Raw genomic sequence first — 224,938 nt, 5'->3', positions numbered from 1 at the left:
CTTCCCGACCCTGGACATCACCGAGGTCGCGGACCGCTCCGGCAAGGACGTCGCCGAGGTCGCCGAGCTGTACTACGACCTGGGCGACCGCCTGCAGATCTCGCACCTGCTCGACCGCATCATCGACCTGCCCCGCACCGACCGCTGGTCGTCGATGGCCCGGGCCGCGATCCGCGAGGACCTCTTCGCGGCGCACGCGGCGCTGACCGCCGACATCCTGGCCTGCGGCCCCGAGGGCGCCACCCCCGAGGAGCGCTACACCGCCTGGGCGGACCTCAACTCCACCCTGCTGAACCGCGCCAAGGCCACCCTCGACGACATAAGGGGTTCGGACAACTACGAGCTGTCCAGCCTCTCGGTCGCGATGCGCGTCATCCGCACCCTGCTGCGCACCGGTTCGATGCGCTGACGGACGGCTGTTCCGGAAGGGCCCGCGTCCTCGGACGCGGGCCCTTCCGCATGCCCCGGAAACCGATTGCGGGTCGTGGGGCGCACCTTCGGTACGGTGATCCACGAACGACTCAGGGGGGAACGACATGGGGAAGAACCGGGGGCGGATCCGCGCAGTGGGCGCGGCCGTCTCGGTGGTGCTGCTGGTCGCTGGAGCGGCGGCCTGCGGCAGCGACGACAAGAAGGACGCGGCGAAGGCCGACTCCACTGCTGTGGCCTCGGCGGCTCCGACGTCCAAGGGGCCGGAGGCCTTCTCGGCGGCCGGCTACCGCGGCCTCAAGCCGGGGATGGCGAAGGACGCCGGACTGGCCACCGGCGCGCTGGAGACGGCGCCCGTCTCGCTGCTCGACGGCTGCACGGACTTCGTCTACCGGGGCGGCCCGGCACCGGACAAGACCCGGATGGACGCCGAGGCGGCCACCGAGGCCCGCTACCAGGACCTCAACGCCAAGGCGGACGCGGCCCAGGGCAAGGCCCCCGCCCCGGCGGGCACGCTGCCGCCCGGGGCCTCCGCGAAGGACGCCGCCGCGGCGGCCGCCGGTTCGGCCGCCGCCGCCAAGGACTCGGCGGCCACCGCCAAGCTGATGGCCGACGCGACTCAGTCCATCGCGGACATGTGGGTGGCCCGCGAGGCCAGGGACAAGGCCTTCCTGGCCACCGGCCGGGCCTCCTTCGCCGCCACCGGCCTGCGCGAACTGGTCGCCCCGGCCGACGCGAAGACCGCCGAGGGCATCGGCGCCGGCTCCACCGTCGACGACCTGCAGCGGGTGTACGGCGCCAAGGGCCTCCAGCTCGCCAAGAGCGGCAAGTACGAGCTGCCGGTCGAGGGGCAGCAGGGCTGGAAGTACGAGTTCACCGTGGACGGCGGCAAGGTCGCCGGGATGGCCGTGGCCAACCGCGACATCAAGTGCACCTGACCGCCTGACCGCCCACTGCGGCGGCGACCCCGTGCCCGCGCAACGCCGCGCGGGCACGGGCGACGCCGCTGGGTGTGGTGGCGGCGCTGGTGCCGATCTCGGGGTTCTGGTGCCGAGGCCCGCGCACGGGCGGCAGATGCCGGGGCGGGGCACCGGATCGTGGCACTTGGCGCACTCGGCGGGTGCGGCCTGAGGTGCTCGGACGGGTGGCAGCTTGCGTTGGAGGCGGTCGCGCAGGATCGCCACCGGGGAGTGCAGCGGCGAGGGCAGGCCGGGGAGCAGGGCGTGGGCCAACTCGGCTGCCGTACTGCCGCGTTCCAGCCACTGGACGACGAGGGGTGCCAGCTGCTGCGCCTCGGCCTCGCCGAGGCGCAGGCGGGGTTCGGGGCGGATGGCGCGGAAGAGTGCGGCTACCGCCCTGCGGGTCTGCTCGTCCGTGCGTGTCAACTGGGCGGGGAGGGTGGGTACTTCTCCCGGGTTCTTTACTACAGGGCTGTCAGGCGGACCGGTCTCGGGCTCACCGGGGTCCGAGAAGCGGTTACTCGGTGACGCCGGTTGCTGCGGGGTGTCGTACACGTGCACGTCGGTGCGGAGGGTGCCGTCGGGCATCCGGACGGTCTCGGCCCGGTAGTACCCGGCTTCCTTGAGCTCGTTGAGCGCCCGGCGGACGGCGCCGCGCCCCTGCGGGCTGCTGTCGGCCATGTGCCGCCCGTCCTCGCGCCAGCCGTCGGGGCGGGAGAGCAGGTCGGAGAGGAGGCCTCGGGCGGTGTAGCTGAGGCGACGGTCCTGGAGGAGGCCGTTCGGAAGTACGGTGAAACAGCGCGCATGGGCGCTACGATGAATCTGCATTGGGAGTTGCTGCTCCTGTGCCAGACCCCGGGGTGTTCCACCACCGCCGGGGTCTTCTATGTTCTGTTGATGATGCGGAAAGTAGCACATCAACTACGCGGAGTGCCAAGCGTTGGGGAAATCCGCCTCAGGGGCCCGCGTTGTGGTGCGCGCCGTCGATCAGGCGGCGGCGCCGTACTGGCTGGTCAGCCGCCGGACCTCGGCGTCCTTGAAAGCCTGCACCTCTTCCACGATCCCGCTCTTCGGCAACTCGGCCACGGGCACGCAGAGGTCCATGCGCTGGATGCAGATGCCGACCATGTACTCGCCCTGGTCGGTGAGGTAGAGGCGGACGCCGTAGTAGCCCTCCTCGCAGTCCTTGTCGTTGTTGAAGCGGCACGACGCACAAGTGTCCGGAAGCCGCACCGGAAGCAGCCGCTTGACGTAGACCGCTCTGCTGCCGAGTGCCCGATAGAGGGTGCGTTCGTCGGAGGTGCCGGCGGTGAACGTCCGAAGCACTGGTTCCGCACCGACCCGGTCCAGCACTTCGGAGATCGCCTCGATCGACTCCGCTCCGTCCTGGATGCTGGTGAGCATCCGCACGTCTGCGAACTGGCCGTACGACTCGACCAGGTTGACGACCCGGTCCACATGGGCCATGCCGGGAACGACGATGTTCACGGAGGCCTTCACTCCGTTGGAGACGGCGGCCCGGATGGTCTGCTCGGCAGCACGGATTTTCGTTTCGGCCAGACCCGCCGACGTGAAGCGCTCGGACTGAACGGTCTGGAGTTCTTCGGCGGTGGTGCCGAAGACGGAGACGTTGACCCGATGGAGTCCGGCCGCCGAGCAGTCCGGCATCACCTGTCGGCCCCGCTCGCCGTTGCTCGTCATTCCGACGCTGAGGCCCATTCCAGTGAGCGCTGAAACCAGCGCAGGGACCTCCTTGTGGAGGGTGGGCTCCCCTCCCGTGAGGTGGACCTCGTCGGCGCCGAACGCCTTCGTCACGGCCCGCACCGCACGCCGGAAGGACATGTCCGGGGCCATCTTCGCGGCGAGGAAACCGACCCCGTTCGTCTCGCTGTAGATCGACACGCGCCCGGTCCTGCCGGGCCCCGCGATGAAGGGTACTGCCGTACGGCCTCGGTTGTCGGCGGTGACCGGCGTTCCCTCGTTGTGGCAGAACGTGCAGGCCAACCCGCAGTCGTCGATCACCTTGATGCGGATGGTCCTGTCCCGGACGACCCTGACCGCCGGGTGTTGGGTCACTGACAAGGCTCGTCTCCTGTCGCTCGAAAGGTGAGTCGGGGGATCGTCTCGATGTCGATCCCGTACCGGCGGTAGACCTTGGTCGTGTTCTCGCTCGTCAGCTCGGCCAGGGGAAGGCCGAGCGAGAGCGCCGTCGCGTGGACGTGATCGGCGCTGTCCCCCTCGATCTCCAGGTACGGGGGGATCAGCGGCCACTCGTCGATCTCGATGGCCGCACCGCCCAGAGCCCAGGAGGAGCGGCGGTTCTCCTGATACGCCTTCGGCTGGTATCCGAGCTTGCCGAGAAGCGTGTTCATGGCGTCGAAGCCGCCGACGGTCGTCTCCGTCTCGGTCACGCCGTCGATCGCGTCGGAGTGGATCTCCTTTACGCACAGCGTGATGTCGCTGCCGGTGTCGCGAAGTCGGGCCCACGAGCCGGGTCGACCGGGGATGTCGTAGACGTAGCGGCGCTGGAAGCGGTCGGCCACGTGCTCGGCCCCCGCCTCGGCCAGCAACGCGCGGATCTTCTCCGGCTCGATGTTGAGGATCTTTGCTTCGAACTCAGTTGCGGTCATTGGGTGTTGCCTTCCTCGATGCCGTACGGGACATGCGAGCGAACGATATCGGCGATCGCGCGGGCCACCTCCTCCGGCGTGCGGTCAGTGCCGTCCACGCGAAGAAGGCCGAAGGCCCGGTACACGCGCGAGCTCTCGGCCACATTGGGCTCCTCACGCTGGTGCCAGTAGCCCAGCGCCCCGCGCTCGGCCCGCCGACGGAGTCGCTCCTGGCGAATGTGCTCGTCCACCTCCAGCAGGATCGGCACATTCGGGATGAGGGCCCCGTTCGGGTACTCCGGGGCCCAGTCATGCCCCATGGCCCTGTGCGTGGCGATGGTGCGCGGGAAGTAGGACTCGACCACCACAGTCCTCCCGCTTTCCGTGAGAGTTCGGGCCGTCTCCGACGTGATGTGGTTTGCCATCAGCCACCAGTGGAACCGCGCCGGCAGGATGCCGGTGGCGTCCACCTCCGCTCGCATGCGGGGGAACGTCGGCAAGGCATCGTGTGTGAGGTGAATGCCGTTGACGAAGGCGGCGACCAGCGGGGCGACGGTGGTCTTCCCGCTCGCGCTGAGACCGTCGAGGGTGACGAAGGGCCCTCGGGGCGCATCCATATGAACTCCGTTCCTCGGTCGATTTCCGGTTCGTGCGTGTTGCGGCACCCGCCCTGGCCACCCCCTGGTGGTCAGGGCGGGACTCCCAGGGTCACGCCGACCGCGTCGGGTGACCCGTGGCCTGTTCGTTGGCGGCGCGTAGGAGGACGGCCAGGCGCCGGCCGCCCGTGATCAACTGGTCGGCCGCGCACTCGAACCACACGGTCTTCCCCTGCCTGGTCGGGTGCCAGCCCCAGGAGTGCGCGATCCCCTCGACCAGGAGCAGCCCACGGCCACCTGTGATGGTGTCCTCCGCAGCCTCCCGATCCGGAAGGGCCAGGCTCGAATCGGTGACCTCCACCCGAAGCCGTTCGCCGGTCCACCGCACCGTGACCCGGCACCGTGCGTGGGTGTGCTCGATGGCGTTGGCCAACAACTCGCCAGCGCACAGCTCCACGTCCCGCAGAGCGGCGTCCGACATGGGCACCCGCCACGCTTCGGCGATCCTCCGGATCAGACGACGGGCGGGCGGCACGGCCGCCGGCTCCGGTTCGACGTCCCACTCCTGTGGCACCGGGAACGACGCGGGGTTGGCCGGGCTTATCAACGTGGCCGAGTGGTCGTCGACGGACATACGGCCTCCAGCCGTTGGGAGTTGCGAGGGTGGTGCCCGGTCTGACCAAGGCACGGGATCGACGCTGCACTGACGCCGCCCGGGGCCTTCCCAATAGCACCGGCGTAACCGGCCCATCACCCCGGGCGACTGAGAACCATCAAACGCCTGCGGCGCGGGTAGGGGCAGGGCGATCCTGTAGGCAGAAGCTAGGCAGTTCACTAGGCTGTCTGGCCCTCACCAACGGCACCGCAGAGAGACGGGCCTCGGATGACCAACGACGCTCTACGAAGGCTTCGTCTCGGGCGAGAGTGGACCCAGGGTGAGGTCGCTAGCCGGGCGAACGCCCGGATCAAGGCCGCGACCGGACGTGAGTCGGCGATTGACGCCAATGTGATCAGCCGATTAGAACGTGGCGTGATCCGCTGGCCCGACGCGGATGTCCGTGATGCCTTGCGTGGCGTCTTCGGCGTGGCCACGAACGCAGAGCTGGGACTGTTCCCGAAGCGGACCCGGCGGGACCGTGAGGAGGTGAGTGAGTCGAAGCGCCGTGACTTCCTGGCCGTCTCCCTGGCCTCGATTCTGCCCGACGTGATTCCGTCCCCATCTTCCCTGGGGATGAAGGACGTTGACGATATCGCGGAGCGGACCTTCGCTCTGGAGGAGTGGGACCGGCGAAGCGGAGGCCTCGCCACCCGCCATCTGGCCTTCGGTGAACTGCGAAGCGCAGTCGACCTCACCAAATCATCTATGGGACCGCGTGTCCGGGACCGGCTGTGCGGCCAGATCGCCAATCTCGCTGACCTGGCGGCGTGGTCGGCGTTCGACGCCGGCCAGAGCGCGCCCGCGCGAAGTACGTTCGGGCTTGGCATCAAGGCGGCCCGGGAGGCCGGTGACGACGGACTGCTGTGCCACGTCGCAACCGGCCTTGCCCGCCAGGAGATCGCCGAGCGCAAGCCGAGGGACGCCGTTGCCCTCGCCGACATGGGGATGGGTAACGTGCCCCTTTCGGCACTGGCGATGATCGCAGCGGTGAAGGCCCAGGCGTACGCCATCCAGGGCGACGAACCTGAGGTGATGCGGCAGATCGCCCTCGCGGAGTCGATCTACAGCCGCGTTACCGACCTGCACAGCGAACCACGCTGGATGTGGTACTTCACCGAGCACAAGCTGCACGGCGAGACCGGCCACGCCCTCTACCTGCTCGCGACGGTCAAGGGGAAACCCGTCTCCGACCTGGTGTCCCGACTTCGCCGCGCCGTGGACTCCCAGACCTCCAACCGGGCCCGCTCGAAGGCGATTGATACCGCCCAACTGGCAACGGTGCTCTACCGTCAGGGCGCCCGTGAAGAAGCCGAGCACTACGCCCACACAGCCACCGACCTTTCCACCGTGGTCCGCTCCGCACGACTGGATGCCGCACTGGCCGAGATGAGGAGAGCCCAAGCATGACCATCGAAGATGTGATCAAGGAAGCCGCAGCTCGGGGTATTGCGGGGCTCCCGGAGCCGTCCCGGCTCACCCACGTACGGGTGTGGCCGGGCGCGTCGCAGTGGGTCGGCGAGGTCGGCGAGCCGCCCCACAACGAAACGGTGGGGGATGGCATGTTCGACACCAAGGACGAAGCCCAGGAAGCCGCGTTGAAGGCCGTTGCTGCCGGTCGGGCCTTGCTGGTTGCCCTGCTTCCGGCGGACCTTGCCGCTACGGCTGCAGAGTGGCCGGAGCCGACCGTGGCCTCCTGGGACGTCTGACGGCTGTAGAGCGACCGGTCCGGGAAGCACTCAGGCCGGTCGCCCACGGTCAGCGCACAGGATCCCGCTTCTCCGCTCCGCCGGGCACGCTCGGCGGAGCGGAGGGTGGGTGGGGTACCCACTGTTTGGGCGGGCCCGCCTGCTCTCGACCCGCACTCACGAGCGCTCCGGAGCTGCCCCAGTGACGAGCAACACCGCGCAGCAGGACGCCGCAGTCGCCGACAAGTCAGTCCTCGCGAACAGTGCCTACGCCGACGGGCGCCATCTGGCCGCCCGCCAGTCGATCTACCGGTGGCAGCAGCCACGGTACGACCTGCCCGGGCTCGTGGTCGAAGAGCTGGCCGGCACGAGTGGAGCCGTCCTGGACATCGGCTGCGGCAACGGCAGGTTCGTCAGCCGCCTGCACAAGGACCGCCCTGACCTCAAGGTCGTCGGGATGGACATCTCGGCGGGCATCCTCTCCGGCGTCCCGAAGCCGGTGCTGGTGGCCGATGCCCAGTCCTTGCCCTTCGCTAACCGCAGCGTCGACGCCGTGCTGGCCCTGCACATGCTGTACCACGTCGGCGACATAGAGGCCACGATCAAGGAACTGGCCCGCGTCCTCCGGCCCGGCGGCGTGCTCATCGCCTCCACCAACAGCGAAACCGACAAGCAGGAGCTGGACCAGCTCTGGGCCAAGGCCGCGGGAGACGTCCTCGGGATTCCCGAGGGACCGGCGCGGGTCTCCCTCAGCTCTCGCTTCTCCCTGGAGAAGGCCCGCGGCTACCTGCGGACGGCGTTCAAGGACATCCAGATCCGGGAACTGCCCGGCACCATCGAGGTCACCAGTCCTGAGCCGATCGTCTCGCACCTGGCCTCCTACGAGGCGTGGGCGGATCAGTGCGGTGTCCCGTTCCTGGAGACCATCGGCAGGGCGGCCGAGATCGCTGCCGCAAGGATCGAGGCCGAGGGTTCATTCAAGATCACATGCCTTGGCGGCATCCTGATCTGCCGCCCCTGACATCTGGTTCGGGGTACTCGTCCTCGCTGATCGAGTCGTTCCGCAGTAGGTCGGCCTTCGAGATCATCTCGAAGGCCGGCCCCATGTTTCCGTGCTCGCATTCCCTGCAGCGAAAAGAGGATTGATCAATCCTGGCGGCGCCTGCTACCACTCCACTCATGGCAAGGCGGTGGATATCGCTTTCTGGTTCCGGCGGCCCCGGCCAATTTTGGCGGGGATGACTATGCGATCCCGCTACGGATGACCCTGGCCCGTCTGGGGTCTGCGCAGGAAGTCGGTTCGGCCGACTTCCTGCGCAGGAGGCGTCGCTGCTTCGGCGGTGCCGAAGCGCGACGGGGCGATCAAGGGGACGGGGCGGCGGGCCCGTGTCGTCGGACACGGGCCCGCCCCGAAGAGGTTTCATCCACCGGGGCGGTTGCCGAGTACCCCGCAGAGCGCTCCGCGCGGGTTCAGCGGGAGGCGGCGCGTTGGAGGGCGCTGGCGAGGAGGGCGAGGTCGGTGGGGCCGTTGCCGAGTTCGCGGACCGGGCGGCGGGCGGGTGGGGCGCCGAGTTGGAGGGGGTCTATCGCGACCACGGTGGGGCGCAGGGTGGCGGTGCGCGGGATGCGGCCGCTGATCCGGGCGGTCTGGAAGGCGGTGACGCCGCCGTCCGGGCGGCGCAGGTAGCCGCGGCCGGGGGTGTCCTCGGGGAGGGCGGCCGCGTCGCCGAGGTGGATCAGCAGGTCGGAGTCGGCCGGGTCCTCGGTGCGCAGCGCGATCCGCAGCAGGGCGGCCTCGTCCACCTCGGTGCCGGCGCTCTCCTCCGGACGGCCGGTGGCGACCGCCAGGTGGATGCCGAGCGGGCCGCCGCGCCGGGCGACGGCGGCGAGCGCGCGGGCCAGCGGGCGGCCGACCGGGGAGGTGGGGGAGAGCAGGGCGTCGTAGTCGTCGACGACGACGACCAGCCGGGCCGGGACGGGGGAGGCGGGGGAGCCGGTCGGGCGGGGGTCGGAGGCGCTGCGCGCGGACGGGATGGTCCGGGGGGCCGGAGCCGGGCCGGCGGCGCCGACGGTGGCGGGGACCGGTACGGAGTTCGCGGTGTGCCCGTCCAGGTTGTGTCCGTCCAGGCTGTGCCCGTCCAAGCTGTGCCCGTCCAAGATCCGGGTGGCGTGCCAGGAGGCGAAGTCCAGTCCGTCGAACAGCCGCTCCCGCAGGGCGAGTTCGTCCTCCAGCGCCTCGGCGGCGAGGAGCGCGGCGCGCGGGTCGGCGACGGCGTTCACCCGGCCGGTGACGTGCGGCAGTTCGGTGCAGCCGTCCAGTCCGTCCTGGCCGTCGCCGGTGGCCCGGCCCTCGATGATGGTGACGGCGAGGCGCTCGGGCCGTTCGGAGACGGCGAGCGAGGCGACCAGGGTGCGCAGCAGCTCGGTCTTGCCGGAGCCGCGGGCGCCGCCGATCAGCAGGTGCGGGCCGCCGGGGTCGGGGGAGGGCAGGGTGAGTTCGGGGTCGGCGAGGTCGAGGGTGCACAGCTCGTCCCGGGTGGTGCCGAGCAGTGCGGTGGCGGCGCCGATGCCGCCGGCGTGGGCGGCCCAGCGGGCGGACAGCTTGGCCGGGGTGACGGTGTCGAGCTGGAGCAGGTCGAGCAGCCGCAGCGCGTCGGGCAGCGGGCCGCGGGAGACCGGGGCGGCCTCGCGCAGCGGGGCGAGGACGCGGGCCAGCCGTTCGGCCCAGGCGTCGGAGACGGCGTCCAGCGAGACCTCGTGCAGGGTTTCCCGGCCGCGGGCGACGGGGCGGTCCAGGGAGAGCTGGGTGCCGACCTCGCCGGTGATCAGGGCGGTGGCGCCGAGGCCGCGGGGGAGCAGCTCGGGCTGTTCGGCGAGGCAGACCGGGAAGATGCCGACCGCCGGGCCCTGGCGCAGCAGCAGGTCGAGCGCGTGCCGGGCGGCCTCGGTGGCGGGGCGGCCGTCCACCACGACGACGGTGGCGGGGTGGCCGCCGGGGCCGGCCGGGCCGCTGAGCCGGGCGGTGAGTTCGGTGAGCCGGGCGGTGGCCTGGTCGTCGTCGAAGCCGATCAGCAGTCGGCAGTCCTGGCCGTCGACGGGGCGCAGGTGGGGCAGCCACAGGGCCCAGGCCCAGGTGTCGACGCGGTCCTCGGGGCTGCGGGCCGGGTCGGCGTCGACCACGACGAGGCTGAGCCCGGTCGGCGGGTGCAGCGCGGCGAGCTGGGCGACGACGGCGCGGGTGAGCGCGTCGAGGCGTTCGCGCGGGCCGCTGAGGCCGAGGCTGCCGGCGGTCTGGAGGTCGAGGGTGACGGGGACGGCGGGCAGCATGGTGCCGGGGGTGGTGCCGGCGCCGCCGGGGCGGTCGGCGGTGCCCAGCCGCAGGGTGAGCGCGTCGGGGTGGCCGGGGCCGCGCTCCCAGAGCCGGGGGCCGGGGCCGACGGCGTTGAGCAGCACGGTGGCGAGGTCGGGCCAGCGCTCCCGCTGGGCGGCGGCCTGGCGCAGCCGTACGGCGGTGTGGTGGCGTTCGGCGCTCTCCTGGCCGGGCGGCTCGGCGGCGCGGCCGGGCAGCAGGGAGAAGAGGCCGCGGCCGCGGCCCGGGGCGGGTTCCGGGGCGGTGGGCGGTTCGAGTGCGGGCGGCGCGGGCCGGGCCGGGCCGGGGGCGGCGAGCTGGAGGTGGCCGTTGCCGTCGGGCAGGGCGGCGCGGGCCGGCTCGCCGAGCGGTTCGAGGACCTGGAGGGTGGACTCGCCGATGCGCAGCAGCGCGCCGTGTTCCAGCGGAACGGCGGCCTCGGGCGGCAGCGGCGGGACGATCCGGCCGTCCAGGGTGGTGCCGTTGGTGGAGCCGAGGTCGCGGACGGTGGTCCGGCCGTCGTCGCCGAGGTGCAGGGCGAGGTGCAGCCGGGAGACGTCCGGGTCGTCGAGCGGGACGTCGGCTTCGCCGGAGCGGCCGATCCGGATCTCCCGGCCGTGCAGCCGGTGCACGCCGCCGGCGTCCGGGCCGCCGACCACGCGCAGTTCGGCCGCGGCGCGGGTGTCGTCGGCGTCGTCGGCGGTGGGGTCGGGCTCGTTGAGGCTGAGGACGGCGCCGTCGAGCAGCGGGGGGTGGCCGAGGAGGGTGTGCTCGTCCACCCGGTGCGCCCCGGCGTACAGGTGCACATGGGTGGCGGCCCGTGGTCCGCGCACGCCGACGGCGCCCGCGAGTGCGCCCGCGATGGCGCCGAGCGCGGTGCCGACGGGCGCGGTGACCAGCACGTCCACGTAGGGGATGGCGGAGCCGGCGGCGGCCGGGCCGCTGCGCGGTCGGAGGACGGTCAGCCGGATCTGCATCTCGCCCGCGGGTCCCTTCTGCTGGTGTGATGCCTGGTACCGCTGCCCGGTGTCGTCGCGCACGCGCGGGGCGGTCGCGGCGACCCTTGGGCCACACGAGTGGCGAGTGTCCATCCTGCCATCCGGTGCGGATGGTCCGCGCACCGTACCGGATTTGACGATCTTGCGATCATCGCCATGGTGGAGGCGACGGAGGGTCAGGTCAACCGTCGCCCCGGCCGCCCGGCCGAGGGGCCCGGCGGCCGCCTCCGGGTGGTTCCCTAGGGGATGTCCCCCAACCCTGCTCCGACCGCCAGCCGGGCACCTCTGAAACCCGTACGGACACCGTTAGAGTGGCCGCAAACACGGGCCCGGCAGGCTCACCGCACACCGGCGGGGGAGCGCCCCGCGGGCGGCACGGCGAGGAGTGCGACAGGTGCGGCCAGTCGGCAGCAAGTATCTGCTTGAGGAGACCCTGGGGCGGGGCGCCACCGGGACGGTCTGGCGCGGTCTGGTGCGCCAGGACGTCCAGGTGCCGGGCAGCGAGCCCGGGCAGCAGGTGGCCATCAAGGTGCTGCGCGAGGAACTGGCGGCCGACCCGGACGTGGTGATGCGCTTCCTGCGCGAGCGTTCGCTGCTGCTGCGGCTGAGCCACCCGAACATCGTCCGGGTCCGCGACCTGGTCGTCGAGGGCGAGCTGCTGGCGCTGGTGATGGACCTGGTGGAGGGCCCCGACCTGGCCCGCTACCTGCGCGCCAACGGCCCGTTCAGCCCGATCGCCGGCTCCCTGCTGATGGCCCAGGTCGCGGACGCGCTGGCGGCCAGCCACGCCGACGGCATCGTCCACCGCGACCTCAAGCCGGCCAACGTGCTGCTCGCCTCCACCGGGGTGCAGGGCGCCGAGCAGATGCACCCGCTGCTCACCGACTTCGGCATCGCCCGGCTGGCCGACTCCCCGGGCGTCACCCGTACCCACGAGTTCGTCGGCACCCCCGCGTATGTCGCGCCGGAGTCCGCCGAGGGCCGCCCGCAGACCTCCGCGGTGGACGTCTACGGCGCCGGGATCATGCTGTACGAGCTGGTCACCGGCCGCCAGCCGTTCCAGGGCGACAGCGCCCTGGCGGTGCTCCAGGCCCACCTGGCGCAGGAGCCGCAGCGGCCCAGCACCATGCCCGAGCCGCTCTGGACGGTGATCGAGCGCTGCCTGCGCAAGGACCCGGCGCAGCGGCCGAGCGCCACCGCGCTGGCCCGCGCCCTGCGGGTGGTCGCGGCCGGGGTCGGCGTGCACGCCTCGCCGGCGGCGGTGGACGAGGCGTTGGCGGTCGGCGCCCTGCTGCTGCCGGACCCGCGGCCGACCGCCGTGCCCGGCAGCGTGCCGGTGGTCCCCGGTGGGCCCGGCCCGTTCGGGGCCGACGACCGCACCCAGGTGCTGCCCCCGCCCCCGGGCGCCCCGCAGTACGACCCGGCCGCGGCGACCCGGGTGATGGGCACCCAGCCGCCGCCCGCGCCCCCGTACGGCGCTCAGGACCGCACCCAGGTGATGCCGCCCACCGCCGTGCCGCCGCCCCCGCCGGTCGCGCCGGCCGGGCCGCCGGAGGAGGCGCCGCACCCCTGGCAGACCCAGCTGCGGGCGGCGCGCGACCGCAACCAGCAGACCCAGGTCGGCTACTTCGGGCCGGAGGACTTCGAGGACCCGCAGGTCGCCCCGCCGCCCTACCAAGCCCAGCAGGGCGGCCAGGGCGCCCCCGGCCACCAGCCGCAGCCCCCGGCGGGCCACCGCCCGGACCAGCGCCGCCAGGCGCCGCCGCCCGGCTACGCGCAGCGCCCGCCGGTCGCCCCGCCGCCCTACCAGGTCAACCAGGGGCCCCAGGGTGGCCAGGGCGGCCAGGGCAGTGGCCGTCCGCAGCCGCCCGGCGGCTACCGGCCGGCCCCGTCCGGCCAGGGCCGGACGCAGGGCGGCTACCCGCCGCCGCCCGCGCCCACCCCGGTGCCGCGCCGGGCCGAGCCGCCCGCGCCGCAGCACCGGGAGCCCCGGCCGCCGCGGGAGGAGCCGCGCGAGCCGTCCCGCCGGGAGAGCGCCCCGCCGCGCGAGCGGCGCCCGCGCAGCCGCAACCGGATGTACATCCCGGGGCTGGGCTGCCTCAAGGGCTGCCTGATGGTGCTGCTGGTGCTGGCGGTGGCCGCGCTGGCGCTGTGGAACTTCACGCCGCTGCCGCACTACTGGGACAACGTCGTGGGCTGGTTCGACACCGCCCGGGACTGGGTGAACAATGTCATCGGCAGCTCCGGCAACTGACGCGGGCCCGGGCGGCCGGCGGGGGTGGGGGCCGGGGCGGCCGGGCGCCCCGGCGGCTGACCGGGCGTCCGGACCCGGCCCGGAAGCCAGGATTGACGCTTTGTCGACAATTCCCGAGATTTCTCGCCCCCGAGTGCCGATCCACGGCCCCCAGGCGGCCCGCACGGGGGGTCCGGGCGCGTAGGTTGGTCGCTGTTGTCCCGCCCCACCGAGCGCGCCCGGACCCCCGGAGCGCTCCCGCGCCGCCCACGGAGCAGCATTGGCACGCAAGATCGGCAGCCGGTACACCGTCCACCAGGTGATCGGCCGGGGTTCGGCCGGGACGGTCTGGCTCGGTGAGGGGCCCGACGGCCCGGTGGCGGTCAAGCTGCTGCGCGAGGACCTCGCCGCCGACCAGGTGCTGGTCGGCCGCTTCGTCCAGGAGCGCACCGCGCTGACCAGCCTCGACCACCCCCGGGTGGTCGGCGTGCGCGACATGGTCGTGGACGGCAGCGACCTCGCCCTGGTGATGGAACTCGTCCAGGGCACCGACCTGCGTTCCCGGCTGGAGCGGGACGGCGCCCTCCCGCCGCAGGCCGCCGCCTCGATCATCGCCGACGTCGCGGACGGCCTGGCGGCCGCGCACGCGGCCGGGATCGTCCACCGCGACGTCAAGCCGGAGAACGTCCTGCTCGACCTCGCCGCCGCCCCCGGCCCCGGCGGCGCCCCGCGCGCCAAGCTCACCGACTTCGGCGTGGCCCGCCTGGTCGACGCCCCGCGCCGGACCAGGGCCACCCGGATCATCGGCACCCCCGACTACCTCGCCCCCGAGATCATCGAGGGCCTGGAGCCGCGCGCCGCCGTCGACATCTACGCCCTCGCCACCGTGCTGTACGAGCTGCTGGCCGGCTTCACCCCGTTCGGCGGCGGCCACACCGGCGCGGTGCTGCGCCGGCACGTCACCGAGCAGGTGCCGCCGATCCCCGGCCTGCCGGACGGGCTGTGGCGGATCATCTCCGAGTGCCTGGCCAAGGCCCCGGCCTCCCGGCTGCGCGCCGCCGAGCTGGCCGCCCGGCTGCGCGAGCAGCTGCCCTCGCTGGCCGGTCTGCCGGTGCTGGTCGTGCCCTCCCAGGGCCGCGCCCCGGCCGAGGAGCAGCTGACCCCGGGCGAGGCGGTCTACGCCGAGGTGGACGCCGGCCCGGGCACCCACAAGCGCCGCCGCGGCCCGGCCGTCCCGCTGGTGCCGGGCGTCGCCCCGGACTCCACCCGGGACACCCACACCAGCCTGCGCCGCCCCTCGGCCGACGAGCTGGCCGCGTACGCCGCCGAGTCCCGTGCCCAGCGCACCGCGCCGGGCCACCGCCGGGACCGCGCGGCCCTGCTGCGCCGGCGCCGGATGCTGGCCGTCCTGCTGGCCACCGTGCTGCTGCTGGCGGGCGCCGCCGCGGCCTGGACGGCCTTCGCGGCCACCGAACCGGGCGGCGGCCACCCGGCCCGCCCGGCCGTGCACGGCACCGCCCCGCGGGCTCCGTAGCCCGGAGGGAACGGCAGTGGAACCGGGGGTGTCGTCATGACCACCCCCGGAACCATTACGCTGGGGGCGTGGCAGCCGTCGATCCTTCCGAAGAGCTCAAGAACCTCGATACGACCATGGGGTCGATCGAGGCCGTCCTCGACCTGGACAAGATCCGGGCCGACATCGCGGTCCTGGAGGAGGAGGCAGCCGCCCCCACCCTGTGGGACGACGTCGCGAACGCGCAGAAGGTGACCAGCCGGCTCTCCTTCCTCCAGGGCGAACTGCGCCGCGTCGAGGGGCTCCGCAGCCGCATCGACGACCTGGGCGTGCTGTTCGAACTCGCCGAGGCCGAGGACGACGCGGACACCCGCACCGAGGCCGAGGCCGAGCTGGTCTCGCTCCAGAAGGCCGTCGAGGAGCTGGAGGTCCGCACCCTCCTCTCCGGCGAGTACGACTCCCGCGAGGCGCTGATCAACATCCGCGCCGAGGCCGGTGGCGTGGACGCCGCCGACTTCGCCGAGCAGCTGATGCGCATGTACCTGCGCTGGGCCGAGCGGCACGGGTACCCGACCGAGGTGTACGACACCTCGTACGCCGAAGAGGCCGGCATCAAGTCCGCGACCTTCACCGTGAAGGCGCCCTACGCCTACGGCACCCTCTCGGTCGAGCAGGGCACCCACCGCCTGGTCCGCATCTCGCCCTTCGACAACCAGGGCCGCCGGCAGACCTCCTTCGCCGGCGTCGAGGTGCTCCCGGTCGTCGAGCAGTCCGACCACGTCGAGATCGACGAGGGCGAGCTGCGGGTGGACGTCTACCGCGCCTCCGGCCCCGGCGGCCAGGGCGTCAACACCACCGACTCGGCGGTGCGCATCACCCACCTCCCGACCGGCATCGTGGTCTCCTGCCAGAACGAGCGTTCGCAGATCCAGAACAAGGCCTCCGCGATGAACGTCCTCCAGGCCAAGCTGCTGGAGCGGCGCCGCCAGGAGGAGAAGGCCGCGATGGACGCGCTCAAGGACAGCGGCAGCTCCTGGGGCAACCAGATGCGCTCCTACGTGCTGCACCCGTACCAGATGGTCAAGGACGTCCGCACCGCGTACGAGGCGGGCAACCCGCAGGCCGTCCTGGACGGCGACATCGACGGCTTCATCGAGGCCGGCATCCGCTGGCGCAAGCAGCGCGAGACCTCGAACGAGGCGTGAGGATTCCGGCCTCGATGAACATCCAGCACGGCATCGAGGCCGGCATCCGCCGGCGCGAGCAGCGTGAGACCGGCGCCGAGTAACCGTCGGCACACGCGAAGGGCCCCGACCGCTGCGGTCGGGGCCCTTCGTCGTACCGCAAGATTGTCAGGCCAGCGCCTGCCGCGCGATCAGCGCCACCGCGAGCAGTCCGGCCAGCAGGGCCAGCAGCATCGCGGGGGAGAGCGCGGCGAACGGCCCCTGCTGCTCCTGCAGCCGGGCCCGGTTGGCGCGGCACACCGGGCAACGCCCGTCGCTGACGCGGCCGTTGCAGTTGGCGCACACCAGATGGTCGCAGGTCATGCGATCTCCTCCTCGCTGCTACAGCCAACGCACCGGACGGGGCTTTGGTTCCCTGTTCCTACCTGTACGGGGGAGTCTGCCCCGTACGGGGGAGCGACCGGACACGGTCGCCACCTCCACTCTGCCAGGTTCTGGCCGTTCCGGCTCCCGGGCTGTGAGATGGCTCGCAATTATCGGGGCACAACCGGACATTCTCCCCCAGATTCCGGAGTCCGTCCTGGGCTGTCCCTGCGGGCGCACCGCAGGTTCGCGTATGGTCCCAGACCGGGAGCGGCCGTCCGCGCTCCCATCGCCCGCCCCCGGACCGGGCCTCCGGGGCGGATCGACCGAGGACTGGCGCCGCCTAGGATGGCCTCCGTGATGCAGCCGTGATCAGATTCGACAACGTCTCCAAGACCTATCCCAAGCAGAACCGTCCCGCCCTGGACAACGTCTCGCTGGAGATCGAGAAGGGTGAGTTCGTCTTCCTGGTCGGCTCGTCCGGCTCGGGCAAGTCCACCTTCCTGCGGCTCTGCCTGCGGGAGGAGCGTCCCTCCACGGGCTCGGTGCACGTGCTGGGCAAGGACCTCGGCAAGCTGTCCAACTGGAAGGTGCCGCACATGCGCCGCCAGCTGGGCACCGTCTTCCAGGACTTCCGCCTGCTGCCGAACAAGACGGTCGCGCAGAACGTCGCCTTCGCGCTGGAGGTGATCGGCAAGCCCAAGAGCGCCATCAACAAGGTGGTGCCCGAGGTGCTGGAGCTGGTCGGCCTCGGCGGCAAGGAGGACCGGATGCCCGGCGAGCTGTCCGGTGGTGAGCAGCAGCGCGTCGCGATCGCCCGCGCCTTCGTGAACCGCCCGATGCTGCTCATCGCGGACGAGCCCACCGGCAACCTGGACCCGCAGAACTCGGTCGGCATCATGAAGCTGCTCGACCGGATCAACCGCACCGGCACCACGGTGCTGATGGCCACCCACGACCAGGCCATCGTCGACCAGATGCGCAAGCGCGTCATCGAGCTCGACAAGGGGCTGCTCGTCCGCGACCAGGCCCGCGGCGTCTACGGATACCAGCACTGACCGACCAGCGCTGACCCGTGGGGCCCGCCGGCCCGGCCCGCCAGACCGCGCAGTACCGACCCTGGAGTTGTTTCCCGCATGCGTGCCCAGTTCGTCCTGTCGGAGATCGGTGTGGGTCTCCGACGCAATCTGACCATGACCATCGCGGTCGTGGTCAGCGTCGCGCTCTCCCTCGCCCTCGCCGGTTCCTCGCTCCTGGTCCGCGACCAGGTGAACTCCATGAAGGGGTACTGGTACGACAAGGTCGAGGTGAGCATCTACTTCTGTACCAAGGCGGATGCCCGCAACTCGCCCCAGTGCGACAAGGGCGCGGCCACCGACCAGCAGGTCCAGGACATCAAGGACCAGCTGGACAAGATGAGTTCGGTCGTCCAGTCGTCCACGTACGAGAGCTCCGCGGAGGCGTACAAGCACTGGAAGGACATGAACCCGGACAACCCGCTCATCTCCGTCCTGGGCCCGGACGCCATGCCGCAGTCCTGGCGGGTCAAGCTCAACGACCCGACCAAGTACGACGTCATCCAGAGCGCCTTCGCGGGCAAGCCCGGCGTCAAGTCGGTCGAGGACCAGCGGAAGATCCTGGAGAACCTGTTCGGCCTGCTCAACGGCCTGCAGACGGCGGCGTTCGTGATCATGGTGTTGATGCTGTTCGTCGCCTTGCTGCTGATCGTCAACACCGTCCGGGTGTCGGCGTACAGCAGGCGGCGCGAGACCGGCATCATGCGCCTGGTCGGTGCCTCGAACTTCTACGTCCAGATGCCGTTCATCGCCGAGGCCGCGTTCTCCGCGCTGCTCGGCGCGGCGCTGGCCTCCGGCCTGCTGGTCGGCGGGCACTTCTTCGTCCAGGGCTGGCTGGCGGACCGGGTGCAGTTCATCCACTTCATCGGCCTCGGCTCGGTGCTGGCGGTGATCCCGCTGCTGGTCGTGGTCGGCATGGGCATGGCCGGCATCGCGGCGTTCTTCACCCTGCGCAAGTACCTCAAGGTCTGACCCCCGGAGGTTGCTTCGGCCCCGTACGGCACTGCGCCGTACGGGGCCGTCGCCGTTCCGCGCTCCGTCGTTCCGGCCCGCCGCGCGGGGTGCGGTGTCTACACTCCGTTGCCATGCTGCAAACTCCGCGCAGGGCACGTCAGGTGGCCGCCCTCAGCCTGGTGTTCGGTGCCGTGCTGCTGGGCGGCGCCGCCACCGGTGCCTGGGGCGGCCCGGGCGACCCGCCGCGCCGGGCCTCCGCGGACCTGGCCCCGGCCGCCGCCGGGCTCCCGGCGGACCCGGCGGGCGCCGCGCTGTCCGAGCAGCAGGCCGAGCACCTGCTGGCGGCCGGCGGCGACCGCTGGGGCGCGTACTACAGCGCCCAGGAGTACGCGGAGTTCAGCCAGGGCCTGGACGGCCGCTATCCCGGGGTCGGGCTGTCGGTCGGTCGCGGCGAGGACGGCGTCACCGAGGTCTCCCAGGTCACCCCGGCCGGACCGGCCGCCGAGGCCGGGATCGCCCCCGGCGACCGGCTGCTGCGGATCGACCGGGACCAGGCCGACCGGCTGCCGGTCACCGAGGTGGTCGCCCGGCTGCGCGGGCAGGGCGACGAGCGGCGGGCCGGCTCCGAGGTCACCCTGGCCGTCCAGCGCGACGGCGGCGAGGTGCGCGAACTGCGGCTGCGGCGGGTGCTGCTGGACAGCCGGCAGGTCACCGCGGAGCACCTGGACAAGGGCGTGCTGCGGATCACCGTCCGGGCCTTCACCAGCGGCGTGGCCGACCAGGTGCGCGCCGCGCTGCGCGCCCCGCACGCCGGTGTGGTGCTCGACCTGCGCGGCAACTCCGGCGGGCTGCTGGACGAGGCGGTCGGCACCGCCGGGAGCTTCCTGGACGGCGGCGCCGTCGGCTCCTACCAGGAGCGCGGCGAGAAGCGGGAGTTGACCGCCCCGCCCGGCGGCGACCGGCGCAGTCCGCTGGTGGTGCTGGTGGACGGCGGCACGATGAGCGCCGCCGAACTGCTCGCCGGGGCGCTCCAGGACCGCAGCCGTGCCGTGGTGGTGGGCTCCCGGACCTTCGGCAAGGGCACCGTCCAGCAGCCCAGCCGGCTCGCCGACGGCGCGGTGCTGGAGCTGACCGTGGGCCGCTACTACACCCCGGCCGGACGCTCCCCGGACGGCACCGGCCTGGCCCCGGACGTCCCGGCCGCCGCCGGCGAGGACGCCGACGCGCTCGCCCTGCGGGTCCTGGCCGGCCTCGGCACCCAGTCCTGACCCGGTCGCCCGGCGGTAAAGCGGCTGCCCGAACCGGCGTCGAAGTGCGAGAATGGCCGCGCTATGGCAAAGGAAACCGGACACAAGCTGATCGCGCAGAACAAGAAGGCGCGACACGAGTACACGATCCTCGACACCTACGAGTGCGGCCTCGTGCTCACCGGCACCGAGGTCAAGTCGCTGCGTGAGGGGCGGGCCAACCTGGTCGACGGCTACGCCTACATCCAGAACCGCGAGGCCTGGATCGACAACGTCTTCATCCCCGAGTACACCCAGGGGACGTGGACCAACCACGCGGCCCGGCGCAAGCGCAAGCTGCTGCTGCACAGGATGGAGATCCAGAAGATCGAGACCAAGGTCCGCGACGCGGGCCACACCCTGGTCCCGCTGTCCCTGTACTTCAAGGACGGCCGGGTCAAGCTCGAACTCGCGCTGGCGGTCGGCAAGAAGCTGTACGACAAGCGCCAGACGCTGCGGGAGAAGCAGGACACCCGCGAGACGGCCCGCGCGGTGGCGGCGGCCCGGCGACGCCAGGGTTAATCCGCTGGACCCTCGCCCGTCGCCTCGCGTACTATGGCGGCAGCAACACGGACGGTCATCGTCCGAGCTGTTTCTCAAAAAAACATGGGGATGATCGGTTTCGACAGGGGATGTTGAAACAGGGGAAGCGAGCCGAGGAACGCGGCAATGATCTCGTTAACCACGTGTCGCAAAAAAATAATCGCCAACTCTAAGCGCGATTCCCAGCAGTTCGCTCTCGCTGCCTAATAAGCACCGATAGCGCTTGGGTGTCAGACCGGGGAGTTCCCGACCCGGACCCTGGCATAATCTAGGGAACTCAACCGTCCGCCCGGGCTGCGAGGGTGGATGGGAAATCAAACAGCAGCTGGGCCTGTTGGCGGCTTGTCCGTGTGACCGCCAGGGCCGAGAAAATCACAGCGGACTGCGCTCGGAGAAGCCCTGAATTAACTCCACTGGACCCGGGTTCGATTCCCGGCATCTCCACCACCCCATGTTCACACCGAAGGCCGTCCACCGCTGATGCGGAGGGCGGCCTTCGGATTTTGTACGTTCCGGAGCAGCGCGTGCGGGGGGTCGCGGCGTAGGATCATCCGTCCGCTCGTTTTCCGGAGCCGGATTCCGTCGCAACCACCGAGGCCATGCAGAGCAACACGGACACCACCCCCACCGCCGATCACGAGACCGTCCGCGCACGTGAGATCGCCGGTGAGCAGCAGCACCTCGACACCGTCTACCACCGGTTGGAGGAGAAGCTCGCCGAGGCGGAGTACATCCTGGAGGACGCCGCCAAGCGGGTCCAGGTCGGCACTCCCGGCGCCCTCGCCGAGCGCGACGCCCAGGTCTACCGGGCCGGCGCGCACCTCCAGCGGCTCAACAACGAGTTCGAGGACTTCCTCTTCGGCCGGATCGACCTCCAGCGGGCGGACGCCCCGGAGGAACACGGCATCCCCTCCGACACCCCGCTCGACCCGGCCGACCCGGCCGTCGCCGAGACCCTGCACATCGGCCGCCTCGGCGTGCTGGACGCCGAGTACGGCCCGCTGGTGATCGACTGGCGGGCCCCGGCCGCCGCGCCGTTCTACCGCGCCACCCCGGTGGAGCCCGGCCGGGTGATCCGCCGCCGGGTGATCCGCTCCAAGGGCCGCAAGGTGATCGGCGTCGAGGACGACCTGCTGCGCCCCGACCTCACCCCGACCCTGGGCGGCCGGGAACTGGCCGTGGTCGGCGACGGCGCGCTGATGGCCTCGCTGGGCCGCGCCCGCAGCCACTCCATGCGCGACATCGTCTCCTCGATCCAGAAGGAGCAGGACGAGGTGATCCGGGCCGCCGCGGCCGGGGCCACCCTCGTCACCGGCGGCCCCGGCACCGGCAAGACCGCCGTCGCCCTGCACCGCGCCGCCTACCTGCTCTACCAGGACCGCCGCCGCTACGCCGGGGGCATCCTGGTGGTCTCGCCCACCGCGCTGCTGGTCTCCTACACCGAGGGCGTGCTGCCCTCGCTCGGCGAGGAGGGCCAGGTCGCGATCCGCGCGGTCGGCTCGCTGGTGGACGGCATCGAGGCCGGCACCTACGACGCCCCGGAGGCGGCCCGGGTCAAGGGCTCGGCCCGGATGGTCCACCTGCTGCGCCGGGCCGCCCGGGCGGCGCTGGAGCTGGGCGCCCCGCAGGAGCTCAAGGTGGTCGCCCGCGGCGAGGTGCTGAAACTGGACGCGGGCCGGCTCAAGGCCGTCCGCGGCAACGTGGTGGGCTCCGGCGGCACCCCGCTGAACCTGCTGCGCCCGCGCGCCCGCCGGCTGCTGCTGGACGCCCTGTGGCAGGAGGCCACCAGGCACCTGCCCAGGCCGACCGACCACTACGCCCGGGAGCAGCGGCAGGAGGAGAAGGAGTCCTTCGACGACTACGTCTCGGACGAGTCGTCCTTCCTGGCCTTCCTGGACGCCTGGTGGCCCGCGCTGACCCCGCGCCGGGTGCTCGGCACGCTCAAGCAGGCCCGGCACACCAACCGGATCGCCCGCCGTGCCGTCACCCCGGACGAGGCCAGGCTGCTGGCCGCCTCCTGGCGCCACCTGTCGCCGCAGGGCGAGGGTGAGCTGTCCGCGCACGACGTGGCGCTGGTGGACGAGCTCCAGGTGCTGCTCGGCGAGCCGGCCCGCCCGAAGGTCCGCGAGGTGGACGCGGTGGACCTGCTGAGCGGCCTGGAGGAGGTCACCACCTTCGCCGACCGCAACTCCCGTCAGCGCGAGCGCCAGCCGGTGGAGCGCAAGGAGTACGCGCACGTGATCGTGGACGAGGCCCAGGACCTCACCCCGATGCAGTGGCGGATGATCGGCCGGCGCTCCCGGATGGCCACCTGGACGATCGTCGGCGACCCGGCGCAGTCCTCCTGGCCGTTCCCGCAGGAGGCCCAGGCCGCGCTGGACGAGGTGCTGGCGGGCAAGCCGCGCCGCCGCTTCACGCTGACCGTCAACTACCGCAACCCGGCCGAGATCGCCGAGGTCGCGGCCAGGGTGCTGGCGCTGGCCGCGCCGGGCACGCCCTCGCCGAGCGCGGTGCGCCACGTGGGCGTGGAGCCGCGTTTCGCGGCCGTCACCGACCCCGCGCCGGAGGCCTTCGGCAAGGCGGCCCGGGGCGAGCTGGAGCGGCTGCTGGGCGAGGTGGACGGCACCGTGGCGATCGTGGTGCCGATGGACCGCCGGGCCGAGGCGGCCGGCTGGGCCGAGGGCCTGGGCGAGCGCGCGGTGGTGCTGGGCAGCCTGGAGGCCAAGGGCCTGGAGTACGACGCGACGGTGGTCGCCGACCCGACCGGCATCGCCGGCGAGTCGGAGGCGGGCCTGCGGGTGCTCTACGTGGCGCTCACCCGGGCGACCCAGCGGCTGACGGTGCTGTCCGGACCTGACGACCTGCCGGACGCGGCCGGCGTGCCCGCGCTGCTGCACGGCTGACGCCCCCACGACGAAGGCCCCTCACCACTGGTGAGGGGCCTTCGGACGTTGACGACACCGACCCGCCATGCTCGCCTCGCGGCAAGTGGTCCCTCTGAGGGACGAAGGTTGGGCCCGGGGGCTTGGATCGAGCCGGTGTCCCGTCCAATGTAACGCATCGGCCGGGAGAGGCAAGGAGTGTGCGCCCGGAGACTGTGGGCGACGTGGTCGGCTTGTCGGATCCGCACACTCAATGAACGTTATTTCTGGCAACCCCTTGGAAGGTGCGACGATCGAGGTCTAGCATGCGCAGGCGATGCCTTCAACAAAATGTTGAGCCTGCGGGACAGACGGAAGAAGGAAGCGTCGATGGCGACGGTGCCCAGTGTCTCCAACTCGATCACGGTGCGACTGGAGGTCCCGGCCCGCGGCAACGCGGTCAGTGCGATCACCACGGCAGTGGAGTCCTCCGGCGGATCGGTGACCGGTCTCGACGTCACCGCCTCCGGTCTGGAGGCGCTGCGCATCGACGTGACGGTCGCGGCCTCCTCGGTGGCGCACGGCGAGGAGATCGTCGAGAAGCTCCGGGCGATCGACGGCGTGTCGATCGGCAAGGTCTCGGACCGCACCTTCCTGATGCACCTCGGCGGCAAGATCGAGATGTCCTCGAAGCTGCCGATCCGCAACCGCGACGACCTGAGCATGATCTACACCCCGGGCGTGGCCCGGGTCTGCATGGCGATCGCCGAGAACCCCGAGGACGCCCGCCGCCTGACCATCAAGCGCAACAGCGTCGCCGTGGTCACCGACGGCTCGGCGGTGCTGGGCCTGGGCAATATCGGTCCGGCGGCCGCGCTGCCCGTCATGGAGGGCAAGGCGGCCCTGTTCAAGCGCTTCGCCGGGATCGACGCCTGGCCGATCTGCCTGGACACCCAGGACACCGACGAGATCGTCGCCATCGTCAAGGCGATCGCCCCGGGCTTCGCCGGGATCAACCTGGAGGACATCTCCGCGCCGCGCTGCTTCGAGATCGAGGCCCGGCTGCGCGAGGCCCTGGACATCCCGGTCTTCCACGACGACCAGCACGGCACCGCGATCGTGGTGCTGGCCGCCCTCACCAACGCGCTGAAGGTGGTCGGCAAGGAGATCGGCGACATCCGCGTGGTGATGTCGGGCGCCGGCGCGGCCGGCACCGCCATCCTCAAGCTGCTGCTGGCCGCCGGTGTCGAGCACGCCACCGTCGCCGACGTGCACGGTGTGGTCCACCTGGGCCGTGAGGACCTCAACGACAGCCTGCGCTGGATCGCCGAGCACACCAACCGCTCGGGCCGCACCGGCAGCCTCAAGGAGGCCGTGGCGGGCGCCGACGTCTTCATCGGCGTCTCGGCCCCGAACGTGCTGGACGGCGACGACCTGGCCACCATGGCGGAGCGGTCGGTCGTCTTCGCGCTGGCCAACCCGGACCCGGAGGTCGACCCGGCGGTGGCCCGGCAGACCGCCGCCGTGGTGGCCACCGGTCGCAGCGACTTCCCGAACCAGATCAACAACGTGCTGGTCTTCCCGGGTGTCTTCCGCGGCCTGCTGGACGCCCAGAGCCGCACGGTCAACACCGAGATGATGATCGCCGCGGCCCGCGCGCTGGCCACCACCGTCGCCGACGACGAGCTGAACGCCAACTACATCATCCCGAGCGTCTTCCACAAGGACGTCGCCAAGACCGTCGCCGCGGCGGTGCGCGAGGCGGCCCTGGCGGACGCCCAGGAGGCCGCGCCGGCCCGTCCGACCCCCGGCATCGTCGGCACCCTGGACACCTCGGCCTTCCCCACCGTCAAGCTCTGACGGCCCCGGCCGGGCGCCGGACGGCCCGACTCGCGGGCCGGTCGCCGGTCGGTCAAATGTCCGATTAGCGGCCATACCCGCCCAAGCGCGCCCCGAACCCTTGCGACACAAGGGCGAGGGGCGTGTTTGGGCTTGTCGTGCCTAGGGCGTACGGTAGCCCTGCACGGGGCAGGCGTGTCCGACAAGTACGGAACGTCCCCCTGGTCTTCCGGCGTGTCGTCCCGACCGCCGTCCGCGCCCGGTCCGCCGGAGCCGACGGAGCGTCACACCTCCAACGGGCGGGCGATGTTCGGGTGGCTCGGCCGGGGCCCGATTGGCTTTCTCGGGGCCGGTCGGGGCAGGATTCGTTCCCAGGCAGGCGGCGGGCCTCTTCCACGGCTCCGGCGCGCGGCATACGGGTACGGACCCGGCCTGCGACCACGCATTGCCTGCATGAGCACAGTGTGCGGACCTGCGGCCTATCCGGGTGCCCCCCGGTGGGAGCACCGATGGGCCCCCGTACACCGCAAGCGAACAGACCACAGGAGTACACATGAACCGCAGTGAGCTGGTGGCCGCGCTGTCCGAGCGCGCCGAGGTGACCCGCAAGGACGCCGACGCCGTTCTGGCCGCCTTCGCCGAGATCGTCGGCGAGGTCGTCGCCAAGGGCGACGAGAAGGTCACCATCCCCGGTTTCCTGACCTTCGAGCGCACCCACCGCGCTGCCCGCACCGCCCGCAACCCGCAGACCGGCGAGCCGATCCAGATCGCGGCCGGCTACAGCGCCAAGGTGAGCGCCGGCTCCAAGCTGAAGGAAGCCGCCAAGGGCGCCTGAACCACCCCTTGAACGCCCGAGAGGCCGGGCTCCCCGCGGGGAGCCCGGCCTCTCGTCGTGTGCGCGGCCACTCGGTGAATGTCCCTACGCGTCGACCAGCTGCTCGCTGGGCAGCTCGACGTGGGCGCCGAGGTCCCGCAGCTTCTCCATGAAGTTCTCGTAGCCGCGGTTGATCAGGTCGATGCCGTGCACGGTCGAGGTGCCCTCGGCCGCCAGCGCCGCGATCAGGTACGAGAAGCCGCCGCGCAGGTCCGGGATGACCAGCTCGGCGCCCATCAGCTTGGACGGGCCGGACACCACCGCGGAGTGCAGGAAGTTGCGCGCGCCGAAGCGGCACGGGGTGCCGCCCAGGCACTCGCGGTAGAGCTGGATGTGCGCGCCCATCTGGTTGAGCGCGCCGGTGAAGCCCAGCCGCGACTCGTACACCGTCTCGTGGACGATGGACAGGCCGGTGGCCTGGGTGAGCGCGACCACCAGCGGCTGCTGCCAGTCGGTCTGGAAGCCCGGGTGCACGTCGGTCTCCAGGGCGATCGCCTTGAGCTCGCCGCCCGGGTGCCAGAAGCGGATGCCCTCGTCGTCCACCTCGAAGGCGCCGCCGACCTTCCGGAAGGTGTTGAGGAAGGTCATCATCTCCAGCTGGCGGGCGCCGCGGACGTAGATGTCGCCCTTGGTCGCCAGCGCCGCGCAGGCCCAGGAGGCGGCCTCCAGCCGGTCCGGCAGGGCCCGGTGGTTGTAGCCGTTCAGCTCGTCCACACCGGTGATCAGGATGGTGCGGTCGGTGCCCAGGGTGATGATCGCGCCCATCTTCTGCAGCACGCAGATCAGGTCGACGATCTCCGGCTCGATGGCCGCGTTGCGCAGCTCGGTGACGCCCTCGGCGAGGACGGCGGTGAGCAGCACCTGCTCGGTCGCGCCGACCGAGGGGTAGGGCAGCTCGATCTTGGTGCCGCGCAGCCGCTGCGCGGCGACCAGGTAGGTGCCCTGCGGGTGCTTCTCGATGGTGGCGCCGAACTGGCGCAGCACCTCGAAGTGGAAGTCGACCGGGCGGCCGCCGATGTCGCAGCCGCCCAGGCCCGGGATGAAGGCGTGGCCGAGGCGGTGCAGCAGCGGGCCGCAGAACAGGATCGGGATCCGCGAGGAGCCCGCGTGGGCGTCGATGTCGGCGACGTTGGCGCTCTCGACGTGCGAGGGGTCGAGGATCAGCTCGCCGTCCTCGTCGCCGGTGCGCACGGTCACGCCGTGCAGCTGCAACAGGCCGCGGACCACCTTGACGTCGCGGATGTCCGGGACGTTGCGCAGTCTGCTGGGGCCCTGGCCGAGGAGGGCGGCGACCATGGCCTTGGGGACCAGGTTCTTCGCACCGCGGACGCGGATCTCGCCTTCGAGCGGGTTTCCGCCGTGGACCAGCAGGACGTCGTCGGTCATCGTTCTCGCAATCCGGGGTGCCAGAGGAGTGGGAACGGCTCCGTTACGGAACCGCTGGTGGACCGGTGGTACGGGCGTACGGGCGCGTTCGGGCCCCCGGAGAATCCGAGTCGGCACCGTAGAGGGGCGTCCACCATCCGTAGATGGTAGTGGGCGTCCCGGTGGTTCCCGTTTACCTCTCCCGTGATGGTGCTCTCTTCGGCCCCGCGCCCGCCCGCCGGTACGGCCGTACGGGTGCTCGTCCGGCGTGGCGGGGTTTCGGGTGTTGCGGTGTCCGACCGGTGCCGTTCTGCGGGATCATGTGTGGCATGACGGCGGCCCATTCGCACGGAGGCCGGTCACACACCGGCCGTCTGCTCGTCGCGACGCCCATGCTCACCGACCCGAACTTCGCCCGGGCGGTGGTGCTGCTCCTCGACCACGACGCCGAGGGGGCGCTCGGCGTGGTGCTCAACCGGCCGACGCCGGTCGAGGTGGGCAGTGTGCTGGACGGCTGGGGCAGACTCGTCGGGCAGCCCGCGGTGGTGTTCCAGGGCGGGCCGGTGGCGCTGGACTCGGCGCTCGGCCTGGCCGTCGCGCCGGGGGAGCCGGGCACCGGGGAGCCGCTCGGCTGGCGCCGGGTGCACGGCGCGATCGGCCTGGTCGACCTGGAGGCGCCGCCCGAGGTGCTGGCCGGGGAGCTGGGCAGCCTGCGGATCTTCGCCGGGTATGCGGGCTGGTCGCCGGGCCAGCTGGAGTCGGAGCTGGGCAGCGGTGCCTGGTACCTGGTGGACTGCGAGCCCGGGGACGTCTCCAGCCCGGAGCCGGAACGGCTGTGGCGCTCGGTGCTGCGCCGCCAGCGCAGCCCGCTGGCCCTGCTGGCGACCTACCCGGACGACCCGACGATGAACTGAACGGGAGGCCGAGGAACCCGGGCCGCCGCGTGACACTGGCCCGGTTTCCGGAGGCGCCCATAGACTTGGCACCCATGAGCACTCTTGAGCCCGAGCGCGGCCTCGGCACCGGCACCCTGGTCGAGCCCGTCCCGCAGGTGTCCCACGGGGACGGCGACCACGAGCGCTTCGCGCACTACGTCCAGAAGGACAAGATCATGGAGAGCGCGCTCTCCGGATCACCGGTGGTGGCGCTGTGCGGCAAGGTGTGGGTGCCCGGGCGCGACCCGAAGAAGTACCCGGTCTGCCCGATGTGCAAGGAGATCTACGACGGCATCGGCAAGCCGCAGGGCGGCGACGGGGACAACGGCGGCAAGTAGTCCGCCGCCGTCTGCAGGGCGCCGTTTTGCATAGCACCGCGTTTCCGAGGTGGTCTATGCCAATCGTTCCGGGCCTGGGCAGGATGTCGGAATGGACCTCATTCCCGCACCTACGAGTGCCGTCCGGCGCCCGGACGGGGACTTCCCGCTCGACGCCGCCACCACGCTGACCGCACCGCCCGCACTGGCCGACGCCGAGCGCTGGCTGCGCGGCACGCTGTCCGCCGCCACCGGGCTGCCGCTCGGTCCGGGCCGGCCGGGCACGGGCATCGAGCTGGTCCTGGACGACACCCTGGCCGCCGAGGCGTACCGGATCGCGGTGCGCCCCGGCCACGCCCTGCTCACCGCCGGCGGACCGGCCGGCGCCCTGTGGGCGGCCCAGACCCTGCGGCAGCTGCTCGGGCCGGACGCCTACCGCCGCTCCCCGCTGCGCGCCGACGGCTGGGTGCTGCCCGGCGCGGACATCGCGGACGAGCCCCGGTTCGGCTGGCGCGGCGCGCTGCTGGACGTCGCCCGGCACTTCCTGCCCAAGTCCGACCTGCTGCGCTTCGTCGACCTGCTGGCCGCGCACAAGCTCAACGTGCTGCACCTGCACCTGACCGACGACCAGGGCTGGCGGGTGGAGATCAAGCGCTACCCGCGGCTGACGGAGCGCGGCGCCTGGCGGGAGCGCTCGATGGTCGGCTACCGGGCCGGGCAGCGCCGGGACGACCGCCCGCACGGCGGCTACTACACCCAGGACGACCTGCGCGAGATCGTCGCCTACGCGGCCGCGCGCGGGGTCACCGTCGTCCCGGAGATCGACCTGCCCGGCCACACCCAGGCCGCCGTCGCCGCCTACCCCGAGCTGGGCAACACCGACGTGGTGGACACCGCCGCGCTCGGCGTCTGGACCGACTGGGGGGTGAGCCACCACGTGCTCAACGCCTCCGAGGAGACCCTGCGCTTCTTCGAGGGCGTGCTGGAGGAGGTCCTGGAGCTGTTCCCGTCCGAGTTCGTCCACCTCGGCGGCGACGAGTGCCCCAAGGAGCAGTGGAAGGAGAGCCCCGCCGCCCAGGCCCGGATCCGCGAGCTGGGCCTGGCCAACGAGGACGAGCTGCAGAGCCACCTCATCCGGCACTTCGACCGCTGGCTGGCCGAGCGCGGCCGCCGGCTGATCGGCTGGGACGAGATCCTGGAGGGCGGGCTGGCCCCCGGTGCCGCGGTCTCCTCGTGGCGCGGCTTCGGCGGCGGGATCGCGGCCGCGAAGGCCGGGCACGACGTGGTGATGTGCCCCGAGCAGCACGTCTACTTCGACCACCGGCAGGCGGACGGGCCGGACGAGCCGATCCCGGTCGGCTTCGTCCGCACGCTGGAGGACGTCTACCGCTTCGAGCCCGTCCCCGAGCAGCTGGACGGGGAGGCCGCCCGGCGCGTCATCGGCACCCAGGCCAACCTGTGGAGCGAGTTCACGGACAACGCCCGGGACATCGACTACCGGGCCTTTCCCCGGCTGGTCGCCTTCGCCGAGGTCGCCTGGTCCGCACTGCCCGCCGTACCCGCCGAGCGCGACTACGCCGGCTTCGAGCGGCGGCTGGCGGGCCACCTGGCGGTGCTGGACGCGCTGGGCGTCGAGTACCGGCCGGCCGACGGGCCGCACCCCTGGCAGCGCCGGCCGGGGGTGGCGGGGCGGCCGATCGAGGGGCCGCCGCCGGTGCGCTGAGGTGGTGCGCGCGGTGCGCTGATGTGTCCCTCGGGAACTTATGGGCGGTCATCTGACGTCAAGAAGAGATGAACATCTGCCCCGGTCCCGTTCGGGTCGGGGCAGATACCGCCCGGTATCCGTCCCAAACGGGCAGTCCCGTTCACCGGTCCCGAAATGATCATCGAGCATTGTGTGCCAGAGTTGCCCAACCCGGCCCGATCGCCCGTACCCTACGGCCAGGCCGGGCTGCTGACGCGGACAGTGCAGAGCGGCCACGGCCGCGGGCGGCAGACGATCGATGAGCAAGTGGAGCACGGTGGGACCCAGGTGAACCGGACGATCATGCTGCCGGCCTCGCTCGACGAGGCCGTCGACGCGTTGGCCGCCGCCCCGGCCGCGGTACCGGTGGCCGGAGCCACCGACCTCATGGAAGCCGTCAACGCCGGACGGCTGCGCCCCGCCGCCCTGGTCGGCCTCGGCCGGATCACCGAACTGCGCGGCTGGCGCTACGAGGACGGCGGCACCGCGGTGCTCGGCGCCGGACTCACTCACGCCCGGATGGACCGCCCCGACTTCGCCGCCCTCATCCCCGCCCTCGCCGACGCCGCCCGCACCGCCGGCCCGCCGCAGGTCCGCAACGTCGGTACCCTCGGCGGCAACATCGTCACCGCCGCCCCGGCCGGCGACACCCTCCCGGTGCTCGCCGCCCTGGAGGCCACCGTCACCCTCGCCCGGGCCGGCGGCAGCCGCGAGGTGCCGGTCAGTCACCTGCTCACCGGACTCGACCCGGTGCGCCCCGGCGAACTGCTCACCTGGGTGCGGGTCCCGCTGCTGCACGCGCCGCAGGTCTTCCTCAAGGCCACCGGCCGCAGCGGCCCGGCCCGCGCCACCGCCTCCGTCGCACTCGTCCTCGACCCGGCCCGGCGCGCCGTGCGCTGCGCCGTCGGGGCCGTCGCCCCGGTGCCGCTGCGCCCGCTGGAGGCCGAGGCCTGGGTGGCCGGCTGCATCGACTGGGACGGCAGCCGGGAGATCGACCCGGCCGCGGGCGCCGCCTTCGGCGAGTACGTGGCCGCCGCCTGCGTCCCCGACAACTACGGTGCCGAGGGGGCCTGGGAGGCCGTGACCGAGGGGCCGACCGCGGCCGCCGTCCGGCTGCGGCGTACCGTATCGGTGCTGGCCCGACGGGCACTGGGAAGGGCGCTGAAGTGACCACAGACCCCATCGAGACCCTCGACGCCGACCCGCTCGGCCTCACTCCGCAGGTCAGCCGGGAGCTGCGCCCGTGCGCCTCCTACACGCTGCGGGTCAACGGTTTCGAACGGCCCGTCACCGACGCCTGGATCGGCGAGAGCCTGCTCTACGTGCTGCGCGAGCGGCTCGGCCTGGCCGGCGCCAAGGACGGCTGCGAGCAGGGCGAGTGCGGGGCCTGCTCGGTGCAGGTGGACGGCCAGCTGGTGGCCGGCTGCCTGGTGCCCGCCGCGCTGGCCGCCGACAGCGAGATCAACACCGTCGAGGGCCTCTCGGCCGGCGGCGGCGCGAGCGACGTCCAGCAGGCGCTGGCCGCCTCCGGCGCCGTGCAGTGCGGCTACTGCACCCCCGGCATGGCGATGGCCGTGCACGACCTGCTCCAGCGCAACCACCGGCCCACCGAGGTCGAGGCCCGGCAGGCGCTGTGCGGCAACCTGTGCCGCTGCACCGGCTACCGCGGGGTGCTGGCCGCCGTCCAGACCGTCGCGGACGCCCGCGCCCTGGAGGTCGAGGAGGCCGAGGAAGCCGCCGCCGCGGCCGCCGAGGGGAACACCGCCGCCCCGGCCGCGGAGACCGGCACCCGGGCCGCCGCCGTCGAGCCGGAGCCGGTCGTCGAACCGCCGGTCTACGCCGACTCCGAGGCCTGGATCGAGCACGTCCCGCAGCCGCCCGTCGAACCGGCCCCCGCCCCGGTGCCCGCCGAGGCCCAGGCCCCGCTGCCGGCCCAGGCCCCCGCCGAGCAGCCGTACGGCGACGGCGGCTACGACACCGGCGTGTACGACACCTCCGCGCTGACCGGGATGCAGCCCGGCATCCCCGCCCAGGCCGTCGGCGACCAGGTGTACTACCCGCAGGGCTACCCCGAGCAGCCCTACCAGGCCACCCCCGCGCACGGCACCTACGTGCCGGCCGGCTACCCGGACGGCCACCAGCAGCACACCGGCTACGACACCGGCTACGACGCCCCGGTCTACGAGCCCACCCCCGCGCACGGCACCCCGCTGCCCGACGCCCTCCACGACGGCACGCCCCCGCACGGCACCCCGTACGCGGACCCGCACGGCAGCCCGGCCGAGGCCGGCGTCCCGACCACCGGCGTCCCCTACGGCGCCACCCCCGCCCACGGCATCCGGCTCCCCGAGGACGACCACGCATCATGACGTCGCCTACCGACATCGGCGCAGCACTCCAGCAGGACGGCGGCGAGGGCGGCGCCGCACCGGAGCCCTTCGGCCTGGGCAGCTCCCCGCTGCGCAGCGACGCGCTGCCCAAGGCGCTCGGCATCTACCCGTACGCGGCCGACCTCTGGGCCGAGGGGCTGCTGTGGGGCGCGGTGCTGCGCTCGCCGCACCCGCACGCCCGGATCCGCGGCATCGACACCTCGGCCGCGCTCGCCCTGCCCGGGGTGCACGCCGTGGTCACCGCCGCCGACCTGCCGGCCGGCCCGGACGGCCTGCCGGACGGCGCCCCGGCCGGCCCGATCGTCTCCGACCGCCCGGTGCTGGCCGCCGGTGTGGTGCGCCACCACGGCGAGCCGATCGCCGCGGTCGCCGCCGACCACCCCGACACCGCCCGGCTGGCCGTCGGCCTGATCGCGGTCGACTACGAGCCGCTGGAAGCGGTCACCGACCCCGAGCAGGCCTTCACCGCGCCGGCGCTGCACCCGGACGGCAACCTGTTCCGTCACCTGCCGCTGCGCACCGGGGACCCGGACGCGGCCGGCGAGATCATCGTCGAGGGGCTCTACCAGGTCGGCCGGCAGGACCCGGCCCCGCTCGGCGCCGAGGCCGGGCTGGCCGTGCCGCGCCCGGACGGCGGCGTCGAGCTGCACCTGTCCTCCACCGACCCGCACGGCGACCGCGACCGCACCGCCGCCTGCCTGGGCCTGGAGCCGGACCGGGTCCGCCTGGTGGTCACCGGCGTGCCCGGCGCCACCACCGACCGCGAGGACCTCTCCTTCCAGGTCACCCTGGCGCTGCTGGCCCTGCGCACCGGCCGCCCGGTGAAGATGACCCTCACCCGCGAGGAGTCCTTCCACACCCACACCTCGCGCCACCCCGCGCTGCTGCGCTACCGCCACCACGCCGACGCCGACGGCACCCTGGTGAAGGTGGAGGCGCAGATCCTGCTGGACGGCGGCGCCTACGCCGACGTCTCCGCCGAGGCGCTGGCCGCCGCGACGGCCTTCTCGGTCGGCCCGTACGTCTGCCCGAACGTGTTCGTGGACGCCTGGGCGGTGCGCACCAACAACCCGCCGGCCGGGCGGATGCGCGGCGAGGGCGCGCTCCAGGCCTGCTTCGCGTACGAGTCCCAGCTGGACCAGCTGGCCGCCCGGGTGGGCGTGGACCCGGTGGAGATCCGCCGCCGCAACGCGATGTCCACCGGCGACCCGCTGCCCACCGGACAGGCCGTCACCTGCCCGGCCCCGGTGAAGGCGCTGCTGGACGCGGTGGCCGCCGAGCCGCTGCCGGCCCTGCCGGTGGACGACCCGGACGCCGAGTGGCTGCTGCCGGGCGGTCCCGGCGGGGCCGGGGACCCGGCCGCGGTGCGGCGCGGGATCGGCTACGCCGTCGGCATGGTGCACATGCTGGGCGCCGAGGGCGAGGACGAGGTCTCCACCGCCACCGTGCGGGTCAGCGGCGACCACGCCACGGTGATTTGCGCGGCCGTCGACGCCGGGCAGGGCTTCGCCACGCTGGCCCGGCAGATCGTGCAGACCGTGCTGGGCGTCAGCGAGGTCTACATCGCGCCGGCCGACAGCGACCAGTCGATCGCCGGGCCCTCCGCCCGGGGCCGGCACACCTGGGTCTCCGGCGGGGCGGTCGAGCGGGCCGCGCTGATGGTCCGCCACCAGCTGCTGCAGCCGATCGCGGCCGACTTCGGGATGTCGGTGGAGCTGCTGCAGATCGCCGACGGCAAGATCACCTCCTACGACGGGGTGCTGGGCATGCCGGTCGCGGAGGCGCTGGAGGGCAAGGAGCTCTGGGCCACCGCGCAGTGCCGCCCGCACCCGACCGAGCCGCTGGACGAGTCCGGGCACGGCGACGCCTTCGTCTCCATCTCCTTCTGCGCGATGCGCGCGGTGGTGGACGTGGACATCGAGCTGGGGGCCGTCCGGGTGGTCGAGATGACCGTCGCCCAGGACGTCGGCCGGGCGCTGAACCCGCGCCAGATCGAGGACCGGATCGAGGCGGGCGTGGCCCAGGGCGTGGGACTGGCGCTGATGGAGGACCTGCAGACCACGGGCGGGGTGATGACCAACCCCTCGCTCACCGGCTACCGGCTGCCGACCTCGCTGGACACCCCAGAGGTGCGGATCGCCGCACTGCTGGAGGAGCGGGACGTGGTCGCCACCTTCGGGGCCAAGGCGGTCAGCGCCGTGCCCGCGGTGGTCGCCCCCTCGGCGGTCGCCGCCGCCGTCCGGGCCGCCACCGGGCTGCCGGTGGGCCGGCTGCCGATCCGCCCGGAGGACGCCGTCACGGCCTGAGCCGGCGCCCTCGGCCGCCGCGCCCGGCGCGGCGGCCGTCGCACCCGCCGTCGCGGTGGCCGTCGGGCCGGGCCGATGCTTCGGGCCGGAAACGAAAACGGGAAATGCCGAATTGCCGGTCGACTTCCGGTCGACCGGCAATTCCGCTTTCGAGGCCGTGGCGGGAATTGAACCCGCGTACATCGCTTTGCAGACGATTCCCTGAGCCACTCGGGCACACGGCCAGTGAATTCAGGATGGCTCACCGGCCGAATGGGGTCAATGACGTTGTGTAAATTCTGTGTGGCAATGTGTGCTACGGTCGGAGCAGGTGGTTGATCACCCCGCCACCCCGGACGAGCGCGTCGTACCCGGTGACGACAAGACGGCGCAGTTCAGCGGCAATCCGGCCGCTGTGGACTGCGGAGGTACGGCCGTCATGGCTTGGCTCGTTCTGATCGTCTCGGGTCTCCTGGAGACCGTCTGGGCGGTGGCCCTGGAATCGTCCAAGGGCTTCTCCCGCCTCGTTCCCAGCCTCGTCTTCGGCGTCGCGCTGCTGTTCAGCATGGGCGGGCTGGCGTACGCGATGCGCACCATCCCGATCGGCACCGGCTACGCGGTCTGGGTCGGCATCGGCGCGGTCGGCACCGCGCTCTACGGCATGGCCGTCCTCGGCGACGCGGTGACCATGGCCCGGATCGGCTGCCTGCTGCTGATCGTCTGCGGCGTGGTGGGGCTCAAGGTGCTGCACTGACGCCCGCCCCCGGGGCCGGTCCTAAGCCCTGCGACGGATCCGACCAGGGACTCCGGTCAGGAGTCAAGGACGCGGACGGCTCTTACGATGTTACGTATGACCACTGCCTCCCCCACCTCGGTCGACTCCCCCTCGATACCCTCCGGAGCTGACCCCGGGGGCGGGGTGATGAGCGGACGCTTCCGGGCCCTGACGCTCGGGATCGTGTCGGTGGTGCTGGTGATCGCCTTCGAGGCGACCGCCGTCAACACCGCGATGCCGACCGCGGCCCGGCAGCTGGACGGCCTGGGGCTGTACGCCTTCGCCTTCTCCGGCTACTTCACCACCACGCTGTTCGCCCTGGTCGTCTCCGGCCAGTGGTGCGACCGGCGCGGCCCGCTCCAGCCGCTGTTCACCGGCATCGCGGTGTTCGGCGCGGGCCTGGTGGTGGCCGGGACGGCGCCGGGCATGTGGGTGTTCGTGGCCGGGCGGGCGATCCAGGGGCTGGGCGGCGGGCTGGTGATCGTCGCGCTGTACGTGGTGGTCGGCCGGGCCTATCCGGAGCGGCTGCGGCCGGCCGTGTTCGCCGCCTTCTCCTCGGCCTGGGTGCTGCCCTCGATCGTCGGGCCGCTGGTCTCCGGGGCCGTCACCCAGCACCTCGGCTGGCGCTGGGTGTTCCTGGCCGTGCCGGTGCTGATCCTGCTGCCGCTGGCCGTCATGGGCCCGGCGCTGCGCCGCTCCGAGCGCGAGCACCCGGTGCCCAAGGGCGCCGACTTCGACCGCCGCCGCACCCTGCTGGCCGCGATGGCGGCGGTCGGCGCCGGCCTGCTGCAGTACGCCGGCCAGCGCCGGGACCTGGTCGGGCTGCTCCCCGGCGTCGCCGGAGCGGCGCTGCTGGCCCCGGCCGTGCTGGGGCTGCTGCCGAAGCGGACCGTGCGGGCCGGGCGCGGGCTGCCGACGGTGATCCTGCTGCGCGGGCTGGCGGCGGGGGCGTTCCTCGGGGCCGAGGCCTTCGTCCCGCTGATGATGACCACCCAGCGCGACCTCTCGCCGACCCTGTCCGGGCTCACCCTGACCAGCGGCGGGCTGACCTGGGCGCTGGGCTCCTGGCTGCAGGGCCGCCCGGGGGCCGAGCGGTACCGCGAGGCGATGATCCGGGGCGGCTTCGTGCTGACGGCGGTGGCGATCGCGGCCGCCGCGCTGGTGCTGGTCCCGGCGGTGCCGGCCTGGGTGGCCTCGGTGGCCTGGGGCGTCGGCGGCATCGGGATGGGGCTGACGGTCGCGAGCGTCAGCGTGCTGATGATGAAGCTCTCCGCGCCCGAGGACGCCGGGGCCAACTCGGCCGCGCTCCAGATGAGCGACGCGCTGGGCAACGTGCTGCTGACCGGTCTGGCCGGGGTGCTGTTCGCGGCGCTGGGCGGCGGGTCGCCGGCCGCGGCGCACGAAGGCGCCGGGGCCGACGGCTCGCCCGGCGCCTTCGCGGTGATCCTGCTGGTGATGGCCGCGGTGGCGGCGCTGGGGGCGCTGCTCGCCGGGCGGGTGCGGGTCCGGGCCTGACCGGCGGTCAGGACGCGGTGGCGGTGGCGGTGGGGGAGGCGGGCGGCGGCGCGGCCGGGGTGCCGAGGAAGGCCTCCCAGCCGCCGGCCGGGGACTGGCCCGGGCCGAGGCCCTGGAGCTTGCGCAGCACCGCCGGGTCCTGGGCGTCCAGCCAGTCCACCAGCTGGCGGAAGGAGACCAGCCGGACCTCGGGCTTGCCCGCGATCGACTTGAGCACGTCCTCGACGGCGTTCATGTAGATGCCGCCGTTCCACTCCTCGAAGTGGTTGCCGATGATGTACGGCGCCCGGTTGCTGTTGTAGGTGCGGTCGAAGCCCATCAGGTAGGAGTCCCGGGCCTGGGCCTGGAAGCCCGGGTAGAGCGCCGGGTCGGCCTTGGTGTTGGGGCCGCACTGGTTGAACATGATGTTGTAGTCCATCGACAGCACCTGGAAGGTGTGCCCGGGGAAGGGGATGGCCTGCAGCGGGAGGTCCCACAGCGCGCCGCCCTGGATCTTCTGCGGCCAGACCTGGGTGCCGTTGCCGCTGCTGTCGTAGCGCCAGCCGCGCTTGACGGCGGTGGGCAGCAGGTTGCGCTGGCCCTCCAGGCAGGGGGTGCGGCTGCCGATCAGCTCCTTGCGGTAGTCGAAGGGCAGGGCCGGCAGGTCGGTGAAGCCGGTGTTGGTGCGCCAGCTCGTCACGAACTCCATCGCCTGCTGGATCTCGCTCTCCCACTCCTCCGGGGACCACGCGCCGACGCCGGTGGGGCCGCAGAAGTGCCCGTTGAAGTGGGTGCCGATCTCGTGGCCCTCCAGCCAGGCGGCGTGCACGTTCTCCAGGGTGTCGTGGATGTGCTGGTCGCTCAGGTAGCCGATCTCGGAGGCGCCGACCTTGTGCTGCGGCGGGCGGTACAGGTCCTTCTTGGACTCCGGCAGGAGGTAGAGCCCGCTGAGGAAGAAGGTCATCGACGCGTTGTGCTCCTGGGCCAGCCGGCGGAAGCGCGCGAACAGCCCGTTGTCGAGCTCGCCGGCGCCGTCCCAGGAGAAGACCACGAACTGCGGGGGCCGCTGGCCGGGCTGGAGTCGGTCCGGGACGGGCTGGTGCGGCTGGGGGCCGGTGTCCGAGGTGGAACCGTCGCCGAGCAGGACGGCCTGCGGCTTCTGCGGGACCGCGGCCGGGGTGGCGCTCTGCCCCTCGGACGCCGGGGTGGCCGGGGCCGCGCCGCCGGCCGCGTGCTCCCCGCCCCCGCCGGCCCGGTCGCTGCCGCAGCCCGCCGCCAGGGTGGCGGCGGTGGCCGCTCCGGCGGCCAGCAGGGTTCGGCGGGAGAGCGCGTCCATGGTCACTCCGTTCGTGAGGTGTTCGACGGGCGGGCGGAGTCCGGCAGGCGTGCGGGGTGGGTGCGGCGCGTGGAGGTCCGGTCGGCCCGGAGGGGGGTGGAGCCCGTGACCGGGTCAGGATGGCATGTGGGCCAGAACGGTCGTAGAGGCGCAGCGAACGGTCGCGATCGATCGCCCGATTGACGCAACCGAAACGGCGGGCCGAAACGTCGAAGGTGTTCGTACGGGTGGGGGTGCCACCCCCGGACGCGGGAGCGGAATGTCACGTTCCGTGGCCGCTCACCCACTCCGTGCAGGTCCGGAGCCGCCATCCCTGCCGATCGGCGGGTGCGGATAGGGCCGTCGTGGGGACGTGCCTCAGGGTCCGATCCGATTGAATGAGTTCCCAGCAAACTCTCAGGAATGGGATCCGGGCCGGCAGAAGGGAGCACCCGTGGGCGTCCAGCAGAGCAGGAGCCCCTGGCCGGGCACCCTGGCGGCCGGCGCCGCCCTGGTGCTCGGGGCCTGGCTGCTGCACGACGGCGGCTCGCCCGTGCTGCCGCCCGCGCCGAGCGGACAGACGCTGTCGGGCTTCGCCCCGGTCTCCGTCGTCCCCCCGCTCGGCCCGTCCGCCCCGACCCGGATCCGCATCCCGGCGGTCCGCCTGGACGCCCCCGTCACCGAGCTGGGACTGGACCCCGACGGGCACCTCCAGGCCCCGCCCGCGGCCGACCGCAACCTCGCGGGCTGGTACCGCGGCGGCGCGAGCCCCGGCCAGCGCGGCACCGCCATCCTGGCGGGCCACGTCGACAACAAGGCCGGACCGGCCGTCTTCTACCACCTGGGAGCACTCCACCGGGGCGACCGGATCGAGATCGCCCGCGCCGACGGCGCCACCGCCGTCTACCAGCTGTACGCCATCGAAGTGCACGACCGAAAGGACTTCCCGGACGACCGGGTGTACCGCCAGGCCGCCGACGCTCAGCTGCGGGTGATCACCTGCGGCGGCGCGTACAGCGAGGAACACGGCTACGAGGGAAACGTCGTCGCCTACGGATTCCTGGCCGACACCACACCGCCGGGCAAAGCCGCATGACCACGCTCACCCTCGCCAGCCGCTGGAACCCGATCGACTGGCCGCTCACCCACGGCCCCATCCCGCACGCCGTCCTGCTGGCCGGCTGGGCCGCGCTGGCCCTGCTGGCGCTCTCCCGGCACCCGCGGTGGCGCGCCCCGCGCATGCTCGGCGCCCTGGCGCTCGGCGCCGTGCTGACCGTCCTGGTGAAGATCGTCGTCGACGACTGGTGGCACCCGTTCCCCGAGGGCACCCCGGACTTCGTGCTGCGCTGGACAGCCGTCGCCCTGTTCGGCACAGCCCTGCTCTGCTTCCGCGCGTCGCTGTTGACCGTGCGCCGCCGATGCTTCGCGGTCGGCCTCGTGGTCCTGGTGGTGCTGATGGCCGCCTCGCAGATCAACCGGGGCTTCGACCAGTACCCGACCGCCCGGGCCATGCTGGCCCCGCACACCGACGAACTGGCCGCCGGAAAGGTGGCCGCCACCGTGCAGGGCGTGTCCGACCGCCCGCTCGCCGAGGTCTGGCACGCGCCGCCCGGCCTGCCGGCCAAGGGCACCCTCTCCACCGTGACCGTCCCCGGTACCGCGTCGGGCTTCTCCGCGCGCCCCGGGTACGTCTACCTGCCGCCCGCCTACCGGGCCACCCCCCGGCCGCTGCTGCCCGTGGTCGTCCTGCTGGCCGGCCAGCCCGGCGGGCCCGAGGACTGGGTGAACTCCGGTGCCGTCCGGCAGACCCTGGACGCCTTCGCCGGCCAGCACCAGGGCCTCGCGCCGATCGTGCTGGTCGTCGACCAGACCGGCGGCAACTTCGCCAATCCGCTCTGCATGGACTCCCGGATCGCCAAGTCGCAGACCTACCTGGCGGTCGACGTCCCGAACTGGATCCACCACAACCTGCAGACCGCCACCGGCCGCAGCGCCCTCGCCATCGGCGGGCTCTCGCTGGGCGGGACCTGCGCGCTGCAACTGGCCGTCAACGCGCCCGAGGTATACGGGACCTTCCTGGACATCTCCGGACAGGAGGAGCCGACCTTGGGGAGCCACCAGGAGACCGTGGACAAGGCCTTCGACGGCGACGAGGCGGCCTTCGCCGCCGTCGACCCGGTGCACGTGATGGCCCGCAAGAAGTTTCCCGACACCGCCGCCATGATCGTGGTCGGCGCCGACGACCCGTGGTTCCGGCCGGGCCAGGAGAAGATCCACGTGGCCGCGCAGGAGGCCGGGATGAAGGTCGGCTACCAGACCATCCCCGGCGGGCACAGCTGGGTGGTGTTCCGAAAGGCCCTGGAGCAGAACCTGCCCTGGCTCGCCCAACAGACGGGACTGGTCCGGTGACCCGACTGCTCGCGGCGCCGACCGCACCGCCGTCGGCCGCATCGGACGCCCACCTTGCCCCGGTCACCCCGACGCCGGAGGTCGGGCCGCAGCGGATCCGCCGGGCCGTCCGGGTGCTCGGCGACCGGCTGCGCTCGGCGCCGCTGACCCTGGCGCTGCTGGCCGGGTTCTGGGCCCTCGGCGCGGCGACCGGCAGCCTGTCCGGCGGGCCGTCCGGGCGGCTGCTCGCCCGGGTCGGCGTCGGCCTGCCCACCCTCGGCGAGGGCCGCTGGTGGACGCCGGTCAGCTCGCTCCTCTTCTCCACGGGCATCGGCTCGTACGTCTTCACCAGCCTGCTGCTGCTCCTGGTCGGCCCGGCCGCCGAGCGCCGGTTCGGCCGGCCGCGCACCCTCGCGCTGCTGGTCGGCGGGCAGGTGGCCGGCACCCTGCTGGGCACCGGGCTGGTCGCGTTCGGCTCCTCGGCGGGGGAGCAGTGGACCGCCTCGGTGGCCGACCAGACCTCGGTCGGGCCCGCCGTCGGCCTGTTCGCCGTGGCCGGGGTGCTCGGCTACCGGCTCACCGTGCTCTGGCGCCGCCGGCTGCACCTGCTGGTGCTGCTCGTCCCGCTGGTCATGACCCTGTACGTGGGGCACCTGCAGAGCGTCCAGCGGTGCGCCGGCGCGCTGTTCGGCCTCGGCCTGGGCGCCCTGCTCAGCCGCGGCCGGCCGTACCTGCGCACCCACCGCTCCTCGCACGGCGAGACCCGGGTGCTGGTCGCGCTCTGCCTGGTCGCCGCCGCGTGCGGGCCGCTGATCGCCTCGCTGTACGACAACGCCAGCGGGCCGTTCAACACCTTCTCCGAGCTGTACCTCTCGCACCGGCTCGGCCCCGAGGAGGTGGCCGACTTCTGCGCCGCCTCGGCGCACGACTGCGCCCGGGCGCACGCCGTCGAGCGGATCTTCGACACCCCCGCCCGGCTGATGGCCGCGCTCTTCCCGGCTCTGCTGCTGGTGCTCGCCGAGGGGCTGCGCCGGGGGCTGCGGTTCGCCTGGCGGATCAGCGTCGTCACCGAGGTGCTCTGGGCCGCGCTGCTGGCCTGGCTGTACTTCGAGGCCGGGCCGGTGAGCGGGGACGCGGTGCAGTACTTCGTCGAGGCGATGCTGCTGCCGCTGCTGACCACCGTCCTGCTGCTGGCCACCCGGCAGCGGTTCCGGCTGCGGCTGGCCGGCCGGGCGGTGCGCCGCCTGGCCGCCGTGGTCGGCGGGGCCGCGCTGGTGGCGGCCGCCGCGTACGTGGGCCTCGGCCGGCTGGTGGCCGGGCAGTTCGAGCCGGGTGCGGGCGTGCGCGGGCTGGTGAACGGGCTGCCCGCCCAGTTCCTGCCGCCCGCGTACAACGACCTGCTGCCGGACTACCCGATAGCGGTCGGCCCGATGGCGCTGTTCCTGGAGACGTACTGCGGGCCGGCGTTCTGGGTGGTCGCGCTGCTCGCGCTGCTGTCGGCGTTCCGCCGTCCGGTGCTGCGCACCGACACGGCGGCGGCCGCCAGGGCCCGGGCGCTGCTCGCCGAGCACGGCGGCGGGACGCTCTCCTTCATCACCACCTGGGAGGGCAACCACTACTGGTTCGACGAGCGGGGCCGCGCGGCCGTCGCCTACCGGGTGGTCGGCACCGTGGCGCTGACCACCGGCGACCCGTTCGGCGCCCCGGAGGAGCGGGCCCGGGCGGTGGCCGGATTCGCCCGCTACTGCGACGCCCGCGGCTGGACGCCGTGCTTCTACAGCGTCTGCGCCGAGACCAGGGCGGCGGCCGCGCAGCTGGGCTGGCGCTCGGTGCAGGTCGCCGAGGACACCGTGGTGCCGCTGCCCGAGCTGGCCTTCACCGGCCGCAAGTGGCAGGACATCCGCACCGCCCTGAACAAGGCCGGCAAGCAGGGCATCACCGCGGAGTGGTGGACCTACCAGGACGCGCCGCTCGCGCTGCGCGACCAGATCCGGGCCATCTCCGAGGAGTGGGTCTCCGAGAAGGGCCTGCCCGAGATGGGCTTCACGCTCGGCGGCCTGGAGGAACTGGACGACCCGGACGTGCGGGTGCTGATCGCGGTGGACCAGGACCGGGTGGTGCACGGGCTCACCAGCTGGATGCCGGTGTACGAGGACGGCGTGCCGGTCGGCTGGACGCTCGACTTCATGCGGCGGCGCTCGGACGGCTTCCGCGGCGTGAACGAGTTCCTGATCGCCTCGGCCGCGCTCGGCTTCAAGGGCGAGGGCGCCCGCTTCCTCTCGCTGTCGGGGGCACCGCTGGCCCGCGCCCGGCAGGACGAGGAGCCCGCCGGCCTGCAGCGGATGCTGGACTGGATGGGCCGGGTGCTGGAGCCGGTGTACGGCTTCCGCTCGCTGCTGGCGTTCAAGGCGAAGTTCCAGCCGGAGTACCGGCCGATGTACATGGCGTACCCCGACCCGGCCGCGCTGCCCGGCATCACCAGGGCGATCGGCAAGGCCTACCTGCCGCACCTCACGGCGGCGCAGGGGGTCCGGCTGATGCGCAAGCTGTCCGGCTGAACCGTCCGCCCCCGAAGGCGGGCGGGCGAGCAGCAGTCAGCCGAGCAGCTGGGCGAGGGCGCGGTCGGCGTCCAGGTGCAGGTGCTCCTCGCCCTCGGGGACGAGCAGGCGGCTGCGCCACAGGAACCGGCGCAGGTCCCCGGTGTCGAACCGGAGCAGTGCGGTGCCCTCCGGGGCCCGCAGCTCGACCATGGTGCGCCGGCCGAGGGTGGGGCGGACGTGCACGTCGCCGACGCCGGCCGGCAGCTCCAGGCCGGCCGAGAGCAGCTGGCGGGCGAACACCCAGACGATGTCCTCGCCGGCCGGCTCGTCCGCGGGCCCGTCCAGCGAGAACTCGGCCGGGAAGGCCATCCGGACCGCGTACGGGTCCTCCGGCAGGTACGACAGGACCACGCGCAGCCGGGCGGAACGCTGCGGGGAGAGGATCAGACGGGCCTGGACGGTCTCTTCGACGGCGGAGTACAAGGGGTGGGTCCCTTCGTTCGGTGCGGGCCGCCCGACGGCAGGTGGGGTTGGGGCGGCCTCACCCTGGTGAGAGTGCCGGGGACGGTGGGGATTACCCGGTTCCACGGGTGAATCGACGTGACCTGTGTCACATCGATTTCCGGCCGCCCGGGCCCGGCGCGGAGCCCGGGCTGGAGGCCCGAACGGCGCCGGGCCGGTACGCTGGGCGGGTTGTCCGATCGCCGCCCGACCGCGGGCCGAGGCCGCAAAACCGCCTCTGACCTGCGATGATCCCCCCTCGGAGACCGTGAGTACTGCCGCCGCCTCCTCGATGCCGCTGTTCTCCGACGCACCGGAGCAGCAGGAGCCCGCCCGGGCCGCCGGCCACGCCGCGCCCGCCGCCTCGCACCACCTCTCCCCGGCCTTCCCCGGTCGCGCCCCCTGGGGCACCGCGGGCAAGCTGCGGGCCTGGCAGCAGGGTGCGCTGGACAAGTACATCGAGACCCAGCCGCGGGACTTCCTCGCGGTCGCCACCCCGGGCGCCGGCAAGACGACCTTCGCCCTCACTCTGGCCTCGTACCTGCTGCACAACCACCTGGTGCAGCAGGTGACCGTCGTCGCCCCGACCGAGCACCTGAAGAAGCAGTGGGCCGAGGCCGCCGCGCGGATAGGCATCCGGCTGGACCCGGCGTACTCCTCCGGCCCGCTCTCCCGGGACTACCACGGCATCGTGGTCACCTACGCGGGCGTCGGGGTCAACCCGATGCTGCACCGGAACCGGACCGAGGCCCGCAAGACCCTCGTGATCATGGACGAGATCCACCACGCCGGTGACTCCAAGTCCTGGGGCGAGGCCTGCTTCGAGGCCTTCGAGCCGGCCACCCGCCGACTGGCGCTGACCGGGACGCCGTTCCGCTCGGACACCAACCCGATCCCCTTCGTGGCCTACGACGCGGGCAGCGACGGCATCCGCAAGTCCATCGCCGACTACACCTACGGCTACGGGCACGCGCTCGCCGACCACGTCGTCCGCCCGGTGATCTTCCTCAGCTACAGCGGCAACATGCGCTGGCGCACCAAGTCCGGCGACGAGCTGGAGGCCCGGCTCGGCGAACCGATGACCAAGGACCTGATCGCCCAGGCCTGGCGCACCGCGCTGTCCCCGCAGGGCGAGTGGATCCCCTCCGTCCTCCAGGCCGCCGACCGCCGGCTCACCGAGGTCCGCAAGGCGATCCCGGACGCCGGCGGACTGGTGATCGCCACCGACCAGAACGTGGCCCGCGCCTACGCCAAGATGCTGCGCGAGATCAGCGGCGAGAAGGTCACCCTGGTCCTCTCCGACGAGGCCGAGGCCTCCAAGCGGATCTCCGACTACGCGGAGGGGACCTCGCGCTGGATGGTCGCGGTCCGCATGGTGTCCGAGGGCGTCGACGTGCCCCGGCTGTGCGTCGGGGTCTACGCCACCTCGATCTCCACCCCGCTGTTCTTCGCCCAGGCCGTCGGCCGCTTCGTGCGCGCCCGCAAGCGCGGCGAGACCGCTTCGGTGTTCCTGCCGACCATCCCGATGCTGCTGGGCTTCGCCAACGAGATGGAGCTCCAGCGCGACCACGTGCTGGACCGGCCGAAGAAGGAGGGCGACGGCCTCTTCGACGAGGAGGACCGGCTGCTCGCCGAGGCCGAGCGCGCCAACGACGGGCCTGACGGCGCGGGCGGCGAGGAGTTCTCCTACGAGGCGCTGGGCTCCGAGGCGGTTTTCGACCGGGTGCTCTACAACGCCATGGAGTTCGGCATGCAGGCCCACCCGGGGAGCGAGGAGGAGGAGGACTACCTCGGCATCCCGGGCCTGCTGGAGCCGGACCAGGTGCAGATGCTGCTCCAGAAGCGCCAGCACCGGCAGATCCAGCGCAGCAAGACCAAGCCCGCCGAGGAGGCCGACCTGCTGGAGCTCCCGGCCGAGCAGCGGCCGGTGGTCACCCACCAGGAGCTGCGCGAGCTGCGCAAGGAGCTGAACGCGCTGGTCGCCGCCTGGCACCACCGCACCAACCAGCCGCACGGCACTGTCCACAACGAGCTGCGCCGCCAGTGCGGTGGGCCGCTGACCGCGCAGGCCACCGCCAACCAGTTGAAGGCGCGGATCGCCAAGATCCGGGAGTGGGCGAAGTAACGGTCCGGCAGGCGGATCCGGGCCGCCAGGGCAGTTCCAGGGCCCGGACCGCCGCGCCCCGGGGTGTCCGGACATCGGACCGGGGTCGAACTGACGCCCTGGTCGGGCCGGTGGATCGGCAGGTTTTGTCCCGATTCCCCGGTGGTGGCGATGCCGATCACGACCGAATTTTGGACAACCACTTCCGCCGCGGGAATTCCTTCACTACCTTTCCCCCACGCTCTTCCACCGGGCAACCCCCGCGGGACGGGCTCCGCAGGACCGTGCGGTCGTCAAGGACGACGCCGCACGGCCCGAGCGCGGCCACCCCCACCTGCGTGCGACACCGACCTTCTGGCCCGGCGCCGCACGCCCCGCGAGCGCCGCGGAAAGGACTGCCCGTCGTGACAGCAGAGACCTCCCAGACGTTGGACCGCGGCGTCCGCGTCCTCAAGCTCCTCGCCGACTCCGAGCGCGGGCTCACCGTCACCGAGCTGGCCGCCCGGCTCGCCGTCAACCGCACCGTGGTCTACCGGCTCCTCGCCACCCTGGAGCAGCACGGCCTGGTCCGCCGCGACATCGGCGGCCGCGCCCGGGTCGGCCTCGGCGTGCTGCGGCTGGCCCACCGGGTGCACCCGCTGCTGCGCGAGGCCGCGCTGCCCGCCCTGCGCAGCCTCGCCGAGGACCTCGGCGCCACCGCCCACCTGACCCTGGTGGACGGCAACGAGGCCCTGGCCGTCGCCGTCGTCGAGCCCAGCTGGACCGACTTCCACGTCGCCTACCGCACCGGCCTGCGCCACCCGCTCGGCGAGAGCGCGGCCGGCCGGGCGATCCTGGAGGCCCGCACCTTCCCCAGCCAGCGCCGGCCCGAACAGGGTTTCGTCATCACCCGTGCGGAGGAGCAGTCCGGGGCCAGCGGGGCCGCCGCCGCGCTGCTCGGGCTGAGCGGCATCGAGGGCAGCGTCGGCGTGGTGATGCTCAACGGGCTGGTGCCCGAGCGGGTCGGCCCCCGGGTGGTGGAGGCGGCCACCGAGGTGGCCGACGCCCTGAGGTAGCGCTCGCGGGGGGTGTCCGGTGTGTTTGGATTCCCCTTGTGTCCGACACCAAGCTGCCCAAGGCCCTTCCGTCCCCGCGGACCCGCTCGCTCGCGCTCTGCGGGGTCCTGGTCGCCGCGCTGTTCGGCGTGGCGGCGTTCGTCCCGCTGCCGTACACGATCACCTGGCCGGGCCTGACCGCGGACACCCTCGGCAGCTACCAGGACCGGCCGGTGCTCACCATCACCGGGGCGCCGCTGCGCAGCACCGAGGGCGAGCTGCGGATGGTCACCATCTCGGCCACCAACCCGGGGCAGAAGACCACGTTCTGGCGGGGGCTGCGCGCCTGGTTCGACCCGAAGGAGGCCGTCCGGCCGACCGAGACGGTGTACCCGCAGAGCAACCCGGCCAAGGCGGAGCAGGTGACGGCCCAGCAGATGGCCGAGTCCCAGGACAGCGCCACCGCGGCCGCGCTCGGCTACCTCCACCTCTCGCCGGCCCAGGTGAAGGTCAAGGTCGACCTGGGCGACGTGGGCGGCCCCAGCGCCGGACAGATGCTGGCGCTGGGCATCGTCGACAAGCTCGCCGGCGACGGCAAGGGCGGCGACCTCACCGGCGGGCTCAGGATCGCGGGCACCGGCACCATCGCGGACGACGGCACCGTCGGCCCGGTCGGCGGCGTCCCGTTGAAGACCCAGGCGGCGGCCCGGGACGGCGCCACGGTGTTCCTGCTGCCCAAGGAGGAGTGCACGGACGCCAAGGTGAACACCCCCACGACGCTGCGGCTGGTGCCGGTGGGCACGCTCGCCGAGTCGGTGCAGGCGCTGGAGGCGTTGAAGAGCGGCGGCAGCGTTCCCAGCTGCTGAGCGGGCCCCGGACTACTCGGCGGCCGCCTGGTCCACCAGCGGCAGGATCCGGTAGGGCACCGGGTTCTCCAGCACGATCGCGGTGGAGGAGCGGACGATCCCGTCGAAGCCCACCACCCGGTCGATCACCCGCTGGAGGTCCGCGTTGGAGCGGGCCACGATCCGCACCAGCATGTCCCCGATCCCGGTGATCGTGTGCAGCTCCAGCACCTCCGGCACCCGCGCCAGGTGCGCCCGCACGTCCGCGCCCTGGCCCTGGGAGATCTCCAGGGTGGCGAAGGCCGTCACCGGGTAGCCGATCGCGGCCGGGTCCACCTCCGGGCCGAACCCGCTGATCACCCCCTTGGCCTGCAAGCGGTCCAGCCGGGCCTGCACGGTGCCCCGGGCGACCTGGAGCCGGCGCGAGCACTCCAGTACGCCGATCCGGGGCTCCTCGGCGAGCAGCCGGATCAGCCGGCCGTCCAGGGCGTCGATGGTGTCGTTGCCGCCGCCGGCGGCCGGGGCCGCGGGGGCGCCCTGGGGGGCGGCCGGGTCGGGGGAGCCCGGAGCGCTCGGGGAGTGGGCGGGGGGCATCGCGGCTCGGTCCTCCGGTGGGCATTCTGTACAGCGGTGCCGCCGATTCTCCCGCTCCGGGGCGCAGCTTGACCAGGAGGAAACGGAACAGTTGCGCGCCGGTCGGCCCGGCGCCACCCTCCAGCCACGATCCCGTGCTCCGGGCCCCACCCCGGGCGCCGGGTGGTCCGTACGCCTACCGGGAGGGCCGTCATGACCGACACCGCCGCCGAATCCGTCCTGCTCGCCGCGGGCCCGGCCGGGGGACCGGAGGACCTCGGGCCGCTGCCGCCCGGCCGCGCCGACGCGGTGGTGTTCGTGGTCGGCGACGCCGAGCGGGCGGCCCGCCGCTACCTGGCGGCGCTCGGGCTGCGCTGTACCGCGTACGCCGGGCCGGGGACCGGCGACCCGGAGGCGGTCTCCTACGTGCTGGCCGGGCCCGGGACGCGGATCGTGCTCACCTCGCCGGTGCAGGTGATCGGCCCGCGCGGCCGGGAGCTGGCGGCGCACCTGGAGCGCTACGGGGACGGGGTGCTGGACCTCGCGGTCGGCGTGCCGGACGTCCCCTACGCGTACGACTACGCCGTGGACCGGGGCGCGCTGTCGCTGGCCGAACCGTACGAGGTGCGGGACCGGTACGGCTCGGTGGTGCTGGCCACCATCGCGGTGCCGGGCGGCTCCCGGCACACCCTGGTCGACCGGTCGGGGTACGCGGGGCCGTACCTGCCGGGGTACGAGGTCTTCGCGGGGTGGTGACGGGGGCGGTCGCGGGGCGGTGTCCGGGCCGGCGGGTGCGGGGACCTGTGCCGCGGCGGGTCAGCGGACCGCCGTCTCCACGACCGGCGGGTGGCCGTTCCAGTAGACGAAGACCGAATTGGCCTGGTTGTCCTTGGTGAAGTCCACCCGCATCCACTGGTCGCCGTTCCAGACCTGCATCTGCCAGCCCGGGTCCGGGGTGGCAGAGACCAGTGAGGCCCGGTCGGCGCGGATGTCCAGGGCGACCCGGCCGCCGGGGACCGGGTAGCTCTTCACCGCCGACGTCGGGGTGGTGGCGGTGGGCACGGGCTTCCTGGCCGGCGGGGCGGCCGCGGTGGTGACCGGGGAGTGCGCGGTGGTGGCGGCCGCGCTCGCGGTCGGGGAGGCCGTCGGGGACGGTGTGTCGCCGGTCGGCGTCCGGCCGGGGTCGGCGCTCGCTCCGTACGGCGTGCTCCCGGCCTTCGGGGAGGGCAGCGGCAGTGCGGTGGGCCGTTCGAACGCGGCTCCGCTGAGCACGGCGTGCACGCCGAGCCAGGACAGCGCCACCGCCGCCCCGGTGGCCGCCGCCCAGGCGCAGAGCTGTACCAGTCCGTTCCGCATCGTCCGCACATCCTGCCGTATTTCCGCGCAGGTGGTGATGGGTACCCCCGGTGTTCGGCAGGGGAGTTGCACAAGCTCCGGAGGCCGTGCCGAGCCACCCCCGAGGTACAGACCACTGCCCGCCGATGGCGTACCGTGCAGGGCCATGGCAACAGTGCTCGTGGTCGAGGACGACCCCTTCGTACGTTCCGCGCTCATCCGCCACCTGACCGACACCGGTCACGCGGTCCGCAGTGTGGGCACGGCCCTGGAGGCGCTGCGGGAGGTCGCCCAGGTCGGCTGCGACCTGGTGATCCTGGACCTGGGCCTGCCCGACCTGGACGGCAGCGAGGCGCTCAAGATGATCCGGGGACTGACCAACGTCCCGGTGATCATCTCGACCGCGCGGGACGACGAGGCCGAGATCGTCCGACTGCTCAACGACGGCGCCGACGACTACCTGGTGAAACCTTTCTCCGGGGAACACCTGAGCGCCCGGATGGCCGCCGTGCTGCGCCGACTCGGCGGCGGCGCCGCCCCCGTCGCCCAGGTGCTGCGGGTCGGCGGACTGGCCATCGACCTCCAGCGGCGCGAGGCCGTCCTGGACGGGCGGCTGCTCGACCTGACCCGGCGAGAGTTCGACCTGCTGGCCTTCCTGGCCGCCCGGCCCGGGGTGGTCGTGCCGCGCAAGGAGATCCTCGCCGAGGTCTGGCAGCAGACCTACGGCGGCGACCAGACCATCGACGTCCACCTCTCCTGGCTGCGCCGCAAGCTCGGCGAGACCGCCTCCAACCCCCGCTACCTGCACACCGTCCGGGGCGTCGGGGTCCGGCTGGAGGCCGCCACCGCGGGCACTGCGGACCCCGCGGGCCCCGCGGAGCACCGGACATGAAGCGGTTCACCCACTCGCTGCGCTGGGCCCTGATCAAGGCCGCCGTGGCCGGGACCACCATGGTCGCGCTGGCCTTCCTCATCCCGCTCGGCCTGATGGTCCAACAGACCGCCCGGGACCGGGCGTTCACCGCCGCCGAGCGGCAGGCCGCGGCGCTCGGGCCGGCCCTGGCGATCACCACCGACCAGGACGCCATCAACCGCGCGCTGGCCAGTACCGACGCCGGGGGCCAAGGCCGGATGGCGGTGCACCTGCCGGTGCCCGCCGGGGTGCCGGCCGTCGGGGACTCCGCGGCGCCGGGCGGCCCGACCATCGGGGAGGGGCGCGCCGCCGCGCCGGACGTGGCCACGGCCGGCAGCCAGGGCCGGGCCTTCACCGTCGCGGTGCCCGGCGGCTACGCGCTGCTCCAGCCGGTCGCGGTGGACACCGGGCGGACCGCCGTGGTCGAGGTGTTCGTCGCCGAGAGCGACCTCACCCGGGGCGTCTCCACCGCCTGGCTGGTGCTCTCCGCCGTCGCGCTCGGCCTGGTCGCCCTCTCGGTGCTGGTCGCCGACCGGATGGGCGGCCGGATCGTGGCCTCCGCCCGCCGACTCGCCGCCGCCGCCCGCTCGTTGGGCGCCGGGGACCTCGCGGTGCGCGTCCCGGTGACGGGCAAGCAGGTCGACGGCAGCCCCGAGGAACTCCGCGAGGCCGCCCACGCGTTCAACGCCATGGCCGACCGGGTGGTCCAACTCCTGGCCGCCGAGCGCGAGTTGGCCGCCGACCTGTCGCACCGGCTGCGCACCCCGCTGACCGTGCTGCGGCTCAACGCCGCCTCCCTCGGCGACGGCGACGCGGCCGACGCCACCCGGCACGCGGTGGCCCAACTGGAGCGCGAGGTCGACCAGATCATCCGCTCCGCCCGCCGCGCCCCCGAGGACGCGCCCGCTGTCGCGGTCGGCTGCGACGCCGCCGAGGTGATCCGCGAACGGGTCGGCTTCTGGTCCGCGCTGGCCGAGGACGAGGGCCGCCGCTGGCAACTGGCCGGCGCCGAACGCGCCGCACCCGTCCCCGTCCAGCGCGGCGACCTGGCCGCCGCCGTCGACGCCCTGCTCGGCAACGTCTTCCGGCACACCGCCGTCGGCACCGCCTTCTCGGTGGACGTCCTGGCCACCGACTCCTCGGTGATCGTGCTGGTCGGCGACGCCGGCCCCGGCTACAGCGACCCGGCCGCCGCCCTCAAGCGCGGCGAGGGCCACGGCGGCGAGGGCTCCACCGGCCTCGGGCTGGACATCGTCCGCAAGCTCGCCGAATCCACCGGCGGGGACCTGGCACTCGGCCGCTCCGCCGTGCTCGGCGGCGCGGAGACCAGGCTGCGGCTGCGCACCCGCCCGACGGAGGCCCCGACCACCCGGGCCGGCCGGCGGCGGACCAGGGGTGCGCTGTTCCCGAAGTGACGGCGGGTGGGGCGGGAGGGTCGTACGGGCCGCGCCCCGTGGTCGTGGTCTGCCGCTCGGCGGGCCTCTTCCTTAACTGCGGCCTAAGGGAGCTTCACCCCTCGCTCAGCCCACGGCTTCCGGCCCCCGGGCACGGCTAGCGTCGGTCGCGCCGGTCACCCGACCGAGCCGGGCCGGCCGCCCGGGACGTCCCCGCGCACCCCGTGCACCCCGCGCGGGCCGTCCGGACGGCGGCCGACCGCAGGCACCCGCGAACGGTGCCGACCGCAGGCACCCGCGGAGGTAACGCGCATGACCACCCGACCCACCCGCCGTTCCGGCCACCGCAGGCGCAGCCGCAAGGGGACGATCATCGGGGCCTCGGCGGTCGCCGCCGCCCTGGTCGCGGGCGGGACCGTGCTGCTCGCCTCCTCGGCCAGCGCCGCCCCGCTCGGCGCCGTGTACAGCCGGACCAGCAGCTGGGACGCCGGCTACACCGGCCAGTACCTGGTCACCAACCCGGCCGCCGACCCGATCGAGGACTGGACGCTCAGCTTCGACCTGCCGGCCGGCGCGAAGATCGACTCGCTCTGGAACGCCACCTTCACCGCCGCCGGGCAGCACGTCACCGTCAGGCCGGAGGCCTGGAGCAAGCGGCTGGACCCGGGGAAGAGCGTGGTGGTCGGCTTCGTCGTCCAGGGCGCCGGAGCGGCGCAGGCCGAGCCCGGGAACTGCCTGATCGACAACGCCTCCTGCACGGCCGGCGAGGGCCCCGCGCCCACCCCCTCCGGGCGTCCGACCGCCACCCCCACGGCCTCGCCCACCCCCACAGCCTCGCCCACCGCGACCGCCTCGGCCACGGCCACCGGGAAGCCGACCCCGACTCCGACCGCCACCGCGAAGCCGACTCCCACCGCCACCCCGACCGCCACCCCCACGGCGACCGGTGTGCCCGTACCCCCGGCCGGCGCCGGGGGCGGCTTCGCCCCGTACGTCGACACCTCGCTCTACCCGCCCTACGACCTGGTCGCCACCGCCAAGGCCGCCGGGGTGAAGCAGTTCACCCTCGCCTTCGTGGTCTCCGGTGGCGGCTGCGTACCCAAGTGGGGCGGGGTCAGCGACCTGTCCGCCGACGCGGTGGCCGCCCAGATCGGGGCCCTGCGCGCGATCGGCGGCGACGTCCGGGTCTCCTTCGGCGGCGCCAACGGCAGCGAGCTGGCCCTCGCCTGCGGCTCCACCGCCGACCTGGCCGCCGCGTACCGCACGGTGATCGACGCGTACGGCGTGACCCGGCTCGACTTCGACGTCGAGGGCGGCGCGATCGCCGACACCGCCGCCAACACCCGGCGGGCCCAGGCCGTCGCCCAGCTCCAGCGCGAGGCCGCCGCGAAGGGCAGGCCGCTCGACGTCTCCTTCACCCTGCCCGCGCTGCCCTCGGGCCTGACCCAGGACGGCGTCGACCTGGTCGCCGGTGCCAAGGCCGGCGGCGTCTCGATCGGTGCCGTCAACATCATGGCCATGGACTTCGGCGACGGCGTCGCCCCCAACCCGCAGGGGCGGATGGGCACGTACGCGATCGCCGCGGCCACCGCCACCCAGGCCCAGGTCAAGAGCGTGCTCGGGCTGGACGACGCGGCCGCCTGGCGGAAGGTCGCGGTCACCCCGATGATCGGCGTCAACGACGTCGCCAGCGAGGTCTTCACGGTGGCCGACGCCGAGCAGCTGGCCGAGTTCGCGGCCGGCAAGCACCTCGCCTGGCTGGCCATGTGGTCCGGCACCCGGGACAAGGCCTGCGCCGGCGGCGCCAAGGCCGCCGCGGACGCCAGTTGCAGCAGCATCGTCCAGCAGCCGCTGGACTTCACCCGGGCCCTCGGCCGCTACACCGGCTGAGGCCCCGGCCGGGGCCCGCCCCCTGGACGGCCCTGGACGGACCCGGCCCCCTGGACCGCCCCGGTCGCCCGTGCTCAGCCCGCAGCCGAGCACGGTCGGCCGGGGCGCTTTCGTCACCGTGAGTAGCCGATCGCGCCCAGGACGGGAAGGGTCGCATCCGGTATCGTCGCTGGTTGGCCGAGCGGTGGACGGAGTGGACAGTGACAGCGGTGCAAGACGAGCGCAGCCCGGTGCGGACGGTACCCGCCCCGCCGCCCGCTCCCCTGTCCGACCGGCTGCGCGTCGCGCTCGGTGCCCCCGTGCGCGCACTGCGTGAGGCCCCCCGCCGCCCGATGCTGATCGCCTCGTCCGTGGCGCTGCTGTCGCTGCTCGTGTACGCAGTGGTCCGCCACTTCGTCCACACCTCGATGGTCGACATGATCGTCTACCGGGCCGAGGGCGCCGCTGTCGCCAACGGCACCGACCTCTACGCGCTGCGCGTCACCGAGTGGAACCTCCCCGCCACCTACCCCCCGTTCGCGGCCATGCTCTTCGTCCCGACCACCTGGCTGCCGATCCCCGTCCTCCGCGTGGTGATCACTCTCGGCAACCTCGGGCTGCTCGCGCTGATGGCCCACCTGTCCTTCAAGCTGGTCGGCTGGCCGCGCCGCGAACTCCGGCCGATCGGCGTGGTGCTGATCACCGGCCTCGGCGTCTGGCTCGAACCCGTCTTCACCACGCTCCGGTACGGCCAGATCAACCTCGCGCTCGGCTGCCTGATCCTCTGGGACCTCACCCGGTCCGACGCCCACCGCAGCAAGGGCATCGCGATCGGCATCGCCGCCGGCATCAAGCTCACCCCCGGCCTGTTCGCCGTCTACCTGCTGGTCACCGGCCGGGTCCGGGCCGCCTTCACCGCCGGCCTCACCTTCCTCGGCACCTTCCTGATCGGCGCGCTCTTCCTCCCCGACGCCACCTGGGGCTTCTGGACCAAGTACCTCTACGACTCCTCCCGGGTCGGCAAGACCGAGATCGTCGACAACCAGTCGCTGCGCGGCGCCTTCGCCCGCCTGCTGCACAGCGCCGACCCCGGCTTCCTCGCCACCCTCGGGGCGGGCCTGATCGCGGTGGCCGGCCTCGCCGTCGCCGCCTGGGCCGTCCGCAGCGGCCGCTGGCTGCCCCGGGCCGAGGCCTGGGGCTTCTGCGTCACCGCCGTCACGGCCGTGCTGATCTCGCCGATCAGCTGGACCCACCACTGGGTCTGGTGCGTGCCCGTCCTCGTGCTGCTCGCCGCCGAGGCCTCCGTCGAGCGCGCCCGCCCGGCCGGCGTCCGCCGACTGCGCTGGCGGGCCGCGTTCTGGGCCACCCTGCTGGCCTTCCTGTCCTTCGCGATGTGGGCCGCCAAGCCGGTCGGCGCGGCCGTGCTCCACATGTCGCCGCTGAGCCAGCTGCCGACCTCGATCTATCCGTGGGTCGGCCTCTGCTTCCTGCTCGCCGCCGCCATCCGGATAAGGGCGCGTCGGCGCTCCGCCGGTGCCCCGCTGGTCCGGCTGCCCGGACAGCGCGACGGCGACGGCGGCCCGGACGCCGCCCGCGGTCGTCAGCAGGCCCCCGCGGCCCGCTGAGCCGGCGGGGGCTCCGTCGCTGCTGTGCCGGTGCTGCTGGACGGTCCAGTGCACGCTGCGGCGCACGACCCGCACGCCCCGCCCGTCCCGTACCTCCCGCACGCCTACGCGAGCAGCTCGGCGAGCGAGCCGTCCAGGTCGAGGGCGGCCAGCTCACTGCCCGGCGGCACCAGCCGGTGCGCCCGCTCCAGCCAGGCCGCGACGACCGGCAGCGGCGCCTCCAGCAGCGCGTCCCCGGCCGGGGAGCTCAGCGCCATGCACAGCACGCTGCGCCGGCCCGAACGGGTCGGCCAGATCCGCACGTCGCCCTGGCCGCACGGGCGGAAGGTGCCCTCGACCAGCAGCTCGCGGGCGAACACCCAGGTCACCGGGGAGCCGGTGTCCAGGTGGAAGGTGATGTACACGGCGTACGGGTCGTGGCTGCCGTAGGTCAGCCGGGCCGGGACGGGGACGCTGTGCTCCGGGGAGAGCACCAGGTTCAGCTCCAGCTCGTGCTCCACGACGCTGACGGGGCGGTCCATGGTCGTCTTCCTCTCTGCCTTCGGTTCGTGCCCGGTTCCGGGCCCTGTGACCGTTGAGAGGGCGGTTCGCGCCGGGTCTTACACACGTTTCCGGGATTTCTCCGGGAAGTTTCGGGCGGTGGGGGAGCGGCGGGGGAGCGGCGGGAGAGCGGCGGGGTGGGCTTCTGCCGTGCGTGGGCCCTTACCCCGCGCGTGCCTTCGCTGTCCGGGGAATCGTCAACTTTCCTTCGGGGCCCCGGCGAGGTACTACCCTTTGTGACTGTCCGGCGACTGTCCGCCTTCGGTGGTGCCCCCACACGCCCCGAGCGCCCCGTACGCCCCGGGGTGTGCGCGGGCGCGGCGTGGCCCTGTGCTCGGACCGACCCGGCTCCGAGCACGTTTCGATCTTTGGATCTGCCGAGGCCCGCCCCTCAACGGCCCTCGTCAAGGCCCGACAGGAGAGAAGACCCCCATGGCGGACCGCCCCTTCGCCGCCGACGGCGACCCGGCCGTCGCACCCGAGCCCGGCTACTACCCCGACCCGTCCATTCCCGGATACGTCCGCTACTGGGGCGGTGCGGCCTGGGTGCCGGGCACCAGCCGGCCCGCCCCCGTCGAGGGCGAGGTGCTGCAGCCGCCCCGGTACGCCACCCGGCGGGCCGCCCCCGACGTCGCGGCGGCGCGGGTGGTGCCGCCGCCGGTGGCGCCGGTGCCGCAGGCGCGGTCGGAGTCGCCGGTGCTGCCGCTGGTCGTGCCGGTGTCGGCGTCTGTGCCCGTGCCTGTGCCTGTGCCCGTTCCTCTGCCGGTGTCTGCGCCCGTGCCCGTGCCGGTGGTGCCCGCGCTGGACGGGCGGGAGGCTCCGGGGGCGGGGGACACCGGGCCGGTGTACCTGGACCAGACCACGGGCGGGGCGTCCTTCGTGGTCGGGCCGCGGGTCGCCGAGGTGATCGGCGGGCCGGTGTTCCGGACCGTCGAGCCCGCGCTGGAGGAGGGCCCCGGGGCGGGCGGGGGCGGCGAGGCCGGTGCCGGTGCCGGCGACCTCGGGGTCGACCTCGGAGTCGACCTCGGGGCCTCGGGGTGGCAGGCCGATCCGCGGGCGCAGCGGGGTCTGATGGAGACCGGTGGGGCGCCGCGCTGGGTGTCCTGGGGGGTGCTTCCGGGGGCGCTCGAGGAGGAAGAGGGGCGCGCGGAGGGGGAGCGCGCTGCGGTTGCCGTGGAGGTGGCGGCGGCCGTCGCGCCCGCCATGACGGGCGCGGTCCGCGAGGTGGCGGCGCCGACTGCCGAGGCAGCGGTCGAAGAGGTGCCCCGTACGGCGGTGCCTGCGGTGGCGGCGGTGCCCGCGGTGCCTGCGGTGGCGGCGTCGGCTCCGGTGTCGGTTTCGGGCGCTGCCCCGGCGCCGGGCCCGGCCGTCGTCGCCGCGTTGCCCGTGGCGCGGCCGGCTCGGGAGTCCGCCGTCCGCCGTCGGTCGGCACGCCCGGCACCCCCGGTGCCCGCCGGACTGGGGCGGCGGCTGGCGGCCCGGGCGGTGGACACCGCGGTGCTGCTGGTGGTCGCCGTCGCGGCCGGGATCCCGCTCGGCAGCTCGGTCTCCGACCACCTCCAGCAGAAGGTCGACCAGGCCAGGATGGCCAGCTCCCTCGCCCGCCGCCACGTACAGGTCTGGCTGGTCGACGACGTGGTGCTGGGCAAGCTCGCCGCCCTGCTCGGAATCCTGGTGTTCGCCAGCCTCGTCTACGAGGTGCTGCCGACCGCCCGGACCGGCCAGACCTTCGGCAAGCGGCTGGCCCGGATCCGGGTCGTGGACGCCGGTGCCCCCGGCGGGCGGACCGGACTGAGCCTCGGCCGCTCGCTGCTGCGGTGGGTCGTCCGGCAGCTCGGCACGGTGCTGCTGCTCGGCCTGGTCTGGCCGGTGTTCGACCGCCCGGCCCGGCGCGGCTGGCAGGACCGGGCGGCCCGGACCCGGGTGGTCCGCAGCTGAGCCGGCCGTTGCGGTCCCGGGTCCACGCACTGGGCCACTCACGGGTGCGCGACAGCAAAACGAACAAAATGTCCCAAAAGCTGAGAATCTACGATGTTCTACTCGGGGGATGAGCACCCACGACCCCTCAGGCCCCCAGCCGGAGGGGGGCGGTCAGCCCTCCTTCGACAAGCAGCCCCCCACCCCGGGCGGCGGCACGCCGGACGGCGAACCGCCACGCCCCGCCCCGTCCGGCGCCCCCGCCGAGGGCCCCGGCGCCTACCAGGGCAGCTACGGCGGACCGACCCCCGGTCAGAACCCCTACGGCCAAGCCCCCCACGGCGGGCAGCCCTACGACCAGTCCCCGTCCGGCCACGGCCCCGACTCCGCCCCGTACGGCACCCCCAGCGGCGGACCCGTCCCCGGTATGCCACCGATCGGCACCTGGCCCAAGCGGATCATCGCCCGCCTCATCGACTACGTCCTGATGCAGGCCATCGGCGTCATCGTCATCGGCCCCTTCGTCGACCTCAGCACCCGCGAGGGCACCACCGAGGCCTTCTGGCTCGGCTGCGCCGTCTACCTCGTCTACGAGGCGCTGATGCTCAGCCGGGACGGCCAGACCCTCGGCAAGAAGGCCATGAAGATCCGCGTCGCCATGCTGATCGACGGCAACTCGCCCACCCAGTCCGCCGCGTGGACCCGGGCCGCCGTCTACATTCTCCCGGCCGTGCTCTGCTGCGCCGCCCTGTGGTGGGTCATCGACGGCCTGTTCGGCGTCTTCGACAAGCCCTACCGGCAGTGCCTCCACGACAAGGCCGCGAAGACCGTCGTGGTCACCACCGAGATCTGACCGCGACCGCGGGAGGACGGCGCCCGGCGGCGGACCGGCGGATCAGCGCTGCCGGGCGTACTCGCGCCCGGCAGCGGCCGTGGAGGCCCCGGACCGCTCGCCGGCCGCGGACGAGCGGGCGGACACCGACACCGAGAGCACCGTCACCACGGTGCCGAGCGCCAGCGCGAACCCCACCAGCACCGCGACCTCCAGGACGCCCGCGGCGCCCGAAACGGCCAGCAGTGCCACTGTGGTGGCGACGACGGTGAACGAGCCGAGGCAGAACTGGGCAGCGGACGGACGTGGCATGGCGGGGGTCCTTCGCACGTCGGGGGAAACGGGCGGGAATGATGCCGGTGCCAGAAGTCCTACCCGGCAAGGGAGTTCGGCACGACCAGGCTAGCCCGCGAGGTCGGGGGCACAGGGGGCGCACGGGCTCACCCCGGGGTCGTCCGCACCCCTCGGTACGGTGGAGCCCGTCCGACACCACGCAGACCCGGGGGAACCGACCGTGCCCATCCCCACCGACTGGCCCACCACCGAAGCCCAGGCGCTCGCCGAACAGGAACGACTGCGCCCGCTCGTCCGGGCCCAGGACGACGGCACCCCCGGCCCGCTCATCGCCGGAGTCGACGTCGCCTACGACGACGGCCACGACCTCGTCGCCGCCGCAGCCGTCCTCCTCGACCGGGACACCCTGGACATCGTCGAGGAGGCCACCGCCGTCGGCCGGATCGCCTTCCCCTACGTCCCCGGACTGCTCGCCTTCCGCGAACTCCCCGCCGTCCTCGACGCGCTGGCCGCCCTCACCCGCACCCCCGACACCGTCGTCTGCGACGGCTACGGCCTCGCCCACCCCCGCCGCCTCGGCCTCGCCAGCCACCTCGGCGTCCTCACCGGACTGCGCACCCTCGGCGTCGCCAAGACCCCCTTCACCTTCGACCACCACGACCCCGAGGCGGCACGCGGCTCCTGCACCCCGCTCACCGACCCCACCACCGGCGAAGAGGTCGGCCGCGCGCTGCGCACCCAGCCCGGCGTCAAACCCGTCTACGTCTCCGTCGGCCACCGCATCGGCCTCGACACCGCCGTCCGCACCACCCTCGACCTCGCCCGCCGCTACCGGCAACCCGAGACCACCCGGCACGCCGACTCCCTCTGCCGCCGCGCCCTCGCCGAAGCCCTGCACAGCAGGACGCCCTCGAACTGACCGTGCACCGGGCGGGGTTCCGACCCGGTGTGTTAGACATGAGACACCGGGGCCCGGGCCCCGAAGGCCAGGAACGGACGCACGGGGGGCGCCGCAATGGGAACAGGGACCGGCTCGACCGGCGGAGCCAACCAGGGCTACCGGGTCGAGGTCGAACAACTGCGCACGTTCGCCGGGCAGGTACGGCTGCTGCTCAAGGAATTCGAGAAGGACGCCAACGGCAGCACCACCCACGGGCGCAGCGGCATCGGCAAGACCGCCTTCGGCACCTTCGCCGAGGCGACGGAGATCCACGGCCGCTACAGCAGCATGCGGGACGCACTGCGGGACGTGCTGAACCAGCTCCAGCAGGCGATCGATCAGGCCCAGAAGAAGGCAGAACTCACCGCGACCAACTACGAGGAGCAGGACCAGCACGTGAGCACGAAGCTCAAGCTGTCCGGCGACGGTTGGTCCGTGGCCGCTCCCTCGGCCACCAGCGAGGTCGCCTACCAGGCCAACCAGGTCCCGTCCCAGCGCGGCAACGCCACCATCTGACCGACCGCCCGACCGGAGGTGAACCAGCCGTGACCTACACCGATTTCACCAAGTACAGCCATGCCGATCTCCGCAAGATGGCACAGGCCCTCGACCCCGGCGCGGTGATGGCCGCCGGCGACCCCTGGCGCAAGGCGGCGACCACGCTCAAGGAGATCCGCAAGACCCTCACCAACGTGAGCACCGAGGCGGCCACCACCTGGGAGGGCACCACCAGCGACTCCTTCCACACCTCGATGCTGACCCTCGCCGCCAGCATCAACGAGGCCGCCGCGTACGCCAACGACGCGGCCAACACGCTGCACAACATGTCCGAGGCGATGGCGACGGCCAAGCGCACCATGCCCGAGGAACCGGGCACCTGGGACCAGTTCAAGGACAAGGTCGGGGACTTCTTCAGCAGCGAGGACGACCACATCCAGCTCACGGACCAGAAGAAGGCCGAAGCGGCGGCCGTCATGCAGACCCTCGCGATGCACTACCGCATCGCGACGCCGGCCTTGAAGGCTCCGCCGATGCCAGGCTCCAAGCCGCCGGCGAAGCCCGGGTTCTACGGCGAAGACACCCGTGACGTCGGATCGCAGAACGATCCGGGCGGGGCAGCTGCCATGGCAGCCGCAGTGATGTCGGGGACGTCGATCGGAGTCGGGGGGACGTCGGCGAGGTCGGCGTCCGGTGCCGCGCCGCAGCGATCGAGGTCGTCCATGCCGTCGGTGGCCTCCGGCGCGTCGTCGAGGAACGCGGCAGTTCCGACGGATTCTGGAATCAAGGGTGGGACGGCACAGGCTCCGCCGAAGTCGGCGACGATGACGAGCAGCACCCCCGAGGCGGGCATCTCGGGCACTCCGGCGCCGCGTCCCGGTGGAAATGCGTCCGGTCCTGTTACCTCCGGTACCCAGACGTCCGCCCTGGGCACCACCACGTCCGCAGGTCCTTCGAACGGACCGGTGGCCGGTGGAGGGGGACAACCTGTCGTCACGCCCACGGGGCCGGGCGTTCAGAGCACCCCGATCGGGCCTGACTTCGGCCAGGGCAAGACCGGTTTTGGCGGAAAGGAGGTTCCCGGCGGCGAGTACCCGGGCAGCGGTACCGGGGGCCGAGGAACGTCCGGAGCTCAGCAGGTGGGCGGCTCCTTGGCCCGGCCCGGTGGCGCTGTGCGGGGGGTATCGCCGGGCGCTGGAGCAGGCAGCCAGGCCTTCACAGAAGGCGGATCCGGGCTGGGGGCTCGTAATCGGGTCGGTACCGAATCCGGGCCCCGCGGGACTGGCGTCATGTCTCCCGGCATACCGATGAGTGAAGCGCAGCGCCGTAAGAAGGAACGGGGGAATGGCGGCAGGCGCCCGGACTACCTCGTCGAAGACGAGGAGACCTGGGCGTCGGACAAGCCGGCCAACCCGAACGTGGTGGAATGAGGCCGGTCCGTGGACGGACGGGTGAGCTGATCTCTGAGTTGGGGTGACCGGGTTTGACAAGCCACCTGTTGGCGCGCGGTACGGCGATTCTCGCCGCTGGGGCATTGGTTTGGGCCGCTGCTGCGCCTGGGGCGTGGGCTGACCAGATCAGGGACCATCAGTGGGCGCTGAAGACCTTCGACGCCGAGACGAAGATCTGGTCGGTCAGCGAGGGCGACAGGGTCGTAGTCGGCGTGGTCGACTCCGGAGTGAATCAGGATCACCAGGATCTGACTGGACAAGTCCTCCCCGGAGCCGACTACTCGGGTGGAAATTCCGATGGCCGTGTGGACAGCAAGGGCCACGGAACCGGAATCGCGAGCCTGATTGCGGGGCACGGGCACGGGACGCAGGAAGGAGTCATGGGGTTGGCTCCCAAGGCCAAGATCCTGCCCGTGAAGGTGGGGGCGGAAGGTGATGGCTCCGATCCCCAGCCGACGGGGTTCGCGGACGCGATCCGCTTCGCGATCGACCATGGTGCGACCGTCGTCAACTTGTCCCTCGGAGGAGGGTTTCGCCTTGATGCGGAGTTGCGGAAGGCCGTCAACTACGCAATCTCGAAGGATGTCGTGCTGGTCGCGGCGGTCGGAAACTTCGGCGAGGACGCGGAAGGTGTTCGATACCCGGCGGCCTTCCCCGGGGTCGTGGCTGTAGGAGCCGTGGACTCGAAGGGGGGCGTATGGGACCGTTCCACACCAGGTCCCGAGACCACAATCGTCGCGCCTGGTGTGGACATTTACCTCGCCACGGCCAAATCCTCTACGAGTTATGGAGCTGGAGACGGTACGTCCGAAGCCACTGCGTACGTTTCCGCCACTGCCGCGCTCATCCGCTCCAAGTACCCGAACCTGTCCGCCGGGCAGGTGATCAATCGGATGATCAAGACAGCCACCCCGCCCGCCGATGGGACGGTGGTGCCCAACAACCACTACGGCTATGGGATCGTCTCGCCCGCGAAGGCGCTGGAGGCGAACCCGGCAGTGGACAATGGCCCCCGGGAGAATCCGCTGGTGAAGCGGGCGGAATCGCACGGCACGCCACCGAGTGACGATGAGACCGATCCGGCGGAACAGCCCACCGTGGCCCCCGAAGCCAACGCCGGCGGTGGTGGCAGCGACGTCACCGGCCCGGTGGTCGTGGCCGGTGTCGTGGTGGTGGGGGCGGTGGTGGCCGGGGTGGTGGTGCGTCGGCGGAGGCGGCGGGGCGGTCAGTGAGTGCTGAGCCAGTCGTCGCGTAGGGCGGCCATGTGGAGGACGTCCCAGTAGCGGTCGTCCCAGTGGTGGGCTTGGCGGGCGCGGCCTTCGAGGACGAAGCCGGCTTTGGTGTAGGCGCGGGCGGCGCGTTCGTTGTACTCGAAGACGTCGAGGTGGACGCGGTGGAGGCCGATGGTGGCGAAGGCGTGGCGGAGGACGAGGACGGTGGTCTCGGTGCCGATGCCGCGGCCGACGCTGTCGGGGGTGAGGGCGATCCGGTAGTCGGCGGAGTTGTTGTCCGGGTCGACGTTGGTGAGGGCGGTGTCGCCGAGGAAGCGGCCGGTGGCGGGGTCCTCGACGGCGAGGTCGAGGCGGTCGGGCCGGTCGGCGCGGGTGGCGCACCACTGGGCGATCTGGTCGCGGGTGAAGGCGGTGCGGGTGCCGGTGAGGCGGTTGGTCTCCTGGTCGGTGCAGTGTGCCCACATTGGGTCGGTGTGCCGGGCCGCCAGGGGGACGAGGCGGATGGTGGGGCCGTGCAGGGTGGGTGTCACCGCGAGGGCTGAGAGGTCCGTGGCCATGGTGCCCAGGATGCCCGGTGGGGCCGGTTCGTGCCGGGATTTTCGGTGCGGGGCCTATTCGGCGACGGCGATCTGCTGCCGGTGGTGGGTGGGGGTGGTGAGTTCGTCGACGAGGGCGAGGGCGAGGTCGGCCTGGGCGATCCGGGGGCCGAGGACGTGGGGGCCGCCGACCCGGTAGTGGCCGGTGCCGGGGGCGGTGCGGTCGAGGTCCATGGGCGGGGTGACGACGACCCAGTCGAGGGTGACGGGGGAGTCGTGGAGCAGGTCGAGGGCGGCGGAGTGGCCGAGGGAGAAGGTGCGGTAGGCGTCGGGGAACGCGGGGTCGTCGTGGACGGCGACGCCGGGGGCGGTCTGCAGGGTGGTGGCGACGCCGACGCTGAGCAGCCGCGGGACGCCGGCGCGGCCGAGGCCGTCGACGAGGGCGCTGGTGGCGGCCCGGTAGAACTCGGTGGACGGGGTGTCGGGGGTATGGACGGAGCTGACGGCGGCGGGGTGTCCGGGGGCGGTGGCGGCGACGGCGGCCGGGTCGGTGACGTCGCAGCGCACCAGGGTGACGCCTTCCCCGGCGAGGTCGGCGTGCCGCTCGGGGTGGCGGACGGCGGCGGTGACGGTGAGGCCGCGGCGGCGGGCCTCGGTGATCACGGCGCGGCCGACCTGCCCGCCGGCGCCGTAGACGATGACGTCCGCGCGGTGCTGCTGCCGGGGCGTGGTGGTGGTCATGGGGGCCTCCGTGGTCGGGTCGGTGGCGGGCGTTGGGGCCCGCCGGTGCCGTGACGGTAGACCGGGGGGTGCCGGTTACTTCAACGGAACCGGCGCCGACGGTCGGCGACGGTCTGCCGCGGGGCCGGCCCGGCGGGTACGGTCGGGGCATGACGCAGACCGGGCCGGCGCCGTTGCCGGCGGACTTCTTCCCGGCCGACTGCCCGGTGCAGTCGGTGCCGGTGCTGGGCAGCCGCAAGTGGGCCTGGCGGATCATCCGTTGTCTGGAGGACGGGCCGCGCCGGTTCTCGGAGCTGCGGGTGCCGTTGGCGGGCATCACGGCGAAGGTGCTGACGGAGTCGCTGCGTTCGATGGAGCAGGACGGCGCGGTGGTCCGGACCGAGTACGCGGAGAATCCGCCGCGGGTCGAGTACGCGCTGACGCCGTTGGGGCGGACGCTGCTGGGGCCGATGGACGCGGTGTGCGAGTGGAGCCGGGAGAACCTGGGCAGCCTGCTGGCGGCCCGACTGGAGTACGAGCGGTCCGGGGGCTGACCGGGCGCTGACCGGGGCGGGCCGAGGCTGGCAGCATTTCGGCGGTCGCTGGCGGCCTTGCCGCTGGTGGGGCGGGGTGCGGGGCGGCCATGCTGGGCCCATGAGCACTCCTGACCAGCACCTCGCGAACCCCGCCGACGCCCTCGTCCCCGACACCAAGGACTGGACCTGGGTGCTCGAACGCGCCTGCCCCGACTGCGGGTTGGACACTCCGGCGGTGGTCCCGACGGACGTCGCCGCGATGGTCCGGGCGAACGCCGCGGCCTGGCTGGCGGTGCTGGCGGGGGACGAGGAGGGGCTGCGCCGCCGGCCGGCGCCGGGGGTGTGGTCGGACCTGGAGTACGCCTGTCACGTCCGGGACGTCTTCCGGCTGTTCCTGGTCCGGCTGGACCTGATGCTCGACCAGGACGGCCCGCTCTTCGCGAACTGGGACCAGGACGGGACGGCGGTCGCCGAGCGCTACCGGGAGCAGCGGCCGCAGGTGGTGTCCGGGGAGCTGGCGGAGGCCGCGGAGGCGTTGGCGGCGGCGTTCGGGGCGGTGTCGGGGGAGCAGTGGGGGCGGACCGGGAGCCGCAGCGACGGGGCGCGCTTCACTGTCGAGTCCTTCGCCCGCTACCTGATCCACGACCCGGTGCACCACCTGTTCGACGTGACGGGCGAGCGGGTCTGACCCGGTCGCCGCGGTTCACCAGCCGGAGGCCTCGCGGAGCATGGTGCGCCGGAGCCGGCCGGCGACGCTGGCGGTGTCGGTGCCGATGACGTCGGCGATCTCGGGGGCGGCGAGGCCGACGACGTAGTGCAGGATCGCCAGGTCGTCGTCGGCGGGGTGGCGGTCGGGGACGGGGGTCTCCTGCGGGGTGTGTTCGGCGACGGTGCCGCGCAGGATCTGCCAGGCGAGCGCGGTCGGGTTGGGGCTGGTGAGCAATTCCCGCCACTGGACGGCGATCTCGGCGAACGCCTGCTGGACGGCGGTGGCCGCGGCGGCGTGCTCGGTCAGCCACACCCGGGCGTAGCTGAGGTACCGGGGGCGGTGGAGTTCGCAGAAGGCCGCGAACTCCAGCGGTACGTCCTCCGGTTCGCCGGGCCCCGGGGGTGGCTCGGCGGCGCTTGTGTGACGGTTGGTCATCTCGTCTTCTCGGAAGGGGAGATGGGTTTCTGACGGTCGATCATCTGTGCTCACTCTACGGTAGGCCCTCGGTGCGCTGGGTGACCAATCCGATGGAATGCCTGGAACCCGCTGTGGCGCGTCCGGTTCCGGTGACGGGCGGTGCGGCGCGGCGGCGGTACTGCCGGTGGAGGCCGGTGAAGGGCCGGTCGAGGGCCGGTGGTGGGTCGGCCGGGGCCGCCGGGGCCCGGTCGGGGGAGTGCTGCACAGTGCTGCGGGGGACGTGGGTGCGAGCGTGTCGTAGCTGGTCAGGGTGTGGGACGGCAGGGGTCGCACGGCAGTTGAGGTGCCACCGTAGGGCCTGCCGGGTCCGGCGTCCACGCCCAGGGCGCGAAGCCGGTACCGCACAACCGTCTGCGCAACCGCACTCACGACGGGGGTTGCGCCGGGGCGGGTGGCGGTGGGTGCTTCGAAAGCGCCCCGGCGGCCTGCGGCGACCGGGGCGCGGATCGGGGCGGGAGGTGCCGCCCGGTCAGGGGTTCGGCCGGGCCTCCGTGGGGGCGATCAGGTCGTCGGCGGTGTTGCCGCGCTCGACCTGGGCGGGGAAGGACTCGGCGGCCCGGCGCCGGGCCAGCTGGGCGGCCGTCGCGGCCGCTGCCGCAGCAGCCGCAGCGGCTCCGGCGGCGGCCTCCTCGCGCTCGCACCGGTGGGTGCCGGGCGCGGCGGTGGCGTGTCCGGCCGAGGGGTGACCGGCGGTGGCGTGTGCGCCCGCCGGGTGCCCGCCGGCCTGATGCCCGCTGACCTGATGTCCATTGGCCTGATGCCCGTTGGCCGGGTGGCCGTTGGTCAGGTGGCCGTTCGTCTGATGTCCGTTCGTCTGATGTCCGTTCGCCGGGTGTCCGCCCGCCGGATGCCCGTTCGCTGCGTGGCCGACGGCGTGCTGCCCGGCGGCGTGCGTCGCGCCAGTGCGCGCCCCCGCCGCCCGTCGTCGGCGCCCGAGCTCGGCCCGCTCGGCGTGTTCCTCGGCCGCCTGTCTAGCGGCCAGGTAGGCCTGGACGGCGGCCATGCCGTAGACCGGCTGGATGAGCTGGTGGCCCTTGAAGAAGGGTCTGGCCGGGGCGAACCCGGCGGCGACCACGAGGTCGCGGATCTCTGCTATCTCGGCCTCGCTCCGGGCGGTGAAGCGGACCTCCCAGCCCTTCTTGTACGTATGGCCCTTCTCGCCGCTGCGGCGGGCCGGATCCGGGCGGCGGACGTACCCGGGCAGACGGCCGAGGCGGAGCTGGGCCGCGCGGAGGCCGGCGGTCTCGTCACGTGACATGACGTAAGCCTAGGCAATCCCGGAAGCGCGTTTGACGCCCCGGGGGTCCCTCGCCGTATGCCCTTGATCACTCTGGGTCAGACGGCCAGGTCGGCGATCGTTTTCAATCAAACCCGATAGCCATATGAACGTCATTTACTCCAAATGAGTGAGGGTATGAGGACTTTAGTGCAGGCTGGTCCCGGTTTCGCGACGGTTGAGTAACAGTGCGTCAGGCAGTGGCACGGGGGGCGTGGCGGTTGGGGATGGTGGGCGCATGAGCGAACGTAGTGAGCGATTCGTCGAGGGGCGCGCATGAACTACCGGATCCCCTCGCCGCCCCCGTCCCTGGAGGAGCTGGCAAAGCGTCAGCAGAACGTCGTCACCGCGAGCCAGCTGCGCGCCCGGGGCGTGCCGGCCCGGGTCATCACCGAGCACTGTCGCCACGGCGGTCCCTGGCAGCGACTGCTGCCCAGGGTCTACCTGCTCCAGTCCGGCGAGCCCACCCCGGAGCAGCGGATGTGGGCCGCGCTGCTGTACGCGGCGCAGAACGGCCGGGAGGAGGGCCGCCGGGAGGGTGCGGTGATCACCGGGGCGGCGGCGCTGGCGCTGTACGGCTTCGCCGCCGTGCCCCGGCTGCCCGCCGTGACCGGGGTGGACGTCCTGGTGCCCCGCCAGCGCCGGCTCAAGGACGCCGGCGAGGTGCGGATCCGGCGCACCGAACGGGAGTTGGTGGCCCGATCGGTGCACGGCCTGGCCTGTGCGCCGGTGGCCCGGGCGGTCGCCGACGCGCTGGTCGAGTGGACGGCGGACGGGCTCCCGGTGGACGCCCCGGTGCCGGTGCGCGAGGTGCTCCGGGAGGCCGTCGCCCGCCCGGAGAACCGGTGCACGGTCCGGGAGTTGGCCGCCGAGCTGGTCGAGTCCGGGCTGACCGGGGAGCCCCGGGTGCGCGCTGCCCTGGACGAACTCCTCGCTGCCGAGCGGGAGTTCGTGTTGGAGCGGGTCGACCGGCTGGTGGACGAGTGGCTGCTGCCCGCCCCGCTGGTCGCCCCGGAGCTGCGGATGCGCGGCGGCACCTACATCGGTGTCCCGGACCTCTACTGGCCGGAGCAGGGCGTCGCGGTGGAGGTGGACTCGGACCTGCGCTGCGTCAGCGAGGGCGAGGCCGCCTGGGTGCGCGGCGGCCAGCACCGGATGGAGTACCTGGGGATCCGGGTGGTGTACGTCTCCGGTGCCCGGCTGGCCGCGGACCCGGAGGCGGTCGGCGGCGAGTTGCGCGAGGCCTACCGGGCGGGCGGGACGGACGTGGTGGAGCTGATGGTGGTCTGAGCACCGGCCGCGCGCCCCGGCCCCCGGCCCCCGGGCCCCGGTCGGGCCCGGGCCGGGCTCAGCACGACGGGCTCACCACGGCGGGCTCACCACGGCGGGCTCAGCGCGGCGGGTTCAGCGGGCCGGTCTCAGTACAACGGCTCACGCCCGGCTCGCGTCCGGCTCACGCCGGCCGGACCACCGGCGCGCCGACCAGCTCGACCCCGGCCGCCCGCAGCTCCGCCAGTGCCGCGGCGGTGGTCTCCGGCGCCACCCCGGCGGTGAGGTCGAGCAGCACCCGGGTGGTGAAGCCGGCCCGGGCGGCGTCCAGGGCGGTGGCCCGGACGCAGTGGTCGGTGGCGATGCCGACCACGTCGATCTCGTCGACCTGCCGTTCGCGCAGCCACTCCACCGGGCCGCGGTTGTTCTCGTCCAGCCCCTCGAAGCCGCTGTAGGCCGCCGAGTAGGCGCCCTTGTCGAAGACCGCCTCGACCGCGCCGGAGATCACCGCGGGGGCGAAGTTGGGGTGGAAGCCCACGCCTTCGGTCCCGGCCACGCAGTGCACCGGCCAGCTGGAGACGTAGTCCGGCTCGGCGGAGAAGTGCCCGCCCGGGTCGATGTGGTGGTCCCGGGTGGCGATGATGTGCTGGTAGCCGGCGGAGGACTCGGCGATCAGGTCGGTGATGGCGGCGGCCACCTCGGCGCCGCCCGCGACGGCCAGGCTGCCGCCCTCGCAGAAGTCGTTCTGCACGTCGACGACGATCAGTGCCCGGTGCATGGCTCGCATCCTCGGATGTGGGGGCGGGTGCGCCCCGGTGGCGGGTTCCTCGCGAACGCCGGACGGCCGGGGAGGAACTCCAGGGGAACTCTACGGCTGACTCTAGGGAGTGGCGCGCGGCGGCGGAAGGCTTGGGGCCCGTCTTCGGGCTCCGGCCCGCGGGCCGGAGCCGGGCCGGTGGCCCGCCGCCGGTCCGCGCGGCCGTCCGGGGCGCCCCCGGGAGTCGGTCAGTCGATCAGGCCGGTCGGTCGATCAGGTCGGTCGAGTCGGTCGGGCGGGTCAGTCGATCAGCTCGGTCGGGATGACCGGGTCGCCCTTGGACAGTTGGGTGGCCGACAGCGGCAGCGCGGCCCGGGCCCGGACGTGCCGGTCGCGGGCGGCGGTCAGCGGCTCGCGGCCGACGGTCTCGCCGGCCAGCACCAGCGGCACCTGGACGAGGTGGGGCCGCAGTTCCTCGGGGATCGGCCCGGTGCCGACCACCTCGGCCTCGGCGACGCCCTCGTCGTCGGGCCGGCGGGCGGCCCACTTGCGGCCGCCGACGCTGGTCTTGCCGCCGGCCGCGCGCTTGGCGACCGGGACGAGCGGGCCGTCCGGGGTCTCGGCGCGGGCGACCAGCTTGTAGACCATGGCGCAGGTCGGGTGGCCGCTGCCGGTGACCAGGCTGGTGCCGACCCCGTAGCCGTCCACCGGGGCGGCGGCGAGGGCGGCGATGGCGTACTCGTCGAGGTCCGAGGTGACGATGATCCGGGTCTTCTCGGCGCCGAGCTCGTCGAGCTGACGGCGGACCCGGTGGGCGGCCAGGATGAGGTCGCCGGAGTCGATCCGGACCGCGCCGAGTTCGGGCCCGGCCACCTCGACGGCGGTACGGACGGCCTCGTGCAGGTCGAAGGTGTCGATCAGCAGGGTGGTGCCCCGGCCCATCGACTCGATCTGGGCCCGGAAGGCGTCCCGTTCGCTGTCGTGCACCAGGGTGAAGGCGTGCGCGGAGGTGCCGGTGGTGGGGATGCCGTGCAGGTAGCCGGCCTCCAGGTCGGAGGTGGCGGCGAAGCCGGCCACGTAGGCGGCCCGGGCGGCGGCGACGGCGGCCTGCTCGTGGGCCCGGCGGGCGCCCAGTTCGATCACCGGCCGGCCGCCGGCCGCGGCGGTCATCCGGGAGGCGGCGGCCGCGACGGCGGAGTCGAAGTTGAGGATCGAGAGGATCACCGTCTCCAGGATCACCGTCTCGGCGAAGCTGCCCTCGACGGTGAGCACCGGCGAGCCGGGGAAGTAGACCTCGCCCTCGGGGTAGCCGTGGATGTCGCCGCGGAAGCGGTAGTCGGCCAGGAACCGCAGGGTGTCCTCGTCCACCACGCCCTGCTCGGACAGCCAGTCCAGCTGGGCGGTGTCGAAGCGGAAGTTCTCGACGGCGTCCAGCACCCGGCCGGTGCCGGCCATCACGCCGTAGCGGCGGCCGCTGGGGAGGCGTCGGGTGAACACCTCGAAGACGGAGCGGCGGTGCGCGGCCCCGCTGCGCAGGGCGGCCTGCAGCATGGTGAGCTCGTAGCGGTCGGTGAGCAGCGCGGTCGAGCCGGCCGCGCGCACTGATGTGGCGTCCATGAGGATGATGCTACTACCACTTAGCGTCAGAGTGACGATTTCTCTCGACGCGACCCGGGGCGGAATCGCCCGGCTGTCCCCCGGATGGCAGCATGGGGGCGTGAGGAGTCACGGACGAGTGTGCAACGAGGAGGCCTGCCGGTGAGTGTCGCGCCCGTGGAGATCGAGCGCCCGGAGGTCGAAGGACTGCCGGTGACGGAGCCGGACACGCCCTGGGTGACCATCGTGCACAACGACCCGGTCAACCTCATGAGCTACGTCCAGTACGTCTTCCAGGCCTACTTCGGCTACCCGAAGGACAAGGCCCGCAAGCTGATGATGGACGTGCACAGCAAGGGTCGGGCGGTGGTCTCCAGCGGCTCCCGCGAGGAGATGGAGCGGGACGTCCAGGCGATGCACGGCTACGGCCTGTGGGCGACGCTGCAGCACGACTGACCTCCCCTCCGGCGCACGACCGACCGGGCGACCGACTGACCGCCCGCCTCCCCGGCGGTGCGGCCGAAGACGACGAAGACGGGCTGACCGATACAGATGGCTGGGTTGTTCGAGAGCACCGGCGATGGTGGCGCGGCGATCGCGCTGGACGAGGTGGAGGCCTCCATCCTGCGCTCGCTGGAAGTGCAGATGCTGGAGCTGATCGGCCCCGGCCCGGGTGGGGAGAGCGACGATCCGCTGGCGGCGCTGTTCGCCGAGGGGCCGAGCGAGGCGCCGGCCGACCCGGCGCTGGCCCGGCTGTTCCCGGATGCCTACGGCGACCCGGCCGCACCGGCCGACACCGAGGCGCAGGCCGCCTCCGCCGAGTTCCGCCGCTACACCGAGCTCGACCTGCGGGCCCGCAAGCGGGACGACGCGCTGCAGGTGGTCCGGTCGCTGGACGGCCTCGGCGGTGGCGGGGTGCTCAAGCTGCCGGCCCCCGACTGCCTGCGCTGGCTGGGTGCGCTCAACGATCTGCGGCTCACCCTCGGGGCGCGGCTGGAGATCACCGAGGAGGACGAACAGGGCCTCTACGGGCTGCCGGAGGGCGACGAGCGCAAGCCGCTGGTGATGGCCTACCTGTGGCTCGGGGCGCTCCAGGAGTCGCTGCTGGAGGCGATCACCGACTGACTGTGGAGCGGTTTCCTCCGCTTCGCCCGGCGATCCTGCCCGCTTTCGGGCAAGCCCCGGCCGTTCCGTCCAGCATGTGGACGATGGGCCGGGGCATTTTCGCATAAATCGGGCAAAACCTAGCAGGACATGCTCAAATATCGCTCAGATGAACACCGGTATCCGGATCGGGCGTGGTACGACTTCTCCCCACAAACGAGACCCACCAGGACGGGTGACCATGGCCGAGCAGATCTACGACCAGGTGGTCGACGGGAAACCGGACGAAGAGGGCTACGAGCGGGGGCTCGGCAGCCGCCAGATCCAGATGATCGCGATCGGCGGCGCGATCGGCACCGGCCTCTTCCTCGGCGCCGGCACCGCGATCTCCAAGTCCGGGCCGAGCCTGATCCTCTCCTACGCGGTGGCCGGCCTGGTGATCTTCGCGATCATGCGCGCCCTCGGCGAACTCCTCACCTACCGACCGGTCTCCGGCAGCTTCGCCGAGTACGCCCGGGAGTTCCTCGGCCCCTTCGCCGGCTACGTCACCGGCTGGACGTACTGGCTGTTCTGGGTCGTCACCGGCATGGCCGAGACCACCGCCGCCGCCGTGTACGTGAAGTTCTGGGCGCCCGACATCCCGCAGTGGGCCAGCGCGTTGACCTTCCTGGTCATCCTCTACGCGGCCAACCTGATCTCGGTGAAGCTGTTCGGCGAGATCGAGTTCTGGTTCTCCATGGTCAAGGTCACCGCCATCATCGGCATGATCCTGATCGGCATCGGCGTGCTCACCCTCGGGTTCAGCAAGGCCGGTGACACCGCGTCGATCACCCACCTGTGGCAGGACGGCGGCTTCTTCCCCAAGGGCATCGGCGCCACCGTGATGACCCTGCAGATCGTCATGTTCGCCTACCTGGGCGTCGAACTCGTCGGCGTCACCGCGGGCGAGAGCGAGAACCCCGAGAAGACCCTGCCGCGCGCCATCAACACCCTGCCCTGGCGCATCGCGCTGTTCTACATCGGCGCCCTGGTGGTCATCCTCTCGCTGGTGCCGTGGCGGGAGTTCCAGCCCGGCGTCAGCCCGTTCGTCGCCGCCTTCGGCAAGATCGGCATCCCGGCCGCGGCCGGCATCATCAACTTCGTGGTGCTCACCGCGGCGCTCTCCTCCTGCAACTCCGGGATGTACTCCACCGGCCGGATGCTGCGCGACCTCGCCCTGCGCGGCCAGGCCCCCGGGCAGCTCACCAAGCTCAACAGCCGCCGCACCCCGGCCTTCGCGATCACCCTCTCCTGCCTGCTGATGGGCGCCGGCGTGGTGCTCAACTACCTCGTCCCGGCACGGGCGTTCGAGTACATCACCTCGGTCGCCACGGTCTGCGGGCTGTGGACCTGGGCGATGATCCTGATCTCCCAGATCCGCTACCGCAAGGCCTGGCAGGCCGGCCACCTGCCGCCGCCCACCTTCAAGGCCCCCGGCGGCGCCTGGGTCAGCTGGGCCGCCCTCGCCTTCCTGGCCATGGTCGTGGTGCTGATCGCCCTGGACGCCGACAACCGGATCTCGCTGTACGTCTTCCCCGGCTGGGCGCTGGTGCTGGTGATCGGCTACCAGGTGCTCAAGCGCCGCAACCCGGCGTCCGTCCACGGCACCGCCCACGACCACCTGCACGCCCGCAACGGCGGCTGACACCCCCGGCCCGGCCGGGCGTCCGCGGGCCCGCGCCCGGGTGGCGGACACCCGGCGACCGGGCCTCGGACGCCCCGGCGGACAGCGGGCGGGGCGTGGCATCCTGACCGGCATGCTGACCATCACCCGAGAAATCCGCGACCGGATCGTGGCCCACGCCCGCGCCGACCACCCGGACGAGGCCTGCGGCGTGGTCGCCGGACCGGCCGGCAGCGGCCGGCCCGAGCGGTTCATCCCGATGCTCAACGCGGCCCGCTCGCCCACCTTCTACGAGTTCGACTCGGGCGACCTGCTCAAGCTCTACCGCGAGATGGACGACCTGGACGAGGAGCCGGTGATCGTCTACCACTCGCACACCGCCACCGAGGCCTACCCCTCCCGCACCGACGTGAGCTACGCCTCCGAGCCGTTCGCCCACTACGTCCTCGTCTCCACCGCCGAGGGAACCGCCGAGGACGACCCCTACCAGTTCCGCTCGTTCCGCATCGTGGACGGCGAGATCACAGAGGAAGACGTCCAGGTCGTCGAGGCCTACCCGGCCTGACCGGCACCCAGCCGGACCCGGCCCGCCGACCCGCCCCGAGCGGTCGGCGGGCCCCTGTCGTCCCCGAGGAATCTCAGCATCGGAAACGAAAGCATCCGGATCGCGGGACGGGCATGTCGGAGCGGGCCCGGGAATCTATACGATGAGCCCATGCGTTCCGTCGATGTGAGCAACCAGGCCCCGGGCACCCGCCTCGTGGCGCGCCTGCACATCGACCTGTGCCGGCACGCCGGCGCGATCTGTCCCGGCACGCCCGCGCGCTCGCGCTGAGAGCCGCCCCGCCCCACCCGGGCCCCGCCGCCTCCCGGCGGCGCCGAGCCCCGGGCACCCTCCGCCCCGCCGCGCCCGCTGCGGCCCACCCACCTCACACGACTCGCACAGGAGCGCACCCATGGCCATCGAGGTCCGCATCCCGACCATCCTCCGCACCTACACCGACGGCGCCAAGGCCGTCGAGGGCAACGGCAGCAACCTCGCGGAACTCTTCACCGACCTCGACGCCCGCCACCCGGGCATCGCCGCCCGCCTGGTCGACGGCGGCGAGCTGCGCCGCTTCGTCAACGTCTACCTGAACGACGAGGACGTCCGCTTCCTGGAGGGCATCTCCACCGCCCTCGCCGACGGCGACAGCGTCACCATCCTGCCCGCCGTGGCCGGAGGCCTCCCTTGCGATACGACAGTCCGCTCGAAGCCGTCGGCAACACCCCGCTGGTCCGCCTGCCCAGGCTGTCCGCCGCCGTCCCGGGCAACGACGGCGGCCTGGTGACCCTCTGGGCCAAGCTGGAGGACCGCAACCCCACCGGCTCCATCAAGGACCGCCCGGCGCTGCACATGATCGAGCGGGCCGAGGCCGACGGCCGGCTCACCCCCGGCTGCACGATCCTGGAGCCCACCAGCGGCAACACCGGCATCTCGCTCGCCATGGCCGCCAAGCTCAAGGGCTACCGGATGGTCTGCGTGATGCCCGAGAACACCAGCGAGGAACGGCGCGAACTGCTCCGGATGTGGGGCGCCGAGATCATCCCCTCCCCGGCCGCCGGCGGCTCCAACACCGCCGTGCGGATCGCCAAGGAGATCGCCGCCGAGCACCCCGACTGGGTGATGCTCTACCAGTACGGCAACCCCGACAACGCGGGCGCCCACTACGCCACCACCGGCCCCGAGATCCTCGCCGACCTCCCCACCGTCACCCACTTCGTGGCCGGCCTCGGCACCACCGGCACCCTGATGGGCGTCGGCCGCTACCTGCGCGAGAAGGTCCCCGGCGTACGGATCGTCGCCGCCGAACCGCGCTACGACGACCTGGTGTACGGGCTGCGCAACCTCGACGAGGGCTTCGTCCCCGAGCTGTACGACGCCGAGGTGCTCACCACCCGCTTCTCGGTCGGCTCCGCCGACGCCGTCCGCCGCACCCGCGAACTCCTCCAGCAGGAGGGCATCTTCGCGGGCGTGTCCACCGGCGCCATCCTGCACGCCGCGATCGGCGTCGGCCGCAAGGCGGCGGCCGCCGGGGAGCGCGCGGACATCGTGTTCGTGGTCGCGGACGGCGGCTGGAAGTACCTCTCCACCGGCATCTACACCGCCGAGTCCACCGAGGCGGCGGTCCAGGCGCTGCAGGGCCAGCTCTGGGCCTAGCGCCTCAGTGGCCTGAAAGCGCCCGCTGGGCCCGGGACCAGACCTGGCGGTCCACGGTGCCGGCCCGGCGGCGGAAGGCCGACAGCGGCACCTCGCGCAGCTCGTCCGTCTCCAGCCAGCTGGCCCGGCCCTGCCGGTCGCCCACCGAACCGGGCGGCAGCGGCAGCACGCCGGGGCGCTCGGCGTGGTGCTTGCTGGTGATCTTCGCGACGGTGGCGGTCCGGCCGTGCACCCGCAGCACCAGGCAGGGGCGGTCCTTGGCGCCCGGGCCGTCCTCGAACGGCACCTCGGCCCACCAGATCTCCTGCGGCTCCGGCCCGGCCCCGGTGCGCGGGCGCGGCCGCGGGCGGGTCGGGGCGGCCGGGCGGGACGCCGGGCGGGTGCGCCTGACCAGCGCCGCCGCGACGGCGGCCAGCACGGCGACGCCCGCCAGCAGGAGAACGATCCAGATGCCAGTCATGCCGCGAACCGTACCGGGCCACCGGTGAACGCCACCACCGTGGCGGCCGTGACAGTTGAGCATTTGTCCGTACGTTGCTCCCGGTTCGTCACGGATCCGCCACGACGCCCGTTCTGCGGCCTGCGTCCCGGTGCCGTCCGGAAAGGCTGCCCCACGAACGTCCGCCCCCGTCCCCCCGGAGGTGCCTTCGTGAACAGCGACGCACTGTGGTCGTACGCCGAGATCGCCCGGCACATCAACGTCCAGCCCGAGACCGTCCGCAACTACCGGCGGCACGGCCTGCTGCCCGAGCCGGACGTGATCGACGCCAGCGGACACCCCCGCTGGTACCCCGGGACCATCCGCACCTGGGCCCGCAACCGCCCCCGGCACCGCTGATCCGGCGCCGCGGCCCCCGCCCCGGCGGTCTGGGTGATTCCAGCCACAGCCCGGCACGGGGACGGGGGCAAAGTGCTGCTCCGCCCTTACCCTCGACACACCAACGCAGTGCTACCGGCCGGTCCACCGGCCCGGCCTGCCGTTTTCCATGCTGTTTTCCATGCTGTTTCCATGTCGTACGCCAACAGCAGCCAGGACGTGTCGGGGCGGAGGGGCTCGGATGAAACTGACCGTGGTGGGGTGCTCGGGGAGCTTCCCGTCCGCCGACTCGCCGTGCTCCAGCTACCTGGTCGAGGCCGACGGCTACCGCGTGGTGTTGGACCTCGGCAACGGCGCGCTCGGCGCGCTGCAGAAGTACACCGGCCTCTACGAGGTCGACGCCGTCCTGCTCAGCCACCTGCACGCGGACCACTGCGTGGACCTGTGCGCCTACTGGGTCGCCCGCAACTACCGCGCCGAGGGCTGCCCCGACCTGCTCCCGGTGTACGGCCCGGCCGGCACCGCCGAGCGGCTCGCCCGGGCGTACGACATGCCGGAGAACCCCGGAATGAAGGAGGTGTTCGAGTTCCGCACGCTCACTCCGGGCAGCTTCGAGCTCGGCCCGTTCCGGGTCTCCGTCGCGCAGGTCAACCACCCGGTGGACGCCTTCGCCTTCCGGCTGGAGCACGGCGGCCGCTCGCTGGTCTACTCCGGTGACACCGGTGAGAGCTCCGAGCTGGTCGAACTCGCCCGGGACGCCGACCTGTTCCTCTGCGAGGCCGCCTACCTGGACGGCCGCGACACCTACCGGGCCGTCCACCTCAACGGCCGGGAGGCCGGTGAGCACGCGGCCGCCGCCGGGGCGCACCGGCTCGTGCTCACCCACATCCCGCCGTGGACCGACGCCGAGCACAACCGCCGCGACGCCGCCGCCGCGTACCCCGGCCCGGTGGAGCTGGCCCGGGCCGGCGCGGTGTACGAGATCTGACCCGTCCGGGGCTGCCCGGGCCGCGCCTCAGCGCCGGCCGGGCACCGGCAGGCCGAGGTGGTCGCGCAGGGTCGGGCCGGTGTACTCGGTGCGGAACACCCCGCGTTCCTGGAGCAGCGGGACGACCCGGTCGACGAACTCGTCCAGGCCGCCCGGGGTGAGGTGGGGGACGAGGATGTAGCCGTCGGCCGCGTCGTTCTGCACGAAGTGGTCGATCTGCCCGGCGACGGTGGCGGGGGAGCCGATGAAGGACTGCCGGCCGGTCACCTCGATGACCAGTTCACGGCTGGTCAGGTTCTTCTCCGCGGCCAGCGCCCGCCAGCGTGCGGCGGTGCCGACCGGGTCCGGGATCCGGACCCGGCCCTGGACCAGCGCGCTGTCCGGGTCGGGGTCGACACTCGGCAGCGGCCCGTCCGGGTCGTGGCCGGACAGGTCGACGCCCCAGACCTGCTCCAGGTGGTTGATCGTGGTCTGCGGCCCGACCTGGGCCCGGCGGACCTCGGCGGCGCGCTCGGCCGCGTCGGCGTCGGTGTCGCCGAGCACGAAGGTGGCCGCGGGCAGGATCTTCAACTCGTCCGGCTTGCGGCCGTAGGCGGCCAGTCGCCGCTTGACGTCGTGGTGGAAGGCCTGGCCGTCGGCGAGGGTGGAGTGGCGGCTGAAAATGACGTCGGCGGCGGACGCGGCGAACTCGCGGCCCTCGTCGGAGTCCCCGGCCTGGATGACCACCGGGTGGCCCTGCGGCGGGCGGGGCAGGGAGAGCCGGCCCTCGACCTCGAACTGCGGCCCGGAGTGCCGCACCCCCTCCGCCCCGGCGTCCCAGAACTCCCGCGCCAGTTCAGCGAATTCGGCGGCCCGGGTGTAGCGGTCGGCGCGGTCCAGGTAGCCGCCGCGGCGGAAGTTCTCCCCGGTGAAGGCGTCCGAGGAGGTGACCACGTTCCAGGCCGCCCGGCCGCCGGAGAGGTGGTCCAGGGAGGCGAAGCGGCGGGCGAGTTCGTACGGCTCGTTGAAGGTGGCGTTCACCGTGGCCGCCAGGCCGATCCGTTCGGTGACGGCGGCCAGGGCGTTCAGCACGGTGATCGACTCGGGGCGGCCGACCACGTCCAGGTCGTGGATGCGGCCGTTGGTCTCGCGCAGCCGCAGGCCCTCGGCGAGGAAGAAGAAGTCGAACTTCCCGCGTTCGGCGGTCTGCGCGAGGTGGCGGAAGGAGTCGAACTCGATGTGGCTGCCGGAGGCCGGGTCGCTCCACACCGTGGTGTTGTTGACGCCGGGGAAGTGGGCGGCGAGGTGGATCTGCTTGAGCGGACGGTCCGTCATCGGGTCACCTCGGCGAGGGCGGGGGAGTCGGTGGTGGGGGAGTCGGTGGTGGGGGAGCCGGTGGTGGGGGCGCTCAGCGCGGGGGCGGCGTAGCGGCTGGCCGGGCGGGGCAGGCCGAGGTGGTCGCGCAGGGTGCGGCCGGAGTGGCCGGCGCGCAGCAGCCCGGTGGCGCGCAGCGCCGGGGCGGTCCGTTCGGCCAGGGCGGCCAGGTCGCGGGCGGGCTCGGCGGGGACGAGGTGGAAGCCGTCCACGCCGGTGCCGGTGGCGCTGAGTTCGGCGAGCAGCCGCTGCTCGGCGGCCCGGTCGGGCAGGGCGGCGTCGAGCCGGGCGAGGATGCGCAGCTGTTCGCCGGAGCGCAGCCGCAGTTCGGTGGCGGCGGTCAGCCGGGCGGCCCGGTCGGGGGCGTCCAGGACGACGACGTCGGCGTACCGGATCGCGGTGGCGACCCGGGCCCGCCCGCCGGGGGAGGAGTCCGGGGCGAGGTCGGCGGCGGCCACCGGCACCACGACCACCGGGCGGCCCTGCGGCGGGCGCGGGGTGATGGAGGGGCCGCGGACCGAGAAGTGCCGGCCCTCGAAGTCGATGTAGTGCAGCTTGTCGCGGTCGACGAACCGGCCGGTGGCGGTGTCGCGGATCTCCGCGTCGTCCTCCCAGCTGTCCCAGAGCCGGGCGGCGACCTCGGCGGCGTCGGCCGCCTCGGCCCACAGCTCGTCCTCGGGGGCGACCGGGCGGCGGCCGAAGGCCCTGGTCTCGGCCTCGGTGCCGGAGACGCCGACCAGCCAGCCGGCCCGGCCCGCGCTCACCCAGTCCAGGGTGTTGAGCGAGATGGAGGTGTGGAAGGGCTCGGTGTGGGTGGTGGTGACGGTGGGGACCAGGCCGATCCGCGAGGTCAGCGGGGCGATCCGGGCGAGGGTGGCGAGCGCGTCGGGGCGGCGCGGCTCGGGGGCGAAGGAGTCGTCGAGGGTGACGAAGTCCAGGCCGGCGCGCTCGGCGAGCAGGGCGAGGCCGGCGTAGTGGGCGGCGTCGAGGCGATCGGGACTGTCGATGGCGGCGGAGAGGTGCAACGGGCGGGGCATGGCGAGCCTGGCTTTCCTCGTACGGAGGTGCGCGGCGTGCGCGGACGGCGGCCCCGTACGGGTACGGGGGTGCGGTCGCGCGCGGCGCGGGTGCGCGGTGGCGGCCCGTGGGCAGGCGGGAGGCCCGCGACGGGCGGGGGAGGAGGACGGCCGGCGCCGGGCGGGGACTCAGCCGGGCGGCGGCGGGGCGAAGGGTCGGCTCAGCCGCGACACGCCGCCGACCACACGCGACCGAAGTCGATGTGGCTGCGGGTCACCAGCGGGCACGAGGCGTTCACCGGTTCAGTTGACCAGGGCTTCCGGCGGTTCGTCAACCGCCGTTTCCGCGCGGTGGAACCTCCGCCGCGGACATCCGGACACGCCGAAGGCCCCGCCCGGCCGCCGGGGGGAGCGGCGGTGGGCGGGGCCTTCGGAGCGGGCGGGACCGGCGTCAGGCCTTGGTCACGTCCTCGATCTCGCTGTCGTCCTCGCGACCGGGGGTCTTGAGGTTGAACTTGGTGATCGCGAAGCGGAAGGTGAAGTAGTAGATCACCGCGAAGACCAGGCCGATCGGGATGATCAGCAGCGGGTTCTTGGCCAGGCTGAAGTTGATCGTGTAGTCGATCAGACCGGCCGAGAAGCTGAATCCGTGGTGGACGCCGAGGCCCCAGGTGACGGCCATCGAGACGGCGGTCAGCACCGCGTGGATCGCGTACAGGACCGGGGCGATGAAGAGGAAGGTGAACTCGATCGGCTCGGTCACACCGGTGACGAAGCTGGTCAGCGCGATCGAGATCATCATGCCCATGACGGCCTTGCGGCGCTCGGGGCGGGCGCAGTGGGCGATCGCGAGGGCGGCGGCCGGCAGCGCGAACATCATGATCGGGAAGAAGCCCGCCTGGAACTGGCCGGCCGTCGGGTCGCCCGCCAGGAAGCGGTTGATGTCGCCGTGCACGATGGTGCCGTCCGGCTTGGTGAAGTCACCGGTCTGGAACCAGGCGTAGGTGTTGACGAACTGGTGCATGCCGATCGGGATCAGCGCGCGGTTGACCAGGCCGAAGATGCCGGCGCCGACCGCGCCCGCGCCCACCAGGCTGTTGTTGACGTGCGAGATCGCGTCGCCGACGGGCTGCCAGCCGAGGCCGAACAGGACGCCCAGGCCGGTGCCGACGAAGGCCATGATGATCGGGACGAGGCGGCGGCCGTTGAAGAAGCCCAGCCAGTCGACCAGCTTGGTGCGGTGGAACCGCTGCCACAGGATGGCCGCGAGCAGACCGACCACGATGCCGCCGAGGACGCCCGGGTCCTGCGGCTTGCCCGCGGGGAGGGCGGCGGTGACGGTGCCGTCCGTGGGGAAGGCGGTCAGCACGTTCTTGAACACGAGGTAACCGACCAGCGCCGCCAGCGCCGTGGAACCGTCCGCCTTCTTGGCGTAGCCGATCGCGATGCCGACGCAGAACAGCAGCGGCAGCGCGCCGGTGATGGCGGTACCCGCGGCGCCGAAGACCTCGACGAGCTTCGCGGGGAAGTGCCACTTCTCATGGACGTCGGGCTGGCCCAGACGCGCCAGCAGACCGGCCGCCGGCAGCACGGCGATCGGCAGCTGGAGGCTGCGACCGACCTTCTGGAGACCGGGGAGGACGGCATTGCCGAACTTCTTGATCGGCGCCGGAGCCTTGGCGGGCGCCGGTGCCTGCGCAGACTGACTCATGGGGGTGGGTTCCTAACGGCATGGCGGTCGGTCGGGGGGAAGGCACGGGGGCCGAACCGCGAACTGGTCTACACCACACGTGGTGTAGACCAGTTTTGTAGCACGGGTGGAGAAGTCGGGGAAGCCCGGATAGCGGGGTTGTCGAGAAGCGCTATGAAATCGAAACCTGGATCCGGAGCGTTGATCATGATTTCAGTCGCGATTGTGATTTTGGCTATTTGCGCAACAAAAAGCGCCGAGCCCGTGCGGCGCCCGGGTCGCGGCGGGTCCGGCGGCCGCCGGCGGGGTCGGGTCCGGACGATCCGGCCGCTCCCGGGCGTGCGCGACGGCTGCTGAGAGTGACCGGAGGGTCGCGGACGTGCCCGGCGGGGCGCCCCCCGCCTGTGGTCGGCACCCGTTCCGACCGCCGTCCGGTCGGCCGGATCGCGACCGAATTACCATTTCGGTGACCGCCGGGTAGGGAATTCCGTCCTTCGGTGAAATGCCGAAGGCCCTCGGACCGGTGGGTCCGAGGGCCTTTGGCGGCGGTGTTCCGGGATGTTTTCCGTGCGGTCGGGAAATCAGGCCTTGGTGACGTCGTCGACCTCGGTCTCGTCCTCTCGCCCCGGTGTTTTCAGATCGAATTTGACGATGATGAACCGGAACAGCGCGTAGTACACCGCGGCGAAGCAGAGCCCGATGACGATGATCAGCCACGGTTTGGTGGCGAGCCCCCAGTTGATCACGTAGTCGATCAGGCCGGCCGAGAAGCTGAACCCGTCGTGCACCCCGAGTCCCCAGGTGATCGCCATCGAGGCGCCGGTCAGCAGCGCGTGCACGCCGTACAGGGCCGGGGCGATGTAGGCGAAGGAGTACTCGATCGGCTCGGTGACGCCGGTGACGAAGGAGGTCAGGCCGACCGAGAGCATCAGGCCGTAGATCTCCTTGCGGCGGTGCGGCTTGGCCGAGTGCGCGATCGCGAGTGCCGCGGCGGGCAGCGCGAACATCATGATCGGGAAGAATCCGGACTGGAACTGCCCCGCCGTCGGGTCCCCCGCGAGGAAACGCGGGATGTCGCCGTGCACGATGCTGCCGTCGGCCTTCGTGAACTCGCCGAACTGGAACCAGACGAAGGTGTTCAGCAGCTGGTGCATACCGATCAGCAGCAGTGCGCGGTTGAACAGGCCGAAGATGCCCGCGCCGCCCGCGCCGAGATCGGCGAGGTTCTGCGAGAAGTCGTTCAGGCCGCGGCCGATCGGCGGCCAGACCCACAGCGCGATGCAGGCGGTGGCCAGGCCCACCACGGCGGTGATCATCGGAACGAGGCGGCGGCCGTTGAAGAAGCCCAGCCAGTCGACCAGTCTGACGCGGTGGAACCGGACCCACAGCCAGGCCGACATCAGGCCGATCAGGATGCCGCCCAGCACCCCCGGGTTCTGGTACGTCGCGGCCGCGACCTTGGCCGAGCTGTAGTCCACGCACTGGGCGGTCCACGCGTCGGGGATCTGGACCGTCCCGGCCTTGCAGTGCTCCGGGAACGCGTGCAGCACCTTGTAGTAGACGAGGAAGCCGACCACGGCCGCCAGCGCCGTCGAACCGTCCGCCTTCTTCGCCATGCCGATCGCCACGCCGATGCAGAACAGCAGCGGCAGGCCGAGCGAGGAGTCGAGCAGTGCGCCGCCGGCCGCCGCGAAGACCTTGGCGACGTTGTTCCAGCCCAGGCCGTCCTTGCCGAACACGTCCGGCTGGCCGAGCCGGTTGAGGATGCCCGCCGCGGGGAGCACCGCGACCGGGAGCTGGAGGGAGCGGCCCATCTTCTGGAGGCCGCCGTAGAAGGTGTGCCACCACAGGTTCTGCGGGGCCGTGGCGCCTGCCGAACTCATCCTTCGCCCTCCGAGCGCGGTTGCCGACCGGTGGGCCCCTGCGGGACCCTCGGGCGGGGGTCAGGAACACCCGGGGTCCTTCCTGCGTTCATCGGAGTACACATATATTGGTGTAGACCACTTTGGGACGCAGGCCGGACGCCGGGACGCGAGCCCCGCTGATCGTCATCCTCGGGTGGCGGCCCGGAGCCTGCGCGCCGGAGTGGGCCAAAAGTGGACTAACGTGGCAGACCGGACCTGCTCGGGTCATGCTGGTCGCGCTGCCCGGCAGCGCGACCCCAGCTGAACCCGCGTCAGCCACCGGCACGGACCTCACCACCCGACGGTCGAGGACCGAACCCCAGCACCGCGCAGGACGGCACCCGGCAGAGCCGCCGAAGGGCCGAGACAGAGGGAGAAACCACATGGCCAGCAAGGCTGAGAAGATCGTCGCCGGTCTGGGCGGCATCGACAACATCGAAGAGGTCGAAGGCTGCATCACCCGCCTGCGCACCGAGGTCAAGGACGCCTCCCTCGTCGACGAGGCCGCCCTCAAGGCCGCCGGCGCCCACGGCGTCGTCAAGATGGGCACCGCGATCCAGGTCGTCATCGGCACCGACGCCGACCCGATCGCCGCCGACATCGAGGACATGATGTGAGCTGAGCCACCGGGCTCGACCACCCAGGCTCCACCACCCACGGCCCGCCGACCCGCCCAGGGGGACGGCGGGCCGAGGCGCATCCGGAACCCGAGTTCGGAACGGCTACGCTCAGTGGCTATGTCACGTATCGACGGCCGCACCCCCGACCAGCTCCGCCCCATCACCATCGAACGGGGCTGGAGCAAGCACGCCGAAGGCTCCGTCCTCGTCTCCTACGGCGACACCAAGGTGCTGTGCACCGCCAGCGTCACCGAAGGCGTCCCGCGCTGGCGCAAGGGCAGCGGCGAAGGCTGGGTCACCGCCGAGTACTCCATGCTCCCGCGCGCCACCAACACCCGCGGCGACCGCGAATCCGTCAAGGGCCGCATCGGCGGCCGCACCCACGAGATCAGCCGGCTCATCGGCCGCTCGCTGCGCGCCGTCATCGACCACCGCGCCCTCGCCGAGAACACCATCGTCCTCGACTGCGACGTCCTCCAGGCCGACGGCGGCACCCGCACCGCCGCCATCACCGGCGCCTACGTCGCCCTCGTCGACGCCGTCTCCTGGGCCCGCGACCGCAAGCTCCTGCGCGCCAAGGGACAGCCCATCACCGGCGGCGTCAGCGCCGTCAGCGTCGGCATCATCGACGGCGTCCCCATGCTCGACCTCCAGTACGAGGAGGACGTCCGCGCCGAGACCGACATGAACATCGTCTGCACCTCCGACGGCCGCTTCGTCGAGGTCCAGGGCACCGCCGAAGGCGCCCCCTTCGACCGCGCGCTGCTCGACCGGCTGCTCGACCTCGGCACCCTCGGCTGCGCCGAACTCGACCAGATCCAGCGCAAGGCGCTCGAAGGCTGAACCGCCCCCCGGGGTGAACCGGGCCCGGCCCGCTGTACACGCGCGGCCCGCAGCCCGTACGGTTCCCGCAGCACCCCGCTGCGGGAACCGCGCCCCGTCCGCGCGCGTCCTCCCCCACGGAACCCGCGCCCCAGGAGGACCGGATGGCCTCGTCGAGCATCGCCCGCCCCGCCGCCCTCGCCGTGGCCGCACTGATCGCGATCCTCCCGCTCAGCATGGTGAGTTGCTCAGCCGCCCAGAAGGCCATCGACTGCGGCAACACCGCCGTCAAGGTCACCGGCGACCTCGCCGACCTCACCAAGGCCTACGACAACTCCAGCAACGACTCGGCCGCCGCCGGCAAGGCGCTCCAGAAGCTCAAGGGCGACCTCGACCAGATCGGCAAGAACTCCAAGAACACCGACGTCGCCAAGGCCGTCACCGACCTCCAGAAGCAGGCCGACAAGGTCCAGCAGGCCGTCGACAAGAAGCAGGCCCCCGACCTCAAGCCGCTCGGCGACGCGGCCGGCAACCTCACCTCGGTCTGCACCGGCTGACCGTTCGCCGGATCTCGATAGGGTGGGCGATATGTCCACCCGCCTGATCCTCGCCACCCGCAACCAGCACAAGGTCGCCGAGCTGCGCGCCATCCTCGCCGACGCCGGCCTGGACGTCGAACTCGTCGGCGCCGACGCCTACCCCGAGATCCCGGACGTCCCCGAGACCGGCGTCACCTTCGCCGAGAACGCCCTCCTCAAGGCCCACGCCCTCGCCCGCGCCACCGGACTGCCCGCCGTCGCCGACGACTCCGGCCTCTGCGTGGACGTCCTCAACGGCGCCCCCGGCATCTTCTCCGCCCGCTGGGCCGGCAAGCACGGCGACGACCTCGCCAACCTCAACCTGCTGCTCGCCCAGCTGTCCGACATCGCCGAACCCCACCGCGGCGCCCACTTCTTCTGCGCCGCCGCCCTCGCCCTGCCCGACGGCACCGAACGCGTCGTCGAGGGCCGCCTCCTCGGCACCCTGCGCACCACCCCGGCGGGCGACGGCGGCTTCGGCTACGACCCGATCCTCCAGCCCCTCGGCGAGACCCGCACGTGCGCGGAGCTCACGGCGGACGAGAAGAACGCCATCAGCCACCGCGGCAAGGCCTTCCGCGGTCTCGCCCCGGTGGTCAAGGACCTCCTCGGCTGACGCGCCGTCCGCTGAACACCGAAGGCCCGCCCCGGGTGATCCCGGGGCGGGCCTTCGATTCTTAGGCTAGTGCGGCCTGAGGGACTCGAACCCTCACGGGATTTCTCCCACGGGCACCTAAAACCCGCGCGACTGCCTATTTCGCCAAGGCCGCAAGGCTCTCAGTCTAGAGCTTCGGATCCGGTGGCAACACCGCGATTCGCGGTGGCGCTGCCTGCCCGCACCGGCGCTGCTGACGATCGCCCCCGCCGACGGGCGGCGGTTCGGGCGGAGCAGTGGGCGGGTGGTGGGTCGGACTCCCGGCCAGACGGGTTTCGGCCAGGGGTGACTGGTTGTCGGGGGGTTTCTACCTGTGATGTTTGGTTGTTGATTACCAATTGGTACAGACCTATTGACCTATGTGGTTCAGACCACATAGCTTCGGCGCCAATTGAATCCCCCACGTGCGTGCTCCCCCACAGGTACGCGCCGACACTCTCTCCTGGAGGACCGAGTGTTGATCCGTAGTACGGCGGAGCGGCGTCCCACCGCTGTGATCCGCCGCAAGAGTGCCCGGGCGGGCGTGGCGTCGTTGGCGGCGGTGTCGCTGGCGGGGCTGTTGATGGCGACGCTGGGTGCGGCGCCCTCGCAGGCGTCGGCGGCCGTCGACAACGCCGCCTGTCGCCCGGACGGGCTGTACCAGACGCCCGGGGTGGACGTCCCGTACTGCTCGGTCTACGACACCAGCGGGCGCGAGAAGATGGGCGCGGACCACCAGCGCCGCATCATCGGGTACTTCACCGGCTGGCGCACCGGCAAGAACGGCGACCAGCCCTACCTGGTGAGCGACATCCCCTGGGACAAGGTCACCCACCTCAACTACGCCTTCGGGCACGTCGGCGGCGACAACAAGCTGTCGGTCGGCACGGACGGCCCGACCAACGAGGCCACCGGGATCGACTTCCCGGGCGTGCCCGCCGCGCAGCTGGACCCGACGCTGCCGTACAAGGGCCACTTCAACCTGCTGACGAAGTTCAAGAAGCAGTACCCGAACGTCAAGACCCTGATATCGGTGGGCGGTTGGACCGAGACCGGCGGCTACTTCGGGGACGACGGCAAGCGGGTCGGCTCCGGCGGCTTCTACTCGATGACGGTCAACCCCGACGGCAGCGTCAACCAGGCCGGCATCGACACCTTCGCCGCCTCCTCCGTCGACTTCATCCGCAAGTACGGCTTCAACGGCGTCGACATCGACTACGAGTACCCGACCTCGATGAAGGACGCCGGCAACCCGCTGGACTGGCAGCTCGCCAACGCCAAGCGCGGTTCGCTGGCCAAGGGCTACGCGGCGCTGATGAAGACCCTGCGGGAGAACCTGGACCGGGCGGGCGCCGCCGACGGCAGGCACTACCTGCTGTCGGTCGCGGCGCCGTCCTCCGGGTACCTGCTGCGCGGCATGGAGACCTTCCAGGTCGCCCAGTACCTGGACTACGTCAACATCATGTCGTACGACCTGCACGGTGCCTGGAACAAGTACGTCGGCCCGAACGCCTCGCTCTACGACGACGGCAAGGACGGCGAGTTGGCCGCCGCTAACGTGTACGGCACCGGCCAGTACGGCGGCATCGGCTACCTGAACGCCGACTGGTCGTACCACTACTTCCGCGGCGCGCTGCCGGCCGGCCGGATCAACGTCGGCCTGCCGTACTACACCCGCGGCTTCAAGAACGTCCAGGGCGGCACCAATGGCCTCTGGGGCACCGCCTCCGCGACCAGCTGCCCGGCCGGGTCCGGGCTGACCTCCTGCGGTGACGGCGCGGTCGGCATCGACAACATCTGGAACGACAAGGACGACGCGGGCAAGGAGTCCCCGGCCGGGTCGAACCCGATGTGGCACGCGAAGAACCTGGAGAAGGGCGTCCTGCCCGACTACCTGGCCAAGTACGGCGTGACCGACACCGCCCTCCAGGGCAGCTACACCCGCAACTACAGCTCCTCGCTGGTGGCGCCGTGGCTGTGGAACGACACCAAGAAGGTGTTCCTGTCCACCGAGGACGAGCAGTCGGTGGGCGCCAAGGCGGACTACATCGTCAACCAGGGCGCTGGCGGCGCGATGATCTGGGAGCTCGCGGGCGACTACCGCTGGGACGCCACCGCCAACGGCGGCAAGGGCGAGTACGTGCCCGGTTCGACGCTGACCTCGCTGATGTACGACAAGTTCAAGGCGGCCGGCCCGTACGGTGCGATCCGCTCGACGGTGGCGCTGCCGCAGCAGACCCTGCCGGTCGACGTGTCGTTCACCAACTTCGCGCTGGGCGACTCCAACTACCCGATCAACCCGAAGCTGCACATCGTCAACAACTCGACGCTGACCCTGCCGGGCGGCACCGAGTTCCAGTTCGACTACAGCAACTCGGCGCCGGGCAACGCCAAGGACCAGTCCGGCTTCGGGCTCCAGGTGATCCGGCAGGACACCCCGGGCCCGGGCAACGTCGGCGGGTTGAAGGGCACCTACAACCGGGTGTCGGTCAAGCTGCCGGGCTGGCAGTCGCTGGCGCCGGGCGCCTCGGTCGACATCGACTTCGTCTACTACCTGCCGGTGTCCACGCCGTCGAACTGGACGGTCAACGTGGGCGGCACGCTGTACGGGCTCAAGGGCGACCTGACCCGGGGCGCGGTGGACGGCGGCACGCCGACTCCGACCCCGACTCCGACGCCGACGCCGACCGGGACTCCGACGGGCACACCCACCGCGACCCCGACCGGCACGCCGACCGCGACCCCGACCGGCACCCCGACGGCCACGCCCACCGGTACGCCGACCCCGACCGCGACCCCGACCTCCGGAGCCTGCACGGCCGCCCCGGGCTGGGACGCGGGCACCACCTACGCGACGCCGACCAAGGTGTCCTGGAAGGGGCACTACTACCAGAACAAGTGGTGGACCAAGGGCGACGACCCCTCCGCCAGTGGCGCCTGGGGCGTCTGGAACGACCTCGGGGCCTGCTGAGCCCGACGGCCGACGGCTGATGGCTGAGGGCTGAGGGCTGACGGCAGTCACCCGAGGTGAGGAACGGCGGTGGCGGCACACCCGGTCGGGGGGTGGGCCGCCACCGCTTCGTTCAGTTCGGTCGGTTCGTCCGGGTGGCTCAGGCCTCGACCTTGAGGTCCCGCAGCAGCTTGGCGACGTGCCCGGTGGCCTTGACGTTGTAGAGGGCGCGCTCGACCTTGCCCTGCTCGTCCACGACGATCGTGGAGCGGATCACGCCCTGGTAGGTGCGGCCGTAGTTCTGCTTCTCGCCGTAGGCGGCGTAGGCCTCCAGCACCTGGTGGTCCGGGTCGGAGAGCAGGGTGACCTTGAGGTCCTCCTTCTCGCGGAACGTGCCGAGCTTCTCCGGCAGGTCCGGGGAGATGCCGATGACGTCGTAGCCGGCGCCCGCGAAGACCGCGAGGTTGTCGGTGAAGTCGCAGGCCTGCTTGGTGCAGCCGGGGGTGAGGGCGGCCGGGTAGAAGTAGACGATGACCTTGCGGCCCAGGTGGTCGGCGAGCGAGACCTGGTTGCCGTCGGCGTCGGACAGGCTGAATGCGGGCGCGGTGTCGCCGGGCTGGAGACGCTCAGTCACGGTCGTACTCTCCTGGAGGCTGGGACGGACGGTCGTACCACGGCAAACTTACCTCCGTTGGTGGGTGGGGCCGCGCGCCCGTGCGTGGCAGCTGACAAACTGGGTTGGTCGCAGAGGACGACAGGACTACATCGGCAAGTGAATGGGGTGGCCCGAGTGGGCGACGCGAGCACGCAGGACAAGCCGGCGCGGACGGCTGCGCAGATCGAGGCGGACATCGAGCGCACCCGTGACCGGCTGGCGTCGAACCTGGACGAGCTGGCCGTGCGGATCCACCCGAGCACCATCTCCGCGCAGGTCAAGGCGAAGGCGATGGCCACCGTCGAGGAGAAGACGGCGCGGGCGTACGTGGCCGCGAACGGCCTGGTGGAGAAGGTCAAGGCGCAGTTCGTGGACGAGAAGGGGCAGCCGCGCAAGGAGCGGATCGTCCCGGTCGCGCTGGTCGGCCTCGGCCTGGTGGTGCTGCTGTCCTCCTCGCGCAAGCGCCGCGAGGACTGAGCGGCGGATCGAGCGGGACCACCGGAGGGCCGGGCCGCCGCGGGCGGGCCGGCCCTTCCGCATGCCGGGCCAGCGTCACGCGCCGCGCCCGGGGGCGGTACCTTCGGGACCGTGAGTACGAACGACGAACCGACCCCTTCCGACCACGGGCACGACGCGGTGCGGCACGACCGGCTGGGCGAGAAGCTGCCGATCCGGATGCTGCACGACCGCGTGCTGGTGCGCATCGAGGGCAGCGAGGGCGAGCGCCGCTCGACCGGCGGCATCCTGATCCCGGCGACCGCGGAGCTCTCGAAGCGCTGCACCTGGGCGGAGGCCGTGGCGGTGGGTCAGAGCGTGCGCTCCGTGGAGCCCGGCGACCGGGTGCTGTACGACCCGGAGGACAAGCTGGAGGTGGAGGTCCGCGGCGCCACCTACGTGCTGCTGCGCGAGCGGGACCTGCACGCGGTGGCGGCGAGCCGCTTCGGTGACACGGAGGGTTCGACGGGCCTCTACCTCTGACCGCCTCTACCTCTGACCGTCCGTACCTCTGACCGTCCGTACCTCTGACCGGGTGTCCTACGCGAGCAGCCCGCCGCCGTCGACGGTGAGGACGGTGCCGGTGGCGAAGCGCTGTTCCATCAGGTACGCGTAGGCCCCGGCGGTGTCCTCGGGGTCGCCGATCCGGCCGAGGGGGAGGGCGGCGGCGGTCTGCGCGTACAGCTGCTCGCGGTCGGCCTCGGGCAGGCCGGACCAGAGCGGGGTGCGGATCATCCCGGCCCGGACGGCGTTGACCCGGATCGGGGCGAGTTCCACGGCCAGCGCCCGGACGAGGGCTTCGACCGCGCCGCAGACGCTCGCGGCGACGCTCCAGCCCGGTACCGGGCGCATGCCGGCGGTGCCGGAGGTGAGGGTGATCGAGCCGCCGGGGCGCAGCTGCGGGGTGGCGGCGCGGACGGCGTCGAGGGCGCCGAAGTAGCGCAGGGTGAAGAGGGCGCGGGCGGCGTCGAGGTCCATGGCGTCGACGGTCATCAGGGCGAGCGGGTCGCCGGCGGTGTAGACCAGGTGGTCGAGCGGGCCGAGGCGGTCGAAGAGGGCGCTGACCTGGTGGTGGTCGGTGAGGTCGGCGGTCTCGGCGGTGGTGCCGGTGGGCAGGGTGGCGAGGGCGTTCCGGGCGCTGTCCGGTCGGCTGGAGACGACGGTGACGCGGGCGCCGCGTTCGGCGGCGAGGGCGGCGGTGGCGTGGCCGATGCCGGAGGTGCCGCCGAGGACGACGACGTGCTGTTCGGTGAGGGGCATGGTGGCGCCTTTCGTGGTGTGGCCGGGGGCTTGTGTCGATCGTGCGCCGGGTGGGGTGGTGTCGTCCAAGACCTGTTCGGTCGGCTGTCATACCCTCGGGGTATCAGCGGGGAGCGGGGGTGGCGGTGCCGGTGGACGTCGATCTTCGGAAGCTGCGGTATTTCGTGGCGGTGGCGCGGGAGTTGCACTTCGGCCGGGCGGCGGTGGAGCTGCACATCGCGCAGCCCGTGCTGTCGCGGCAGATCCGGGCGCTGGAGGCGGAGTTCGGTGCGCAGTTGTTCCGGCGTGACCGGCGGTCGACCGAACTGACGGATGCGGGGCGGCAGTTGTTGGAGGATGCGCCGCCGTTGCTGGCGGCGGCGGAGGCCCTGCGTCGTCGGGTGGGGCGGTCGGGGGAGGGGCCGGCGCGGTTCGTGGTGGGGTTCATGCCGGGGGTGGCGGTGACGGCGGCGGTGCGGGGGCTGCGCGGGCGGCATCCGGGGCTGGCGGTGGAGGTGGTGCGGACCTCCTGGGCCGATCAGGCGCGGATGGTGTTGGACGGCCGGGTGGACGTCTCCTGTGTCCGCCTGCCGGTGGACCGGCAGGGTCTGGTGCTGCGTCCGCTGTTCGCCGAGCCGCGGGTGGCGGTGTTGCCGGCCGGGCACCGGCTGGCGGGTGAAGTGTCGGTCGTGATGGCCGAGTTGGGTGGTGAGCTGCTGTTGCAGGATCCGGACTTCGTGCCGGAGTGGCGGGATCTGCCGGGGGTGTCCGGGCGGCGGCCGGAGCGGTCGCGGCCGCGGGTGGACACGGTGGAGGAGAAGCTGGAGTACGTGGCGGCGGGGGAGGGGATGGTGGTGCTGCCGTTGTCGATGGCGGCCTTCTACACCCGCGCGGACGTCGTGCACGTGCCGGTGTCGGACCTCGCGCCCCACCGGGTGTGCCTGGCCTGGGCGGCGGGGCGGACGTCGCCGTTGCTGGCGGAGTTCGCGGAGTTGGCCGGGTCCGCGGCGGAGCGCATCGGTTCTGTCGGTGGTGGCCGCTAGGGTCCGGGCATGAGCGTCCCGGTGATCGGTGAGGTGGAGCGGCGGGCCCGGTTGGGCCGGCGGCAGTTGTTGGCGCCCTCGGTGCGGGTGGCGCGGGTGGAGGACGTGGCGGACGCGGTGGTCGGGCTGCACGCCACGGACGCGGCGACGGTGTACCTGTCCGCGTGCGCGCGGCTGGCGGAGCCCTCGGCGGCGGAGGTGGACCGGGCGCTGTACGAGGACGTCTCGCTGGTGAAGCTGCTGTCGATGCGGCGGACGATCTTCGCGGTGACGGAGGGCCTGGCCCCGTACGTGAGTTCGGTGGCGGCACGGGCGATCGCGGCGAAGGAGCGGGCGACGCTGCTCAAGCACCTGCGCGCCCACGCCGAGGGCTGGGACGAGGCCCGGCTGGCGGAGGCGGAGCGTGCGGTGCTGGCCGCGCTGGCCGTGCGCGGCGAGGCGACGACCAAGGAACTCGGCGACGACGTACCGCAGTTGCGGGAGACGATGCTGATGTCGGCGGGCAAGGCGTACGAGGCGAAGCAGAGCGTGGGCAGTCGGCTGCTGCGGCTGCTGGCCTCGGACGGGCACGTGCGCCGGTGCCGTCCGCGCGGGTCCTGGCTGAGCAGCAGCTATCCGTGGGCGCTGGTGCCGCAGTGGCCGGACGTGCCGGTGCGGGAGGCGAAGGCGGAGGTGGTGCGGCGCTGGCTCGCGGCGTACGGGCCGGCCACGGTCGAGGACGTGAAGTGGTGGACGGGCTGGACGCTGGGGGACGTCCGGCGGGCGCTGGCGGACGTGGACGCGCGGGCGGTGGCGCTGGCGGACGGCGCCGCGGCCGTGGTGCTGCCGGGGGACGAGGGGCCGGTGGCGGCCCCGGAGCCGTGGGCGGCGCTGTTGCCGGCGCTGGATCCGGCGGTGATGGGGTGGCGCGGGCGGGACTGGTACCTGCGGCCGGAGGACGTGCCGGCGCTGTTCGACCGGGCGGGGAACGCGGGGCCGACGGTGTGGTGGTGCGGCGAGGTGGTCGGCGGCTGGGCGCAGCGGGCGGACGGTGAGGTGGTGTGGCGGCTGTTCCGCGCTGTGGGGGCGGAGGCGGAGCGGGCGGTCGCGGCGGAGGCCGGGCGGTTGGCGGGGTGGCTGGGGGAGGTGCGGGTGACGCCGCGCTTCCGTACGCCGCTGGAGCGGGAGTTGGTGGCGTAGCGGGAGCGGGGCCCGGCCTCCCCTGATCGGTCACCGGGCCGGGGCTGGGCTCACCGGGCCTCGGCTCACTGGGCCTCGGCTCACCGGGTCCCGGCTCATTGGGCCGGGGCGGTGGCCGTTGCGGTGGGCCCGGTGGTGGCGGTGGGCGGGTTGCTGGGGCGGGCGGGCCGGGTCGGGGTGGGCCGGGTGCTGGGGGTGGGCTGTTCCTGGCTGGGGGTGGGCTGGGGGTTCTGCGGGCTGGGGGCGTCGGGGCCGGGCTGTTCGGTGGCGGCGGGGGCGCTGGGGGCGTGGCTGGGGGTGGTGGGTGCGGGGGCGCCGGTGGTGGGGGTGCTGGGGGTGCCGGTGGGGGAGGTGCTGGTGCTGGGGGTGCCGGTGGGGGTCCAGGTGTCGGGGCCCTGGTCGCCGCGGCCGGTCTGCAGGTCGAACTGCTGGGTGGGGGTGCCGTTCAGGGCGGCGGTCATGTAGTCGGTCCAGATCCGGGTGGGGAAGGCGCCGCCGTTGACCCGGGTGAGGCCTGCGGTGCCGGCCAGCGGCTCCTTGGCGTGGGTCTTCGGGTTCTCGCGGAACAGGCCGACGGTGGTGGTGAGTTCGGGGGTGTAGCCGGCGAACCAGGCGGAGAGGTTGGCGTCGGTGGTGCCGGTCTTGCCGGCGGCGGGGCGGCCCAGGTCGAGGGCGGCGGCGCCGGTGCCGCGGGGGCTGACGACGTCGCGCAGGACGTCGGTGACGGAGTCGGCGACGGTGCGGCCGATGGCGTCGGTGGCCTTGTGGTCGGGCATCTTGGGGACGTCGATCGCGCCGCCGGGGTTGACCCGTTCGAGTTTCTGGACGGACCAGGGGGTGTGTGCCTGGCCGTGGTTGGCGAGGGTGGCGTAGGTGCCGGCCAGGTCGAGGGCGCTGGGGGTGGCGGTGCCGAGGGTCATCGAGGTGTTGGCCGGGTCCATGCCGCGGACGCTGTCGGGGATGCCGAGTTTGACGGCGGTGTCCCGGACGCGGCCGAGTCCGGCGTCGACGCCTTCCTGGGCGTAGACGGAGTTGACGGACTTGACCATGGCGTAGCGCAGGGTGATGTTGCCGTAGTCGACGTCGTCCTCGTTGGGCGGGGCGTACGGGGTGGGGCCGCCGGTGACGGGGCGTTCGCTGGTGCCGTCGTAGCGGGTCTCGGTGGTGATCGGGCGGCCGTCGACGCTGTGCTGGGCGATCAGGCCGGCGGCGAGGTCGACCGGTTTGAAGGTGGAGCCGATCTGGTTGTCCTGGCGCAGGGCGTCGTTGAAGGGCTGCTTGGCGTAGTCGGGACCGCCGTAGACGGCGACGACCCGGCCGGTGGCGGGTTCGACGGAGGCGCCGGCGACCCGGACGTCGGTGTCGGTGGTGGGGCGGGCCTTGGGGTCGAGCTCGCTGGTGAGTTCGGACTGGACGGCCTTGACGAAGGCGTCCTGCCGGGGCTTGTCGAAGGTGGTGGTGATCCGCCAGCCGCCGGCCTTGAGGGTGGCGGCGTCGATGGTGCCGGAGGAGATGAGGTAGTCGTCGGCGACGCCGACCAGGTAGCCGGCCTGGCCGGCGAGGCCGGTGGCGGGCTGGGGGTCGATGGGTTCGGGGAAGGTGGTGGCGGTGCGGTCGGCGCTGGTGAGGAAGCCGAGTTGGACCATGCCGTCGAGGGCGTAGTTCCAGCGGGCGAGGGCCTTCTCGCGGTTGGCGGGGGTGGCGGTCCTGACGTCGTAGAGGCTGGGGGCCTGGAGCAGGGAGGCGAGGTAGGCGCCCTGGCCGAGGGTGAGTTGGGAGACGTCGACGCCGTAGTAGGCGTGGGCGGCGCTCTGGATGCCGTAGGCGCCGCGGCCGAAGTAGCTGCTGTTGAGGTAGCCGGCGAGGATCTCGTTCTTGCTGCGCTGCTGGTCGACCTTGAGGGCGATGAAGAGTTCGCGGCCCTTGCGTTCGAAGGTCTGGTCCTGGGTCAGGTAGTAGTTCTTGACGTACTGCTGGGTGATGGTGGAGCCGCCCTGCATGCCCTTGCCGAGCAGGGTGTTCCAGCCGGCCCGGGCCATGCCTTTCAGGTCGATGCCCCGGTTCTGGTAGAAGGTGCGGTCCTCGGCGGAGACGACGGCCTGCTGGGTCGGCAGGGGGATCTGCTCGATGGTGACGTCGGTGCGGTTGACGGCTCCGGTGCGGGCGATCTCGGTGGTGCCGTCGGCGTAGAGGTAGATGTTGTTCTGGGCGGTGGCGTGGGCGTTGGGGTCGGGCACCGGGACGATGACGTAGAGCACGGCGAAGGCGCCGACGGCGATCAGCAGCAGTGCGCTGAGGGTGCCGAGGGTGATCCGCCAGGTGGGCAGGAGCCGGCGCCAGAGGGGGAGGGCGCGGCGGGCTTCGCGGCGGGCGGCCCGTTTGGCCTGGCGGCGGGTGCTCAACGTCATGGCGGGATTATCTGCTATTTGACGTGGGTTCAGCGGCGGCGGGGGTCTGAGCTGCGTGGTTGCGCGTCGCGGTCCGTGCGCCCCGGGGTGCGTCGGAAATCCGGGTGCGGGCCGTGGGGGCCGGCGGTACGGTGAAAGGTGCAAATCGCATAGCGCGTCCACTTCGTCAGCTCCGCACGTCCGGCCCGGTACCCCCGGGGGTGGTCGGTCGGGGCCGCTGGGGTGTGCGCCGACGTCGCGCGGCGCCCGTCTGCGCCCACAAATGTCGATAAGGAGACAATATGCACGGAGCTTCCACCGTGGAGGCGAGGCCTCCCGATACCGGCACCACCCTCGGGCTGTACGCCGCAGTCGCCCGCGGCGCCTTCCGCCGCTACTCCACCTACCGGGCCGCCACCCTGGCCGGGACCTTCACCAACACCGTCTTCGGGGTCATCCTGGCCTCCTCCTTCCTCGCCCTCTGGCAGGCCCGCCCCAACCTCGGCGGCTACGACCAGGGCCAGGCCGTCACCTACATCTGGGTCAGCCAGGGCCTGCTGGTCACCGTCGCGGTCTGGGGCGGGGGCTTCCAGGACGAGGTCCAGGACCGCTTCCGCAGCGGGGACATCGCCGTCGACCTCTACCGTCCGGTCGACTTCCAGGGCTGGTGGCTGGCCACCGACCTCGGCCGGGCCGGCTTCCAGGCACTGGTCCGCGGCACCGTACCGATGCTGTTCGGCGCCCTGGTGTTCCGCACCCGGATGCCCGAGCGGCCGCTGACCTGGGTGTTCTTCCTGCTCTCGGTGCTGCTCGCGCTGCTGGTCAGCTTCGGCGTGCGGTTCCTGGTCTCGATCACCGGCTTCTGGCTGCACGACTCGGAGGGGGTGCGCGCGGTGACCCTGGTGGTCTCGATGTTCTTCTCCGGGATGCTGCTGCCGATCGCGCTCTTCCCCGGCTGGCTCGGCGACCTCGCCCGGGTGCTGCCCTGGGCGGCCCTGGTCAAGGTGCCGACCGACGTCTTCCTGGAGCGGGCGGGCGGCACCGGACTGCTCCGGGCGCTCGGCTTCCAGCTCGGCTGGGCGACCGCGCTGCTGGCCGCGGGCCGGGGCGCGCAGTGGCTGGCGACCCGCCGGGTGGTGGTGCAGGGTGGCTGAGCCGTTCCTCGCCCGGACCTCCTGGGCGGTCCGCTCCTGGTGGCTCTGCGCCCGGATGTGGATGCGCTCGATGATGGCCTACCGGGCCTCCTTCCTGCTCAACCTGCTGGCCAGCCTGGTCACCCACTCGCTCGACTTCGTCGTGCTGGTGATCATGTTCCGGCACACCGACCAGCTCGGCGGCTGGCACCTGCCCGAGATCGCCTTCCTCTACGCCACCGCGACCTTCTCGCTCGGCATCGCCAACCTGCTGGTCGGCTCGGCCGACGGCCTCGGCGTACGGATCATGAACGGTTCGCTGGACACCATGCTGGTCCGCCCCGCGCCCGCACTCTCCCAGCTGTGCGCCGAGCGGTTCAGCCTGCGCCGGCTCGGCCGCCCGCTCCAGGCCGTGCTCGTGCTCGCCTGGTCGCTGGCCGCCCTGGACGTGCACTGGACCTGGGACCGGGTGCTGCTGGTGCCCGTCCTGCTGGTGTGCGGCAGCGTCATCTTCGGCGCGATCTACGTCGGCGGCGCCACCGTCCAGTTCTGGTGGGGCGAGTCCAAGGAGATCCAGAACTCCTTCACCTACGGCGGCGCGACCCTGCTGCACTACCCGCCGACGGTCTTCGCCAAGGAACTGGTCGCCGGGGTGGTCTTCGGGGTCCCGCTGGCCTTCGTCAACTGGCTGCCCACCCTGCGCATCCTCGACCGGCCCGACCCGCTCGGGCTGCCCACCGCGTTCCAGTACGCCTCCCCGGTCGCCGCCGCGCTCTGCGTCGCCGCCGCCGGGCTGGCCTGGCGGGCCGGACTGCGCGCCTACCGCGGCACCGGCAGTTGACCCTCCCCGCAACGCAAGGAGCACCCATGGCACTGATCGAACTCCAGGACGTCCACCGCACCTTCACCGTGCGGGCCCGCACCGGCCGGTTCAGCCGGGTCAAGCGCGAGGTGCGCGCGGTGGACGGCCTCAGCTTCACCGTCGAGGCCGGCGAGTGCGTCGGCTACATCGGGCCCAACGGGGCCGGGAAGTCGACCACCATCAAGATGCTCACCGGCATCCTCGTCCCCAGCTCCGGCCGGCTGCGCGTCGCCGGGGTCGACCCGGCCCGCGAACGGGTCGCGCTGGCCCGCCGGATCGGCGTCGTCTTCGGGCAGCGCACCACCCTGTGGTGGGACCTCCCGCTGCGCGACTCCTTCGAACTCGCCCGCCGGATCTACCGGATCCCCGACCGGCGGTACCGCGAGAACCTCGGCCGCTGCGTCGAACTGCTCGACCTGGGAGGCCTGTTGGACACCCCCGTACGGCAGCTCTCGCTCGGCCAGCGGATGCGCGGCGACCTCGCCGCGGCCCTGCTGCACGACCCCCAGGTGCTCTACCTGGACGAGCCGACCATCGGCCTGGACGTGGTCAGCAAGGGCCGGGTGCGCGAGTTCCTCCGCGAGGTCAACCGGGACCACGGCACCACGGTGCTGCTCACCACCCACGACCTCACCGACATCGAGCAGCTCTGCGGCCGGGTGATGGTGATCGACCACGGCCGGGTCGTCCACGACGGCGGGCTGGACGGGCTGCACGCCGCCGGGCGCAGCGAGCGGACGCTGGTGGTCGACCTGGCCGAGGCCCGGCCGGCGATCGAGGTGGCCGGGGCGCGGGTGGTGAAGGTCGACGGGCCGCGCCAGTGGCTGGCCTTCCCGGCGCAGGAGAGTGCGGCGCCGATCGTGGCGGCGGTCGCGGCGCGGTACCCGCTGGTGGACCTCTCGGTGCGCGAGCCGGCCATCGAGGACGTGATCGCGCGGATGTACGCGGAGGTGGCGATCGGCTGAGGCGGGGGCGCCGGTCGCGGGGCGGCGGGGCCTGGGTCGCGCGGGGGCTCGGCGCGCGCGGGGCTCGGCGCGCGCGGGGCTCGGGGCCGGTGGCCGGTTGACGGCCGCCGGTTGGCGGTTCGGGCGGGCGTTCGGTTCCGGTCACCCGTCCGGGGAGGGCACGTGACTCCCCGGCCGGTGGCCGAGTTGGACGGTGCGTCGCCGCCGGCCAGCGCACCGGCGAACCACCACTGCCCCGGAGGCCCGCCGCCCGATGACCGTACCCGACGTGACCGTGGTGGTCGCGGTCTACAACACCATGCCGTACCTCACCGCCTGCCTGGACTCGCTGGTCGGGCAGTCCCTGGCGCCGGGGCGACTGGAGGTGGTGGTCGTGGACGACGGCTCCACGGACGGCGGCGAGGTGCTGCTGGACGAGTACGCGGCCCGGCACCCCGGGCTGTTCCGGGTGGTCCACCAGCCCAACTCGGGCGGCCCGGCGGCCCCCACCAACCGCGGCGCGGACCTGGCCCGGGGGCGGTACGTGCTGTTCCTCGGCGCCGACGACTGGCTCGGCGAGGAGGCGCTGGAGCGGCTGGTCGCGGCCGCCGACGCGTGGGGCTCGGACGTGGTGGTGCCCAAGCAGGTCGGGGTGAACGGGCGGCTGGTGCCGCAGGGCATCTTCCACGCCGACGCCGAGTCGGTCGGCTTCGCCGACTCGGCGCTGGCCTGGGCGCTGTCCGACACCAAGCTGTTCCGGACGGACCTCGTCCGGCGCCACGGGCTGCGCCGCAACGAGGAGTTGAAGGTCTTCTCGGACCAGCCGTTCACCCTGGAGGCCTGCCTGCGGGCCGCCCGGGTGTCCGTCCTGGCCGACTACGACTGCTACTTCCTGGTGCTGCGCGAGGACCGGGGCAACGTCACCGAGCGGGCCTCGGTGCTCGACCGGCTGCGCGGGATCGCCGCGCTCCAGCAGGTGGCCGCCGAACTGGCCGATCCCGGCGAGGAGTTGGACGCCATCCGGGTGCGCAGCTTCGTCTGGGACGTGCCCCGGCTGCTCCAGGACGGCTTCCTGCTGCTGGACGACGGGCTGCAGCGGCGGGTGTGCGCCGAGGTCGGCCGGATGATCGAGCGCTTCGGCGCCCGCGCGGTGTACGACCGGCTCCCGGTCACCGCCCGGCTGCGGCTCGAACTCGCCGCCGCCGTAAGGCCGGAGGCGCTGCGCGACCAGATCCGCTACGAGGCCGCGCACGGCGACCCGCCGGTGGTGGTGGTCGGCCGACGGCGCTACGCGGGCTACCCGGCGTTCCGGGACGCCCGGCTCGGCCTGCCCGACGGGCTGTTCCTGCTGGGCGAGGAGCCGCTGCCGGTCGCCGCGCCGCCGCTCAACCTCGCCCAGCAGCTGTGGCGCGGCGTCGTACCGGAGCAGGTGCGGCGCGGGCTGCGGCGCCATCCGGTGTGGCGCAGGCTCGCCAACTCGGTGAACGGAGGCCGGGGATGAGCCCCGACGTCGGCCCGGGTACGGGCCCGGACGAGCGTGGTCAGGACGTCTGCGTGGTCGGCCTCGGCAAGCTGGGCCTGCCGCTGGCCGTGCAGTTCGCGTCGAAGGGGCACCGGGTCCTCGGCGCGGACATCGCGCCCCGGGTGGTGGAGAGCGTCAACCTGGGCGTGCCGCCGTTCCCCCGGGAGGAGGGGTTGGACGAGGCGCTCAAGCGGGTGGTCGCCGAGGGCCGGCTGCGCGCCACCACCGACACCACGGCCGCGGTGGCCGCCTCGCAGGCCGTCGTCCTGGTCGTCCCGCTGGTCACCGCCGCCGACGGCACCCCGGACTTCGCCCTGCTCGACGCGGCCACCGACGCCGTCGCGGCCGGGCTGCGCCGCGGCGCGCTGGTCAGCTACGAGACCACGCTGCCGGTCGGCACCACCCGGGAGCGCTGGGCGCCCCGGCTGGCGGCCGGCTCCGGGCTGGCGCCCGGGGCGGACTTCGCGCTGGTGTTCAGCCCGGAGCGGGTGCGCACCGGCCGGGTCTTCGCCGATCTGCGGCGCTACCCCAAGCTGGTCGGCGGGCTGGACGCCGCCTCGCTGCGGCGCGGTGCCGACTTCTACCGGGCGGTGCTGGACTTCGACCCGCGCCCGGACCTGCCCCGGCCCAACGGGGTGTGGGAGCTGGCCTCGGTGGAGGCGGCCGAGTTCGCCAAGCTCGCCGAGACCACGTACCGGGACGTCAACATCGCGCTGGCGAACCAGTTCGCCCGGTACGCGGACCGGGTCGGGGTGGACTTCGCCGAGGTCGCCGACGCCTGCAACTCCCAGCCGTACAGCCACCTGCACCGGCCGGGCATCGCCGTCGGCGGGCACTGCATCCCGGTGTACCCGCGGCTGTACCTGTGGAACGACCCGGCGGCGACGGTGGTCCGGGCGGCCCGGGAGGCCAACCTGGAGGTGCCCGGGTACGCGGTCGGGGTGCTGGCGGGTGCGGTACCGGGGGGCATCGCCGGGCAGGGGGTGCTGGTGCTGGGGGCCTCGTACCGGGGCGGGGTCAAGGAGACGGCGTACTCGGGGGTGTTCCCGCTGGTGGCGGCGCTGGTGGCGGCCGGGGCCCGGCCGTACGTCGCCGATCCGCTGTACCGGGCGGAGGAGCTGGCGGCGCTCGGGCTGCCCCCGTACGGCGGGGAGCCGGTGGAGGCGGCGGTGTTGCAGGCGGACCACCCGGAGTACCGGGAGCTGGGGCCGGCGGAGCTGCCGGGGGTGCGGGTGCTGCTGGACGGGCGGCGGTGCACGGATCCGGCGCGCTGGGCGGGGGCGGGGGTGCGGCGGATCGTGCTGGGCGGGGCGTGAGGCGGGCGGGGCGTGAGGCGGGCGGGGCGTGAGGAGGGCGGGGCGTGAGGGGGTCCGAGGCGGGCCGGCCCGGGCGCGCATCGGCTCCGGGGGCGTGTGATCGCGGGGCACGCCCCCGTCCGCGCCGGTCAGCGGGCAGACTGGCGGGGTGAGTGACGAAGCCTTCAGCGGGACCGGCCCCGGGGTCCGGTTCACCGCGGCCGACGAGCAGAAGAGACACGGCGTCCGCCGGATGAAGACCATCGCGACCGGCCTGCTGGCCTTCGCGACCCTGGTCTTCGCCCTCGCGACCTGGGCCAAGGCGGCCGGCGCCGGCCCCTGGGCCGGGTACGTGGCGGCCGCCGCCGAGGCGGGCATGGTCGGCGCGCTGGCCGACTGGTTCGCCGTGACGGCGCTGTTCCGCCGCCCCTTCGGCCTGCCGATCCCGCACACCGCGATCATCCCGACCAAGAAGGACGCCTTCGGGCGCTCGCTCGGCGACTTCGTCGGCGACAACTTCCTGGCCGCCCACGTGGTGCGCGGCCGGCTGGCGGCGCTCGGCGTCGGCCGCCGGCTGGGGGAGTGGCTGGCCGCACCGGGGAGCGCCGAGCGGGTCACCAAGGAGGCCTCGGCGGCGCTGCGCGGGCTCCTCGCGGTGCTGCGCGACGACGACGTGCGGGCGGTGGTCGCCGAGGCGGTGACCAGGCGGGCCGCCGCGACCTCGGTGGCCGAGCCGATGGGCCGGATGCTGGGCAAGGTGGTCGCGGACGGCGGGCACCACGGCGTGGTGGACCTGGTCGCGGTCCGGGCGCACGGCTGGCTGACCGACAACCACGAGGACGTGGTCCGCAAGGTCACCCAGAAGACCCCGGGCTGGACCCCGAAGTTCCTCGACCACCAGGTCGGCGAGCGGGTCTACAAGGAGCTGCTGCGCTTCGTCACCGACATCCGGGACGACCCCGACCACCCGGCCCGCGGCGCGATCGACAACTTCCTCGCCGACTTCGCCACCGAGCTGCAGAACGACCCCGAGACCATCGCCCGGGTCGAGCGCGCCAAGGGCGAGCTGCTGGCCCGCCCCGAGGTGCAGGACCTGATCAACTCCACCTGGGCGGCCGTGCGCACCCTGGTGATGGGCGCGGCCGAGGACGAGGACAGCGAACTGCGCCGGCGCATCCGCGACGGCGTGCGCCGCTTCGGCGAGCGCCTGGCCACCGACCCCAAGCTCCAGGCCAAGGTCGACGGCTGGCTGCAGGACGCCGCCCAGTACCTGGTCGACACCTACCGGACCGAGATCACCTCGCTGATCTCCGAGACGGTGGCGGGCTGGGACGCCGACGAGGCCTCGCGCAAGATCGAGGCCAACGTCGGGCGGGACCTCCAGTTCATCCGGATCAACGGCACCGTGGTCGGCGCCCTGGCCGGGCTGCTGATCCACACCGTGGCGGTGGCCCTCGGCGGGTGATCCGGGCCCGGGCCTATCCTTGCCAGCACCAATCGGTACGCGGAGAAGTAGAGAAGAGGGAACCACCGTGGTCCAGCCGGACGGAAGTCGGATCGGAAACCCGGGTGACCGGAGCATCGAGGCGTTCATCGCCGGGATGCCCAAGGCGGAACTGCACGTCCACCACGTCGGCTCCGCCTCGCCGCGGATCGTCGCCGACCTGGCCTCCCGGTACGCCGGGCAGTCCAAGGTGCCGACGGACCCGGCGGCGCTCGCCGAGTACTTCACCTTCACCGACTTCGCGCACTTCATCGACGTCTACCTGAGCGTGGTGGACCTCGTCCGCGACGCCGAGGACGTCCGGGCGCTCACCTACGGCGTGGCCGAGGACATGGCCCGGCAGAACATCCGCTACGCCGAGCTGACCCTCACGCCGTACTCCTCGGTCAAGCGCGGCATCCCCGACGTGGCCTTCATGGAGGCGATCGAGGACGCCCGGCTGCGCGCCGAGAAGGACCTCGGCGTGGTGCTGCGCTGGTGCTTCGACATCCCGGGCGAGGCCGGCCTGGAGGCCGCCGAGATCACCGCCCGGCTGGCCACCGACCTGGCCCCCGAGGGCCTGGTCAGCTTCGGCCTGGGCGGCCCGGAGATCGGCGTGCCGCGGCCCCAGTTCAAGCCGTACTTCGACCGGGCCCGGGCGACCGGCCTGCGCTCCGTCCCGCACGCCGGTGAGACCACCGGGCCGGAGACGGTCTGGGACGCCATCCGCGAGCTCGGCGCCGAGCGCATCGGGCACGGCACCCAGGCGGTGCAGGACCCGGCACTGGTCGACCACCTGGGCGAGCACCGCATCCCGCTGGAGGTCTGCCCGACCTCCAACATCGCCACCCGGGCGGTCGAGCGGATCGAGGACCACCCGATCAAGCGGATGGTGGACGCCGGACTGCTGGTCACCGTCAACAGCGACGACCCGCCGATGTTCGGCACCGACCTCAACACCGAGTACGCGGTGGCGGCGCGGCTGCTGGAGCTGGACGAGACCGGGGTGGCGGCGCTGGCCCGCAACGCGGTCGAGGCCTCGTTCCTGGAGCAGGCGGGCAAGGCGCGGCTGGTCGGCGAGATCGACTCCTACCTGGCGGGCTGGCAGCAGCAGCGCTGACGTTCCCGCAGGTCAACCGCCCCGTCGACGTCGGTCGGCGGGGCGGTTCGCGTGCTGCCGCAGGTGCGGCGCCAGGGGCGGCGCAGGGCGGCGCAGGGTGGTGCCCGGGCCGGCGCCCGGGGTGGTGCCAGGGCTGGTGCCAAAGTGGTGCCGCAAATGGCTCGACATGGCACCACTGCTGTGCCATGCTCTAGCCATGGACCTCACGCCGTACGTCGAAAACCTCCGGAACGAGCTCGCGGTGGCCGCCGCCACCGGTGGGGACGAAGCGCGGGCGCTGGCCGACCGGCTGACGCTCCCGCTGGAGTCGGCCGTGCGGCTCACCCTGCTCAACGCCCTCTCCGCCGCCATGGGCGAGGTCACCCGTGACCTCGCCCCGGGCTCGGTGGACGTGCGGCTGCGCGGCCTCGATCCCGAGTTCGTGGTGACGGCTCCGCCCGGTTCGGCCGGCTTCCACGGCGACGCGTCGCCCGCGATGCCGAGCGTGCTGTCGCCCGCGGTGTCGGGCGCGCTGCCGCCCGTGGTGCCACCGGTGGTGCCGCCCGTGGTGCCACCGACAACGCCGTCGGCGCCCCCGTCCGCAACGCCGGAGTCGGACGAGAGCGGTACCGCCCGGATCAACCTGCGCCTGCCCGCGCACCTCAAGGCCAGGGCGGAGGAGGCCGCCGGGCAGGAGGGCCTCTCGCTCAACGCCTGGCTGGTCCGGGCCGTCGCCGGCGCGGTCGACGGCGGCCGCCCGGCCGGCCGCCCGGCCGTCGAGCTCGGGTCCCGCACCGTCCGCGGCGTCGGCGGCCAGGGCTTCACCGGCTGGGTCCACTAGCGCCCCACAGCACCGCCAGATCCACCGCCCCTGCAACGTCACCCCCCCGCTCCGACCAGCGGGAACACTCACACGAGTCAAGAGGACGGCACAGCCATGCCCACGTACGAGACCGACGGACAGATCTCCGTCTCCCTCGAGTTCGAGATCGGCTCGGTGTGGATCCGGGCGAGCAAGCGCACCGACACCGTCGTCGAGGTCCGGCCCACCAGCGCCGCCAGGGACGCGGACGTCAAGGCCGCCGAGCTGACCCAGGTCGACTTCTCCGGCGGCCGGCTCACCGTCAAGGGCCCCAAGCAGCGCACCGTGTTCTCCAGCAAGAAGGGCTCGATCGACCTCACCGTCGAGCTGCCCGCCGGCTCCGAGGTGCACGCCGACTCCCCGATGGCGGACTTCGTCACCGAGGGCCCGCTCGGTGACTGCCGGATCAAGACCTCCATGGGCCGGATCCAGCTCGACCGGGCCGTCGGCGCGCGGCTCAAGACCGACATCGGCGACATCCGGGTCGGCACCGTCACCGGGGACGCCGAGGTGACGGGCTCGGGCCGGATCGAGGTCGGCTCCGTCGGGGGCCGGCTGACGGTCAAGAACAGCCACGGCGACACCGAGATCGACGAGGTCCGCGGCGAGCTGGCGGCGAACGCCTCCAACGGCCGGATCCACATCGGCCTCGCCGAGGGGGACGTCGAGGCCAAGACCGCGAACGGCCACATCCGGGTCGGCCAGGTCGTCCGGGGCAAGGTCGGCCTCCAGGTCGGCGTCGGGGACATCGAGGTCGGCATCGCGGAGGGCACGGCGGCCTGGCTCGACGTGCACAGCAAGTTCGGCGCCGTCCGCAACGCCCTCGACCCGGCCGGCGGTCCGGGCGAGGCCCGGGAGAGGGTCGAGGTCCGCGGCACCACCCAGCTCGGCAGCATCCTCATCCGGAGGGCCTGATGGCGACGACCACGACGCACCCGGCAACGGCCCCGGTCGCGAGCACCGCGGCGATCTCGGTGACCGGGCTGACCAAGAACTACGGGGACAAGGCGGTGCTCAGGGGCGTCGACCTGTCCATCCCGGCGGGCAGCGTGTTCGCCCTGCTCGGGCCGAACGGCGCCGGCAAGACCACCACCGTGGAGATCCTCTCCACCCTGATCCCCGCCGACGGCGGCACGGCCCGGGTGGCCGGGCACGACGTGGTCGGCCAGGCCGACGGGGTGCGGAAGGCGATCGGGGTCACCGGCCAGTTCTCGGCGGTGGACAACCTCCTCACCGCCGAGGAGAACCTGATGCTGATGGCCGACCTCAACCACCTCCGCCGTCGGGAGGGGCGGAGGCGGACCGAGGAACTGCTGCGGCGCTTCGAGCTCGACGAAGCCGCGCGCAAGCCGGTCGCCACCTTCTCCGGCGGCATGCGGCGCAAGCTCGACCTGGCGATGACCCTGGTCGGCGACCCCGAGGTGATCTTCCTGGACGAGCCCACCACCGGGCTGGACCCGCGCAGCCGGCGCACCATGTGGGAGACCATCCGGGGCCTGGTCGCCGATCACGGGGTGACGATCTTCCTCACCACCCAGTACCTGGACGAGGCCGACCAACTCGCCGACCGCATCGCCGTCCTGGACGGCGGCCGGATCGTCGCCGAGGGCACGGCCGAGGAGTTGAAGCGGATCGTCCCCGGCGGGCGGATCCGGCTCCAGTTCTCGGACGGCGACAGACTCGCCGCCGCCGCAGCGCTGTTCGACTACGCCACCGCCGACACGGAGGCCCTGCGGCTGGACATCCCGGGGGACAACTCCGTGCTCACCGTGCGGGCGGTGCTGGACGCGCTCGACAACGCCGCGGTGCCGGCCGAGTCACTGGTCGTGGAGACGGCCGACCTGGACGACGTCTTCCTGCAACTCACCGGCGAGGGGGCACGATGAGCACGGCGACGGCGACGTACGTGGTCAGCGACTCGCTGACCATGCTGCGGCGGAACCTCAAGCGCGCGCGGCGGTACCCGGCGATGACCTTCTCGGTCGTGCTGATGCCGGTGATGATGCTGCTGCTCTTCAACTACGCCTTCGGGGGCGCGTTGGGAGCCGGCATCGGCGGCGGGAGCTACATCGACTACGTGACGCCGGGGATCGTCCTGATGACGGCGACGTCGGGGGCCGTCGCCACGGCGGTCGGCGTCTGCGTCGACATGACGGAGGGGATCGTCAACCGCTTCCGCACGATGGCGATCTCGCGCTCGGCCTTCCTGACCGGGCACGTGGTCGGGAGCGTGATCCAGACGGTGGTCGCCCTCGTGCTGGTGACCGGCGCGGCCTTCGCCATGGGGTTCCGGGCCAGCGCCGGACCGCTGCAATGGCTGGCGGCAGCGGGCCTGCTGCTGTTCGTGACCCTCACGCTGACCTGGATATCGGCGGGGATCGGCCTGGTCTCCAAGACGCCGGAGAGCGCGAGCAACACGCCGCTCCCGCTGACCTTCCTGCCCTTCATCGGCAGCGCGATCGTGCCGCCGGACTCGATGCCGACCGTGCTGCGGTGGTTCGCCGAGTACCAGCCCTTCACACCGATCATCGAGACCCTGCGCGGCCTGCTGATGGGCACCGGCATCGGCAACAGCGGCTGGATCGCCCTCGCCTGGTGCACCGGGCTGACGCTGCTCGGCTACTTCTGGTCGCGGAGCGTCTTCTACCGGCGGTGACGGGGGTACGGCCGGTAGCCGTCGGACGGCCCGGGCAGCGGGGACACCCGCCGCCCGGGCCGCCGTGGCACTCCCGGCCCCGCTCCGCCGCCGGGCCCCTGTAGTAAAGTCCGCGCAAAGCTCGGCAAAAGACCGCGCGGGGGGACGGATGACGGCGAGGCGCCGCAAGCAGATCGCGTGGGTGCTCAGAGGTCTGGCACTCGCGGCGTTGCTGGTGTACCTGCCTGGCCGGCACGCCTCCCGTTCGGGCGGGCTGGTGGTGGTCGAGCACTGGCTCAACCGGCCGGTCCTGCTGATCGGGTCGGCGGTGGTGCTGATCGTGGTCTCGCTGGTGATCGAGCTGGAGTTCCGCACCTGGTTCTCGCAGATCGGCTGCGCGGCCCTGCTGGCCCCGCTCGTCGTCGCCGGGGTGCCGGTGCTGTTCCTGTCCTTCGTGTTCAGTGGTGACGGAGGCCGGGAGGACCGTTTCGTCAGCCCGAGCCGCCCGGACCGGATCCTGAGCGTCACCAACGTCTCCGGCTTCGCCATCGACCCGGTCTACCAGGTGGAGTTGGAGGCCGGCACCGGCTGGTCCACCCGCCACTGGAGCATGGGCACTTGGGACACCCGGGGCGGCGACTTCGTCCGCGTCGACTGGACCGGGCCGGACCAGATCACCGTCACCGGCCGCACCTCCCTCACCGTCTTCGACGTCCTCCCCGACGGCAGCTTGGGCGAGCCCCGGGTGCTTCCCCAGCCGAAGCCCGCCGGAGCCGGGTCCTGAGACGCGCCCTGCGGCTCGGCCCTGCCCCGAAGGCGGTCCGCCGTCCGCCTAGGCTGGTGCGGTGACGCAGGGGATCCGTGGGGGACGGGGAGTGCGGCCGCGCCGGGTGTGGTGGTTGGCGGCGGTGTGGGTGGTGGGGTTCGCCGAGGGGGCGGTGGTGCACGCGTACGACGTCTGGAGCGGGGGCCTGCACGCGTACGCGTGGTGGCCGGTGCCGAGTCAGGTGCTGTTCCACGCGCTGCTGGTGCTCGACCCCTTGGCCGCCGTGCTGGTGGCCCGGGCGCGGCCGGCGGGGGTGTGGCTCGGGGCGGGGGTCATGGTCGCCGATCTGACCGCCAACTGGTGGGGGAACTGGGACGACTTTCTGCGCCGTCCGCTCGACTACCTCCAGGGCGTGGTCGGGCTGCCGGCGATGACGCTGTTCGGGCTGTTCGTGTTCGCCACCGCGGCCCCGCTGCGCCGGGCGTTCCTCCGTACGGACCGGTACCGGTGCGCCGACGGGGTTCCGCGCGCTCAGGGGGCCTGAGCGCGCGGACCGGCCGTCAGCCCGGCCGTCAGCCCGGTCGGCCGGGGCGTCGGCGGGGTGCCGCCGGGGCGTCCCGGGGTGCCGCCGGGGCGGTGTCACCAGACGGTGATGCCCATGGTGCTGGCCGCGCTGTGGATGGCGTTGTAGTGCGGGATCGATATGTCGGACTTCTTCTGGCCGGCCGGAAGGTTCTTGTCGGCGGCGCGGAACTCGTCGCGGGCGGCGGCGAGCAGGCTGGTGCCGTAGGAGACCGGGACGTCCTTGGTGCCGTGGGCCGGGTGGGACTTGGCGGCCGTCTGGCTGCCCGCCTGGGCGAGGGTGCTGCGGGCCTGGTTGTAGGCGGCGGCCTTGACCGTCTTCGGGTTGGCGAGCCGGGCCTGGGCGACGGTGGTGGTCCGAGCCTGGTCGGCGGCCATGGCGACGGGGCCGACGGCGGCGGTGAGAGCGCCGGCGGCGACGACGGTGACGAGGGCGTTGCGGACGAGCCTGTTCATGTGAATTCCTTCCGGGAGAATTCCGAGGATGCGCCTCCGTTTCGGTCCCGGGGGATCGTCGGAGTGCGAACGTCTCCGCACTACCCCGGCCGTCGAGAGTGGAAAACCCGATTCCGTACGGTTCGTTCGGAAGTGATCGGATCAGGACGTTTTCTGGATTTGGGGAATTCGTATCGTCAGACTGTGAGGGTGAATCCTGATCTCTACCCTGACGTGGCCGCCGCCGGGAGCCTCGCCGCCGCACTGGAGTCGGCCGCCACCGAACTGGCCGCGGACATCACCCTGGTGCCGGGAAAGTGGGGCGCCGCGGCCTCGGCGGGCATCGCGACCCCGGCGGGCACGGTGCCCTCGGGGCCCGTGCGCCGGCCGCTGCAAGTCCACCTCTCCACCGGGAAGCGTTGCTTCGGCGTCTCCGGCTGGAGCCTGGGCACCGAGATGATCACGGGTTGGACGGCCGACCTCCGGGACGTCGTCCGGGCCGCCGTGGCCTGGGGGAGCGGCCGGAGCCTCGCCGAACTGCGCGAGCGGTTCCCGTTCCTCTCCTCCTCGGAGCTCGCCGAGGCCCATGAGCACGGGGTCGCCGCCGTGGTCGGGCTGCAATGGCTCTGGATCCGGGAACGGGCCCTGCGGGAACCGGAGTTCACCGGCTTCGGCCTGCTGGTCGCGGCGGCCGAAGCGGAGCTGCGGCTCCGGCAGCTGTCCCCGGCCGTCAGCCACCAGAGGCTCGTCCTCCGGGACCGGACCGGGTTCCCGTCCGATCCGGTGATCGCGATCGCTCCCGCCCAGGACGGCGGCTCGTACCGGGTGCAGCGGTTCCGGCACGACGGCGTGATCGCCGAGGTCGGGACGGCGGCGGAGGCCGTCGCACTGGCCGTCGCCCACCTGCCCGCCGGCCTCGGTCCGGCGGTGCTCGGCAGCGACGAGGACGTCTGACGGCCGGTGCTCGTCAGGCGTCAGATGTCAGGCATCAGGCATCAGGCATCAGATGTCAGGCGTCGGGCGTCAGGCATGAGGCGTCAGGCGTCCTCGTCCGCTTCCTCGTAGGGCGGGATGGTCCAGCGCAGCACCGTGCCGCCGGTCGGGCCGGCTTCGAGGGTGACCGGGTAGACCTGGCCCCAGCCGCGTTCGCCGTGGTGCCGGACGGCGTGGTCGCCCTGCTCCCAGCCGATGCCGAGTACGGCGCAGCCGCCGACCTCGACCGCGCCGACGCGCAGCGGGTGGTCCCAGCCGGCCCGCTCGGCGAGGTAGTGGTCGGTGTGCTGGTCGAGGGAGACGGCGACGCCGGTGCCCTGGAGCCCGCCGCGCCAGGTGGTGAGTTCGGTGGTGCGGGCGGCGGCCTCGCTGAGCGGGAGGTCGAGCCAGCCGTGCGGACCCTCGACGCCGTGCCAGAAGATCCGTTTGCCGCCGAAGTGGGTGTGGGCGTCGTCCGCGTGGCGGCCCCAGTAGGTGACGTCGGCGAGGCCGTCGACGGATTCGCCGTGCAGTCCGGTCCACGTCTCCAGGGCGGTGGCGTCGCCGAGCACCATGCCGCAGCGGTCGACGGGCAGGTCGCCGAGCGGGATCGGGACGGCCGGGTCGGCGTCGACGGGCCAGGGGAGGCCGAGCTCGATCTCCAGGGTGGCGATGCTCGGCTCCTCGTCGAACGGCGACGGCGAGGTGGTGGCCCGGACCCGCAGCGGCCGGTCGGCGGCGGCTAGGACGGCGACGGCCTCGCACTCCTCGTCCCGGAGGTGGCCACCGATCCCGCCGCCGGCCTCCTCCCCGAGGCCGACACGGATCGCGGGATCGATCTCGGACTCGAGCACTTCGGCGTCCTGGACGACGGCCGGAAGATCGACCACCCGAATGATCGGCGAGAACCAAGCCGTGTACGTCGAAACGCTCGGCATCCACGCCATGGCCCCGGACCCGAGGGACTGCCCGGTCTCAGGATCCGCGAAGGGACCTGCGCCAACTGCCAGGTCCACCACGACCGCCTGCGGAGCGTGGCAGGTAATCCCCGGCATTCATGCCGGGGAGATCGGGAGTCAAGCGTTGGACCAGGAGCGGGTGGAGAGCACCAGGAGATAGCCGTCCGGGTCCTGGACGGTGACGCCCCAGGCGTCCCAGTACGGGTTGTGCGCGGGGACGCGCTTGCCGCCGTGCTGTTCGAGCCGCTCGATCAGTTCCTCGTCGACCGGTCGGCCGAGGTAGACGACCAGCAGGTCGTCGGCGGTCGGCCGGGGTTCGACGGGGGCGGCGGGGTCGTGGACGAGTTCCAGGTGCCAGGCGGCGTCGGGCCAGCCGACCATGAGGAGCGAGTGCTCGCCGGGGGTGCCGTCGGTGGTGTGCCGGTACAGGACGTCCAGGCCGAGGCCGGCGGCCCAGAAGTGCTCGGCGGCGGCGAGGTCGCGGGAGGGGCGGGCGATGCGGATGTGCGCGGTGGCGTCGGCGGGCATGGTTCTGGCTCCTGGGCGGGCGGGGGAGGAGGCGGGGACAGCAGTGAGCCTAGGGATCACGGTGGCGGGTGCCATCGGGCGCCGGTCCTGGTCCGGCGGGCCCGGGTCCGGTTGGTCCTCAGTCCGAGTTGGGCCAGACCAGGATGCCGGGGCCGTCCGGGGTGAGCACGGGCACCCAGGCTTCGTCGGTCTCGGGCAACCGGCTCTCGTCGAGCCGCAGTTCGTGCGGTTCCTCGGTGTGCCCGGCGCAGGCCCAGTAGGTGATGCCGCGCAGGGCGTCCCGGAGTCGGTCGAGTTCGGCGACGGACCAGGTGTGGTCCCGCGTTCCGGCGCCGCGGAGGTCCTGCTCGAACAGCGTTCGGAGTGCGGTGAGGCCGTCGGGGCCGGTCACCGGGACCAGGAAGCCCTGTAGTTCGCCGTGGTGGCAGGAGGTGCCGCCGTACTGCTGCTGGTAGTGGACGCCGGTCGGGGCGGCGACGACCACGTACAGCCAGCTGTCCGCGGTGCCGTCCGGGTCGAGGAAGACGAATCGTCGTACGGCCATGGTGGGCAGTCTGCTGGACGGGTCGGCGGGTGGTCCAGGGCAGGCGGCGGATCTTTCCGGAACGCGAACGGCCCGGCACCTGTGAGAGGTGCCGGGCCGTTCGACTGTGGAGCGCCAGGCCCGGGTTGCACGGACTCTTCCTACTGAAAGTAGGACGTACTCTGGTAGTACCGCTGACGCCTGACGAGGATTCATGCCCCTCGCGACGAGAAGAACATTAGCAGCTCAGCGCCCATGATCCGAATCGGGGAGCGGGCGGCGGTTGTTGTCGGGGAATGCGAACGGCCCGGCACCTGTGAGAGGTGCCGGGCCGTCCGACTGTGGAGCGCCAGGCCCGGGTTGCACGGACTCTTCCTACTGAAAGTAGGACGTACTCTGGTAGTACCGCTGACGCCTGACGAGGAACTGTGTTCCTTGCGACGAGAAGAACGTTAGCAGCTCAGAGTGCATGATCCAAAACCGGTCCGGCCGGGCGGTGCGGTCGGAGGTCAGGCGTCGAACTCCCCGTTGCGGATGGCGGCGACGAGGTCGCGCCACTCGGTGGGGGTGAGTTGGGCGACAGCCTCGGGCAGGAGGCTGCTGCGGACGTAGACGGCGTCGGGGGTGACGGCTACCTCGGGGCAGTTGCCCGCATTGGCGCATGCGTTGGGACGGATCCAGGAGCGGTTCTCCATCGGTTATATCTCCTTCTTGATCTTCGCGATCAGATCGCGAGAGCCCTCGACCGAAAGTGACCTGTCAGCCATCTGCTCAACCATCGCGCGGTATTCCTCCAGATGGTCGGGCAGGTGGAGGAAGATCGGACCCTCCATCGAGTCGTAGCTGACGGTGTCGAGTCGGGGGACGGCCCCGTTCGCGTAGTAGATGGCCTGACCGGGTCCCTTGAAGCCTCCAGCGGCAAAGCTGACCACTCGCAGCGTGACGTGCGGTAGCTGGGACAACTCCAACATCCAGTCCAACTGTTCCCGCGCCACATCGCGGCCGCCGAACTGCATGCGCAGCGCGGCCTCATGGACGATCGCCGTGTAGGGATGGGTGCCCTTCGCCATCAACATCTCGGATCGCAGCATTCGTTGCTCGACGCGCGTCTCGATGATGCGTGGAGTCAGGTGGACCTGCGCGTCCTGGAAGATCGCACGGCTGTATCGCTCCGTTTGCATCGGACCTGGCGGGTGGCAGATTTGGTACGAGTACATGCCCCTCGCGTAGTACTCGAATTCGCAGATGTCGAGAAAGCCTTGCGGAACGGATCCGCGATACTCCTCCCACCATCCCTTGCCCTTGTCGCCGGCCATGGCTGCGAGGGCCTCGATGTACTCGGTGTCGAGCTCTCCGTACTTGTGTGCAAGAGCGACCACTCGTTCGGGAGTGATCGAGTAGGTCCCTTGCTCGATGAGCGTGATCTTCGTGCGGTCCACGCCGAAGACTTTGGCCGCCTCTGTGGTGGTCGTACCGGCGGCATCGCGCATCTTCCTCAGCTCGATGCCAACCCGCTGTCTGCGTGCACTGGGGATAGGTGGCATGTGCTCAAGCATCTACCGGGCCGCTATAGCGAGTCCAGCCGCATTTAGGGGTACATGTGAAGAAGGAGGTCGCACATGTACCGCCAGATGCCCTACAGTCTGTGATGCACCGATCACCGAACGGATCGTCAGTAACGCCGCTCGGGCTCCGAAGAACACCCATGTCCAGTGGGCTCGTTCACGGCGACGCATCCTCCGATCTCACCCATTCCCCTCTGGGAGATCCCTGTGCGCAACCTCCTCAACTCCCCCTTCCCCTCCCTCGCGGTCTCCCGCGATGCCCTCCACGAGGCCCTGACCAGCCTCGACTGGCCCCCGTCGCTCATCGCCGACGCCCAGCTCGCCCTGGTCGAGCTCATCGTCAACTCCTGGCGCCACGCCGACACCCCCGCCCCGGTCGTCGTCATCCTCTTCCGTGGCAACACCCTCCGGGTCGGGGTCTCCGACCGCTCCTCCGCCCTCCCCGAGCAGCGTCCCTTCGACCCCTGCTCCGAGTCCGGCCGGGGCCTCCGGCTGGTTGAAGGCCTCACCCACCGTTGGGGTTTCGAGCCCCGGAAGCTCGGCAAGACGACCTGGTTCGAGCTGGACGGTGCCGCGTGAGCGCCGCCCACCACCCGATCCACCCCGCCGACCCGGCCCTGCTCCACCTCACCGGCCGCCAGCTCGCCGGACTGATCGTCGAACTCCGCACCGAAGGACGCGAGTTCGGCCTCCTCTGGCCCTCCGTCCAGCCGGGTGAGACGAACCTGGCCGGTCGCCGGCTGGTCGACTTCGGCAACGTCCCGGCGAGCACCCTGATCAACCTCCTCGCGCTCCTCCGCGAGTACAGGCGCGGCCGCGACGGCGGTCACCACCGATGCTCGGACTCCTGATCATCAACCTCCTCGCGGCCTTCGTCGGCGCGCTCTGCGAAACCCGCTCCATCCGCTTTTGGCGCAAACCGGCCGACGGTCCGACCCTCGTCCGGTGGCGCCCGCCCCGAGTAGCCGATTCCGGCCCGTACGGAGGAAGTCGGCCCGGTCGACTTCCTCCGCACACCCCCACCCGTGTCGCCTCCGCACGCAAGATCCGTAAACACTCCTGCGGCCAAAGTGGCGCAACGACATCCTTGCTGCACAAGGGACTTGACGTCCCATCACGTCGTTGAGAGAGTCTGCGACCGCGCGAACTCCAGTGCGAACAGTGTGAGTTCGTAAGCATCTTCATCGACACGGGGAGACTTCTCATGTTCACCAAGAAGATTGCCGTCGCGGCCGTGGCCGTGGCCGCCGTGGGTGTCCTCGGCGCCGCAACCACCGCTTCCGCGACCGGCGCCACGCTGTACGACACGAAGACCGTGGTCATCAACAGCAGTGGCAACCTGGGTTCGGTCTGTACGTCCCGGACCCTCAACCTGGCGGCCGGCTCCTACGGTTGGGGCTTCGTCGACATGGCCCCGATGGTGAGCAGCACCGTCAAGCTCGCCGCCGGCACCTACGTCTGGACCGACTGCCTGACCCAGGGCATGGACTACTACTTCCTGGACTCGAAGATCCAGCTCAAGAACAGCACGGCGGCCCCCGCCGTGCTGGACGCGACGCGCTGGCTGAACGTCGGCTCCTACACCTTCGGCAGCTTCCTCAAGCCGAACTTCTAGGCCTGTAGGGGCACCCGGCCGCCCCCGCGCGACTGACACAACGAGGCTCCGACCAACGGCGGTTGGTCGGAGCCTCGTTGCGCGTGCCGCCGTCTCTCTCCCCGGGGGATCAGCGGTAGGCGGCGAGGAAGGCCCGTACGCCGGCTTCGGCGTACCGCTCCAGTTCGGCGTCCGTGTGCTGCGGGCTCCCGTGGAACATCGCCTTGTTCACCGGGATCCGGAGCAGCAGTCCCGAGAAGTGGTTGGGGGATTTCCATGGCGCAGCAGGCGATCGACACCGCTTCCACCTCTGCCACCGCTTCCGTCTCTGCCGTCACGTTCACCGGCCGGCGCGCCCTGCTGGTCGGCGGCGCCCTGGCCGGCCCGCTGTTCCTCGGCCTCGGAGTGGCCCAGGGCCTCACCCGTCAGGGCTTCGACTTCTCCCGCAACGCCATCAGTCAGCTCGGTCTCGGCGACCTCGGTTGGATCCAGGTCGCGAGCTTCCTGCTCACCGGTCTGCTGCTGGCCGCCGGCGCGGTCGGCCTCCGCCGCACCATCGGCGGCACCCCCGGCGGCACCTGGGCCCCGAGGCTGGTCGCCGCCTTCGGCGCCTCCTTCCTCCTCGCCGGCGTCTTCAAGGCCGACCCCGGCGCGGGCTTCCCGGCCGGAACGCCGGACGGTCCCGGTGAACTGAGCGGCCACGGCACCGTCCACCTGCTCAGCGGCACCCTCGGATACCTGGCGCTCTGCCTCGCCCTCCTCGCCCTGGCCCGGCACTTCGCCGCGCGCGGGGAGCGCGGCTGGGCCCTCGCCCACCGCATCGTCCCGGTCGGCGTCCTGGCCGGCTTCGCGGGCTCCGGCGCCACCGTCCTCGCCTTCACCCTCGGCGCCGGCCTCGGCCTCCTCGCCCTCACCGCGGCGATCCTGCGGGCCGGCTCCCTTGTCAGTGCCGACCGCTAACGTCGGCTCCGTAACGTCGAGCTCGTAACGTCGAGTTCGTAACGTCGTCCCAGAACAGCCGCACGCCGGCCGAGTAGAGAACAGGAAGCCCGCGCAATGACCACCCCCGTCAAAGGCCCCGCCAGCTACTTCCCGGCGATCGAGAAGAAGTACGGCCACCCGGTCGAGGAGTGGCAGGGCCTGATCCGCAGCTCGCCGCTGACCAAGCACATGGAGCTCGTCGCCTGGCTCAAGAGTGAGCACGGCCTCGGCCACGGCCACGCCAACGCGCTCGTCGCCCACGCCCTCGCCGAGCACAAGGCCGGCTGACCGGCCGCCACCCACCACCACCCGGGGGAAGCATCGTGATCCTCGAAATCCGCACCTACCGCCTGCTGCCCGGCACCGGTGCCGAGTTCGTCCGCGTGATGGCCGAGGAGTCCGTCCCGCTCCTGGCGGCCGCCGGCATCCGGGTCGTCGACCACGGCGCCTCCCTCGTCGCCGAGGACGGCCACGAAGAGGCCTACCTGATCCGCGCGTTCGACTCCGTCGAGCAGCACCGCGCACAGGAGGACGCCTTCTACGGCAGCGAGGTCTGGCGCCGGGGTCCGCGCGAGGCGATCGTCTCCCGGATCGACAGCATGCACTCCATCGTGATCGAGGTCCCCGACCACGCCGTGGATGCCTTCAAGCGCCGCTCCTGAACCGCGCGTGCCCGTCGCTGTCGCCGCCAGGGTGCCGGGCGCGACGGGGTGAGCCGACTCCTCCCACCCCGTCGATTCCCACCCCGTCGATGGACCTGTGGTCGGTGTCAGAAGCAGCTCAGGGCGCTGCCGCCGCAGGCGTCCGGCGTCGCTCCGCCCGTCGCGGCCATCGGGGCGGGCGGGGCGGGCGGTGCGGCGGCCGTGGCCGTCAGGGCGGTCGTGCCCGTGGCGCCGAGCAACAGGGCCACTGCAAGGCCGATCACTGCGTGAACTGCGTGCTTGAGCATGTTGGTCCTCCCGGGTTCGTCTGCGGATCCGTGCCTCCAGTAGGCCACCCGCCGGTAGACGGCCGGTCAACGGGCGGGGTGCCGTCCCCAGGAAGGGGGTTGCGCGGAGACCCCGAACCGCTGACGATCATGCGATGAGCACTGTGATCAGACGGGTACGGGTCGAGGAGTGGGAGCGGGTCAAGGAGATCCGCCTCGCCGCGCTGCAGGACCCGGCCGCGGGCATCGCCTTCCTGGACACCTACGAGAACGCCGCCGCCAAGCCGGACGAGTTCTGGCAGGAGCGCACCGCCGGCGCCGCCGAGGGCGACGCGGTGCACCAACTCGTCGCGGAGGCCGCGGACGGCCGCTGGCTCGGCACCATGACCGTGCTGGTCGAGCTGCCCGGCGGGGACGGCGCCCTCGGCGGCGACGTCGTCACCGTCCCGCAGACCCACGTCGTCGGGGTCTACGTCCGCCCCGAGGCACGCGGCACCGGCCTGGCGCACGAGCTGATCCGGGCCGCCCAGGAGTGCTCCTGGGCGCTCACCGAGCCCCGGGTCCAGCGGGTCCGGCTGTTCGTCCACGAGGACAACGCCCGCGCCGAGGCGATGTACCTGCGGGCCGGCTTCCGGCACTCCGGCGTCTCCGTGCCGGTGCCGGGCGACGAGACGCACCGGGAGATCGAGCTCGCGGTCGAGCGGGGCTGAGCCCCGCTCGTCAGCTGGCCGCCGCCCGCCGCCCGCCGCCCGCAACCCGCAGCCTGCTGCCCGCAGCCCGCTGCTCGGCGCCCGCCGTCAGCGGAAGTCCTCCGCGTGGTCCCGGACCCAGGAGCGGAAGCTGCGGGCCGGGCGGCCGAGCACCCGCTCGACCGTGTCCGTCACCCGTTCCGGCTCGCGGGTGAACGACTCCCAGGCCCGCAGCCGGGACGCCACGAAGGCCGCGTCGCCCCAGGCCGCCGTCAGCTGCTCGCGGGCCGTCTCCGGCGCCAGCTCCTCCCAGCGGACCTCGGTGCCGAGCTCCTCGCCGATGATCCGCACCAGCTCGGCCTGGGCGAGCGACTCGGGCCCGGTGACCACGTACTTGCCGCCGTCGTGCCCGTCCTCGGTGAGCGCCCGGACGGCCACGTCCGCGATGTCGCGCTCGTGGACCAGCGAGCGGCGCGCCCGCCCGTACGGCCAGCGGACCACGCCCGTGCGGACCTGGTCGGCCCAGCCGAGTGCGTTGCCCGCGAAGTCGATCGCCCGGACGAAGGTCCAGGCCGTGCCGGAGCGGCGGATCAGCCGCTCGATCTCCTGGTGGAAGATCACCGCCGGTTCGTCGTCCGCGAGGTCGGGCACGTCCGCCGAGAGGTAGACGACGCGCTCGGCGTGCTCGGCGATCAGCTCGACCACCCGTGGCTGCTCCGGGATCCCGGGCCACATCAGGTAGACGCCGTCCACCCCGCCGTCCAGCGCGGCCGTCAGGCTCTCCGGCGCCGCAAGATCCCCCTCGAAGGCCGCCACCCCGGCGGGCAGCGAGGACGCGGCCGCGTCCCGCACCAACGCCCGTACCTCATGCCCGCCTTCGACCAGCGAGGCCACCACGTGCCTGCCCACACTGCCGTTCGCGCCGATCACCAGAACCTTGGTCATGCCGGGCCCAACTGCGCGAGCGGACCGGCTTATTCCCCTCGCGCGGCCCGGGCGGGGCACTGCCAGTCGGCCGCGTCGAGCTCCTGGCCCGCCGTGTCGCTGAGGTGGAAGCAGTGGCCGAAGGCCCACAGCGTGACCGAATCCCGGCGGTGGTCGACCTGGAAGGGCTGATCGCTGTGCACGGTCCCGGGCCACGAACCGTCCGCTGCGGGCGAGTGGGTGACGACGACCCGGGTCTGCCCCGGCCCGAGCTGGTAGGCGTCGGCCCACGGCTCCACGGTCAGCTCCAGCGGCGTATCGCCGTCGTTCCTGACCAGCAGCCGCGCGGTTCCCCCGGCGAACATCTCCAACACCGCTCCTCTACCTGGACGCACATGCGGCCCGATCATCGCACCGTCGGACCGGCCGACTTTCCCTGCAGGGCTAGGCTCGGTAGATGCTCGAATCCTCGTCAGCCCCCGGCCCCGACGGCGCCCTGCGACTCACCGTCCTGGGGAGCGCCACCCCCTACCCGAGCGCGGACAACCCGTGTTCCGGCTACCTGGTGACCGCCGGGGGAGCCCGGGTGTGGGTGGACGCGGGCACCGGGACCCTCGGGCCGTTGCAGCGGTACGTCCGGCTGGACGGGCTGGACGCGATCTGGATCTCGCACCTGCACGCCGACCACTGCGCCGACCTGCTCACCGCCTACTACGGCGCGCTGTACGCGGACGTGCGGCTCGCCGCGCCGATCCCGCTCTACGGCCCGCCCGGCATCGCCGACCGGCTGGCGGACTTCCTGACCAACTCGGCGCGCCGCAGCCCGGTCGAATCCGCCTTCGCCGTCACCGAGTTGTCCGACGGGCACCGGGTCGCGGTGGGCTCCGGCGCGCTGCCACTGACGCTGACCAGCCGGGCGGTGGAACACGGCATGCCGGCCTTCGCGCTCCGGGTGGAGGCCGGCGGCCGCTCGCTGGTCTACTCCGGCGACACCGCGCCCTGCGCCGCGCTCACCGAACTGGCCGCCGACTGCGACCTGTTGCTGTGCGAGGCGGAGGGCGGCGACCCCGCGCACCACACCGCCGAGCAGGCCGGCGCCACCGCTGCGGCGGCCCGGGCCGGTCGGCTGGTGGTCACCCACGTCGGCCGGACGCTGACCCCGGCGGAGGCGGTGGCCCGCGCCGCGTCCCGGTTCGCCGGCCCGGTCGGGCACGCCGATCCGGGAGCGGTCCTCACGGCCTGACGGGCCGGCCGGATCGACCTGCCCGGCCCGCCCGGCCGATCAACCGCCCACCCGCACCACGTACTTGCCGGTGGCCCGCCCCTCCTGCATCGCGTCGTGGGCGGCCGGTACGGCCTCCAGGCCCGGGAGCTCGGTGAGCGGCACGGTGAGTCCGCGGTGCGCCTGGAGGTCGAGGGTGGTGCGGATGGCCCGGGCGAGGCGTTCGGGCGCGGTGGCGGCGTAACTGCGGTGGCTGTACCCGGTGACGGAGAGGTTGCCGCCCATCAGCCGGCCGAGCGGGGGCAGTGCGTCGAGCTCGCCGCCGCCCGCGTTGCCGAACAGGACGATCCGGCCGCCGGGAGCCGTGACGGCGAGGTCGAGGTCCAGGGCGGCGGTGCCGAGCGGGTCGAGCACGAGGTCGACGCCCCGGCCGTCGGTGGCGGCGCGGACGGCGTCGGCGAGCTTCTCGTCGCGGGCGAAGGCGTGGTGGTAGCCGAGGTCGACGGCGGCGGCGGCCTTCTCCGGGCGGCCGACGGTGCCGATCAGGACGCCCCCGCCGCCGAGCAGCGGGACGAGCTGGGCGACGGCGCTGCCGATGCCGCCGCCGGCCGAGTGCACCAGGACGTTGTCCCCGGCGGTGAGCCGGCCCGCGTCGGTGAGCAGCAGGACGGCGGTGGCGAGGCCGAGCGGCGCGGCGGCGGCCGCGCTGAGCGCCAGCCCGTCCGGGACGGGGACGGTCAGGACGGCGTCGGCGAGCACGACCTCGGCGAGCCCGCCGCCGACGGGTGCGGCCGCGACCCGGTCGCCGACGGTGAGTCCGGTGACGCCTTCGCCGAGCGCGCGGACCGTACCGGCGACCTCCTTGCCCGGCAGGTACGGCCACTCGGCGGTGTAGCCGCCGTCACCGCGACGGGTCATCACGTCCACGAAGTTCAGTCCGGCCCAGGCGACGTCGATCGCGACCTGGCCGGGGCCGGGTCGCGGTGCCTCGATCTGCTGGATCTCGGAGTTCTCGGCTCCACCGGGTGCGGTCATCACCAGTGCGCGCATGTCGGTCCCCCTCGACTACGATGTTCGACGAACGACGAAATTGCCGTGGCACAGTGGTACCACCCCGTTTCGGCGGTTGTCGAACATCGCAGCTCAGAGGAGGTAGGAAGATGCCCCGCAGCACCCGCCGCCGGCCGGCCCTCGCCCACCCCGCGGTCGAGGAGATCGACCTGTACGACGTCCTGCACGCGCTCTCCGACCCCACCCGGATGACCATCGTCCGGGTTCTGCGCGCCGAACCCGAACGGGCCTGCGGCACCTTCCCGGTGGACGTCGCGCCCTCCACGCTCAGCCACCACTTCAAGGTGCTGCGTGAATCCGGTGTGATCAACCAGCGCGAGGAGGCCAACCGCCGGTTCTCCGCGCTGCGGACGGTCGATCTGGAACGGCGCTTCCCCGGCCTGCTCGACACCGTCCTGGCCGCGCTCGCGCGCAACGAGCGCGGAGAGGAGCCCGCCGCCGAGGCGACGTGGCACGGGTGACGGCCGGGGTCAGGCGGCGGCCGCGCGGTGCCGGCGGTGGTACGAGACGGTACGGCCGGACCAGGCCCAGGGTGAGCAGCGCCAGCGCCTCGGTGAGCACGCTCAGGGTGACCGGCCGGACCGCGTCCCAGCCGGTGAAGCCCACCGCGTGGTAGCTCGCGCCGGACTCCTCCCGCGGCCGGGGGAGGGTGTCTCGGCCTTGCCGCAGCCCCGCCGCGGCCGCCGGGAAGGCGGCCTCAGCGCAGCCGCGACGACGACAGGATCGACGCCAGGTGCGCCACCACCATCCCCCAGGTGATCACCGTGATCCCGGCGAGCGTCCACCGGGTGGCGTCCAGATTGTGCAGTCCGGCGTCCACGGCGGCGGCCGCCAGCAGCACCAGCGAGGCCTCGATGCCGTTCGTCACCCGGTGGATCTTGAAGATCGAGGCGAGTCGGCGGGCCGTCGCGATGCCCTGGGAACGCGGCTGGGTGGACTCCTCGTCCGCCGGCGCCTGCCCGCTGCGCGCCCGGGCCACGTCCACCAGGTCCGTCGACGCCTTGAGCAGGACCACGCCCAGCGCGGCCGCCAGACCCGCCGACACCCACAGCTCCGAGCCGCCGCGCGCCGCCCGTACGCCCGCGCCGATCATCAGCGCGGCGTCGGCCAGGTACGCGCCCAGCCGGTCCACGTACACCCCGGCCATGCTGAACTGGCGCTTCCAGCGCGCCACTTCGCCGTCCACGCAGTCGAACAGCAGGAACAACTGGAACAGCACCGCCGCGAGCACCGCGCCGGTCAGACCCGGGATCAGCAGGGCCGCGCCGCCGCCGACCCCGCACACCACCATCACCCAGGTCAGGGTGTTCGGCGAGACCGAGGTGCGCACCAGCTGACGGGTGGTCCGCAGCGAGACCGCCCGCATGTAGAGCCGGCCCGCCCAGTGCTCACCGTTGCGGCTCTGCAGCTTGGCCTGCGGCTGGCACACCTCGCGCAGCTCGGCGAGCGCCGGAGCAGCCACCATGACGTCATCCCTCCACCTGTCCCGAAACGATCACCACAGGCTACGGCCTCCGGAGGGGGCGCCTGACCAGCCGGTACGGCCCCCGGCGACCGGGAAAACCGGTGGGCCGCCCGAATACCCCCGGGCTAGGCTTCCCGGGTTCACCGGAACCGGAGCCCCCGGGCCCGATCGCCCACCCCCGCAAGCCCGTTGACGCCGTTCCGCGCGACGCCGCCCGGCGTGCCGCGGTCCGGTGCGCGACGCTCCGGCGCGGGGTGGAGCGGAGGCGCCCCGGAGGCGGAACGAGGAGAGTCCAGCACCATGGTGACCACGGACACCGCCCCGCAGAGTCCCGAGCCGCAGAGCCCCGCCCTGGCCCGGCTCCTGGCCGGCCACCGGCCGCAGGGCCCGGTCGAGACCGCCGACCACGCCAGGGCGACCGCCCTGGTCGACGCCGCAGCCGCCGCAGACGTCGCCGACGCCTGGGACCGCGGCACCCCGCTGCACTTCACCGCCTCCGCGCTGATCGTCCACCCGCCCACCCGCCGGGTGCTGCTGCGCTGGCACGTCCGCCAGCAGGCCTGGCTGCAGGTCGGCGGCCACGGCGACCCGGGGGAGACCCTCCCGCTGGACATCGCCCTGCGCGAGGGCCTGGAGGAGACCGGCCTGACCGACCTCACCCCCTGGCCCGACGCCACCCTCGTCCACCTCGCCGTGGTGCCCGTCCCGGCCTCGCCCGTCGAACCCGCCCACGAGCACGCCGACCTGCGCTTCCTGCTCGCCACCGACAGCCCGGACGACGCCCGCCCGGAGAACCCGGCCTCCCCGCTGGAGTGGCTGAGCATCGAGGAGGCCCGGCAGCGCACCACCGAGGAGAACTTCCGCGAGACCCTCGACCGCGCCGCCCGCCTGCTCGGCTGAACCACGCCGCCCGGCTGACCACGCCGCCCGCCTGCTCGGCTGAACCACGCCGCCCGGCTGACCACGCCGCCCGCCTGCCCGGCGAGCATGCCGTCCGCCTGCCCGGCCGAACCGGACCACCCTCACCCAAGGACCCCTCATGCACACCGACCAGATCCTCATCTTCGACGCCGACGACACCCTCTGGGAGAACAACGTCCTCTTCGAGCGGGTCATCGACGGCTTCCTGGACTGGGCCGCCGCCCCGGAAGGCCGCGACGGCGCCCGCGCCCTGCTCGACCGGATCGAGGCCGCCAACGCGGCTGCCCTCGGCTACGGCGCCACCGTCTTCCGGCAGAGCCTCGCCGACTGCCTGCGGCAGTTGAACGACGACCGCACCCCCACCGCGGCCGAGCTCGCCCGGATCGACGAGCTGCTCGCCCCGCTCACCCGGCGCGGCGAGATCGAACTGATCGCCGGCGTTGCCGACACCCTCGCCGACCTGGCCGGCCGCCACCGGCTGCTGCTGCTCACCAAGGGCGACCAGGACGAGCAGCAGGCCAAGGTGACGGCTTCCACGATCGACCACCACTTCGGCGGGATCCACATCGTGGCCGAGAAGTCCGTCGACACCTACCGGCAGCTCACCGCCGAACTCGGCCTCGACCCGGACCGCACCTGGATGATCGGCAACTCGCCCAAGTCCGACATCGCCCCCGCCCGCCGGGCCGGCCTGCGCACCGTCTTCATCCCGCACGAGCACACCTGGGTGCTGGAGCACGAGGACCTCGGCCCGGACGGGGCGACGCTGCAGCTCGCGGCCTTCCCGGAGCTGCTGCGCCACTTCTGAGCCGCGGGCGTCCTTCCGAGCCGCCGGGCCGCCCTCGGACGTCCTGCGGGTCAGACCGCGAGTGCCGTCGCCGGGACCTGGCCGGTGCCCCGGTACAGCCAGCCCCGCTCGGAGGCCGACCACACGCTGGTGGTGAGCAGGTAGAGCGCGGCGGCCACCGGCACCAGCATCGCGAACACCACCGACACGAAGGACAGGTACGGCAGCAGCCCCGCCCCCGGCTGCGGGGTGGTCTGCGCGGCCGCCGCGCGCCGGGCCCGGCGGTAGTTGACGTACCCGACCGCCGCCAGCCCGGCGTACAGCAGGCCGAACACCGCGAACTGCCCGGCGCCCTGCGCGTTCCCGACGTGCAGGCCCAGCGGCACCCCGAACAGGGTGTGGTCCAGCAGGTCGTTCGGGGTGGTGAAGAGCCGGTACATGACCGAGAAGAACGGGATCTGCACCAGCATCGGCAGGCAGCCCGCGAACGGCGAGACCTGCTCCTTCCGGTACAGCTCCGCGAGCGCCTCGCGCGCCTTCTCCGGGTTGTTCTTGTGCTTCGCGTTCAGCGCGGCGACCTTCGGCGCCAGCTTCGAGCGGGCCTTCTCCCCGCGCGCCGCCGCCCGCGCCAGCGGGTGCAGGCAGAGCCGTACGGCGAGCACGAACAGGACGATCGCCAGCGCGGTCGGCACGGTGTGGGCGAGCGTGGCGACCACGGCGTGGGCGACGGTGACGGCCGGGTCGAGAACAGACAGAACGGACATGGTGAAGCGAGCCCTCCGGGGTCTCAGGACATGAGTGATCGGCGGAGGACGGCCGCGAAGGAGGTACGGGCAGCCGCGGAAGCGCGGGCACCGTACGGGAGAACTGCGGGACTACGCGGCCGCCGGGGCCGCTCCCGGCGCCCGGGGGCGTCGCCTGCCCCGGGCGTCCGGATCACGCTGCGGAAGGAACGCCGTACGGAACGCCCGGCGCCGCAGCACCCCGCTGCGCACCGCGGCCGGGGCCCGTGCCCCCAGCAACCGCGCCCCGGCGAGGGCCCCCGCGACCGCGCCGGCCACCAGGACCATCGCCGCCACGGCGGCGACGGACGCGAGCCCGCCGCCCTCGGTCACCAACTGCCCGGTCAACACCCGGAGCAGGCCCAGCAACATCGCGACAACATCCACGGCAGGCCCCCCTCTCGATGTCTTCCCGGCTCAGGACGTTCAGCACGACGATCCTACGGCCCCCCGGGTTCCCGGCGCACCGGGGAATTCCTCACGGAGCGTCCACCGCGTGCACCCACACCCGCGTCCCCCCGTCCGCCTCCTCCGCCAGCCACGCCGACTCGGCGAGGCGCTTGTCGTGGCCCGGCAGCGCGTCGGCGACGACGGAACCGTGGCGCAACGCCCCCGCCGCCTTCGGATCCGGCGCCCCGGCCTGACGGAACCCCTCCAGCACACCGCTCCCGAGGTCCGTGCCGGCGTCCGGCGTCAGCGGGATCCCAAGTCCGTTCAGGAACCCCTGCTCCTCGCCCGGCGGCAGCCGGAACGAGAGGAACGCCACGTCGTCCTGGAACCCCTTCCGGTACGCCCACCGCAGCTCGCCCGCCGACCCGGGCACCCGCACCCGCGCGAACGCCGCGACCTCCGCGGAGCCGACCGTCACCCACGACCCGGGCCGCCCACTGTCCGCCGCCGGATGCCGATCCCACTCCCGCAACCAGTACAGGCCTCCCACCGCGCCCGCGGCGAGCACCAGTGGCAGCACGACCCCCAGCAGCAGGGTCCGCCATCGCCGTCGCCTCACTGTCCCTGCCTCACAGCCTCGACCCGCGCACCCTGGCGGCCTCCTCGGGATTCGGCGCCACCGCCGGGACCGCCCTCGCCGTCGTCGAGCCGGACGGTGATCGGCTTGGTCCTGCCGGCGATGTCGTACTCCTTGGCCAGCCCGCTCTGGTGCAGGCTCGCCATGTCGGCGTCCGTGATGTCGGTACCGGCGATCGGCGTGCTCTTGCCGGGGTCCCAGTTGTAACGGTCCCAGACGTTGACCTGGTACTGCAGGGAGACCCGGGGCTTTCCGTCCGGCCCCGGGACGGCCGTCACCACTCCGGACGTGAGGTACGGATGACTCCCGACCGCCAGGAACCAGTTGCGGTCACCGAACGTGCGGTGGGCGACCGGGCTCTCCACGGGGATTGCGACCGGAGCCCCGCCCGACTTCTCGAACGCCACCAACGCGGCCTGCCGCCACTGTGTGCTGTTGGCGGCCAGCTGGACACCCGCGTCCTCCTTGAAGCCGGCGTCGTCGCCGAGCATGCGGTCGACGTCCACGGTGAGGGGCGTGCCGGTCCCGTCCAGGTAGTGCGCCATGTTGACGGAGGCATCCGGGTAGCCGACAAGTGAGCCGCCGCCGACCATGGCGTACGCCATCGCCCGGATGTTCTGCTCGCGCAGGCCCGGCTCCCGGACTTTCCACGGCCCGGCCCCTGTGTCCGGTGCCGACCACTCGTAGCCGGTCGGGCCCAGGATTCCCGCCTTGATCAGCTTCGGTGAATCGGACGCGAGCAGCCCGGCCCGTACGGCGGGGTCGAGGGCCGCCCACCACGCCTTCAGGTCGTTGGGGTTGGTCGGCATGCCCGCGGCCGCCGCCAGGTCTCCCTGGGCGTTGCCGAGCCCATCAGGATGCGTTGCCGGGTCGACCTCCTCCGGGTTGAGCGCGAGGAGGGCGGTGGCCACGGTCCCGTCGGCTTCGGTGGCGGCCGCCACAGCCGCGGTCATGACCTGGACGTGCTGCTGGACTTCGTCCCACTTCCGCTTGTGGTACGCCACCGCCTCAGGGTCGTTCCGTTCCTCGCGGGACAGCCCGGGCAGCGTGACCGAGCCGTCGGCGGCCACGGTCGCCCCCAGGCCCTCGATGTCGCCGATCGCCCGGAGCAGCTTCTGCTTGGCGTCGGCGAAAGCCTTGTTGGCACGGTGCAGGGCCGCGGAGATTGCCAGGGCCTCGAAGTGGAAGGCCGCCATCTCGTCGGCCAGGAATCCGATCTCCCGCGCCGCTTCGTCGGCGGCCGGACCGGTCCATGGTCGATCGCCGGACACGGGGGCGTAGGGACTGCCGCTGCCACCTGTCAGCGGGTGCAGGACGCCGGACCGGACCTGGCCGGCGAGATGCTCCATGTGACCGGAGACGCCGGTCCAGGTGTCGCCCGCGTGGTCGAGGGGCTCGAAGGACGCGGAGCGGAGCTGGGCGAAGGTCACCATCGTTCACGGCCCCTTGAAGGTGGTGGCGGCGGAGGTATCGGCGGCGTGATAGCTGCGTGCCGTGGCGTCCAGACGGTCAGCCGCCAGGCCGAGTCGGTTGTCGAGGCTGGTCCAGCGGGCCTTCCACCAGGTGAGCGCCTGGGAGAGAGCGGGCCCGCTGGCCCACCCGTCGGCCAGCGCTTGGACCGCCGCCGCGGTGTCCGGCTCGGCGCGGGTGACGGAGGACTTGAGTTCACCGCGCAGCCGCCGCGCTTCGCCGCCGGCCTGTTGGAGCACGGCCGGCTGTACAAGGACCGGGGCGCCCGCCCCGGCTGAGCCCGCCCAGGGTCCGGTGGGGCGGGGCAGAGCGGTTGACGGTGGACCGTCCTGGCCGTAGAGCCACGGGTTCTGGTCCTTCTCATCGGTCCCGGCCATGACAGAAGCCCCCCACTTGATCGATTTGTGTTCGAACGTAGTCGACCGGCCGGGGCGGCGGGGCGTGAATCCAGGAACGCGCGGGGTGTAGCCGCCCGTGCTACGCGGGGCTACCGTGGAGGACATGAGGACGATTACCCAGCGGGAGTTCCGGAACAACTCCGCCGCGGTGATGGACGCGGTGGAGGCCGGTGAGACCTTCCACATCACCAGGAACGGGGTCGAGGTCGCGGAGCTGCGGCCGGTGTCCGGGCGGCGGCGGCTCACGGCGGAGGAGCTGGTGGCGCGGCACGTGACGTTGCCGCGGGTGGACTACCAGGAGATGCGCAAGGAGGCCGAGGAGTACTTCGGGCCCGAGGAGCTCGTCGGGGACGAGGGCGACGACCCGTTCGAGCGGCGGCGTGGCTGAGCGCCGGAGGGCGTCCCGGCGGCGGCCCGCCGGGGTGCTGGACACCTGTGTGTACATCGACCTGGCGCTGCTCAACCCCGGCGACCTGCCCGCCGTGCCGGAGCTGACCGCGATCACCTTCGCCGAACTCCAGCAGGGCGTCTCGATGGCCCGCGACCCGATCAGCCGGGCGGCCCGGCTGGAGGTGCTCGGCGCGGCGATGGCCGACTTCGACCCGCTGCCCTTCGACGCGGCCGCCGCCGCCCGCTACGGGACCCTCGTCACCCTGACCATCGCCGCCGGACGGCAGCCGCGCCCGCGCCGGATCGACCTGATGATCGCCGCCGTCGCCTCCGCCCACGGGCTGCCGCTGTACACCCGCAACGTGGCGGACTTCCGTGGGCTGGGCTCGGCGGTGGAGGTCATCGGGGTGTGAGGGCGGCGTCGGCCCCGTTCCTGCTCCGCCGCACGGCGGGCCGCGCGCCGCCCCCCCTCCCCCGAGTGGTCATGACGGGCATTGCAGGAGAGTCGGTCAAGGAAAGGCAGGGCGGGGGTGGGTCGGCCGGACCGTCAGCCCAGCCGGACCGTCCGGCCGGTGGCCGCGGAGGTGCGGGCGGCCTCCAGGACGGTGAGGGTGGCCACCGCGTCGCGCGGGTCGACCGGGGGCGGGGTGCCGGGAGCGGCCAGGGCGGCCGCGACGCCGGCGTAGAAGGCGGGGTAGTCGCCCGGGTCGGTGGGCAGGGAGATCGTGGACCCGTCACTGCCCAGGGTGCCGTAGTGCTCGGGCAGGTCGGCGCCCCACGGGTGGGTGCCGTCCGGGCGGCGGCCCGACCGCAGTTCGGCCTCCTGCGGGTCCATGCCGTGCTTGACGTACCCGGCGGTGTCGCCGAGCACCCGCAGCCGGGGACCGATCAGCGGGGTGATGGCGCTGGTCCACAGGTGCGAGCGGGTGCCGGAGGCGTGGGTCAGCGCGACGAAGGCGTCGTCGTCCACCACCGCGCCGTCCCGCCGCACGTCGATCTCCGCGTACACCGTCTCGACCGGTCCGAACAGGGTGAGCGCCTGGTCGACCAGGTGACTGCCCAGGTCGTACAGGGTGCCGCCGACCTCGGCCGGGTCGGCGAGCTCGCGCCAGCCCGGCTTGGGCTTCGGGCGGAACCGCTCGAACCGGGACTCGAAGCGGTGCACCCGGCCGAGCGCGCCACCGCGCACCAGCCGGCTCGCGGTCAGGAAGTCGCCGTCCCAGCGCCGGTTCTGGAACACCGACAGCAGAACGCCCCGCTCCTCCGCCAGCCGGCACAGCTCCAGCGCCTCCGCGGCGGTGCCGGCCAGCGGCTTGTCCACCACGGTGGCCAGACCGGCCCGCAGGGCGGCGCGGGCCAGCGGCGCGTGGGTGCGGTTGGGCGAGGCGACGACCACCAGGTCCAGCGCGTCCGGGTCGGCGAGCAGCTGCTCGGGGGTGTCGACGGCGCGGGCCTCCGGATGCTCGCGCCGCAGCTGCTCGCGGCGCTCCGGGTTGGCGGTGACCACGGCGTCCAGCCGCAGCCCGGGCGTGGTGGCGATGAGCGGGGCGTGGAAGGCGGAGCCGGCCAGGCCGTAGCCGATCAGGCCGACGCGGAGGGGGCGGGGGGCGGTCAGCGGGTTCATGCGGCCCACTCAATCACGAGGCACCCCTTTGCTCCCGGTCTCCCGCTGCTCCCGCTGCTTCCCCGGCTTCCGCTCCCCGCCCGGGGGCCGACGCGCCCGGGGGCCGTCGCGTCCGGCGGCCGTCGCGTCCCGTTGGACGGTACGTTCTGTCCCCGGCCATCCGTGCGGATTAGGCTGTGCCGCGTCAGGGCCCCACCGCAAGACTTGCAACATTCCGGGAGACACGCACGTGGCAGACCGCAAGCCCATCGAGTCCTGGCTGACCGACATGGACGGTGTCCTCATCCACGAGGGCACGCCGATCCCCGGGGCGGAGGAGTTCCTCCGCCGACTGCGGGAGTCCGGCAAGCCCTTCCTCGTCCTCACCAACAACTCCATCTACACCCCGCGCGACCTGAGTGCCCGGCTGGCCGGCATGGGCCTGGAGGTGCCGGAGGAGTGCATCTGGACCTCGGCCCTGGCCACCGCCAAGTTCCTCAAGAGCCAGCGCCCGAACGGCACCGCGTACGTGATCGGCGAGGCCGGCCTCACCACGGCGCTGTACCAGGCCGGGTACGTGCTGACCGACAACAACCCGGACTACGTCGTGCTCGGCGAGACCCGGACCTACTCCTTCGAGGCGCTCACCAAGGCGATCCGCCTGATCAACGCGGGGGCCCGGTTCATCTGCACCAACCCGGACGAGACCGGCCCCTCCACCGAGGGCGTGCTGCCGGCCACCGGCTCGGTCGCGGCCCTGATCACCAAGGCCACCGGCGTGGACCCGTACTTCGTCGGCAAGCCCAACCCGCTGATGATGCGCGAGGCGCTCAACACCGCCGGCGCCCACTCGGAGACCGCCGTGATGATCGGCGACCGGATGGACACCGACATCGTCGCGGGCATGGAGGCCGGCATGGAGACCATCCTGGTGCTCACCGGCCTGACCTCCGCCACCGACGTGGAGCGCTTCCCGTACCGGCCGACCCGGGTGGTCGCGTCGATCGCGGACCTGGTCGAGCTGGTCTAACCTCTGCGGTGCAGTCGCGAGCCCCGCCCCGGCCGAGCGCCGGGGCGGGGCTCGTTCCGTACGCGTGGGGAGGACCGGGCGGATGAGCACGGCGGGGGACGGTACAGCGGGGGAAGCGGCGACGCGGGGCACGGCAGGGGAAGGCACGGCGGGGGAGGGGCCGGAGAAGCGGGTCACCTGGGCGGAGCTGTACTTCGACCTGGTCTTCGTCTTCGCGATCACCCAGGTCTCCGGACTGCTGCACCACCAGCACGACCTGACCGGCCTGGTCCGGGCCCTGGTGGTGTTCGTGCCGGTGTACTGGTGCTGGGTCGGCACCACCGTGCAGGCCAACATCCGCGACGTGGACAACCCGCGCGACCGTCTGGGCATCCTGCTGGTCGGACTGGCCGGCCTGTTCATGGCGCTCGCCGTCCCGGGCGCGTACGGCGGCCGGGGCGTGCTGCTCGGCGCCGCGTACTGGCTGGCCCGGCTGGTGCTGCTGCTCCTGCTGGTGCGCGTCCCGGGAGTGTGGCGCGGTCCGTACGGGGCCGGGGTGCTGGTCAGCGGACCGCTGCTGCTGGTCGGCGGGCTGCTGCCGGACGGGCCGCGGCTGGTGCTGTGGGCGGCGGCCGCGCTCTGCGACCTGGCCGCGCCGCTTGTGTTCCGGCGGCGGCTCGCCAAGGTGGCCTACCACCCGTCGCACATGCCGGAGCGGTTCGCGCTGTTCCTGCTGGTGGCGCTCGGCGAATCGGTCGTCGGGATCGGCGGCTCGGCCGCCGCGGCCCGGCTGGACGCGGCCGAACTGGCCGCCGTGGCAGCCGCGTTCACCATCTCGGCCGGACTGTGGTGGCAGTACTTCGTGTTCGCGGCGGACGCGATGCGGCACGCCGTGGAGGTCGCCGACTCCCGGCGGGACGTGATCCGGCGGGTCTTCCAGTACGGGCACCTGGCGCTGGCGGCCGGGGTGATCGGGGTCGCGGTCGGCTTCGCGGAGACGGTCGCGGACCCGTGGCGGGCGCTCGGCGCCGGACCGGTGGGGCTGCTCTACGGCGGCTGCGGGCTGTACCTGCTGACCTTCGGGTACACCCGCTGGATGATGTTCCGGCTGGTCTCGACCACCCGGATCGCGGCGGCGGTGGTGGTGCTGGGGCTGCTGCCCGCGATGGTGCGGCTGCCGGCCCTGGTGGTGCTGGTGGTGCTGGCCGTGCTGCTGGTGGCGCTCAACGGGGTGGAGCACGTGCGGGTGGTGCGGGCGGCCTCGGGCGCTGCGGCGGCCCCGGCTTCGGCCGGTGCTGCGGCCTCGGACGGTGCGGCGGCGTCGGCCCCGTCGCCCGTGGAGTGAGTTGTCGGTGGGGCTGTGTAGCGTTCGGGGTGTAAGAGGGCGGGCGGCGCAGCAGCCGCGGTGTGGGAGGTAGATGTCGTGACGGACACGGTCGAGGCGGGCGTGGTCGAGGCCGGCGAGGGCGGCGGGCTGGAGCTGCCCGAGTCCTGGCGCGCGGTGCTCGGTGCCGAGACGGAGAAGCCGTACTTCGCGGAGCTGGCGGCCTTCGTGGCGGCCCAGCGCGCGGAGCACGAGGTGTTCCCGCCGAGCGGCCAGGAGTTCGCCGCGCTGCAGGCCACTCCGTACGAGAAGGTCCGGGTGCTGGTCCTCGGCCAGGACCCGTACCACGACAACGGCCAGGCCCACGGCATGAGCTTCTCGGTGCTGCCCGGGACGAAGACGCCGCCCTCGCTGCGCAACATCTTCAAGGAGCTGGACGCCGACCTCGGCATCCCGGCCCCCGACAACGGCTACCTGATGCACTGGGCCGAGCAGGGCGTGCTGCTGCTCAACGCGGTGCTCACGGTCCGCGCCCACGAGGCCAACTCGCACAAGGCGAAGGGCTGGGAGAAGTTCACCGACGCGGTGATCAAGGCGGTCAGCGATCGCGAGGAGCCGGTGGTCTTCGTGCTCTGGGGCAACTACGCCAAGAAGAAGCTGCCGCTGATCGACACCGAGAAGCACGTGGTGGTCCAGGGCGCGCACCCGTCGCCGCTGTCCGCCAAGCTGTTCTTCGGCAGCCGCCCGTTCTCGCAGATCAACGCGGCGCTGGACGGCTTCGGCGGCGAGCCGATCGACTGGCGGGTGCCGGACCTCAAGCAGGACTGACGCACAGTCGTGCCGCACGTGGCCGTGGCTGGACGGGGTTCGGATTCCCGTCCGCCCACGGCCACGTGCCGTTCACCGGTGGCGGCCGTCGGCCGGGGCCGGGTGTGCTTAGCTGGTGCCGACCGGTCGCCGGACCGGTCCGACGGGGGCGGGAGTCGGCTCGGAGGGGCGGTACGTGCGCGGGGTGGGGCGAGCAGGAACGAGCCGGTGGGTCGGGCTGATGGCGGGTCTGGCGTTGCTGGCGGTCGCCGGGTGCAGTGGCGGGGGCGGTGCGGGCGGCGGGGTGAGCGGATCCCCCGGCGGCTCCGGGGCTCCCGGCGGGACCGGGGTTCCGGGCGGGGCGGGAGCCTCCGCCGTGCCTCCGGCGGCCGGCGCCACGGGCCTCAACCAGCTTCCCGGGCAGGCCTTCTACGTCTCCGACCGCACCAACGCCGCCCAGCAGCTCGCCGTGCTGCGCGGCCAGGGTCGTGCAGCCGAGGCCGATACCCTGCTGCGGATCGCCGCCCAGCCGTCCTCCCAGTGGCTCGGTGAACAGGGCGCCCGGGAGATCACCGACCAGGTGAGCCGCCGGGCCGCCGAGGCGGGCCGGACGGCCGTCTTCGTCGCGTACGACATCCCGCACCGGGACTGCGGCCAGTACTCGGCCGGCGGCGCCGCCGACGCCGCCGCGTACCGCTCCTGGATCACCGGCGTCGCCGGGGCCCTCGGCGACCGCAAGGCCTGGGTGGTGCTGGAGCCCGACGCCGTCGCCCACACCCTGGACACGTGCGGGATCAAGGGCGACCTGGCCGCCGAGCGGTACGGCCTACTGGCCTTCGCCGTACAGGAGTTGAAGAAGCACCCGAACGTCCGGGTCTACCTGGACGCGGGCAACCCGGGCTGGGCGCAGGACCCGGACGAGATGGCCGCGGCGCTGCGCAAGTCCGGCATCGCGGCGGCGGACGGCTTCGCCGTGAACGTCGCCAACTTCTACCCGACCGACCGGAACGCGGACTACGGCAACCGGCTCTCCGCCGCCCTGGGCGGCAAGCACTTCGTCATCGACACCAGCCGCAGCGGCAACGGCTCGGCGGGTGCCGAATCCTGGTGCAACCCGCCCGGCCGGGCGCTCGGCGAGGCGCCGACAACCGAGACCGGGCGGCCCGGGGTCGACGCCTACCTGTGGATCAAGAATCCGGGGGAGTCGGACGGCGAGTGCGGCCGCGGCGAGCCCCGGGCGGGCGAGTTCTGGCTGCCGTACGCGCTCGGGCTGGCGCAGGCGGCGCGCTGAGCGCAGCCGTGCGCGCGGCCCGGCCCGGCCCGGCCCGGCCCGGGGCGTCCGCTCAGCCCGTGACCTGGACCCAGCGGGCGACCGACGGGGTGCCGGCCGCGTCCGTCAGGAACAGCATGTACCAGCCGGGCGGCAGCAGGTTCGGGTTGCCCGGGAGGGCGAGCGAGAGCCCGTCGGCGGTGCGCCCGGTGATGTCCAGGGCGACCGAGCGCTGCTCGACGTCCGTCACGTGGGTCACCGAACTCGGCCGGATCAGCTTGGCGGTGGTCACCGCGTCCGGCCGGGCGGTGCCGATCCGGACGGTGCCGCCGAGCTTCGCCGCCGTGGGTGAGGCCGTCACCTCGGGGCGGTCGCCGTGGTACAGGTACGGCGGGGTGTAGATCTCGATGCGCTGCTCGAAGCCGCCGGGCTGGGTCTCGGCCTTGTCGGCGAACAGCGGGTTGGAGCCCAGGACGGCGACCCGGCCGTCCGGCAGCAGCAGCGCCTCGGAGTGGTAGTCGCGGCCGACGGTGGGCTCGGCGGCGGTGCTGAACGTGTGGGAATCCGGGTGGTACACCTGGGCCTTGAGCAGGTCGCTGTCGCCCCGGCCGCGGTAGCCGCTGGAACCGCCGGTGGTGAACACGGTGTCGTCCGGGAGCACCACGCTGTTGAGGTAGCGGGTCCGGCCGGCCGGCAGGTCGGGGCCCGGGACGAAGGCGGGCTCAGGCGCGGTCAGGTCCACGATGTCGGTGCGGGCCGTGGACAGCGGGGACTCGCCCACCCCGCCGCCGCCCAGCACCATGACCTTCTGGGCCTGCGCGGGCGGCAGCAGCACCGAGGCGGAGGTCTCGGTCAGGTTCGGGTCGCGCAGTCCGGGGACGGGCCGGAAGCCGTTGGTCGACAGGTCCCAGAGGCCCGGCTCGCGGCCCTTGTCGGCGGGACCGTAGCCCGCGTTGGAACCGGAGTAGAAGAGCTTGCCGCTCGCCGTCAGGAAGATCGACGGGTAGGTCGGGAAGTAGCGGTCGGGGCCCTTGGCCCAGGTCTTGGACTTCGGGTCGTAGACCTCGTTGTCGTTGCCGTTGAGGATCAGCCCGGTGTCGTCCAGGCCGGAGACGGTGACCACCCGGCCGTCGCCCAGCCCGGTCAGGGTCGGGTACCAGCGGGCGTGCGCCATGTCGGTGACCTGCTCGTAGAGCTCGGTGTCCGGGTTGAACTCGAAGGCGGAGCGGATGCCCTGGTAGTCCTGCTTGTCCAGGGTCAGCTTCTCGCTCTGCCCGTACAGGTTGTGGGCGTCGACGCCGGTCAGTCCCTTGATCCGGTACTGGGCGGGGGAGTCGCTCACGTAGTCCCGGCCCTCGCCGACCGCCTCGACGAACACGTGCTGCTCGCCGGCCGTGACCACGGTCTGCTTCCCGGCGCCGGTCTTGGTCGCGGCGGGGACGGTCACCTGGACGGTGCTGGCGTACTCCCGGCCGTTCGGGGCGACGAACACCGTGCCCTTGGGGAAGGTGCGGTCGCGCTCCGGGCTCTCGTTGCGCACCCGCATCACGCCGGCCGCCTTCTTCACCGCGCCGTCCAGCTTCTCGTACCGCTGGGTGCCGCCGGCCACCAGCACCCGGCCGTCCGGGAGGGAGGCGTGGCCGCCGCAGAACATGTCGGCGGGGGTGGGTATCAGCTTGTAGGTGTTCTTCGCCGGGTCCCAGAGCAGGCTCTTGAAGGTGCCCGCGTTGAACTGCTTCTCGTCGTTGCCGGAACCGGCCACGATCAGCACCTTGCCGGTGCGCAGCAGGGTGGCGTGGACGGCGTTGACCCGGAACTCGGCGGGCAGTGACAGGGTCTGCCAGTGGCCGTACTGCGCCTTGTACTCCGGGCGGTTGATCACGTACTGGTGGTACTGGTCGCCGGCGAAGCCGAGGACGGCCGGGGCGTTCATCCCGGCGACGGTCAGCGCGACGGTGCTGCCGAGGGCGAAGCGCTTGGTGCGGCCGGTCTTGTGGATCTTCACGGTGGTGGTCCCCTCGGGAGGCGGGCGGGACTGTTCGGTGGGCGGGGCCGGGGGCGGGGCGGCTCAGTGGGCGGGTGTGCCGCTCTCGGCATGGTCGGTACGGTCGGTGTGGTCGGTACGGTCGACGGGGTCGGCGCTCTCGACGTGGTCGGGCGCCGGGTCGGCGGGCGTCGGGTCGGCGGCCCGGACGAGGCGGAGCGTGACCGTCGGGGTGTCGGGCGCGGCCGGGCGGAGGGTGAGGGTCGGGCTGTCGAGCGCGCCGGGCTGGGGTGGTGCCCCTGCCCCTGCCCCTGCCGGTGTCGGCGTCGGTGTCGCTGCCGGCCCGGTGCGGCCGAGGGCATGGCGCGGGCGGCGCTTCTCCAGCAGGACCTTGGGCGTCGCGGTCGGGTCGCCGGTCACGGTCAGGGTGGCGGTGGGCCGGGTGCGCAGACGGCGGACGGCGTCGCCGGCCGAGATCAGCAGCGGCAGCACGGTCAGGCCCAGGGCGATGCAGGCCCAGGTGCGCATCGCCACGTGGTCGTAGCCGGTGCGGAAGGACACGGCGACGGCGCCGCCGAACACCGCCGCCCAGAACAGGTGGTACCGGAAGGTGCCGAGCCGGTCGGCGCTGGCCTCCCGGCCCTTGGGCGTCACCACGAAACCGCCGCGGCGGCGCACCAGCGTCTGGAGCAGCGAGGCCGCGTACACCGGGCCGCAGAGCGCGGACATCACCATGCCCGCGATCCCGGAGGAGCCGGCCGGCTCGTGCGGGCTCACGTTGTGCTTGCGGTTCCAGGTGTAGAGCAGGAGTTGGAGCGCGGCGGCGTCGCTGTAGAGCATCATCCAGAGCTCCGAGGAGACGTGCACGCCGGAGGCGCCGAAGCCCAGGTAGAGCACGCTGGACACCCCGCCGAGCAGCCAGGTGAGCGCCGCCATCGGGTAGAAGCCCACCATCAGCGTGTAGTTGAGCAGTCGGCCGGGGGACAGTCGCCAGAGCACCCGCCAGTACTGGGTGAGCAGGGTCTCGTAGGTGCCGCGGCTCCACCGCAGTTGCTGGGAGAAGAAGTCGGTCCAGGAGGACGGGCCTTCGCCGACGGCGAGGACGTCCGGGGTGTACACGGACCTCCAGTTCTCCCCGGTCTCCGGGTTCCGGGTGCGATGGAACTCCAGACCGGTCGCCATGTCCTCCGTGATGGAGTCGTACAGCCCGCCGATCGACTGGAGCGCGCGGATTCGGACGGCGTTGTTGGTGCCGACGAACATCGGTGCGCCGTAACGGTTTCCGGCGCGCTGGATGAGTGCGTGGAAGAGGTATTGCTGGCTCTCGGAGAATTTGGTGACGGCCGAACCCGAGCTGCGGTAGTTCCCGTACACCTGAGGTCCGACCACGAATGCGACGTCCGGATCGCGGAAGTAGCCGAGCATGCGCTCGCAGAAGTCGGGCAGCGGCACGTGGTCGGTGTCGACGGACACCCAGAAGTCGTAGTCGTCGCCGTGGGCCTGGAGCCAGGCGTTGTAGTTGCCGTGCTTCGACCGGGCGCGGAACCGCCCCTTCGGCCGGTTCCAGTGCGGTCGGCCGGAACGGGTGAAGTGTCGGACGCCCAGCTCGGCGCAGAGGGCGCGCATTGCAGGATCGTTTCCCTCGTCCAACAGCCAGACGTCGTACGGTCCTTCGTGCCGGACTCCGCGCGCCGCCACCAGCGTGGCCCGCACCATCTCCGGCGGCTCCTTCCCCGGCACGCAGGTGGTGAGGAACGCGACCCGGGTGCCGGACTCCGGCGTCACCGGTATCGGGTCCCGGGCCACCAGGGTGGCGTGGGTGTTGGAGACCACGTTGACCAGCCGGAACAGCTCGACCACCGCGATGATCCCGATCATCACCTTGTCCCCGAGCAGCACCAGGACGTCGGTCTCGTCCGCGCGTTCCGGCCAGTGCTCCGGCAGCAGCAGCCAGACCAGCAGGACCGCCTCCACCAGCGGGGCCGCCACCAGGAGCAGGGCGGCCCGGAACCGGTGCGGATCGTGCCGCAGCAGGCTCCGGTACTGGACCCGGTACGGGGCGCCCGGCTGGGTGCCCGGCCACGGCCCCCGCTGTGGGCCCGACCCCGTGCCCGCTGGTGCCCGCGCACCGTCCGGCTCCGGCCGGTACACGCCGGCCCCGAGCTCCCGGTCCTCGCCCGGGTCGACGGCCGGGCCCGCCAGGCGGCTGAAATGGCCGTAGTCGTACGGGGCTTCGGGCACCGGCTCGGTGCGCAGCGCGGCCTCGTCGAGCTGCCCGGCACCCCGGCGGCTTCGGACCGGTCGGCCTTCGCGGGTCGTTCCGGCGTCCCTCCGTCGCGCGGACGGGTCGGTCATGACGTGCTCCCCCCGGAGTTCTGCGGCTTGCTGTGCTCGGCGGCGCTCGCCTCGCCCCCGGAGCCGCCCGGGCAGAACGCGATACCGGGAATCCCGTACCGGGAACCCGATACGTGGAGTGTGTGCGACCGGATCGGCAGTGGGCCGGCACGACGGCTTCGAATGCGGGATCCCGGCGCGCGATCCAGCTTCCCCACCGGGCGCGACGGGATCCGTGGCTTGCTCAACTCTCCTGGAGCGTAACGCTGATCGCAACAGTTCCACACGACGATCGCTGCTCGGGCGTGAAGATACTACGGTTCCCGGCCACGGTGGCCTGCGATGGTGCTAATGCAGCGGAATTCGGCACGGCGGTGAGTGGACGGTGCCACAGCGGGTACGCGAACGGCCGGACCGCCGAGGGGAGTTGCCGCCCCAGGTGCGGTCCGGCCCGAGTCGGAACGGTCGCGGCCGGCGGGGTACGGACACCCGCCGGCCGTGGTGAGCAGTGATCCGGCGCAGCCGGACCCGGTCCGGGCCCGTCAGCCCGCAGCGCCGAGGAAGCTCTCCCAGCCGCCGGACGGCGCCTGGCCGACGTTGAGGGTGCGCAGCTTGCGCAGGGTCGACTGGTCCTGCACCTCCAGCCATTCGACCAGCTGCTTGAAGGAGACCAGGCGGACGTCGGGCTTGCCCGCGATCGACTTGAGGGCCTCCTCGACGGCGTCCATGTAGATGCCGCCGTTCCACTGCTCGAAGTGGTTGCCGACGAAGAACGGCGCGCGGTTGCTGTTGTAGGCGCGGTCGAACCCGGCCAGGTAGGAGTTGGTCGCCTGGGTGCGCCAGTCGTTGTACTTGGACGGGTCGCCCTTGGTGCTGCCGCTGGACTGGTTGGCCAGGATGTTGTAGTCCATCGACAGGACCTGGAAGGTGTGCCCGGGGAAGGGTATGGACTGGAGCGGGAAGTCCCAGATCTTGCCGTCCTGCACCTTCTGCGGCCATATCTGGAGCCCGCCGGAGGAGCTCGCGTCGTACTTCCAGCCCAGCTTCGCGATGGTCGGCAGCAGCGCCTTCTGGCCCTCCAGGCACGGGGTGCGGCCGCCGATGAGCTCCTTCTTGTAGTCGAAGGGCAGCGGGTCGACGTCGGTGAAGCCGGTGTTGGTCCGCCACTGGGTGACGAAGGAGATCGCCTGGTCTATCTCGCTCTGCCAGTCGTCCGGGGTCCACATGTTGACCCCGTTCTTGTCCGGACGGCTGGAGCAGAAGTGCCCGTTGAAGTGGGTGCCGATCTCGTGCCCGGCGAGCCAGGCCTGGCTGACCAGCTTGAGGGTGCTCTTGACCGCACCGTCCGACAGGTACGGGATGTCGGAGGCGCCGACCGCGTGCTTCGGCGGGTGGTACAGCTGGGACTTGCCCTTGGGCAGGGCGTATATGCCGGAGAGGAAGAAGGTCATGGTGGCCTTGTACTGCTCCGCCAGCTTGAGGAAGCGGGGGAACTGGCCGTCGTCGGTGCCGCCCGCGCCGTCCCAGGAGAAGACCACGAACTGCGGCGGGCGCTCGCCCGGCTTCAGCTTCTCGGGCTTGGGCTGGTTCGGCTGCGGACCGGTGTCCGCGTTGGATCCGTCGCCGATCGGGGCGCCCTTGGGCACCACCGCCTGGGTCGGGTCGGTGGTGCCGCTCTGGCCGGCGGTGGCGTTGCCGCCGGAGGAAGGTGAGGTGGAGTTCTGCCCCGAACCGGATCCGCCGCTGGAACAGGCCGAGACCGCGCCGAGGGCTGCGGTCGCAGCGGTTGCACTGAGCACCGTCCTGCGCGAGATGCTGGTCATGGTCTCCCCTGGGTGCCGATCGACCGGTGGTGAGGGCGGTCCGGGCCGCACCGGTCAAATCGGGCAATTGATGAATATTCCGCCGTTAGCATGTCATGTCGCCGCAGCGGCTTCCAAGGTCGCCGGGCTCCGATGACAGTGAACACGCCGGGGGCGCCCGGCTGGGCTGCAGGGATTCGTCGTCTGTTGCGGTCCTGTGACGCTTCGCATTGCGTGCCGTCAGGGGAGTACGGTACCGCCGCTCCGTCGGCCCCGGTCAGAGTTCGTCAGCGCTCGGTCCGGGGCATCGCCCGTAAGGGACAATTGTGCTCCTGGCAGTGCCCCGAGGCCGGACGCGGCCGGAAGTCGTCGGACGCCACCGGGCGTTCCGAGGACCGGTCAGAGCACGACCAGCCGCCGGTGACGGCGCACTACTCGCGCGATCGCGGTGCTGACGGCGGTGGCCGCCGCGCAGGAGACCGCCAGGCTCAGCCAGGCGGTGTTGAACCAGTGGCTGTTCAGCCAGCCCAGCGTCACGATGTACGCGGCCCAGACCAGCGCCGCCAGCGCCGACCAGTGCAGGAAGCGGTGCGGATGAGCGGGGGAGTGGCCGATGGCCAGGTCCAGGACGGTCCGCCCGGCCGGCACGAACCGTGCGATCACCACCATCGCGGCCGCCCCGGCGTGCGGCCGCTCGATCAGCGACTGTTGGACCCTGGCCACGCTGGCCGCCAGCTTCGGACGCCGGGCGAGCCGGCGCTGCAGCAGCGGGGCCCCGCGCCGGGCCAGGTGGAGCAGGAGGACGTCCCCCAGGAACGAGGCCACCGCCACGCCCAGGCCGAGCAGCACCGGGGCGCCGTTGATCTGAGCCGTCTTGAGCACGGCCAGGATGACCAGCGTGCCGCTCGGGATGAAGGGGAGCAACGCGTCGCCGAGCACGGCGAAGAGCGCAAGGGCGCAGATCCACGAGGATCCGATCGCCGCCACGAAGTTCAAGGCCGTACTCCCTCCACGCCGCCCCGGTGGAGCGGGTGGCTCTGAGGCCAACGCTAGCGCTTCGACTTTTCATGCCATGAAGCACCCCGGTGCGCCGGAGGTCACAGTGCGGGGCGACGGCCCGCGGGTCCGGTCACGGGGAACGGGCCAGCCGCGGCCGACGGGACCCGACGGCCCGGCGTCGACGGGCCGAGGGTGGCGGGCGGGGCGGGGGCGGCCGGAAACGGAACGAGCCCCCGGGGCGGGGTGCCGCACCGAGGGCTCGCAGGGATCGATCGGCGCTGGTCCAGCCCGACGACCTTGCTGACGGAACGCGGATCCGCTCGGTGATCCAGCTCCTGATCATCAGCCTGCCCGATGCCGGTGGCCGACCGCGAGCGCTCCGGATGGCGACTTCCGACCCTGGCGGAAAGTCGCCATCCGTGTCCACCCGCTGGCGCTGAGTCATCCGAACGGTCGGTCGGGCGGCCGCTGCGGACGGGCCGGACCCGCCCCCGGACGCGCGCGAATCTCATGCGAATCTCATCCCGGGCCGCCCCCGGGCCGCCCCCGGGCCGCCCCCGGGCCGCCCTCGACCGCCCTCGAACCGCACCGACATCCGACGGTCGGTACGGGAACAGCGAGCCCCTGACCGTGGTTGACCCCGGTCGGCAGCGACTGCCGGGCCGTCCGAGACCCGCGGCCGCCGATGACGGCCGGCTCGGAGGAGAGTCGGACCACGACAGCCAGGAGGCGGACGGCATGACCACCGAGGACCAGCAGGAGCACGCAACCGGGCCCGCGGCCGGCGAGGCGATCCGGGGCACCGCCCGCGGTACGGCCCCCGCTCCGCTCTCGATCCTCGACCTGGCCACCGTCGGCGTCGGCCACACACCCGGCGAGGCCCTGGCCGCCACCACCGAACTGGCCCGCCGCGCCGAGCAGTGGGGCTACCACCGCTTCTGGGTCGCCGAGCACCACGGCATGCCCGGAGTGGCCAGCTCCACCCCGGCCGTCCTGCTCGCCCATCTCGGGGCCAACACCACCACGCTGCGCCTCGGTTCGGGCGGGGTCATGCTCCCCAACCACGCCCCGCTGGCCATCGCCGAACAGTTCGGCCTGCTGGAGGCCCTGCACCCCGGCCGGATCGACCTCGGACTCGGCCGCGCCCCCGGCACCGACCAGGCCACCGCCCGGGCGCTGCGCCGTGGTGTCGCCGAGGGCGCGGACGACTTCCCGCTCCAGCTCTCCGAGCTGACCCACTTCCTCGACGGGGACTTCCCCTCCGGCCACCCCTACGAGCGGCTGACCGCCGTACCCAAGGGCGAGGGCCGCCCGCCGGTGTGGCTGCTCGGCTCCTCCGGTTTCAGCGCCCAGTTGGCGGGCCGCCTCGGCCTCCCCTTCGCCTTCGCCCACCATTTCAGCAGCGCCAACACCGTTCCGGCCCTGGACCTGTACCGGACGTCCTTCCGCCCGTCCGCCGTGCTCGACGAGCCGTACGCGCTGATCGGCGTGAGCGCGGTCGCCGCCGAGGACGAGACCGCCGCCCGCCGCCTCGCCCGTTCCGCGGCGCTCGGCATGCTCCGGCTGCGGCGCGGCAACCCCGGCCCGATCCCCACCCCGGCGGAGGCGGAGGAGTACCCGTACAGCCCGGTCGAGGCGGACTTCGTCGACAACTGGCTGGACAACGTGGTGCTCGGCGACCCGGGCCAGGTCGCGGACGGCCTGGAGGCGCTGCGCAAGCGGACCGGCGCCGACGAGCTGATGGTCACCTCGCACATCCACGGCCACGAGGCCCGGCTCAGGTCCTACGGGCTGATCGCCGAGGCCTACGGTCTGACGGCGTCGGTCTGACGGCGGGCCTCCAGCGCCGCCGACCCGCCCCGACCCCGCCCTGTCCGGCTACCGGCCGCTCGGGGCGGGGCGGCCCTCACGGAGTATCGCCGCGACGAGTTCGGCCTCGCCCGGCCGGGCGAAGTACCAGCCCTGGGCGGTGTCGCAGCCGGTGAGCCGCAGCCGCTCGGCCTGGGCGGCGCTCTCGATGCCCTCGGCGGTGACGGTCAGTCCGAGGGTGTGCGCCAGCTGCACCATCGCGCCGACGATCTGTTCGTCCGCGTCGCTGCGCCGGGAGCGGAGCTCCGGGACGGCCGACCGGTCGGCCGCGGGCGCCGTCGTGGCCGCCGTCGGCGCCGTCGTCGCCGTGGCGCTCAGGACCGCGGCCGGGGCCGGGTCCCGGAAGCCCTCGATGAACGTTCCGTCGAGCTTCAGGACGTGCACCGGCAGTCGGGACAGGTAGGCCAGGTTGGAGTAGCCGGTGCCGAAGTCGTCGATCGCGATCCGCACGCCCATGTCGGCGAGCGCCTGCAGGGCCTGCAACGGGCGGCCGCCCGGGCCGAGCAGGGCGCTCTCGGTGATCTCCAGTTGCAGCAGCCGGGCGGGCAGGCCGGTGCTCTCGAGGGCGCGGGCGACGTCGGCGACCACGTCGGAGTCCCAGATCTGGCGGGCCGCCAGGTTGACGCTCACGAAGGTCTCGGTGTCCGGGAACTCGGTGAGCCACTGCCGGGCCTGGCGGCAGGACTCCTCCAGCACCCACTTGCCGAGCGGCACGATGGCACCGGACTCCTCGGCGAGCGGGATGAAGCGGTCGGGGGAGAGGGTCCCGTAGCGGGGGTGGCGCCAGCGGACGAGCGCCTCGGCGCCTCGCACCGTGCCGTCGGCCAGGCCGACCAGCGGCTGGTACTCGATGGTGAACTCGCCGCGCTCCAGGGCCGGCCGCAGCGCGGTGGCGAGGAGCTGGCGGGTCAGCTGGTGGGCGCCGCGGTCCGGGTCGTAGAGGGTCCAGCGGGCTCGGCCGTCGGCCTTGGACCAGTAGAGGGTGGCGTCGGCGTCCTTGACCAGGTCGGTCGGGGTGGTCTCGTGCACCGAGCGTTCGACGACGCCGACGCTGGCGGTGATCACCAGCCGGTGCCCGGCGACGTCGAAGGGACGTTCCAGCAGCTCCAGGATCCGCCCGGCCAGGGTGGTCAGCTGCTCGCTGCCGTCGCTGTCGGGGACCAGGACGGCGAACTCGTCGCCGCCCATCCGGGCCACCAGGTGGGCGTCCTGCCCGGCGTCGGCGCCGGAGGAGCCGGCGGGGGCGAGTCCGCGTTGGAGCCGGGCGGCGACGGCGATCAGCAACTGGTCGCCGATGTGGTGGCCGAGGGTCTCGTTGATCGCCGCGAAGCCGTCGAGGTCCAGGTAGCAGACGCCCACCCGTCGCGCTGCCACCGCGGTTGCCGCCGCTCGGCCGGACCCGCCGGAGGCCGGCCGTCGATCGCCGCTTCCGCCGCTTCCGCGAATCCCCAGGCCTGCCCGGTCCGCCCGACCCCCTCGGCCCGCGGGGGCCTCGGCGGCCGGCAGGCAGGCGGCGTCCAGCCGCTCGAAGAAGGAGGTCCGGTTGGGCAGCCGGGTCAGTGGATCGTGCAGGGCCTGGTACTCCAGGCGGTCCCCGAGCCGGCGCTGCTCGGTGAGGTCCTCGACCAGCGCGAGGGTGTAGAGCGGTTGCCCGGCGGGGTCCCGGATCAGCGAGACCGTCACCTTGCTCCAGACCGTGTGGCCCTCGCGGTGCCGGAGCTGCTTCTCCACGCGGAACCGTTCCCGCTCACCGTGGACGAGCCCGTGGAAGAGCCGGTGCGGCAGGCCCTCCGGGTCGATGATCTCGTGCAGGTGGATACGGACCAGCTCGCCGACGCCGCGGCCGATCAGTGCGGCGAAGGCGGGGTTGACCTCGATGATCCGGTCCTCGGAGTCGATCAGGGCCATGCCGATGACGGCGTCGCAGAAGGCCGCTCGGAAGCGGGACTCACTGGCCCGGAGGGCCGCCAGCAGTCGGTCGGTCCCGCCGCCCGCCCGGTCGGTGCCATCCGGGTTGCCCGGGTGCGCACCGTCGGCCAGGGGGGCCGAGCAGGTGGGGCAGAGCCGCACCTCCGGGTCCTCCAGGGTGACGCGGGCCGTGGTCGAGGTCGTGGTCGTGGCCACGACCGGGGGGACGGGGACGTCGGAGGTACCGGAGGAGGCGGCCGGTGCGGCCAGGCCCACCGGATCGAGGCCCATCTGTTCGAGACCGGCCGGATCGAGACCGCCCGGTTCGAGGACCGGCGCGGTGAGGAGGCGGTGGTGGGACGAGCGGTGGTGTGACGATTCCTCGTGTCGCACGCCTGGGTGGTGTGCGTCGGCCCCCTCGTTCTGGCCCGGCACGGCATGCTCCCGTCCGCTGCTGACGCTTGACGATGGTCTGCCTGGCCGGTCGGGATCCCGGCGGCCGGCTCCGCACTCTGTCGGGGCCTCGGGGCCGGTCCGCTGCGGGGCGTCCGCCGTGGGGCGCTGTCGCGCGGGGACCCGGGTGGAGAACAGGGCGCTGCGGCCGATCATAGGCCGCGACGGCAACGCGCGGTGACCGCCGGCAGGGTGATTCGCCCCGTTTGTGATCATGCGTGGTGGAACGTTCGGACGCCCCCGGTACACCTCACATGAGGTGCGCCGGGAGCGCGTGCGCCGATGGCGCGCCCCCGGACGCCGGTTGCGCGCCGGGGGCGGGGCCGGAGTGCGCCCCGGACGGGCCGGGGCGGCGGTCAGGCCAGCTTGGCGGTGAGAGTGATGGTGGTGCCGGTCAGGGCCTGGCTGACCGGGCAGTTGGCCTTGGCGTCCTCGGCGGCCTTCACGAAGCCGGCCTCGTCCAGCCCGGGTACCGCACCGGTGACGGTCAGGTGGATCCCGGTGATGCCGGTGCCGGGCTGGAAGGTGACGTCGGCCTGGGTGTCCAGCGTGGTGGGCGGGTTTCCGGCCTGGGTGAGGCCGTGGGAGAGGGCCATCGAGAAGCAGGCGGAGTGGGCGGCCGCGATGAGTTCCTCGGGGCTGGTCTTGCCGTTGGGCGCCTCGGCGCGGGCCGGCCAGGAGACGGGGTAGTCGCCGATCCCGGAGGAGGCGAAGGTCACCTGCCCCTTGCCGTGCAGGAGGTCGCCCTCCCAGGCCGTGCGGGCGGTGCGGGTGGTTGCCACGATCGGTTCCTCCAGTGCTGAGGGACTGCTGAGTCGTCACTTCCGGTCATGCACGCACCAGACTACGGGCAGCCCCGCCGGGGAGCCGGGAGCCGGGAGCCGGGAGCCGGGAGCCGGGAGCCGGGAGCCGAGGAGCCGGGAGCCGAGGAGCCGGGCGCGGGTCGTCGCCGGCCGCGGTACTCCCCGCGCTCCCCTCCGTCGCCTCCGCCGGTGCCTCCTCCCGCCGTCCGGATGTTGGACGGTTCCCCGGACGGTGCCGGTCCGGTGCGGGAGCCCTGTTAGATTTGCCGGGGTCCGAGCCCGGCCGCCGTACGGCCGGGTGACCACCCCAGACACCGGGAGCCGCCCCGATGACGGACCAGCCCACGACCCCCGACGCCGGCGCGACCGAGGGGATCGACGACGCGGTGCGGGCCGAGCTGACCAGCCTGCGCGAGAGCATCGACAACATCGATGCCGCGGTGGTCCACATGCTGGCCGAGCGCTTCAAGGCGACCCAGCGGGTCGGCCGCCTCAAGGCCGAGCACAAGCTGCCGCCGGCCGACCCGGCCCGGGAGCGGGACCAGATCAAGCGGCTGCGGGAGCTGGCCGCCGGAGCCAAGCTCGACCCGGTCTTCGCTGAGAAGTTCCTGAACTTCATCATCGCCGAGGTCATCCGCCACCACGAGGCCATCGCCCGCGCCTGACCGCCGGGGCAGCGCTGCGGCGGCTCCGGCCCCTGCTCCGGACGGGTTCCGGACGGGTTCCGGACCTGCTCCGGACGCGTTCCGAGGTGCCGCCGCGATGTCGGAGGCGGCTAAGTCCCGGATTTCGTGCGGCTCCCCGGTTGGCGTAGCGTGCAGGTTTCCCCAGCCGGAGAGGTGGAGCAGCGACGATGGCGGTGAACCTGCCCGAAACGCCGAGCGGAGCTCCCAGCGGATCCGCCGTACCAGCCGCCCGGGACGTCCAGGACGGGCCGCCCGCTCCGGACGGGTCGCCGGCGCAGCCCGTCCCGGGCGCGTCCGGTGGGCGTGCCGAGGCCCGTCGCCGGGCCGGGGGTTCGCGCGGTCGCAAGGCCCGCCGGGCGGGCCGCCGTCCCCGGCCGTGGTGGATCGAGATCCCGGCGATGGCGGCGGTCGGCCTGGTGGTCGCACTGCTGATCAAGACCTGCCTGTTCCAGGTCTTCACCATCCCGTCCGGTTCGATGGAGAACACCCTGCGGGTCGGCGACCGGGTCGGCGTGAACAAGCTCGCGCCGCTGACCGGTTGGACGCCGGAGCCGGGGCAGCCGGTGGTGTTCAAGGACCCGGGGAACTGGCTGCCGCCGCAGCCGGTGGACACCAACCCGTTCACCAACGCCGTGAGCTCGGTGCTGAGCTTCGTCGGGCTGGTGCCGCCGAAGGACGACAACTACCTGGTCAAGCGGGTCATCGCGACCGGCGGCCAGACCGTGCAGTGCACGGGCACCACGCTGACCGTGGACGGCAGGAAGGTCGACGAGCCGTACCTCCACCCGGGCGACGACTCCTGTGCGGGGCTGGACTTCGGCCCGGTGAAGGTGCCCTCGGGCTACATCTGGGTCGAGGGCGACCACCGCAGCGACTCGGCGGACTCGCGCTGGCACCGGCAGGGGCCGGGCGGCGGCGCGGTGCCGGTGGGCAACGTGGTGGGCCCGGTGGCGGCCGTGGTGTGGCCGGTCAGTCACCTCGACTGGTTCGGCTGGACCGGCCGCTGACCCCGGACGCCGTCGCACCAGCGGCCCCCACCTCCACCATCGGCACCTCCACCGCCGCCGTCTCCAGCGGTTCCGCCTCCGCCACCGCCGGCCGGCTCGTCTGCGCGACGAAGGCGCCCGCCAGGACCAGCAGACCGCCCGCGACCTGCGGCAGCCCCAGGTGCTCGCCGAGCAGGACCCAGGCCAGCACGGTGGCGACCACCGCCTCCAGGTTGGCCACCACCCCGGCGATCGGCGGCGAGAGGTACCCGACGGAGATCACGCCGGTCAGGTAGGCGAGCACGGTCGCGATCAGCACCATCCAGGCGGCCGGGACCAGGGCGGGCAGGCTGTGCCCGTTCATCACCACGGACCCGCCCAGCGGGCCCCAGTCGGCCTGCCAGGGCCGGGTGAGGACGGTGAGCAGGACGGCGCCGATCAGCAGCCCGTACGCGCTGACGGCCAGCGGGTCGACCGGGCGCTCGCCCCGGCGGCCGGCGTCGGCGAGCAGGAAGTAGCCGACCTGGCAGCAGGCCGCGCCGAGGGCGAACAGCACGCCCAGCGCGTCGAAGCCCAGGCCGTTCCAGACCTCCACCACGCAGGCCAGCCCGGCCACCGCGACGCCGGCGCCGACGGCCGCGCCCCGGCTGATCGGCTTGCGCTGCACGAACTTGACGTAGCCGATCAGCAGCGGCGGCCCGAGGTACTCGATGAGCAGGGCGACGCCGACCGGGATGCGGGAGATCGCGGCGAAGTAGCAGGCCTGGACGCCGGCCACGGCGAGCAGGCCGAAGCCGATCAGCAGGCCGGGGCGGCGCAGGACGGCGTCGCGGTGCCGGTAGGCGATCGGGAGGAGGGCGACGGCCGCCCCGGTGACCCGGAGCCACACCACGTGCAGGGGGGAGAGTCCGGCCTCGATCAGTGGCTTGGCCGCGGTGCCGGAGCCGCCGAAGGCGAAGGCGGAGACCAGCGCGAGGCCGAGGCCGAGGGTTCGGCCCGAAGGGAGGGTGGGCGAGGCCGTTGATCTGTGCACTGGCGCATTGTGACAGTCATACCGATGTCTCGGTAAGGCGCCATATCGGCATTTGGTCCTGGTCTGAACTGTCCGTAGAGACGCGGTGACGAGAGACGCGGTGACGAGAGGCGCGGTGCCGAGAGGTGCGGTGACGCACCTCGGCCGGACCACCGACCCGAGGTCGGTGGTCCGGCCGAGGTGAGCGGGCGGAGCGGGGAGGGCGGTCAGCCTCCGGACCCTGCCCCTGCCCCGTTGGTCGTGTCCGTCCCGCCGGTGGGCTGGGTGGTCGGCTGAGTGGTGGGGTCGGTGGTCGGCTTGCCGGTCGGCGTCGGCTTGGTGGTCGGCCGACCGGTGGGCCGCGAGGTGGGCTGGGTGGTCGGCTGACCGGTCGGGGCGGTGGTCGGGCCGGTGCCCGTCCCGCCGGAACCGGAGTCGCCGCCCGAGCCGGAGCCGGTGGAGCCGGTGCCCGAGCTGTCGCCCTGCTGGCTGCTCGCGCCGGTGCTGGGCGTGGCGCTGCCGGTCGTCGGGGTGCCGCTCGGCGTGCTCGGGGCCGTCGGCAGGTCGGTGGCGCCGGAGTCGCCGCCGTCTGCCGGGGTCGGGAAGTCGCTGACCGGCTGGCCCTTGAGCGCGGCCTTCATGTAGGCGGTCCAGATCTGTGCCGGGAACTGGCCGCCCGCCGCGCCGTTGATCCCGCCGACGCCGCTCAGGCTGACCTGGGCGCCGGTGCCCGGGTCCTGGCCGAACAGCGCGACCGAGGTGACCAGCTCGGGGGTGTAGCCGACGAACCAGACGGACTTCTGGTCGTCGGTGGTGCCGGTCTTGCCCGCCACCGGGCGGCCCAGCGCCTGGGCCCGGAAGCCGGTGCCGCCCGGGTCGCTCACCACGCCCTGGAGCATCGAGGTGACCTGGTTGGCGGTGTCCGCGCTGATCGCCTGGGTGGTCTTGTGCGCGGGCAGCTGCACGGCCTCGCCGGCGCGGTCCACCGACTGCACCAGCCACGGGGTGATCTGCTTGCCGCCGTTGTCCAGGGTGGCGTACACGCCGGCCATGTCGAGCACGCTCGGGGTGGCCGCACCCAGCGGGATGGAGGGCACCGGGTCCAGGCCCGGGGTGCCGGCGGGCAGGCCCAGCGCGATGCCGGTGTCCTTGACCTTCTGCAGCCCGGTGTCCTGCGCGAGCTGGGCGAACACCGAGTTCACCGACTTGTCGATGGCCTGCTGCAGGGTGATCTGGCCGTAGCTGACGTCGCCCTCGTTCGGCGGCGCGTACGGGGTGCCCTTGCCGCCGCGGACCTTGCGGCCGCTGGTGCCGTCGTAGACGGTGCGCGGGGTGACGGTCCGGCCGTCCTGGGTCTTGGCGTTGTTCTCGAAGGCGGCGGCCAGCGCGATCGCCTTGAAGGTCGAACCGGCCTGGTAGTCGCGCCGGGTCGCGTTGTCCACGTAGTGCTTCACGTAGTCGACGCCGCCGTACAGGGCGACCACCGCACCGGTCTTCGGGTCGACGGAGACGGCGCCGGCCTGGGCGGCCGCGTCCTTCTTCCGCTTGTCCGGGTTCAGGGTGTCGTGCAGCTGCGCCTGGACGGAGTCCTGGAGGGCCTGCTGGCGCGCCGGGTCGATGCTCAGCTTGATCGTGTAGCCGCCCTTGGCCAGCTCGGTCTCGCTGATGACGTTGTTCGAGGTCAGGTACTGGGTGGCCGCGTTCACCAGGTAGCCGGACTGGCCGGACAGGCCCGGGTTGGGCTGCGGGTCCTTGACGTCCGGGAAGGTGGTCCTGGCCCGCTCGTCGGCGCCGAGCCAGCCCTCCTTGACCATGCCGTCCATGACGTAGTTCCAGCGGTTGACGGCGTTCTGCTTGCCCGTCGGGGTCGCGGTGGCCACGTCGTAGGCGCTCGGGGCGTTCAGCAGGGTGGCCAGGTAGGCGCCCTGGGCCGGGCTGAGCGCGGAGGCGTCGATGCCGAAGTACGCCTGGGCGGCGGCCTGGATGCCGTAGGCGCCGCGGCCGTAGTACGAGGTGTTCAGGTAACCGGAGAGGACGTCGTCCTTGCTCTCGGTGGCGTCCACCTTGATGGCGATGAAGAGCTCCTTCACCTTGCGGGTGACGGACTGCTTCTGGTCCAGGTACGTGTTCTTCACGTACTGCTGGGTGATGGTGGAGCCGCCCTGGGTGCCCTCGCCCTTGGCGGTGTTGAGGGCGGCCCGGACCAGGCCCTGCACGTTGACGGCGCCCTCTTTGTAGAAGTTGCGGTCCTCGGCGGCCAGCGCCGCGTGCTGGGCGGCGGGGGAGACCTTGTCCAGGCCGACGTTCTGCCGGTTGGTCTGGCCGGTGCGGGTGATCACCGAGCCGTCGGAGTAGAGCCAGGTGTTGCTCTGCGCGGTCGCGGCGGCGTGCGCGTCGGGCACCTTCACCAGCGCGATCCCCAGCGCGAACAGACCGACGCCGAGCAGCAGCGCCGAGGCGAGGCCGAGCAGCGTCATCCGCCAGGTGGGTATCAGCCGGCGCCAGCCGGTGCGCTTGGGGCGGCGCGGCTTCTTGCCGCCCGGGGTGGTGGTGGAGCGCTTGAGTCGCTTGACCGGCCGGAGGCCGATCGGCGGCCGGCCGCTCTGGGCGTTTCGGAACAAGGCGCGGCCTTTCCTGCGGGCGGACCGGGCCAGCCTGCACAGACGGGGACATCGGTGGTTAGGGACCTTTGTCCCGATTCCGGTTTACTGCCCTGGACGAGCCGGGCGGGCCCCATGGCTCCACCGGAACGGCAATCGAGACCGACATCACACATAAAACGGACATCGAGGGCCAAAAAATCGGGGAGCCCCTCGCTGCTGCGAGAGGCTCCCCAACTGTCTGTGCGCCGCCAGGGACTCGAACCCCGGACCCGCTGATTAAGAGTCAGCTGCTCTAACCAACTGAGCTAGCGGCGCCTGCTGACCTGGAAAACAATACACGGTCCCCGGGGGTGCCTCGCACCACGGCGGTTCCGCCGGGTGCTGCGGGTGACCGTTTCCTCCCGGTTGGGGTGGAGTTCCTGCCCGGTTAGGGTGGAAACGTGCCCAGCCCCCCGCCCGGACACCCCCGCCCCCGGACCCACCCGCGGCCCCCCTCCCGACGCCGCCGGCCGTCGGACCGGCGCGCGCGGACCGCGGTCGCCGCCCTGCTGCTGCTCAGCGCGGTCGCGTACACCGCGTGGGTGCTGGAGGTGGTGCTCAGCACCGGGCTCGACCCGGTGCAGGCGTACATCAGCGAGCTCGCCGCCGAGGACCAACCGCTGGGCGGCCTCTTCCGGGCCACCGACCTCGTCGCCGGGCTGTGCGTGCTCGCCGCCGCCGTCACCGCCCTCGCCACCGGGCAGGCCCGGAACGCCGTGGCACCCGCTCGACGCGCCACGGACCCCGGCCATGACCGCTCGGCCCCTGGCCAGGACCCCGCAGACCCCGGCCGGAACCGCTGGGCGCTGGTCGGCTGGTCCGCCCTGGCCCTGTTCGGCGCCGCCACCGCCGCCGACTCCCGGCTGCCGCTCAGCTGCGCCCCCACCAGCGACGAGATGTGCGCGGCCAGGGAGACCGCCGGACTGGTTCCCGCCACCCACACCGCCCACGCCGTCACCAGCAGCCTCGCCGTGCTGGGCGCGCTCACCGGACTGGTCGCGCTCACCGTCCTCGCCCGCCGCAACCACCGCTGGCCGGCGGTGCGCCGGCTCGGGCCCTGGCTGCTCGGCGCCGAACTGCTGGCCACCGGCTGGAGCCTCGGCGCGATCGCCGCCTTCCAGGCCGGTCGCGGCACCTGGGCGCTCGGTGCCGGGCAGCGGGTGCAGGTGCTGCTGGTCGCGCTCTGGCTGGCCGTCCTGGCCGTGGCCGTCGCCCGCTCGTCCGCCCCGCGGGGGCTGCCCACTCCGGACACCCCGGCTGCGCAGGCCGCTCCGACGGCACCGGAGGCCGCCGACCGCTACGGCCCGACCGCCGGCCGGAGGCCGGCGTGAGCGCGCCCGCCGTCCGCGCCCGCTTCCTGCGCGTCGATGGTGTCCCGCTGCACGTCCGCGCGGAGGGCAGCGGCCCGCTCTGCCTGCTCACCGGCGGCCTCGGCAGCAGCTGGTTCGACTGGGACCTCGTCGTCCCGTTCCTCACCCCGTACCGCACCGTCGTCCGCTTCGACCGGCCCGGTTACGGGCTCAGCGCCGCCGAGCCCGCCACCGGGCGGCGGCCCGCCCCGACGGTGGCCGGCGAGGCCGAGCGGATCCGCGCGGTGCTGGACGGCCTCGGGCTGGGCGGGCCCTGCACGGTGGTCGGCCATTCGCTCGCGGGCTTCCACGTGGAGGCCTTCGCCCGGCTGCACCCCGAGCGGACTGCCGGGCTGGTCCTGGTCGACGGCAGCGTCGAAGCGGCGCCCCGCCCCTACCCGGCACCGGCCGCACGGGACTTCGCGGCCCGGGCGGTGGCGGGCGCCGCGACCGCCCTCGCCGTCCCGTACCTGCTCGGCCCGACCGCCCGCCGGGTGACCGCCCGGCTGTCCACCGTCCGCCGGGAGGACCTGGCCCCGCCGCTGCTGGTCCGGCACTGCTACCGCACCGGACGGGCCCTGCGCGCGCTGCTCCGGGAGAACGGGCGCTACCTCGACATGGCCGCCGAACTGGACGCGCTGCGCCGGGCCCGGCCGCTGCCCGAGGAGCTGCCGATCACCGTGCTGGCCGCCGCCGACGGCTGCCGGACCAGCCGGACCGAGTCCTGGCTGGCCGACCAGCGGGGGCTCGCGACGCTGCTGGGGGCGGACTTCCGGACCACGGCCCCGGCCGGGCACCTGGTGATGTTCGACCGCCCGGACGCGGTGGCCTCCGCCGTCCTCGACACCCACTGACGGCGCCGGGCGGACGGCCCCGCCCGTCCCGGCCCGGGCTCGAGCCCGGACGGAAGGTGTCCCGAGGGCCGGAAACGCCGAAAACGCCGGAAGGCCCTTCGCTCTCGCGAAGGGCCTTCCGGCTGTCTGTGCGCCGCCAGGGACTCGAACCCCGGACCCGCTGATTAAGAGTCAGCTGCTCTAACCAACTGAGCTAGCGGCGCTTGCTGACGTGGAAGACAGTACACGTCGGCAACCCGTTCCGCCGAATCGTATTCGGCGGATGACCGAGAGTGAGGGTTCCGCCGTCACCCCGGGTGGTGACAGGCGGCCCGGTGGTCGCTCTCCGTCCCGGCCCCGGCCCCCGCCCGGTCGCCGTCCAGGGCCGGCCGCTCCTGTTCGCAGCGCGCCCGGGCCGCGGGGTCCGTGAGCCCGGCGTAGAGCGGGCAGCGGGTGCGGAACGGGCAGCCGGTGCGGCGCTCGGTGGGGGAGGGCGGGTCGCCGGCCAGCAGGATGCGGTCGCGGGCGCGTTCGGCGGCGGGGTCGGGCAGCGGCACGGCGGAGAGCAGCGCCCGGGTGTACGGGTGGCGGGGCCGTTCGAAGACGGCGGAGACCGGGCCCTGCTCGACCGTCCGGCCGAGGTACATCACGCTGACCCGGTCGGCGAGGTGCCGGATCACCGAGAGGTCGTGCGAGACGAACAGGTAGGACAGCCCGAGTTCGGCCTTGAGCGACTGGAGCAGGTTGAGCACCCCGGCCTGGATCGAGACGTCCAGGGCGGAGACCGGTTCGTCCAGCACCAGCAGCTTGGGCCGGACGGCGAGGGCCCGGGCGATGGAGATCCGCTGGCGCTGCCCGCCGGAGAACTGGTGCGGGTAGCGGACCGCGTGGTCCGGGTCGAGCCCGACCTGGCGGAGCAGCTCGGGCACCCGGCGGGCGATCTCCTCGCGCGGGGCGTGCTGGGCGCGCAGCGGTTCGGCGACGATGTCGCCGACCGGCATCCGGGGGTCGAGGCTGGCCATCGGGTCCTGGAAGACGATCTGCAGTTCGGAGCGGAGCCGCTGGGCCTCGGCCCGGGTGAGCCGGGCGGTGTCGTGGCCGAGCAGTTCGATCCGGCCGGTCTCCGGGGCGCGCAGGCTCAGCAGCTCGAACAGCGTGGTGGACTTGCCCGAGCCGGACTCCCCGACCAGGCCGAGGGTCTCGCCCTGGCGCAGGTCCAGGTCGACGCCGTCCACCGCGTAGACCTCGCCGACCTTCCGCTTGAACACCGTGCCCTTGAGCAGTGGGAAGGTCTTCCCCAGCCCGCTCACCGAGAGCACCTGCGGCCGGGTCGAACGGTCCCCGGCGGCGGGCCCCGGGGGCGGCTCCGGCACGGGGTACACCTCGCTCGGGGCAGGCCGCCGCTCGGCCAGCTCCGCCGAGCGCACGCAGGCCGCCCGGTGCCCGTCGTCCCCGCTCAGCGCGGGCTCCGCCGTCGAGCAGCGCTCCTCCGCGAGCGGGCAGCGCGCGGCGAACGGGCAGCCGGGCGGCAGTTCGGCCATCGGCGCCGGGACGCCGGGGATCGGCACCAGCGGGCCGCCGCGCCCGTCCAGCCGGGGCAGTGCGCCGATCAGGCCGAGGGTGTACGGGTGGCGCGGGGCCGCGAACAGCTCGTCCACCCCGGCGGTCTCGACCACCCGGCCCGCGTACATCACGGCGACCCGGTCGGCCGCCCCGGCGATCACCCCGAGGTCGTGGCTGACCAGGACGAGCGCCGCGCCGGTCTCCTCCCGGGCTGTGCGCAGCACGTCGAGCACCTGGGCCTGGATGGTGACGTCCAGTGCGGTGGTGGGCTCGTCGGCGAGCAGGATGTCGGGCTGGTTGGCGATGGCCATGGCGATCATGGCGCGCTGGCGCATGCCGCCGGAGAACTCGTGGGGGAAGCTGTCCAGGGCCCGGTCGGGCGCCGGGATGCCGACCAGGTCGAGGAGTTCGGCGGCCCGGCGGCGGGCGGTGGCCCGGTCGACCGGCTGGTGGATCCGGACGGCCTCGGCGATCTGGTCGCCGATCCGGTAGACCGGGGTGAAGGCGGACAGCGGGTCCTGGAACACCATGGCGACCCGGCGGCCGCGGATCGCGGCGAGTTCCCGGCCGGGCAGGCCGACCAGTTCCCGGCCGTCCAGCCGCACCGAGCCCTCGATCCGGGCGGTGCCCGGCAGCAGCCCGAGCACGGACAGCGCGGTGACGGACTTCCCGGAGCCGGACTCGCCGACGATGCCGAGGGTCTCGCCGCGGTGCAGGGTGAGGTCCACCCCGCGTACGGCGGGCACCCGGCCGTGCGGGCCGGCGAAGTCCACCCGCAGGTCGCGGACGGCGAGCAGCGGGGTCTCGACGGCGGTGGTCACTTCTGCTTCCTCCGAAGGCGGCGGGTACGGCGCGGCGCGCCCCCGGCGGTGGGGTCGAGGGCGTCGCGGAGCCCGTCCCCGACCAGGTTGACGGCGAGCACGAACAGCACCAGCAGCCCGGCCGCGAAGTAGAACATCCACGGGAACACCGGGGCCTCGCTGGTTCCGGCGGCGAGCAGGGTGCCGAGCGAGACGTCCGGCGCCTTGACCCCGAAGCCGAAGTAGGAGAGCGCGGTCTCGCTCATCACCGCGCCGCCGACGGCGATGGTGGCGTCGATGATGAGGAAGGAGGCGACGTTCGGCAGGATGTGCCGGCTGATGATCCGCAGCGGCCGCACTCCCATGAACCGTGCGGCGCGCACGAATTCGCGCTCGCGCAGGGAGAGGGTCATCGAGCGGACCACCCGCGCGGTGATCATCCAGTTGAACAGGGCGAGCAGCAGCACGAAGGCGATCCAGCCGGCGCTCTTCAGCCGGGACGAGACGATGGTGATGATCAGGAAGCTGGGGAACACCAGCAGGAGGTCGACCAGGAACATCAGCGCCCGGTCGGTCCAGCCGCCGAAGTAGCCGGCGCAGGCGCCGACCAGCGAGGCCAGCACGGTGGAGAACAGCGCCACCAGCAGGCCGATGATCAGCGACTTCTGCAGCCCGCGGACGGTCTGGGCGAACACGTCCTGGCCGACCCCGTTGGTGCCGAACCAGTGCTCGGCGGAAGGGGGTTGGTGCAGCGCGCTGAAGTCGGGGGCGGCGTAGTCCCAGGGCGTCAGGTACGGGCCGGCGAAGGCGAGCGCGAACAGCAGCAGGACGACGACGGCGCCGACCAGGGCGCCGCGGGCGGCGAGCAGCCGGGCGAGGACGAGGCGTCCGCGACCGGTCGCCCGGGCGGGGGCGGGCACGGGTACGGGCGGCTCGACCGGGTCGACGGGTCCGGAAGGCTCGACGGGTTCCACGGAGAGGGTGGTCATCTCGGTCTCCCTCCGGTCAGGACCGCACGCGCGGGTCGAGGGCGGCGTGCAGGGTGTCGGCCAGGAAGCCGGAGGCGAGCACGACGACGGCGGTGAACAGGTTGATCGCCACCACGGAGTTGACGTCCTGTTCGTTGATCGACTGGATCAGCCACTCGCCCATGCCGTGCCAGCCGAAGATGGTCTCGGTGAAGATCGCGCCGGTGAAGATGCCCAGGAAGCTGTAGGCGAACATCGTCGACATGGGGATCACGGCGGTGCGCAGTCCGTGCTTGAGCAGGGCCCGGCGCCGGGTGAGGCCCTTGGCCTCGGCGGTGCGCAGGTAGTCGGAGCCGAGCACGTCGAGCATGGTGCCGCGCTGGTAGCGGCTGTAGGTGGCGAGGCCGCCGAGGGCGAGCGAGACGGTGGGCAGCAGCAGGTGCAGGGCCCAGTCGGCGAGATGGGTGCCGATGCCGCCGGTCAGCCCGGGGGTCTCGTAGCCGGTGAACGGGACGACCTCGTGGCCGGCCGCGTCCTTCGCGGCGATCGCGCCGTTCTTGAGGAACAGCGCGACCAGGAAGACCGGGGTGGAGAGCAGCACGAAGGACAGCACGGTGAGCAGCCGGTCCGAGATCCGGTACTGGCGCACCGCGCTCCACGCCCCGGCGGCGACGCCGAGGACCATGCCCAGCAGGCTGCCCAGCAGCATCAGCCGCAGCGAGACCCAGACCCGGCGGCCGAAGTCGTCGGAGACCGGGGTGTCGTGGATGGTCCGGCCGAGGTCGCCGTGGAGCAGCCCGCCGCTCCAGTGGCCGAAACGCACCAGCACCGGTGTCCGGTCGCTCAGGTTGAGCGCGGTGAGCTGGTGCTCGACCGACGCGGCCGACGGGCGCGGGACCTTGGCGTCGAAGTAGGTGCGGGGCTGGAGGGCGGTCGCGGAGATCGCGTACGCCAGGAAGACGGCGGCGATCAGCAGCACCGCGTAGTAGCCGAGCCGCTTGGCGAGGTAGCGGAGCATCAACGGCCGCCCGGGGTGGGGGCGGGGCCGACGCGTCTGGTGGGCATCGGGTGGTGGCCTTCGGTCGGGGCCCGGTCAGGGCGTCAATCGGTGGGCGGGACGGGGGAGTCGGGGAAGCGCAGGTCAGAGTGAAGCACCCGGGCACGGCGGGGGTGTTGCGGCAGCGTTGCGGCCCGTGACTTTTGGATCAGGTGTTCGCTCCTCCCCCTGGTGGCGGATCTGATCCGCTGTTACGTTCCTCTGGCTCGGTGCCGGATTGAGTGCCCATGCTCAAGCCAAGTCATGCCTGCCGCGCCCGAACTCCCGTTCCACAGACCTCACCAGGGGGACCCTCATGGACGCTTCCACCACGGCCCGCCGCCTCGGCCGGGCGACCGCCCTCGCCGTCGCCGTCGCGCTCGCGGTCACCGCGTGCACCTCGGGCGGGGGCGGTTCGGCGGATGGCGTGGCCAAGAGCGAGCCGCCGAGGCAGGACTCCCAGGACATCAACGCCAAGCCGTTGGACCAGGTCAAGGACGGCGGGGAGGTGCGCCTGCCGCTGTACCAGTGGATCACCCAGTGGAACCCGTTCCAGGTCGACGGCAGGTACGGGGACGCGGTCGAGATCATGCGGGCGCTGGAGCCCGACCTCTTCACCACCGATGCCGCCGGGAACTTCCAGCCCGTCGCCGACTACCTCCAGGAGGCGAAGATCACCTCGACCTCCCCGCAGGTGATCACCTACAAGCTCAACCCCAAGGCGAAGTGGTCGGACGGCAAGCCGCTGAGCTACCTGGACTTCAAGGCGGACTGGGAGGCGAGCAACGGCAAGAAGGACGGCTACAACATCGCCGACTCCTCCGGCTACGAGCTCATCTCCTCCGTCGAGCAGGGCGCGGACCCGACCGAGGTCAAGGTGACCTTCTCCGAGCCGTACGCCGACTGGCAGAACCTGTTCCGCCCGCTGATTCCGGCGGCGGGCATCGGTACGGCCCAGGACTTCAACCAGGGCTGGGTGGACAAGATCCCGATCACGGCGGGAGCGCTGAAGATCGGGACGGCGGACAAGACCGCGCAGACCCTGACCCTGGTCCCGGACCCGGCGTGGTGGGGGACGAAGGCCAAGCTTGACCGGATCACCTTCCGGGTGATGTCCCAGTCGGCGACGACGCAGGCGTTCCTCAACAACGAGATCGACCTCGCCACGGCCGGCACCGCCACCGCGTACGGGCAGCTCAAGGGCGCCAAGGACGCCGTCATCCGGGCCGCCAGTCCGTGGGACGACGTGCACATCTCGTTCGGCCAGGGCGGAGCCCTGGCGGACCAGAAGGTCCGCCAGGCGCTCGGGAAGGCGCTCGACCGGTCCTCGTTGATCAAGATCGCGAACAACGGCGTGCCCGTGGAGTTCAAGCCGCTCGACAACCACATCTTCATGCCCAACCAGACCGGCTACCAGGACAACTCCGGTGAGTGGGCGAAGTTCGACCTGGCCGCGGCCAAGAAGCTGCTCGACGACGCCGGGTGGAAGGACGCGGGCAGCGGTCAGCCGCGCACCAAGGACGGGCAGCAGCTGGAACTGCACTGGGTGATCAACGATTCCACCCCCCAGGCGCAGTTGGACCTGGCGACGGCCGCGGCGGCGATGTGGCTGGCCGCCGGGGTGAAGGTCGACCTCGACAAGGTCCCCGCCAACGACTTCTTCACCAAGTACGTGAACCCCGGCAAGTTCGAGATCGCCAGTTGGCGGAACACCGACTCGTTCCCGCTGTCGACCTCGCTCGTCAACTTCCGGCTGCCGGTCGGCGACAACGTCTTCGGCAACTTCTCGAAGCTCGGCACGCCCGAGATCGACGCGCTGCTCAAGAAGGCGGCCGGCACGCTGGACCAGGTGGAGGCCGCGAAGCTCTACAACCAGGCGGACGCGAAGATCTGGGAGCTCGGCCACACCTTCGAGCTCTACCAGCGGCCGGTCGTGGTGGCGACCCGGAAGGGCCTGGCCAACGAGGGCGCGTTCGGCCTGGGGGGCACGGACTACGCCAAGGTCGGCTGGGAGAAGTGACCGGGGCCGTCGCGGTGGCGACGGCGACCGCACGGCAGGCACTGGCGAGCAGCGCGGTGATCACGAGGCCGGTGGCGCGGACACGGGTGGGCCGGCTTCGCCGCCCCCGCTGTCCTGCCACCGGCCTTGACCTTCCGCGTTGCCCGCAGGCCGCCCGTGTCGTGGGGCCCCGGGAGGGGCCCGTGCTCGCTTCCAACCGGGGACGAATCTAGCGGGGCCGCCGGGCCGGTCGCGGCGCAGCGCGCGGGGCGCGCCCGGAAACCCGCCGCGCTGTCACCCACTTCGCGCACCGGAGCGTCAACTCTCGCTGACGGCAAGGAGAAAAGGGGCATACGGGGGCATCGTGCCCGGGTTCGAACGGAGTTGCCGCACCGGCGCACCCGCCCGCGCCGGTGCGTGCGTCGGACCCCGGCCACTGCCAGGATGCGCGGGACGGCGGGCCCAGTCGGGCCGCCCCCGCCCCCGCCCCGACCCCCGGAGCAGCACCGATGGCCAGTGACCCCGCCGCCGAGGCACCCCGAGCGCAGCACGTCGACCCGCCCCCGGTGCGCCGGATGGTCCCGCGCGACCGCGCCGAGCCGCACCGGGTCGCCACCCCGCTGGAACTCTTCTTCGACCTCTGCTTCGTGGTCGCGGTCGGCCAGGCCGGGCGCGAACTCGCCCACTCCCTCGCCGCCGGGCACTACGGCGAGGGCCTGCGCGGCTACGTGCTCGCCTTCTTCGCGATCTGGTGGGCCTGGATGAACTTCACCTGGTTCGCCTCCGCGTACGACTGCGACGACGTGCCGTACCGGGTCACCACCCTGGTGCAGATCGCCGGCGTGCTGATCCTGGCCGCCGGGGTGCCGCGGATCTTCGAGACCCAGGACCTGACGCTGGGGATCACCGGCTACGTGGTGATGCGCCTGGCCATGGTCAGCCAGTGGCTGCGCGCGGCGGCCGGAGAACAGGGCGAGGCGCGCACGGTCGCGCTGCGCTACGCGGCGGGGATCGCGTTCTGCCAGGCCGCCTGGGTGGTGGTGCTGTTCCTGCCGGACGCCGCCCTGCCGGTGATCATCCCGATCGGCGTGCTGTGCGAGCTCGGCGTGCCGGTGTTCGCCGAGTGGCGGGCGCAGACCTCCTGGCACCCGCACCACATCGCCGAGCGGTACGGGCTGTTCACCCTGATCGTGCTCGGCGAGACGGTGGCCGCCGCGACGGTGGCGGTGCAGTCGGCGGTGGACGAGCACGAGGGGCTGGGCCGGCTGGTGCCGGTGGCGGTCGGCGGGCTGCTGATCTGCTTCGCGGCCTGGTGGATCTACTTCGCCCGGCCGGTCCACGACCACCTGCGCTCCAACCGGCAGGCCTTCGCCTGGGGTTACGGGCACTACCTGGTGTTCGGCTCGGCGGCGGCGATCGGCACCGGACTGGAGGTGGCGGTGGAGTCGGCCGTGCACAAGGCGGAGATCTCCGCGACGGCCGCCACCGCGACGGTCACCGTGCCGACCGCCGTCTACCTGGTCACCGTCTGGTACCTGCACTCCCGGCACACCAAGCGCGGGCTGGTCGCCCAGTCGATGGCGCCGCTCGGGGCGGCGCTGGTGCTGGCCTGCACCGCGCTCGGCGGCTCGGGGGTGCTGGCGGCGGGCCTGGTGTGCGCGCTGATGGTCGCGGTGGGGGTGCTGATCCACAGCCGGGAGAGCCGGGGGTGGGGCGCGCGCTAGACGCGTTCCAGCAGGACGGGCTCGTGCCGGGCCAGCCAGTCCAGGTAGGCCGGGTTGACCTTGGCCAGATCCAGGTAGGCGGCGCGCAGTTCGCCGTAGAGCGCGTCCAGGGCGGGCTGGCTGAGCACCCGGGGGCGCCAGGTGAACAGCAGCCGGACGGCCAGCGGGTCCCCGTGCACCGGGCGGACCACGGTGCCGGGCCCGGGCAGTGAGGTCGGCTGGCAGGGGCGGACGGCCTCGCCGGAGGCGACCAGCTCGGCGGCGGTGGCGTTGTCGCGCACCTGCACCACCCGGGGGTTGAGCCCGGCCTCGCTGAACACCCGGCGCATCGCGGCGTACTCGTGGTCGGCGGTCGGGTCGACCATCCAGGTGTCCTCGGCGAGGTCGGCGAGGTGGACCACCGGCCGGGCGGCGGCCGGGTGCCCGGCGGCGAGCGCGACGAACTGCGGCTCGCGGGCCATCAGCACCCGGTGCTCGGCGTCCGGCGGGACCCGCAGCGGGAAGCCCTCGCTCTCGTACACGAAGGCCACGTCCAGCTGGTCGGAGGCGACCATCCGCAGCAGCGCGCTGGCGGAGATGTCGACGTGGATGGTGGTGTCGGTGTCCGGCAGCCGCTCGTGCACCCGGCGCAGCCAGGCGGCGACGGCCCGGCTGCCGACGCTGCCGATCCGCAGCCGGCGCTGCCGACCGGGCCCCGCGGTGTCGCGGGCCTCCTGCCGGGCGGCGGCGACCAGGGCGGCCATCTCGCTGATCACCGGCCGGGCCCGGGACAGCACCGAGTGGCCGAGCGCGGTGGGCCGGCTGCCGGTCTGCTCGCGGGTGAACAGGGTTCCGCCGATGGCCCGTTCGATGCGGTGCAGCTGGGTGGTGAGGGAGGGCTGGGTCATGCCGAGTTGGAGCGCGGCCTTGCGGAGGCTGCCGGTGTCGGCGATCGCGCACAGCACCCGGAGGTGTCTCACGTCGAGCTCCACGACGGGAGCATAGACGTCACCGAGCCACATCGCCAAGGACATGACAGAGAATCAAGCGCACACCGACGGGCCGCGCGGCGGAGCCCCGCCGGTGCGCGGCACCGGTATGCGGCCGGACTATCGCCGGTTGACATCATCCGCGACGGGCCCGGGCGGGTCGAAGCTCGGGGACACCGCACCGCCCCGGCCCCGGCCGGGACGTCCCCCACCGCGCGCCGCCGCCGCACGGCCGGCCCCCACCGGCCCCGGCGGGCCGGCGCGCCCCGAAATCCGGAGCCCCCACATGAAGCGATCCGCGCTGTCCGCGACCCTGGGCCTGGCCCTCGCCGGCGCCCTGGTCCTGCCCGCCACCGCCGTCGCCGCCCCCGCCGCCCCGGCCGTCCACGGCCACACCGCGTCGAGGTACGCCGGTTCGGCCCAGGAGGCCGCGAACAACCAGGCGTTCTTCCGGGCCGTGATGGCCTCCGTCCAGGCCAAGCGGGCCGCCGACCCCGGCCTGACCACCGTCACCGTCACCTACGACGCCTCCAACGCACCCTCCTTCGCCGGTGACATCGCCAATGCCGCGCAGATCTGGAACAGCTCGGTGCGCAACGTCCAGCTCCAGGAGGCGAGCGGCGGCACCGGCGACTTCTCGTACAACGAGGGCGACGACCCGAACGGCTCGTACGCCAGCACCGACGGACACGGGCACGGCTACATCTTCATCGACCACCAGCAGGCCCAGCAGTACTACTCGCTCCGGATCGTCGCCCACGAGACGGGGCACGTGCTCGGCCTGCCCGACGACTACTCCGGTCCGTGCAGCGAACTGATGTCGGGCCACGGCCCCGGTACGTCCTGCACCAACGCGCACCCCGACGCCAACGAGAGCGCGCAGGTCGACTCGCTCTGGGCGAACGGCGTGGCGGCGGCCAACTGACCTGCCCGGCAGGTGGATCGGGTGCGGCGGCCCGCCCGGCCGGAAACGGGCGGCCCGCCGCATGGGTACTTCCCCGCCTCGGAGCCTAGCCGCCCCCGGAACGGAATGCCAGGGGCATGGCTAGGTCAAGACGAGGAAAAGACGGCCGGAATCCGGTGGGGGCCGGGGGTATTGGACCGGGCTATCGGTGGTTGACATCATCCGCCGGGCCGCCGGGCTGCCCGAAGCTCTGGGGACACCCGGTCGCCGGGTGCCCCCCGAGCCGGCCCCCAATCCGGCTACGGCACCCGGGACCGGAACCCCCCACTTCCAGGACCCCTTCAGGAGCCCCCACATGAAGCGATCCGTGCTGTCCGCGACCCTCGGCCTCGCCCTCGCGGCGGGTCTCGCCGTGCTGCCCACCACCGCGGCCGCCGCCGCCCCGGCCGCCCCGGCCGTCCAGGGCTACACCGCGTCGACGTACGCCGGTTCGGCCCAGGAAGCGGCCGACAACCAGGCGTTCTTCCAGGCCGTGATGGCCTCCGCCAAGGCCAAGCAGGCCGCGAGCCCGGGCCTGGCCACCGTCGTGGTCACCTACGACGCCAGCTCCGCGCCGTCCTTCCGCACCCAGATAGCCAACGCCGCGCAGATCTGGAACAGCTCGGTCAGCAACGTCCAGCTGCGGGCCGGCTCGGCCGCCGACTTCAGCTACTACGAGGGCAACGACAGCCGTGGCTCCTACGCCAGCACCGACGGACACGGGCGCGGCTACGTCTTCCTCGACTACCAGCAGAACCGGCAGTACAACTCGGTCCGGGTGACGGCGCACGAGACCGGGCACGTGCTCGGCCTGCCGGACCACTACTCCGGCCCGTGCAGCGAGCTGATGTCGGGCGGCGGCCCCGGCACCTCCTGCACCAACCCGTACCCGAACGGCACCGAGCGCAGCCGGGTCAACTCGCTCTGGGCGCGCGGCTGACGGCACCCGTGAACGCCCCGGCCCGGCCGCGTCCGCAGCGGCCGGGCCGGGGCGTCGCCGCGGGCGGGTGCGGCCGGACTGTCGGTGCCGCGTGCGAGCATGCGGGCGAGACCCGTTCGCCCGCGATCCGAGAGGCGCCACCGCCATGCCCCGTTCCGTCCCCGAGCAGCTCGCCGACCTCCCGTACGCCGAGCTGCTGCGCCCCCACCCCGGCCCGCTGCGCAGCGACGAGCGGTACGACACCGCGCACTTCGACGGCGGTCAGCGCACCGACGAGTCGGGCGCCGGGGCGGCCTTCCTGGAGTGCGCCTTCACCGGGGTCGCGCTCAGCGGGGTCAAGCTGCGCCAGGCCCGGTTCAACGAGGTCTGGGTGCAGGCCGGCCGCTGGGTGGCCTGCGACCTGAGCGACACCGAATGGCAGGACAGCTCCTTCGTCGGCGGCGTGCTGGCCGGGATCGCCGGGTACGGTTCGGCGCTGCGCCGGGTGGTGTTCCGCGGCTGCAAGCTGGAGGCGGTCAACCTGCGCTCGGCCGTGCTGCGGGACGTGGTGTTCGAGGACTGCCTGCTGCGCGACGTGGACTTCGGCGAGGCGAAGCTGACCGGGGTGTCCTTCCCCGGCTCGACGCTGGAGGAGGTGCGGCTGCGCGGGGCCGTGCTGAGCGCGGTGGACCTGCGCGGGGCCGCCCGGCTCGGGCTGGCGGACGGCCACCAGGGGCTGCGCGGGGCGGTCATCAGCTCGCCCCAACTGCTGGAGCTGGCACCTCAGTTCGCCCAGGCGCTGGGGATCGAGGTGAAGGACCGCTGAGCCGCCCGGCTCCTCCCCGGCACTCCTGGCACCTTCTCCTGGGCACTCCTGGAACCTCCTCGGCCGATCAGCCTGACGTTCAGCCCGGCGTCGTTCGGTGACCCCCGGGCGAACAGTCCGACAAACCTGCTGCGCGCATCTGGTGGCCCGCTCCGGCGGCGGTGGAGACTGCTCCGCGATCGATGGCACCGAGTTGTGTACACAACATCGCCAGTGAAGGGACGACCGGGCTGATGGCCGAGTTGAGTCGTAGAAAGTTCGTCACGCTGTCCGGCGCCGCCGCGGCCGGCCTCGCGGTGGCCGGCGCCGGCGCCGGGGCCGAGGACGCCGCGGCCGCCTCCAGCACCACGCTCAGCACCACCGGCACCATCACCGACGTGCAGCACGTGGTGATCCTGATGCAGGAGAACCGCAGCTTCGACCACTACTTCGGCACCCTCAAGGGCGTCCGCGGCTTCGCCGACCGGGCCGCCATCCAGATCTCCGGCGGCTACAGCGTCTTCAACCAGCCGAACGGGCTGTTCGCCCGCCAGTACCCGTGGGCCTTCAACCCCACCGGCGCGAGCGGCTCCCCGGAGACCCAGGCGCAGTGCAACGGCGACCTCTCGCACGCCTGGTCCGACCAGCACAAGGCCTGGAACGGCGGCAAGATGGACTCCTGGGTGTCCGCCAAGGGCACCGTCCGCACCCTCGGCCACCTGCAGCGCGGCGACATCCCGTTCCACTACGCGCTGGCCGACAACTGGACCATCTGCGACGCCTACCACTGCTCGGTGCTGAGCGCGACCGGCCCCAACCGCACCTACCACTGGAGCGGCACGATCGACCCGGCCGGCACCGCCGGCGGCCCCGCCTACGACGGCGGCTCCGAGTCCAACCTGCGCTGGCAGACCTACGCCGAGGCACTGGAGGCCGCCGGCGTCAGCTGGAAGGTCTACCAGAACGCCGCCGACAACTTCGGCGACAACGCCCTCGCCTATTTCAGCCAGTTCACCGGCGCCGCGGCCGGCAGCCCGCTGGCCGTCAAGGGCATGGGCTCGGTGCCCAAGGTCACCGGCCGGACCCCGGACGACATCGCCGCCGCGATCCGCGCCGACGTGCTGAACGGCACCCTGCCGCAGGTCTCCTGGATCGTCGCCGACCAGCAGTCCTCCGAGCACCCCTACGCCACGCCCGAGGACGGCGCGCACTTCGTCCACCTGGTGATGGACTCCCTGAACGCGGACCCCAACGTGTTCAACTCCACCGTCCTGCTGATCAACTACGACGAGAACGACGGCTTCTTCGACCACGTCCCGCCGCCGGCCGCGCCCGCGGGCACCGCGGGGGAGTTCTACAACTCCACCAACATCGGCCTCGGCTTCCGGGTCCCGCTGATCGCGGTCTCCCCGTGGACCCGCGGCGGCTGGGTCAACTCCGAGACCTTCGACCACACCTCGGTGCTGCGCTTCCTGGAGGTGTGGACGGCCGCCCTCGGCAGGCCCGCCACCAGCCCCAACATCAGCACCTGGCGCCGCCAGGTCTGCGGCGACCTCACCTCGGTCTTCGACTTCGCCAACCCGGTGTACGGCATGCCGGCGCTGCCCGACACCTCGCAGACCATCGGCCTGGCCACCTGCGGCCCGCTGCCCAACCCCTCGCCCGCCGACAACGCGCTGCCCGCCCAGGAGCCCGGCACCCGCCCGGCCCGCGCCCTGCCGTACCAGCCCAACGCCAACCTGGACCACCTGGAGTTCGGCTCGGGCGGGGTGATGAAGGTCTGGATCGCGATGGCGAACACGGGCACCGCGGCCGTGAACTCCGCGCACTTCGCGGCCTACGCCAACGCCTACCGCAGCGGCGGGCCCTGGCAGTACACCGTCGCCCCGGGCGGCAGCACCAGCGACTTCTTCAACTGCGGCACCAACTTCGGCGGCGGCCCGTACGACCTCACCGTGGTCGGCCCCAACCGCTTCCTGCGCCGCTTCAAGGGCGACGCCACCAAGGCGGGCAAGAACGCGGCCGTCACCGCCTCGTACGCGGTCGAGCCGGGCAGCGGCAAGCTCGCCGTCTACTTCAAGCTGGCCAACTCCGGCAGCGCCCCGATGACCTTCACCATCACCTCCACCAACTACCGCACGGACGGGCCCTGGACGTACCAGGTCCCGGCCGGCGGCAGCGTCAGCGACTTCTTCAACGCGGTCGCCCGCAACAACGGCTGGTACGACTTCACCGTCACGGTGGACGCCGACAGCAGCTGGTCGCAGCGGTTCACCGGCCACCTGGAGACGGGCGCGCCCAGCGTCAGCGGCTGACCGTCCCGGTTCACGCGAACGGGCCCCGGGGGAACCACGGATCGTGGACCTCCCGGGGCCCGGACGGCGTCAGCAGGGTGACGCTGAGCGGCCCGGCCGCGTACTCGGCGAGGTGCACCGCGCCGTAGCGGGTCTCCAGCTCGGCCTGCACCGGCACCGGCAGCTTGCTCAGCGCCCGCCGCAGGTGCAGCGCGTCCCGCCGGCTGACCGGGTGCGGGGTGCGCAGCACCAGCCGCAGCGGGCTGAGCGGTCCGACCACCGGGACGCCGGTGCCCAGCTCGTAGCCCACCGCGCCGATCGGGCCCCAGGCCAGCCGGTGGTCCGCGACCAGCCGGCCGACCTCCGGCAGCAGGGCCAGCGCCGGGATCCCGGCGACCCGCTCGGGGGCCAGCAGTCCCTGCCGGCCGACCAGCTGCTCGGGCCGCAGCGTCCGGGCCACCGCCGCCCAGGGCGCCAGGGCGTCCAGCCGCTGCCCGCGGCGCGGGCCACGTACGGTGACCGGGATCCAGTGCTCGGGGGCGGCCGGTCGGCCCCGGGTGCAGCGCTCCGGCCGCGGGACGTCCACCGGGGCGCCGACCGGCGAGGGCGCCCGGCCGACGGTGACCCACGGGTGCGCCCGCAGCACCGTCCGGGCCCAGTCCGGCAGCTCGCCGCCGGCCGGCGGGCGCAGCGAGCTCGGGCACTGCATCAGCAGCAGGTCGTGGGGGCCGGGCAGCCGTCCGTCCAGCGCGGCCAGTGCGCCGACCCGGCGGCGCGGTCCGTCGTGCAGTTCCTCGGTCGAGTTCCTCACACCGCCACCCTCCGCCCGTCCGGAACCGCCCGGCTACGGCCCTTGGGCGCGTCGGGCCGGGACCAAAGGCTCAACGTGCGACCGCCGACTCCCGGTGTGAGAGTGGGGGACAGCCCGGTAATCCGTTCGGAGGAGGAGTCATGGGCATCCTGGACAGGATCTTCCACAGGGGCCACGAGGCCGCCGGCCCGGAGGCCGCCGAGCGCGCCGCGCTCGCTCACGACGAGGCCGCCGACGCGTACAGCGACGACGTCGAACGGGCCAGGCAGACGCAGGAGCGGTCGGCCGCCCAGGAGGAGGCCGACCGGCGGGCCGCCGAGAACATGACGGCCGAGGGCGATCCCTGGGACTGAGGTCCGCCGCCTGGACCGGGGTCCGCCGCCGTCAGCGCTCCCGCGGCGGCAGCGGCGGGCGCCGCAGGTCCGGCCGGGGCGTGGACTCCGGCGGGGGCGCCGCGGCCGGAGCGTCCTCCAGCAGCTCCAGGGCCAGTTGGACGGCGGTGACCAGCTCCGGGTGGCGCCCCCGCGCCCAGTCCCGCGGGGTGCGCAGCACGTGCACGTCCGGCTCGACACCCCGGTTCTCCACCGACCAGCCGAGCCCGCCGCTGAACCAGGAGGCGTTCTTCGGCACCGAGATCTGGGTGCCGTCGCCCAGGGTGTGCCGCCCGGTCATCCCGACCACCCCGCCCCAGGTCCGGTTGCCGATCACCGGGCCGAGGCCGAGCAGCTTGATCGCCGCGATGATCACGTCCCCGTCCGAGCTGGTGGCCTCGTCCGCGAGCGCCACCAGGGGGCCGCGCAGGGCGTGCCGGGGCCAGCGGACGGGCCGGCGGTCGCGGCTGAAATCCCAGGCGAGGACGTGCCGGGTGAGCTTCTCCAGGACGAGTTCGGAGACGTTGCCGCCGGCGTTGCCGCGTACGTCGAGGACCAGTGCGGGCTTGTCCAGTTCGCGCCGCAGGTCCCGGTTGAACTGCGCCCAGCCGGAGCCGCCGAGGTCCGGGATGTGCAGGTAGCCGCACCGGCCGTCGCTGAACTCCCTGACCAGGGAACGGCGTTTGGCCACCCAGTCCTGGTAGCGGACGGCCCGTTCGTCGGTCAGCGGGGTGACGGTGATCCGCCGCACCGGGCCGTCCGGGCCGCTGCGCAGGGCGAGTTCGACGGTGGTGCCGCCGGTGCCGGCCAGCAGGGGCAGCGGGCCGCGCACCGGGTCCACCGGGCGGCCGCCGACCTCCAGCAGTTCGTCGCCGTCCCGGACGCCCTGGGCGGCCAGCGGGGCGCGGGCGCGCGGGTCGGAGGACTCGCCGGGCAGCACCCGGTCGACCAGCCAGCGGCCGTCGGGGGCGCGGTGGGCGTTGGCGGCGAGCAGGCCGAGCGGCTGCTGGGCGAGGCTGGGGCCCTCGGCGCGGCGGGAGGGGGTGACGTAGGCGTGCGAGGTGCCGAGCTCGCCGAGGAGCTCGCGCAGCAGGTCGGCGAAGTCGTCGGGTGAGCAGACGCGTTCCAGCAGCGGCTCGTACTGGGCGACCAGCGCGGGCCAGTCCAGGCCGGACATCCGCTGGTCCCAGAACTGGTCCCGGACGATCCGGGCCGCCTCGTGGTAGGCCTGGCGCCACTCGGCGGCCGGGTGCACGGTGTGGGTGATCCGGCGCAGGTCGACGCCGGTCCCGGCGGAGGGGGCGGCCACCGGGATCACCCGCAGCGTCCCGGCCGAGTAGACCGCGATCGAGCCGCCGTCCCCGGAGACGGCGTAGCCGTCCAGCTTGTCGACCAGGGTGGTGCGGGTGCCCCGGGCCAGGTCGAAGTGCTCCAGGGAGGGGCGGCCGGAGGTGTCGTCGGGGTTGGCGAAGGTCTGCCCGAGGGTGCCGGAGATCGGCCAGCGCAGCCAGACCAGGCCGCCGCGCACCGCGTCGGTGGCCGAGTACTTGGAGGCGATCACCGGGAACTGGAGCAGCCGCTCGCCGATGCCCGCCGGGTCGACCCGGACGGTGCCGTCGCCGCCGCCGTCCCCGCGCGGGGCGGCCTCCTCGGCGGGCGCGGCGAACGGGGAGGGGGTGTCGGCGGTGAGCGGGACGAGGTACGGGCGGCAGCCGAGCGGGAAGGAGAGGTCGCCGGTGTGCACGTCGTGGACGGGGTCGAAGCCGCGCCAGGACAGGAAGGCCAGGTAGCGGCCGTCCCGGGTGAACACCGGCTGCTCGTCCTCGAACCGGCCGTCGGTGACGTCGGTGGTCGGGGCGGGCGTGTCGGTGCGGGTGAGCCGGATCCGGCGCAGCGAGCGCCCGGCGGCCGGCTGGGACCAGGCGATCCAGTGCGAGTCGGGGGAGAACCGGGCGCCGGCGACCGGCCCGTGCTCGGAGGCGGCCAGTTCGCGCACCGCGCCGTCCTCGGCGGAGACCAGCAGCAGCCGGCCGTCCGAGGTGGTGGCGGCGAGCCGGGAGCCGTCCGGGGCGGCGGTGAGCTCCAGGACCCGGCCGAGCCGGCCGGCGGCGAGCACCCGGTGGCGGTGGGCGGTCGTCTCCTGGTGGGCCGCCGTCTCCTGGTGGCCCGGCAGCGGCATCACCTCGATCGCGTCGTCGCCCTCGGCGTCGGTGATCCAGGCGGCCTCGCCGGTGTGCCCGAGCACCACCGGCAGCCGGGTGCGCACCCCGGGGGTGTCGGCGAGCGCGCGGGCCGGGCCGTCCTTGTGGGTGAGCCAGTACTGGCTGCCGCGCACGGTGATCACCCCGGCCCGGCCGGTCCGGTCGCAGGCGAGGTCCTTGACCTGGGAGGCCGCACCGACCTGGTACGGGCGGCGGCCGGCCCGGGAACCGCCGAGCGGCACCCGCAGCCGGTGCGGGGCGGCGGCGTCCAGGCCGTCCAGCAGCCAGAGGTCACCGGCGTGCTGGTAGACGATCCGGGTGCCGTCGGTGGCGGCCTCGCGGGCGTAGTAGGAGGCGTGGTCGGTGTGCCGGCGCAGGTCGGTGCCGTCGGGGCGGCAGGAGTAGAGGTTGCCGATGCCCTCGTGGTCGGAGAGGAAGGCGATCCGCTCGCCGACCGGCATGGGCGAGGCGAGGTGCCCGGTGTGCCCGGGCAGGATCAGCTCGCCGTCCACCCAGAGCCGGCCGATCGCGCCGCCGCGGTAGCGCTTCCAGGCGGCGGGCTCGTGCGGGGCGGCGCCGGTGAGCAGGACGGTCCGGTCCCGGCTGAGCTGGGCGTCGCCGACCGGCCCCCAGGGCATCCGGCGGCCGGGGGAGCCGTCGGGAGGCAGGGCGTGTGCCCAGGTGTAGTGGCCGAAGGGCTCGTGGAAGGAGGTGACGGCCAGGACCTCGCCGTCCGGCAGCCAGCCGCGCACCCGGGTGTCCTGGCTGCCCCAGTAACTGAGCCGGCGGGTCTCGCCGCCCTCGACCGGGGCGGTCCACACCTCGGGGGTCAGGCCGAGCCAGCTGGTCCAGGCGAGGGTGGTGCCGTCGGGGGAGAAGCGGGGGTGGCTGACCCGGGTGCGGTCGCAGCCGACCCGCCAGGCCCGGCCGGTGGCGGCGGCCCCGGGCTCCAGCGGGGCGATCCAGACGTCGTCCTCGGCGGTGAAGGTGAGCAGGCCGCCGTGCAGGTGGGGGTGGCGGAGGTAGCCGGGCGGGGTCACTCCTCCATCCTTCGACGGGGTGTCACCCCCGGCAACCGGAGACGACCCTCCCGCACCGGTCTGGACCATTGACAGCGCACGGCCGGATCCATTTCAGTGGTCTAGTCCAACTTGGGTGCCAGGCCGGGCCGTTCCCCCCACTGGCGCGTGCTCCGGCGTGCCCTCGGACGTCCCCCACGACCGCGCCACCGCAGGAGCACCCGCATGCGCAGAACCCTGAGAAACGGCCTCGCCGCCGGCACCGCCTCCGCCCTCGCCGCCGCCACCCTGGTCGGCGTCACCCTCGGCCTGGCGCCCGCCGCCTCGGCCGGCGAGTTCCTGGTCAACGGCGGCTTCGAATCCGGCACGCTCGGCCCCTGGAGCTGTACCGGCAACTCCGGCAGCGTCGTCACGGGCCCGGTGCACGGCGGCAGCCACGCGCTCGCCGCCGCCGCCACCGCGGGCGACACCGCCCAGTGCTCCCAGACCGTCACCGTCGCCCCCAGCACCACCTACACGCTCAGTGCCTGGGTCAACGGCTCCTACGTCTACCTGGGCGTCGACGGCGGCGGCCCCAGCACCTGGACGCCCGGCACCGGCGGTGCCTACCAGAAGCTCAGCCTCGGCTTCACCACCGGCGCCAACCAGACCACCGCCACCGTGTACACCCACGGCTGGTACGGGCAGGGCACCTACTACGCGGACGACGTCTCGCTGGACGGCCCGGGCGCCCCCAGCCCGACACCCACCCCGACCCCGACCCCGACGCCCACCCCGACCCCGACGCCCACCCCGACGCCGACGCCCACGTCCACGCCGACCGGGACCCCGACGGGCACCCCGACCGGTACGCCCACCGGCACCCCGACCGGGACCCCCGCCGGCAACCACACCCTGGTCGGCTACCTGCACGCCAGCTTCGCCAACGGCGCGGGCTACACCCGGATGGCCGACGTCCCAGCCTCCTGGGACATCATCGACCTCTCCTTCGGCGAGCCCACCTCCCCGACCTCCGGTGACATCCGCTTCAACCGCTGCTCGGCCACCGACTGCCCCACCGTCGAGTCCGACGCCGACTTCAAGGCCGCCATCGCCGCCAAGCGTGCCCAGGGCAAGAAGGTGCTGATCTCGATCGGCGGCCAGAACGGCCAGGTACAGCTGACCACCACCGCCGCCCGGGACACCTTCGTCAGCTCGGTCTCGGCCATCATCGACACGTGGGGCCTGGACGGACTGGACATCGACTTCGAGGGCCACTCGCTCTCCCTCGACACCGGTGACACCGACTTCAAGAACCCGAAGAGCGCGGTCATCGTCAACCTGATCTCGGCGCTCAAGACCCTCAAGGCCAAGTACGGTCCGGGCTTCGTGCTGACCATGGCGCCGGAGACCTTCTTCGTCCAACTCGGCTACCAGTACTACGGATCCGGCCCCTGGGGCGGCCAGGACCCGCGCGCCGGGGCGTACCTTCCGGTGATCTACGCGCTGCGCGACGACCTCACCCTGCTGCACGTCCAGGACTACAACTCCGGCTCCGTCATGGGCCTGGACAACCAGTACCACTCGATGGGCGGCGCCGACTTCCACGTCGCGATGACCGACCTGCTGCTCAACGGCTTCCCGGTGGCGGGCAACGCCAACAACGTGTTCCCGCCGCTGCCCGCCTCGAAGGTCGCCATCGGCATGCCGGCCACCACCAACGCGGGCAACGGCTACGTCGCCCCGACCGAGGTGGACAAGGCCCTGGACTGCCTCACCAAGCTGGCCAACTGCGGGACGTACGTGCCGCGTTCGGGCGCCCAGCCGAAGCTGGCCGGGCTGATGACCTGGTCGGTCAACTGGGACCGGTTCGGCGGCCGGGAGTTCTCCAAGAATTTCGACGCCTACTTCGGCCGCTGACCGGAGGCGGGGTCCGCGCCCGTCCGGCGCGGACCCCGTGCGGCGCCGTCAGGGCACCAGCAGCCGCTTCGCCCCCTCCACCACCGCGGGGGAGGCCTTCGCGAGGGAGCCCGCGGCGTACGGCGGCTGCGGGTCGTACTCGATGAGCAGCTGGATCGCCTGCGCGGTCCCGTCCCCGGCGATCAGGCCGGTCAGCCGCAGCGCGAGGTCGATCCCGGCCGAGACCCCGGCCGCGGTCGCGTACTTGCCGTCGACCACGATCCGCTCGGTGCCGGTGGGCTCCGCCCCGAACGGGGGCAGGTGGTCCAGCACGCCCCAGTGGCTGGTGGCCCGCCGGCCCGCCAGCAGGCCGGCGGCGGCGAGGATCAGCGAGCCGGAGCAGACCGAGGTGGTCCAGGTGGTGGTCGCGTCCACCCGGCGCACCCAGTCGAGCACCGCCGCGTCCGCGAGCTGCGCCTCCGTCCCGGGCCCGCCGGGGACCAGCAGCAGGTCGGCGGAGTCCACCTCGTCCAGGGCGGCGTCCGCGGTCAGCGCCAGGCTGCCCAGGTCGTTGCGGACCGGGCCACGCCGGGCGGCGGTGAACACCACCTCGGCCCCGGGGATCCGGGACAGCACCTCGTACGGGCCGACCACGTCCAGGCCGGTGAACTCGGGGTAGAGCAGGATCGCGATGCGCATCAGGGACCTCCATCGGATTGCGGGCCGTCGGGCCGGGAACGGAAGCGGCGGCGGTACTCGGCGGGCGGGGCGGCCACGGTCCGGACGAAGGCGCGCCGCATCGCCTCCGGGGTGCCGTAGCCGCAGGAGCGCGCGATCGCCTCGACGCCGTCGTCGGTGTCCTCCAGCAGCCGCCGGGCGGCCTCCAGCCGGACCCCGTCCACGTACCGGCCCGGGGGCACCCCCACCTCGGCGGCGAAGGCCCGGGCGAAGTGCCGCGGCGACAGCGCCGACCGCCGGGCCAGCGCCTCCACCGAGAGGTCCGCCCCGGGGTGCTCGGCGATCCACTGCTGGACCTCGCGCAGCGGCTGCCGGACCGCGACCTGGGCGGCCAGCTGGGTGCTGAACTGGGCCTGGTTGCCCGGCCGGCGCAGGAAGACCACCAGGTGACGGGAGATCAGCAGTGCGGCGTCCCGGCCGTGGTCCTCCTCGACCAGGGCCAGGGCCAGGTCGATCCCGGCGGTGACCCCGGCCGAGGTGGCGATGCGCCCGTCCCGGACGTGGATCGGGTCCGGGTCGACCACCACGTCCGGGAACCGGCGGGCCAGCTCCCCGCAGTACGCCCAGTGGGTGGTCGCCCGGCGCCCGGACAGCAGTCCGGCCTCGGCGAGCAGGAAGGCCCCGGTGCACACCGACACCACCCGCTCGGCCCGGTCGGCCAGCTCCCGGATCCGCGCCACCAGCGCGCCGTCCGGGTGCTCGAAGTCCACCCCGCCGGGGACCAGCAGCGTGTGCGCCGGCCCGACCTCGGCGAGGTCGGCGTCCGGCAGCAGTCGCAGCCCGCTGGAGCTGCGCACCGGCCGGCCGCCGGCGGAGGCGGTGGTCACCCGGTAGGCGCCCGGCTGCCCGGCGGCCGCGCCCGCCCCCGCGAAGACCTCCAGGGGGCCGGTCACGTCCAGGCTCTGCACGTCGTCGTAGAGGACGACGACCACGCTGCGCGCTCTCATGCGGTCAGCCTGTCACCGGCCCGCGACGGCAGCAATGACCGGTTTCCCACCTTTCCTGCCACCGGGCACCGGGCACCGGGTGCGGGGCGTCGGGCGCGGGGTACGCCGGAACGCCGAGAGGCCCCTTGCTCTCGCAAGGGGCCTCTCGGCTGTCTGTGCGCCGCCAGGGACTCGAACCCCGGACCCGCTGATTAAGAGTCAGCTGCTCTAACCAACTGAGCTAGCGGCGCCTGCTGACGTGGAGAACATTACCTGGTCAGCGGCCGAAACACACAATCGGCCCGGAGAGCCTCAGGCGGTCAGCACCACCTTGCCGCGGACGTGCCCGGTGGCGACCAGCCGGTGCGCCTCGGCGGCCTTCTCCAGCGGCAGCGTCTCGGCGATCTCCAGCCGCAGCCCGCCCGCCTCCCACAGCCGCACCAGCTCGGCCAGCCGCTCGGCGGTGCGTGGCCCCCGCAGCCCCCGGACGCCCAGCCGCTCGGCCTCCGGGTAGTCGACCACGGTGCCGATCCGGTGCCGGTCGGCGACCAGCTCGACGGAGGCGGCCAGCGCGCCCCGCCCGGCCGCGTCGAAGGCCGCGTCCACCCCGTGCGGCGCGACCGCCCGGACCCGCTCGACCAGCCCCTCGCCGTACGCGACCGGGATCGCGCCCAGTCCGCGCAGGTAGTCGTGGTTGCGCTCGCTCGCGGTGCCGATCACGGTGGCGCCCAGGGAGCGGGCGAGCTGGACGGCGACGGTGCCGACCCCGCCGGAGGCGCCGTGCACGAGCACGGTGTCCCCGCGGCCGACCCCGAGCAGGTCGAGCGCCACGTGGGCGGTCTGGCCGGAGGCGGAGAGCGCGCCGGCCTGCTCCCAGGGCATCCCGGCGGGCTTGGCCACCAGCTGACCGGCGTCCACCGTGACCAGCTCGGCCTGGCAGCCCAGTACCCGGAAGCCCAGCACCTCGTCGCCGACCCGCCAGTTCCCGGTGCCCGGCCCGAGCCGGTCCACCACCCCGGCGAACTCGTTGCCCAGGACGAACGGCTCCTCGACCACCAGCCCCGGCGGGCGGAAGCCCTCCCGGATCGCGAGGTCCACCGGCTGGACCGCGGCGGCGTACACCAGCACCCGGACCTCTCCCGGCCCGGGTTCCGGGTCCGCCACCTCGGTGACCCGCAGGACCTCGGGACCGCCGGACCTCGGTACGGTGACCGCCTTCATGGGGTGCTCCTCTCGCCGACCCTCGCCGCTGCCGGCCGACTCCCGCCGCCGCTTGCCGGCGCTCGCCGATCCGCTGCTCGAACGTCCCGATCCTCGGATGTGAAGTGCGCTTGAGGTCAAGCGTCCGTTCGGCGTGTCCCCGCGAATGGGCGCATTGTCAGATTTATCCTGGGCGGCGCTCAGCCGTCCGTCGTCGAGAGGAACCTCCCCGTGGGCCAGCTGCCCCTGTTCTTCCTGGTGCTGCTCGCCTCCGTGGTGACCATGCCACTCGCCCGGCGGACGGGCGTGCCGCAACCGGTGCTGATGACCCTGCTCGGCATCGTCATGGCGATCGTCCCGCAGATCCCGGACGTCAAGATCGAGCCCGAGCTGATCCTCCCGCTGGTCCTGCCGCCGCTGATCTTCGCCGTCGCCCGGCGCTCCAGCGTCCGCTACTTCAAGGCCAACGCCCGCTCGATCCTGCTGCTGGCCGTCGCCCTGGTGGTGGTCACCACGATCGCGGTGGCGGGCACCGTGCACTGGCTGCTGCCCGCGCTGCCGCTCGCCGCCGCGATCGCGGTCGGCGCGCTGGTCTCCCCGCCCGACCCGGTGGCCGCCGTCGCGGTGGCCGGCAGCATCGGCCTGCCCCGCCGGCTGGTGGCGATCCTGGAGAGCGAGGGCCTGTTCAACGACGTCACCGCGATCGTCATCTACTCGCTCGCCATCGAGGCCGTGGTCAGCGGTGACTTCTCGGTCGGCCACGCCGTGCTGCGCTTCGTGCTGTCCGCCGTGCTCGCGGTGGTCGTCGGCGTGGTGCTGGGCTGGGTGAACGCCAAGCTCGCCGAGCGCCTGGACGACCCGACCCAGCAGGTCGCGCTCAACCTGCTGGTGCCCTTCGCCGCCTACACCGTCGCCGAGGAGATCCACGGCTCCGGCGTGCTCGCCGTCGTGGTCTGCGCGCTCTACCTCGCCGAGCGGGCCTCCGACGCGGACGCCGTCGCCTACCGGCTGGTCGGCAACGCCTTCTGGGAGGTGGTCGAGATCCTGATCACCGGCGTCGCCTTCGGCCTGATCGGCCTGGAGCTGGCCACCGTGCTCAAGGAGGCCGGCCGCGGCTGGACCGGCTTCCTCGGCGACGCCGCCGTGGTCATCGCCGTCGTGGTGGCGGTCCGGCTGCTCTGGCTGCTGCCGGCCGGCTGGCTGTCGAAGAGGTTGCGCAAGAACAACGAGGAGGACACCCCGTTCAGCTGGCGGGAGAGCGTGGTGCTCTGGTGGTCCGGCATGCGCGGGGTGGCCACCGTCGCCCTCGCCCTGGCCATCCCGCTCAGCCTGCACTCCGGCGCCGACTTCCCCGAGCGCGGCCGGCTGGTGTTCATCGCGTTCAGCGTGGTGCTGTTCACCCTGCTGGTGCAGGGCCTGACCCTGCCTTGGCTGGCCAAGCGCCTCCAACTGGACATCGACCAGGACGCGCACGAACAGGCCGTGCGTCAACTGTGGTGGCGCGCCGCCAAGGCCGGGCTGGCGCGGCTCGGCGAACTGGAGGAGCAGGACCGGCTGCCGACCGAGGTCGCCGACCGGCTGCGGGATCGTCAGCACGACCGGCTGGCCCGGCTCTGCCCGGAGAACTACGCCGAGGAGGAGGCCGCCGAGGCGAAGCAGCGGATCGCCCAGTGGCGGGCCGCCGCCGAGGTGGAGCAGGAGATGATCGCCGCCTCCCGCCGCGAGATGCTGGTCGCCCGCAGCGAGCTCGGCGCCGACCCGGAGCTGGTCGACCACGTGCTGCGCGGACTGGACCTGCGCTCCGAGCGGAAGTGAACACGGCCCCAGCGGCGGGTGCAACGGAAGTGACGGGCAGTCCGGCCGGTCGGCGGCACGGCCTCCGACCGGCCGGAATGTGCGCCACCCCCTCCGGAGTTGCATAGGCTGAACCCGGGCAGGCCGTCAACGGAGTCGGCGCACCACCCGTACCGCCACGACCGCGCGAAGCCGCTCGACGACGACCGGCCCCACGCCTGGCCCTGCCGGTTTCTGCACCCAGATGAATCGAGGACCCACCGATGTCGGAGACCCGCGCCGACGCCCGCACCCCGCTCGACCGGACCCCGCAGTGGGCCGCCCTGGCCAAGCACCGGGCCGAGCTGGGCGAGACCCACCTGCGCGAGCTGTTCGCCGCCGACCCCGAGCGCGGCCGCACCCACACGCTCCAGGTCGGCGACCTGCACGTGGACTACGCCAAGCACCTGGTCACCGACGAGACGCTGGAGCTGCTGCGCGAGCTCGCCGCCGCCACCGGCGTCGCCGAGCTGCGGGACGCCATGTTCCGCGGCGAGAAGATCAACATCACCGAGCAGCGGGCCGTCCTGCACACCGCGCTGCGCGCCCCGCGCGGCGCCGTGGTCGAGGTGGACGGCGTGAACGTCGTCCCCGCGGTGCACGCCGTCCTGGACAAGATGGCCGCCTTCGCCGACCGGGTCCGCAGCGGCGAGTGGAAGGGCCACACCGGCAAGCCCATCCGCACCGTGGTCAACATCGGCATCGGCGGCTCCGACCTCGGCCCGGCGATGGCCTACGAGGTGCTGCGCTCCTTCGGCAGGCGCGACCTGGCGGTCCGCTTCGTCTCCAACGTGGACGGCGCCGACCTGCACGAGGCGGTCCGGGACCTCGACCCGGCCGAGACGCTGTTCATCGTGGCCTCGAAGACCTTCACCACCATCGAGACCATCACCAACGCGATCTCCGCCCGCGCCTGGCTGCTCGACGGCCTGGGCGCCGGCACCGAGGCGGTCGCCAAGCACTTCGTCGCGCTGTCCACCAACGCCCAGGGCGTGCAGGACTTCGGCATCGACACCGCCAACATGTTCGAGTTCTGGGACTGGGTCGGCGGCCGCTACTCCTACGACTCGGCGATCGGCCTCTCGCTGATGATCGCCATCGGCCCGGACGCCTTCCGCGAGATGCTGGACGGCTTCCACCTGGTCGACGAGCACTTCCGCACCGCCCCGCCGGAGCAGAACGTCCCGCTGCTGCTCGGCCTGCTGGGCGTCTGGTACGGCGCGTTCTTCGACGCCCAGGCGCACGCGGTGCTGCCGTACTCGCACTACCTGTCCAAGTTCACCGCCTACCTCCAGCAGCTGGACATGGAGTCCAACGGCAAGTCGGTGACCCGCGACGGCACCCCGGTCGGCTGGCAGACCGGCCCGGTGGTCTGGGGCACCCCCGGCACCAACGGCCAGCACGCCTACTACCAGCTGCTGCACCAGGGCACCAAGGTGATCCCGGCCGACTTCATCGGCTTCGCCCGCCCGGTCGCCGACCTGCCCGACCGCCTGGTCGCCCAGCACGACCTGCTGCTGGCCAACTTCTTCGCCCAGACCCAGGCGCTGGCCTTCGGCAAGACCCCGGAGGAGGTCGCCGCCGAGGGCGTGCCGGCCGAGCTCGTCCCGCACAAGACCTTCAAGGGCAACCACCCGACCACCACCATCCTGGCCACCGAGCTGACCCCGTCGGTGCTCGGCCAGCTGGTCGCGCTGTACGAGCACAAGGTGTTCGTCCAGGGCGCGGTCTGGAACATCGACTCCTTCGACCAGTGGGGCGTCGAGCTGGGCAAGGTGCTCGCCAAGCGGATCGAGCCGGTGCTGCTCACCGGTGAGGGCGGCGGGCAGCTGGACAGCTCCACCGCCGCGCTGGTCGCCCGCTACCGCGCGCTGCGCGGCCGCTGAGCCCGGGGCCGGGCCGTCCGCTCCGGCGGGCGGCCCGGCCCTCCCCGTGCAGGCTCGCGGGGCGGAAACGCCGGAAGGCCCCCTGCTTTCGCAAGGGGCCTTCCGGCTGTCTGTGCGCCGCCAGGGACTCGAACCCCGGACCCGCTGATTAAGAGTCAGCTGCTCTAACCAACTGAGCTAGCGGCGCCTGCTGACAGAGAAAACTGTAGCAGCGGCCGGCGGCCGCGCCAAAATCGAATACCGGCCGCCCTCCGTTCACCCCCGGGTCACCAGGACCGGCTCGGCCGGGACGCCGGGGCCGGGCTCGCGCGCCGCCCGCACACAGGCCCACAGCACCACCGAGGCCCCGGGCAGCCAGGGCTCCCGCTCCTCCGGGGCGACGATCCAGCGGCCGGTGCCCCGGCCGGGGGAGTCCGGGCCGTGCACCATCCGCTGCAGCGGCGGGACGGTCACCGCGTCGCCCTTGCCGTGGCACAGCAGCGGCGGCACGTCCCGGGCCCACTCCTCCCAGGCCAGCAGCCGGCGCAGCCGGGGCGCCGCGCCGGGCCGGACGAACAGCAGGGTGCGCCCCCGGTAGGTCGCGACCGGGCCGCAGCCGGGGCCGGAGGCCCACAGCTCGTCCAGCACCCGGCGGCCGAACAGCGACGGCATGCTGATCACGTCGAAGGCCCGCCCGCAGGGCAGTACGGAGGGCGCCCACGGGCGGGCCTCCCACAGGGCGCGCATGCTGCGCGGGTACTCGCTGGCGGAGGCCAGCCAGGCCTCCCCGGCCACGGTGACGTACTCCACCGACTGGTGCGTCCAGATGTCCACGCCCAGCAGCCTGCGCCGTGCGCGCCCCCGGCGTGGTGGAAAGCGCCGTTCGCCGGACAGGGCGACGGGCGATCGCGTACCCTCCGCCGCTGGCATATGCCAGCGGCCGGGGGAGGGGCTGCGGGAGGGGCCGGGATGGGGTGCGGGAGCGGGGCCCTGGGTCGGGTCCGGGGCCGGGGTCAGTCCTCGTGGCGGCGCGGCTGGATCAGGCCTCGGCCGTACTCGATCATCTTGGCCGCGTAGTCCGGGGTCCAGTCCGCCCGCTCGGCGACCTCGGTGTCCGACAGCGCGTCGAACCGGCGGGGATCGGCCAACTGTGCGGCGGCGACGGCCTGGAAGTCGGTGGCCCGCTCGGCGGCGGCCCGGAAGGCCAGGGCCAGCTCGGTGGAGCGGCGCAGCAGCTCGGCGGGGTCGTCGATCGACTCCAGGTCGAAGAATCGTTCCGGCTCCGGTTCGGCGGCCTGCGGCTCGAACAGGAGCTGCGCGGGGCGCAGGCGCCTGGTGGGCTCGGGCGTCTCGGCGGGGGAGTCGGGCATGGACGGACACCTCCGGGGTCTCGGTGAGGCAGGGCGGCGGGCTGCTCCGGGCCGCGCCGCCCGGTCGTGGCCGTCGTCCATTGTCTCGCGGCGGCGGCCGGTAGCGGAACGGTGCACGTGCAGGCGCTATTCCCGGGCGCGCGCCGGGGCGATGACCCCGGGCGCCGCGCTTCCCGGTCGCATGCGAACCGGTTGTACCGGGCACGGCGGCCGCCCGTCGGACCGGGAAGCACCCGCCGAGAAGCGCCCACCGAACCGAGAACCGCTCGCCGAGAACCGCTCGCCGAGAAAACCGCCCACCGAACCGGGAGCACCCCATGCGCGCACTGTCCACCGGCCTCCTGCTGGCCGCCGCCGTCCTCGTCCCGGCCGCCCCCGCCGCCGCGGCGGAGACGGCCAAGGTCGTCACCGGGCCGCCCAGCAGCCCGGGCGGCACCTCCACGGCCACCTGCCCGAGCGGCACCCACCTGACCGGCGGCGGCTACCGGCTCCAGCCCGACGCCGACGGGCCGGTGCGCGCCAGCGGGCCGACCGCCGACGCCACCGGCTGGAGCGCCCAGGCCGCGCACGGGTCCGTGGTGGCCTTCGCGGTCTGCGAGACCGAGGACTGACCGTCTGCGGTCTGCGGTCTGCGAGGCCGAGGACTGACCGCCCACGACCGGCTACCTCAGGTGGACCCGGTGGCCGCCGAGGTGCTGGAGGACCTGGTGGTTGGCCTCCCAGCCGTCCGGGAACGCCACCGGGACCCCGAGCTGGACCGGCTCGGTCGACGGGTGCTCGTCCAGCAGCTCGGCGATCCCGGCCCGGGCGACCACGATGCAGGCGTGCCGGTGACGGGAGGCGAGCACGCAGAGCCGGCCGGTCTCCAGGTGGAAGGCGGTCGCGTCGGGGCGCCCGGAGAGCGGGTGCAGCACCACGGTGACGTCGTACTCCCGGCCCTGCAGCCGGTTCGCGGTGTCCACCGTGACGGCCGGCCCGACCGTGCCGTCCACCGGGACGCCCACCTTGAGCAGGGCCGCCCGCACCGCCGCCGCCTGGTCCCGGTGCGCCGTGCCGACGGCGATCCGGTCCGCGGTGAGCGGCGCCTCGCCCTGCTCGGAGCGGGCGGTCAGCCCCCGCTCCAGCAGCCGCCGCACGGTCGCCGCGACGGCGACCACCGCCTGCGGGTCGGTCCGCACGGTGTGCCGGGCGGGCAGCTCCAGCAGCGCCCAGCCGTGCTCGGCCGCGCGGTCGATCGCCGCGTCCAGCGCCGAGCCGTCCGGGCGGACGGCCGGGGTCAGCCCGCGGTCGTCCGGCCCGGTGCCGGAGCGGAACGGCGTGTACGGGTAGAACGCCCGGGAGATCAGCGGCGCCGCGCTGGCCGGCAGCCGCCAGGAGACCGGCAGCCGGTGCGGCTCGATCTGCGGGTTGTGCGCCAGCATCGTCACCACCGCGCTGCTGGACGGGTCGTAGGACAGGCCCGCCCACTGCTCGGTGCCGACCACGGTGAACGGGTCCAGCTGGCCCGGATCGCCGACGAACAACGCCCGCTCGAACAGCCGGGCCACCGCCAGCAGGGCGTCCGAGCGCATCTGGTACGCCTCGTCGACGATCGCGTGCCGCCACGGCGCCTCGGCCCGCACCCACTGCCACTTGGCGGCGGTGGAGATCACCACGTTGTGCTCGACCAGGTCGGCGACCTTGTCGGAGGGCGTGACATTGGCGTGCCTGAGCACCTCCGGGCCGGGCCCGGAGTCCGCCGCGTGCAGCCGGCCGATCGTCAACTCCGGTGCCTTCTCGGCCAGTCGGCCGACCAGGTCGTCCACCTGGCCGTTCGTCTGGGCGACGATCATCAGCCGCTCGCCGGCCGCCACCAGCTCCCGGGCCGCCCGCACCACCAGGGTCGACTTCCCGGCGCCGGGCGGGGAGTCCACCACCACGCCGCGCGGTGCGCCGACCGCGGGGTGGACGGTGGCCGCCAGGATCCGGGCCACGGCGGCGTCGGCGGCCGCCCCCGGGGACTGCGCCTCGATCGGTTCGGTCATCACTCCCACTCCTCGACGGCGACAGCGGCGGTGGCGGTGGCGGTGGCGGCGGACGGCGAGGGCGCGGCGGCGCCGGGCGGGCCGCCGTGGGTCCACGGGGTGTCGTCCGGGTCGGGCAGCGGCGCGGACTGGCGGACGGTCAGCTCGAACAGGGTGAAGGTGACCGGTTCGCCGGGCTCGGGCAGGCTGCCCGGCTCCGGCTCCTTCTTGCGGCCCATGCCGGACAGCACCCGCAGCGTGATGGTGCCCTCGGCCGGGTCGACCGCCACGATCCGCGCCTTCTGCGCCGTCGGCCCGTGCACCCGGTGCGCCTCCCGCCCGAGGTCGGCGTGCGGGCGGTCGGTGGTGCGCAGGGTGACCAGCGGGCGCGGCTTGGGGGAGCGGCCGGTGGTGTCGTAGTCCGGCACCACCTCGGTCACCACTCCGCTGAACGCCTCGCCGGAGAGCCGGTGTTCGGCCATCGCCAGCGGGTCGTCCAGCGCCTCCTGGACGTCCAGCCGGGCCTGCTCGCGCTCGCGCTGGGCGAGCTTGCGGGCCGCGGTGACGGCGTCGTCCTGCCGGGGCTGCGGGGGCTCACCCGCCGCCAGGCGGTCCCGGTGGCCGGTGTAGGACCAGCGGTCGCCGGTCCAGCGCTCCTCCAGGTGACCGGCCGGCGGCAGGGCGCGCAGCAGGTCCAGGCCCCGCCAGACGTCCCGCCAGGTCGGCAGCAGGACGGCGGACAGCGCCCGCTCCAGCTGGTCGACCGCCGCGCGGACGGCCGCCCGGGCCCGCTCGGCGGCGGCCTCGTCGTGCTGCTCGGTGCTGTGCTGCAGGGCGTTGACGGCCGCGTCGTAGCGGGCGATCGCCGGGGCCAGCACCCCCTCGTCGAAGGCCGGGTCGGTGGCCGGACCGGCCGGCGGGTGCAGCAGCTGGCCGTGCTCGTCGCGGGCCGACTCGGCCAGTTCGGCCGCCCCGGCCCCGGTCAGCCCCGGCGGCGGCGCGTGCCAGGCCAGCCGGGCGGCCAGGTGCTGGTCCTCCAGGTGGCTCTGGCCGGTGGCCCAGTGCCGGGCGAGCAGGCCGGTCATCGGCAGCAGCAGGCTGGAACCGGGCACCTGGGCGCGGTCGGTGAGGTGGGTCAGCCAGCGGCCGAGCAGCGGCACCCGCAGCGGCGCCGGGTGGGGGCCCGGGTCGGTGTCCTCGGCGGTGCGGCGGAAGCGGGTGGAGCGGCCGATCAGGGCGAGGTGGTGCACGCCCCCGCTGTTGGGCACGATCAGCTGCGGCGCGTCCGTGCACAGCTCCCGGAACACCTGGGTCTTCTCGCCGGTCTCCGGGTCCTTCTCGGAGCCCTCGATCTGTTCGACGTCCGTGCCGAAGGACTCCAGGTAGGGCAGCAGGTCGGCGGCCAGCGCGGCCAGGTAGTCGAACCGGAGCGTGCGGTTGAGCGGCTGCGGCACCAGGTGCAGCCGGGGTGCGTCCCGGTCGGTGCCCAGCAGCACGGCCAGCGGCGCGCCGGCCTCACCGGCGGCGGTCAGCGGGACGACCACCATCGGGCGCTCCGACAGGTGCCGGTGCCGGACGGTGGCCAGCGGCTCGGCCCGCCCGCTGCGGACGGCCTCCAGCCGGGCGAGGGTGGTCAGCAGGCTCATGCTTCCGCACCCAGGGCTTCCCTACCCAGGGCTTCCGCGCGCAGGGCTGCGGCGTAGGCCAGGCGCGCGGCCGCCTCGTGCGCGCCGTCGCCGTCCTCGCCGTCCTCGCCGTCGTCGTCCGCCTCCACGGCGCCGGCCGCGGCGGCCAGGGCCTCGGCGACCGTGCGGAGGGCGCCCAGCTCGCCGCGCACGCCCCGGCCGAGCTGCTCGACCCGGTCGTCGCAGCGGGCCCGGGCGCGGCAGTGGAAGCCGAGTTCGCAGGTGGAGAGGCAGTCCGGGCTGTAGGCGGCGGGCACCGCCTCGACCGAGGCGGTCAGCTGTTCGGTGCTGCGGGCCGGGGCGCCGTCCTGGTCGGCGGCCAGGTCGAAGTCGGTGCCGGGCGGCAGCGTCGCCAGCAGCCGGCCGATGCCGGTCATCCGGCTCAACTGGCGGCGGGTGGTGGCCAGCTCGCGGCGGACGTCGACGGCGACCGCGGTCGGCCGGTTGCCGAAGTCCTTCGGGCAGACCAGCAGCACGGTGGTGCGGGGGCTGCCCGGCAGCCGCTGCTCGGCGTACGGGTCGTCGGTGAGCGGCAGCCCGGCGGCCGCGGCGGCGGCGTGCTGGAGCGCCAGCACGTACACGGCGGCCTGGCGGGCGGCGGCGCCGACCTTGGCCGGGTCGGCGCTGCCGTCCAGCACCGGGAAGGACTTGATCTCGACCACCGTGCACCGCCCGCCGTGCACCACCAGGGCGTCCGGCTCCAGGTAGGCGGTGCTGCCGGCCACGGCGAGCCGCAGCATCGGGTGGTCCAGCAGCGTCCAGGCGTCCGGGTCGGCGGCGGCCCGGGCCAGTGCCTCGGCCGTCCGGTCGGCGCGGACGGCCGGGCCGGAGCGGTGCAGCAGGTCCGGGACCAGCAGCGGGGTGCGGTCGTCCGCGGGGACGCCGAGGTGGGCGCGGAGCGGCTCCAGCAGGGCGGCGTGGTCGTCCGCCTTCAACCGGGACTCGAAGACCAGGCCGCGGGCGATCGCGAACGGGGACTGCCCGAAGGGGGCGGGGCGGCCGAGCCGGGCGGCCAGCGCCGACTTGTCCACTCCGGCCGCGTCCAGGACGGCGCGGCGGTGGCAGCCCGGATTGGCGGCCAGGGCGGCGAGGGAGCGGGCGTTCAGACTGCGCTGCGGGGCCGGTCCGCGCAGCTCGGCGAGCCGCAGGGCGAGCGGCTCAGCGGGCCCGCCGAGCGGGACGTTCGTCGAGACGTTCATGGTGCGGCCCAGTGTCGCATCCGGGTCCGACAACGCGGTGCGGACCGGGCGGTTCCGGCCTGTTCCGGTTCGTTCCGGCCGCAACCGGCGGCCCGGGCCGGGCTCGGACCCGGCTCGGGCCCGGCTCGGACCCGGCTTCGACCTGGGGCGGGGCGGGGCGGCCGGGGCCCGCGATCGTGGCCGCCGTGCCGGTGGGGGATCATGGAGCCCGGTGCTCAAGGGTGAGACCGACCGTTGACCGCCCCGTTGCGAGGAGCCTGCCATGCCCGCCCGAATCGTGCTGGTCCGCCACGGTGAGACCGAGTGGTCGGCCACCGGCCGCCACACCGGCCGCACCGACATCCCGCTGACCGAGGAGGGCCGGGCGATGGCCCGGGCGCTCGGCGCCCGGCTCGCCGAGGCCCCCTGGAACGGCCTGCCGGACGCGCTCGTCTACACCAGCCCGCTCGGCCGCGCGAAGGAGACCTGCGCGCTGGCCGGGTTCGGCGACCGCGCGGTCGACCGCCCCGAACTGCTGGAGTGGGACTACGGCCAGTACGAGGGCCGCACCGGCGCCGACATCCGGGCCACCGACCACCCCGGCTGGCTGATCTGGCGCGACGGGGTGCCCGGCGGCGAGAAGCTCTCCGAGGTCGCCGCCCGGGTGGACTCCTTCCTGGCCGAACTCAACTCGGAGCACGGCGTCCCGGAGTCGGACACCACCGAGATGCACTGCGCCGACCGGGACGTCGTGCTGTTCGCGCACGGCCACCTGCTGCGCATCCTGGCCGCCCGCTGGCTGGGCCTGCCGCCCGAGTTCGCCCAGCGGTTCAAGCTCGGTACGGCGGCGCTGTGCGTGCTGTCCTGGGAGTACGGCGCCCCGGCGGTGGAGATCTGGAACGACCTGTCCCACCTGGAGGGGCTGAACACGGGCCACTGAGGCCGGTGTTGACGATCCGTCGCGACGGTCGTCGGTCCGCTCAGGCCGCCGCGGCCCGGTCGTAGCCGATCAGGAAGCGGCGGACCTCGGCGACCGAGGCGTGCTGCCGCAGCCGCCCCGCGGTGTCCGCCAGCATGCTGCGGATCCGGGCCGAGCGGACCTCGCCGAACAGCGCGACGGCGGCCGAGCCGTGGTGCGCCGCCCCCGCCAAGTCCCCCCGGCCGAGCCGGTCGTGGGCCAGTTCCGCGGTGTACAGCACCCGGTTGCGGACGAAGTGCGGCTCCTGCAGCGCTATGGCCAGCGCGGCCTGCTCGCTGGCCCGGTCCCAGTCCTCCAGGGCGGACCAGCACTGCGACTGCAGCCCCGCGATCTCCGCCTCGCCGAAGAAGGACATCCACTCCGGGTCGGTCTCCGACGGCCCCCGGTCGAACAGCGCGTAGGCCCGGCCGATCGCGCGTTCGCAGCCGGAGCGGTCCCGCAGCACGGCCCAGGCGCCGGCCTCGCGCATGGCGAGCAGGGCGAGCAGCCGGGCGGAGTCCAGCTCCCGGGCGGCGGCCTGCCCGGCCTGCGCGGCGCGCAGCGCCTCGCGCGGGCGTCCGGCGTCCCGGGCGAGGAAGGCGCTGTTGCAGAAGACGTGCGCCTCCAGGGCGGAGTCCCCGGCCATCCGGGCGGTGGCGAGCGCCTCGGCGTAGAACGAGCGGGCGTCCGCCAGCCGGTTCGAGTCGTGCGCCAACCAGCCCACCGAGATGGCCAGTTCGCCGGCCCCGGCCTGGAGCCGGCGCTCGGTCTCGGCGCTGTACTCGCCCTCGTTGAGCAGGACGTAGGCGGTGCGCAGGGACTGCCCGGCGAGTTCGTACAGGGCGTCCGCCCCGTGGGCGTCGTCGGCCAGTCTGATGTCCCGGACGGCCTGTTCGACGCCGAACACCTCGGCGGCGCCGACCTTGCGCAGCGGCGGCACCGGCCCGGGCCGCCCGGGCACCAGCGGACCGGCGCCGTGCAGTGCGGGCGCGGTGAACTCCGCACCGGGGAAGGCGGATCGGCCGGGCGCCGGGCCGAAGCCGGGGCCGGTGGCGGTGACGGCAGGGGTGACCGGGCCGGCGGCGGCCGGCCGGTCGATGCCGATCACGGTGGCCAGCGCGGTCGTGCCGCCGGCCAGGAACGTACGGCGACGCACGTCGTCGTTCTCCTCGTCGGGATAGGGCGATCCATCGGGCCCCCTGGGCACCGCGCCGGCCATCGGCCACGGGGGCCCGTCCGGAGCGGCTGGATCCGCGTACGGCGAGGCAGCGTACGGGAGTCGAGTGGAGAGTGGTGAGCGCGGGGCGGGCAGGGGCGGGAACGGTTGATGGACCGGGAGGTGGAGCGCGGCCGCCCCGGCGGCCGTCCCGCCGCCGTCCGCCGAGCGGCGGCGGACGGCGGTGCGCGGGGCGAAGCCGAGGTCGGTGAGCGTGCGCCCCGGCCACATGTGCCGGAACACCCGCTCGTAGGCGTAGTTGGGGCAGCGGATCTCACCGGACTCGACCCGTCCGACGTAGCGGGCGTCGCAGGACACGTGCTCGCCGATCTCGCGGGCTGCGCGGCGGACGGCCATGGCGAACTCGCCCGGTGAGCGGTCGCCGCGCAGTGCGCGCATCACGGTGTTGGGGGACGGTCGGTTCGGCTCGGCCGGTGGGGTGGCTGCCATGGCGCCGAGAGTACTCGGAGTCACCGGTCGGACACGTGGGGTTCGCGCGGCATATGCCATCAATTCGGTGCAAAGCGGGCATTGTTGTCGGATATCCGCCATGAAATGCCATGCCTTGCTGTAATGCGCCCCGTGGCCTCCGGCGGTCCCGCGGCGTTGTCCTGATACGTGGAAGCCCAGGCCGTCCCCCCGGCCCGTCCAAGCCCCCGCGGCCCCACACCCGGCGGCAGCGCTTCCGAACCGACGAGGTACAGGAGGGCCCATGATGGCCACCGGACTGCCGCAGTACCGACCCGTCGCCGGGGGCGTGCTCGCCGCCGCCGTCCCCGCCCTGCTCCCCGACCCCGCCGACGACCGGTTCCCCGGCCGGGGCCCGGTCGAGGGCGGCCGGGGCTCCTGCGGCGGACTGCGCCGGGACGCCGTCGTCCCGGCCGAGGACACCCTCCTCACCGGCTGCGACACGGTGACGGTCGCCCTGCGGCACGGCCTGGAGGCCGTCGACATCCTCAGGCTGCGCCGCGCCTGCGGGGCCGTCCTGCAGAGCCGCAACGGCAGCACCGTCTCCTTCCTCGTCCCGGCCGGCACCTGGGAGACCTGGCACCTGCCCGGCAGCTCCTGTACGGCCGGCGCCCTGGTACCCGGCGCCACCGACCCGCGCTGGGTGATCCCGCCCTCCGGAACCGGCCGCGCCACCCGTCCCACCGACGCCTGGGTGCTCCGCTCCGCCCTCTGCGAGGCCGCCTGCACGCTCACCGCCGGCGGCCTCGGCCCGTTCTAGCGGCGTGCCGCGCGGATCCGGCCGGGCCCGTACGCCTCCGACCGGATCCCCGTGGCACGCCCCTGACCAGGGGTGCGCCTTCTCGACGGGCACCTGCCCGGGACACCCGCCCATGTCGCCGTCCGGCGATAATGGCCTCCATGGGACGAAGCAACAGGGCCGCGCGCAGCCCCGAACCGGCGCTCGCCACCGGCGCGGACGGCCGCACCCACGCCCAGGGCCCGCTGACCCGCCAGGTCGGCTCCGGCCTGGCCGAACTGCGCCCCGACCGCGACCGTCCGCACGCCTGGACGCTGCTGGTCGACGGCGCCCCGCAGTCCCTGGTCGACCTCGCCGACCCCACCCACCTGGGCTTCGAGTACCAGCGCCGGCTCGGCCACCTGATCGACCTGGTCGCGCCGCCCGGCCGTCCGCTGACCGTCCTGCACCTGGGCGGCGGCGCGCTCACCCTGGCCCGCTACGTGGCCGCCACCCGGCCGCGCTCGCGCCAGCAGGTCGCCGAGATCGACACCGCGCTCACCGAACTCGTCCGCGCCGAACTCCCGCTGGAGCGCGGCTGGCAGATCAAGGTGCGCGGCGGGGACGCCCGCGGCGTGCTGGAACGCACCCCCGAGGGCAGCGTCGACCTGGTCATCACCGACGTCTTCTCCGGCGCCCGCACCCCGGCCCACTGCACCACCGTCGAGTTCACCACCCTGGCGGCCCGCGCCCTCGCCCCGGGCGGCTGGTACGCCGCCAACATCGCCGACGGCGGCGCGCTGCCCTTCGCCCGCTCCCAGGTCGCCACCCTCGGCGCGGTCTTCCCCGAACTGGTCCTCACCGCAGACCCGGCCGTGCTGCGCGGCAAGCGCTTCGGGAACCTCATCCTGGCCGCCGCCCACGCCCCGCTCCCGATCGCCGACCTGACCCGCCGGGTCGCCTCCGACGCCTCCCTCGGCCGGGTCGAACACGGCCGCGCCCTGGCCGACTTCACGGCCGGCGCCACCCCCGCCACGGACGCCACCGCGGCGCCCTCCCCGGCGCCGCCGCCGGGCGTCTTCCGGTGACGGTGCTGCTGGTTGTGCCGGTTGTGCGAGCCGTGCCGGTTGTGCCGGCCGTGCCGACTGTGCCGGCAGCGCCGACGGGCCCGGTGCGGGCCGCCGCGCGGTAAATCCGTTGGTGTGCGGTCCGGTTGCGGCGCACACTGGCCGCAGCCGACCGGCAGTCGACGCGAGGGGGCCGCATGCGCATCCGATCCGCCCGTCCGGACGAGGCGGAGCTGCTCACCGCCATCGCCCTGCGGGCCAAGGCGCACTGGGGTTACGACGAGGCCTTCATGGCCGCCTGCCGGGAGGAGTTGACCCTGGACGCGGCCGCCGTCGAACGGGCCTCGACGCTGGTGGCCGAGGAGGGCGCCCGGGTGCTGGGGTTCGCCGCCCTGACCGGCAGCACGCCGTCCGGCGAGCTGGACATGCTCTACGTGGAGCCGGACCGGATCGGCCGCGGCGTCGGCCGGGCCCTGTTCGAGCGGGTCCGCGACCGGGCCCGGGCCGTCGGCCTGCGCCGCTTCACCATCGACGCCGACCCGAACGCCGAGCCCTTCTACCTGGCGATGGGCGCCGTCCGGATCGGCAGCACGCCGTCCGGCTCGATACCCGGGCGTGAACTCCCGCTGCTGGCGGTGGAACTGGGCCCTGAGCACTCAGCTCCGAGGCATCAGCTCTGAGCTCTGAGCTCTGAGTTCTGAGTTCTGGGTTCTGAGTTCTGAGCCCGGCTCCTGGTCCGGTGCCGCCGGGGGCGGCTCAGTGCCCGCGCGGCAGTCCGCGGTGCTTGAACATCGCCGCACCGGTGAGCAGCAGCCCGGCGGCGATCGGGGCCAGTACGGCGGTCGCGGTGGCGGTGCCGTCCTCTGCGGCGGTCACGGTCGCGGTGTCGGCGAGGGCGAGGGCCTCCGGCGTCCCGGGGCCAGCGGGGGTGGTCGGGGTCGCCGTGGGGGCCGCCGTACCGGCCGTTGCGGCGGGTTCCGTCGAGCCCGGTCCCTCGTGCGTCGCGGCCTCCCGGACGAGAAGCGTCCCGGCCGCCCCGGGACGGGCCGGACTGTTCGGGTCGTCGGTGCCGGTGGTGGGGCCGGACCGGGGGCGGGGGACGACCGGCAGTGCGGCCGGTTCGCCCTCGCGGGAGGCGCGCGCGCCGGAGGGGCGGCCCTGGGCGGGGACACCGCCGAGCAGACCGGAGGCGAGGGCGAAGGCGTCGGGGACGGCGGCGCCCTGGCCGGGCAGCGGGAGGCCGCCGGCCCGGATGCGCTCCTGGAGGACGCCGCCGACCACCCCGGTGGCCGCGTCGGACGGTCCGTCCGCCGGTTCGCCGCCGGCCCGTGCGCCATTGGCCCGGGCACCATTGGTCCGTGCGCCGCTGGTCCGTTCACCGCCGGTCGGTCCGCCACCGCTCGGCTCACTGCCGGTCGGTCCGCCGACCGGCCCGGGCGAGCGGCCGGGGTCCGCGACGCCGTGCTGCCCCGGGCCGACCGGGCGGACGGCTGACGGCCCGTCGAGCGCCGGCCCGCCGTGCACGGCCCGGCGGACGGCTGGTCGGGGCTGCTCGGACGGGGATTCGGCGGTGGCCGCGTACGCACCGGGGGCGCCGACGCCCCAGAGCTGGGCGAGCAGGGCCCCACCGGCGGCGACGGTGCGCGGGCGGGGCAGCCACCGGGCGGCCGCTCGCCGCGCTCCGGCGACGCCGCGGGCGGCGGTTTCCTGGGGCTCGGTCGCGTGATTGGCTCGCACGTGAGTTGAGAACGAGCGGGCGGGCGGTGAGGTCACGGCCACCGTCACGGACAGTCATCGCACAGGTGGCCCCGGGGTGCTGTTCCCGGGGCCACCGACCGCGCGGCGGTCAGGAGTTGGGACGCAGGGTCCAGGTGACCGTCATCACACCGGTGACGGCGCCGTCGGCGCGGGTGATCTCGACGGTGACCGGGAACTCGGGGCGGCCGCCGGCGTCCAGCTCGGCGACCACCTCGGCGGCCGGGCGGCCGAGCACGGCGGTGGCGGTGACCTCGCCCATCGCCAGCTTCTTGTAGGCGATCTCGGCGTTCACGGCGAGCGGCACGGCCCGGGACAGCTGGTCCCCGAAGGCGGCCAGCACGATGCAGCCGCTGGCGGACTCGGCGAGGGTGAACATCGCGCCGGCGTGCGGGCCGCCGACGTGGTTGTGGTACGCGGGCTGGTCGGGCAGCCGGAGCACGGCGCGGTCCGGGGTGGTCTCCAGGTACTCGAGCTTGAGGGTGTGCGCCATCGGCACGGTGGCGTCGAGCATCTGGCCGATCGAAGGAGTGGTCATGGCGACGATGTTACTAGCCGGTAGCTTGTTGCGGCAGGGGCCGACCGGAAAACCCGGGCCGCCGGGCACAACTGAGCCCGCGCCCGATCGGAGAACACGTCGGAGGCGCGTGGGAATGCGTCGGAGAACACGCCGGAGACGCCTGGGAATGCGTCGGAGAACACGCCGGAGAACATGTCGGAAATGTGTGGCGGAACGCGAAAACGCCTGAGGGGCCGATCTCTTGAAGAGATCGGCCCCTCAGGTTCTGGGGTGAGTGACGGGACTCGAACCCGCGGCCACCTGGACCACAACCAGGTGCTCTACCAACTGAGCTACACCCACCATCTGTCCGGTCCGTTCCCGCTCTCGCGTTCCCGTTCCGACAGGAAGAACTCTACAGGATCCGAGAGGGTGCTCGCGCCAGGGTTTCGTCCCGGCGAACGACGGCACCCCCTCCGACCCCGCGCAGTCCCGGTCAGTCGGTCGCGGCCCGGTACTTCTCCGCGATCCCGCGGGCCGTCTCGGCGTCCGGGCCGGGCTGCGGCACGAACACCGCCTCGCGGTAGTAGCGCAGTTCGTCGATGCTCTCGCGGATGTCCGCGAGCGCCCGGTGGTTCCCGCCCTTCGGCGGGCTGTTGTAGTACGCCTTCGGGTACCAGCGGCGGGCCAGCTCCTTGATCGAGGAGACGTCCACGATCCGGTAGTGCAGGTGCTTCTCCAGGGCCGGCATGTCCCGGGCGAGGAAGCCGCGGTCGGTGGCCACCGAGTTGCCGCACAGCGGCGTCTTCCCGGCCTCCGGCACGTGCTCGCGCACGTACGCCAGGACCCGCTCCTCGGCCTCGGCCAGGGTCACGCCCTGCTCCAGCTCCTCCAACAGGCCGGAGGAGGTGTGCATCGCGCGCACCACCTCCGGCATGTTCGCCAGGGCCTCCGCCGGGGGGCGGATGATGACGTCCACGCCCTCGCCGAGGATGTTCAGCTCGGAGTCCGTCACCAGCACCGCGACCTCGACCAGGGCGTCCCGGTCGAGGTCGAGGCCGGTCATTTCACAGTCGATCCATACCAAACGGTCATTCACGCAACTCACCCTACGGCGCGATCACGCGCCGCGGGGACCGGAGGAGCCGACCGGGGGGCCGGAGCGCAGCCGTCGGCCTGGTGCTCCTCCGCCCCGTCGTGCGTGCCGGGGCCGTCCGGACGCTCGCCCTCCCGGCCGGTACGGACCGCGTGGCCGTCCCGCCCGGGCCGGGCCTCGCGCGCCGTCCGCGCCCCGTCCGCCGCGGTCGCCCGGGCGCCCGGTGCGCGGACCTGCGGAGCCCGCGCCTGCCGGCCCCGGAGCTCCGCCGCCCCGGCCGCCGGCTGACCGGCGGCACCCGTCGGAACCCGGCCGCCCGGCGCACCGTGCGCCCGTCCGGCCGCGCCCGGCTCGTCGCCGGGCCGCCCGTCCGCGCTGCGGTGCCCCTGGCCCTGCCCGCGCGCCCCCGGCTGGGGGTGGCCGTCCTCGGCCGCCGCGTGCTCGGCGGTGCGCGGCGGACGCCCCGCACCCGGACCGGCCTGCGGCGGCACCAGCGGCGACCGCACCGGACCGCGCGCCGCACCCTGCTGCCCGGGGTGCGGTTGCTGCGCGGCCTGCTGGTGCGGGTACGGCTGGCCCGCCCGGCCGTGGAAGCCCTGGGCGGCCGGCGTCCCGGCCTGCCCCGGACCGTACGGACCGGCCTGTCCGTGCGGCACCTGCTGTCCGTGCCCGACCGGCTGCCCGTGCTGGCCCGGCTGGCCGGCCTGGCCCTGGGCGCCCGGACCGGCCGGGTACGGGTGGCCCTGCGGCCCGCCGTGCCCCGCGCCGCCGAACAGCCCGCCGCCCGCCGCGGCCGCCGCGTGCGACAGGGCGCCGGGCAGCCGGATGTCGGCCGCCGGGGTCGGCGTCTGCTGCCCGGGGCGGCGTGCCCGGTAGCTGGTCCGGTACGCGGCCGGGGAGACCCCGAGCTGACGGCGGAAGTGCCCGCGCAGCGCGACCGGCGACCGGAACCCGCACCGGCGCGCCACGTCGTCCACCGACAGCTCCGACGTCTCCAGCAGCCGCTGCGCCTGGAGCACCCGCTGGGTGATCAGCCACTGCAGCGGCGCACTGCCGGTGAGCGTGCGGAAGCGGCGGTCGAAGGTGCGCCGGCTCATGTAGGCACGGGCCGCCAGCACCTCGACGTCGAACTGCTGGTTGAGGTTCTCCAGCGCCCAGGTGACCACCTCGGCCAACGGGTCGTTGCCGATCTCCTCCGGTAAAGACTGATCGATGTACTGGGCCTGTCCGCCGCCGCTGCGGCGACTGGGCACCACCAGGCGGCGGGCCAGCGCGTTGGCGGCCTCGGCGCCGTGGTCGCTGCGCACCACGTGCAGGCACAGGTCGATGCCGGCGGCGGTGCCGGCCGAGGTCAGCACGTCGCCGTCGTCCACGAACAGCTCGCGCGGGTCCACGTGCACCCGCGGGTACCGCTTGGCCAGGGTCGGCGCGTACATCCAGTGGGTGGTCGCCGGGCGGCCGTCCAGCAGTCCGGCCGCGGCGAGCACGAACGCACCGGTGCAGAGCCCGATGATCCGCGCGCCCTCGTGGTGGGCCTTGCGCAGGGCGGTGATCGCCTCGACCGGGGGCGGCTGGGAGATCGAGCGCCAGGCCGGTACGACGATCGTGCCGGCCCGGGCGAGCGCCTCCAGGCCGTACGGCGCGGAGAGGGTCAGGCCGCCCGTGGTGGCCAGCGGTCCCTCCTCCCCGGCGCAGACCAGGAGTCGGTAGCGGGGCACTCCGGCGTCCTGGCGGTCCACGCCGAAGACGGAGAGCGGGATCGAGCTCTCGAAGATCGGTGCGCCGCCGAAGATCAGCACCGCGACGGTCTCCCGGCGGCGCCGACCGGACAGCTTGCGAGGGGAGCCGATGGTCGCCAGCGCGTTCGCGGAGCCGTTGCCGCCCGGGGAGCCGTGGCCCAGCGGGCCGTGGCCGGGGGCGGCGCCCAGGGCCAGGCCGCCGCCGAGCGGGCCGGCGCCGGAGCCGTTCAGCCCCGGGGCCGCGCCGGTGGCGGGGTGGGCCGGGTGGCCGGGGTGGCCCGGGTAGTCGCCGTAGGGCTGCGCGGGGCCGCCGTGGGGCTGGCCCGCGCCGTACGCCGCGCCGTAGCCGGGTCCGTACGCCGCGCCGTGGCCGGGTCCGTGCGCCGCGCCCTGGCCCGGATTGACGGCGCCTCGGCTGACGGGCTGTCCGGCTGGGTTCGGGTAGCCACCCGGGTGTCCGCCCTGATGTCCGCCCGGGTGCCCGCTCTGGTGTCCGCCCTGTGCCGGCTGCGTACCGTACGGGGTCGGGCCGCCGTGGGTGGGGCCGCCGTGCTCGGCCGGGGAGTGGCCGGGGGCCGCGGACGACACGGGGGGATAGGGGGAGTGCGAGGCGGGGCCCGAGGGGCTCGGGATGCCGGAGGCGCGGGTGGTGGCGGCGATCGCGGAGGTGCCGGTGCTTCTCACGGGCCGACTCGCCGGGCCGGCCGGCGCCTGGCCGCTGTCAGGACCCGCGTCGCTCCTGCTCACCCTGCTCAAGGCGCTCAAGCCCCCTCGGTGGTGTGGTGTGGGTGGTGCGGCACTGCTGGCCAAGATCGAAATCTATCGGGTGGACCGTTGCCGTTGTGACAAGTTCACCATCCGACGCTATGTCGACATGGCAATTTGGCGTGATGCATTCGATCACGAAGCGTGGCACCCGTCGACCCTTCTGGGAAGAGGGCCGGTGCAACGGTGGCTGGTTGTCGCAGGACGGTTCCTGGGGTGTCCGGCTCCCGGGCGCCCGGCCGGCGGGTCTGGGCTGCGGATTTGCCCAAGGGGGAGCACGCGGCGCGAAATTGACCGAAAATCGGCGGTGCACGGGAGGGCGCACGGGTACCGTCCGTGCGCCTCCCGGGCTTCATCCGGCCAGTGCCAGGACGGGCGGACCGTTACCCCTGCGGCCCGGCTAGGTTCCTGCCGTGAACACCGACCGCCGGCTCGAACAGGCCAACGACAACGCCGCCGCCTTCTGGCTCGCCCAAGCCCGTGCGCACGGCTGGCACACCCGCGTCCGACCAGGCCTCACGGCCGTCCGCTGCGCCCGCACCCCGGACGACTCCCAGCGCTTCGTGATCACCCGTCCCTACGCCGAACCAGCCGAAATGGTGCGGCAGTTGGCCGAGCTCCAGGCCGAGTGGAGCACCATTCGCTTCACTCTGGAGGACCCGTACGGAGGGCTCGACCTGACCCACCTGGGAGCCGTCCGGATGCCGCTCATGCCGGTGATGGCCCGGGAGCCCGGACCGGTCGACGGTGCGACCGCCGACGGTACGACAGTCGACGACTCGGTGCTCGACGGCCCGGTGCTCGACGGCTCGGTCGCCGACGGTTCGGACGTCGGGCTGCCCCTTGTCTCGACGGCGCACGACGGCGCCGTCCTGACGGTTGATGAGGCACGGGACGGCAACGCCCTCGCACTGGTGGAACGCACCGTCGTGGACGGTTTCCCGCTACCCGCCCGACAGCCCTGGACCCGCGGCGAAGCCCTCCCGGAGCGGCTGCTCGCCGAACCCGGCTGTCGGGCCTGGCTCGGCCGCGTCGACGGCGCACCGGCCGGTGCCTGCCTCACCTACGACGACGGCACCACCACCGGGGTGTACTGGGTGGCCACCTTGCCCGACCAGCGCGGAAGGGGCGTGGCCCGGGCCGTGCTGGAGGCCGCGCTGACCCGCGCCCACCCGGACCGCCCGGCCACCCTGGTCGCCACCTCGGTCGGCGAACCGCTGTACCGCAAGCTCGGGTTCGCCGGACGGGGCCGGACCTGCTGGTGGACCAGGACCTCGCCGGGAGGCTGACCTGCGGGCCCACGCTACCCGGCGACCGCTGCAACGACTGCTGCAACAACCGCTGCGGCGGCGGGCGCGGGGCCGATCCCGGGGCCGATTCCGGGGCCGAGCACGCGGTCGAGCGCGGGCCCGGTCGGCACGGCAGCGACGGGCACGGCGGCGCCTGGGGCGACGGCGGCGGGGACGGTCGGAACGGCGGGGACGGTCGGAACGGCGGTCGGAATGGCTGCGGCGGCCGGAGAGGTCCTCGCGGCGCCGGGCGCCGCGGCGAACACCGTACGGGCGGGCCTCGCCCCACCCGTACTCCCCGTACCACCCGTCCCACCAGCACCTTCGGCTCCACCTGCCCCACCGGCCGCGGCGCGGAGGGGGGTTGGCCGCCCCGGCGCGAACGACCGGTCGCGGTGCGCGCCCGGCTCCGCCCCGGTGTCCGTCCGCAGGTCGCCGGCAGCCCCGGCGTCCGACCTCCGGTGTGCTCCCGGGTGTTGGAGGCCATCGGCGATCGCGGCAAACCCGCCTGATCGGTTTCGGACACCGGACCCGGCTCCGGAAGCCGGGGCGCCGGCCGTCCCGGCGCTCGCGGGAACGGGCGCACTCGGACCCTCCAGGGCGGTCACCCCCACACGTGCGCCGGTCCGTGCGCCGAGTTGCGCCGTCGTGCGGGCGGGCACGGTGGCCGCCTGCTGTCGCCCGGGCCCACTCGCGCGCGCCCCCGCCCGGGCGCCCGCACGCGCGGAGGGTGCGGTGCGCGCGGACAGCACCAGGCCCACGGCCTCCGGGATCCCGGCCGCCTTCAACGTCGGCCGGTAGCCGCTCTCCGCCCACGGCCGCCCGTGGTGCAGCCAGACGCTGCGCAGCCCGGCCAGTTCGGCGCCGGCGATGTCGGCGGGCGCGTGGTCCCCGACCATCCAGGTGTGCGCCGTCCAGTCCCCGGTCGGCCGGATGCCGCACCGCCGGGCGGCTATCTCGAAGATCAGCGGATCCGGTTTGACGCAGTCGGCCTCCTCCGAGATCACCCAGCCGTCGACCAGTGGCCCCAGCCCGGTCCGCCGGATCTTCTCCAACTGCGGCCGGGTGCCGCCGTTGGAGACGATGCCGAGGGTCCACCCGGCCGCCCGCGCGGTCCGCAGCGCCTCCACCGTCCGGGGCGGGCACTGGATGTGCGAGTTGATGCCGCGTCGGAAGTGCGCGAGCAGGAACTCCACCGAGGCGTCCAGGCCGTAGCGGCGCCGGACCGCCGACAGTACGGTGCTGCGCGGCACGTAGCCGCTCCCGTCGAGGGTGACGAACCAGCCGAGGTCCCCGGGCGGCAGCTGGTGTTCGGACAGGAAGTCCTGAGCCCAGGCCCGGAAGGCGGCGTCCCGGGGGAGCAGCGTGTTGTCGAGGTCGAACAGGAGCAGGCCCATGCCGAGCATGGTGCCAGCGGCCCGGCCCATGCACCTGGCAAATGCCAGACCGCGTCGCGAAGCCGTACGAAGTGGCTGAAAGGACCCGGACGCCGGATGGACGGGGCGGGCCCGGGCGGGCCGGTGAGCAGGCCGGGGCCCGTGGGACGTAACGGTTGGCGACATTCCGCAACGGATCGTCGCCAATCCATGACAGTCCGGTCACGGTGTCCGGCGGGCCTGTTGCGCCTCTGGGTCCGCTCCGTCAAGCTCCTTAGAACCTCCGTTCTGGAGGGGGCGCGATCGCCTGCGGGCAGGGCGCACTGCCACGGCGGGCGCATCCTCCTTTCGCGGGAACAACGTCGCTCCGGGGCTTCGCCGCTGGGCTGGGCCCCATGCTCGTCGTACTCTGAAAGGAACAGGTCACATACGGTGCTGCGCGTCGCAGACCGACGTCATCCCGTGGGCGGGCCTGCTGCCCGGGCAGCGTTGTCCTCCTCTCCTGTCGGCCCCTCTCCCTTGAAGAGCCGTGAGCCATGGCTGGTTTTGAGCCTTCCCGACCGGTCGAACCGGACGCGCCCCGCAGTGCGGGCGCAGGGCCCCGGGGAGACGGCGCCCGCACCCACCTCGACCCGTCCGGCGGGCAGCTCGACGAGCGCCCGGACGACCGCGCCGACGAGCATGACGACGAGCTTGACGACGCCCGCGACGGGCGCGTCGAGCCAGGTGTCGCCGAGCCCGATGACCGACGCATCGGCGAACAGCGCGGCGAACTGCCGGGCGGGCAGCCCGAAGAGCATGCGGAGGGCAGTACCGGCCCCGGTGTCGGTTCCGGCCCTGGTGTCGGTTCCGGCCCCGACGGCGGCGGCCGGGCCGACGGTTCGGCCCACCCCGACGGCGGGCCGGACGGTGGGCGGGCAGCTGCCGTCGGCACGGCGCGGCCCGCAGCCGCGAGCCCTGAGCGGGTCGAACCCCACGCCCTGGTGCGCGCCCTGCGCAGCCTCCGGCGCGGCAGCCTCGCCCGGCGCGACCGCCCCGGACCGCGCCAGCGCCGTGACGGGCATCCGGCCGGGCCCGCGGGGCCTCCGGTGACGGGCCGCCCCGGCCCCGGTGCCGAACGTCCGGACACCGCGTCCGGTCCGCTCGGCGGGAACACCGAGCCGTCGGCGTCGGACGCGCCCGGGCGCTCCCTCGATCCGGTGTTCCAGCACGGCGTCGTGGTGGGCTTCGACGGCTCGTTGTCGAGCGAGCGCGCCCTCGCCTACGCCGTCGGCATGGCCCGCCGGTCGCAGTGCGGCCTGGTGATCGTGCACGTCGCCAACCGCCTGCCCGCCACGGTCTGGGCGGGCTGTGAACCTCCCGTCTTCGTCGATCTCCCGGACCACCGCACGGAGGTCCTCGGCCTGGAACTCGCCTGCGCGGACTTCCTCGCGGGGGTGCCGTGGGTCCTGATCGAGCGGGGCGGCGACATCTGCCACGAGATCGAGGAGGTCGGCCGCGAGTACGCCGCCGACGCGATCGTCGTCGGCACGACGCACGGCCTGCTCGGCAAGATCTTCGGCTCGGTCTCCGGGCGGCTGGCGCGGCGGGCCAACCGCCCGGTGATCGTGATCCCTTGAGGACTTCCGGCTGCCGCGGAGCCTCCGCGGCGGCGGTTCCCGCCGTCGCGGTGTGCTCCTCAACAGCCCTTGTGGAGCGGTGGGTTGGCCCGGTGGGCCCGGCTCCCGGGGTGACCACCGGAAGCCGGCCGTCAGGAGTCGACGGTCAGGTGCCGATCGTCACGACGTGACGCCGAGCTGCCGGGCGATGAGCATGCGCTGGACTTCGGACGTGCCCTCCCCGATCTCGAGAATCTTGCAGTCGCGCCAGAAGCGGGCGACCGGGAACTCGTTCATGAAGCCGTACCCGCCGTGGATCTGGGTCGCCTCGCGGGCGTTGTCGACGGCGGCCTCGGACGAGTACAGCTTCGCGATCGCGGCCTCCTTCTTGAACGGTTCACCGTGCAGCAGCCGGGAAGCGGCGTCCCGCCAGGCCAGGCGGGAGGTGTGGGCGCGCAGCTCCATGTCGGCGAGCTTGAACTGGATGGCCTGGTTGGCACCGATCGGGCGGCCGAAGGCCCGGCGGGTGCCGGCGTACTTGACGGACTCGTCGACGCAGCCCTGGGCCAGGCCGGTGGCCAGGGCCGCGATCGCGATGCGGCCCTCGTCGAGGATCCGCAGGAACTGGGCGTAGCCTCGGCCACGCTCGCCCAGCAGGTTGGCCGCGGGGACGCGGCAGTCGGTGAAGGACAGTTCGCGGGTGTCGGATGCGTTCCACCCGACCTTCGAGTACTTCTTCGAGACCTGGAACCCCGGGGTCCCGGTGGGCACGATGATGGACGAGATCTCCCGCACGGGCGAGCGGAATTCGCCTTCTTCACTCGAACGAGCGATCGGTTCGGTGAGCGCGGTGACGGTGACCAGACCGGTGATGTCGGTGCCGGAGTTGGTGATGAAGCACTTGGTCCCGTTGATGACCCACTCGTCGGTGGCCTCGTCGTAGCGGGCGGTGGTGCGGGTGGCCCCGGCGTCCGAGCCGCCCTCCGGCTCGGTGAGGCCGAAGGCGCCGAGGAGTTCGCCGGAGGTCAGCCGGGGCAGCCACTCGCGCTTCTGCTCCTCGGTGCCGAAGCGGTAGATCGGCATCGCGCCGAGCGAGACGGCGGCCTCCAGGGTGATCGCCACCGAGGAGTCCACGCGGGCGAGTTCCTCCAGGGCGAGGCCGAGGGCGAAGTAGTCGCCGCCCATGCCGCCGTACTCCTCCGGGAAGGGCAGGCCGAACAGGCCCATCCGCCCCATCTCGCGGACGATCTCGTAGGGGAACTCCTCCCGCTCGTAGAACTCGCCGATCTTCGGCGCCACCACGTCCTGGGCGAACTCCGCGACGGTGCGCCGCAGTTCCTCGTACTCGCTGCTGAGCCGGTGGTCGAGCATCTGATCCTCCTGGTGCCCGGCCGGGGTGGCCGCGGGCATGAGCGGGATGACCGTCGTCCGTCTGACGGTGTGACGGTCGCACGGTGTGGTTGACGGATGAACGCGGTGCGGTGGCGCCGGCCGGACCGATCGGGCGGCCGGCGCCGGGACGTCGGGCGGGGCCGGTCAGCCCCGGGTGGAGCCGAGCAGCGCCTGGACGGTGCGGGAGGGGCTCGGGCGGCCGAGCCGGCCGGCCATCCAGCCGCTGGTCGCGACCAGTGCGCGCAGGTCGACGCCGGTCCGGATGCCGAGCCCGTGCAGCATCCACACCAGGTCCTCGGTGGCCAGGTTCCCGGTGGCGCTCTTCGCGTACGGGCAGCCGCCCAGTCCGCCCGCCGAGGCGTCCACCGTGGTGACGCCCTCGCGCAGCGCCGCCAGGGTGTTGCTGAGCGCTTGGCCGTAGGTGTCGTGGAAGTGCACGGCGATCCGGCCGACGGGCACGCCGGCCTTCGCGAACCCGGCCAGCAGGGCGCCGACCTGGCCGGGGGTGGCCACGCCGATGGTGTCGCCGAGGCTCAGCTCGGCGCAGCCCATCTCCAGCAGTTGGACGCCGTAGCGGACCACCTGCTCGACCGGGACGGGCCCCTCCCAGGGATCGCCGAAGCACATCGAGAGGTAGCCGCGGACGGTGACCCCGGCCTCGGCGGCCCGGGTCACGACCGGGCGGAACATCGACATGGCCTCGTCCGCCGAACGGTTGAGGTTGCGCCGGGCGAAGGTCTCGGTGGCGCTGGCGAAGACCGCGATGTCGGTGGCGTGGTGGGCGAGCGCGCGGTCCAGGCCGCGCTCGTTGGGGACCAGCACCGGCAGCCGCAGACCGGGGTGGCGCTCCGGCAGGCCGGCCAGCCGGGGGACCAGCTCCTCGGCGTCGGCGAGCTGGGGTACCCATTTCGGGTGAACGAAGCTGGTCGCCTCGACGGTCCGCAGCCCGGCGGCGGCGAGCCGGCCGATGAACTCGGCCTTGACCTCGACGGGCACCAGGGAGCTCTCGTTCTGCAGCCCGTCGCGCGGCCCGACCTCGTGGATCCGGACCTCCTCGGGCAGGCCGGGGGCGCGGACCGGGTCGGGCAGGCCCAGGTCGAGCGCGTCGGGCTCGCGGGCGGCGGTCCCCGGGTCGGGGGTCTCCTGGGACGTCATGACCGCACCTCCGCGGGCTCGGCGGCCGCCTCGGCCGGGGTGACCACGACCAGCAGGTCCTCCATCGCGACGGTGGCGCCGGCGGTGGCCCGCAGCTCGGCCACCACGCCGTCGTGCGGCGCGGCGATCACGTGTTCCATCTTCATGGCCTCCAGCACGAGCAGGGGCTGGCCCTTGCGGACCGTCTCGCCCGCCGTGGTCTTGACGACCGTGACGGTGCCGGGCATCGGCGCGGTCAGCGCGCCGTGGTGCGCGGCGGCACCGCCGGCGCTCTCGACGACCGGGTCGTAGGCGTGCATCGGCCAGGCGTCGCCCTCGATGCCGAGCCAGGTCACCGGGCCGGCCGGGAGGCCGGGGGTGGCGTCGGTGGCCAGCGCGAAGGCGGTCTGCAGGCCGTCGACGGTCAGGTTCAGCCGGTCGGCCGCCTGGGTCGCGCGGGCGCGGTGGACGGGCCCGGCGTCCAGCTGGAGCTCCACCTCGCGGGCGGTCCCGGGCGCATTGTCAGTGGCGTCGGTTACGTTGCCCGCAGTGATCGAACGGATGCGCACCGACACCGGGTCCTGGCCGGGGGTCCGGAGTCGGTGGGTGGTCCAGGCGGGGGTGCCGCCGAGGCGCCAGCCGGAGGGGAGGGAGAACGGGTCGGTCCAGCCGCCGGGGTCGGCGGCCGGAGTGAGGTCCAGGTGCCGTGCCAACGCGGCCGCGTAGTAGAGGAGGTGGGCAGGTGACGGCGGTTCGGGTGCCGGAGCGTCGGCGGTGTCGGTCGCGCTCGGGGTCGCCGCAGTCGGGGTCGCCGCGGTCGGGGCTGCCGCGGTCGGGGCTGCCGCGTTCGACGGGGAGTGCGGTGCGACGAGCAGGGCCGGCTGCTGCCTGGCCGTCTGTTCCACCAGGCCGGTGTCCAGTCGGCCGGCGACGACGTCGGGGTGGGCGAGCAGCCGGCGCAGGAAGCCGGTGTTGGTGGTGACGCCCAGGATGCGGGTGTCGGCCAGCGCGGCGCGGAGCCGGCGCAGCGCGGTCGGGCGGTCGGGCCCGTACGCGATGACCTTGGCGAGCATGGGGTCGTAGGCGCTGGTGACGACGGTTCCGGGGGCGACCCCGGAGTCGACGCGGATGCCCTCGCCCCGGGGCTCGTCCAGGGTGAGGATGCGACCGCCGGTGGGCAGGAAGTCCCGTTCCGGGTCCTCGGCGCAGATGCGGGCCTCGATGGCGTGGCCCAGGAAGGAGACGTCGGACTGGCCGAAGGAGAGCGGCTCGCCCGAGGCGACGCGCAGTTGCCACTCGACCAGGTCCAGCCGGGCCGATTCCGGACCGACGGCGACGGCGAGTTCGGTGACGGGGTGCTCGACCTGGAGGCGGGTGTTCATCTCCATGAAGAAGAAGTCCCGCACCCCCTCGGCGGCGGAGGCGGGGGCGTCCGGGTCGATGCCCGGGACGATGAACTCCACGGTGCCGGCCCCGGTGTAGCCGCAGGACTCGGCGGCGCGTACGGCCGCGGCGCCCATCGCGGCGCGGGTCTCGGCATTGAGCAGGACGGAGGGAGCCTCTTCGATCAGTTTCTGGTGGCGGCGCTGGAGGCTGCACTCGCGCTCGCCGAGGTGGACGGTGGTGCCGTTGGCGTCGGCGAGCACCTGCACCTCGATGTGGCGCGGCCGGTCGATCCACCGCTCCAGCAGCAGGGTGTCGTCGCCGAAGGCGGTCCGGGCGACGCGCCGGGCTGCGGCGATCTCGGTGGGCAGCTCGGCGGGGTCCCGCACCAGGCGCATGCCCTTTCCGCCACCACCGGCGGAGGGCTTGAGCAGGACGGGGTAGCCGATCTCGTCGGCGGCGGCGACGAGGTCCTCGTCGGTGGGCGCGGTGGCCTGGCTGCCGGGGACCACCGGGACGCCGGCGGTCCGCACGGCCTCCTTGGCGTTGATCTTGTCACCCATCAGCTCGACCGCACCGGGAGGTGGCCCGATGAAGACGAGGCCCGCGTCGGCGCAGGCGCGGGCGAAGCCGGCGTTCTCGGCGAGGAAGCCGTAGCCGGGGTGGACGGCCTGGGCGCCGGTGCGGCGGGCGGCGGCGAGGATCTGATCGGTGCGCAGGTAGGTCTCGGCGGCCGAGCTGTCACTGCGGTCGGCCGGGCCGAGCCGGACGGCTACGTCGGCCTCGCGGACGTGCGGTGCGTCGGCGTCCGCGTCGCTGAACACGGCGACCGAGCGGACACCGAGCCGCCGCAGGGTGCGGATCACCCGCAGGGCGATCTCACCGCGGTTGGCGACCAGAACTGTGTCGAACATGGGAGGCGTTCCTCCGGGTCGAGGGGAGCCGTAAGAGAGGAGGTGGCGGTGGGCGGTTGCGGCGCCGGCCCGGTCGTCGGACCGGCGCCGCAGGAGTCACACCCGGAAGAGCGGGGTCACAGGAGTGGTGGCGGCGGAGTGCTCGCCCCGGGGCGGTCGCGCCGGGGTGGCCACCCCGGGGCGAGCACCTGCGGAGCGGTCACATGCGGAAGACGCCGAAGGGAGCGGGCGGCGCCAGCGGGGCGTTGGCACAGGCGGTGAGGGCGAGGCCGACGACGGTGCGGGTGTCCATCGGGTCGATCACGCCGTCGTCCCAGAGCCGGGCGGTGGCGTAGTAGGCGCTGCCCTGGCGCTCGTACTGCTCGCGGACCGGGCGCTTGAACTCCTCCTCCGCCTCGCCCGGCCACTCCTCGCCGCGCGCCTCCAACTGGTCACGGCGGACGGTGGCCAGCACGGAGGCCGCCTGCTCGCCGCCCATCACGGAGATCTTGGCGCCCGGCCACATCCACAGGAAGCGGGGTGAGTAGGCCCGGCCGCACATCGAGTAGTTGCCGGCTCCGTACGAGCCGCCGATCACCACGGTCAGCTTCGGGACCCGGGTGCAGGCCACGGCGTTGACCATCTTGGCGCCGTGCTTGGCGATGCCGCCCGCCTCGTACTGCCGACCGACCATGAAGCCGGTGATGTTCTGCAGGAAGAGGAGGGGGATGCCGCGCTGGTCGCACAACTCGATGAAGTGGGCGCCCTTGACGGCCGACTCGGAGAACAGCACGCCGTTGTTGGCGACGATGCCGACCGGGTGGCCGTGGATCCGGGCGAAGCCGGTGACCAGGGTCGCGCCGTACTCGGCCTTGAACTCGGCGAAGCGGCTGCCGTCGACCAGTCGGGCGATCACCTCGCGCACGTCGTAGGGCGTGCGCGGGTCGACCGGGACGGCCCCGTACAGGCCGGCCGGGTCGACGGCCGGCGGCTCGGCCGCGGTGAGCGGCCACGGCCTGGGCGTGCGCGGGCCGAGCTCGGACACGATGGTGCGGACGATGGAGAGCGCGTGGGCGTCGTCCTCAGCCAGGTGGTCGGTCACGCCCGAGGTGCGGGAGTGCAGTTCGCCGCCGCCCAGCTCCTCGGCGGTGACCACCTCGCCGGTCGCGGCCTTCACCAGCGGCGGTCCGCCCAGGAAGATCGTGCCCTGGTTGCGGACGATCACCGCCTGGTCGCTCATCGCCGGGACGTACGCGCCGCCGGCCGTGCAGGAGCCGAGCACGGCGGCGATCTGCGGGATGCCTGCGGCCGACAGCCGGGCCTGGTTGTAGAAGATCCGGCCGAAGTGGTCGCGGTCCGGGAAGACCTCGTCCTGCATCGGGAGGAAGGCACCGCCGGAGTCCACCAGGTAGATGCAGGGGAGGCGGTTCTCCAGCGCGACCTCCTGGGCGCGCAGGTGCTTCTTCACCGTCATCGGGTAGTAGGTGCCGCCCTTGACGGTGGCGTCGTTGGCGACCACCACCACCTCGCGTCCGGCGACCCGGCCGATGCCGGCGATCACCCCGGCCGCGGGCGCCGCCCCGTCGTACATCCCGTCGGCGGCCAGCAGGGCCAGCTCCAGGAAGGGCGAGGCCGGGTCGAGCAGGGTGTCCACCCGGTCGCGGGGGAGGAGCTTGCCGCGCGAGGTGTGCCGGGCGCGCGCCTTGGCGCCCCCGCCGAGGGCGGCGGCATCGAGCTTGGCGCGCAGTTCGGCGACCAGGGCCCGGTGCGCCTCGGTGTTGGCCCGGAACGCCGCGGAGCCCGGGTCGGCGGAGGTGCCGAGCCGGGGTGCCGGAGCGGCGGCTCCCGGCGCTGCGGCGATCGGTGCTGTGGCAACCGGTGCCGGCGCGGTGCCGGTCGCCGCGCTGAACCGGATACCGGAGGAGGCACCGGTGGTTGAGATGACCATTCCCAAGAGCTCCCTTGCCCTCGGCAGCAGGCGGGCGGGCCGAGTACGGTGCGCCCCTGATCCTCACGTTAATTAACGTTAACTTACGCGCCCAGGTTAACGGCCGATAACCCGACTGTCTACGATGGGCGGCATGTCGAACGTCCCCACAGCCTCCGCGCTCCCACGCCGCGACCAGATCCGCCGGGAGGCCGCTCGACTGTTCGCCGCCCGGGGCTTCCTCGGCGTGGGAGTGGACGAGATCGGCAAGGCCGTCGGCATCAGCGGCCCCGGCCTCTACCGCCACTTCGCCGGCAAGGACGCGATGCTGGCCGACCTGCTGATCGGCATCAGTGAGCGCCTGCTGGAGGAGGGGCGGCGCCGGGCGGGCGGCGGCGACGGCCCGGCCGCCGCGCTGGACGCCCTGATCAGCGGCCATGTCGACTTCGCCCTGAACGACCGTGACCTGATCACCCTGCACGACCGCGAGCTGCTGAACCTCAAGGAGGAGGACCGCCGCACCGTCCGGCGGCTCCAGCGCGGCTACGTCGAGCTGTGGGTGGACGTGGTCCGGCAGGCCCACCCGTCGCTCGCCGATCCCGGCGCGGAGCCCGTGGCGCGGGCCGCCGTGCACGCGGTCTTCGGGCTGATCAACTCGACCCCGCACAGCGTCGGCCCGAATCCGGCCCAGGGCGAGCGCACCGGCCTGCAGCGCGACGGCATGGCCGCGCTGCTGCACACCCTCGCCCACGGCGCCTTCGCGGCGGCCGCCGACTCCGTGGCTGCGGCTGACTCCACGGGTGCCGACCGGGGGGCCGGGCTCGCGTAGGCCCGGTCGTTCCTGCCTCTTTCCGCCTCTTCCCGCCCCCTTCCTGTCCGCTCCCGCCTGCCCCGACCCTTTCGGTGGGGATGCCGGGGTCGCCGAGCCGGTACCGTCTCGGGCCCTAGGTCCAAAGGACGGTGCCTGCCCGCCCCCGGGGCACTGGGCGCGCGCGGGGTTCCCGGGTGACCCTGGGGGAAGGGCCGGACCGTCGGGCCGCAGCTGTGTTCGGTCGGGAATCACCGCAGGCCGCGAGCTGTTGCCCAGTCGCCGGACCGGACGATCCGGGCCGCACCGGAGTCACTTCCGACCGCCTCGCGCGGCCGGAAATGCCGTGGCGGCCACCCGACGAAATGGTTAGCATCCCTAAATATGCCCGAGACTCACGGATCCATGGTGGAGCAATCCCCGAGCGGCCAACCGGCCCCCGGCCCCGACCCGGCGGCCCCCGTTGGTGGCCCACGGGCCACCGAAGCACGTCCCGCGCCGGAGGCGGCCGCCACCCCGAGCCCGGACCCCGCCGGGGGCCCGACCGCCCAGGCCGACGGCTGGCTGCGCCGCCTGATCGGCTACAGCTGGCGGTCCCGCCGCAGCCTGCTGCTCGCCTTCGGCGCCTCGCTGGTCGGCATGGCCGTCACCGCGCTGGTGCCGCTGGTCACCAAGCTGATCATCGATGACGTCATCGTCGCCCACTCCCGCTCGCTGACCCCGTGGGCGGTGGTGCTGCTGATCGCCGCCGTCGTGGTCTTCGGCTGCACCCAGGTCCGCCGCTACTACGGCGGCCAACTGGCCCTCGACGTTCAGCACGACATGCGCAGCGACCTGTTCCGCTCGCTCGGCCGGCTCGACGGCCACCGCCAGGACCGCCTGGACACCGGCCAGGTGGTGGGGCGCGCGACCTCCGACCTCCAGCTGATCAACGGCCTGCTCTCGATGCTGCCGATGATGACCGGCTACCTGCTGATGTTCGTGATGTCGCTGGGCGTGATGGTCTGGCTGTCCCCGCCGCTGACCCTGATAGCCGTGGTCATGGCCCCCGCGCTGTGGTGGGTCAGCGTGCGCAGCCGCAAGCGCCTGTTCCCGGCCACCTGGGCCGCCCAGCAGGAGGCGGCCGCCGTCGCGGGCGTGGTGGACGGCGCGATCGGCGGGGTCCGGGTGGTCAAGGGCTTCGGCCAGGAGGCGCAGGAGCAGGACAAGCTGGAGCTGGTCTCCCGCAACCTGTTCGCCGCCCGGCTCCGGTCGATCCGCCTCAACGCCCGCTACAACCCGGCGATGCAGGCGATCCCGGCCCTGGCCCAGGTCGCGGTGCTGGCCTTCGGCGGCTGGCTGGCCGTCGACGGCCGGGTCACGCTCGGGACCTTCGTCGCCTTCTCCACCTACGTCGCCCAGATGACCGGCCCGGTGCGGATGCTGACCATGGTCATCACGGTCGGCCAGCAGGCCCGGGCGGGCGTCGAGCGGGTCCTGCAACTGATCGACGAGCGCCCGCTGGTCCAGGAGCGCCCGGATGCGCTCACCCTGGACCTGACGCGGGACGGGACCACCCCCGCCGACCCACCTGCCGACACCGCCGCCGATCGCCCGGGCGATGCCCCGGCCGGCACCGTCGGTCCCCGCACCGCCGACGTCGCCCTGGAGTTCGACCGGGTCGAGTTCCGCTACGACCCCGAGCACCCCGCCCCGGTCCTGCACGGGCTCAGCCTCGCGCTGGCCCCCGGCGAGACCCTCGCCCTGGTGGGCGCCTCCGGCTCCGGCAAGTCGACGGTGGCCCAGCTGGTGCCCCGCTTCTACGACCCGGCGGGTGGCGCTGTCCGCCTCTACGGCCACGACCTGCGCGACCTCACCCTGGACTCGGTCCGTGCCGCCGTCGGCATCGTGCCCGAGGAGAGCTTCCTCTTCTCCGAGTCGGTCCGCACCAACATCGCCTACGGCCGCCCGGACGCCACCGACGAACAGATCGTCGCCGCCGCGCGCGCCGCCCAGGCCGACGAGTTCGTCCGCGCGCTGCCGGACGGTTACGAGACCAAGGTCGGGGAGCAGGGCCTGACCCTCTCCGGGGGTCAGCGCCAGCGCATCGCCCTGGCCCGGGCGATCCTCACCGACCCCCGGATCCTGCTGCTCGACGACGCCACCTCGGCCGTCGACCCGCAGGTCGAGGCGGAGATCCACGACGCGCTGCGCTCGGTGATGACCGGCCGCACCACCCTGCTGATCGCCCACCGCCGTTCGACCCTCCAGCTCGCCGACCGGATCGCGGTCCTGGACCACGGCCGACTGCTGGACCTCGGCACGCACGAGGAACTCGAAGCCCGATGTCCCCAGTACCGGGCGCTGATCACCGATCCGGAGGCCGGCCGCACACCCGAGCCGCAGCCCGGGCCGGCCACCGACACCACCAACACCGCCGACACCGCCAACACCCCCGCTGACTTCGCCTCCTCCGCCGTCGACGCCTCCGGCTCCCCGGGCGACCGCCGAGAGCAGTCCGCGCCGGCCGAGGAGAAGGACCGGGCGACGGCGCAGACCCCCGCGCAGACCCCCGCGCCGACCCCCGGCCCCCCACTCCCCACCCCCGCCCTCGCCAAGGCGGCCCGCACCGCCGACCCCGAGCTGCTGGCCAAGGTCGCCGCCCTCCCGCCGGCCACCGACGCCCCCGCCGTCCCCCGCTCCGAGGCCGAGGCCGGGGACCCGGATTTCAGCCTCGGCCGCCTGCTGCGCCCCTTCCGCGCCCCGCTGCTCATCGCCTTCCTGCTGGTCACCCTGGACGCGGCCGCCGGGCTGGTGCTGCCGGTGCTGATCCGGCACGGGATCGACGAGGGCGTCCGGAAGGGCCTGATGGCCGGCGTCGCGGTCGCCTCGATCACCGCCCTCGTCGTGGTGCTGCTGGACTGGCTGGTGCAGGGCGCCGAGAACCGGGTCAGCGGCCGGACCGGTGAGCGGGTGCTCTACACCCTCCGGCTCAAGATCTTCGCCCACCTCAACCGGCTCGGCCTGGACTACTACGAGCGCGAGTTGACCGGCCGGATCATGACCCGGATGACCACCGACCTGGACTCGCTGACGTCCTTCCTGCAGACCGGAATGGTCACCGCGGTGGTCAGCCTGCTGACCTTCGCCGGGATCTTCGTGGCCCTGCTGATCATCGACGCCGGTCTGGCCCTGGTGGTCTTCGCGGTGCTGCCGCTGCTGGTGATCGCCACCCTGGTGTTCCGGAAGAAGTCCAAGGACCAGTACGAGCGTTCCCGGGACCTGATCAGCACGGTCAACGCCGACCTCCAGGAGAACGTGGCCGGCATGCGGATCGTCCAGGCCTTCCGCCGTCTGGACACCAACACCGACCGCTTCGTGGCACGCGGCATGGCCTACCGGGAGGCCAGGGTCCGGGCGCAGTTCTACATCTCGCTGTACTTCCCGTTCGTCCAGTTCCTCTCCAGCGTGGCCGCCGCGCTGGTGCTGATCGTGGGCGCCGCCCGGGTGGACGCGGGGACGCTGACGGTCGGCGCGCTGGTCGCGTACCTGCTCTACATCGACCTGTTCTTCGCCCCGGTCAACCAGCTGTCGCAGGTGTTCGACGGCTACCAGCAGGCCTCGGTGGGCCTCGGCCGGATCCGTGAACTGCTGCGCACCCCGACCACCACGGCCCCGGCGGCCGATCCGGTCCCGGTCTCGAAGGGGCTGCGCGGCGAGATCAGCTTCGAGGGCGTCGGCTTCGCCTACAACGGCGGGGCGGACGGCGCGCCGGAGGTGCTGAGCGCCGTCGATCTGCACATACCCGCCGGTCAGACGGTGGCGCTGGTCGGCGAGACCGGCGCGGGCAAGTCGACGCTGGTGAAGCTGGTCGCGCGGTTCTACGACGCGACCGAGGGCACCGTCCGGGTCGACGGGGTGGACCTCACCCGCTACGACCTGGCCCAGTACCGCCACCGGCTGGGCGTGGTGCCGCAGGAGGCGTACCTGTTCGCGGGCACGGTCCGCGAGGCGATCGCCTACGGCCGCCCGGACGCCTCGGCGGCCGAGGTGGAGGCGGCGGCCCGGGCGGTCGGCGCGCACGACATGATCGTCGGACTGTCCGGCGGCTACGACCACGAGGTGGCCGGCCGCGGACGCAACCTCTCGGCCGGTCAGCGCCAGCTGATCGCCCTGGCCCGGGCCGAACTGGTCGACCCGGACATCCTGCTGCTGGACGAGGCCACCGCGGCGCTGGACCTGGCCAGCGAGGCCGCCGTCAACCAGGCCGCGGACCGGCTCAGCGGCGGTCGCACCACCCTGGTCATCGCCCACCGGCTGACCACCGCCGAACGCGCGGACCGGGTGGTCGTGCTGGACCACGGCCGGGTGGTCGAGGACGGCACCCACACCGAACTGCTCGCCCGGGACGGGACGTACGCCCGGCTCTGGCAGGCGTTCATCGCGGACGGCCACCCGGCCCCGGCCGAGACGGTCGCCGCCGGGTAACCGCGGTCCGATGGTCGGGCGGTCCGGTGGTCCGACGGTCGGGCGACGCGCTCAGGCGGCGATCAGCGAGGCCAGCAGGCCCGAGGCGTCGACACCGCGCGGCAGGTCGCTCACCTGGCCGTCCCCGACCTCCACCACCCGCCAGCCGGAGCCGTCCGCCCGGCTGGCGAGGTCGGTGGTGACGAAGCGGCAGCCGAGTCTTCGCACCAGCGCGGGGACGTGGGTGAGGTCGGGCTCGGCCCGCTGGTGCGGGGCGTCCGGGTGCGGGCCGACCAGGATCGGCCGACCGTCGAGCCACCACACCCGAACCTCCACCGCCCGCCCGTCGCCGCCCGCGCCGTCCGCGTTGCCGACACCATCCGCGCCATCCGCGCCGCCTGCGCCGCCCGGTTCACCCGGTCCTGCCACCGTGTCGTCGACCGTCCGGCCCGTGCCGTCGGCGCGCTCGAACTCCTCGTACCGGCGCAGCACCACCCCGCCGGCCAGGGAGTCGCCCTGCAGCTCGACGAACCGCCCGACCACCCGCCCGACGGCCGCCAGGTCCGCCAACTCCGGTACGTAGCAGGCCTCGTGCCACTCGTGCTTGCGGGACTTCACGTAGTCCTTCACGATCGCCGGCCCGCTGCCGCCGAGCCGGGCCACGGCGTCCGCCAGCTCCGCCGGGGTGGGCGCCGCCGTCCCGTCGGACGGGATCCAGACGCTGGGCGGGGTCGCGCCCTCGAACACCCCGTACCAGCCGGGCAGTTCGTGCGCCGCCGCGTAGCCGGGCGCGCTGGTCAGCAGGTTGCCGCCGCGGGCGGTGAGGGCGGCGGCGAACTCGGCGTACCGGGCGGAGGGGAGCATCCAGCCCCGGTACCAGAGCGGTCCGCAGCCCCGGGGCACCGGTCGGACCGCCTCCTCGGCGTGTCCGGCGAGCAGCGCGTCGTGGTCGACGAGGTGGTGCTCGCCGCCCAACTCCCGCAGCAGCCGGGCCTCCCAGGCGAAGTGCGGATCGGGCCGACGCGGGTTGAGCGGATCGGCGGGGAAGAGGATCGAGGGTACGGGCATGGCGGTCAGGGTACGGCCAGCGGGCCGCTCCCGGCTGCGGTCCGGCGGCGGTCGGTTGCCCCGGTTCTTCCCAAGTGGGGCGCCGGGACGGCGAATCCGGTCGACGGCCGGTGCGGGCGCTGTCAGAGTGTCCCGATGCGAAGACTGCTGCGACCGCACCGACGCGTTCCCCGCCGGGCCGCCCGCACCGTGGTGCTGGACGGCGACGGCTCGGTGTTCCTGCTCCGTTCGGACAACGACGAGGTCGGCGTCCACTGGACCATGCCCGGCGGCGGGCTGGAGCGGGGTGAGACCCCGCTGGTCGGCGCCCGGCGCGAACTGTGGGAGGAGACCGGCTGGACCGATCTCGAACCGGGCCCGCTGCTCTGTACCTGGGAGCACGACTTCACCTGGCACGGGACCCCGGTCCGCCAGCACGAGCACATCTACCTCACCCGCGGACCGCACCGCGGTCCGGTCGGCGACGTCAGTGCGGTGCACGCCGAGGACCGGATCCTCGACTGGCGCTGGTGGACCCCGGCCGAACTCGCCGACGACAACGCGGACGCGCTCTGGCCGCCCCGGCTAACGGAGTTGCTGGAGCCCGTCCGCACGGGCTGGGCGGTCGACGGCCACCCTCCGGTGCCCGTCGACCTCGGTTACATCCCGAACACCTGACCGCGCGCGGCGCGCCGGGCGGCCCGACCGCCCGGCCCGGCCGGGCCGGGCTCCCAGCCGTGCAGGTCCAGCTCCCGGTCGTGCAGCGCCCACGGGTTCATCCGCACCGTCAGCCGGGCACCGGCCAGTTGCTCGACGGTGAGCCCGGTCTCGGCGAGCAGCTGCTCGGTCGACACCGAGACGGCGATGGCGGGACGCCAGGAGGGCAGCACGACCAGGCTGGTCCCGCGCCCGACCCGGATCGGCTCCGCCGCCACCCGGACCGGCGTCCGCTCCTCCGGGCGGCCGACGGCGTCCGACCGGACCGGGCTGCCGCCGATCAGGATGCCGAGCGGCGGTTCGGCCCGGGACTCCTCGGTACCGGGCCCGACAGCGGTCCGGACAGCAGGCCCGCCTTCGATCCCCGCTCCGGTCCCGATCCCGACACCGGCACCGGCGCGGTCCGCGGCGTTCGCACCGGACAGCGGAGGCGTCGTGGCCGGGTGCTCGGTCACCGTCCCCGGTGCACCGGCCGGTGCACCTGCCCACTCCGCGCCGGGCGGCCGGGTACCGGCCGGGTCGGTCGCGGCCGTCTCCCGTGCGGCCGCCTCCTGCCCGGTCGGGCCGGCCGGCGGGTGCATCCGGCGCAGTCGGCGGGACGGCGACGGCCGCCGCGAGCCGAGGCTCCGGAGCTCCTCGCGCCCCGAACGCGGCACCGCTGCGGGCCTGTTGCCCTCGGCGGGCGCCGCGGCCCGCCGGAACCGGACGAACCCCGGCCCGGCCCGGTCGGGGGCGGAGCCCGCACCGGTGTCGGTGCCGGCGCCGCTGTCCGTCCCGGACCCGGGCGCCTCCTCGGGCGCCTCCTCGGCCTCGCCGAGGAGCGCCCGCACCTCCGCCACCGGCCGCCGGCACGCGGCGGCCAGCTCGGCGAGCGAGCGCCCCTCGGCGCGCGCGGCCCGCAGCCGGTCGGTGAACGCCGCCCGGAGCCGCGCCGTGGTCGCCGCGCCGCCCGCCGCGTTGTCGCAGTCCGCTGCCCTGCCGTCCGCTGCCCTGCCGTCCGCCGCCCCGCCGTCCGCCGCAGCGTGCCGGAGCCGCGCTTCGACGTCCTCCGGCGTGCGCGGCTGCGGCACCGAGTCGTGGCGGACTGCGGAGCCCGGGGTGCCCGGCGCGGCGGTCGCGCCGCCGTCGGCCGCTGTCGCGAGCGAGCAGATCGGCGCCCCCGCACCGGGCGGACGGGGCACATCGGTCGGGGGCGAGGAGCCGGCACCGTCCGCGGCGGGCCCGGGCGGTCCGGACGGTCCGGGCGGGGCGGGGTCGGTGGAACCGGGGTGGAGCGAGGTCATCGGCGGGCCCTTCGGGGGACGGTCCCGACGATCCTCCCGCACCGCGCCACCAGCTCCAAGCGTCATTCCCGCGCGTGTGCCGAGGAGCACGCCGTGATCGCCGGGCGACCAGCGGCGGCCCCTACCGGGCGTATCGGCTCAACTCCCGGACGCGACGAAGCCCTTGAGGTCGGTGAGCACCGCGTTGGCCGCCGTCACGCCGAGCCCGAGGAACCAGGTCTCGTCCGAAACCGGCCGCGCCTGACCGGACTTGACCGCCCCGAGGGTCTTCCAGAGCGCCCCGCCCAGCACCGCGTCCTGGTTGGTCGAACTGGGGCTGCCGTACACGCCGTAGAAGATCCAGTCGGCGTCGGCCTTGTCGATCTGCTCCGGGCTGACCTCCACCGCGAGTTCCTTGACCTGCTCGATCGCGGGCTGCGGCAGCGGCACGTCGGTGAGGATGGTGCCGATGAACGAGAGTTCGGCGTAGAGCCTGGTCCGGCTGGGCATGAAGCGCAGCGGCGTGATGGTGGGCCGCTTGCCGCCGAGCCCGGTGCCGATCGCGGTGGCGGCGGCCTGGTAGGCGTCGAGCTGTGCCTGGGCCTCCGCCTGCAGGCCGAAGGGGCTGGCGTTGAGCAGGAAGTTCTGCTTCCACGGGTAGCCGGGACGCAGTGAGAAGACGGTCGGCGCGATCTTCGACAGCTGGGCGTACTGGTCCTGGGCGCGCAGCTGGCTGCCGAGGATCAGGTCGGGCTTGAGTGCCGCGATCGCCTCCAGGTTGAGGCTGTTGATGGTGCCGACGGCGGCCGGGTTGCCCGCCTTGTCCTTGAGGTAGGAGGGCAGCGACTTGGAACCGTCGGTGTGGACGACCCCGACCGGCTGGATGCCGAGCGACACGACGTTGTCGAGCTCGCCGGTGTCCAGCACCACGACCCGGGTGGGCTTGGCGGGGATGACGGTCTCGCCCATGGCGTGCTTGACGGTGCGCGGGTAGACGCCGGGGGCGGCGTCGGTCCCGAAGCCCTTCATCTTCTCGATGACGGTGGCGTAGTCGTCGCCGCCCTGCTTGACCGACTTCTGGTCCGGCGAGCCGCCGCTGCCCGGCTTCGCGCCGCCGCCGTTGCCGCCGGACCCGCCGGAGCTGCCCGAGCTGCCGCAGGCGGCGAGGAGCCCGCCGAGGCCGAGCACCGCGGCGCCGGTCACTCCGGCGGTGAGGAAGCGGCGTCGGCTGGGGGTACGGGAGGCGGGGGCGAGGGCCAGGTTCGGGTCGTCGGAGTCGGGGGCCACGCGACGCTCCTTCACGGTCGGGACCGGACGGTCGAGGTTAGGTGAGGCAAACCTATCTCGCCGCTGAGCGCACCCTCCGCACGGGGGTGGTCACCGAGGGGTCAAAGGTCATCGGACGTGCATAAAATCACCAAGAGTTGGTCTATTCAACCTTCTTCGCGGCGCCTTAGAGTGCGCTGGTGTTTGATCAGCAGCTCTCAGAGCACACGAGCAGCGACCGGGCAACGGCGCCCGGTGCTCCGCAGGGTGCCCCGGTCAGTGGCACCAGTGGTGGCGTTCCCGAACCGGGGACGGCTGGGGGAGCGGGGGACAAGGGCCTACGGGGCAACTCGGTGGGCCTGCTGGGCAGCGTGGTGCTGGGCGTCTCGACGGTCGCCCCGGTGTACTGCCTGACCGCGACGCTCGGACCGACGGTCACCGCGGTCGGCGTCCAGATGCCGGCCGTGTTCCTGGCCGGCTTCCTGCCGATGCTGCTCGTCGCGTTCGCGTACAAGGAGCTGAACAAGGACTTCCCGGACTGCGGTACGTCCTTCACCTGGACGGTCAGGGCCTTCGGCCCCCGGGTCGGCTGGATGGCCGGCTGGGGACTGACCGTCGCCACCATCATCGTGCTCTCCAACCTGGCCGGTGTGGCGACGGAGTTCCTCTACCTGATGCTCGGTGAGATGACCGGCAGCAGCTGGATCGCCGGGCTCGACCAGAACAAGGCCGTCCACCTGCTCACCGTGGTGCTGCTGATCGCCGGTGCCACCGCGATGAGCTACCGGGGGATGACGGCCACCAAGTGGTTCCAGTACGGCCTGGTCGGCCTCCAGCTGGCCGTGCTGCTGCTCTTCTCGGCCATCGCCATCGGCAAGGCCGCCGCCGGGGACCTGCCCGACTCGATCGGCTTCTCGTTCTCCTGGCTCGACCCGCTCCAGGTCGGCTCGTTCAGCGCGTTCACCGCCGGCCTGTCGCTGTCCATCTTCATGTACTGGGGTTGGGACACCTGCCTCACCATGAACGAGGAGACCCTCGGCAGCGCCAAGACCCCGGGCCGGGCCGCGATGGTCTCCATGGTCACCCTGGTCGGCTCGTACCTGCTGGTCGCGGTCTCCGCCCAGATGTTCGCGGGCGTCGGCAGTACCGGCAACGGCCTCGGCAACCCGGCCACGGCCGACAACGTCTTCGCCGCGCTCGCCCGCCCGGTGCTCGGCTCGCCGTGGAGCATCCTGCTGTTCCTGGCCGTCGTCGCCAGCGCCGCCGCGAGCCTGCAGACCACCTTCATCCCGGTGGCCCGCACCCTGCTCGCGATGAGCGCCTACCGCGCCGTGCCGCCGCGCTTCGGCGCCGTCCACCCGCGCTTCCGCACGCCCGGCTACGCCACCGTCGCGGCCGGCCTCGCCACCGCCGTCTTCTACGTCGGCATGAGCCTGATCAGCGAGAACGTCGTCCAGGACACCATCCTGGCGCTCGGTCTGATGATCTGCTTCTACTACGCGCTGACCGCCTTCTCCTGCGTCCGGTACTTCCGCCACTCGCTCCGCGGCAGCCTGCGCGACCTGCTGCTCAAGGGCATCGCCCCGCTGCTCGGCGGCCTGTTGCTGAGCGCCGTCTTCCTCCAGACCCTGACCGACGCCTGGTCCCCCGACTACGGCAGCGGCGCGGTGTTCGGCATCGGCTCGGTGTTCGTGATCGGCGTCGGCATCCTGCTGCTCGGCGCCGCGCTGATGACCTGGTACGGCCGGATCCGCCCGGAGTTCTTCCGCGGCGAGACCCTGCGCGAGGACACCCGGGCCCTGGTCGTGGAGGACTGACGCCGGGGCTCGGCCCCGGTCACCGGTGTCGGGGACCGCTGTCGGCGACCTCAACCGGCGACCTCAACCGGTGACCGGTGTCGGGCACCGGCGCTATCGTTGGAGCCGTGAAGCGCTTCGTGGGCCTGTGCTGGTGGCCGTCCTAGGACGGCCACCCCACTCGCCTGACCACAGGGCCGTCCGGGATGGACGGCCCTGTCGCGTTTTCCCACGGGACGGGCCCCTCGCCCCGGACGGCCGCCACCGCCGCCGTACCGAGGGAGAAACCCGATGACCACCCCTGCCGCTGCCGCTGCCGTTGCCGCTGTCGGCGCCGCCACCGCTGCCATGACCGCCGGCACCTCCGACCTCACCGCCCAGGACCGGATCGACGACCCGTCCTCCCACCGGGTCCTCACCGGCGACCGCCCCACCGGCCCGCTCCACCTCGGCCACTACTTCGGCACCCTGCAGAACCGGGTCCGGCTGCAGGACCAGGGCGTCGAGATGTTCGTGCTGGTCGCCGACTACCAGGTCATCACCGACCGCGACATCGCCGACCGGCTCGCCGAACACACCGAGAACCTCGTCCTCGACTACCTCGCCGCCGGCCTCGACCCCGAACGGGCCACGATCTTCGCCCACAGCGCCGTCCCCGCCCTCAACCAGCTGCTGCTGCCCTTCCTCAGTCTGGTGAGCGTCGCCGAACTCGGCCGCAACCCCACCGTCAAGGACGAGATCGCCCACTCCAGCCAGGCCGCCGTGAACGGGCTGATGTTCACCTACCCCGTCCACCAGGCCGCCGACATCCTGTTCTGCAAGGCCGACCTCGTCCCGGTCGGCCAGGACCAGCTGCCCCACCTCGAAGTCGCCCGCACCGTCGCCCGCCGCTTCAACGAGCGCTACCCGCACGCCGACGGCAGCGCCGTCTTCCCTCTCCCCCGGGCGCTGCTCTCCGACGCCCCGATGCTGCTCGGCACCGACGGCGGCAAGATGAGCAAGAGCCGTGGCAACGCCGTCGCCCTCGGCGCCGACGAGGACGCCACCGCCCGGATCATCCGCAGCGCGAAGACCGACGCCGACCGCCGCATCAGCTACGACCCGGTCGGCCGCCCGGAGGTGTCCGGCCTCGTCCTGCTCGCGGCGCTCTGCCAGGACCGCGACCCGGAGGCGATCGCCGAGGAGGTCGGCGACGGTGGCGCGGCCGCCCTCAAGCGCACCGTCATCGAGTCCGTCAACGAGTACTTCCGCCCGCTGCGCGCCCGCAGGGCCGAGCTCGCCGCCGACCGCGGCCACCTGCGGCAGGTCCTGCGCGAGGGCGCCGAACGGGCCAACGCCGTCGCCGACGCCACCCTCGCCGAGGTGCGGGAGGCGATGGGCGCGATCTGAGGGGCCCTCGAGCCGACCGGCGCCCCGCCCGCGGGCCGCTCGTCCACGGCCCACCCGGTCACGCACATCGGCCGGTCGACCCGCGGGCATATCGTCACCGGGCGGCCTCGACCACACCGCCGAGGCCGCCCGCAGCCCGCCCCTTCCCCGAAAGGTCCGGTCCATGGACCAGCAACCGACCACGCCCGGCCAGGGACTGACCCGCCCGCCGCAGCTGCGCCCCGGCGACCGCGTCGCCGTCGTCGCCCCCAGCGGCCCGATCGACGCCGGGCGACTCACCGCCGGCTGCGAGATCCTCCGATCCTGGGGCCTGCGCGTCACCGTCGCCCCGCACGTCCTCGACACCCACCCCACCCTCGGCTACCTGGCCGGCAGCGACGCCGACCGCGCCGCCGACCTCCAGGACGCGTGGCTCGACCCCGACGTCGACGCCGTCATCTGCGCCCGCGGCGGCTACGGCGTCCACCGCATCGTCGACCTGCTCGACTGGACCGCGATGCGCGCCGCCCGCCCCAAGCCCCTCATCGGGTTCAGCGACGTCAGCTCCCTGCACGAGGCCTTCGCCCAGCGCCTCGGCCTCGCCACCCTGTACGGGCCGATGGCCGCCGCGGCCTCCTTCGTCGAGGACGGCCCCACCGCCGAACACCTGCGCCGGACCCTCTTCGAGCCCGCCACGACCACCGTCCTCACCTCGCCCACCGCCGGCCCGCTCGTCCCCGGCCGCGCCCGGGGCGTCACCGCCGGAGGGTGCCTCCACGTACTCGTCGCCGAACGCGGCACGCCCGCCGCCCGCCCCTCCTACGCGGGCCGCATCCTGGTCCTCGAAGACGTCAACGAGCACCAGTACCAGCTCGACCGGCTGCTCACCCAGTTCCTGCGCTCCGGCGCCCTCAACGGCGTGGCCGGCATAGCCCTCGGCTCCTGGGAGGGCTGCGGGCGGCCCGAACGGGTCCGGGACGTGATGCTCGACCGCCTCGGCGGCCTCGGCGTGCCCGTGCTCTGGGAGCTGGGTTTCGGCCACTGCCCGTCCACCCTGACCGTCCCGCTCGGCGTCCCCGCCCTGCTCGACGCGGACGCCGGCACGCTCACCCTGGAGCTGCCCGCCCTCGCCCCCGCCGCCGACCCCTCTGCTGCTCCCGCCGCTGCTCCCGCCTGAGCCGACCGTCGGCCCCGGGCCAGTGAGTAGGGTGCGGCCATGAACGAGGACCGCCTCACCGCCCTTGCCCTCGGACTCCTCCGCGGCCCGGGTAGCAACGCCCGTACGATCCTCGGACTTGTCGGCCCGCCCGGAGCCGGCAAGTCCACCCTCGCCCGGCACCTGGTCGCCGAGGTCGAACGCGCCGAGGGCCCCGGCACCGCCGCGTACCTCCCGCTGGACGGCTTCCACCTCTCCACGGCCCAGCTCGACCGCCTCGGACTGACCCACCGCAAGGGCGCCCCGGCCACCTTCGACGCCCACGGCTACGTCGCCCTGCTGCGCAGGGTCGCGGCCGACCGGTTCCAGGACATCTACGTCCCCGACTTCGACCGGACCCTGGACGAACCGGTCGCGGCCCGCCACGTCGTCCGCCCGCACACCCGCCTGGTCATCACCGAGGGCAACTACCTCGCCTCCGTGGACGCCCCGTGGCCGGAGGCCCGCCGGCTGCTGCGCGAACTCTGGTACGTGGACACCGACGACACCGTCCGCGAGGAGCGGCTGCTCCGCCGCCACCGCGACGGCGGCCGGGACGAGGCCACCGCCCTGCGCTGGGTCACCGGCAACGACCACCCCAACGGCGAGTACGTGAAGCAGGGCCGGGCCCTCTGCACCCGGACCGTCCCCGGGACCCGTTTGCTCCAGACCCCGGAGAGGGGTAGTGTTTCCTAGTCGCTCGGCAGGGAGCACCGGACACGCATCGGCGCGGACGGTCCCGGGGCGGCCAATCCCTTGAATCACCACTTCCGGTTCGTGCCGGTCGTTTCGCTTTTTCGCGTCTCGGCTCGGTGCTTATTCGGCGTGCGCTTTTTATCGGATTGCGGCTGGATTCGCTTTTCGGAGCGGGGATCGGCTAGAGTTTGAAACGTCGGACGGGGCGTCAAGCCGCAGAAGACGCCGGCGAGTTGGATGACGAAGCCCCGGAAAACGGAGCGGAAAACATCTGATAAGCTGGAAACACGAAATAACGAAGCGCCCGGAGGGCCCGCTGGAAGGCGGTCCGAAGGAAGCGTCCGTTCCTTGAGAACTCAACAGCGTGCCAAAAGTCAACGCCAGATATGTTGACATCCCCGGCCTCGATCGTCCGATCGGGGTTGGAGATTCCTTTTGAAACAAACACTAGCGAGGACGCAGTGCGCGGGGCCGCCCTATTCCGGTGGTTGCCGTGCCGCTCAACGCGGGTGTCGACCCGATAGCGGGTAAACATTCACGGAGAGTTTGATCCTGGCTCAGGACGAACGCTGGCGGCGTGCTTAACACATGCAAGTCGAACGGTGAAGCCCTTCGGGGTGGATCAGTGGCGAACGGGTGAGTAACACGTGGGCAATCTGCCCTGCACTCTGGGACAAGCCCTGGAAACGGGGTCTAATACCGGATATGACCTTCCTCTGCATGGGGGTTGGTGGAAAGCTCCGGCGGTGCAGGATGAGCCCGCGGCCTATCAGCTTGTTGGTGGGGTAATGGCCTACCAAGGCGACGACGGGT

The 224,938-nt window shown here is 73.3% G+C and carries 199 protein-coding genes, 7 tRNA genes, 1 rRNA gene, 1 other RNA gene, 3 pseudogenes and 1 riboswitch (1 of these 212 cut by a window edge); of the genes and pseudogenes, 123 read left to right on the top strand and 88 right to left on the bottom strand.

Annotation, left to right across the window (positions count from 1 at the left end):
- Positions 1-409, top strand: partial view of an NAD-glutamate dehydrogenase gene (locus ACZ58X_RS18775; protein ID WP_470334725.1) — the 3' end only. It extends 4,538 nt beyond the left edge of the window; 409 of the gene's 4,947 nt are visible here — the last part of the coding sequence; the start codon falls outside the window, past its left edge; its stop codon occupies positions 407-409.
- A gap of 127 nt (positions 410-536) precedes the next feature.
- The gene (locus ACZ58X_RS18770) at positions 537-1,367 is read left to right on the top strand and encodes a hypothetical protein (RefSeq protein ID WP_470334724.1); all 831 of its coding nucleotides are present in this window, start codon (positions 537-539) and stop codon (positions 1,365-1,367) included.
- Positions 1,368-2,375: 1,008 nt separating this feature from the next.
- Here ACZ58X_RS18770 and ACZ58X_RS18765 read toward each other — a convergent pair.
- From ACZ58X_RS18765 to ACZ58X_RS18750, 4 genes are all read right to left on the bottom strand, one after another.
- Positions 2,376-3,464 (bottom strand): radical SAM protein, encoded by a 1,089-nt coding sequence (locus ACZ58X_RS18765; protein WP_470334723.1) that lies wholly within the window; start codon positions 3,462-3,464, stop codon positions 2,376-2,378.
- Entirely contained in the window at positions 3,461-4,018 is a 558-nt protein-coding gene (locus tag ACZ58X_RS18760; protein ID WP_470334722.1) for a class IV adenylate cyclase, read from the bottom strand. Before ACZ58X_RS18760 ends, ACZ58X_RS18765 begins: the two co-directional genes overlap by 4 nt.
- Positions 4,015-4,614 carry a P-loop nucleotide/nucleoside kinase family protein gene (locus tag ACZ58X_RS18755; protein ID WP_470334721.1) on the bottom strand — a complete coding sequence of 200 codons (600 nt, stop codon included), beginning with the start codon at positions 4,612-4,614 and terminating at the stop codon, positions 4,015-4,017. The genes ACZ58X_RS18760 and ACZ58X_RS18755 overlap by 4 nt, the downstream gene beginning before the upstream one ends.
- Positions 4,615-4,705: 91 nt before the next feature.
- Entirely contained in the window at positions 4,706-5,227 is a 522-nt protein-coding gene (locus ACZ58X_RS18750; protein WP_470334720.1) for an ATP-binding protein, read from the bottom strand.
- 249 nt (positions 5,228-5,476) lie between these two features.
- On the opposite strand from ACZ58X_RS18750, the gene ACZ58X_RS18745 reads away from it, so the two are divergent.
- From ACZ58X_RS18745 to ACZ58X_RS18735, 3 genes are all read left to right on the top strand, one after another.
- Positions 5,477-6,658 (top strand): helix-turn-helix domain-containing protein, encoded by a 1,182-nt coding sequence (locus ACZ58X_RS18745; RefSeq protein ID WP_470334719.1) that lies wholly within the window; start codon positions 5,477-5,479, stop codon positions 6,656-6,658.
- Entirely contained in the window at positions 6,655-6,957 is a 303-nt protein-coding gene (locus ACZ58X_RS18740) for a hypothetical protein (protein WP_470334718.1), read from the top strand. Before ACZ58X_RS18745 ends, ACZ58X_RS18740 begins: the two co-directional genes overlap by 4 nt.
- A gap of 181 nt (positions 6,958-7,138) precedes the next feature.
- The gene (locus ACZ58X_RS18735; protein ID WP_470334717.1) at positions 7,139-7,957 is read left to right on the top strand and encodes a class I SAM-dependent methyltransferase; all 819 of its coding nucleotides are present in this window, start codon (positions 7,139-7,141) and stop codon (positions 7,955-7,957) included.
- Between the two features lie 449 nt (positions 7,958-8,406).
- On the opposite strand, the gene ACZ58X_RS18730 is transcribed toward ACZ58X_RS18735, so the two are convergent.
- On the bottom strand, positions 8,407-11,325 hold the full coding sequence (locus ACZ58X_RS18730) for an FHA domain-containing protein (RefSeq protein WP_470334716.1): 2,919 nt from the start codon (positions 11,323-11,325) through the stop codon (positions 8,407-8,409).
- 352 nt (positions 11,326-11,677) lie between these two features.
- Here ACZ58X_RS18730 and ACZ58X_RS18725 point away from each other — a divergent pair, with 352 nt between their 5' ends.
- From ACZ58X_RS18725 to prfB, 3 genes are all read left to right on the top strand, one after another.
- Positions 11,678-13,537, top strand: a complete 1,860-nt coding sequence (locus tag ACZ58X_RS18725) for a serine/threonine-protein kinase (protein ID WP_470334715.1) — start codon at positions 11,678-11,680, stop codon at positions 13,535-13,537.
- A gap of 259 nt (positions 13,538-13,796) precedes the next feature.
- Positions 13,797-15,050, top strand: coding sequence for a serine/threonine-protein kinase (locus tag ACZ58X_RS18720; protein ID WP_470334714.1), 1,254 nt, complete (start codon positions 13,797-13,799; stop codon positions 15,048-15,050).
- 68 nt (positions 15,051-15,118) lie between these two features.
- A complete protein-coding gene (gene prfB / locus ACZ58X_RS18715; RefSeq protein ID WP_470334713.1) occupies positions 15,119-16,234 on the top strand; it encodes a peptide chain release factor 2 in 1,116 nt (371 codons plus the stop codon).
- 147 nt (positions 16,235-16,381) lie between these two features.
- Here prfB and ACZ58X_RS18710 read toward each other — a convergent pair whose 3' ends face one another.
- Complete coding sequence (locus ACZ58X_RS18710) at positions 16,382-16,576, bottom strand: hypothetical protein (RefSeq protein ID WP_030059729.1); 195 nt, start codon at positions 16,574-16,576, stop codon at positions 16,382-16,384.
- Between the two features lie 368 nt (positions 16,577-16,944).
- On the opposite strand from ACZ58X_RS18710, the gene ftsE reads away from it, so the two are divergent.
- From ftsE to ACZ58X_RS18670, 8 genes are all read left to right on the top strand, one after another.
- A complete protein-coding gene (gene ftsE, locus ACZ58X_RS18705; RefSeq protein WP_360239098.1) occupies positions 16,945-17,634 on the top strand; it encodes a cell division ATP-binding protein FtsE in 690 nt (229 codons plus the stop codon).
- Positions 17,635-17,712: 78 nt separating this feature from the next.
- Positions 17,713-18,624 (top strand): permease-like cell division protein FtsX, encoded by a 912-nt coding sequence (ftsX, locus tag ACZ58X_RS18700; RefSeq protein ID WP_350504738.1) that lies wholly within the window; start codon positions 17,713-17,715, stop codon positions 18,622-18,624.
- A gap of 113 nt (positions 18,625-18,737) precedes the next feature.
- A complete protein-coding gene (locus tag ACZ58X_RS18695) occupies positions 18,738-19,874 on the top strand; it encodes a S41 family peptidase (protein ID WP_470334712.1) in 1,137 nt (378 codons plus the stop codon).
- 63 nt (positions 19,875-19,937) lie between these two features.
- Entirely contained in the window at positions 19,938-20,414 is a 477-nt protein-coding gene (gene smpB / locus ACZ58X_RS18690) for an SsrA-binding protein SmpB (RefSeq protein WP_350504740.1), read from the top strand.
- Positions 20,415-20,500: 86 nt separating this feature from the next.
- Positions 20,501-20,882, top strand: a transfer-messenger RNA (tmRNA) gene (gene ssrA / locus ACZ58X_RS18685).
- A 152-nt stretch (positions 20,883-21,034) separates the two neighbouring features.
- Complete coding sequence (locus tag ACZ58X_RS18680; protein WP_470334711.1) at positions 21,035-23,338, top strand: HelD family protein; 2,304 nt, start codon at positions 21,035-21,037, stop codon at positions 23,336-23,338.
- 348 nt (positions 23,339-23,686) lie between these two features.
- A complete protein-coding gene (locus ACZ58X_RS18675; protein ID WP_470334710.1) occupies positions 23,687-25,156 on the top strand; it encodes an NAD-dependent malic enzyme in 1,470 nt (489 codons plus the stop codon).
- 532 nt (positions 25,157-25,688) lie between these two features.
- The gene (locus ACZ58X_RS18670; RefSeq protein ID WP_030059737.1) at positions 25,689-25,970 is read left to right on the top strand and encodes an HU family DNA-binding protein; all 282 of its coding nucleotides are present in this window, start codon (positions 25,689-25,691) and stop codon (positions 25,968-25,970) included.
- Between the two features lie 84 nt (positions 25,971-26,054).
- Here ACZ58X_RS18670 and murA read toward each other — a convergent pair whose 3' ends face one another.
- Positions 26,055-27,395 carry a UDP-N-acetylglucosamine 1-carboxyvinyltransferase gene (gene murA / locus ACZ58X_RS18665; RefSeq protein ID WP_470334709.1) on the bottom strand — a complete coding sequence of 447 codons (1,341 nt, stop codon included), beginning with the start codon at positions 27,393-27,395 and terminating at the stop codon, positions 26,055-26,057.
- Positions 27,396-27,694: 299 nt separating this feature from the next.
- On the opposite strand from murA, the gene ACZ58X_RS18660 reads away from it, so the two are divergent.
- The 6 genes from ACZ58X_RS18660 to ACZ58X_RS18635 all read left to right on the top strand — a co-directional run bounded on the left by ACZ58X_RS18660 (position 27,695) and on the right by ACZ58X_RS18635 (position 35,066).
- Positions 27,695-28,288, top strand: a complete 594-nt coding sequence (locus tag ACZ58X_RS18660; RefSeq protein ID WP_375883000.1) for a YqgE/AlgH family protein — start codon at positions 27,695-27,697, stop codon at positions 28,286-28,288.
- 74 nt (positions 28,289-28,362) lie between these two features.
- A complete protein-coding gene (locus tag ACZ58X_RS18655) occupies positions 28,363-28,647 on the top strand; it encodes a DUF3039 domain-containing protein (RefSeq protein WP_360239079.1) in 285 nt (94 codons plus the stop codon).
- A 91-nt stretch (positions 28,648-28,738) separates the two neighbouring features.
- Positions 28,739-30,349 carry a beta-N-acetylhexosaminidase gene (locus ACZ58X_RS18650; protein WP_470334708.1) on the top strand — a complete coding sequence of 537 codons (1,611 nt, stop codon included), beginning with the start codon at positions 28,739-28,741 and terminating at the stop codon, positions 30,347-30,349.
- Between the two features lie 324 nt (positions 30,350-30,673).
- Positions 30,674-31,540, top strand: a complete 867-nt coding sequence (locus tag ACZ58X_RS18645) for an FAD binding domain-containing protein (RefSeq protein ID WP_396242069.1) — start codon at positions 30,674-30,676, stop codon at positions 31,538-31,540.
- Positions 31,537-32,739 (top strand): (2Fe-2S)-binding protein, encoded by a 1,203-nt coding sequence (locus tag ACZ58X_RS18640; protein WP_470334707.1) that lies wholly within the window; start codon positions 31,537-31,539, stop codon positions 32,737-32,739. The genes ACZ58X_RS18645 and ACZ58X_RS18640 overlap by 4 nt, the downstream gene beginning before the upstream one ends.
- Positions 32,736-35,066: a xanthine dehydrogenase family protein molybdopterin-binding subunit gene (locus ACZ58X_RS18635; protein WP_470334706.1), complete on the top strand. Its 2,331-nt coding sequence runs from the start codon at positions 32,736-32,738 to the stop codon at positions 35,064-35,066. The genes ACZ58X_RS18640 and ACZ58X_RS18635 overlap by 4 nt, the downstream gene beginning before the upstream one ends.
- A 152-nt stretch (positions 35,067-35,218) precedes the next feature.
- Here the strand turns inward: ACZ58X_RS18635 and ACZ58X_RS18630 are convergent.
- Positions 35,219-35,290 (bottom strand) — tRNA-Cys (locus tag ACZ58X_RS18630).
- Between the two features lie 83 nt (positions 35,291-35,373).
- Positions 35,374-35,440: riboswitch (guanidine-III (ykkC-III) riboswitch) on the top strand.
- Positions 35,441-35,484: 44 nt separating this feature from the next.
- Between ACZ58X_RS18630 and ACZ58X_RS18625 the strand changes: the two genes are divergently transcribed.
- Complete coding sequence (locus ACZ58X_RS18625) at positions 35,485-35,799, top strand: DMT family transporter (protein WP_470334705.1); 315 nt, start codon at positions 35,485-35,487, stop codon at positions 35,797-35,799.
- Positions 35,800-35,895: 96 nt separating this feature from the next.
- Positions 35,896-37,335, top strand: coding sequence for an MFS transporter (locus ACZ58X_RS18620; RefSeq protein WP_470334704.1), 1,440 nt, complete (start codon positions 35,896-35,898; stop codon positions 37,333-37,335).
- A 7-nt stretch (positions 37,336-37,342) separates the two neighbouring features.
- Here ACZ58X_RS18620 and ACZ58X_RS18615 read toward each other — a convergent pair whose 3' ends face one another.
- Positions 37,343-38,650, bottom strand: coding sequence for a polysaccharide deacetylase family protein (locus ACZ58X_RS18615; RefSeq protein ID WP_470334703.1), 1,308 nt, complete (start codon positions 38,648-38,650; stop codon positions 37,343-37,345).
- A gap of 433 nt (positions 38,651-39,083) precedes the next feature.
- On the opposite strand from ACZ58X_RS18615, the gene ACZ58X_RS18610 reads away from it, so the two are divergent.
- Genes ACZ58X_RS18610 through ACZ58X_RS18600 form a run of 3 tightly spaced genes read left to right on the top strand, consistent with a single transcriptional unit; the run spans position 39,084 to position 43,575 of the window.
- Positions 39,084-39,725, top strand: coding sequence for a class F sortase (locus tag ACZ58X_RS18610; RefSeq protein WP_470334702.1), 642 nt, complete (start codon positions 39,084-39,086; stop codon positions 39,723-39,725).
- Complete coding sequence (locus ACZ58X_RS18605) at positions 39,722-41,038, top strand: alpha/beta hydrolase (protein WP_470334701.1); 1,317 nt, start codon at positions 39,722-39,724, stop codon at positions 41,036-41,038. The genes ACZ58X_RS18610 and ACZ58X_RS18605 overlap by 4 nt, the downstream gene beginning before the upstream one ends.
- Entirely contained in the window at positions 41,035-43,575 is a 2,541-nt protein-coding gene (locus ACZ58X_RS18600) for a rhomboid family intramembrane serine protease (RefSeq protein ID WP_470334700.1), read from the top strand. Before ACZ58X_RS18605 ends, ACZ58X_RS18600 begins: the two co-directional genes overlap by 4 nt.
- Before the next feature lie 36 nt (positions 43,576-43,611).
- Here ACZ58X_RS18600 and ACZ58X_RS18595 read toward each other — a convergent pair whose 3' ends face one another.
- A complete protein-coding gene (locus ACZ58X_RS18595; RefSeq protein ID WP_470334699.1) occupies positions 43,612-44,040 on the bottom strand; it encodes an SsgA family sporulation/cell division regulator in 429 nt (142 codons plus the stop codon).
- A 310-nt stretch (positions 44,041-44,350) separates the two neighbouring features.
- Between ACZ58X_RS18595 and ACZ58X_RS18590 the strand changes: the two genes are divergently transcribed.
- The 3 genes from ACZ58X_RS18590 (at position 44,351) to ACZ58X_RS18580 (ending at position 48,062) form a co-directional block, all read left to right on the top strand.
- Entirely contained in the window at positions 44,351-46,183 is a 1,833-nt protein-coding gene (locus ACZ58X_RS18590) for a DEAD/DEAH box helicase (protein ID WP_470334747.1), read from the top strand.
- Positions 46,184-46,566: 383 nt separating this feature from the next.
- On the top strand, positions 46,567-47,217 hold the full coding sequence (locus ACZ58X_RS18585; RefSeq protein WP_030308168.1) for an IclR family transcriptional regulator: 651 nt from the start codon (positions 46,567-46,569) through the stop codon (positions 47,215-47,217).
- A 38-nt stretch (positions 47,218-47,255) separates the two neighbouring features.
- Positions 47,256-48,062, top strand: coding sequence for a S16 family serine protease (locus ACZ58X_RS18580; RefSeq protein WP_470334698.1), 807 nt, complete (start codon positions 47,256-47,258; stop codon positions 48,060-48,062).
- A gap of 12 nt (positions 48,063-48,074) precedes the next feature.
- On the opposite strand, the gene ACZ58X_RS18575 is transcribed toward ACZ58X_RS18580, so the two are convergent.
- Positions 48,075-48,635 (bottom strand): Lrp/AsnC family transcriptional regulator, encoded by a 561-nt coding sequence (locus ACZ58X_RS18575; RefSeq protein WP_470334697.1) that lies wholly within the window; start codon positions 48,633-48,635, stop codon positions 48,075-48,077.
- 192 nt (positions 48,636-48,827) lie between these two features.
- Between ACZ58X_RS18575 and ACZ58X_RS18570 the strand changes: the two genes are divergently transcribed.
- Positions 48,828-49,370: a VOC family protein gene (locus ACZ58X_RS18570; protein WP_470334696.1), complete on the top strand. Its 543-nt coding sequence runs from the start codon at positions 48,828-48,830 to the stop codon at positions 49,368-49,370.
- A gap of 60 nt (positions 49,371-49,430) precedes the next feature.
- Here ACZ58X_RS18570 and ACZ58X_RS18565 read toward each other — a convergent pair whose 3' ends face one another.
- Entirely contained in the window at positions 49,431-49,970 is a 540-nt protein-coding gene (locus tag ACZ58X_RS18565) for a hypothetical protein (RefSeq protein WP_470334695.1), read from the bottom strand.
- Between the two features lie 145 nt (positions 49,971-50,115).
- On the opposite strand from ACZ58X_RS18565, the gene ACZ58X_RS18560 reads away from it, so the two are divergent.
- The 4 genes from ACZ58X_RS18560 to ACZ58X_RS18545 all read left to right on the top strand — a co-directional run bounded on the left by ACZ58X_RS18560 (position 50,116) and on the right by ACZ58X_RS18545 (position 55,750).
- Positions 50,116-50,841, top strand: coding sequence for a response regulator transcription factor (locus tag ACZ58X_RS18560; protein WP_470334694.1), 726 nt, complete (start codon positions 50,116-50,118; stop codon positions 50,839-50,841).
- 17 nt (positions 50,842-50,858) lie between these two features.
- Entirely contained in the window at positions 50,859-52,277 is a 1,419-nt protein-coding gene (locus tag ACZ58X_RS18555) for a sensor histidine kinase (RefSeq protein ID WP_470334746.1), read from the top strand.
- Positions 52,278-52,568: 291 nt separating this feature from the next.
- Positions 52,569-54,146, top strand: a complete 1,578-nt coding sequence (locus ACZ58X_RS18550; RefSeq protein WP_470334693.1) for a glycoside hydrolase family 18 protein — start codon at positions 52,569-52,571, stop codon at positions 54,144-54,146.
- 200 nt (positions 54,147-54,346) lie between these two features.
- On the top strand, positions 54,347-55,750 hold the full coding sequence (locus ACZ58X_RS18545; RefSeq protein ID WP_470334692.1) for a glycosyltransferase 87 family protein: 1,404 nt from the start codon (positions 54,347-54,349) through the stop codon (positions 55,748-55,750).
- Positions 55,751-55,854: 104 nt separating this feature from the next.
- On the opposite strand, the gene ACZ58X_RS18540 is transcribed toward ACZ58X_RS18545, so the two are convergent.
- A complete protein-coding gene (locus tag ACZ58X_RS18540) occupies positions 55,855-56,271 on the bottom strand; it encodes an SsgA family sporulation/cell division regulator (protein ID WP_470334691.1) in 417 nt (138 codons plus the stop codon).
- 451 nt (positions 56,272-56,722) lie between these two features.
- Between ACZ58X_RS18540 and ACZ58X_RS18535 the strand changes: the two genes are divergently transcribed.
- Both ACZ58X_RS18535 and ACZ58X_RS18530 read left to right on the top strand, forming a co-directional pair.
- Complete coding sequence (locus ACZ58X_RS18535) at positions 56,723-58,228, top strand: RDD family protein (RefSeq protein ID WP_470334690.1); 1,506 nt, start codon at positions 56,723-56,725, stop codon at positions 58,226-58,228.
- A gap of 109 nt (positions 58,229-58,337) precedes the next feature.
- On the top strand, positions 58,338-59,060 hold the full coding sequence (locus ACZ58X_RS18530; protein WP_470334689.1) for an RDD family protein: 723 nt from the start codon (positions 58,338-58,340) through the stop codon (positions 59,058-59,060).
- A 42-nt stretch (positions 59,061-59,102) separates the two neighbouring features.
- On the opposite strand, the gene ACZ58X_RS18525 is transcribed toward ACZ58X_RS18530, so the two are convergent.
- A complete protein-coding gene (locus ACZ58X_RS18525) occupies positions 59,103-59,351 on the bottom strand; it encodes a hypothetical protein (RefSeq protein ID WP_470334688.1) in 249 nt (82 codons plus the stop codon).
- A gap of 202 nt (positions 59,352-59,553) precedes the next feature.
- On the opposite strand from ACZ58X_RS18525, the gene ACZ58X_RS18520 reads away from it, so the two are divergent.
- The 4 genes from ACZ58X_RS18520 to mycP all read left to right on the top strand — a co-directional run bounded on the left by ACZ58X_RS18520 (position 59,554) and on the right by mycP (position 63,454).
- Positions 59,554-60,252 (top strand): endonuclease V, encoded by a 699-nt coding sequence (locus tag ACZ58X_RS18520; protein ID WP_470334687.1) that lies wholly within the window; start codon positions 59,554-59,556, stop codon positions 60,250-60,252.
- A gap of 96 nt (positions 60,253-60,348) precedes the next feature.
- Positions 60,349-60,789 carry a hypothetical protein gene (locus tag ACZ58X_RS18515; RefSeq protein ID WP_470334686.1) on the top strand — a complete coding sequence of 147 codons (441 nt, stop codon included), beginning with the start codon at positions 60,349-60,351 and terminating at the stop codon, positions 60,787-60,789.
- A gap of 29 nt (positions 60,790-60,818) precedes the next feature.
- Positions 60,819-62,201: a WXG100 family type VII secretion target gene (locus ACZ58X_RS18510; RefSeq protein ID WP_470334685.1), complete on the top strand. Its 1,383-nt coding sequence runs from the start codon at positions 60,819-60,821 to the stop codon at positions 62,199-62,201.
- A gap of 53 nt (positions 62,202-62,254) precedes the next feature.
- Positions 62,255-63,454, top strand: coding sequence for a type VII secretion-associated serine protease mycosin (gene mycP / locus ACZ58X_RS18505; protein ID WP_470334684.1), 1,200 nt, complete (start codon positions 62,255-62,257; stop codon positions 63,452-63,454).
- Here the strand turns inward: mycP and ACZ58X_RS18500 are convergent.
- Positions 63,448-64,011 carry a GNAT family N-acetyltransferase gene (locus ACZ58X_RS18500; protein ID WP_470334683.1) on the bottom strand — a complete coding sequence of 188 codons (564 nt, stop codon included), beginning with the start codon at positions 64,009-64,011 and terminating at the stop codon, positions 63,448-63,450. The genes mycP and ACZ58X_RS18500 overlap by 7 nt on opposite strands.
- Positions 64,012-64,065: 54 nt before the next feature.
- On the bottom strand, positions 64,066-64,731 hold the full coding sequence (locus tag ACZ58X_RS18495) for an NAD(P)-dependent oxidoreductase (protein ID WP_470334682.1): 666 nt from the start codon (positions 64,729-64,731) through the stop codon (positions 64,066-64,068).
- 149 nt (positions 64,732-64,880) lie between these two features.
- Here ACZ58X_RS18495 and ACZ58X_RS18490 point away from each other — a divergent pair, with 149 nt between their 5' ends.
- Positions 64,881-65,264 (top strand): winged helix-turn-helix transcriptional regulator, encoded by a 384-nt coding sequence (locus tag ACZ58X_RS18490; RefSeq protein ID WP_470334681.1) that lies wholly within the window; start codon positions 64,881-64,883, stop codon positions 65,262-65,264.
- 100 nt (positions 65,265-65,364) lie between these two features.
- The gene (locus tag ACZ58X_RS18485) at positions 65,365-65,934 is read left to right on the top strand and encodes a DinB family protein (protein WP_470334680.1); all 570 of its coding nucleotides are present in this window, start codon (positions 65,365-65,367) and stop codon (positions 65,932-65,934) included.
- A gap of 15 nt (positions 65,935-65,949) precedes the next feature.
- Here the strand turns inward: ACZ58X_RS18485 and ACZ58X_RS18480 are convergent, their stop codons facing one another.
- Positions 65,950-66,390: a hypothetical protein gene (locus ACZ58X_RS18480; protein WP_470334679.1), complete on the bottom strand. Its 441-nt coding sequence runs from the start codon at positions 66,388-66,390 to the stop codon at positions 65,950-65,952.
- Between the two features lie 511 nt (positions 66,391-66,901).
- Positions 66,902-67,690, bottom strand: a complete 789-nt coding sequence (locus ACZ58X_RS18475; protein WP_470334678.1) for a hypothetical protein — start codon at positions 67,688-67,690, stop codon at positions 66,902-66,904.
- A 294-nt stretch (positions 67,691-67,984) separates the two neighbouring features.
- On the opposite strand from ACZ58X_RS18475, the gene ACZ58X_RS18470 reads away from it, so the two are divergent.
- Positions 67,985-68,998: a hypothetical protein gene (locus tag ACZ58X_RS18470; protein WP_470334677.1), complete on the top strand. Its 1,014-nt coding sequence runs from the start codon at positions 67,985-67,987 to the stop codon at positions 68,996-68,998.
- Positions 68,999-69,161: 163 nt separating this feature from the next.
- Here ACZ58X_RS18470 and ACZ58X_RS18465 read toward each other — a convergent pair whose 3' ends face one another.
- On the bottom strand, positions 69,162-69,755 hold the full coding sequence (locus ACZ58X_RS18465; protein WP_470334676.1) for an isochorismatase family protein: 594 nt from the start codon (positions 69,753-69,755) through the stop codon (positions 69,162-69,164).
- 279 nt (positions 69,756-70,034) lie between these two features.
- A complete protein-coding gene (locus ACZ58X_RS18460; protein ID WP_470334675.1) occupies positions 70,035-71,351 on the bottom strand; it encodes a nicotinate phosphoribosyltransferase in 1,317 nt (438 codons plus the stop codon).
- A 141-nt stretch (positions 71,352-71,492) separates the two neighbouring features.
- Between ACZ58X_RS18460 and clpS the strand changes: the two genes are divergently transcribed.
- From clpS to ACZ58X_RS18425, 7 genes are all read left to right on the top strand, one after another.
- Positions 71,493-71,786: an ATP-dependent Clp protease adapter ClpS gene (clpS, locus tag ACZ58X_RS18455; protein WP_449820317.1), complete on the top strand. Its 294-nt coding sequence runs from the start codon at positions 71,493-71,495 to the stop codon at positions 71,784-71,786.
- Positions 71,787-71,882: 96 nt separating this feature from the next.
- Positions 71,883-72,455 carry a DUF2017 domain-containing protein gene (locus ACZ58X_RS18450; protein WP_470334674.1) on the top strand — a complete coding sequence of 191 codons (573 nt, stop codon included), beginning with the start codon at positions 71,883-71,885 and terminating at the stop codon, positions 72,453-72,455.
- A 220-nt stretch (positions 72,456-72,675) separates the two neighbouring features.
- Positions 72,676-74,118, top strand: a complete 1,443-nt coding sequence (locus ACZ58X_RS18445) for an amino acid permease (RefSeq protein ID WP_470334673.1) — start codon at positions 72,676-72,678, stop codon at positions 74,116-74,118.
- Positions 74,119-74,230: 112 nt separating this feature from the next.
- Positions 74,231-74,662 carry a M67 family metallopeptidase gene (locus tag ACZ58X_RS18440; RefSeq protein WP_360238966.1) on the top strand — a complete coding sequence of 144 codons (432 nt, stop codon included), beginning with the start codon at positions 74,231-74,233 and terminating at the stop codon, positions 74,660-74,662.
- A gap of 150 nt (positions 74,663-74,812) precedes the next feature.
- Positions 74,813-74,932, top strand: a complete 120-nt coding sequence (locus ACZ58X_RS18435; protein WP_317621128.1) for a putative leader peptide — start codon at positions 74,813-74,815, stop codon at positions 74,930-74,932.
- A 121-nt stretch (positions 74,933-75,053) separates the two neighbouring features.
- Positions 75,054-75,428, top strand: coding sequence for a MoaD/ThiS family protein (locus ACZ58X_RS18430; protein WP_470334672.1), 375 nt, complete (start codon positions 75,054-75,056; stop codon positions 75,426-75,428).
- Positions 75,329-76,297 (top strand): PLP-dependent cysteine synthase family protein, encoded by a 969-nt coding sequence (locus tag ACZ58X_RS18425; protein WP_470334671.1) that lies wholly within the window; start codon positions 75,329-75,331, stop codon positions 76,295-76,297. Before ACZ58X_RS18430 ends, ACZ58X_RS18425 begins: the two co-directional genes overlap by 100 nt.
- A gap of 4 nt (positions 76,298-76,301) precedes the next feature.
- On the opposite strand, the gene ACZ58X_RS18420 is transcribed toward ACZ58X_RS18425, so the two are convergent.
- Positions 76,302-76,757 (bottom strand): type II toxin-antitoxin system PemK/MazF family toxin, encoded by a 456-nt coding sequence (locus ACZ58X_RS18420; RefSeq protein ID WP_470334670.1) that lies wholly within the window; start codon positions 76,755-76,757, stop codon positions 76,302-76,304.
- 189 nt (positions 76,758-76,946) lie between these two features.
- Between ACZ58X_RS18420 and ACZ58X_RS18415 the strand changes: the two genes are divergently transcribed.
- A complete protein-coding gene (locus ACZ58X_RS18415; protein ID WP_470334669.1) occupies positions 76,947-77,135 on the top strand; it encodes a MerR family transcriptional regulator in 189 nt (62 codons plus the stop codon).
- Positions 77,136-77,355: 220 nt separating this feature from the next.
- A complete protein-coding gene (locus tag ACZ58X_RS18410; RefSeq protein WP_470334668.1) occupies positions 77,356-78,102 on the top strand; it encodes an MBL fold metallo-hydrolase in 747 nt (248 codons plus the stop codon).
- A 27-nt stretch (positions 78,103-78,129) separates the two neighbouring features.
- On the opposite strand, the gene ACZ58X_RS18405 is transcribed toward ACZ58X_RS18410, so the two are convergent.
- The 4 genes from ACZ58X_RS18405 to ACZ58X_RS18390 form a co-directional block, all read right to left on the bottom strand.
- Positions 78,130-79,416, bottom strand: a complete 1,287-nt coding sequence (locus ACZ58X_RS18405) for an LLM class flavin-dependent oxidoreductase (RefSeq protein WP_470334667.1) — start codon at positions 79,414-79,416, stop codon at positions 78,130-78,132.
- A complete protein-coding gene (locus ACZ58X_RS18400) occupies positions 79,413-80,492 on the bottom strand; it encodes an LLM class flavin-dependent oxidoreductase (protein WP_470334666.1) in 1,080 nt (359 codons plus the stop codon). Before ACZ58X_RS18400 ends, ACZ58X_RS18405 begins: the two co-directional genes overlap by 4 nt.
- Before the next feature lie 430 nt (positions 80,493-80,922).
- On the bottom strand, positions 80,923-82,182 hold the full coding sequence (locus ACZ58X_RS18395) for a PTS transporter subunit EIIC (protein ID WP_470334665.1): 1,260 nt from the start codon (positions 82,180-82,182) through the stop codon (positions 80,923-80,925).
- 560 nt (positions 82,183-82,742) lie between these two features.
- Positions 82,743-84,044 (bottom strand): PTS transporter subunit EIIC, encoded by a 1,302-nt coding sequence (locus ACZ58X_RS18390; protein ID WP_470334664.1) that lies wholly within the window; start codon positions 84,042-84,044, stop codon positions 82,743-82,745.
- 404 nt (positions 84,045-84,448) lie between these two features.
- Here ACZ58X_RS18390 and ACZ58X_RS18385 point away from each other — a divergent pair, with 404 nt between their 5' ends.
- The 4 genes from ACZ58X_RS18385 to rdgB all read left to right on the top strand — a co-directional run bounded on the left by ACZ58X_RS18385 (position 84,449) and on the right by rdgB (position 86,701).
- On the top strand, positions 84,449-84,682 hold the full coding sequence (locus ACZ58X_RS18385; protein ID WP_030060521.1) for a PTS sugar transporter subunit IIB: 234 nt from the start codon (positions 84,449-84,451) through the stop codon (positions 84,680-84,682).
- A gap of 120 nt (positions 84,683-84,802) precedes the next feature.
- Positions 84,803-85,528 (top strand): ribonuclease PH, encoded by a 726-nt coding sequence (gene rph, locus ACZ58X_RS18380; protein ID WP_375883110.1) that lies wholly within the window; start codon positions 84,803-84,805, stop codon positions 85,526-85,528.
- Between the two features lie 143 nt (positions 85,529-85,671).
- A complete protein-coding gene (locus tag ACZ58X_RS18375) occupies positions 85,672-86,064 on the top strand; it encodes a hypothetical protein (RefSeq protein WP_350504788.1) in 393 nt (130 codons plus the stop codon).
- 31 nt (positions 86,065-86,095) lie between these two features.
- Positions 86,096-86,701, top strand: a complete 606-nt coding sequence (gene rdgB, locus ACZ58X_RS18370; protein WP_470334663.1) for an RdgB/HAM1 family non-canonical purine NTP pyrophosphatase — start codon at positions 86,096-86,098, stop codon at positions 86,699-86,701.
- A gap of 70 nt (positions 86,702-86,771) precedes the next feature.
- Here the strand turns inward: rdgB and ACZ58X_RS18365 are convergent.
- Positions 86,772-86,855 (bottom strand) — tRNA-Leu (locus tag ACZ58X_RS18365).
- 447 nt (positions 86,856-87,302) lie between these two features.
- Between ACZ58X_RS18365 and ACZ58X_RS18360 the strand changes: the two genes are divergently transcribed.
- Complete coding sequence (locus ACZ58X_RS18360; RefSeq protein WP_470334745.1) at positions 87,303-89,690, top strand: chitinase C-terminal domain-containing protein; 2,388 nt, start codon at positions 87,303-87,305, stop codon at positions 89,688-89,690.
- Between the two features lie 139 nt (positions 89,691-89,829).
- Here ACZ58X_RS18360 and bcp read toward each other — a convergent pair whose 3' ends face one another.
- Complete coding sequence (bcp, locus tag ACZ58X_RS18355; protein ID WP_470334662.1) at positions 89,830-90,303, bottom strand: thioredoxin-dependent thiol peroxidase; 474 nt, start codon at positions 90,301-90,303, stop codon at positions 89,830-89,832.
- 156 nt (positions 90,304-90,459) lie between these two features.
- Between bcp and ACZ58X_RS18350 the strand changes: the two genes are divergently transcribed.
- Positions 90,460-90,801: a DUF3618 domain-containing protein gene (locus tag ACZ58X_RS18350; RefSeq protein ID WP_375883121.1), complete on the top strand. Its 342-nt coding sequence runs from the start codon at positions 90,460-90,462 to the stop codon at positions 90,799-90,801.
- Positions 90,802-90,999: 198 nt separating this feature from the next.
- Positions 91,000-91,302: a GroES family chaperonin gene (locus ACZ58X_RS18345; protein WP_232543252.1), complete on the top strand. Its 303-nt coding sequence runs from the start codon at positions 91,000-91,002 to the stop codon at positions 91,300-91,302.
- Positions 91,303-91,359: 57 nt separating this feature from the next.
- Here ACZ58X_RS18345 and ACZ58X_RS18340 read toward each other — a convergent pair whose 3' ends face one another.
- Positions 91,360-92,079 (bottom strand): SDR family oxidoreductase, encoded by a 720-nt coding sequence (locus tag ACZ58X_RS18340; protein ID WP_470334661.1) that lies wholly within the window; start codon positions 92,077-92,079, stop codon positions 91,360-91,362.
- Between the two features lie 119 nt (positions 92,080-92,198).
- On the opposite strand from ACZ58X_RS18340, the gene ACZ58X_RS18335 reads away from it, so the two are divergent.
- Complete coding sequence (locus ACZ58X_RS18335; protein ID WP_470334660.1) at positions 92,199-93,101, top strand: LysR family transcriptional regulator; 903 nt, start codon at positions 92,199-92,201, stop codon at positions 93,099-93,101.
- A 9-nt stretch (positions 93,102-93,110) separates the two neighbouring features.
- Positions 93,111-94,280, top strand: coding sequence for a winged helix DNA-binding domain-containing protein (locus ACZ58X_RS18330; protein WP_470334659.1), 1,170 nt, complete (start codon positions 93,111-93,113; stop codon positions 94,278-94,280).
- Between the two features lie 95 nt (positions 94,281-94,375).
- On the opposite strand, the gene ACZ58X_RS18325 is transcribed toward ACZ58X_RS18330, so the two are convergent.
- Positions 94,376-96,688 carry a transglycosylase domain-containing protein gene (locus tag ACZ58X_RS18325; protein ID WP_470334658.1) on the bottom strand — a complete coding sequence of 771 codons (2,313 nt, stop codon included), beginning with the start codon at positions 96,686-96,688 and terminating at the stop codon, positions 94,376-94,378.
- 281 nt (positions 96,689-96,969) lie between these two features.
- Between ACZ58X_RS18325 and ACZ58X_RS18320 the strand changes: the two genes are divergently transcribed.
- The 13 genes from ACZ58X_RS18320 (at position 96,970) to ACZ58X_RS18260 (ending at position 109,812) form a co-directional block, all read left to right on the top strand.
- Positions 96,970-97,821 carry an ABC transporter permease gene (locus ACZ58X_RS18320; RefSeq protein WP_470334657.1) on the top strand — a complete coding sequence of 284 codons (852 nt, stop codon included), beginning with the start codon at positions 96,970-96,972 and terminating at the stop codon, positions 97,819-97,821.
- The gene (locus tag ACZ58X_RS18315) at positions 97,814-98,641 is read left to right on the top strand and encodes an ABC transporter permease (RefSeq protein ID WP_470334656.1); all 828 of its coding nucleotides are present in this window, start codon (positions 97,814-97,816) and stop codon (positions 98,639-98,641) included. The genes ACZ58X_RS18320 and ACZ58X_RS18315 overlap by 8 nt, the downstream gene beginning before the upstream one ends.
- 26 nt (positions 98,642-98,667) lie before the next feature.
- On the top strand, positions 98,668-99,627 hold the full coding sequence (locus ACZ58X_RS18310) for an ABC transporter ATP-binding protein (RefSeq protein ID WP_470334655.1): 960 nt from the start codon (positions 98,668-98,670) through the stop codon (positions 99,625-99,627).
- A gap of 253 nt (positions 99,628-99,880) precedes the next feature.
- Positions 99,881-101,107 carry a glycosyltransferase family 2 protein gene (locus ACZ58X_RS18305; protein ID WP_470334654.1) on the top strand — a complete coding sequence of 409 codons (1,227 nt, stop codon included), beginning with the start codon at positions 99,881-99,883 and terminating at the stop codon, positions 101,105-101,107.
- Positions 101,104-102,444, top strand: a complete 1,341-nt coding sequence (locus ACZ58X_RS18300) for a nucleotide sugar dehydrogenase (protein ID WP_470334653.1) — start codon at positions 101,104-101,106, stop codon at positions 102,442-102,444. The genes ACZ58X_RS18305 and ACZ58X_RS18300 overlap by 4 nt, the downstream gene beginning before the upstream one ends.
- Positions 102,445-102,592: 148 nt before the next feature.
- Positions 102,593-103,888, top strand: a complete 1,296-nt coding sequence (locus ACZ58X_RS18295; RefSeq protein ID WP_470334652.1) for a DUF445 domain-containing protein — start codon at positions 102,593-102,595, stop codon at positions 103,886-103,888.
- Positions 103,889-103,955: 67 nt separating this feature from the next.
- Positions 103,956-105,026 (top strand): adenosine deaminase, encoded by a 1,071-nt coding sequence (locus ACZ58X_RS18290; RefSeq protein WP_470334651.1) that lies wholly within the window; start codon positions 103,956-103,958, stop codon positions 105,024-105,026.
- A gap of 196 nt (positions 105,027-105,222) precedes the next feature.
- Positions 105,223-105,846 carry a toxin-antitoxin system HicB family antitoxin gene (locus tag ACZ58X_RS18285; protein WP_470334650.1) on the top strand — a complete coding sequence of 208 codons (624 nt, stop codon included), beginning with the start codon at positions 105,223-105,225 and terminating at the stop codon, positions 105,844-105,846.
- Positions 105,847-105,942: 96 nt separating this feature from the next.
- Positions 105,943-106,782: a DUF4097 family beta strand repeat-containing protein gene (locus ACZ58X_RS18280; RefSeq protein WP_470334649.1), complete on the top strand. Its 840-nt coding sequence runs from the start codon at positions 105,943-105,945 to the stop codon at positions 106,780-106,782.
- Positions 106,782-107,753 carry an ATP-binding cassette domain-containing protein gene (locus tag ACZ58X_RS18275; protein ID WP_470334648.1) on the top strand — a complete coding sequence of 324 codons (972 nt, stop codon included), beginning with the start codon at positions 106,782-106,784 and terminating at the stop codon, positions 107,751-107,753. The genes ACZ58X_RS18280 and ACZ58X_RS18275 overlap by 1 nt, the downstream gene beginning before the upstream one ends.
- On the top strand, positions 107,750-108,523 hold the full coding sequence (locus tag ACZ58X_RS18270; RefSeq protein WP_470334647.1) for an ABC transporter permease: 774 nt from the start codon (positions 107,750-107,752) through the stop codon (positions 108,521-108,523). Before ACZ58X_RS18275 ends, ACZ58X_RS18270 begins: the two co-directional genes overlap by 4 nt.
- 148 nt (positions 108,524-108,671) lie before the next feature.
- Complete coding sequence (locus tag ACZ58X_RS18265) at positions 108,672-109,286, top strand: hypothetical protein (protein ID WP_470334646.1); 615 nt, start codon at positions 108,672-108,674, stop codon at positions 109,284-109,286.
- A 61-nt stretch (positions 109,287-109,347) separates the two neighbouring features.
- The gene (locus ACZ58X_RS18260; protein ID WP_470334645.1) at positions 109,348-109,812 is read left to right on the top strand and encodes a hypothetical protein; all 465 of its coding nucleotides are present in this window, start codon (positions 109,348-109,350) and stop codon (positions 109,810-109,812) included.
- A gap of 95 nt (positions 109,813-109,907) precedes the next feature.
- Here the strand turns inward: ACZ58X_RS18260 and ACZ58X_RS18255 are convergent, their stop codons facing one another.
- Positions 109,908-110,306, bottom strand: a complete 399-nt coding sequence (locus ACZ58X_RS18255) for a hypothetical protein (RefSeq protein WP_470334644.1) — start codon at positions 110,304-110,306, stop codon at positions 109,908-109,910.
- A 189-nt stretch (positions 110,307-110,495) separates the two neighbouring features.
- Here ACZ58X_RS18255 and ACZ58X_RS18250 point away from each other — a divergent pair, with 189 nt between their 5' ends.
- Positions 110,496-111,239 (top strand): DUF6193 family natural product biosynthesis protein, encoded by a 744-nt coding sequence (locus tag ACZ58X_RS18250; RefSeq protein ID WP_470334643.1) that lies wholly within the window; start codon positions 110,496-110,498, stop codon positions 111,237-111,239.
- A gap of 83 nt (positions 111,240-111,322) precedes the next feature.
- Here the strand turns inward: ACZ58X_RS18250 and ACZ58X_RS18245 are convergent, their stop codons facing one another.
- The 5 genes from ACZ58X_RS18245 to ACZ58X_RS18225 form a co-directional block, all read right to left on the bottom strand.
- Positions 111,323-112,147, bottom strand: a complete 825-nt coding sequence (locus ACZ58X_RS18245) for a hypothetical protein (protein WP_470334642.1) — start codon at positions 112,145-112,147, stop codon at positions 111,323-111,325.
- Between the two features lie 186 nt (positions 112,148-112,333).
- Complete coding sequence (locus ACZ58X_RS18240) at positions 112,334-112,744, bottom strand: VOC family protein (protein ID WP_470334641.1); 411 nt, start codon at positions 112,742-112,744, stop codon at positions 112,334-112,336.
- Between the two features lie 118 nt (positions 112,745-112,862).
- Positions 112,863-113,288: a DUF6210 family protein gene (locus tag ACZ58X_RS18235; RefSeq protein ID WP_470334640.1), complete on the bottom strand. Its 426-nt coding sequence runs from the start codon at positions 113,286-113,288 to the stop codon at positions 112,863-112,865.
- 488 nt (positions 113,289-113,776) lie between these two features.
- A complete protein-coding gene (locus ACZ58X_RS18230) occupies positions 113,777-113,962 on the bottom strand; it encodes a DUF397 domain-containing protein (RefSeq protein ID WP_470334639.1) in 186 nt (61 codons plus the stop codon).
- A gap of 3 nt (positions 113,963-113,965) precedes the next feature.
- Complete coding sequence (locus ACZ58X_RS18225; protein WP_470334744.1) at positions 113,966-114,811, bottom strand: Scr1 family TA system antitoxin-like transcriptional regulator; 846 nt, start codon at positions 114,809-114,811, stop codon at positions 113,966-113,968.
- 228 nt (positions 114,812-115,039) lie between these two features.
- Between ACZ58X_RS18225 and ACZ58X_RS18220 the strand changes: the two genes are divergently transcribed.
- The 3 genes from ACZ58X_RS18220 to ACZ58X_RS18210 all read left to right on the top strand — a co-directional run bounded on the left by ACZ58X_RS18220 (position 115,040) and on the right by ACZ58X_RS18210 (position 116,447).
- Positions 115,040-115,411 carry an ATP-binding protein gene (locus tag ACZ58X_RS18220; RefSeq protein WP_470334638.1) on the top strand — a complete coding sequence of 124 codons (372 nt, stop codon included), beginning with the start codon at positions 115,040-115,042 and terminating at the stop codon, positions 115,409-115,411.
- Positions 115,408-115,683: a hypothetical protein gene (locus tag ACZ58X_RS18215; RefSeq protein WP_470334637.1), complete on the top strand. Its 276-nt coding sequence runs from the start codon at positions 115,408-115,410 to the stop codon at positions 115,681-115,683. Before ACZ58X_RS18220 ends, ACZ58X_RS18215 begins: the two co-directional genes overlap by 4 nt.
- A gap of 353 nt (positions 115,684-116,036) precedes the next feature.
- On the top strand, positions 116,037-116,447 hold the full coding sequence (locus tag ACZ58X_RS18210; protein WP_470334636.1) for a hypothetical protein: 411 nt from the start codon (positions 116,037-116,039) through the stop codon (positions 116,445-116,447).
- Positions 116,448-116,556: 109 nt separating this feature from the next.
- Here the strand turns inward: ACZ58X_RS18210 and ACZ58X_RS18205 are convergent.
- Positions 116,557-116,679 (bottom strand): annotated as a pseudogene (locus ACZ58X_RS18205) (TetR/AcrR family transcriptional regulator C-terminal domain-containing protein); the annotation flags it as partial.
- Between the two features lie 23 nt (positions 116,680-116,702).
- Here ACZ58X_RS18205 and ACZ58X_RS18200 point away from each other — a divergent pair.
- The 3 genes from ACZ58X_RS18200 to ACZ58X_RS18190 all read left to right on the top strand — a co-directional run bounded on the left by ACZ58X_RS18200 (position 116,703) and on the right by ACZ58X_RS18190 (position 118,069).
- Positions 116,703-117,386 (top strand): DUF998 domain-containing protein, encoded by a 684-nt coding sequence (locus ACZ58X_RS18200; RefSeq protein ID WP_470334635.1) that lies wholly within the window; start codon positions 116,703-116,705, stop codon positions 117,384-117,386.
- A 96-nt stretch (positions 117,387-117,482) separates the two neighbouring features.
- Positions 117,483-117,695, top strand: coding sequence for a DUF4287 domain-containing protein (locus ACZ58X_RS18195; RefSeq protein ID WP_470334634.1), 213 nt, complete (start codon positions 117,483-117,485; stop codon positions 117,693-117,695).
- A gap of 35 nt (positions 117,696-117,730) precedes the next feature.
- Entirely contained in the window at positions 117,731-118,069 is a 339-nt protein-coding gene (locus ACZ58X_RS18190; RefSeq protein WP_470334633.1) for an NIPSNAP family protein, read from the top strand.
- Positions 118,070-118,176: 107 nt separating this feature from the next.
- Here ACZ58X_RS18190 and ACZ58X_RS18185 read toward each other — a convergent pair whose 3' ends face one another.
- Positions 118,177-118,356 (bottom strand): hypothetical protein, encoded by a 180-nt coding sequence (locus ACZ58X_RS18185; RefSeq protein ID WP_470334632.1) that lies wholly within the window; start codon positions 118,354-118,356, stop codon positions 118,177-118,179.
- 134 nt (positions 118,357-118,490) lie between these two features.
- Here ACZ58X_RS18185 and ACZ58X_RS18180 point away from each other — a divergent pair, with 134 nt between their 5' ends.
- Positions 118,491-119,045, top strand: a complete 555-nt coding sequence (locus ACZ58X_RS18180; protein WP_470334631.1) for a GNAT family N-acetyltransferase — start codon at positions 118,491-118,493, stop codon at positions 119,043-119,045.
- A gap of 87 nt (positions 119,046-119,132) precedes the next feature.
- Here ACZ58X_RS18180 and ACZ58X_RS18175 read toward each other — a convergent pair whose 3' ends face one another.
- Positions 119,133-119,969 (bottom strand): NmrA family NAD(P)-binding protein, encoded by an 837-nt coding sequence (locus tag ACZ58X_RS18175; protein WP_470334630.1) that lies wholly within the window; start codon positions 119,967-119,969, stop codon positions 119,133-119,135.
- A 29-nt stretch (positions 119,970-119,998) separates the two neighbouring features.
- Positions 119,999-120,313: a hypothetical protein gene (locus tag ACZ58X_RS18170; protein WP_470334629.1), complete on the bottom strand. Its 315-nt coding sequence runs from the start codon at positions 120,311-120,313 to the stop codon at positions 119,999-120,001.
- A 92-nt stretch (positions 120,314-120,405) separates the two neighbouring features.
- Between ACZ58X_RS18170 and ACZ58X_RS18165 the strand changes: the two genes are divergently transcribed.
- Positions 120,406-121,191 (top strand): MBL fold metallo-hydrolase, encoded by a 786-nt coding sequence (locus tag ACZ58X_RS18165; RefSeq protein ID WP_470334628.1) that lies wholly within the window; start codon positions 120,406-120,408, stop codon positions 121,189-121,191.
- A 39-nt stretch (positions 121,192-121,230) separates the two neighbouring features.
- On the opposite strand, the gene ACZ58X_RS18160 is transcribed toward ACZ58X_RS18165, so the two are convergent.
- Entirely contained in the window at positions 121,231-122,220 is a 990-nt protein-coding gene (locus ACZ58X_RS18160) for a quinone oxidoreductase family protein (RefSeq protein ID WP_470334627.1), read from the bottom strand.
- 110 nt (positions 122,221-122,330) lie between these two features.
- Here ACZ58X_RS18160 and ACZ58X_RS18155 point away from each other — a divergent pair, with 110 nt between their 5' ends.
- Positions 122,331-122,702 carry an ArsR/SmtB family transcription factor gene (locus tag ACZ58X_RS18155; RefSeq protein WP_470334626.1) on the top strand — a complete coding sequence of 124 codons (372 nt, stop codon included), beginning with the start codon at positions 122,331-122,333 and terminating at the stop codon, positions 122,700-122,702.
- 236 nt (positions 122,703-122,938) lie between these two features.
- On the opposite strand, the gene ACZ58X_RS18150 is transcribed toward ACZ58X_RS18155, so the two are convergent.
- Positions 122,939-123,706, bottom strand: a complete 768-nt coding sequence (locus tag ACZ58X_RS18150) for a CDP-alcohol phosphatidyltransferase family protein (RefSeq protein WP_402485895.1) — start codon at positions 123,704-123,706, stop codon at positions 122,939-122,941.
- Positions 123,707-124,006: 300 nt separating this feature from the next.
- Here ACZ58X_RS18150 and ACZ58X_RS18145 point away from each other — a divergent pair, with 300 nt between their 5' ends.
- Both ACZ58X_RS18145 and ACZ58X_RS18140 read left to right on the top strand, forming a co-directional pair.
- The gene (locus tag ACZ58X_RS18145) at positions 124,007-124,606 is read left to right on the top strand and encodes an NUDIX hydrolase (protein ID WP_470334625.1); all 600 of its coding nucleotides are present in this window, start codon (positions 124,007-124,009) and stop codon (positions 124,604-124,606) included.
- Between the two features lie 139 nt (positions 124,607-124,745).
- Entirely contained in the window at positions 124,746-125,435 is a 690-nt protein-coding gene (locus tag ACZ58X_RS18140; protein ID WP_470334624.1) for an HAD family hydrolase, read from the top strand.
- Between the two features lie 50 nt (positions 125,436-125,485).
- Here the strand turns inward: ACZ58X_RS18140 and ACZ58X_RS18135 are convergent, their stop codons facing one another.
- The 5 genes from ACZ58X_RS18135 to ACZ58X_RS18115 form a co-directional block, all read right to left on the bottom strand.
- Entirely contained in the window at positions 125,486-126,178 is a 693-nt protein-coding gene (locus ACZ58X_RS18135) for a YidC/Oxa1 family membrane protein insertase (protein ID WP_470334623.1), read from the bottom strand.
- A gap of 111 nt (positions 126,179-126,289) precedes the next feature.
- On the bottom strand, positions 126,290-126,583 hold the full coding sequence (locus ACZ58X_RS18130; protein ID WP_470334622.1) for a DUF6412 domain-containing protein: 294 nt from the start codon (positions 126,581-126,583) through the stop codon (positions 126,290-126,292).
- A 91-nt stretch (positions 126,584-126,674) separates the two neighbouring features.
- Complete coding sequence (locus tag ACZ58X_RS18125; RefSeq protein WP_470334621.1) at positions 126,675-127,205, bottom strand: hypothetical protein; 531 nt, start codon at positions 127,203-127,205, stop codon at positions 126,675-126,677.
- Positions 127,202-128,656 (bottom strand): hypothetical protein, encoded by a 1,455-nt coding sequence (locus ACZ58X_RS18120; protein WP_470334620.1) that lies wholly within the window; start codon positions 128,654-128,656, stop codon positions 127,202-127,204. The genes ACZ58X_RS18125 and ACZ58X_RS18120 overlap by 4 nt, the downstream gene beginning before the upstream one ends.
- A gap of 3 nt (positions 128,657-128,659) precedes the next feature.
- A complete protein-coding gene (locus ACZ58X_RS18115) occupies positions 128,660-128,932 on the bottom strand; it encodes a hypothetical protein (protein ID WP_470334619.1) in 273 nt (90 codons plus the stop codon).
- Positions 128,933-129,194: 262 nt separating this feature from the next.
- On the opposite strand from ACZ58X_RS18115, the gene ACZ58X_RS18110 reads away from it, so the two are divergent.
- Positions 129,195-129,479, top strand: a complete 285-nt coding sequence (locus ACZ58X_RS18110; protein ID WP_470334618.1) for a type II toxin-antitoxin system Phd/YefM family antitoxin — start codon at positions 129,195-129,197, stop codon at positions 129,477-129,479.
- A complete protein-coding gene (locus ACZ58X_RS18105; RefSeq protein ID WP_360240710.1) occupies positions 129,472-129,894 on the top strand; it encodes a type II toxin-antitoxin system VapC family toxin in 423 nt (140 codons plus the stop codon). The genes ACZ58X_RS18110 and ACZ58X_RS18105 overlap by 8 nt, the downstream gene beginning before the upstream one ends.
- Before the next feature lie 134 nt (positions 129,895-130,028).
- Here the strand turns inward: ACZ58X_RS18105 and ACZ58X_RS18100 are convergent, their stop codons facing one another.
- Positions 130,029-131,105: a Gfo/Idh/MocA family oxidoreductase gene (locus tag ACZ58X_RS18100; RefSeq protein ID WP_470334617.1), complete on the bottom strand. Its 1,077-nt coding sequence runs from the start codon at positions 131,103-131,105 to the stop codon at positions 130,029-130,031.
- A gap of 229 nt (positions 131,106-131,334) precedes the next feature.
- On the opposite strand from ACZ58X_RS18100, the gene ACZ58X_RS18095 reads away from it, so the two are divergent.
- The 4 genes from ACZ58X_RS18095 (at position 131,335) to ACZ58X_RS18080 (ending at position 135,515) form a co-directional block, all read left to right on the top strand.
- On the top strand, positions 131,335-132,114 hold the full coding sequence (locus ACZ58X_RS18095) for an HAD-IIA family hydrolase (RefSeq protein WP_470334616.1): 780 nt from the start codon (positions 131,335-131,337) through the stop codon (positions 132,112-132,114).
- 82 nt (positions 132,115-132,196) lie between these two features.
- Positions 132,197-133,438, top strand: a complete 1,242-nt coding sequence (locus tag ACZ58X_RS18090; protein WP_470334615.1) for a low temperature requirement protein A — start codon at positions 132,197-132,199, stop codon at positions 133,436-133,438.
- 78 nt (positions 133,439-133,516) lie between these two features.
- Complete coding sequence (locus ACZ58X_RS18085; protein WP_470334614.1) at positions 133,517-134,245, top strand: uracil-DNA glycosylase; 729 nt, start codon at positions 133,517-133,519, stop codon at positions 134,243-134,245.
- 355 nt (positions 134,246-134,600) lie between these two features.
- On the top strand, positions 134,601-135,515 hold the full coding sequence (locus tag ACZ58X_RS18080; RefSeq protein WP_470334613.1) for a glycoside hydrolase family 6 protein: 915 nt from the start codon (positions 134,601-134,603) through the stop codon (positions 135,513-135,515).
- 52 nt (positions 135,516-135,567) lie between these two features.
- On the opposite strand, the gene glxA is transcribed toward ACZ58X_RS18080, so the two are convergent.
- The 4 genes from glxA to ACZ58X_RS18060 all read right to left on the bottom strand — a co-directional run bounded on the left by glxA (position 135,568) and on the right by ACZ58X_RS18060 (position 142,601).
- The gene (glxA, locus tag ACZ58X_RS18075; RefSeq protein ID WP_470334612.1) at positions 135,568-137,499 is read right to left on the bottom strand and encodes a radical copper oxidase GlxA; all 1,932 of its coding nucleotides are present in this window, start codon (positions 137,497-137,499) and stop codon (positions 135,568-135,570) included.
- A 63-nt stretch (positions 137,500-137,562) separates the two neighbouring features.
- Complete coding sequence (locus ACZ58X_RS18070) at positions 137,563-139,833, bottom strand: glycosyltransferase family 2 protein (RefSeq protein ID WP_470334611.1); 2,271 nt, start codon at positions 139,831-139,833, stop codon at positions 137,563-137,565.
- 521 nt (positions 139,834-140,354) lie between these two features.
- Positions 140,355-141,635: a polysaccharide deacetylase family protein gene (locus ACZ58X_RS18065; protein ID WP_470334610.1), complete on the bottom strand. Its 1,281-nt coding sequence runs from the start codon at positions 141,633-141,635 to the stop codon at positions 140,355-140,357.
- 378 nt (positions 141,636-142,013) lie between these two features.
- Positions 142,014-142,601, bottom strand: coding sequence for a DedA family protein (locus ACZ58X_RS18060; protein ID WP_470334743.1), 588 nt, complete (start codon positions 142,599-142,601; stop codon positions 142,014-142,016).
- A 750-nt stretch (positions 142,602-143,351) separates the two neighbouring features.
- Here ACZ58X_RS18060 and ACZ58X_RS18055 point away from each other — a divergent pair.
- Entirely contained in the window at positions 143,352-144,443 is a 1,092-nt protein-coding gene (locus tag ACZ58X_RS18055) for an LLM class flavin-dependent oxidoreductase (protein ID WP_470334609.1), read from the top strand.
- A 48-nt stretch (positions 144,444-144,491) separates the two neighbouring features.
- On the opposite strand, the gene ACZ58X_RS18050 is transcribed toward ACZ58X_RS18055, so the two are convergent.
- Positions 144,492-146,783 carry a putative bifunctional diguanylate cyclase/phosphodiesterase gene (locus ACZ58X_RS18050; RefSeq protein WP_470334608.1) on the bottom strand — a complete coding sequence of 764 codons (2,292 nt, stop codon included), beginning with the start codon at positions 146,781-146,783 and terminating at the stop codon, positions 144,492-144,494.
- Positions 146,784-147,199: 416 nt separating this feature from the next.
- Positions 147,200-147,625, bottom strand: coding sequence for an OsmC family protein (locus ACZ58X_RS18045; protein WP_470334607.1), 426 nt, complete (start codon positions 147,623-147,625; stop codon positions 147,200-147,202).
- A gap of 350 nt (positions 147,626-147,975) precedes the next feature.
- Here ACZ58X_RS18045 and ACZ58X_RS18040 point away from each other — a divergent pair, with 350 nt between their 5' ends.
- Together ACZ58X_RS18040 and lepB are read left to right on the top strand one after the other, a co-directional pair.
- Complete coding sequence (locus tag ACZ58X_RS18040) at positions 147,976-148,311, top strand: chorismate mutase (RefSeq protein WP_396241929.1); 336 nt, start codon at positions 147,976-147,978, stop codon at positions 148,309-148,311.
- 188 nt (positions 148,312-148,499) lie between these two features.
- Positions 148,500-149,339 (top strand): signal peptidase I, encoded by an 840-nt coding sequence (lepB, locus tag ACZ58X_RS18035; protein WP_470334606.1) that lies wholly within the window; start codon positions 148,500-148,502, stop codon positions 149,337-149,339.
- On the opposite strand, the gene ACZ58X_RS18030 is transcribed toward lepB, so the two are convergent.
- From ACZ58X_RS18030 to ACZ58X_RS18020, 3 genes are all read right to left on the bottom strand, one after another.
- Positions 149,302-150,351, bottom strand: a complete 1,050-nt coding sequence (locus tag ACZ58X_RS18030; RefSeq protein ID WP_470334605.1) for an EamA family transporter — start codon at positions 150,349-150,351, stop codon at positions 149,302-149,304. The two genes, lepB and ACZ58X_RS18030, sit on opposite strands and share 38 nt — an antisense overlap.
- Positions 150,352-150,557: 206 nt before the next feature.
- Complete coding sequence (locus ACZ58X_RS18025) at positions 150,558-152,951, bottom strand: transglycosylase domain-containing protein (protein WP_470334604.1); 2,394 nt, start codon at positions 152,949-152,951, stop codon at positions 150,558-150,560.
- Positions 152,952-153,174: 223 nt separating this feature from the next.
- Positions 153,175-153,248, bottom strand: a tRNA-Lys gene (locus ACZ58X_RS18020).
- Between the two features lie 230 nt (positions 153,249-153,478).
- Here ACZ58X_RS18020 and ACZ58X_RS18015 point away from each other — a divergent pair.
- Together ACZ58X_RS18015 and ACZ58X_RS18010 are read left to right on the top strand one after the other, a co-directional pair.
- A complete protein-coding gene (locus ACZ58X_RS18015; RefSeq protein WP_470334742.1) occupies positions 153,479-154,303 on the top strand; it encodes a DUF998 domain-containing protein in 825 nt (274 codons plus the stop codon).
- A complete protein-coding gene (locus tag ACZ58X_RS18010; RefSeq protein WP_470334603.1) occupies positions 154,300-155,175 on the top strand; it encodes an alpha/beta fold hydrolase in 876 nt (291 codons plus the stop codon). The genes ACZ58X_RS18015 and ACZ58X_RS18010 overlap by 4 nt, the downstream gene beginning before the upstream one ends.
- A gap of 129 nt (positions 155,176-155,304) precedes the next feature.
- Here the strand turns inward: ACZ58X_RS18010 and ACZ58X_RS18005 are convergent.
- The 4 genes from ACZ58X_RS18005 to ACZ58X_RS17990 all read right to left on the bottom strand — a co-directional run bounded on the left by ACZ58X_RS18005 (position 155,305) and on the right by ACZ58X_RS17990 (position 159,503).
- A tRNA-Lys gene (locus tag ACZ58X_RS18005) sits at positions 155,305-155,378 on the bottom strand.
- A gap of 84 nt (positions 155,379-155,462) precedes the next feature.
- Positions 155,463-157,538, bottom strand: coding sequence for an ABC transporter ATP-binding protein (locus ACZ58X_RS18000; protein ID WP_470334602.1), 2,076 nt, complete (start codon positions 157,536-157,538; stop codon positions 155,463-155,465).
- Positions 157,535-158,506, bottom strand: a complete 972-nt coding sequence (locus tag ACZ58X_RS17995; RefSeq protein WP_470334601.1) for an ABC transporter permease — start codon at positions 158,504-158,506, stop codon at positions 157,535-157,537. Before ACZ58X_RS17995 ends, ACZ58X_RS18000 begins: the two co-directional genes overlap by 4 nt.
- A gap of 16 nt (positions 158,507-158,522) precedes the next feature.
- Positions 158,523-159,503: an ABC transporter permease gene (locus tag ACZ58X_RS17990; protein WP_470334600.1), complete on the bottom strand. Its 981-nt coding sequence runs from the start codon at positions 159,501-159,503 to the stop codon at positions 158,523-158,525.
- A 334-nt stretch (positions 159,504-159,837) separates the two neighbouring features.
- Here ACZ58X_RS17990 and ACZ58X_RS17985 point away from each other — a divergent pair, with 334 nt between their 5' ends.
- A complete protein-coding gene (locus tag ACZ58X_RS17985) occupies positions 159,838-161,541 on the top strand; it encodes an ABC transporter family substrate-binding protein (RefSeq protein WP_470334599.1) in 1,704 nt (567 codons plus the stop codon).
- Positions 161,542-162,029: 488 nt separating this feature from the next.
- Positions 162,030-163,244, top strand: a complete 1,215-nt coding sequence (locus tag ACZ58X_RS17980; protein ID WP_470334598.1) for a low temperature requirement protein A — start codon at positions 162,030-162,032, stop codon at positions 163,242-163,244.
- Here ACZ58X_RS17980 and ACZ58X_RS17975 read toward each other — a convergent pair.
- Complete coding sequence (locus ACZ58X_RS17975) at positions 163,241-164,215, bottom strand: LysR family transcriptional regulator (RefSeq protein ID WP_470334597.1); 975 nt, start codon at positions 164,213-164,215, stop codon at positions 163,241-163,243. The genes ACZ58X_RS17980 and ACZ58X_RS17975 overlap by 4 nt on opposite strands.
- A 283-nt stretch (positions 164,216-164,498) precedes the next feature.
- On the opposite strand from ACZ58X_RS17975, the gene snpA (ACZ58X_RS17970) reads away from it, so the two are divergent.
- From snpA (ACZ58X_RS17970) to ACZ58X_RS17955, 4 genes are all read left to right on the top strand, one after another.
- Positions 164,499-165,137, top strand: a complete 639-nt coding sequence (snpA, locus tag ACZ58X_RS17970; protein ID WP_470334596.1) for a snapalysin — start codon at positions 164,499-164,501, stop codon at positions 165,135-165,137.
- Between the two features lie 334 nt (positions 165,138-165,471).
- Positions 165,472-166,095 (top strand): snapalysin, encoded by a 624-nt coding sequence (gene snpA / locus ACZ58X_RS17965; protein ID WP_470334595.1) that lies wholly within the window; start codon positions 165,472-165,474, stop codon positions 166,093-166,095.
- Positions 166,096-166,240: 145 nt separating this feature from the next.
- A complete protein-coding gene (locus ACZ58X_RS17960; RefSeq protein WP_470334594.1) occupies positions 166,241-166,900 on the top strand; it encodes a pentapeptide repeat-containing protein in 660 nt (219 codons plus the stop codon).
- Between the two features lie 233 nt (positions 166,901-167,133).
- A complete protein-coding gene (locus ACZ58X_RS17955; protein WP_470334593.1) occupies positions 167,134-169,194 on the top strand; it encodes a phosphocholine-specific phospholipase C in 2,061 nt (686 codons plus the stop codon).
- 10 nt (positions 169,195-169,204) lie between these two features.
- Here the strand turns inward: ACZ58X_RS17955 and ACZ58X_RS17950 are convergent, their stop codons facing one another.
- On the bottom strand, positions 169,205-169,984 hold the full coding sequence (locus ACZ58X_RS17950; RefSeq protein WP_470334592.1) for a phosphoribosyl-dephospho-CoA transferase MdcG domain-containing protein: 780 nt from the start codon (positions 169,982-169,984) through the stop codon (positions 169,205-169,207).
- Positions 169,985-170,124: 140 nt separating this feature from the next.
- On the opposite strand from ACZ58X_RS17950, the gene ACZ58X_RS17945 reads away from it, so the two are divergent.
- Positions 170,125-170,337 carry a hypothetical protein gene (locus ACZ58X_RS17945; RefSeq protein WP_470334591.1) on the top strand — a complete coding sequence of 71 codons (213 nt, stop codon included), beginning with the start codon at positions 170,125-170,127 and terminating at the stop codon, positions 170,335-170,337.
- A gap of 31 nt (positions 170,338-170,368) precedes the next feature.
- On the opposite strand, the gene ACZ58X_RS17940 is transcribed toward ACZ58X_RS17945, so the two are convergent.
- Positions 170,369-173,665, bottom strand: coding sequence for a S41 family peptidase (locus ACZ58X_RS17940; RefSeq protein WP_470334590.1), 3,297 nt, complete (start codon positions 173,663-173,665; stop codon positions 170,369-170,371).
- 135 nt (positions 173,666-173,800) lie between these two features.
- On the opposite strand from ACZ58X_RS17940, the gene ACZ58X_RS17935 reads away from it, so the two are divergent.
- Positions 173,801-175,474 carry a chitinase gene (locus ACZ58X_RS17935; protein WP_470334589.1) on the top strand — a complete coding sequence of 558 codons (1,674 nt, stop codon included), beginning with the start codon at positions 173,801-173,803 and terminating at the stop codon, positions 175,472-175,474.
- A gap of 48 nt (positions 175,475-175,522) precedes the next feature.
- Here ACZ58X_RS17935 and ACZ58X_RS17930 read toward each other — a convergent pair whose 3' ends face one another.
- The 4 genes from ACZ58X_RS17930 to ACZ58X_RS17915 form a co-directional block, all read right to left on the bottom strand.
- Positions 175,523-176,152 (bottom strand): DJ-1/PfpI family protein, encoded by a 630-nt coding sequence (locus ACZ58X_RS17930; RefSeq protein WP_470334588.1) that lies wholly within the window; start codon positions 176,150-176,152, stop codon positions 175,523-175,525.
- The gene (locus ACZ58X_RS17925; protein WP_470334587.1) at positions 176,152-177,138 is read right to left on the bottom strand and encodes a GlxA family transcriptional regulator; all 987 of its coding nucleotides are present in this window, start codon (positions 177,136-177,138) and stop codon (positions 176,152-176,154) included. The genes ACZ58X_RS17930 and ACZ58X_RS17925 overlap by 1 nt, the downstream gene beginning before the upstream one ends.
- Positions 177,139-177,294: 156 nt before the next feature.
- Positions 177,295-177,368 (bottom strand) — tRNA-Lys (locus tag ACZ58X_RS17920).
- 61 nt (positions 177,369-177,429) lie between these two features.
- Positions 177,430-178,338 carry an NADP-dependent oxidoreductase gene (locus tag ACZ58X_RS17915; RefSeq protein ID WP_470334586.1) on the bottom strand — a complete coding sequence of 303 codons (909 nt, stop codon included), beginning with the start codon at positions 178,336-178,338 and terminating at the stop codon, positions 177,430-177,432.
- Between the two features lie 210 nt (positions 178,339-178,548).
- Here ACZ58X_RS17915 and ACZ58X_RS17910 point away from each other — a divergent pair, with 210 nt between their 5' ends.
- Positions 178,549-180,132, top strand: a complete 1,584-nt coding sequence (locus tag ACZ58X_RS17910; RefSeq protein WP_470334585.1) for a Na+/H+ antiporter — start codon at positions 178,549-178,551, stop codon at positions 180,130-180,132.
- A 242-nt stretch (positions 180,133-180,374) separates the two neighbouring features.
- Positions 180,375-182,036, top strand: coding sequence for a glucose-6-phosphate isomerase (pgi, locus tag ACZ58X_RS17905; protein WP_470334584.1), 1,662 nt, complete (start codon positions 180,375-180,377; stop codon positions 182,034-182,036).
- Positions 182,037-182,149: 113 nt separating this feature from the next.
- Here the strand turns inward: pgi and ACZ58X_RS17900 are convergent.
- From ACZ58X_RS17900 to ACZ58X_RS17890, 3 genes are all read right to left on the bottom strand, one after another.
- Positions 182,150-182,223: transfer RNA gene (locus ACZ58X_RS17900), tRNA-Lys, on the bottom strand.
- A 68-nt stretch (positions 182,224-182,291) separates the two neighbouring features.
- A complete protein-coding gene (locus ACZ58X_RS17895; RefSeq protein ID WP_470334583.1) occupies positions 182,292-182,849 on the bottom strand; it encodes a bifunctional DNA primase/polymerase in 558 nt (185 codons plus the stop codon).
- A 179-nt stretch (positions 182,850-183,028) separates the two neighbouring features.
- Entirely contained in the window at positions 183,029-183,385 is a 357-nt protein-coding gene (locus ACZ58X_RS17890; protein ID WP_375883340.1) for a hypothetical protein, read from the bottom strand.
- A 317-nt stretch (positions 183,386-183,702) separates the two neighbouring features.
- Here ACZ58X_RS17890 and ACZ58X_RS17885 point away from each other — a divergent pair, with 317 nt between their 5' ends.
- Complete coding sequence (locus ACZ58X_RS17885) at positions 183,703-183,996, top strand: hypothetical protein (RefSeq protein WP_470334582.1); 294 nt, start codon at positions 183,703-183,705, stop codon at positions 183,994-183,996.
- Positions 183,997-184,047: 51 nt separating this feature from the next.
- On the opposite strand, the gene ACZ58X_RS17880 is transcribed toward ACZ58X_RS17885, so the two are convergent.
- The 3 genes from ACZ58X_RS17880 to ACZ58X_RS17870 are packed head-to-tail and all read right to left on the bottom strand — an operon-like array spanning position 184,048 to position 188,272.
- Complete coding sequence (locus ACZ58X_RS17880) at positions 184,048-185,409, bottom strand: AAA family ATPase (protein WP_470334581.1); 1,362 nt, start codon at positions 185,407-185,409, stop codon at positions 184,048-184,050.
- The gene (locus ACZ58X_RS17875; RefSeq protein ID WP_470334580.1) at positions 185,409-187,034 is read right to left on the bottom strand and encodes a hypothetical protein; all 1,626 of its coding nucleotides are present in this window, start codon (positions 187,032-187,034) and stop codon (positions 185,409-185,411) included. Before ACZ58X_RS17875 ends, ACZ58X_RS17880 begins: the two co-directional genes overlap by 1 nt.
- Positions 187,031-188,272, bottom strand: coding sequence for a hypothetical protein (locus ACZ58X_RS17870; protein WP_470334579.1), 1,242 nt, complete (start codon positions 188,270-188,272; stop codon positions 187,031-187,033). The genes ACZ58X_RS17875 and ACZ58X_RS17870 overlap by 4 nt, the downstream gene beginning before the upstream one ends.
- Positions 188,273-188,534: 262 nt before the next feature.
- Here ACZ58X_RS17870 and ACZ58X_RS17865 point away from each other — a divergent pair, with 262 nt between their 5' ends.
- Positions 188,535-189,191 (top strand): histidine phosphatase family protein, encoded by a 657-nt coding sequence (locus tag ACZ58X_RS17865; protein WP_470334578.1) that lies wholly within the window; start codon positions 188,535-188,537, stop codon positions 189,189-189,191.
- A gap of 40 nt (positions 189,192-189,231) precedes the next feature.
- Here the strand turns inward: ACZ58X_RS17865 and ACZ58X_RS17860 are convergent, their stop codons facing one another.
- Positions 189,232-190,875, bottom strand: a complete 1,644-nt coding sequence (locus ACZ58X_RS17860) for a tetratricopeptide repeat protein (RefSeq protein ID WP_470334577.1) — start codon at positions 190,873-190,875, stop codon at positions 189,232-189,234.
- A 262-nt stretch (positions 190,876-191,137) separates the two neighbouring features.
- On the opposite strand from ACZ58X_RS17860, the gene ACZ58X_RS17855 reads away from it, so the two are divergent.
- The 3 genes from ACZ58X_RS17855 to ACZ58X_RS17845 all read left to right on the top strand — a co-directional run bounded on the left by ACZ58X_RS17855 (position 191,138) and on the right by ACZ58X_RS17845 (position 193,358).
- Positions 191,138-191,653 carry a hypothetical protein gene (locus tag ACZ58X_RS17855; RefSeq protein ID WP_470334576.1) on the top strand — a complete coding sequence of 172 codons (516 nt, stop codon included), beginning with the start codon at positions 191,138-191,140 and terminating at the stop codon, positions 191,651-191,653.
- A 140-nt stretch (positions 191,654-191,793) separates the two neighbouring features.
- Complete coding sequence (locus ACZ58X_RS17850; protein ID WP_470334575.1) at positions 191,794-192,699, top strand: spermidine synthase; 906 nt, start codon at positions 191,794-191,796, stop codon at positions 192,697-192,699.
- Positions 192,700-192,875: 176 nt separating this feature from the next.
- Positions 192,876-193,358 carry a GNAT family N-acetyltransferase gene (locus ACZ58X_RS17845; protein ID WP_470334574.1) on the top strand — a complete coding sequence of 161 codons (483 nt, stop codon included), beginning with the start codon at positions 192,876-192,878 and terminating at the stop codon, positions 193,356-193,358.
- 76 nt (positions 193,359-193,434) lie between these two features.
- On the opposite strand, the gene ACZ58X_RS17840 is transcribed toward ACZ58X_RS17845, so the two are convergent.
- The 5 genes and pseudogenes from ACZ58X_RS17840 to ACZ58X_RS17820 form a co-directional block, all read right to left on the bottom strand.
- Positions 193,435-194,415: a hypothetical protein gene (locus ACZ58X_RS17840; protein ID WP_470334573.1), complete on the bottom strand. Its 981-nt coding sequence runs from the start codon at positions 194,413-194,415 to the stop codon at positions 193,435-193,437.
- 109 nt (positions 194,416-194,524) lie between these two features.
- Positions 194,525-194,971 carry a DUF4442 domain-containing protein gene (locus ACZ58X_RS17835; RefSeq protein WP_350504886.1) on the bottom strand — a complete coding sequence of 149 codons (447 nt, stop codon included), beginning with the start codon at positions 194,969-194,971 and terminating at the stop codon, positions 194,525-194,527.
- 248 nt (positions 194,972-195,219) lie between these two features.
- Positions 195,220-195,295, bottom strand: a tRNA-His gene (locus tag ACZ58X_RS17830).
- 133 nt (positions 195,296-195,428) lie between these two features.
- Entirely contained in the window at positions 195,429-196,031 is a 603-nt protein-coding gene (gene orn, locus ACZ58X_RS17825) for an oligoribonuclease (protein WP_375883407.1), read from the bottom strand.
- Positions 196,032-196,878: 847 nt separating this feature from the next.
- A pseudogene (locus ACZ58X_RS17820) lies at positions 196,879-197,887 on the bottom strand (helix-turn-helix domain-containing protein); the annotation flags it as partial.
- A 1,058-nt stretch (positions 197,888-198,945) separates the two neighbouring features.
- On the opposite strand from ACZ58X_RS17820, the gene ACZ58X_RS17815 reads away from it, so the two are divergent.
- Positions 198,946-199,821: a GNAT family N-acetyltransferase gene (locus tag ACZ58X_RS17815; RefSeq protein WP_470334572.1), complete on the top strand. Its 876-nt coding sequence runs from the start codon at positions 198,946-198,948 to the stop codon at positions 199,819-199,821.
- 14 nt (positions 199,822-199,835) lie between these two features.
- On the opposite strand, the gene ACZ58X_RS17810 is transcribed toward ACZ58X_RS17815, so the two are convergent.
- Complete coding sequence (locus ACZ58X_RS17810; RefSeq protein ID WP_470334571.1) at positions 199,836-201,218, bottom strand: HAD family hydrolase; 1,383 nt, start codon at positions 201,216-201,218, stop codon at positions 199,836-199,838.
- Positions 201,219-201,652: 434 nt separating this feature from the next.
- A complete protein-coding gene (locus tag ACZ58X_RS17805; RefSeq protein ID WP_470334570.1) occupies positions 201,653-201,997 on the bottom strand; it encodes a hypothetical protein in 345 nt (114 codons plus the stop codon).
- A gap of 384 nt (positions 201,998-202,381) precedes the next feature.
- Here ACZ58X_RS17805 and ACZ58X_RS17800 point away from each other — a divergent pair.
- A pseudogene (locus ACZ58X_RS17800) lies at positions 202,382-202,816 on the top strand (universal stress protein); the annotation flags it as partial.
- Between the two features lie 159 nt (positions 202,817-202,975).
- Here the strand turns inward: ACZ58X_RS17800 and ACZ58X_RS17795 are convergent.
- The 4 genes from ACZ58X_RS17795 to ACZ58X_RS17780 all read right to left on the bottom strand — a co-directional run bounded on the left by ACZ58X_RS17795 (position 202,976) and on the right by ACZ58X_RS17780 (position 209,545).
- Positions 202,976-204,166, bottom strand: coding sequence for an acyl-CoA dehydrogenase family protein (locus tag ACZ58X_RS17795; protein ID WP_360244983.1), 1,191 nt, complete (start codon positions 204,164-204,166; stop codon positions 202,976-202,978).
- Between the two features lie 165 nt (positions 204,167-204,331).
- Complete coding sequence (locus tag ACZ58X_RS17790; protein WP_470334569.1) at positions 204,332-205,342, bottom strand: hydroxymethylglutaryl-CoA lyase; 1,011 nt, start codon at positions 205,340-205,342, stop codon at positions 204,332-204,334.
- The gene (locus ACZ58X_RS17785; RefSeq protein WP_470334568.1) at positions 205,339-207,618 is read right to left on the bottom strand and encodes an acetyl/propionyl/methylcrotonyl-CoA carboxylase subunit alpha; all 2,280 of its coding nucleotides are present in this window, start codon (positions 207,616-207,618) and stop codon (positions 205,339-205,341) included. The genes ACZ58X_RS17790 and ACZ58X_RS17785 overlap by 4 nt, the downstream gene beginning before the upstream one ends.
- Before the next feature lie 199 nt (positions 207,619-207,817).
- A complete protein-coding gene (locus ACZ58X_RS17780) occupies positions 207,818-209,545 on the bottom strand; it encodes a carboxyl transferase domain-containing protein (RefSeq protein WP_470334567.1) in 1,728 nt (575 codons plus the stop codon).
- 133 nt (positions 209,546-209,678) lie between these two features.
- On the opposite strand from ACZ58X_RS17780, the gene ACZ58X_RS17775 reads away from it, so the two are divergent.
- The gene (locus tag ACZ58X_RS17775; protein ID WP_470334566.1) at positions 209,679-210,353 is read left to right on the top strand and encodes an SACE_7040 family transcriptional regulator; all 675 of its coding nucleotides are present in this window, start codon (positions 209,679-209,681) and stop codon (positions 210,351-210,353) included.
- 384 nt (positions 210,354-210,737) lie between these two features.
- Positions 210,738-214,799 carry an ABC transporter ATP-binding protein gene (locus ACZ58X_RS17770; RefSeq protein ID WP_470334565.1) on the top strand — a complete coding sequence of 1,354 codons (4,062 nt, stop codon included), beginning with the start codon at positions 210,738-210,740 and terminating at the stop codon, positions 214,797-214,799.
- Between the two features lie 51 nt (positions 214,800-214,850).
- Here ACZ58X_RS17770 and ACZ58X_RS17765 read toward each other — a convergent pair whose 3' ends face one another.
- Positions 214,851-215,846, bottom strand: coding sequence for an ATP-grasp domain-containing protein (locus tag ACZ58X_RS17765; RefSeq protein WP_470334564.1), 996 nt, complete (start codon positions 215,844-215,846; stop codon positions 214,851-214,853).
- Between the two features lie 135 nt (positions 215,847-215,981).
- Between ACZ58X_RS17765 and ACZ58X_RS17760 the strand changes: the two genes are divergently transcribed.
- On the top strand, positions 215,982-216,503 hold the full coding sequence (locus ACZ58X_RS17760; protein ID WP_470334563.1) for an NUDIX hydrolase: 522 nt from the start codon (positions 215,982-215,984) through the stop codon (positions 216,501-216,503).
- Here ACZ58X_RS17760 and ACZ58X_RS17755 read toward each other — a convergent pair.
- A complete protein-coding gene (locus ACZ58X_RS17755; protein ID WP_470334562.1) occupies positions 216,485-217,825 on the bottom strand; it encodes a hypothetical protein in 1,341 nt (446 codons plus the stop codon). The genes ACZ58X_RS17760 and ACZ58X_RS17755 overlap by 19 nt on opposite strands.
- 138 nt (positions 217,826-217,963) lie before the next feature.
- Entirely contained in the window at positions 217,964-219,091 is a 1,128-nt protein-coding gene (locus ACZ58X_RS17750) for an ABC transporter substrate-binding protein (RefSeq protein WP_470334561.1), read from the bottom strand.
- Between the two features lie 332 nt (positions 219,092-219,423).
- On the opposite strand from ACZ58X_RS17750, the gene ACZ58X_RS17745 reads away from it, so the two are divergent.
- The 5 genes from ACZ58X_RS17745 to ACZ58X_RS17725 all read left to right on the top strand — a co-directional run.
- Positions 219,424-220,887, top strand: coding sequence for an APC family permease (locus ACZ58X_RS17745; RefSeq protein ID WP_470334560.1), 1,464 nt, complete (start codon positions 219,424-219,426; stop codon positions 220,885-220,887).
- A 327-nt stretch (positions 220,888-221,214) separates the two neighbouring features.
- On the top strand, positions 221,215-222,255 hold the full coding sequence (gene trpS / locus ACZ58X_RS17740) for a tryptophan--tRNA ligase (RefSeq protein WP_470334741.1): 1,041 nt from the start codon (positions 221,215-221,217) through the stop codon (positions 222,253-222,255).
- A 163-nt stretch (positions 222,256-222,418) separates the two neighbouring features.
- Positions 222,419-223,411 (top strand): S66 peptidase family protein, encoded by a 993-nt coding sequence (locus tag ACZ58X_RS17735; RefSeq protein ID WP_470334559.1) that lies wholly within the window; start codon positions 222,419-222,421, stop codon positions 223,409-223,411.
- 39 nt (positions 223,412-223,450) lie between these two features.
- On the top strand, positions 223,451-224,125 hold the full coding sequence (locus ACZ58X_RS17730) for a nucleoside/nucleotide kinase family protein (RefSeq protein ID WP_470334558.1): 675 nt from the start codon (positions 223,451-223,453) through the stop codon (positions 224,123-224,125).
- 534 nt (positions 224,126-224,659) lie between these two features.
- Positions 224,660-224,938 (top strand): 16S ribosomal RNA (locus ACZ58X_RS17725); the annotation flags it as partial.

This window comes from Kitasatospora sp. NPDC040550, from assembly GCF_055594965.1.
Note: the sequence above shows the minus strand (reverse complement) of the source record. Positions and strands in the feature narration are given on the sequence as shown.

Bases quoted from the DNA above. Each gene is read 5' to 3' on its own strand.
- ACZ58X_RS18070 (WP_470334611.1), bottom strand. From the start codon at position 139,833: ATGACCGACCCGTCCGCGCGACGGAGGGACGCCGGAACGACCCGCGAA.
- ACZ58X_RS18145 (WP_470334625.1), top strand. From the start codon at position 124,007: ATGGTGACCACGGACACCGCCCCGCAGAGTCCCGAGCCGCAGAGCCCC.
- ACZ58X_RS18770 (WP_470334724.1), top strand. From the start codon at position 537: ATGGGGAAGAACCGGGGGCGGATCCGCGCAGTGGGCGCGGCCGTCTCG.
- lepB (WP_470334606.1), top strand. From the start codon at position 148,500: ATGGCGGTGAACCTGCCCGAAACGCCGAGCGGAGCTCCCAGCGGATCC.
- ACZ58X_RS18440 (WP_360238966.1), top strand. From the start codon at position 74,231: ATGCTGACCATCACCCGAGAAATCCGCGACCGGATCGTGGCCCACGCC.
- ACZ58X_RS18515 (WP_470334686.1), top strand. From the start codon at position 60,349: ATGGGAACAGGGACCGGCTCGACCGGCGGAGCCAACCAGGGCTACCGG.
- ACZ58X_RS17765 (WP_470334564.1), bottom strand. From the start codon at position 215,846: ATGCCCGTACCCTCGATCCTCTTCCCCGCCGATCCGCTCAACCCGCGT.
- ACZ58X_RS18400 (WP_470334666.1), bottom strand. From the start codon at position 80,492: ATGCCCCGCCCGTTGCACCTCTCCGCCGCCATCGACAGTCCCGATCGC.
- ACZ58X_RS17870 (WP_470334579.1), bottom strand. From the start codon at position 188,272: ATGAACGTCTCGACGAACGTCCCGCTCGGCGGGCCCGCTGAGCCGCTC.
- ACZ58X_RS17755 (WP_470334562.1), bottom strand. From the start codon at position 217,825: ATGACCTCGCTCCACCCCGGTTCCACCGACCCCGCCCCGCCCGGACCG.
- ACZ58X_RS18655 (WP_360239079.1), top strand. From the start codon at position 28,363: ATGAGCACTCTTGAGCCCGAGCGCGGCCTCGGCACCGGCACCCTGGTC.
- ACZ58X_RS18450 (WP_470334674.1), top strand. From the start codon at position 71,883: ATGGCTGGGTTGTTCGAGAGCACCGGCGATGGTGGCGCGGCGATCGCG.
- ACZ58X_RS18620 (WP_470334704.1), top strand. From the start codon at position 35,896: ATGACCACTGCCTCCCCCACCTCGGTCGACTCCCCCTCGATACCCTCC.
- ACZ58X_RS18240 (WP_470334641.1), bottom strand. From the start codon at position 112,744: ATGCCCGCCGACGCCACCGCGCACATCCGCATCGCCCGCCCCTCCCGC.
- ACZ58X_RS18310 (WP_470334655.1), top strand. From the start codon at position 98,668: ATGGCACTGATCGAACTCCAGGACGTCCACCGCACCTTCACCGTGCGG.
- ACZ58X_RS17990 (WP_470334600.1), bottom strand. From the start codon at position 159,503: ATGCTCCGCTACCTCGCCAAGCGGCTCGGCTACTACGCGGTGCTGCTG.
- ACZ58X_RS18740 (WP_470334718.1), top strand. From the start codon at position 6,655: ATGACCATCGAAGATGTGATCAAGGAAGCCGCAGCTCGGGGTATTGCG.
- ACZ58X_RS18110 (WP_470334618.1), top strand. From the start codon at position 129,195: ATGAGGACGATTACCCAGCGGGAGTTCCGGAACAACTCCGCCGCGGTG.
- ACZ58X_RS17960 (WP_470334594.1), top strand. From the start codon at position 166,241: ATGCCCCGTTCCGTCCCCGAGCAGCTCGCCGACCTCCCGTACGCCGAG.
- ACZ58X_RS18650 (WP_470334708.1), top strand. From the start codon at position 28,739: ATGGACCTCATTCCCGCACCTACGAGTGCCGTCCGGCGCCCGGACGGG.
- ACZ58X_RS18410 (WP_470334668.1), top strand. From the start codon at position 77,356: ATGAAACTGACCGTGGTGGGGTGCTCGGGGAGCTTCCCGTCCGCCGAC.
- ACZ58X_RS18570 (WP_470334696.1), top strand. From the start codon at position 48,828: ATGACCGACACCGCCGCCGAATCCGTCCTGCTCGCCGCGGGCCCGGCC.
- ACZ58X_RS18680 (WP_470334711.1), top strand. From the start codon at position 21,035: ATGCAGAGCAACACGGACACCACCCCCACCGCCGATCACGAGACCGTC.
- ACZ58X_RS18340 (WP_470334661.1), bottom strand. From the start codon at position 92,079: ATGCCCCTCACCGAACAGCACGTCGTCGTCCTCGGCGGCACCTCCGGC.
- ACZ58X_RS18270 (WP_470334647.1), top strand. From the start codon at position 107,750: ATGAGCACGGCGACGGCGACGTACGTGGTCAGCGACTCGCTGACCATG.
- ftsX (WP_350504738.1), top strand. From the start codon at position 17,713: ATGCGTGCCCAGTTCGTCCTGTCGGAGATCGGTGTGGGTCTCCGACGC.
- ACZ58X_RS18395 (WP_470334665.1), bottom strand. From the start codon at position 82,182: ATGAGTCAGTCTGCGCAGGCACCGGCGCCCGCCAAGGCTCCGGCGCCG.
- ACZ58X_RS18300 (WP_470334653.1), top strand. From the start codon at position 101,104: ATGAGCCCCGACGTCGGCCCGGGTACGGGCCCGGACGAGCGTGGTCAG.
- ACZ58X_RS18645 (WP_396242069.1), top strand. From the start codon at position 30,674: ATGCTGCCGGCCTCGCTCGACGAGGCCGTCGACGCGTTGGCCGCCGCC.
- ACZ58X_RS18210 (WP_470334636.1), top strand. From the start codon at position 116,037: ATGTTCACCAAGAAGATTGCCGTCGCGGCCGTGGCCGTGGCCGCCGTG.
- ACZ58X_RS18230 (WP_470334639.1), bottom strand. From the start codon at position 113,962: ATGGAGAACCGCTCCTGGATCCGTCCCAACGCATGCGCCAATGCGGGC.
- ACZ58X_RS18430 (WP_470334672.1), top strand. From the start codon at position 75,054: ATGGCCATCGAGGTCCGCATCCCGACCATCCTCCGCACCTACACCGAC.
- ACZ58X_RS18615 (WP_470334703.1), bottom strand. From the start codon at position 38,650: ATGGACGCGCTCTCCCGCCGAACCCTGCTGGCCGCCGGAGCGGCCACC.
- ACZ58X_RS18635 (WP_470334706.1), top strand. From the start codon at position 32,736: ATGACGTCGCCTACCGACATCGGCGCAGCACTCCAGCAGGACGGCGGC.
- ACZ58X_RS17935 (WP_470334589.1), top strand. From the start codon at position 173,801: ATGCGCAGAACCCTGAGAAACGGCCTCGCCGCCGGCACCGCCTCCGCC.
- ACZ58X_RS18140 (WP_470334624.1), top strand. From the start codon at position 124,746: ATGCACACCGACCAGATCCTCATCTTCGACGCCGACGACACCCTCTGG.
- ACZ58X_RS18750 (WP_470334720.1), bottom strand. From the start codon at position 5,227: ATGTCCGTCGACGACCACTCGGCCACGTTGATAAGCCCGGCCAACCCC.
- ACZ58X_RS17915 (WP_470334586.1), bottom strand. From the start codon at position 178,338: ATGAAGGCGGTCACCGTACCGAGGTCCGGCGGTCCCGAGGTCCTGCGG.
- ACZ58X_RS18760 (WP_470334722.1), bottom strand. From the start codon at position 4,018: ATGACCGCAACTGAGTTCGAAGCAAAGATCCTCAACATCGAGCCGGAG.
- ACZ58X_RS17760 (WP_470334563.1), top strand. From the start codon at position 215,982: ATGCGAAGACTGCTGCGACCGCACCGACGCGTTCCCCGCCGGGCCGCC.
- ACZ58X_RS17845 (WP_470334574.1), top strand. From the start codon at position 192,876: ATGCGCATCCGATCCGCCCGTCCGGACGAGGCGGAGCTGCTCACCGCC.
- ACZ58X_RS18385 (WP_030060521.1), top strand. From the start codon at position 84,449: ATGGCCAGCAAGGCTGAGAAGATCGTCGCCGGTCTGGGCGGCATCGAC.
- ACZ58X_RS17945 (WP_470334591.1), top strand. From the start codon at position 170,125: ATGGGCATCCTGGACAGGATCTTCCACAGGGGCCACGAGGCCGCCGGC.
- ACZ58X_RS17835 (WP_350504886.1), bottom strand. From the start codon at position 194,971: ATGACCACTCCTTCGATCGGCCAGATGCTCGACGCCACCGTGCCGATG.
- ACZ58X_RS17730 (WP_470334558.1), top strand. From the start codon at position 223,451: ATGAACGAGGACCGCCTCACCGCCCTTGCCCTCGGACTCCTCCGCGGC.
- snpA (WP_470334595.1), top strand. From the start codon at position 165,472: ATGAAGCGATCCGTGCTGTCCGCGACCCTCGGCCTCGCCCTCGCGGCG.
- ACZ58X_RS17775 (WP_470334566.1), top strand. From the start codon at position 209,679: ATGTCGAACGTCCCCACAGCCTCCGCGCTCCCACGCCGCGACCAGATC.
- ACZ58X_RS18170 (WP_470334629.1), bottom strand. From the start codon at position 120,313: ATGTTCGCCGGGGGAACCGCGCGGCTGCTGGTCAGGAACGACGGCGAT.
- ACZ58X_RS18180 (WP_470334631.1), top strand. From the start codon at position 118,491: ATGAGCACTGTGATCAGACGGGTACGGGTCGAGGAGTGGGAGCGGGTC.
- pgi (WP_470334584.1), top strand. From the start codon at position 180,375: ATGTCGGAGACCCGCGCCGACGCCCGCACCCCGCTCGACCGGACCCCG.
- ACZ58X_RS18090 (WP_470334615.1), top strand. From the start codon at position 132,197: ATGAGCACGGCGGGGGACGGTACAGCGGGGGAAGCGGCGACGCGGGGC.
- ACZ58X_RS18275 (WP_470334648.1), top strand. From the start codon at position 106,782: ATGGCGACGACCACGACGCACCCGGCAACGGCCCCGGTCGCGAGCACC.
- ACZ58X_RS18530 (WP_470334689.1), top strand. From the start codon at position 58,338: ATGAGCACCCACGACCCCTCAGGCCCCCAGCCGGAGGGGGGCGGTCAG.
- smpB (WP_350504740.1), top strand. From the start codon at position 19,938: ATGGCAAAGGAAACCGGACACAAGCTGATCGCGCAGAACAAGAAGGCG.
- ACZ58X_RS18500 (WP_470334683.1), bottom strand. From the start codon at position 64,011: ATGGCCACGGACCTCTCAGCCCTCGCGGTGACACCCACCCTGCACGGC.
- ACZ58X_RS18480 (WP_470334679.1), bottom strand. From the start codon at position 66,390: ATGACCAACCGTCACACAAGCGCCGCCGAGCCACCCCCGGGGCCCGGC.
- ACZ58X_RS18675 (WP_470334710.1), top strand. From the start codon at position 23,687: ATGGCGACGGTGCCCAGTGTCTCCAACTCGATCACGGTGCGACTGGAG.
- ACZ58X_RS17880 (WP_470334581.1), bottom strand. From the start codon at position 185,409: ATGACCGAACCGATCGAGGCGCAGTCCCCGGGGGCGGCCGCCGACGCC.
- ACZ58X_RS17770 (WP_470334565.1), top strand. From the start codon at position 210,738: ATGGTGGAGCAATCCCCGAGCGGCCAACCGGCCCCCGGCCCCGACCCG.
- ACZ58X_RS18375 (WP_350504788.1), top strand. From the start codon at position 85,672: ATGGCCTCGTCGAGCATCGCCCGCCCCGCCGCCCTCGCCGTGGCCGCA.
- ACZ58X_RS18135 (WP_470334623.1), bottom strand. From the start codon at position 126,178: ATGTCCGTTCTGTCTGTTCTCGACCCGGCCGTCACCGTCGCCCACGCC.
- ACZ58X_RS18470 (WP_470334677.1), top strand. From the start codon at position 67,985: ATGAACTACCGGATCCCCTCGCCGCCCCCGTCCCTGGAGGAGCTGGCA.
- ACZ58X_RS18195 (WP_470334634.1), top strand. From the start codon at position 117,483: ATGACCACCCCCGTCAAAGGCCCCGCCAGCTACTTCCCGGCGATCGAG.
- trpS (WP_470334741.1), top strand. From the start codon at position 221,215: ATGACCGCCGGCACCTCCGACCTCACCGCCCAGGACCGGATCGACGAC.
- ACZ58X_RS17940 (WP_470334590.1), bottom strand. From the start codon at position 173,665: ATGGTCCAGACCGGTGCGGGAGGGTCGTCTCCGGTTGCCGGGGGTGAC.
- ACZ58X_RS18155 (WP_470334626.1), top strand. From the start codon at position 122,331: ATGCCCCGCAGCACCCGCCGCCGGCCGGCCCTCGCCCACCCCGCGGTC.
- ACZ58X_RS18165 (WP_470334628.1), top strand. From the start codon at position 120,406: ATGCTCGAATCCTCGTCAGCCCCCGGCCCCGACGGCGCCCTGCGACTC.
- ACZ58X_RS18320 (WP_470334657.1), top strand. From the start codon at position 96,970: ATGCACGGAGCTTCCACCGTGGAGGCGAGGCCTCCCGATACCGGCACC.
- ACZ58X_RS18225 (WP_470334744.1), bottom strand. From the start codon at position 114,811: ATGCCACCTATCCCCAGTGCACGCAGACAGCGGGTTGGCATCGAGCTG.
- ACZ58X_RS18255 (WP_470334644.1), bottom strand. From the start codon at position 110,306: ATGAACAGGCTCGTCCGCAACGCCCTCGTCACCGTCGTCGCCGCCGGC.
- ACZ58X_RS18185 (WP_470334632.1), bottom strand. From the start codon at position 118,356: ATGCTCAAGCACGCAGTTCACGCAGTGATCGGCCTTGCAGTGGCCCTG.
- ACZ58X_RS17955 (WP_470334593.1), top strand. From the start codon at position 167,134: ATGGCCGAGTTGAGTCGTAGAAAGTTCGTCACGCTGTCCGGCGCCGCC.
- ACZ58X_RS17785 (WP_470334568.1), bottom strand. From the start codon at position 207,618: ATGTTCGACACAGTTCTGGTCGCCAACCGCGGTGAGATCGCCCTGCGG.
- ACZ58X_RS18625 (WP_470334705.1), top strand. From the start codon at position 35,485: ATGGCTTGGCTCGTTCTGATCGTCTCGGGTCTCCTGGAGACCGTCTGG.
- ACZ58X_RS18175 (WP_470334630.1), bottom strand. From the start codon at position 119,969: ATGACCAAGGTTCTGGTGATCGGCGCGAACGGCAGTGTGGGCAGGCAC.
- ACZ58X_RS18150 (WP_402485895.1), bottom strand. From the start codon at position 123,706: ATGGTGGCTGCTCCGGCGCTCGCCGAGCTGCGCGAGGTGTGCCAGCCG.
- ACZ58X_RS18605 (WP_470334701.1), top strand. From the start codon at position 39,722: ATGACCACGCTCACCCTCGCCAGCCGCTGGAACCCGATCGACTGGCCG.
- ACZ58X_RS18485 (WP_470334680.1), top strand. From the start codon at position 65,365: ATGAGCACTCCTGACCAGCACCTCGCGAACCCCGCCGACGCCCTCGTC.
- ACZ58X_RS18445 (WP_470334673.1), top strand. From the start codon at position 72,676: ATGGCCGAGCAGATCTACGACCAGGTGGTCGACGGGAAACCGGACGAA.
- ACZ58X_RS18465 (WP_470334676.1), bottom strand. From the start codon at position 69,755: ATGCACCGGGCACTGATCGTCGTCGACGTGCAGAACGACTTCTGCGAG.
- ACZ58X_RS17795 (WP_360244983.1), bottom strand. From the start codon at position 204,166: ATGCTCGACCACCGGCTCAGCAGCGAGTACGAGGAACTGCGGCGCACC.
- ACZ58X_RS17855 (WP_470334576.1), top strand. From the start codon at position 191,138: ATGATGGCCACCGGACTGCCGCAGTACCGACCCGTCGCCGGGGGCGTG.
- ACZ58X_RS17925 (WP_470334587.1), bottom strand. From the start codon at position 177,138: ATGAGAGCGCGCAGCGTGGTCGTCGTCCTCTACGACGACGTGCAGAGC.
- ACZ58X_RS18065 (WP_470334610.1), bottom strand. From the start codon at position 141,635: ATGACCAGCATCTCGCGCAGGACGGTGCTCAGTGCAACCGCTGCGACC.
- ACZ58X_RS18475 (WP_470334678.1), bottom strand. From the start codon at position 67,690: ATGTCACGTGACGAGACCGCCGGCCTCCGCGCGGCCCAGCTCCGCCTC.
- ACZ58X_RS18710 (WP_030059729.1), bottom strand. From the start codon at position 16,576: ATGACCTGCGACCATCTGGTGTGCGCCAACTGCAACGGCCGCGTCAGC.
- ACZ58X_RS18420 (WP_470334670.1), bottom strand. From the start codon at position 76,757: ATGACTGGCATCTGGATCGTTCTCCTGCTGGCGGGCGTCGCCGTGCTG.
- ACZ58X_RS18550 (WP_470334693.1), top strand. From the start codon at position 52,569: ATGACCACCCGACCCACCCGCCGTTCCGGCCACCGCAGGCGCAGCCGC.
- ACZ58X_RS17980 (WP_470334598.1), top strand. From the start codon at position 162,030: ATGGCCAGTGACCCCGCCGCCGAGGCACCCCGAGCGCAGCACGTCGAC.
- ACZ58X_RS18055 (WP_470334609.1), top strand. From the start codon at position 143,352: ATGACCACCGAGGACCAGCAGGAGCACGCAACCGGGCCCGCGGCCGGC.
- ACZ58X_RS18390 (WP_470334664.1), bottom strand. From the start codon at position 84,044: ATGAGTTCGGCAGGCGCCACGGCCCCGCAGAACCTGTGGTGGCACACC.
- ACZ58X_RS18490 (WP_470334681.1), top strand. From the start codon at position 64,881: ATGACGCAGACCGGGCCGGCGCCGTTGCCGGCGGACTTCTTCCCGGCC.
- ACZ58X_RS17790 (WP_470334569.1), bottom strand. From the start codon at position 205,342: ATGACGTCCCAGGAGACCCCCGACCCGGGGACCGCCGCCCGCGAGCCC.
- ACZ58X_RS18360 (WP_470334745.1), top strand. From the start codon at position 87,303: ATGGCGACGCTGGGTGCGGCGCCCTCGCAGGCGTCGGCGGCCGTCGAC.
- ACZ58X_RS18100 (WP_470334617.1), bottom strand. From the start codon at position 131,105: ATGAACCCGCTGACCGCCCCCCGCCCCCTCCGCGTCGGCCTGATCGGC.
- ACZ58X_RS17780 (WP_470334567.1), bottom strand. From the start codon at position 209,545: ATGGTCATCTCAACCACCGGTGCCTCCTCCGGTATCCGGTTCAGCGCG.
- ACZ58X_RS18305 (WP_470334654.1), top strand. From the start codon at position 99,881: ATGACCGTACCCGACGTGACCGTGGTGGTCGCGGTCTACAACACCATG.
- ACZ58X_RS17735 (WP_470334559.1), top strand. From the start codon at position 222,419: ATGGACCAGCAACCGACCACGCCCGGCCAGGGACTGACCCGCCCGCCG.
- ACZ58X_RS18525 (WP_470334688.1), bottom strand. From the start codon at position 59,351: ATGCCACGTCCGTCCGCTGCCCAGTTCTGCCTCGGCTCGTTCACCGTC.
- ACZ58X_RS17985 (WP_470334599.1), top strand. From the start codon at position 159,838: ATGGACGCTTCCACCACGGCCCGCCGCCTCGGCCGGGCGACCGCCCTC.
- ACZ58X_RS18540 (WP_470334691.1), bottom strand. From the start codon at position 56,271: ATGGACCGCCCCGTCAGCGTCGTGGAGCACGAGCTGGAGCTGAACCTG.
- ACZ58X_RS18235 (WP_470334640.1), bottom strand. From the start codon at position 113,288: ATGGCCGTACGACGATTCGTCTTCCTCGACCCGGACGGCACCGCGGAC.
- ACZ58X_RS18200 (WP_470334635.1), top strand. From the start codon at position 116,703: ATGGCGCAGCAGGCGATCGACACCGCTTCCACCTCTGCCACCGCTTCC.
- ACZ58X_RS18265 (WP_470334646.1), top strand. From the start codon at position 108,672: ATGACGGCGAGGCGCCGCAAGCAGATCGCGTGGGTGCTCAGAGGTCTG.
- rph (WP_375883110.1), top strand. From the start codon at position 84,803: ATGTCACGTATCGACGGCCGCACCCCCGACCAGCTCCGCCCCATCACC.
- ACZ58X_RS18040 (WP_396241929.1), top strand. From the start codon at position 147,976: ATGACGGACCAGCCCACGACCCCCGACGCCGGCGCGACCGAGGGGATC.
- ACZ58X_RS18325 (WP_470334658.1), bottom strand. From the start codon at position 96,688: ATGACGTTGAGCACCCGCCGCCAGGCCAAACGGGCCGCCCGCCGCGAA.
- ACZ58X_RS17850 (WP_470334575.1), top strand. From the start codon at position 191,794: ATGGGACGAAGCAACAGGGCCGCGCGCAGCCCCGAACCGGCGCTCGCC.
- ACZ58X_RS17805 (WP_470334570.1), bottom strand. From the start codon at position 201,997: ATGCTCTTCGGGCTGCCCGCCCGGCAGTTCGCCGCGCTGTTCGCCGAT.
- ACZ58X_RS18345 (WP_232543252.1), top strand. From the start codon at position 91,000: ATGCTGCACGACCGCGTGCTGGTGCGCATCGAGGGCAGCGAGGGCGAG.
- ACZ58X_RS18460 (WP_470334675.1), bottom strand. From the start codon at position 71,351: ATGGACGCCACATCAGTGCGCGCGGCCGGCTCGACCGCGCTGCTCACC.
- ACZ58X_RS18495 (WP_470334682.1), bottom strand. From the start codon at position 64,731: ATGACCACCACCACGCCCCGGCAGCAGCACCGCGCGGACGTCATCGTC.
- ACZ58X_RS17810 (WP_470334571.1), bottom strand. From the start codon at position 201,218: ATGGGCCTGCTCCTGTTCGACCTCGACAACACGCTGCTCCCCCGGGAC.
- ACZ58X_RS18745 (WP_470334719.1), top strand. From the start codon at position 5,477: ATGACCAACGACGCTCTACGAAGGCTTCGTCTCGGGCGAGAGTGGACC.
- ACZ58X_RS18660 (WP_375883000.1), top strand. From the start codon at position 27,695: ATGTGTGGCATGACGGCGGCCCATTCGCACGGAGGCCGGTCACACACC.
- ACZ58X_RS17930 (WP_470334588.1), bottom strand. From the start codon at position 176,152: ATGCGCATCGCGATCCTGCTCTACCCCGAGTTCACCGGCCTGGACGTG.
- ACZ58X_RS17885 (WP_470334582.1), top strand. From the start codon at position 183,703: ATGCGCGCACTGTCCACCGGCCTCCTGCTGGCCGCCGCCGTCCTCGTC.
- ACZ58X_RS18405 (WP_470334667.1), bottom strand. From the start codon at position 79,416: ATGACGGACCGTCCGCTCAAGCAGATCCACCTCGCCGCCCACTTCCCC.
- snpA (WP_470334596.1), top strand. From the start codon at position 164,499: ATGAAGCGATCCGCGCTGTCCGCGACCCTGGGCCTGGCCCTCGCCGGC.
- ACZ58X_RS18590 (WP_470334747.1), top strand. From the start codon at position 44,351: ATGCCGCTGTTCTCCGACGCACCGGAGCAGCAGGAGCCCGCCCGGGCC.
- ACZ58X_RS18670 (WP_030059737.1), top strand. From the start codon at position 25,689: ATGAACCGCAGTGAGCTGGTGGCCGCGCTGTCCGAGCGCGCCGAGGTG.
- ACZ58X_RS18535 (WP_470334690.1), top strand. From the start codon at position 56,723: ATGGCGGACCGCCCCTTCGCCGCCGACGGCGACCCGGCCGTCGCACCC.
- rdgB (WP_470334663.1), top strand. From the start codon at position 86,096: ATGTCCACCCGCCTGATCCTCGCCACCCGCAACCAGCACAAGGTCGCC.
- ACZ58X_RS18280 (WP_470334649.1), top strand. From the start codon at position 105,943: ATGCCCACGTACGAGACCGACGGACAGATCTCCGTCTCCCTCGAGTTC.
- ACZ58X_RS18330 (WP_470334659.1), top strand. From the start codon at position 93,111: ATGAGCGTCCCGGTGATCGGTGAGGTGGAGCGGCGGGCCCGGTTGGGC.
- ACZ58X_RS18565 (WP_470334695.1), bottom strand. From the start codon at position 49,970: ATGCGGAACGGACTGGTACAGCTCTGCGCCTGGGCGGCGGCCACCGGG.
- ACZ58X_RS18435 (WP_317621128.1), top strand. From the start codon at position 74,813: ATGCGTTCCGTCGATGTGAGCAACCAGGCCCCGGGCACCCGCCTCGTG.
- ACZ58X_RS18120 (WP_470334620.1), bottom strand. From the start codon at position 128,656: ATGGTGACCTTCGCCCAGCTCCGCTCCGCGTCCTTCGAGCCCCTCGAC.
- ACZ58X_RS17860 (WP_470334577.1), bottom strand. From the start codon at position 190,875: ATGGCAGCCACCCCACCGGCCGAGCCGAACCGACCGTCCCCCAACACC.
- ACZ58X_RS17890 (WP_375883340.1), bottom strand. From the start codon at position 183,385: ATGCCCGACTCCCCCGCCGAGACGCCCGAGCCCACCAGGCGCCTGCGC.
- ACZ58X_RS18285 (WP_470334650.1), top strand. From the start codon at position 105,223: ATGGACCTCACGCCGTACGTCGAAAACCTCCGGAACGAGCTCGCGGTG.
- ACZ58X_RS18755 (WP_470334721.1), bottom strand. From the start codon at position 4,614: ATGGATGCGCCCCGAGGGCCCTTCGTCACCCTCGACGGTCTCAGCGCG.
- ACZ58X_RS18160 (WP_470334627.1), bottom strand. From the start codon at position 122,220: ATGCGCGCACTGGTGATGACCGCACCCGGTGGAGCCGAGAACTCCGAG.
- ACZ58X_RS18575 (WP_470334697.1), bottom strand. From the start codon at position 48,635: ATGCCCCCCGCCCACTCCCCGAGCGCTCCGGGCTCCCCCGACCCGGCC.
- ACZ58X_RS18695 (WP_470334712.1), top strand. From the start codon at position 18,738: ATGCTGCAAACTCCGCGCAGGGCACGTCAGGTGGCCGCCCTCAGCCTG.
- murA (WP_470334709.1), bottom strand. From the start codon at position 27,395: ATGACCGACGACGTCCTGCTGGTCCACGGCGGAAACCCGCTCGAAGGC.
- ACZ58X_RS18560 (WP_470334694.1), top strand. From the start codon at position 50,116: ATGGCAACAGTGCTCGTGGTCGAGGACGACCCCTTCGTACGTTCCGCG.
- ACZ58X_RS17995 (WP_470334601.1), bottom strand. From the start codon at position 158,506: ATGACCACCCTCTCCGTGGAACCCGTCGAGCCTTCCGGACCCGTCGAC.
- ACZ58X_RS17875 (WP_470334580.1), bottom strand. From the start codon at position 187,034: ATGAGCCTGCTGACCACCCTCGCCCGGCTGGAGGCCGTCCGCAGCGGG.
- ACZ58X_RS17865 (WP_470334578.1), top strand. From the start codon at position 188,535: ATGCCCGCCCGAATCGTGCTGGTCCGCCACGGTGAGACCGAGTGGTCG.